The sequence below is a fragment of the Colwellia psychrerythraea genome (genome assembly GCF_000764185.1).
GTDB classification, from domain to species: Bacteria; Pseudomonadota; Gammaproteobacteria; order Enterobacterales; family Alteromonadaceae; genus Colwellia; species Colwellia psychrerythraea_B.
Genome location: NZ_JQEC01000021.1, coordinates 1 through 230686, shown reverse-complemented (window position 1 = coordinate 230686; position 230686 = coordinate 1). Strand labels below are relative to the sequence as shown.

The window sequence follows — 230686 nt, the reverse complement described above, 5'->3', positions numbered from 1 at the left end:
TGCGCATTAATTTTATAAGGCGGAATAAGCTCAGTTTTTAGCGTTGACTGGCTAATTTTGTACTCTACTGTGTTAGTTTTAAAATTTGTTATATTAACGTCACTTTTAACCCAAGTACCGCTAAGGTGGCTTTGTTGATAAGGCCATTGACTCTTACTTTTGACGGCACTCTTCACAGTATTATTTTTCTGTGTTTGATGATCTATTATGCGTAACTTATCAACAAATAACTGTTGTATATTTAACGATATCGGTAAAGGGACTTCAGGCAGTGTACTAAAAGCAGTGTGTACTGAATTTGCCATTTCTTGTGTATTATTAGTTTGATTTTTTGTCGAGCTATGTTTTTCATCGCTAGTGTTTTTTGCTAGCGCAATCGTTAATTTGTCAGCATTTGGCTGCAAGATAGAAAATTGGCTGGCCTTAATATCAAGCTGTGCGGTGAACTGCTCAATATCTATTACCGTTTGGTTAATGGCCAAATGGCTTTTAGTAAACTCTACTGCTTGCGCCTCGATGGCAAAGGGCATAACAAACAGACGGTCATCATTTAATGTTGCTGTATTTTCTGTGGTAGCATCAATAGAGACCGTATTTACCAAAGCTTCATCTTTCGACCTTCCATCTGACTTTTTATCCAAGTTATCTTGTAAATTATCATTGATATACGTTAAGGAAAACGTGTTGACTCGTAAGGCTTCAAGGCAGAGTTTTTTTCGCCAAGAGCATGAAAAATCAATTTCAGCGGCTAAATCGGTCACTTTAATGTCTAAAGTTGCTAAGTTAAGGTGAAAAGAGTTGAGTTCAATATCTCTTATTAATGAGCCAGCCTTGTAATCAGCATTAATGCCGTCAATATTGTTTACTAAGCTAATGGTTAGTTGGCTGCCTATTGGTGTGGTCAGTAATACAGTGAATAAACAAAAGAGTAAGATTAGCCACTTCATCACTTTATAAGTAAGCTTATACATTCTATTGCGCCAGATCATAGCTCAGCGCCTAAGTTGATATGAAGTCGCCAACCATTATCTTTATTATCATAATCATTAATGCCATAGGCAACATCAAGCTTTATCGCGCCTACTGGCGAAATATAGTGTAAACCGGTGCCAAAAGAATAGACCAGTTCAAATTCACCTTTATCAGCAGCACTACCACCATCAGAAAATAGGGCAACACGCCATTTGTTGTTTAAGTAATATTGATACTCTATGCTTGCCACTATCAGGCGAGTACTGCCAACTACTATAGGATCTCCTTGTTCAGGGTCCGATGATGAAGGAATTGTTGAACCAATAGATTGATAAGCAAAGCCCCTAATACTTTGATCGCCACCAGCATAAAAACGTAAAGAGGGCGCTAATTCTGCATCCCTATCTACATAAATAGCACCATATTCGGCGCGGGTAACTAGGCGGTGATTAGCTTTTAAGGTGGTAATATAGTTCCAGCGGCCATGAATTCTAAAAAAACTATTGTCTGAACCTACTTTTAAGTGAGCGCCTTCAATATTATAGGTTTGACGAAAACCTTCACTTGGATCTAATGGTGACCCTAAACGAATTGTTCTTGACCAAGTGATGCCCGGAATAAGATAGCTTGCAGCGTCTTCGGACCACTCTATATTCGGTTCATTCACGTCAAGCTCATATTTCCATTTTTCTTTATGATAACGGGTATAAATTTGCCTTTGCCATAAATTGTCGCTGATCAGTCGACCAATTTGAGTTGAGAAAAATTGAGTTTTTTGATCGGCATAGTCTTCATACTCAACGCTCATTTGAAATTGCAGTAGATCATTTCTGGGGTGGCTTAATGGAACACTATAAATAAACTTACCCGTTGGATTTATTTTTGAATATTCAAATTTAGTTTCTTGAAAGTGCCCATATTTATTAATCAAAGGAGTACGCCAAGCGGCGGAAAGACGATATTCGGTATCGGTAGCATAACCAACACCAAAATCGAATTGATGACTTTTAGCAGGGGTTAGTGAAACATGAATTGGAATGGTGTATTTATCATTAACGTTATCTTCAATCTTGGCACCAGGCACGGCGATAATGCTGCCAAAATACTGAGTTGATTGCAGCTGGTGCTGTAGTTCATGAAAAGTACTGGTACTGTAATATTCCTCTTTTTGAAAGGGAATTAAACTTGATAATAACTCAGGTTCGAGATCAAAATCACTAAAGTTAACGTCGCCAAATTGAAATCGTGGTCCACTTTGATAGTGCAAGCTAATATCAGCGTACTTATATTGTTGTTTGATGGTTATTTTACTTTCAGTTAACTCACCATTAAAATAACCTCGCTGTAGTGCTAATGAAAGCAAGTCAGATTTTAAATCTTCATATTTACCATGATGAAGATGCTGACCGTGTTTAATCTGAATATTATTGAGTAATGCTCGGAATACGGTATCTTGATTCGCCTGCCCATCAAGGGTGATAGATACTTTATCGATTAAAGTTGGCGAGTTTAAGCTTATATTAAGAATAAGTTGCCATGGCTCTTCAGCTGTTTTTTCGCCTGAGCTGACGGTAGCAATAATTTCGGCTTGATAATAGCCAAGAGCTTGCAGTGCTTGCTGGGTGTTATCTTTGGCGGTATAAATAAAAGCAGAACGCGCTAAGTCACTTTTGGGCAAGCTACCTAAATGAGCACGTACATTATTATGAACAATTTCAGGCAACTGCCCTTTGAGGGAGACCACTAAATTACTTGCCTTAACCGAGTGACTTAAAACAAAAAGAATCAAGCCGTTTGCAAATATTCTAAAAGATAACATTAAACGGGAAACCAAAAATAAGTGGATATCATAAGTCTAACAATGGCATTTATTACAAAAACCATTAATCAATTGTATTATTTAGTTATTATCGCATAAATACAATTAAAAAAGCGATTACAGATATACAAGATAGACAATTGTAAACGTTATTAAGTTGATTTATCAATATCAAGGCGGCAGTAAGCTAAGTAATGAACAGCTAACATTTCAGTAGAGAATAAAGGGGAGGAGTTTGAATCGGTTAATAGGTTATATAATTAATAAATTAGAATGACTTATCAGTAGGTATAGGTGGCACTTTTGAGGATAATGTTTGTGGTGCACACCGATAATTCAAGTTGTGCTGTTACTTCAAGGTAGTCAACCTTAGCCGACTACCGCTAACAAAATTTACAAGCTTAAGTAGAGATATATTCTATCCATGTTTTAACGCTGAAAATTGGTTATAGGGGAATATTGAGCAAGTGCTGCTTATCCAGAGTTCAGGTTATTTATAAAAGTGAACAAGTGAGTACATTACTCACCATACAAATTACCTCAAGGTATTATGGCTATAACGAGACCTTATTTCTAATTAAAGGCAGAGTAAGGCTTAGTTATCCCCTATTAATTATAACCTAGTACGTAGCTATAATTTGCTTCTTCAACTAAATCGAAATACCGCATTAAAGGGGCCTCTACTTGAGCGTTATGAGCTTCTATTGATTCGTTATTCTTTGTTAGGCTTGCCACTGAGTTAGCCACTATATTAGTCGCTGCATCTGTCGATAAGTGTTCTACAACACTATTGCTGTTACTTTTCATGTGCGCTTGTATATCATCTGTATTAGCCATTTTTATTACCTTGTCGAAACCGTTATTAATTACCTTGGATCACCATAATGTAATTTTATGTTTAATAATGATAAGACTTAAATTTAGCCCATCCATAAATAAAGGTTATGGCTAGTTGAATGCACTAAGTAACTTGAAATACCTTTTTGAATATATCAATGAGTAAATTCACCTTGTTAACTTCCCTTGGTGTTTTTTTTGTCACTAATGACAAATTAAACTGATAAGTATGACTACTGGGTTTGATAATACGCATCAGTCCTTGGTTTAATTCTTCTTGAATATAACTTTGTGGCATATACCCTAAGTAACGGCCAGATAAGATCATAGTTTTACGGGTATCAAATTGATAAGACTTAGCTGATAAGTTAAGTTTCATTAATTGTTCTTTACCCTCACTGTCTATATCGATACCTGGGTGTATGGCGGCAACCTGGGCTAAATCTTGTTCTGAGATAGTACTATCAACTTGAGTAAAGAAAGGGTGGCCTTTGGCGCAGCATAAAAAAATAGGCTCATTTGACAGGGCACTATAATTTAATCCCTCTATCTGCTGATAGCTTGGAAATAAACCAATGTGGGCTTTATCTTTTAATAATTGCTTTTCAATAGTGGAAATAGAGTCACCATCTAAAACAATATGTAAGTTGGGAGAGTCATCGTGTAACTGTTGAATAACTTGCGCCAATTTTTGTTGTTTGAATGAGTCTAATTGATCGGCGCATAAAATAACTAATTCACCACTTAGCTCTTTTCCCAAAGTACCTACCAACAAAGAGAAGTCGTTAAGTGAGTCAAATAACTCAATTACTGCACGATAAACCGCTTGGCCGTCTTCGGTTAACGAAAATCCACCTCGCCCGCGTCGACATAAAGTTAACTTCATCCGTGTTTCTAAGTTAGACATATGCACACTGATGGTTGAGCGAGTAATACCCAGTGCCAGTTCGGCGGCAGCAAAGCCACCGTATTCAACAACAGAAGTAAAAATTCGTAATAACCGTAAGTCATATTCAGTTACTGGTTTGGGAATAATTGACGTTTTTTTCATAAGCAACTTTTATATAAGTTTGGTTTAGTCCAAACAATAGGTTTAATGTTTTATATTTAACCTGACTTTGTTATGAGTTTCAATAGGGGTATATACCCAAACTAGATACCATTATTGAGGAGTTCGTAATGTACGGCTTAAAAGATAAACAGTTATTGAAAAATTTTTCTTATATCAATGGCAGCTGGCATAGCAGTGCCACTGAGTTTTCAGTAACTAATCCAGCCAATGGCGCAGAAATTATCAAGGTCAGCAATGCAGGCGTTGTTGAAACCAAACTGGCAGTTAAAGCGGCTAAAGATGCATTAGCAATGTGGTCGGCAAAATCAGCGGGTCAAAGAGCGAGTTTATTGCGTAACTGGTTTGATTTAATGATGGCAAACCAAGAAGATTTAGGCCGCATTTTAACCCTAGAGCAAGGAAAACCTCTCTCTGAAGCTAAGGGGGAAGTTGCTTATGGTGCTTCATTTATTGAATGGTTTGCTGAGGAAGGTAAGCGTGTTTACGGTGATACCATTCCAGGGCCATCAAACGACAAACGTATTATGGTGATTAAGCAACCTGTCGGTGTTGTCGCCTCAATTACCCCGTGGAATTTTCCTAATGCCATGATTGCCCGTAAAGCGGCAGCGGCATTAGCAGCAGGTTGTACTTTTGTTGTTCGTCCAGCAAAACAAACGCCACTTTCTGCGCTTGCCATGGCTGAACTTGCCGAAAGAGCGGGTATTCCAGCTGGCGTGTTTAATGTGGTGGTTGGTGAAGATGCTCGCGGCATGGGGGCAGTATTAACATCGCACCCAGACATCGCAAAATTTACTTTCACTGGTTCAACGCCTGTAGGCAAAACCTTATTGAGTCAATGTGCCACGTCAGTTAAAAAAGTATCGATGGAATTGGGCGGTAATGCACCTTTCATCGTTTTTGATGATGCTGATATCGATTCTGCAGTGCAGGGAGCTATGGCCTCTAAATACCGCAATGCAGGACAAACTTGTGTCTGCACCAACCGTATTTTTGTGCAGCAAGATGTACTTGCACAATTTACCGAGAAATTTGCTAAAGCGGTCAGCGAATTAAGCTTAGGTGATGGTCTAAACAACGGCGTAACAATTGGGCCGATGATATCCGCTCAAGCGGTTAGTGATGTAGATAACTTAGTGAGCAAGTCAATTGCCGCGGGTGCAACATTAATCACTGGTGGTAAAAAAGATCCCGCTGGTGATAATTTTTATCAAGCAACCATTTTAGGCAATGTAACCAATGATATGCCAATCGCTGCCAATGAAATATTTGGTCCGGTATCACCGATTATTGCTTTTGACAATGAAGCTGAGGTGCTTGGTATGGCAAATGATACTGAATATGGTTTAGCTGCATATTTTTATTCTCGAGATATTGGCCGAATTTGGCGTGTAGCTGAGGGGTTAGAATTTGGGATGGTTGGCATCAACGAAGGCATTATTTCTAATGCAGCAGCGCCTTTTGGCGGTGTTAAGCAATCAGGTAATGGCCGTGAAGGTTCAAAATACGGTTTAGATGATTATTTAGAAATCAAATATTTGTGTATGGGCGGTTTGGATAAATAGCTTCCCCCAAAAGAACAAATCAAAGTAACAAATTACAAACAGCGCCATTAAGTGAATATGTTAATGACACTGGTCAGTTGATCGATAGAAAAATAGAAGTAGGTAAATAAAATGACAAATTTAGAATTACAACAAAGAAAAACCCAAGTAATTGCTCGCGGGCAAGGCAATATGTACTCAGTGTATGTAGAGCGTGCAGAAAACTCAGAGATTTGGGATGTTGAAGGTAAACGTTATATCGATTTTGGTACCGGAATCGCCGTATGTAATACCGGCCACAGTCATCCGAAAGTTATTGCCGCGGTAAAAGCTCAACTTGATAAATTTAGTCATACTTGTGTCATGGTAAACCCTTATGAAGTGGCAGTTGAACTTGCTGAAAAATTAGTGGCTATTGCCCCTGGTAATTCAGATAAAAAAGCAATTTTTGTTTCAACTGGCGCCGAAGCCGTAGAAAACTGTGTGAAAATAGCGCGCGCTCATACTGGACGTCGTGGTGTTATTGCTTTTAATGGTGGTTTTCATGGCCGTACCAATTTAACCATGGCATTAACCGGTAAAATCACCCCTTATAAAAACTTATTTGGCCCTTTTCCAGGTGATATTTTCCACGCACCATTCCCTATTGCTTGTCATGGCATTACCGTTGAGCAATCACTTAAAGCGATCGAAAATCTTTTTAAAGTGGATATTGCGCCAAGTGATGTTGCGGCAATTATTGTTGAGCCTATTCAAGGTGAGGGTGGTTTTTATCAAGCGCCAAGTGAATTTTTACAAGCATTACGTCAGCTTTGTGATGAACACGGTATTGTCTTAATTGCCGATGAAATTCAAACGGGGTTTGCCCGTACCGGTAAAATGTTTAACTTTGAATACGCCAATGTTGAACCTGATTTAATCACTATGGCTAAAGGCATTGCTGGCGGTTTCCCTATAGCTGCTGTTGTCGGTAAAACTGATATTATGGATGCACCTTTACCAGGTGGTTTAGGCGGTACGTATGGCGGATCACCTGTTGCTTGTGCTGCAGCGCTAGCGGTACTTGATATAATTGAAGAGGAAAATTTAATTAGCCGCTCCAATCAAATTGGCGCACTATTTAATGAGCGGTTATCACAATTACAAAACCAATTCCCTGATTTGATTTTAGATGTTAGAAATAAGGGCGCTATGATAGCGATAGAACTTATTCACGGCGGCGATGTTGAGCAGGCCAATACTGAGTTAACTCAAGCTATTATTGCTAATGCCGCTAAGTATGGTTTGGTGCTGTTAGCTTGTGGTTTTTACGGTAATGTTATTCGATTTTTACCCGCATTAACGATTAGCGATGATATGGCTAATGAAGGTCTTGATGTCTTCAGTCGTTTATTTACTGATGTTGTTGCCACACTTGCCGAGCAATAGCCCAATAAAAATATATAATATTGAGTATTAATTGAATAGCACAAAATTGAGTAACTAGCTTAGTTACTCAAGCTAATTCTTTAGCAAGGCCATACCCTTAGGTTATACGTCATCTAAAGATAGGAATGTATGTTTTTGTATTTGACCTGTTTTGATTGTTTATACTCGGCAATGCTAGATAGCACCTTACTTAATTAACCCTCCCTTTTTTAGCAAAAAACTTGGAATAACTATGCGACAATTTATAACACTAATAATTATCTTAGCCGCTTTTGGTTTTCATTCTACTGTTAATGCAGATCAAACCGTTAACATTACCGGCCGTTTGTTTGATGAATCACATAACCCTCTCAGTAATGTAAAAATCACCCTAAACGGGAAAACGGTGAGGAGTAATGAGCAGGGACATTTTGTTATGCCCCTTATAAAATCAGCTGTTAAAGACGATATTTACCAACTTAGTTTTGTAAAAAAAGACTATTTTAGCAATATCCAAACGTTCAGTCATTATGAACTATTCTCACTGCAAACTAAAAAGCGTCACGGTGTTATTGCTGATATGACCTTAGTGGCTAAAAAAGAAAAACGCGTGATGCTTGCTTTTGGCGGTGACGTGATGATGGACCGACGTTATTACAAGCCTTACTTTGGTGATTCTATTTTGATTCACCCTGAAACAAGGCTTGAAGACAGTAAAAAAATCGTTGAGCACATCAAGCCTTATATGAGTATTGCTGATTACGCCGCTGTAAATTTAGAGACACAAATTGCCGATAAAAAGCCAGGTGACCGTGCTCCTAAGTCAGTTACTTTTTATTCTCGCCCTGAAATTCTTGACGCTTTATCATGGGCAGGTATTGATTACGTAAGTTTGGGTAATAACCATACCTATGATTACCTAGAGCCGGGCATGGAATCGACTGTTGCATTTCTACAGCAAAGCCAATTAGGTTTTTCTGGTGCTGGTATGAATGAAAAACAGGCATTAAAAGCGCACCGCGAAATAATCAAGAACACCAAATTCTCTATGTTAGGTTATGTTGGTTGGGAAGGGCGGTCTGAGCCAACTCAAACCGCTACCCATCAACATGGCGGTGCCGCTTACGGTTCAATGAAAAATATTTTGAACTCCGTTGGCCAAGAAGTGGCTGAAGATAGAGTGACTATAGTGCAATATCATGGTAGTCAAGAATATGCAAATAGCCCAACCGGTGTTACTGAGCAAAGGTTAAAATCGGCACTAGACAAAGGCGCGGCGCTTGCCATTGCTCATCATCCGCATGTTACCCAAGGTTTAGAGTTATATGATAATAAATTAATTGCTTATTCTATGGGCAACTTTATCTTTGACCAAAACTTTAGTGCCACCCAACATAGCTTTATTTTGTATGTTTGGTTAGATGAAGGGAAATTTCATCGCGCCGAAATAGTGCCTCTATATGTTAAAGGTTATAAACCAACACCTGCTACTGGTGTTAATCGTTATACGGTAATGAAGCGATTAACTGAGCTTTCTAAGGTACGTAATACCCATATTCGCCAATCAGGTGGTCATGGTGTTATCACGCCAATAACTGCGTCAGTCACTGTTAAGTCAATAAACACTGAGGTAACTAAGAACAAGTACGTTCAAAAGGCAGGAGAGCAGTATAAGTTAACTTTTGCCCAAGGTAGTAAAATAGCGAGCTTGTATCACTTACCTTGGCATCAACAATTAAGTGAGGTTTTGCTGGATAACGAACAGGTAAAATATCGCTTAGGGAAAAACTTAATCAATGGTAGTGACTTTGAAAGTTACCCAACTTTTGATAGCCCAGAGCGCGGTTTATTTTTTGATAGAAGTTTGATGACTTTAAATAATGATGGTGCTAGTGGTAATCGTAGTATTGCTTTAGCGCTTAACAAGCAACAAGCCACTACTTTTGGGGTAAAGAGCTTTTGGCGTGTTTATTCAGCCAGCAGACCGATGACGATTAAAGCCAATTATAAAATAAAAAATGCAGTCAAATTAAGCTATTATTGGCAAGGTAGAAAAAGTAGACAAAAATTATTTGATGCTTTTAAAAATAGCCCTAAACACTTAATAAAAACGGTAGAGTTAACAGGCAAAGATAAATGGCAAAGCGTTGAAGTAGACTTTAATTCACCACGAATTGGTTATAAAAGCTATCGCATTATGGTTGAGGTTGAATTGCTCAATGGTAGTACTACCCAGCTAGCTATCGATGACTTTGCTGTTATTGAATGGCATAGCGCTTTTACCAATAGCTCAAAACCACCATTCTTTACTCTGGATAGTCGTCAACCGGCTTATTTAGGTTTCTCTGAAGTAATGAAAACGGATAATAGCAATTCTAAAGGTGTTGTTATCACCAAGTAATTCCGGAAAGAGTAAAAGCCCTGCATGCAGCGGGGCTTTTTTTTGTCTGTATTTCATACGATTAATGTTGGGTATATCGAGAGGGTTTACATAAAATTACATTTTATGCTTTTAATTCATTGATCTATATCAAATAAAGGTGCTTAATTCCAGTTTCTCAACTACCTTGATTTGATTGTTTATATTTTTACACTAAATTTCAAGTTATCTTATCAGTTCACTCCTTTGGATATATTTTAATGAATAACTCACCAGCAAATGAAATAACCTTGTCAGACTCTGAACAATTGGTCTCAATTACCGATCTAAATGGCAGGATAACTTATGCTAATGATGAGTTTTGTAGCGTTTCAGGTTACTCCCTTACTGAATTAGTTGGCCAACCTCATAATATTGTTCGTCATGCCAGCATGCCTAAGGAAGCGTTTGCTGATTTATGGCAAAAACTAAAACGAGGTGATTCTTGGCGAGGTATGGTAAAAAATTGCAGTAAAAACGGTTGTTTCTATTGGGTTGATGCTTATGTAACACCATTATATGAAAACAATAGTGTAATTGGTTACCAGTCAGTAAGAACTAAGCCTTCAGATCGTCAAAAGCAAAAAGCTCAACAATTATATGACCGAATAAACAGTGGTAAATTAGCCCATGACTTTAATGCTAATACTATGCTTAAACGTATCATGGCGGCAATTATTATTATGCTTGCGTGTCTAGCAACTTCACTGTATTTAACGCCGCTAGTATCTACAGCTATTCTATTGACCACTATTGGATTAATTTTTCTTATTTTTTCTGAGGAACTTTTGGTTTTTCCAAAATCAGCGTCACGGACTAAATCGGAACTTGATAGTCCATCACGACTTATATTTTCAGGCAAAGGGCTGACCAGCATAGTCAATTACCCAGCGGAGTTATACAAAGCAAGAATAAGCACTATCTTAGGTCGTAGTAAAGATTCAGGCCGAAGTTTACTCAAAGTAGCAACTGATCTTGAACAAGCCGCTAATAATATGATCGAAGGCATTCATGAGGAAAACTCTCACCTTGAACAGTTTGCCACCGCAATTACGCAAATGAGCGCTACTATAGATGAGGTGAGTGCCAATACCACACACACTCATGACAAAATGGTAAACATCCAAGATGAATGTAAGCAAAATATCAATATCACTAAAGTAACTCAAACTAAAATCATTACGTTAGCAAATGAAGTCGGCGTTGCCGCAGAAAGTGCTATTGATTTAGTTAAAGATGTGGATAAAATATCAACAATCATGTCTGAAATACAAGGTATTGCCGATCAGACTAATCTACTGGCTTTAAATGCGGCGATAGAAGCAGCTAGGGCTGGGGAGCAAGGGCGTGGCTTTGCTGTGGTAGCCGATGAAGTTAGGACTTTAGCAAGCAGAACGCAGGGCGCTACCGTGCAAATTGAAACTTCTGTACAAGCGTTACAAACAACCTTGCAACAATGGAGTAAGGTGATGTTGGCAAGTAAAGCTAATGCGGAAGAATGTTCACAAGACACAATAAAATTAAATCAAGCTATGGATAATATTATTAGCAATGTTAACCAGGTTAGTGATATGACAGCCCAAATAGCAACAGCAACCGAAGAACAAAGTGTTGTTGCTAATCAGATGAATCAGAGTATTGTCACTATAGACGGTATCTCGAAAAATAATGCTGATTTAGCCGAACAGGTAAATCACTGTGGCATTGAAGTAAGCAAAAGTGCCGAGCTAATTGATGGTTTAAGTACCACATTTAAATAATTACCAATCCTTAAACTGTAAAATCTAGAATCATCACTTAACCCTTGCTAATTTAACAATACAAGTAAATTAGCAAGGGTATTATCAACGGCTCTGTGTATCTATAGCCCCGACTTTAGCTAATTTTTATATAATCTAAAAAATCCTCACGGCTTGAAATTATCCCGTATCGTACCAAGGTAATAAGTAACTCACCTTGTAAGGATGTTTATGTTACCTATTTTGATACCCTTGTTTATTGCCATCACTATTATTGGCTCTTTAATGGCCAAACCATATTGGCGTGAATATAAACGCGACAAAGTACGAAGCCTGCCTTTTAAGAAGGAGTGGCGAAAAATAATCCAACAACGTATGCCTTATTTCAGACAGATGCCTGCCGATTTACAGTTGCAGCTTAAACAACATATTCAAGTGTTCATCGCTGAAAAAGAATTCATTGGCTGTAACGGCGTTAAGATTACCGATGAAATAAAAATCACCATAGCAGCACAAGCTTGTTTATTATTACTCAACAGAAAAACCGATTATTATCCAAAATTAAAAACTATTTTGGTATACCCAAGCGCCTTTGTTAAACAGCAAAACCAGTTAAATCCAGATGGTACTCAGTACACCAAAAGGATTGCTTTATCAGGAGAGTCTTGGGATTTTGGTAAAATAGTCTTATCTTGGCAAGACAGTTTACATGGTGCAGAGTTACCTAACGACGGTCATAATGTGGTTATTCATGAGTTTGCCCATCAACTTGATCAAGAGAATGGCAAAGCAAATGGCGCACCTATCTTAGGTAAAGGCCAGAGTTATCAATGCTGGTCACATGTGTTTTCCGAGCAATTTAAATTATTAAGAAAGCAAGCAAGTGCAGGCATGCCATCAATATTTGACTATTATGGCGCAACTGAGCCTGCAGAGTTTTTTGCGGTTGTTAGTGAAGTTTTTTTTGAAAAGGCACAGCAATTTTCAATAGAACACCCGGCACTTTATAAACAAATGACAAACTACTACAAAGTGGATCCCATTCATTGGTGAACTGTATAAGCTTTTGAAGTTATTATTGTTTAGCTCTTGTTTAAGCAAGTGAAATAGAGGATTATTCTTAAGCTAAATATTACTTAACTAATAATATATAGCGATACATAGACTTGTAGGAGGCCAACAAGTCTAGCTAACAGGGATAAAATAATATATGGAAATACACCAAATATCCTTTGCAAAAATCTCTGTGTTGCGCAAAGATCTTGCCGAGATTACCGTTTACAATGGTGCTGATATTGACCTCAATATGGTTGACGAAATACACCACTATTTATCATCTATTTTCAGTGATTCATTTTCACTACTCATTAACAAAACCAATGCGTATTCAACACAACTTGATGCACTAATACAGTTTGGTACTTTAACCGCTATTGATAAAATCGCCATATTTGCACCTAATAAGTTGGCTAAGATGAGTGCTGAATTTTCGGCGAGTATCCCAAGTTCAACCGACTTAAATATTGAAGTATTTACCGATCGTGATGAAGCACTTGCTTGGTTGATTTAAAGTTTTATTTTCTAACTTGCATTACATAAAGCCTTAGCAATATTAATGACAATTTTTCGATCATAAAGCTGACATAACTTTCGTATTTATATCTCACTCTGGGGCACAAAGTGCCTTCGCCTATCTGCATCAGATCATGACTGTAAAAAGTCAAATAGTATAAGTCACAAATCGAACGCTCTATATTAAAGGACAATTGTTTGTTGCTTTAGGCTGAAAAGACAAGGCGCTAATATGCAAGCCCATTTATTACTATTACCAACTTGTAATAAACAATTTTGTTTTTTTCAACATAAAATAAATAAACTAAAAACCTCTAGTCTATACTCATACTAAATAGACAATATTTAGAGAAACTTATATAAAAAATATGCGACCGGAGATATTAATAGTCGATGATATTAATAGTAATTTGTTGGCTCTCAAACATCTATTAAAAGGTTTTGAAGCCGATTTAATCACGGCTGATTCCGGACATAAAGCATTATCATGCGCGATATCAGCTACTCGCTTGGCATTGATTTTGTTAGATGTACAAATGCCTGAAATAGACGGCTATCAAGTGGCCCGATTACTCAAAGGTGAAGAGCAAACAAAAAATATCCCGATAATTTTTGTCACGGCGATAAGTAGAGAAGAAGATCAAATATTAAAAGGTTATAGCTATGGTGCGGTTGATTATCTGACTAAACCGATTGTTCCTGAAATTTTACAGTCAAAAGTGAGGGTTTTTCTCGATCTTTGGTTATTAAGAGCAGGGTTACAGCAAGAAATAGAAAAACGCATTGAAGTTGAACAGCATATTTCTTATTTAGCTCATCATGATGAGTTAACTGGTTTACCAAACAGGCGCGGTTTAATTAACGCCTTTGACGAGCAAATAAATAGAGCAACTCGCTTTAATAAAAAGGTGATCTTGTTAATGATTGATTTGGACAAGTTCAAGCAAGTAAACGATCTATTCGGTCATGAAGCGGGGGATTTCACCCTAAGGGAAGCTGCTGGTAGAATAAAATCATTGATTCGCCAATATGATACTTTTGCGCGGGTTGGTGGTGACGAATTCATTGTTTTAATGAGTGAAATAGAAAATACCGATATTGTGCAAAGGAAAATTGACCAAGTCATACTAAAGAAAATAGGACAAACAATTAGCTATCAGGGGCACTCGATAAAAATTGGTGCAAGTGTTGGTATGGCAATTTTTCCTACCCATGGTAGAAGCATTGATGAATTGACCCGCCATGCTGACGATGCAATGTATCAAGCGAAGCAAGCTGGTGGTAATCAACTTCATATCTTTAATCCTTTGCAATAAAAATGGCCACTTATTTATGACGCCTAAATCACGTAATGCCTTTAGACCTAAAATATTAATTGTTGATGACATCGCGGCTAATCGCTTTGCACTAAGGCAATTACTTAAATCCATTGATGCCGAACTCATAGAAGCAGAGTCAGGAGAAGAGGCACTATTTAAGGCTATCGAAATTAAAAATTTGGCATTAATTTTACTTGATGTACAAATGCCGGTTATGGATGGTTATGAAGCGGCAGAACTATTAAGAGAGGAAGAGCAAACCCAGCATATTCCAATTATTTTTATAACAGCTGTCCATCGCGATGAACAACATATTCTAAAAGGTTATTCTTCAGGAGCCATTGATTACATTACTAAGCCAGTACAGCCAGACATTTTAGCGGCAAAAATATCGCTATTCATGGAGTTGTGGCGTCTTCGTTTTGGTCTTGAGCAAGAAATTATCACAAGAAGTACCTTAGAGGATAAAAATAAATTTCTAGCCGATCACGACATATTAACTAATTTACCCAATCGACGCAGATTGTTCTTGGAAATAGAGCGGGCGACCGCCAGAGCTGATCGAGAAGGTAAAGAGTTTGCTCTATTATTTGTTGATATTGATGGTTTTAAATCTATCAACGATAGTTTAGGTCATAAAATTGGCGACTGTGTTTTAATCGAAATGGCAGATCGTTTTACTCGCTTAGTGAGAAAAACAGATACTGTTGCGAGATTTGGTGGTGATGAATTTGTTATTTTATTAACCGATGTTGACGATTCACAACATCTAATTGGTCGCATCAATCAAATTCTGCTTTCAGCAAGAAAATTGATCATCATTGAACATGAAGAAATTTCTTTGAGTGCCAGTATCGGCGTTTGTGTATATCCGGCCCAACTTAGTGATCCGAGTAAACTCGTCGATTTTGCCGATATTGCCATGTACAAATCGAAACAAAATGGCAAAAATACTTTTAGTTTCTTTTCTGAAGAAATGGATGCGGCAGCACACAAACGGCTTGCAGTAGAAAAACAATTGCGTCATGCCATTAAAAACGATGAATTCGAAGTGCATTATCAACCAATCATTGATGCTGCTACTGAACGCCCTATAGGCGTTGAGGCCTTACTGCGTTGGAATAACCCAACCTTAGGCAGTATTCCTCCCGATTATTTCATTCCTATTGCAGAGTCTACCGGGCACATTCATGAAATTGGCGCTTGGGTATTTGAACAGTCGATTATGGCAATAACAGAAATAACATCAAAATTGCCTTTGAACCTAAATGTTGCGGTCAATGCATCAACGCTACAGTTTAAAAATTCAACATGGTTTAAAACAGTACAAAAAGCCATTAAAGCTAAAAAAATACTACCCGAAAACTTGGAAATTGAAATTACTGAAAGCTTGTTACTTGACGATTGTGAGGAAGTTAACCAACAACTTTCGGCTATTCATGAATTAGGTATTCGTTTTTCGGTTGATGATTTTGGTACGGGTTATTCTGCATTAAGCTATTTGAAACGTTGTCCCATCAATACCGTTAAAATCGACCGTAGTTTTGTTCAAGGAATACCTGAAGATAAAGAAGATATGGTGTTAATTCATGCCATTATCGCTATGGCACACGGTTTAAATCTAAAAGTGATAGCCGAAGGCATTGAAACGCCGGAACAATGGCTATTTCTTAAACAAGAAAACTGCGACTTCGCGCAAGGTTATTATTTCAGTAAACCATTACCTATCAACGAACTAAAGCTTTGGCTAAGTGACAACTCTTAACTAAATAACGGTTATATATATAGCAAAATGTAACAAATATTACTCAAGGAGCAAAATATGTCGTGTTCAGGAATATTATTGAAATTTTTTAATAATTTAATTGTTAAAACAAATTGTTTGTTACTTATTATGTTAATGAGTAGTTCCATATCCTATGCAGAAAAGCAGTCAATCAAAGCCATATATATTCCTTTGGCTGACCATTACGCGAGTATTATTGCCTATGAAAAGTATCGCGATAAAATGGTCCATGCTGACTTTAGTTTAGAGCAAATGAAAAACTGGGATTTGCTACGGGCCTACTTTCAGTCTGGTGAAGTGGATATGGCCTTTGTTATGAGCCCATTAGCCATGGATATGTTTAGAGAACGTCCAAAAGCGCGTTGGGTGGGAATGATGCACAGAGATGGCAATGCGCTTGCTATTAATGACTTGCTTAATAAGGAAATTAAATTACCCCATAAGCGCATTGATCGAAAACCGGATGAAAAGGCCGCTAATGCTTTTACCAAAGCGTCGAAAGCACAAAATAAACCCATAGAAGTTGGCGTACCACACTTAATGGCGACTCATTCCGTGGTGTTATACAAATATTTAAAAGAGCATGGTAAAACCTTAGCTATTGGTCGCGGTACTAATGAAGACGCGGTAATTATTGGTATTGCACCGCCCAAAGCGCCCGCTTTTATTAAGAAAAAAAACAGCCGAAATCAAGCCGCTGCCTTTGAGCAATCTTTACCTTGGGCTGATGTAGTGGAAACGCAGAAATTTGGTCATGTTGCTTGGTATTCCAAGGATGTTATGCAATGGCCTAATGGGCACGTTGAATGTATCGTTTTAGCACAAGATAAGTCGATAAAAGATAAAAAAGAGGCCATCAGAGAGGTTATTCACTATATGAAAAAAGCGGGTGAAGACATTGAAATAGCACGTCGTCAAGGCGGACAAGCGATGATCGATATTGCCACTATGGTGCGTAAGCATATTCCAAAGCACAATGAGTCGGCCATAATTCAAAGTTTACGGCCTGATTTAAATGTCATCAACTATCGTCATTTGGATAATGATGAGGCGGGGTTAAAAGTGATTATGGATTTAGCCGTAGAAGCCGGTATTATTTCACAATCCATTAATATTAATAGTTTTTCTGATCGACAATTCTCTTCAGAATTTAATATTAATAACGAGTAAAACCAATTGAATACCATGTTTCACTTGATATAAGTCACTGAAGGAAAGGGAATGGCTAATAACAGTAAAAATAGTGGCAGCTTAGGAAGACGCTTACTTGTTAGGATCTTAATGATGGCGATATTGCCATTATTAATGCTATCCATCATAAGCTACAAATATGTCAGTGAGCAGTTACAAGAGTCGACTGTTGAGCATTTAGCTTCGGTGACCAACTTAGAGTCAAAGTCTATTGCGGTTTATTTTGATCGATTACTCCAAGATTTGATGCTGGAATCTGATCGGGTCACTACGGTAGCATTGTTGCAATCGCTAAAAAAGGCCTATCAAGCCAGTGATAAACCCTTAAAGGAGTTTGTTCGCAGTTATCGTTGGACAATTATTGCTAATGATCAAGGCACCGATTTAGCTTTATTTGGTGCTACTTATGATTATGCCGATATTTTATTAGTAGATAATGACGGTAATATTCTATTTACTTTAAATAAACACAGTGATTTGGGCAGTAAGCTTTTCTCTGCGGATAAAATACAGTCACGCTTAGCGTTAAGTACAAGTAAAACCTTAACCAGTGGTGAAGCGACATTTTCAGATTTGGAATACTATGCGCCGACTAAACAAATCGCTGGTTTTTTTATTAATACCTTACTCGATGAAGAAGGAGATAAAATTGGAGCGTTAATTTTTAAGGTTTCTCATCGCTTATTAACCAAGATAATAAGCGAGCAAAACCTTAACGAAGAAGCAATGCCCAAAGAAATATTTCTCATTGGTTTAGATAAACTAGTACGCGCTAAAGCGAACGATGGGCAAGATAATGAGAGTATATTAACCGAAAAATTTGCGGCAAAAGAAATTGACCTTTGGTTTGAGCATCACCTTAAAACGAGTCAATCAAATAATTTGACCCACAAACCGATATTTTATAGCCATCCTGTTAAAGGCGATGTTATTGCACAACTTCACCCCGTAACCATCGCCGATAAAGTTTGGCTTGTGGTGGCTGAAGTAAAAACCCAAGATGTATATGTGGTCATTAATACTTTAGTTAAGGTATTTTCAATGTTCACTGTGGCAACCATTGTACTGATTATTGTGGCGGCTTTGCCAATGACACAAAAGATTATTAAACCTCTCATCAAGCTAACCGAAGGGGTTCGTCAGGCTAGTTTAGGTAACCTTGATATTATTGTTGATATCAATGATAACACCGAAATTGGCATATTGGCTGATGGCTACAATGCCATGTTAGCCAACTTAAAGCATAATAAACAACAAGAGCAAGCCAGAGAGTGGTTCGACAGCGGTATTGTTAAGCTCAATGATTTGATGCGAGGGGCTGTCGATAAAAGTGAATTATCTAACAACATACTGCAACTGCTAATTAACCATTGCCAAGGACAAATAGGCACACTCTATTGGCAAGAAAAAACAGACTTTAGGTTGATGGCCAGTTACGGCATTGTTGAGCAAGAGACTATTGCTAAAAATATTAAGGCTGGTAGTGGTTTAGTTGGTCAAGTGGCCCTAGACTTACAAAGCATGGAAGTTAATGATGTGCCTGATAACTATCATGACATCAGTTCTAGCTTAGGTAATAAAGCACCTGGTTCAATCTTAATATATCCCATTATTTATAACCAAAAAGCCGTCGCAATAGTTGAAATTGCTTGGTTAGATGCTATTCCACAGCGAGCGAAAACATTTCTTAGCCAGATAAATGAAATTATAGCGATTGGTTTTATTGCGCTTAACCAAAGTCATCATGTGATGATGATGTTGAAAGATAGTCAGTTGCAATCAAAAGAGTTACAAACCCAGCAGGAGGAATTGCGGGTGACCAATGAAGCGCTATCGGCGAAAAGTGATGCGCTTAGAAATCAACAAAGTACTTTAAAAGTTGCCCATCAAGAAACCAAAGAAAAAGCTAAAGCACTGGAAGAAGCGAGTAAATATAAATCTGAATTTTTAGCCAATATGTCTCATGAACTACGAACGCCATTAAATAGTTTATTAATTTTAGCTCGTTCATTAACCCAAAATGATGAAGGTAACTTATCAGAAGATGAAGTTGAATCTGCGCAAGTGATTCTAGAAAGCGGTCGAAATCTGCTGGAGTTAATTAATGAGATATTAGATTTGTCCAAAGTTGAAGCAGGACAAATGAAGCTCATTGCCGAAAATATCTATTTTAGAGATTTATTGTTATCAATGAATAGCCGCTTCAAGCACATGGCAGAAGACAAACAAATTAGTTTTTCCATTGAACTGAGTGATGAACTTGATGAATCTTTTGTTTCCGATAGCGGTAAGTTGGGTCAAATATTGTCAAATTTAATCAGTAATGCATTAAAATTTACCGATCAAGGAGGGGTCACATTAACAATTTCCATTGAGCACAGTGAGGGACTTCTAGCTGGACAAAACCAAGTACTTGCTTTACGAGTGAAAGATACCGGAATTGGCATTGCCCATGATAAGTTACAAGCGGTATTTGAGGCATTTCAACAAGCCGATGGAACTACTAGTCGAACTCATGGAGGTACCGGATTAGGGTTATCAATAGCATTAAGTTTAACTCGATTACTGGGTGGTGATATTCAGTTAGAAAGTACCCCTGGGCAAGGTAGTACTTTTAATTTGTATTTACCGTTGAAACACGCTGATTTAACGCCAATAGCAGACAATATCATTGCTAGACCGCAAGCTATCCATCCGATAAAAGAACCTAAGAGTGACAGCCAACCTAGATTTATGCCTAGTTATACTCCCCCGCCATTTGTTGATGATAGGGAACGCTTAGATAATGAGAAACAACTTATTTTAGTGATAGAAGATGACCCTCACTTTGCCAAAATAGTCTATAACGCTTGTCACAAACAGAACTGCCAAGTTATCGTAGCGGCAGATGGCGAAACGGGCTTAACCTTAGCGGCGAAGTATCCCATTAATGGAATTATTCTTGATTACATGTTACCAGGCCTTAATGGGGGGGAAGCGTTATCACGAATACGATCAGACGATAAAATCAAACAATTACCAGTACATTTAATTAGTGCTTTAGATAACCTAAAGGATGTTCAGGCCAGCGACAGTCAAACCACTAAACCGGTCAGTAAAGAACGTCTGGAGCAAATTATTTCGTCCTTATCTCAAACTCAAAAAACCTTAGAGATACTGGCAATTGAAAATGATCCTAATGCTTTATTTGCTATCAACAAATTATTTGAAAAAGAAAATGTTAATATTCACGGTATTGATAATGCAACGCAAGCCATTGAACTACTTCAAGATAGTAATTTTGACGCTATTGTGCTTGATCTCAATTTACCTGGTATGTCAGGTTTTGAATTTCTTGATAAAGCCACAGTCGATAACAAAATAAGCTTACCGGTCATCTTTATCTATTCAGGTCGGGACATCTCAGAAGACGATCTACATAAACTAGCGCCTTACTCTACGCATATTATTACTAAGTCTGCTCGTTCACCGGAGCGACTAGTTGATGAAATACACTTATTTGCTAATCAGTTGGCTTGTCAGTCACTTTCTATGCAAACACCAACTATGCAAGATGGTCGTGACACCCCTGAAAATACAAATGTTGCTCTAGGGGAACATACCATTTTATTGGTTGATGACGATATGCGTAATACCTTTGCCTTAGCTAAAGTATTAAGAAAAGAAAACTTAAAAGTACGTTTAGCGTCAAGTGGTCAACAAAGTATAGATATGTTGGCACAGCATAATGATATAGAGCTTGTATTGATGGATATCATGATGCCCGGTATGGATGGTTATGAAGCCATGCGAAAAATAAGAAGCCAAGATAAATTTCAGGAGCTTTCGATAATCGCAGTTACCGCAAATGCTATGCCTGGAGATAAAGAAAAATGTCTTAACGCAGGGGCAAATGATTATTTATCCAAACCCATAGATGTTGGGCAGTTGCTCACAATGATGAAATTATGGATTTAGTTATGGCAGTTAACCCTTCGAAGGAGACCAAGGCTGAGCCTGTAACTATTGAGTTAGAAAATAAAGAGTTGGAATTGTTTATTGCCGCCACTAAATCATTTTCAAATTACGATTTATCGGGATATGCCAAAGCTTCACTAAAGCGACGAGTAAAACAACTGGTTATCGAATATGGGTTAACATCAATATCGGAGTTAATCCCCCAGTTGGCACATCAACCAAAGAAAGCGAGGAAAATAATTAATGATTTAACCGTTAATGTTTCTGAAATGTTTCGTGATCCCCACTCCTTTTTAGTGCTAAAAGAGTCGGTGATTTCCTATTTGGCGAGTTTTCCGCGTCTAGATATATGGATAGCAGGCTGTGCCTGTGGCGAAGAAGCCTATTCTCTGGCGATAATACTTGAGGAATGTAATTTACTCAAAAATACTCAAATATTTGCTACTGATATTAATACTGACGCCTTAGAACAAGCACAAAGTGGCGTATTAATACATAATTTGAGCAAAGAGGATGCACGGCGTTATCAAGTCGCTGGTGGTATTTATAGTTTAAGTAAGTACTTTTCCAGTGCCTATGGTAAACAGAAGATATCTCAACACTTACTTGATCATATCCATTTTACTCATCATAACTTATGTCAAGATAGAGTATTTTGTTCAGCGCACTTAGTTTTATGTCGTAATGTTATGATTTACTTTGATTTAGAACTACAAAATAAGGTATTACAATTACTGTATGATTCAACCATTAACAATGGTTACCTAGTTATTGGTACTAAGGAATGTCTTGATGAATCAACCATAGCTAATCACTTGACTGTTGTTGATAGGCAATCACGCATCTATCAACGTAAAAGAACATGACGGGTTCATTCAAGCATTATGTATTCATCGGTGGATCTGCCGGATCGCTAGCGCCTATCACTCAAATTTTGTCAAATTTACCCGACAATTTTTATCTGCCCATAACGATGGTCATTCATCGTTCTACACAATCAGACGCTAGTTTGATTGATCATTTCAGTGATTTAAGCAAATTAAAAGTAATCGAAGTTGTTGATAAACAAATAATCACAGCGAGAACAATTTTTATTAGTCCTTGTGAGTATCATTTACAAGTAGAAAATGACCATGCCTTTTCCCTCTGTCTGGATGGAAAAATACACTTCTGTCGTCCTGCCATCGATATACTTTTTACGACAGCAGCTGAAGTCTTTGGCAAGAAATGCATTGCCATATTATGTAGTGGATCCAACGTTGATGGGGTTTCGGGCTTGCTGAAAATTAAACAGTTAGGGGGGACCACAATAGTGCAATCGCCACAAACAGCCAAAGTCACCGTTATGCCAAAATCTGCCATTATGCGCGGTGCAGCTGACATGATTCTTTCTCCCGAAGAAATACTTACCTATCTGCTTGGATTACATTAAGCCCCTTGGGATCCTATTCTATTTTCGTATGAACATTGCTGCTGATGGATTATCATTTGGGATATGACACATCGATTTTCGGATTTGAAGTAGTCATATCGAAATGAATAAAATTATCGAACTTCATATCCGCGAACCAATTTTAATACTTGCCTAGCTGTGCTGAGAATGGCTGCACAATAAACAGGTGAACATAAACGATCGTGCTCAGTAATTACCTTACCGCCACGCAGGAAATTAAAGCACATTTACTCAAAAGTAATGCCGCTAATTTTACCGCTGGTTATCGCCTGAAATAACAACTGTTGCACAGTTTAACCGCTCCTAATAGCAAATATACCGCAACTACTTAGCGCAAATAATTGATAACCCCAGTAGTTACCAAGCCATTGCTAAAGAACAGTTTATTAGCTGAATAAAGAGTAATTCGTCGCTAGAGTTGGATTAGGTGCTGTAAAGGCAATTCAGTTTTATAACAAATTTGCTTTAAAGAGAAACTACTTTTGATATGGTTAATTTCCTCTATTTCGGTGATTTTATCTAAGAATACTTGATAGCTGAGCAGATCAGGTACCGCAACGCGAATCAGGTAATCAAAATCACCGGTCATTAAATAACACTCCATGACCTCCGACCATTGGCTTATCTGTTTTTCAAAAACCTCTAATAAACTTTTTTTCTGGCGAGTGAGTGTTATTTGCATAAAAACATTAACCGGCAGTCCGACCGTTTTAGGGTCGAGTAAGGTAACTTTTCCTCTTACAAACCCTGCCTCTTCAAGTAATTTTACTCGCCTTGAACAAGGAGAGGGAGAAAGGCAAACTTTTTCTGCCAATTCTAAGTTAGAAATTCCTGCATCCCGTTGTAATGCTTTTAAAATTTCAATATCAATTTTGTCTAAATTAAGACTTGCCACTGAACCGCTCACTATTATTTATTTTATGATGTTTGTTGGTGATATTAACTAGTATATCGTGATTTATTGATTATTTACACTAATAACACCTGTTTTAATATTGTTCTTTGGTATGATTTACTACTGCATTGCATGGTATATTTTTTCCATATTTTTTATTAATTATTCTGCTGTTTAACGGGTAAGAAAATTATTTATTTTGGAATGTTATTATCATGAGTAATGATACACAGTTAAGTTTACATGTACCTGAGCCATCCTCTCGACCAGGTGATAAACCTGACTTTAGCCATATTGAAGTGCCAGCCGCTGGCATAGTTCGTAAACCTAATATTGATTGCTCGCCAGCGAGTATTCGAGATCTCGCTTTTGATATGATTCGAGTACTCGATGATAAAGGTACTGCCGTAGGAGAGTGGGCACCTGAAGTTGACGATGCCTTTTTGTTAAAAGGTTTACAGGTGATGTTAAAAACGCGTTTATTTGATGACCGTTTATTTATGTCACAGCGACAAGGTAAAACCTCTATTTATGTGCAATGTCGCGGTGAAGAGGCAATAGCTTGTGCGCAACGTATGGCCTTATCAAAAGGCGATATGTGCTTTCCAACATACCGACAGCAGGGCTTATTGATTGCTCAAGATTTTCCTATGGTCGATATGATCAATCAAATCTATTCTAATTCAAAAGATAAATTAGCCGGCCGCTCACTGCCATTTTTTTACTCTGAACGTGATTATGGTTTTTTCTCAATTTCTGGCAACTTAGGTACCCAGTTTATGCAATCTGTAGGCTGGGCTATGGCATCAGCAATTAAGGGCGACTCTAAAGTAGCTTCTGGTTGGATTGGTGATGGTTCAACTGCAGAAAGTGATTTTCATGCGGCACTGGTTTTTGCATCAACTTATAAACCTCCGGTAGTATTAAACGTAGTGAACAATCAATGGGCTATCTCAACATTTCAAGGCATTGCCTGTGGCGATTCAGCCAACTTTGCTTGTCGTGGTCATGGATTTAACATTCCTTCTTTACGTGTTGATGGCAATGACTTTTTAGCGGTATATGCCGTATCTAAGTGGGCAATCGAGCGAGCACGTAAAAATTTAGGTCCAACATTAATTGAATGGGTAACCTATAGAGCCGCAGCACATACTACTTCAGACGACCCAACAAAATACCGTCCCGCAGATGAAGCCGAGCATTGGCCATTAGGCGATCCTATTGAGCGCTTGAAAGATCACCTCATTGTCAAAGGCATTTGGGATGAAGAGCAACATCAAGCACTAACTAAGCAATTAAAAGCCGAAGTAAAAGCTGCCGCTAAAGAAGCCGAGTCTTACGGAACGTTAGGAAAAGGTCAACTGCCAGCAACAAGTGAAATGTTTAATCATGTTTATAAAGAGATGCCAGCTCATCTTCGTAAGCAGCGTCAAGAAGCCGGAGTATGAGCATGAGTAATAGAGAAGCAGAAACTGAAACAAAAAATATGAATATGATTGAAGCCATCCGAGATGCGCTTGATGTGAAAATGGCACAAGACGATAACGTGGTCGTTTTTGGTGAAGATGTTGGTTATTTCGGTGGCGTATTTCGTGCTACTGAAGGTTTGCAAGCTAAGTATGGTAAATCACGTTGTTTTGATGCGCCTATTTCAGAGTTAGGTATTATTGGGGCGGCTATTGGCATGGGTGCTTATGGCTTACGTCCGGTGCCTGAAATTCAATTTGCCGATTATATTCTGCCAGCTTACGATCAAATTGCGTCAGAGGCTGCACGTTTACGCTATCGTTCATCGGGTGAATTTATTGCGCCAATAACTATTCGTGCACCAACGGGTGGCGGCATATACGGGGGGCAAACTCACTCTCAATCCCCTGAAGCATTATTTACCCATGTTGCCGGCTTAAAAACAGTTATCCCTTCAAATCCTTATGATGCTAAAGGCCTGCTTATTTCGTCAATTGAAGATGATGATCCGGTGATATTTTTAGAGCCTAAACGTTTATATAATGGCCCTTTTGATGGTCACCATGATAAACCCGTAACACCTTGGTCTGAGCATCAAGCGAGTGAAGTTCCTGAGGGACATTACACAGTGCCGTTAGGTAAGGCGGCAATTGCGCGCGAAGGTACTGATGTCACTATTTTAGCATATGGCACTATGGTGCATGTGGCAAAATGTGCAGCAGAGGAAACGGGCATTGATGCTGAGGTTATTGATTTACGTACCTTATTACCACTTGATGAAGAAACCATTGAAAATTCGGTTAAAAAAACTGGTCGCTGTATTGTTGTTCATGAAGCCACTAAAACCAGCGGTTTTGGCGCAGAGCTAATTGCCGTTGTACAAGAGCTTTGTATGTATCACTTAGAAGCGCCCATTATTCGGGTTACCGGTTGGGATACCCCTTATCCACATGCACAAGAATGGGATTACTTCCCAGGACCAGGCCGTGTTGGTGATGCATTAAGAAAAGTGATGGGAGAATAACAGATGAGTAATTTTTTAATTGAAGTTCCAGATATTGGTGAAGGTATTGCTGAAGTTGAAGTGGTGGAATGGAGCGTTGCTCTGGGTGCAACGATAGAAGAAGATGATGTACTGTGCGTGGTAATGACAGACAAAGCCACCGTTGAAATTCCTTCGCCTGTTGATGGTACGATTACATGGCAAGCTTGCCAAGCGGGGGACATGATTGCTGTTGGTGCGGACTTTGTTAAGTTACAAGTTGTCGGTGAAGGTAATTATGTACCTGGACACAAGAGTACTGGCAGTGATAATAACAAGGCAATGACAACGAAATCAACATCAGACACCTGTGCCGCAAAAGAAGAAACAACCATCGCGGCAACTGAGCCAACACCAGTCACAGTAGCATCACCTGTAAAAGCATCAACAAAAGCGGCTTTTGTAAAGCCAGTGATTAACTCGCAAAAAAAGAGTACGGCTCAAATAAATACTTCAACGTATTCGAAGCGTTCAAATACTGCCGCGCCGCGTCCTGAAGGTGAAAAACCACTTGCAGCACCAGCAGTACGTCAACGTGCATTAAATGCCGGTATAAATTTAAATTACGTTTGTGGTAGTGGTCCAGCGCAGCGAATTACGCATGATGATCTAGATGCTTTTATCTCAGGGCAATCGTCAGCAATAATGGCAACAACATCAGCCACGCCTATGGCTAATCAATCCATAGACGAAGTTAAAGTCATTGGTTTACGCCGTAAAATTGCCGCTATTATGCAAGATACCATGCAGCGTATTCCTCATTTTACTTATGTTGAAGAAATTGATGTGAGCGAATTAGAAAAACTCAGAGCGAAACTTAATAAAGAGCGTAGTGAAAGCCAAGCAAAATTGACTATATTGCCATTTATCATCAAAGCATTGGTTATCGCCCTAAAAGATTACCCACAAATGAGCGCGCGTTTTGATGACGATGATAATATTATCTACCATTATGGTGCTGCGCATATAGGTATTGCGACACAAACAGATAATGGCTTAGTTGTACCTGTGATAAAACACGCCGAAACTCTTGATTTATGGCAATCAGCAAATGAAGTAAAACAACTCTCAACCGCAGCTCGAAATGGGAAAGCGACAAGAGAAGAGTTAAGCGGCTCTACTATAACCATCACCAGCCTTGGGCCAATGGGCGGTATTGTCACTACACCTGTTATCAATTCCCCTGAAGTGGCCATTATTGGTATCAACAAAATAGCTAAACGACCTGTTTGGCAAGATGGTGGCTTTGTGCCGCGTGACATGATGAATATATCCTCTTCATTTGATCACCGGGTTATTGATGGCTGGGAAGCTACTTTATTTGTACAACGTATAAAAAGTTTGCTTGAGTCTCCAGCAACTTTATTCATGTAGGAGTGATTAATGAATAATTCAATGTTATGTAAAGTGTTAGTGATTGGTGCAGGCCCTGGCGGATATGTTGCGGCAATTCGAGCCGGACAGTTGGGCTTAGATACAGTTATTGTTGAAGCCGATAGAGCAGGTGGCACTTGTTTAATCCGAGGTTGTATTCCTTCAAAAGCCCTTATTCACGCCGCATCGCGTTTTGAAGAAATTAATGCTCATACAGGTGAGGGTAAATTAGGCATTTTAGTACCACAACCAGCACAACTTGATATGCCAAAACTGATTGCCTGGAAAGACAGTATTGTTGCGCGTTTAAGTACAGGTGTTGAAAGCTTACTGAAAAAAAATAAAGTTAAAAGAATTACCGGTTGGGCTAACTTTTCCGATGCTAAAAACTGTACGGTTGAAACAGCAGATGGAGTGATAAATATTCAAGCTGAGCATGTTATATTAGCTACAGGCTCAACGGCGACAGAATTACCTGCTTTGCCTTATAGTGAAAATGTTATTTGTTCAACAAAAGCCCTTGAGCAAAATGAAGTGCCTAACCATCTTGTTGTTATTGGCGCAGGCTATATTGGTTTAGAAATGGGTATTGCTTACCGAAAACTAGGCGCTAAAGTAACTTTTATTGAAGGTATGGACTCAATTGTACCCATTTACGATAAAGAACTAACTAAGCCCGTGGTAAACTGGTTAAAAGCCCATGAAGTACATATTGAATTTTGTGCACGGGCAGAAAAAATAATAGATCATGGTGTTGGTGAAGGCGCTACTTTAACTTATCGAGATAAAAAAGGCATTGAACATATCATTCATGGTGACAAGGTATTAGTTACCATAGGTCGTCAACCAAATACACAAGGTTATGGCTTAGATAATATGTGTGTTGATATGGCCGGAAACTTTGTAAAAGTAGATAAACAATGCCGTACCGCCATGAAAAATGTTTGGGCCATTGGTGATTTAGTTGGTGAACCTATGCTGGCTCATAAAGCCTCAGCGCAAGGGGAAATGGTTGCTGAAATTATTTCCGGTTTAAAGCGTGAATTTAATCCAACGGTTATTCCAGCGGTTTGTTTTACTGAGCCAGAGCTTGTTGGTGTTGGCTTAACGCCAACAGAGGCTAAACAGCAAGGTATCGAAACCTTAGTAGGTAAATTTCCTTTTGCTGCCATAGGTAAAGCATTAGCCATGGAAGCAGGCACAGACGGTGGGTTTGTGCGTATTACCGCCCGTAAAGATAACCATGTCGTTATTGGTATTCATGCGGTAGGCGCCCATGTTGCCGAGTTAAGTAATCAGTTCGTTACCGCGATAGAAATGGGCGCAAGATTAGAAGATCTGGCTAATACCATTCATGTGCACCCAACGTTAGGTGAAGCCACTATGGAAGCAACTATGGCATCCTTAGGTCACGCTATTCACATTTAACATTCGCATTTAGTATTCGCGTGTAACTGTGCATAAATAAATGAAACCATAATTTACCCATATAGTTAGATTATATGTAGAATAATTTGAGAGCAAACAATGCAAATAACTTTTAATGAAGAAGAGATCATGATTCAAGATACAGCAAAGCAATTTGCTGAGGCTGAATTAAAACCTAATGCTGAGTTGGTTGAACAAACAAGTGGCAAAGCACTTTTTTTAGAAAATTTAAAAAAACTCTGCGAACTTGGCTTTATGGGCATCAACATTGACAGCCAATATGGTGGTATTGAAGCAGGCTCTGTTGCTTTTTCTTTAGCCATTACTGAGCTGGCGCGTGGCTGTGCTTCTACCGCAGTGACAACCTCAGTAACGAATATGGTTGCTGAAGTGATTCAAGCCGTGGGGAATGAAGAGCAAAAGCGGCATTATCTTCCTAAAATCTGTACCGGTGAATATTACGCGGGCGGTTTTTGTTTAACCGAATCAAGCGCAGGCTCAGATCCCTCGGCGATGAAAACTAAAGCAGTTAAAGACGGTGATGACTATATTCTAAATGGCAGTAAAATTTTTATCACCTCAGCAGATTATGCTGGCGTATTTGTTGTTTGGGCGGTAACAGACCCAGATGCAGCTCGTGGTAAAGGCATTAGTTGTTTTCTTGTTGATAGTAATTTAGCTGGAATTACCATAGGTAAACCTGAAGAGAAAATGGGACAAAAAGCGTCTTCAACCAATGAAGTGACTTTTGATAATTGCCGAATTCCAGCCTCAACGTTATTAGGCATGGAGAATCAAGGTTTTAAAATAGCGGTAACAGAATTAGCGGGCGGGCGAATTGGTATTGCCTCTTTAGCTTTAGGTTTAGGTCTTGAAGCCTTAGATTATGCCAAAAACTACATTAAAGAGCGCAAACAATTTGGTAAACCTCTGGCAAGTTTTCAAGGATTACAGTGGATGCTTGCTGATCGTTACACCGAATTAGAAGCTGCCCGTTTGCTAATCATGCAAGCCGCGACCAATAAAGATAATGGCGTAGCTTTTGCCACTGCAGCCTCAATGGCCAAAGTATTTGCCTCAGAAAAAGCCAACGACGCTTGTTATACAGCCTTACAATTATTAGGTGGCGCAGGATATATTAAAGAATATCCTTTAGAACGACTGGTACGTGATGTTAGAATTACCACCATCTATGAAGGCACGAGTGAAATTCAGCGAGTAATTATCGCCAGAGACATTTTAGCCTAACAAATCAGTAAGTTATTAATCCAACATTACAATACTAAAAACGGTTACCGTAAAGGAAAAACTATGTCTATAGAAATTAAAGCACTTGCACCGGCAGAACGTAACGTTTGTCCACAAGAATACAGTTTTGGCGCAACTTTCTCTGATCACATGTTCACTCAAGAATTTGATGCAGGCAAAGGTTGGCATGATGCACTTATCAGCCCTTATCACGCATTAACACTAGACCCATCTGCAGCTGTTTTTCACTATAGCCAGGAAATTTTTGAAGGCCTTAAAGCGTATCGTAAACCAGATGGCGGCATTAACTTGTTTCGCCCACTAGAAAACATCAAACGTTTCAATCGCTCTGCTGAGCGTATGGTTATGCCACAAGTTGATGAAGCGCTTCACCTTGAAGCAATAAAGTCTTTGGTAAAATTAGATCAAGCTTGGGTGCCAAGTGAGCAAGGCGCATCACTTTATATACGTCCAACGATGATAGCGACAAGTCCTAAACTTGGTTTAGGCGCAAGTTCTGCTTATAGCCACTTTATCATTGCTGGTCCAGCAGGCAGTTATTTCGCTGGCGGTTTAACGCCTATCTCTGTTTATGTTGCTGATGAACATAGAAGGGCAGTTAAAGGTGGTGTTGGTGAAGCTAAAACTGGCGGAAATTATGCTGCTAGCCTTTATGCTTCTGAAGAAGTTGTTAAGCAGGGCTACTCGCAAGTATTGTGGCTTGATGCAATAGAAGGCAAATATATTGAAGAAGTAGGTGCAATGAATATCTGTTTCGTTTACGAAGGTAAACACATTTATACACCAGAGCTCAGTGGCAGCATTTTACCGGGCATCACCCGTGATTCAATTTTAAAACTTGCACCAACACTGGGTTATGAAATTACTGAATTATCTTTAGATATTGAAAAAGTTTTAAAAGATATTAAAAGTGGCAGAATCACTGAAGTATTTGGTTGCGGTACCGCAGCGGTTATTTCTCCTGTTGGTAAGCTGGGTTTTAAAGGCGAAGAGTTTGTTATTAATGATAACCAAACCGGTGATGTTGCTAAAACTCTTTATGATGAATTAACCGGTATTCAATACGGTACTAAAGAAGATAAATTTGGTTGGATAGAATCTATTTAAATTGTGTCTTATTGACGGTTATTAATGCTGGTGATGGCGTTATTCGTCTATATGGCGGCGTTATAATGTCAGTTATACAAGACTAAAATAGTTCAACAAAATAGATAACTACAGCCACTCAAAATCCTCTATTCGAGTGGCTGTATTAATATCCGTGTCATTACCTTCACAATTAAAGCTATAACTAAGCGCGATAAAAAAACTGGTCAAAATATGTCCGTTTATTTTACAGTTTATTTTTATTTTCAAAAACGTTTTTAACAATCTCTCTATAATTCAATCGGCTAACAATCTCGGTCTGCTCTATGCATAAATTAATAGCAACCAACACAGGAGAATACAATGAAAAATGTTAATTTAATGTCTAAATTATATATCGTTTTAACTTTGTTTTTTGCTAGTCCATTTATTGCTATTGCCGGTGATAATTCTGCAGATATACCTGAGCCAAGTATTTTATCGTTGTTTTTAGTCGTCGGTGTTGTGGCTTATATAATGAAAAAACGTAATAAGTAACATGGGTTATTAGGTAATATCACTTGATATGCTGGATTTAAGAACGGATTACTTACTTCTGTGCTTAGCTTTCATACTTCTCTGGGAGCATTATTCTCCCCGAGAGGTATTAAATAATGTCAATAAAAGATGGTTAAATAACTTTTCCATATATCTAGTAAGCGCGGTTGCTAAGTGGGCATTTATTCTTGGTTTATCGGTATTTTTCAATTATGAGAGTACAAAGCCTTACCTTAATTTATTCACAGTAAATGCCAGCGTTATAAACATATTACTATTTATGTTTACCATCTTTGCCCTCGACCTATTTAGCTATACTAAACACCGGTTATTTCACTATTATCAAATTTTATGGCGCACACATTTAGTACACCACTCAGACTTAAAGTTAGATGTAACCACAAATTTTAGACATCATCCTTTTGAACAGTTTTTAACTTATCTTATTTATGCCATTTTTATATTTATCTTAGCGCTTCCTGTATGGGCGGTTGCTATTTATGGTTTTGCTGCGTCAATAATGCAACTTTGGCAGCATAGTAATACCAAACTACCTGTAAAAATTGACCACATATTACGATGGTTATTGATCACACCTTCTTTACATAAGCTGCATCATTCAGCCTTTAAAGATGAAACTAATAGCAATTACGGTACGATTTTTTCATGTTGGGATAGGTTTGCTGGCACTTTGTGTGAGCACCAACAACAAGGTAAAATCTTTAACTATGGTTTAGAGTATTTTAGAGACGCAAAACAACTCGACTTATGGCCAACCTTAAACCAACCATTTAACTATAAATATCAACAGTTGAAATCAAGTGAAATAGTAAAAGAGTACAACTCAGATTAAAGCAGCTTAACTCTACCTTGTCGTATAAAACTCAATAACATTAGTTGTAAAATATTCTGACAGGTGGAACTAAATAAGGATTATATAGCTTCGACTGTACCTGACTAAAGGCCTTAAAAGACAACTCTAAGAAAGTAAAATAAAAATAAATAACCTGCCGTATTTCACTGAATACTTCAATGAGAATTCAGTATGTTGTACCTTACAATATTCACACATTTGTTTTTTAAACTGTGATGCTCCATGCATTGAAAAATACTCTACCAATAATGCCATGTTGTAAAAAAATGACGCACAGGCGTTGGTATATCTAGGTGTGTTGTGATGTGTAATTGGTTACGTGTTACCACTTTAGGTGAAGTATCACTCATAACTTAATATGAAATAGGTAAAAACTGATAACTAAAGCACAGTCAATTTTAATACATTGCCTTAGAGTGACTATCTACATAAATACCCCGTCTTTATTTGGTGTTTAATTAAGGAGGATTGATGATATAAACGCTGCTGTTGTCCTCTTATTATTACTCAATATTCCCCTTATCCAAAATTCAGGTTAGGTATTAAAATAAATCTAAACCGGGAATAGCAGCTTCGTTTGGCTGTAAACAATGATATAAATATATAGCGAGGCCAGCATCGCCCGTCCAAAGGGTATATCTTCCTTGATCGTAATGTATGCGATCTTGCTGGCACTGTTCGATAGCATGCATGGCAAACTTCCTTGCTCTATCAAGCCAAATGGTTTCTCCAGATCTTCTATAAAGATATAAAAAAGCGTACCCATTACCGGCAGTGCCATGGCAAATATTAGCACCCTTGTTAAGGGGTCCTGCTTGCCAAACTACTTCAGCTGTTGTTACTAATAAGTCATCAAGAGCTTTAGTATTGGATGAGGCCATTTTAGGGGTTCTTGCCATCGCCGTTATTATACCCGCTGCACCATGACACCATTGCACTAGGAGTTTATCTATATCTGGCTTGGTACATAAAGGCCAATTTGTCAGCTTATTCTCGGTTATCGCTGAGTTATTTAGTGTGGAAATCGTGCGCTCTAAAAGCTCCTCGGCAGAAAGATCAGAGTATAAATCTAGCCCTTGCAAAAGAATATTTACATTACCAACTATGCCATGACAAGCACCGTAATAATGGCGCTGTGTACTAAAAACCTGGCTTTGCCACAGCCATTCACCCGTTGTTTTATCTTGCTGCCAGTTAGCAACGAGTGATTTTGCTCCTTTAATATAGATGTCTTTCCAACAGCAATCCCCCGTTTTTCGATACAAAGCTAAAGCCGCGTGCATCATGCCGCTTTGGCCCGAGGTTATTTCATAAAATGGCAGCTCTATGGTGGCTTGCATGCAATGTAAAAGTGTTTTTGATAATTCTTTATTATTAGGATCCATTAACATTCGTGGCACTAAAATACCTATTTGACCTATTTGCAAACCAGGCTCGACTGACACATCAGGGCTTTTTAAGAATGACAAATGTACAGCTTCCAGTAAATTCGATAAATCAGCTACTTGATAACCATAGCGCTTTAATATCTGTAAGGCATGAATAGTCCCCGCGGCTCCTGCATAAGCGGACCACTTTGGCCCATCCTTAGCATAACTTTGTGCATCAAGCGGGTGGGTAGGCCAGCTAGCACTAGGGAGTAATGCGCGGTTAATATCTGCGATGATAGCCAATATTTCTTGTTGAACGCAATGACTATGCCAAGGCAATGACGTGAGTGGTTGATGACGCTCTGGGTCAAATAACATGAATTGTAATGTTTCCTATTAATTTAACCTGAACTCTGGATAAGCAGCACTTGTTCAATATTCCCATTTATCCGGTTCTCAGCGTTAAAACGTCGATAAATAACCCGTTATTCATAAACGTTTTGCCTTGATAATCGAATAAATTGAAACATTGATAGAGTTTATTACTACTTAATTTTGTTGATAATATTCTAAGTTGTTGTTGTTGTTGTTGTTTTTTTACTTAAATATCAAATACTCATTATCCAGAGTTCAGGTTAACTTATATAAATCGTTGCCAATGCCTTAACGAATACCTTATCAATGCCTTAATTAAAACTTTAAGATAAGCCTAAGATAAGTTTTGAGGCTGCTTTTTAATTTAATGATTGATAATGATTTACACCTACACTGTAATTACATACAGTATAGGTGTAATTATGTATTAAATTCAATATTAAGGACAATTATTATGATAAAAATTTCGATAAGTATCGATGTTTCAGATATGAAACAAGCAGAGGCTTTTTATATTAAAGCACTTGGCTGTAAAAAGGTGCGTGATCAAGGCGCTAAAATGGTAGTGCTTGCCGTAGATAACTGCGATATATATTTATTAGAAAAAGAAGCGGGTTCAAAACCATTGCCGACCGAAAAAGATATTAACCGAGATTATGGCCGTCATTGGACCCCCATTCATTTAGATTTTCTCTGTGAAAATGTTGATGAACTAGTCGAAAAAATTGTGAAGATGGGTGGTTTACATGAAGGCGGAGAAAGCGGAGATTGGGGATCAATTGCCCATTGTGTTGACCCTTTTGGTAATGGCTTTTGTATAATTAATGAATAGATATATTGTTAAAATAACGTTAAGCCCTCTTTGCTAGTTAAATATGAATGTAGGTAAATAACACTGCTAAAGTCATTATAAAAGCCCTAATCGGGCTTTTGTATTTTTGACAACTAGGCAAGGAAAATCACCGCTAGATACGATAAAACTGTTATTTTGCAGTGATCATTAATGATAATTGTCTCTTATATTCGATTATCACAGTTAACATATCAATATATTTTAAATAAGAACTTGAAATTTAAGGGCTTTAGGGTAAATTAATTAATATGCAGTAGATGGACTTACTAAAACATCTACATAATAACTGTTATATGTTTAAGGGTTATCATGAACGCCTCAGAAATTACTAGTTCGCAACAGACATTGCTTCAAATTACCAAGGTTGTTGAAACTGAGTGTGCACAAGATGCCAGTGCACTATTGCTCGACGGTTTCGTTTTACTTGGAGTAGGTAATAATGTTTTTGCTGATTCAGAAAGTCGCTTTGTTTATAGTCTAGGTTTTCCTAAACCCATTAAAGATCTAAGTCATTGGGCTAGCGTCAACTTTTAATATAATTTGCAATAACCCTATCAAGTTAAGAAAACTTGTTACTAACATACGTTAAAAAATAAGCAGGAATTTAAAAAGTGGAACAAAACTTTAAATCAATTATTGAACAAATAGGTGAAGACTCAAACCGTGAAGGTTTAATCGATACCCCAAAACGTGCAGCAAAAGCGTTGAAATTTCTTACACAAGGCTACGAGCAAAATTTAGACTCAGTTATTAACGGTGCATTATTTAGCTCAGATTGTGATTCAATGGTTGTGGTTAACAATATCGAATTATATTCACTATGTGAACACCACATGTTACCTTTTACTGGCGTTTGCCACATTGGTTACATCCCAAATGGCAAAGTATTAGGTTTATCTAAACTAGCCCGTATAGTGGATATGTTCGCCCGTCGTTTGCAAATCCAGGAGAATTTAACCCAAGAAATTGCTAATGCAATTATGGCGGTTACTGGTGCAAAAGGCGTTGGGGTTGTGATGTCAGCATCACATCTTTGTATGCGAATGCGTGGTGTTGAAAAGCAAAACTCAACCATGAAAACCTCATGTATGTTAGGTTCATTTTTGAAATGCAAAGATACCCGTGCTGAATTTTTACAGTTGATTAGAGATTGATAACTAGTACCGCTTGGGTCTTAGTAACCGGTGGCGCTAAACGCATTGGTGCGTTTCTCAATCAAGAATTTGCCAAAAGCGGTAAGAATATTGTATTACATTACAATCAATCTGAAACTGCGGCTTTGGCCTTAAAAAGTCAATTAGAAACATTTAATATCAAGGTTGTTCTATGGCAGGCAGACTTAAATGATCCGGCTAGCATTGAGTTACGCTTCGCAGATCTGCTGAATCAGGTTGCTCATATTGAAATATTGATCAATAACGCTTCAATTTTTGAGCAAACATCATTACTTGAGTCATCTTTAGCGCAAATTCAAAGCAACCTTAATATTCACCTTACTAGTCCTTGGTTATTAATTCAGGCTTTGGTAAGACAAAATAAACCGTGCCAAATTATTAATATTTCAGATGCTAATTTGTCACACCTTTACACCAGTAAATCTGCCTATTTCATCTCGAAAAAAGCCCAAGAAACCTTAACTGAATTAGCAGCGATAGAATGTGCGCCCAATGTACGGGTTAATGCAGTAGCACCGGGATATGTTTTAGAAGCTAGTGTAGTTAATACCAAGCTGAGTAGTCAAACCAGCAGCCAAATAGACGATAAAGACATCAATATCTTACAACGTAAAGTGCCGTTAGCTGACTTATATTCAGCGATAGAGTTTTTATCTAACAATCATTCTATAACGGGGCAAACACTGAAAATAGACGGAGGGAGTCACTTACAATGTCCACCATATATGTTGAAAAACTAGAAATTTATACTATTCTCGGCATCACCCCAGAAGAGCGCGAGAACAAACAAAAACTGATCATTGATTATTGGATTGATGCCGATATATCTAAGGCAATGTTATCTGATGATATAGCCGATTGTGTAAATTACCGCACCGTCAACAAAGAGATTTTAGCAATAGTATTGAACTCAAGTTATAACACTATTGAACGATTATTAGGGATAATACTAGAATTGATACTATCCTTTGATGGTGTTTTACACGCCAAGCTAAAAATCGCTAAACCAGGGGCGTTACGTTATGCAAGAAGTGTTTCGGTTACTGCCGAACGTTCAGCTTAATGGCATTTTATATTGTTGCCGTTGGCTCAAATATTGATGCTGAAGTACATATAAAACAATCATTTGAGTTAATTAGAAAAATAGACCCTCAGGTGAAAATAGCCACTTTATTACGCACCAAACCTGTAGGTTTTACCGAACAAGCAGACTTTATAAATACTGCCTTTTCATTTAATAGTGTGCTTAATGCCACCGACTTGAAAGCCCATTTACAAGATATAGAAGCACAATTAGGGCGCGTAAGGACAAAGAACAAAAATGGTCCGCGTACTATTGACTTAGACATAGTAAAAATTGACAGTGATATTGTAGATGACGATTACCACCGATATGACTTTGTTAGAAACTCAGTGGATGAGTTAATTGAGAAGCATACAATAAAAAATATCGGCAACAAATGATAAAAAAATGTAACTTTTTAATCAACAACTAAGATAGTTAACTATATAATTAAAGCAACACAAGAGAATTAGGCTTAGACAATGAAGAAAACTTACATCGCTAGACAAGCCGTTTTTAATAGAAAACTAGAGACTATTGGCTATGAGCTATTTTTTAGAGACAGTGCTGAGAATCAATTCCCCGAAGTTGATCAAGATATTGCTAGCTCGAAGCTAATTATTCAAAACCATATTCAAAGTGACATTCAAACCTTGTGTATGGGAAAATTAGCCTTTATAAATTTTACCGAAAATAATTTAATACATAAATTTCCATTAATGTTTGATAAAAACTTGATTGTCATTGAGTTGGTCGGAAATAAACAACCATCGACAAATTTGGTTAAAATCGTTAAATATTATCATGAACATGGTTATAAAATAGCGTTAACAGAATATGACTTGGCTCTTCATTGGGATGTATTATTTCCTTATATCGATATAGTTAAAGTTAATATAGAAAAAATTAATACAAAACGTTTGAGCCCAGCAGTTGTCAGAATGAAAACCTTTGATATCAGTATTGTCGCAGAGCGAGTAGAAACCAGAAATCAACAGCAAACGCTTGCCGAAGTTGGTTTTAATTATTTTCAGGGCTACTTTTACCACCAAACAGAAATGATTGAAGGGCAAGCTTTAACAACAGTAAAAACTATGATGTTACAATTACTAAGCGAAACGTCACATAGCACGCTTGATTTTGGCAAAGTATCACAAATTATTAGCCAAGACGTTAACTTAACCATAGGTTTATTAAAAATGGTTAACAATGTTTCAACGGGTACGGATGTTGAAATTGAGTGTTTAAGACAAGCGGCTACTTATTTAGGTGAAGAAAAGTTAAGGCAATTAATCGCTATTTTAGCTTTATCAAACCTCACGTCAGACAAAGCAGATGAAGTATGCAAACAGGCCTTGATCACAGGTAGAATGATGCAAACGCTTAGTGCTAAAAATAACTTTTCTTCAGTAAAAGAATTTGCTTTTATTACTGGCTTATTAAGTTCAATCGAAGTTATTTTATCTATGCCTGTTTCCGAAATTCTTAAAACAATGCCTTTAGCTAAACCTATTGAAAAGGCGTTAATCGCTAACGATGGTGTGTTAGGTGATTTATTAAACTTAACAACAACTTTCATTTCCGACAATAACCAAAATATTCAACAACTGATAACGACACATGGACTGAGTAACGAGATAATCCAACAAGAATTTCTTGATGCATGTCAATGGTGCCATGCATTAGAATTAAGTAGTTAATTACTCGCATTACACAGTAATTTATGCCGATTAACAGGATTTAACATTCCCATGTACAGCAAAAAGCAAAATACCAAGCCACAAGTCATTTCGTATGAACGGGTGAAATCATATATGCAGTGGATGATTGAGCGATATGGTGATTACTCAGCTAAAACATTACTGCAAAAGGCCAATTTATTATTCAAAGATGATAGACAATACAATCAGCTAGCTCTCGATTATTTAATAGAGCGAGAAATTGTCAATGATCTGCGTTACGCACAGCGCTTAACCGAGAGTTTTTCAGAGAAGAACATTGGTATTAACAAAATTAAAGAAAAGCTCTATGTAAAAGGTTTTTCATCGAAAACCATCAATGAGTGTATTAGTAGCATAGAAACTAGCGAAGAGGATTATTTCGACAAAGCACAGATCCTAAAAATAAGAAAGTTTGGTGAAGAGCCCATTGAAGATATTAAATTAAAGCAAAAAGCGTTACGGCATTTAATATCAAAAGGCTTTTCATATGCAATCGCAAATAAAGCGGTTAGCTATACAAGTAACGAATATGAGTAAATCACTGTTTTAGCTATAGTTACTCTAATATTTTACTAAGCGTTCAGCCACACATTTAAGCTCTAATCGCAATTGGCTTGGACGATTTACTTCAAAATCAAAAGGCCAAAAAGCAAGCTGCCGAGCAAACCATGCTAAATCGCTACACTGATGATGTAATATAACCCCATCTACCACGGCTACTAATAAACCAATACTTTTATCGATATAGGAATAAGCCGTTTCTATATCAGTATGTAATAACACTTCCACTGAAAACTCTCTGGGCAGCATAGCTATTGCTTTACGTAAATGTTCAGTCACATCAAACTTTTCAGCTTGCTCAAAAGTAATCGCTAAAATATCTATTGCGCTTATACGATCAAGCCTAAAAGTTCTAATACTTTGTCGAAGTTGACAAAAACCTACCAAATACCAATTACCTATATAAAAAGCTACACCATATGGGTCAACCACTCTTTCACTTATATGTTTATCGGCGGCGCAATAATGCATTGAGATTTGTTGTTTTTGTGATATTGCGGCACTTAATGTATAAAGATAATGGTTATTTTCAGGATGTTTTGCTGGAGATAACGGTAAGTCGAGACTCACTGTTTCAGTGATAGCACGAACCTTTTGTTTTAAAACAGCCGGCATAATGCGCTCTAACTTTGCTTGAGCAGAGGCAATAGCAGGTGCGATATGAACTAAACCCGTATGTTTTGCAGCCAATAACCCTAACACTAATGCCATCGCTTCATCTTCGTCAAACATCATGGGTTGCAGTTTAAAACCAGGGACTAAGCTGTAACCGCCATAACGTCCACGTTCGCTCATGATAGGAATACCAATTTCCTCAAGTGCGACAATATAACGACGTAAAGTACGTCGATCTAGGTCAAGCCTGGTCGATAGTTCAGCGCCACTGAGGCGACCATAATTTTGCAGTAGTTCAAGCACCGCCAAAATGCGGTTTGTTGGTTGAGCCATAATTTCTTTCAAATATATCTTAAATAGGACACGTTTTGCCCTATATAGAAATTATACTAACATCGAACGTTGCTAATACTAACAACAAATTTAACGGGTTTAATGAGGAATAGAATGAATTCAATAACACCACAATCCAGTAGCGAAGATTTTGATTTTTTTATAGGAAATTGGCAGGTTAGTCACCGTAGGCTTAAACATCGCTTGGTAAGTTGTTCACAATGGGACAATTTCTCAGGTACTTCAACTACTCAAAAGATACTTGGCGGTGCAGGAAACTTTGATGATAACCGACTGGATATGCCGCAAGAGAGTTATCATGCGGCAACACTTAGAACATATGATTCTGGTACTGGGCTCTGGTCAATTTGGTGGTTGGACGGTCGATATTCAGATCAGCTTGATGCGCCTATGCAAGGGCAATTTATCAATGGGATTGGCACCTTTTATGTGGAGGAAACCTTTGAAGGAAAAACAATTAAAGTTCGATTTTTATGGACTAGACCCACGCCTGATACACCGCGCTGGGAGCAAGCATTTTCTCAAGATGGCGGTCTAACATGGGAAACAAATTGGCTTATGGACTTTAATAAAATCGACTAATTGTTCAAGTTGTAAGGTCAGGGTCATGGCGTTTGATCAAAGAGATGACTAGTTGCTCAAGCAACTAGTTTTTTATTACCGATTGTATACATATTAGTAGAGATAAAACTTAAGCCGTCGCTTGCTGTAGGGTACGCAATTAACTCCAGTCATCACTATAATTATTGTTAGTAATATTTCTATAAGAGAGATTTATGAGCAAAGTAGCAATAATTCAACAAGCACCTTATGTTCTTGATAAAACACGCAGCATAAAAAAAGCGGCAGAAATTATAAACTCAGTAGCAGCGCAAGGCGCTAAACTTATAATTTTTCCGGAAGCGTTTATTCCAGGATATCCAGCTTGGATATGGCGATTAAAGCCCGGTGGTGATTGGGGCACCAGTGAAGAGCTGCATAGTAGATTACTCAAAAATGCAGTTAACCTATCATCTGATGATCTTAAACCAATGCTTAATGCGGCAAAAAAAAGTAATGTCACCGTTGTTTGTGGTATTAATGAGCGAGATAATCTCAATAGCCAATCGACAATTTTTAATGCGGTAATAACCATCAATGGTCAAGGGCAGGTTATTAATAATCATCGTAAGCTTATGCCAACAAACCCAGAACGTATGGTGTGGGGTTTTGGCGATGGCCATGGGCTTAATGTTATCGATACGCCTGTAGGTAAAATTGGTAGTCTAATTTGTTGGGAAAATTACATGCCGCTAGCAAGGTATTCGCTATACGCTCAGGGCATAGAAATTTATATTGCGCCAACCTATGACAGTGGTGAAGCTTGGGTTGGCACTATGCAACATATTGCTAGAGAGGGTAAATGTTGGGTTTTGTCTTGTGGCGTAGCGTTAGAAAGAAAGGACTTGCCTAAAGATTTCCCTAATTTGGATGAACTTTATCCCGCAGATGAACAATGGATTAATCCGGGAGATTCATTAATTGTATCACCGAGTGGTGAAATCATCTCTGGGCCTCTATCTAAAGAAAAAGGCAATATCATTATCGATATTGATGTAGAACTATCAACAAGTTCGAAGCGAGCTTTAGATGTTGCGGGTCATTATGCAAGGCCGGATGTTTTTAAGTTGCAGGTGGATAAATCTAGGCAAACTTCAATAGATTTTAAAAATAATAATCAATAATACATATATTGACTGTTATTTCATACAGTGCAGCAGGTATAATAAAACTAAACAAAAGTAAGCCCAAGCTGCACCAATATGAGTATTCAGTTTAATTAAATGACACAGACACTTTATCGTAACTTTTTTGGAAAGTGGTTTGGCAAAGCCAAACACATAGTAATATCAGAATGTGGTTTTACATTAGTTGATGTCGACCAAAACATCAAAGAAATAACCGTCAATCAACTTATTGATTTTCCAAGTATTGAACAATCTATTTTTGGCAATACTTTAGTTATTAAAGCTAAAAATGAAGTGACTCGAATATGGGGCATTAGTGCGAGTAGTACCCAGGTATTTAATAATAAGGCCAAGCTCGGCCTTCAACAAAACATTGCCAACAATATTACTAAACACGTAGATATTTATCATAAAGAAGCACTCACTCGATACCTTAGAGATTCATCGGTAAAATTTTTACATGAGTCGGTGACACCACTTATGCAAAGTTATAAAACGTCAAAGGCACGCTGGCAACAAATTTTATCAGAACAACAACTATCAAAAATCGATGTTATATCGAGAATGCCACCCATCAAAGAAACACAGAGCTATAGGCAATATTATGAAAATAAGATGCTTGCCGCTCAAATTGATTTTTTTAATGGTATTGAATCAAATCCACTAACAAACGAGCAGCGGCTAGCTGTTATTAGAAATAATGATAAGAATCTTGTTTTAGCTGCAGCAGGTACTGGAAAAACCTCTGTTATGGTTGCCAAAGCACTGTATTTAATCAGTCATGATGAGGTTCCGGCAGAAAATGTATTGGTGCTTGCCTATAACAATGCTGCGGCTAAAGAGCTTAAAGAAAGGTTAACGGTAAGAAAAAATGCCTACGGTTTAACATGTGATTCACCTAACATCATAACTTTCCATGCATTGGGTCTTAAAATACTAAAGGCAGCCAAAGTAAATACCACTTTATCCTTATTTACTGAACAGCCAAAACAACTGGAAACTTGGCTTACCCAATGGCTTGTTTCTCATATCAGCGAAAGCCCGCAAGCTATGCAACGTTTTATTACTCTGGCATATCAGCCGAGTGATGTATTTGAGTTCAGCTCCATTGAGCAGTATGAGATACATGTCAGGGATAATAAATACCAAACATTGCAAGGTGAGAAGGTAAGTTGTTACCAAGCATTGTTAATTGCTAACTGGCTTTTCTTAAATTCGATAGAATATCAGTATCAAGGCCCGTATGTCTCAAAACATAGCATAACAACTGGCGTTGACTATAGCCCCAGTTTTCGACTGAACAATAGCGACAACACTAGCAATACTCATATATATCTTGAATGCTTTGAAGTCACTAGAGACGGCAGCACCCGAGTTGGTATAAATTCTAGTCAATATAATAAACAGATGAAGGTAATTAGAGCGCTTCATCAAGAGTGCAAAACCACACTGTTAGAAACTTTCTATTTTGACATGGTTGAGAATAAACTAGCAGACAGACTTACTACACTTACTGCTCAATGTAGTATCAAGTTAGTACCAAAAAGCTCGCAGGATATTTTAACCGCGATAAAAGGTTCTGGTTTATTGGTCAACAATATCAAGCGCTATCTTAAGTGTTTGCAAGCAATTAGAGTAGAACAATTAACTAGTGAAAAAATTGAAAATAGGCTTAAACATGCCAAAGTAACAAGTAGTAAGCAATATGCTCAGCTACTATCCGAGATTGAACAAGCCTATGTAACCGAGTTGAAAAACCAAGCAGCAATTGATTTTGATGATATGGTGATTAGTGCTGTTGAACATGTAAATACTGGCAACTTCAAACCACAATGGACAGATATCCTGGTTGATGAATTTCAGGATATATCGACGGCTCGAATGAATTTATTAAATGCACTCATAGATAGAGGACCAAGGCCGAGACTTACCGTGGTGGGAGATGACTGGCAGTCAATCTATCGCTTTTCAGGGAGCAAGTTAGCCTTAATCACTCAGTTTGAAAAATATCACGGCAGTCACTCGTTAACGACATTGCAAAAAACCTTTCGTTATAACAATAGTATTGCTAAAACGGCCGGCCAATTTGTTATGCAAAATCCTGAACAATATAAAAAACAGATTGAAAGCCACCATCAAGTAGCACAATCGCAGGTTTATTTAATAGACTGTGATAAAAAGACTCTCGATATAAACATTGCTCAGGTTGTAAGCAAGATAAAAGTGCATGCTCCTAGTGCAACAATTGCTATATTAGCGCGTTATCGCTATTTGCTTAACAATGCTAAAACGCAGTTAACTTCTAACTTGGCAAATGAAAATATTCATTATTGGACCTTTCATGGCTCGAAAGGGTTAGAAGCAGATTATTGTATTATTGTTGGTTTCTTTCGGGGAAAAAATGGCTTTCCTAATGAAAATAATTCAGATGCATTAGTAGAAGCATTACTACCATTAGAAGATGGTTTTAAAAACTCTGAAGAGCGCCGATTACTCTATGTAGCGATTACCAGAGCGAAGAAGAAAGCCTACCTGGTTGCAGATACCAAAGAGCCCTCAGCGTTTATTGAAGAGTTATTATCACCAAGTTATGGTTTACAAGTCGTCTGTAAAAATCATGATAAATTTAGCAGAGACATATTAAAATACCCAGCAAGTTCAAAACTATGCGTTAAATGCGGTCGGCTGATGAAACTAAGAAAAGGACAATATGGTGATTTCTGGGGCTGTAGTGGATTTGCTAATGAAAGTGACCCGTGCAATCAAACAGAGAAAGTTTAATAAATACTCGACGAGTTGAGCTAGCACTTATCAAAATTAACAATAACAAAAGCAAAAGCAAGAATAAGGAAAAGTCTGTGATTTCAAAAAAAGTAAGAGAGCTATTTGTCTCATTAATGGAAGCAGCAAATGATGCCGCAGTTTTATATGATAATGAAACTGAACAGTACAGTGGTTATTTCAATAGTGCCGTCGTTGATAAATACATAGAATTAGGCGCACTAGAGCTTGTAGAGGGAGAAAGTACTATAACGGTATTACTCAATAACAGAGATGATTTCTTAAGTTCTTTTGCTGCGGGTATTAGAGAAGCAAAGCTCGGTAATGACCAATCTTACGCGGACTACAACGCCAACCCATTTGCCTTTTCAGTTGGTTTTGAGCATTTCCATAAAATGGCTAAGAAAAAACGACCTGACCACGACTATATCTGCCATGGCTTTGAAAATACGGAAACGGGTCTTATACACCAACAATAACAACACAAACTTGCTATTACCTTTAAAGTTGATAGGGCTATGCTGACAAAGTTACCGCGCGGTAAGCATTAATAATAGCTTGAAGATCGTTTGCCTTTTCTTGTTGCACGTCAGTTTGAAAGCTTTGCTGAAAACCTTTTTGCATACGTTGGTAATGATTAAGGGTTTTTGTTAAGTATTTAGCCGCTATTTCAGCTTGTGTTATTGAGGTGGACCGCCAAATTTCATCACCAACAGGGTGAATTTTTCTCTCTTTATTACTGGTCGATGAAACCAATAATATTTCATAGAAACGTTTATTTTCTGCCACTAATACTTCATCTTTTAAACTAAAATTCAGTTCGATCAACTTATTACGTAATGGGAATTGGTGGTGAACCGGGCACAGTAAAAAATCAATAGATAGATTTTTATGCTGTTGGTAAATGGCTTCAATAAACTCAATCATCAAGTCGCCACCCACTCCAGCAATAATCACCAGATGGTTTCCATGATGCTGCGCTAACGGCAACTTTGTTACATCAATGCAGTGAGTATGCCAAGCTGAAGATGGACTCAAGTGTTTATCTGGATAAAAACGCTGCAACTTGTTGTCTAACTCAACCATTAGCTCAGGCACGATATCCACAAAATGGATGTTGCTGGGGGAATTGTTGTTAGATGTATTATCCACAGCAACCTTATCAAAAGTATCTGTGCCGACTTGTCGAGATAATAAAGCGGCACCAAGCAAACCATGATCACAACAGCAATCCCAAATATGGCTATATTGCTGTGCTAGCACCATTTGTTCTATCTTTTGTAATCGCTGACCTAACTTGATGGTTTTTTTTGACCTAACTGTTGAGCTGATGTTCAAGACGAATGTTACCTAAGGTTAAAAACGTCGCTATTGTATAGTGAAGCCAAATCAGCGACAAGTAATTCAAAGGCGACCTAATAGCAATGACAACAAACAGGGAAGTAAAAACTTCGATTCACTATAAAAAGAAAATATATATACAAGTATATCGGCAGGGCACTTAACAGAAAGTTTTAAGGGCCTATTAAAAAATGCATAGCCATTAAATACCACTTCCTTATCGTTGCAGAAAACGTTGCATGAAGCGACTTGGTTCACTTTCTTGTGAATAATCTTTGGTAGATAGCCCGTTAAGGTGTAACGAGATGCGTATTTGCACGAGTAGTGAAGGTGCCCTCATTTTATCATGGCACTTAGGTATATCGAAGCTACAGCTTAGATCGTTAACACTCGCTTAATACTTGTATCACACAGAATATATATTTATCTCACAGGCTGTTAACGCTTTTTAACTTTTTTAAGTTTTTGTCTCTGTATATTAAGCACCAGTTGAACGGGAGAGGTATATCCCTCCGCTCTACTATTGTTTACTCACTAGCTAAGTTAGTTGTATTGATTTTTTTATAAAAAATTAATGATTTAGCTCAAAAATGTTTATGGAGATTTACATGAAAAAGATTCTTTCTATTACTTTAGCCGTTAGTGCAGCGCTTTCTACTTCTGCAATGGCCTCTGTTGGCGGTAACGGTATTTTCGGTGATGTAGCTTTTATTAATGATAAAGGCACTAACACCTCTGCTGCTGTTGCACAAAATGATGTTAACGAAACGGTTATTGGCGCAACCCATAGAATGGAAAACGGTGTATTCATTGGTGCAGAAACTACTTACGATTGGAACAGCGACACATCAGGCCATAAAGCGACAACGGTAGGTGCTGGTTATCGTTTCAACATATCAGAAAACTTTTATATCATGCCACAAGCAAGTTATACATTCCGTGACCATGCCAGTGATTACAGCTATGGTTTAGAGTCATTTGCCAGTACTCGAATTGCTGATGGTACAGATTGGAATTCCGGTACCGACTACAATGTAGGAGATAGCTGGAAACTTGGTCTTCAATCAGCATACCACTTAGATAACGGCGTCTTTTTTGCGGCTCGTTATAGTTACGAAAAAAGTAAAGATGTTATGAGTGTCGGTAGTATAGTTACCGGTTCAATCTCTGATAGCTCCATGAACCCAGAAACTACTATATTTACCGACTCTAAAGCCGGGTTTGATTCAAATGTTGGAATGCATGAAATGGAATTAACTGTCGGTTACAAGCTTGATAATGTAGCATTATTATCAGCTAGTTGGAAACAAACTCAGTTTAGTGATGTATCAGGCTACAACAATGAACAGGTCAATATTTCACCCGCTAGCAGTGTGATTTCATCAAATTCCGCAGAGTTTAAAGGTAAGTCGGATGATTTTGAAGTACGTGCAGCATACTTAGGTTTTGAAAATGCTATGCCATTTGTAAGCTTTACCCGTGTTGGTGACCACACCATCAAATCAGGTGCAATGCCAAGTAACTTAGTTGGCAGTTCAGAAAACGTATTAGAGGTAGGTTTTTCTTATAATTTCTAAGCTATATCCAGCTAAGATTAGTAATACTTAAATAGGACTAAGTGAATAATAAGTGTTAATGCTAAGTGCTATATATAAGATAAAAGCAGTTCAATGAGCTGCTTTCTAATTATAGTGGTATTTTTACTGTGGGAATAGATGTTCTACAAACGGGACTTCTTATTTTATGAACAATAACCGTAATAAAGCGGTAGTATTGAAACCATGACACCTTTGATATGAGTGACTCTAAGTAGAGCAAGACCAGAAAGCTGTTTATGTTGACAGTAATCTTTTCTTTGATAAAGTAAAATAGTCTTAAAGTCATTTATTAGCTAAGCATGCAAAGAGTTGCACTTGTACTATTCACCTTGGTTCAGTTTGTAATTATCCATGCTAGCGCAGCTGAAACCACTGCATTCAAAATAAATTTAACCAGCTCAGGCGAAAAATCGAAGTCATCAAAACTGATGAAAGAGATTGTCAAAATTTTATATGCTCAAGCAAATTACCAAGTAGAATTTGTCCACTCAACCAGAAAGCGTGAATCTGTTTTGTTGCAACAAGCAAAAATTGATGCGGTGCTGGCAAGGTATCGTCATATTGGTGATGCACAGCCAAACCTGATCAGGCTAGAGCCCGAATTAATCAAGGCCTACGCAATCATTATTTGTCATAACAACGAACATTGTCAGTCTTACCGGCAAACAACTATTGGTTATCTGCAACATTTTCAATATGCGAAATCATTTTGTACAGAGCAGCAACTTAATTGTAAAGAGTTTAACTCAGAGATAAGCCTGTATAGGGCAATGGCAGCAGGATTTATTGATGTTATGATATCTTATGACGTTACTATTGAGATGCTAAAAAAAATTAAGTTTGATAATCAAATTTATGTCAAAAAACTACAAGAGTTATCCTTCAATAGTTATCATTATTTACATATAAAGAATAAAAAATACCTTTCACAATTAAACCATGCCTTAAAAAAATTGCATCAAGAAAGAGTTATCGAAAAAATGTATGAACAATTTCAATATGAAAGTTTAGCGAATAAAAGCATCATCATTTTACCTTCCCAGTAATAAACTATACGCTTAAGTTAAGCTATCTATGCCCAAGGAGAATACCGCTGTGGGTCAATGTAGTTGTGGACAAACCAAAGTAAAACTTAGCCTGCCTGAAACTCTAGATCATTATAGTCCTCGGGCATGTGATTGTGACTTTTGTCTTTCTAGAAACATCAGTTATCTTTCATACCCCGGTGCAGAGCTAGAAGTCGAAAGCACAGGGCCACTTGAAGTACAGAGACAGGGGTCTAATCAAGCAAGTTTTATGACCTGTAATTGTTGCAAATCTGTCATTGCCGTTTCTTTACAGTTAGAAAATAACCTTATAGGTGCTTTAAACTCAACACTATTATCTAACGCTTCATTATTGCAAGTGGCTACTATAGTCTCTCCCAAAGTACTGACAGCAAAAGAAAAGCTTGAACGCTGGCAAACAGTTTGGCTTAACATTAAAATTAATGGCATCAGTCAGATACAGTAAACTGTTAAACAAATACAAAAACAGCTCCTAATAATACAGAGAGAGAAAAGGAGCTGTTTGAGGCCTATAACGAAACTTTAATAAATTTTAGAGTAATACGATCGGATTCACCTATTGCCGCATATTTATCTTTGTCTTTTTCACCAAGACTAAGGCTTGGTGGCAATGTCCAGACACATTATGTCATAAGCGTAAAACGCAGCTTTGGATTATATTTTGGATCGATAGGGCGTGCAGATGTGGCTAAATATTGTTGGCTATAATGTTTTAACCAACTGTGTTATCCATCTAAAGCGTTTATTAGCTTGCGATTTTACGAAAAACCCACTCCAATGGGCCTGTTTTAAAGTATTTCAACCAAAGAACACTCAATGTGATTCCACTGATGCAAAAAAGTAATGAGCTTAACAATGAGAAACCAATGCTTTGGTTTCTCAAGTGATCTGTAGCCTCAAGAACACCCATGCCAATAATCACATGAGCAACATATAACGTAAGTGATAATTGACCAGTCTGATACAACCATGCGATCAATTTTCTTTCGGAAAATTTTTCGGAAAGATACAAGCAACATATAATGATTACAACAGCGAGACTCCCTGCTGCAATAACATACTGTGGCATGGGAGGGATAATTGATGTTGAAAACAAAAACTCCACTTCTTCTATAGTTAGGCCAATTCCCTCGCCACTACCAATTTCTGCTCTAATAGCAAAAAATATTAATTCCGTAATTCCCCAAATAGCTAGGCACCAAACCAGTATTTTTTTTCTAACTATTGATGCTGTTAAGTTTTGACGACCCAACCACATACCTAAAAGTAGAAAAGCGCACCAAGGTAATACAGGGTGAAAGCCGTTAAATATAATATGTCTGACCATACCATCAACAGTCCAAAAGCCCTGATAAGTTAATGTAGTCCAGTCCCATCCGTTCTCATAATTAAAAAATATCATTAGGGTTGGAAACAAAGCCATAATCAAGGTAGCAACAATTAATAAATTTCGATCATTACTATTGAATACAAGTGCAGCGATTAAAAAATAGAAGCCATAGTAATGAAGAATATCCGCAGGCCAAATACTTGTGTAAGCAAGACCGATAAATATCAGTAAAACCCCACGTTTTATCAGCGTTTTTTGTCCTCTAATAATTAACGTACTGTCTTGAGATTGTCTAGCCTTATTAGTCAAGAATGTGATCCCTATGCCCGCCAATACGACGAAAAGAGCCGAGGCTCGCCCCTCAAATAAACTCGCGAATACAAGTAAAAATTCATTACCGGCTTCTGCATTCATAGCAATTTTAAAGTTTACAATTACCATACCAAATATCGCAAATGCTCTGGCTATATCAAACCCTATAATTCGTTGCTTCATGGAATATCCTTATAGACAAATAACGCAGCAATAAACCGCTAAGTTAATATAACTAATAAAGATATATTTCAATGTTTAAACAATGTTTGTTTATGTGAGAAACTGTAAAGTTGAAAATTAATGATGTGGTAATAATAGCCGTTACATCAAGATAATTTTATAATAATAAAAAGAAATCTATTGATGATTCAATCACCGAAACATAACGCGTATACTTAAAGCCAAATAATGATACTGAAACTTATTTTATGTAATATTCTCAAAAGGTTTGTTTTGACAGTGGTAGCTTAACAAGTGATATTAATTGGCACAAAGCAGTAAGCTATTGATAAATATATTTTAGGGATAATTATTGTGTCAGTTATATTTTCGGCTCAAGTGAAGTCTAGTGAAACTGTGATACTTCTACATGGTCTAGCAAGAAGTGATCGATCGTTTACCAAACTTGCATCTGTTTTAAATAAAAAGGGTTACCACACAATCAATTGTAACTATCCCTCGAGAAAGTACAGTGTTGGTAAGTTAGCTGAACAGGCAATTAGCACTGCCTTATCACAATGCCCAGAAGCAAGTAAAGTTCACTTTGTCACACACTCAATGGGCGGCATTCTTGTTCGCCAATACTTAAGTACAAAAGTAATCGAAAACTTGGGGCGTGTTGTTATGCTTGGCCCGCCAAATAAGGGAAGTCAGGTTGTTGATTCACTTAAACATGTACCAGGATTTAAACTGTTCAATGGTCCAGCAGGTGTGCAACTTGGCACCGAAGCTAGCAGCGTACCAAACAAACTAGGCTCAGCGAATTTTGATGTGGGTATTATTGCGGGAACACGAAGTATAAATTTGCTTCTTTCTACTATGCTGCCGAAACCAGATGACGGCAAGGTATCGGTCGAAAATACTAAGCTTGGCGGAATGAGAGATCATATCTCTTTACCAGTGACACATCCTTTTATGATGAAAAACAATAAAGTTATCAATCAAGTGCTTTATTATCTTAATCATGGACACTTTAGCCGGTAGTTAGGAGCTAATATTAGAAGAAATGCATAATCATAAATTTATTTAGATTATGCATTAATAGTAACCGATATTTTTATTAAGTTAACTGAGAAATTAACATAAATCTTACCGCTCGGGGCAGTCAGATTCAATACCGTAACCCAAGTAATAATAGCCATTCCAAAGGTTTATACTCTTGTATGGAGTAGAGCTCCATATATCAAAGTTAATACCTTCTGATGCAGCGCAGACCGAAAATAAATCAATTTTACCATCGTTATTTAAATCGAGTGTTTCCGATATCGACAGTGCTCGATTATTTTTTTCAAGTACGACTGCTATTCCATAAGTAAAGGTAGTATCGAACTTACCTTTTTCTGGTTTAGAGATTAAGTAAAAACGGTTGCCACCTATATTATTCCCACCTGATGTTTCCTCATGAAGCGGCAGACACTTATCGGGATTTTTAGTGGGAGCAATTATCTCGGAGCGAAACCTATTTTCCGTGCCTTCCGCATCCACTAATGTCACAGGCGTACCTTTAGGCAGGTTTGGCATGTTAATCACCAAGCATGCTCCGTAAAACCAACCTGCATGTTTGGTTATCGGTTTATATTGAGCATCATCCGTTATGCTCGTACAACCGGATACAATCATAGTAAGGCATACTAATACTAAAAATTTAATCATTCTATTTCATATTTAATTCTAAAATTAAGCATTAATCTCGTCGTAGCATAAGCGGTAAATCGACTGAGCCGTTTTAGAACAGGCAAGTTGGCACTAGTTATAAATTATGACTAGTGTTTTTAAGGAGAGGCTTAGAGTAAAAAAATTCTTACAAACACTTTTCAGCATCAACTCTGATTCGAACAATCCATTTCGAATTTTCTACTTTAGTTTACCCTTCAAGCTATTACTACCTATTTTTAACGCGCAAGTGTGACACTCAATACGAAACGTACTATCAATAAACGATTGTTTGAACAGTTTCTTAATTTTCATCAAAATGAGTATTTCCATCTGGCGTGGTATTCTGCAAAATTTTATTAATAAGTCAGCTTAAGACTGAGAGTATTAACCTTAATAAGAAGATTGTTGATGTGAAAATAGGCAGCCATCCAAGGCTGGTATTTCAAATGGTGAAGTAATAAAGTGTGATGTTGTTATCGCTTTGGATGGAATCAATTCAGTTGTTCGACATAAAATATTTAAAGAGAATATGATTCGAAAACCAAACCAGGTTTGCTGGAGAGGTATCTCAAATATCCAGTTACCGTTAAGAATTCAGAGTGAATTAAATGAAGTTTGGGGTGAAGGTTGTAGGTGTGGTTTTGTTCAATTATCAAAAAATGAAGTTTATTGGTGTGGACAACATGACAGTAATCACAAGTTATAAAAATTGACTTATTAAACAACTTCGAAAACTTATAGCCTATTATGAATGAAATTCTATCGCAAATAAATTTTTATAAAATATTCAAAAAATAAATTTCAGATCTTAAACCGCTTTAAACTTGGGTACATAATACTGTCATGTCAGCCTACTCGGTGATGCTGTTCATGCGACAACCCCAAACATTGGGCAAGGAGCGTGTCAGGAAATTATTAAAAATCCCGAAAAAATAAAGCGATAATGATTGTGAACTTAAGTTGGAGGCTAGGGCATGTTTGCCAAATACATAACCCTAAAATCACATGTTAATAATCACTTAGCAATCACTTAATACAAAGCCCTTAAAGGGCTTTTTTGCGTTAACTCATCTTAAAATATCACTTTACCTGTGGCTTTATTATTACCTAAAAGTTAATTGAATGTTAATTTAATGTTAATGTCATATTCGTAATTTAATATGAATTGGCTCTATCAACAATTAAAGGATTGAATATGAATCTACGAACAAATGTATTAACGACAGCTTGCTTCAGTTTTGTGATAAGTGCAACGGCACTGGCTGACAGCGATATTTATTTAACAAATAATTCAAACCAAACCATGTCAATTGAAGTAAAACATAGCGGTACTGATTTACTTGAAGAAACTGAAGAATGGCAACAACATGTACAGTCACTTAAACCATGGGAAACCAAAATGGTATTAAGCTTTAATCGCTGGGAAGGCATTAAATCCGGCGATACCTATCAATTTGAAACGGTTGTGACTAATGACAATGGTGAGTCACTATCTTTGTTTCAACAAGTAAAGGGCTATTGGTATAAATCGACGCTTGACCATAGCGCTAGTACCAATGATCTTACTCTAGAGTGGAAAAATGACCGAGAAATATACCGCCATAAATCACGATATAACACGAATAGCAATAATACAGAAATTGCCTTTAAAGCCAATAAAACCAAGCGTTATGACGATATTCATTACACAATCACACCGGAAAAGGTTGATGAGCAACCAGTAGTTGATGCTGATACTATTAAGGTAATGACATATAACGTCTGGGCACTGCCGGTAATTGCGAAACACATCGATGACCGCTTGCAGGAACTACCAAACCACTTAAAAGGCTATGATGTTTTAATGTTACAAGAAGTATTTGCTGCAGGACGTGATGCTTTTTTACGTGAACTTGCTAAAGAATACCCATACCAAACTAAAATGCTAAACTCACCAGGCGTGAATATTTACGATGGTGGCGTTATTATAGTAAGTCGTTATCCCATTGTTAATGAAGGACAATATGTTTATCCTGATTGTACTGGGACAGATTGCTTCGCTGATAAAGGGCTAAATTATGCTGAAGTAATTAAAAATGGCAAAGCTTACCACTTGTTAGCAACACACACAGCCTCATTTGATACCGATACGGCTAGAGATTATCGTCAACGACAATTTCGTCAAATGCGTAACTTTGTGCTTGCGAAAAATATCCCACTCACAGACACAGTAATTTATGGTGGTGATTTTAATGTGAACAAGCGTAAATTCCCCACAGACTACGCACAATTGTTTGCAAATTTAAGTGCTGATGAGCCAGTATATGCGGGATATACAGAATCAACCTTTGATCCGCGTATTAATACCTTTGCCGGAACTGCATTATCCGGTGGTGAGAATATTGAATATCTCGATTATATTGTAGTCAGTAATGAGTTTGCCAAACGTAGCGAAAACATCAACACGGTTAAGGTACCACGTAGTACGGTTGCGGGTTTATGGAAGCACTGGAATTTGTCAGATCACTTTCCCGTTAAAGCAGTGATTCGTTAATGCGATTACTATTCCTTTTAATATGTGCTGTTATTGCTAGCAGCACATATGTAGTGATCAGCAGCGAAAAACAGTCAAACGTAGCTGTAAATAATAATACACGTACACAAGTTGCAATAAATGAAACATTAATCATTGAGCAAATACCAATGAAAAATGAAGTGAATCAACAGCAAGATAGTAAGCAGGCAATACATGAAAGTGTATTAGCAAGCAGCCAAGGCCAACCACTATTGCATGCACTAACATCATTTTGGCAGCAATGCCGTCATCATGAAAACTGCGAGCAATTGTTGATCGTACAACAATCATTACTCAGTGAAAATCGTTATCAGCTTTTACTGAATTTTCCCGATAACTATCAAGAACAACAGCGATTTATGGGAGAATTATTAATTAGTCAGGATACAACTATAGTGAATAAAATAGCCAATGTTCAAGAGATCAGAGCGAAGGTCTGGGGAGAAAATACTCGGTTATTATTTGGCGAGCAAGATGCTTATTATGATTATAGAACGTCTTTAACAGATACTAATAATGGCTTTAATGAAACGGGCAATGCTATTGATTTTATTGAAGAATATAAAAATATGTTGCAAGAACACCATGATGATTTAACGCTGTTTTCGCTAAATTCTGCTAGTGCTAAGTATGAACAGGCATTGCAATTAATCCCTTCAAATATGTCTGAAAATGAAATGGCTAGCATCAAGGAACAATTAGCAAATTTGTACCTCACAGACGTTGAACAAGAATCTATTGCTAACAGAGAAGAACAACTTAATCAGCAAAATGAGGAAATTATAGATTACCAGCAGGCATTGAATCAGCTTGAGTTATCACTGAGCCATGAGCGTGCAACATCTAAAAAAGCAATGAATGAACAAGATTGGCAAGTGTATAAAACAGAGAAATTATATACTTTTAGGCTAAATTTCTTTAATAGTTAATAAATAAGAAGCGGCAGCAGGGCACTTATATCACTATTTTATTTGTTTATTGTATTATATTTACAGTTTTGCTTAATAAAACAGCTGTTAAGTACTAAGTTACTAATAATACGTGGCTTATTTCCCATGGTTTAATTGATGGCCGTATTAGCTACAAGTCCTGATATATGGGGCTTATAGCTAACAACGAACAAATAACAAACTAACGCTACGTTGATTCTGTTTGAGAATGCCTGTCCTTACCGGAAAAAATTCACGTAGTGCACGGTTTTTAAGAGTAATACCTCGATGAGTATTTCGCAGTAATGAGCAGATATTAATCAACTTTTCTTCGTTTACCACTTTCAGCACGTTTCTTGTTTTCACTTTGCACATAAACTGTATCGGTAGTTGCCATGCTGGCATGACCAAGGTCTTCAGAAATATCTTTAAGAGGGCGCCCACGTTCAATTTCCATACTGGCACCGGTATGCCTTAACCAATGGGCAGAAGCTTCTTTTAATTTGAGTGCTCTATTTTCACCTTCAGATCTGCGCATATTGTCATGAGCCAGATCGAAAACACTTTGCACTATACGGCGTAAGTGCCTGGATGTCATACCGCCTTGACCACGTACTTTTTCAACAAGCACCGAATTTTCATTACGTGCTGGTAAACCCAACAAACCACGGGAACCACGATAACGCTCTAAAAATGGTAAAAAGTCGATTGGCACAGTAATATCACGTATTTTACGACTTTTACCAAATATTTTAAGCCACCAGTTTTCGTCATCATCTTGCCAAAAGTGTCCCATGGTTGGTGACCAAGTTGGCCGTTCAGATAATTCTGAAATCCTTAAAAAGAGGGTTTTCAAGGACGCAATAACAAATAAGCTGCGTTCAAATACTGGATCTCCATCAGCCATTTCAACAGCAGTATCTAAAACATATTGCCATTGGCTAGCAGTTAAACGTTTGATTTCTTTAACTTGAGAATCAATTATAAAATGTCGGCAATCTTTTTTAGCGATTTGTGCAGGATTACCAATACAAAAATCTTCAGCCATTAAGTGATTATAAAAAACGATAAGTGCGGTAAACATTGATGAAAGTGTTTGTTGTGATGGACGGTATTTTTTCTTATCAATGATGTATTGAGATTTTAAACTTTTAGGTGCTTGAATCTTAAATGGAAACCAAAATTCATTAGCCGCTGAATAACCATTGGTGATTTTAAAACGTTCTTGATTTGATGTACCAATCCAAGTTACTGGTGGCTGCCAACAAAAGTCAGCATATTCGAGTAAATCTGATTTGCGTAATTGATCGATTGGTTTTTTCTTTTCAATGAATGACCACAAAAGAAAACGTTCAACGTCATTTCTAAATCTGTCATAAGTATGGTTGGATTTGTTTCTACCTATATAGGTAAGGAATAATTTACCCCAATTAAATTGCTCAAGCCACCAAGGTTCGTTTGATGAAAATATTTTCTCTAACTGAGGATAATCCTCAAGCACGAAATCACACAAATCTATATAGGGTGGATATAAAGGAATAGGCTTAGTTAATGACATATATTTTAATACCAATTTTTAAATATAACGAGGAATCATAGGTTAAAGCTAGTTTAAATCAATACACCCACTATGTCCAATACTGAAGAGTATCGGACATAGTGGGTGCATATATCTGTACTCTACTGTATATCTATTTATTGCTTGGTTTTGTCATATTCGGTTTTCCAATGATTCGCGCTATTTAACTTTTAAGCTATACACATATTCATAGCGTGCTATGTTTAAAGTTTCAAAATATAAACTAGCATAATATTTACTAAACATTGCCATTTAATCATCGGTCGCTACGTGACTTAAATTATTTTTTGCGTAACTTAGTTGCTAACTTTCACGTAGCATCACCTTTGAATAATGCTAATCAACTGAAATAACTTGATGGTTTAAACTAGCACCAATTACCAATTAAATATTTCACTAATAAAACATCCAGCTTAGCTTTTTCTATACTTGCTCAAATATTTACTAACCTTAACTCAAGTTTATGTTTGAGCATGTGTTCTTGTTTAAGCGTCTTTTTATGATTCTTTAGTATTTCAAAGCTATGTTGCCATTCATGTTTTTCTTCATTGGGATTTTCTAAATTGATAGCTTCTTGATTGAGTAAATAACTAATGGATGTTTTTTGTTTATACCATTCCTGTTCACCACCCAATAATGGTAAATCAACTTCATTGGCATTTTGAAGAGTTAACCAAAAATCTGCATGGCTAGTTAATGCTATTTCAATACCTTTAGGGTCAAGATCGCTAAAACAAATTAATGGAACTTCTCCCTTAAAGCGACGGAAAAATTGGTAACTGCTGTTAGTCGTTTGTTGTGATTTAACATCACCACGATAAAGCCAAAGCGCTTTAGTTAAATCAATCGAAGAATCAATTTCAGAATCTAGGTTGCTTAAGTTAAGTAAATTGAGGTTTGCCATAACAGCTAGATTTTCTACTAAAACAATTGCGCTATGTTCAACTGTTAGAATTTCGTCTCCTTTAATGTAACTACCTAGTGAAGTTAATCCCGACAATTCATGGCTTGTTTGGTTTACTTTTAATGATGATAAGCTATTTATTAAGATGAAATTTTTACTAACCGCATAGCTATTTTCTTTTTCGTTTCGATGTTGCTCTGCTGTAGTTAGCCTGTCTTTATTATCAGGATACGGATCATTTCTTATATCAACACCATGTGCAGTTTGTATTTCTTTAGTTAAATTTAAAACATCAGCAAAGCTAAATGATAGTTGTTTATTATTTAAATCTAATTGACCAAAGTTATAATTTTCATACAGTTTCATTGCTAAAGCGGAATTTTTTATTTGACCGCCCTGCCCATGTTTTTGTAATTTATCTTGAGTGAATTTATACAGTTGTTTGTTGATTAATGGTTTCATTTTATGTATTAACTCACTCAACTTGGAAATAAAAAATGTGAAATAAAGGAAACGCTGCAATGGTTGTTCTGCAGTTTGTTATTTGCGGCTTTCAATGCAGATTCACATTGAAATCTTTCTACACATCATATTGTTGAAACTTGAAAGTAGATTATTTTAGATAGATTAAATCGAAAATAGTACGCCCATATAACCCCAAAGCAAAAAATTCTTTAACAAAAAGAACATATTTTAAACTACTATCAAACTTTGCAAAGCCAAGATTAGGATCAAAGAAAATAAAGCTCTTATCATTTTTATGTGTAATAGCTGCGCAAGCGTGACCTTTAACTTTAATAAACGATCGGCCAGACGGGCTTTTAAGAGAGCATTTAGCCATACCTTCTGGAGTTTGGCATTTTATAAGCGTCGAATTTCTCGACATAGATACCTTTGATATAGATTGATCAAATCCTGACATGCCTTCGCTGTAATTGCCACCAAATTGTGCTATTCTCTCGGCATAAACAAGTACACCTTTTTCCAAATGTGTATTTTTGTCATCCATTAAATTCTTTGAGTCAGGTATACTATCAAGCCCTAAAAAAGCTATTGATAACCCAGCACAAACACCGTCTTGTGCTTTAAGGCCAGTTTGCATACTGGTCCATCTCATACTCAGTCCGGCCCCTTGATCAAACTTTCTTGCTTTACCGCCATGACTTTTTACTAAATCTTGGAACTGTTTGAAACTACTCATAATAATTATCCTTTAAGCGTTTTTTTAATATTGATATGTCGTATTACATCACGCCTCGCCAAGAGGCAAAAAATTGTCGGCTAAGATAAGCGACAATAGAGCAAAAGCCAACTGTTTTTTGTACTTTTATAACAAATTTTTAACTTTAGTTTTGTAAGTTTTTTTCTATTAACGTATTTGAAATTGCTAAATACGTTTCATCTTCTATTTCTATATCGAATTCCTTGCAAAGAAGTTCCGGTTACCTTGCTGGTGTTGTTTATAGGTAAACCCATCATGAGATTAATATTTTAATCCGTTTGTTTAAAGGCTTCATTATTGTTAATCCTTGGCAAGCCCAATAAAACTGTTTAAGGTGGGAACAGCTAAATAACTGGACAGACAAGATGAGCGTCAAAGAACAATTACAACGACAAGTGCAATTTTTTCACCCTGAAAAGAAATATTCGTTTCTACGCGGTGGGTTCTCGAGCGGTGCCCATGCCGCTCTGTTTGGTTTACGCGAGCAATTTTATAACGCCATGAAAGAAACTTTTTCCAATCGAGTTAACGACGCTGCCAAAGAATTATGTACTAACAGTGACTACGTTCGCGCGATAAAGTGTCTACCAATCAAGGAACAAGGCAAGATTGTAGTGCTCGGCGATAGTTTAACTGACGATAGCCAATCATGGTTTTCGATGATCGAACGCTCTTTCGAGATTGTCAGACCAGACGACAAAATCCAATTTATTAACCTTGCTGTGTCAGGCGATACCACCGCACAGTTACTGGGTTCGGTAATTCCCGCAGCAAAATTAAATGCTGATTTGTATTTTAGTTTCAGTGGCACTAATGATGCTCGCATTCAAGGTGGTAGTCGTTACAAACCATGCACCAGTATTGATGAGGTTGCCCGCAATTTAGCCAGCGTGATTGACTTTTCTAAACAGCATACCCGTGTCCCTTGGGTTTGGCTCACACCCGTTGGTGTCGATACTGCGCGAATCGAAAAACATGATTTCTTTAAGCCATTGCAAGCCAGTTGGTGTAATGCTCACATCAGTAAAATCGCAGAACTTGTTAATTGCCAAGCGGAAGACGTTATTGATTTACGTCCACATTTTACAGAATTGGATAACAATTCTCTACTTGATGATGATGGTCTTCACTGGTCTGTTGAAGGTCATAAATTGGCAACTAAAATAATTGTTGATCAACTGGTCAACATATTAGCTTAGCCAGACTTTAGTGTCGACACCAATATAAAAACTATTAGCTGATTAAGTCTATATCGTAAATACAGGCTATGTAATGCTTGGTAAATAACCATTTAGAGCATGTGTATTAAACAAAACCAGGCTAAAGTTCCAACTATTGTATTTTTATAAATTACTTGCCCTTCTTTCTATTTCATTAAATTCTTTAATGAAATTATACATTTCGCCCACAAAAGTTAACAAGGTGTTAATTTGACGGTGTTATTTTGTTAAAAAAGTACAGTGTAATGCTTGTTTTCTTAGTTTTTCTCCAATATGCTGGTCAGACCAACTACAACGTCATGACAGCTAATAATATAAATTCAAGTAGCCTTTGTCATACAGTAAAATGAGAAAAGGTTAAATTATGTTGTTCTCTCTTAGCGATATTTTCATAAAATTACAGCAACGACGTTGGTATGGGGCAATATCATTCTGTCCATCTGGTCAGGAGTTGACGTATGGGTTTATGGCCGCACATCAAGATTGGTTGGAGCAAAATATCCAATTTTCTTTTGGTGACAAAATCATTGTTGTGACAACACCAACAACTGAAACAGTTTCTACATTGTTGTGGCTTTGGCACAAAGGTGCGGTTGTTGTACCCGTTAAACACGACATGCAAACAGATTCGATTGAAAAAATCGCCGATAATTGTCATTCGCATATCATGATCAAAGATCAAAACATCACTGAACTTAAGTCTTCACCACCATCCCAGTTATTGTTTAGAGAAAACAGCAAGCGTCAAGTATGCGGCACAGATCTGGCCTTATTAATTTATACTTCTGGCAGTACCGGTAATCCAAAAGGCATCATGTTGAGCCATAATAATGTGATTACCGCAATGAATTCTATTGCGACTTACCTTAAAATCGACACCAACGAGCATATTCTCTGCCTTTCTCCATTGTCATTTGATTACGGTCTCTACCAACTATTGTTCAGTTTGGCGTTTGATTGCAAAATCACTTTATTTGAAGAAAATTTCCACCCTGTCAAAGTTATCAAAGCGCTCGAAGAGCAGAAAATCACCCTGTTACCCGTGGTACCGGCTATGGCTATTCCACTGTCTAGAGTTATCAAGGCGTTAAAGCGCAAGTTGCCGCATCTACGCAAAATGACCAATACTGGCGGTCACCTTGGCGAAACCGTGATTGACGATCTAGTGAATTTAATTCCGCAGTTAGACGTTTATGCTATGTACGGTTTAACTGAATGTAAGCGTGCATTATATCTGCCACCGGATAAAACCCACAAAAAGCGAGGCTCTGTAGGTATTGCTATTCCTGGCCTTGAAGCAAAATTATTTATCACTGTGCAGTGCGAGGATGGTTTGCATTATCAAGAAGTAAGCAATGGTGAAGTTGGTGAATTATTCGTTCGCGGTGCAACCGTAATGCAAGGATATTACGGTCAAGCCAATGCTGGTGCGAATTTAATCCCTGGTAATTACCGTGACGATAATTGGCTGGCCACAGGCGACTTGTTCACTCAGGACAAAGACTGTTATTTCTACTTTAAAGGGCGTACCAAAGAGCTAATAAAACAAGCGGGTTTCTGTATTTATCCAACCGAAAGTGAAGCATTGATAGAGAAAAATTCGCTGGTACATCTTGCCGCCATCATTCAATCCAAAGACAAGTTCGGTGATGAAATAGCCTGCTTGTGTGTGCAGTTGCACGATGACAACAAAGAAAATGAAACAACTTTTGAAAATTGGCTTAAAGACAACATAGATGCAGATTACCGTCCGCGTGAAGTGCGATTTACTTGTCAAATGCAGCTTACCGACAACACGAAAGTCGACAAAAAGTCCCTTGTGGCCAAATTAGCGCTGGAGAATTAAAGTGCAACAAATTATGCAAATGCTGTCACAAGATCAATCACAAATTTCAACCCCCTGTTATTTTTACAGTATCAGCCGTTTGAAAAGTAATTTCGACGCATTAAAAGCTGCGCTGGGTACACAGGTGATCCTTTCAGTCAAAGCCAACAGCAATACTGATTTATTAGTACGCTGCACCAACTTTATGAATGACGGTTTTGAGGTTGCGTCAATTGCTGAACTACAAACCATTGTCGGAGGTGATCGAATCCGTTACGTTAATAACCCTGCTGCTGACAAAAAATTTTTTCGCGCAGCTATTTCGGGTAAAGCTCGGTTGGTCATAGACAGTATTGATCAGCTAAACATTGTTGCTGAGCTTTCTAAAAAACGCCCAATCGCTGGGATTATCTTACGACTGAACCCCGTTGTATTGAAACAGTTTAATAACGACCACCCTAAAGTTCGCCCGGATCAATTTGGCATGGACTGGGATTCAAGCTGTATCGCCATTGAGTTTTGCAAAGCGAATAACTTACCATTATTGGGCTTTCATTTATTTAAAGGCTCTTATAGTTTTGAACGCAGCGCCATGGCTACTGTGGACTCGGCCAAAGTTATCATTGCTGAAATGGAAAAACGTTACGGTCAGCCATTATCATTTGCCAATCTCGGCGGCGGTTTCAGCGAACGCTGGCAAGAAGCCACATTTGATTACACCGCTTACCGCGAAAAATTGGCTGAACTTCCGCCGCACATAACGCTTGCACATGAATCAGGGCGAGGTCTGATGGCCAGTATCGGCTATTTCGCCGTGCGGGTTCGTTATGTCAAACAAATTGAAAATGAATACTTCGTTATTTGTGACGGTGGTATCGCACAAAATTTTTTACTGGCGCAAACAGAAAACACTTTGCGCAGGCTAAAAAAGCCAACATTGTGGCAATCTCAGCCAAGTTATAAAAAATCCGCTTGCAAATTTGTCGGAAGTTCTTGCAGCAAAGACGATGTCATTGGCAAGCAGACTGAAGAGCATGTTTTACCGCAGCCTGGCGATATCTGTATTTTCGAACAGTGTGGTGCTTATAACGCCAGTTACACCGTTGCGCCTTTTTTGCACTTGCCCGCTGCCACTACTTACATTATTGAATAGGAGATCTCATGACCCAAGTACATAATATTTTTGGCCGCTGTATCACCTCATTCTTGGCCTTGAGCGGTGATGTACCACTGGCGATTGAACGTTTGGTCAATAATGCGGTTATCGGGTTGATGGACAGTGACATGATCATCGAAGACACCTTTGCACCAATGGCTGAATTGCAAGAACCACGTGTGGCACAGCCATTAGAAAGCTTTGAGCAAACAGTGTTTATCGACCAATTGACCGATAAAGTCATAATTGATGGATTTGGCCCTCATTTTCATCAAATCATCGGTTTATTCGGTTCAATCATGCTCGATTTGTGTGCCACTGACGAACAACGTCAATTGGTTGATAATTGGTTGGGACAAGGTCATTTTGGTAACTTTATGATGACCGATGCCGGAGGTCCAACATTGGCACAGTGGCAATCTACCCTGACTACAGCTGAAGCAGGACAGATCAGCCTAAATGTTGATAAAAAATGGGTGATTGAAGGACAAAACGTCGGTTTTTCTATGGTAGTTTGCCAACAAAAAGGCCGACCTTTCCCAACAACCGTATTGTTGTCACCACAGAAGTCAAAAGCATTGCAACAAAAAGCCTGTGGCGGCAGTTTTCTCGACGGTAATCTGCAATTAGGTGATGTTAAAGGTGAAGTGCTGATCAATAAAAGTGACTTCCTTTCTAAAGGTGGCCTCGCCAGCGTTAACCGCTTTTTAACCTTGGTTCGTCCCCGCTTCGTCAAGTCGTTAATGCATCACCTATTATGGCTGCAAGACCAAAAGCGTCTGACGCTTGACCATGATGATCTCAGCGTGATTGATTTTATAATCAACACGGCCAATTGGTGTACAGCCCAAGACAAATTCTCAATCCACTCGGTTGACCGAGTACTAGCATTAAAATTCACCAGCAACGAATTGTTGCAATCACTGGTGGTTAAAGGCGCAGTCAATGAAATTAACGACCAACGTGACCTGCTCGGCTTTACCAAAATGGAAGGTAGTTCATACCGATGTCTGTTTGAAATTTACAGTAAATTCAAACGGGGTCGACGATGAACACCGAGGTAAATAATCAGACAGTATCCGGTCTGGTGGTTAAAGGTATCGCCTTTACGCCGTTACCACAGCCACTATTTGATCAGCTTCGCCCAATTGACCAAGTAATGTCTATGTTGGTGCAATCCATAGGGCCACAAGTCAATCAACTGATTGAGCAAACGGGGATCCCAACCACAGAGTTTGATCGCCATTTTTTGTGTTCAACCATGATTGAATTGCCCTTTACCACTCAGTCAGTCAATTGGCCGGACATTGCTGGTCAACTGAAAGAATATGGGGAACATCAACCTGATACTTTCGTCAATGCGTATGAGTGTGCTTCATGGGGTTATTCGTTACGCCATTATCTAAAGCAGGCTGAAGGACAAAAATACCAAGCAAAATACATGATTGTTAGCATTATCGATGCCAACGTTTATGATTTTGAATTCTGGCGCTATAACGACCACTGGCAGCATTCTGGTTTTGGTATCACCACGGTTATACTCGAAGTGGAAACCCCTTTGACTGACGAAATTACCATAGGATCTGCGGTCACCCACAATGGCGTCGCTGAATTCGCCACTGTAGTACGTCGTACCATGATGAAAAAACCCGGTGCTGTAGTCGCACTACCGTTTTTCCCCGTTAATGTGCAAATGATGTTTGAAAAATTGCTTCGTGGTCAACCAAGCTTGCCAGACTTGCATGCCAAGTATGGGCACTGCTTTGGTGCTGATCCGTGGTTATCATTGCTAACACATGGTCTAAGCAACAAAATTGAACAACCACAGCGTTTTATGGCTTGCTCGGTGGCATTAAACGGTTATTACGCAATTGCAGAGCTGATGCTGACTTCAGATACCGTATTAATCATGAATAAGGAATGGCATCGTGGTTAAACAATTACAACAATATTGCGGCACACTCAGCCGTATGCCTTTTCCTGACATGCCTTCGATTGCCGAAGCACAAATGTTGCCATTGACTACCGATAACGATTTTAGCGTATTTGCCAACTTTACTAGCTCTCCCTATCCAGTGTTTGTTAATGTTCGTGAACATTATCAAATTTTATCCGATCTCGTTGACGAAGCGCAGCTGTGCTGGCCGAAGATCACCATAATCGTCAGAATATCAATGCCCGGCGGTATGCGTATTCCGGCCAATTTGTTGGCAGACAATGTGTTATTGCTTGAAGACATAACATGTGAAGAACAAAAACTCGTTGTCTTTGAAAATTCGCTGCTGGTGATCGAAGATTATTTCACTCGCATTGAAATAGATAACAATGACAACAGTGTCCGCTTGCGGTTGTACAGCAACGATGTGTTACCCTCTGGTGCCCTGCAGCCCTTGATTACCTGTTTGCAGAAACGGGGAGTAATATAAATGGCTTCACCACTGGTCATTTCACACTACTGGTCGGGCGACGCATCCGATGCGGACATAGCCATCATAGAATTGAAATTTAGACTAAATGCGTTGGGTGCTCTGCCAAGTCATGTCACTGTAGTCAGTGCCGGTGAGGCTTGTGTACTGCTAGACCCCATAGTATTTGAATTTTATCAGTGGTTGAGCGATCACTGTCATGTGACTTTTATCAGTGCTGCCTGTACCAGTGTACATGCGGGTATTTTAGATTTTTATCATAGCGATTTAGACGCCACCCTAGTGATCTCAATCGAGTTAGGTAAATCGTTCCAACAAAGCTGCCTAAACTCCCTAGGCATTGGCAACGACAATGAACAAAAAGGTCTGGATGTTATTCCTTGCGTTGGTTTTATTGCATTAAAGCGCTTAGTTGTCGGCAAAAAGATTGCACCCCATGAACTTGTTGTTGAACAATGCCAATTAATTAGCCAGCAACCTGGTATGACAGGCACACAATTGCTTATCCGTCAGCTTTATCAAGAACTGAAATCTTTACCTGCACATGTTTTACCAGTTTCATTTAATATTTGTTCTCTCTGGGCGAAATCCCTGTTTCGTGGCCTCGATAACTTATTTGCAGTCAATCAGCGATCCGTCAACTGGTTATCTAGTATTGAAAGTTGTCAACGTCATTATTTAAGTTTAAAACCTTTGCTTGAACTGCAGCTTTATCGACAAAAGCTGAAACAAAATAGCCTGCTATTTTTTACTCTCGGCGGCGGCGGTCGGGTCGGCATGTTGCAATTGGGAAAGAATATTAAAACTCCGATAAAACTACCTAAAGCGAGTTTCGAACAGCAATCATTGCTAAATGATATCAAGAGTTATCAATTGGCGAATAGCTTGATTCAGGCAGACAAATCAGCGTATTACAAACAGATAAGAGCAACGCTGAAGTATCCTCATTCCCGCTATCGCGGTAAAGATAATCATTATTTTAAATGGCAAATCCCTGGGAATATCGAACAAGCGGTAATTGTTCAACCTTCACCTGAGCAATCTACACCCCAGAAAAAAACACCTAAGAAAACAGCAAGCAAGCTAACGATAATAAAAACAATTACAGGAGCAAATGCATGATAAATAGTCAATTAATAATGCCGCAATATGACGTTGCTATTATCGGCGCTGGTTGGTCAGGGCTTGCCTTGGCGCGCCAGCTAAAGAGAAATAACCGTGATATCAGAATTATTCAACTGGAAGTCAGCACCGAATTTAAAGCTAAAATCGGCGAAGCCACCGTTGAGAATACTGGCCATTATTTTTTGAAAAAACTGGGTTTAGCCAATTATTTGTACCGTAATCAGTTACCTAAAAATGCACTGCGATTTTTCTTTGATAATGAAGACCACAGTCTACCTATTGAACAGATGAGTGAACAGGGAACCACCTATATTCCGCCCCACCCGGCTTTTCAGCTTGATCGCGCCAGTTTTGAATCGGCTCTAACTGATATGAACCGTGAAGATGATATTACCGTTTTACAAGGTGCTAAAGTTACCGATTTTGCATTGGATCACGAAACAGAGCACATAGTTAAATTCAACTACCAAAATGACAAACATGAAATTCGTTGCAAATGGCTGGTTGATGCCAGTGGCCGTGCTGGGGTAGTCGCCAGAAGGATGAAGAGTTACAGCCGTGAAAACGTCCCAAAACATAGCTCTGCATGGGGCCGTTTCAGCGGTGTTAAAGATTTTGACAGTGTTGGCACGCAGAAATGGCGTGACGGAGCTTCAAGCCGCTTTTTGTCGACTAATCATTTTAGTGGCCACGGCTATTGGATCTGGTTCATTCCGTTGAAGAATGGCCTAACCAGCATAGGGATAGTCTGTGATAAAACTAAGGTCAATAATCCGCCGATGAAGCAGGCAGATTTCATCGCCAAACTTAAAGAACATACTGCCATCGCCGATTTGATAGCAGAGGCCGAAATAGAAGATTTTGAAGCCTGGGGCCAGTTGGCTTATCGTGGTAAGGGCATAGTCAATCGCGAGCGTTGGGGAGCCACTGGTTTTGCTGCAATGTTTTTAGACCCCCTATTAAGTGGTGGCGGTGATGTCATTGCTATGGCTAATGACAATCTGACCAAACTTATCCTTGCCGATTTGAGCAACAAGGACAGACAAGCGGCACAGATAGCGCTGGATAAAGCGGTGCCTTACGCCAATGAAGTGGTCGATTATTATTACCAGTTTCTTTATGCCCAATTGATGAACCTTTATCCGGTGCTTGAATGTGCTGAGCTTTGTTCACCCGTGATGGCTTACATCAATGCCACCTATTTTATTACCAGCGCTTGGGATTACATGGCGGGCAACTTTTCAGATTATGAGCATTTTGCCAAAAATGACTTTATCCGTCGCGGTAATTACAGCCTTGAAATGCTGATGCAGCGTCAGATCCTCGAAGCGCTGGAAATATTACAAAACGAGAACCGTGCTTTTGTGCGTAACAACGAAGGCTTCTTTGAAACAGGTGCTGATCTGTATAAATACTATATTTACCAGATGGGTGAAAAAGGCAAAGACGGTTACCGTATTGATTTGCGTCTTAAATTGTTTACCGAGTGTTTTGCCATCGTGACAGGCGCTAAGTTGGGATTAGCTAAATTTGGTCGCCGACGTATCGTGCAAAATGCGCTTAATCTGCCAATGATTTTGCAAAAACCAACATTTGCTCGTGACGACTTGCCACAATTGTTAATCACCATGAGTAATAACCTCACTCAGGAATTACAGCAAACCACGGAACACAATGTTTTGGTCAACATTACTGAAGATTCGTTCAGTAATGAAGTGGTCGCAGTGACAATAATTGGCAATACGGCCGATGACGAGCAGCTGCAGAAGATTAACAAAACCGCTAATGATATCTGGATGCATCAGCAGGAATACATTGATCAAACCAGTTTTGTACCCATATTCCTACGGTATGCTAGACAGCAACCGCTAGATATTATGGATCCAATCCACCCGGTTAGACTCGAAACAACTGAACTGTGCGAAGTTTGATGAATACAGTCATGATCTCAGCCAGAGATGGTGCACAACTCGCTTGTCATTGCTACTTCCCCGAAACAGGCAGCAATACTTATGGCCGTTTACTGTTTCTTCATGGTGGTAGCTTTAACAGTCGTCGTTATGCCAACATCGCCAAAGCCTGTGTAAAAACTGGTTTTGAGGTGGTACTTTGTGATTTGCGTGGTCATGGTAGCTCTGAAGGTACGCCGGGTACTTGCGATTATGTCGGTCAACTTGAAGATGACATCAGTGACACTATTAGCTGGTTTGAACAAAAACAGCCATTACCATTGATCCTTGGAGGACATTCTTCAGGCTCAGTAGTGTGTCTGCGTTATATTGTGAAATATGGCCAGGATAAACTTTCAGGATGTTACTTTATTGCCCCCGCCATAAGTAACACGCTGGAGCCGTTGCGTTTTGATGGTCCCACCAGCAAAAGAAGCTTTTTGATGAATTACTGGCGTAAAAAACCCAGTTTTCATCCAGCACCGAAACCAACCCTCAAACACATTCCCAAAATGAACAATGGCAAGTTTTTGTTGGCTCTGGCATTGCCGTTGTTACGTCATCGCACAGTAATGAGTTTTCCCGGCTCAGCTAAAATGGCCGCACTTGAAGGCCGGGTTCTCAATTATTCGTTTAACCTAATGGCCTCGGTATCAATACCTAAATACAGTAAAGCTTTTCGTCAGATTAACGTACCAATCGCCTTAATTTGCGGAGAACTTGATGAAATTCTGCATCCTTCATTTTTAACTACTGTTGCGCAATGGCATTTATCACCAACACTGGATAAAGAAGTGCATATGCTTGCGAAGCTCAATCATATGTCAATACTAAGCGGTGCAGCTCGAGTGCTGCCGCAATGGTTAGCTCAACGTTGGACAAAACCAGTAATGACTCAAGCACAAGATGAATACTTGGTGGGACAAACAGAATGAGTAAATACGATGATAAATATGCCAAGCAAGCTTGTGTGTTACGTATGTATGTGACAGCTCCGCAATTGCCTAATCATCTAGAGCTGCAAGGCTTTGAACAAGAGCAATGTTATATCAAAGGTTACTTGACTAATGAAGAGCTAATTTGTGAACAACTGAATATTGAAACCGGCAATCAACAATCCTTACTTAACGCAGCACTCAAACGTTGGGGCGTTGAGGTGAATAAACACCTTTGCGGCGATTATGTGCTCGTTTGGCTTAATGACGAACAATTGCTAGTGACCAGTAGTGCTCGTTCAAGCTTTACCTTGTACTACCAAGAACATAACGGTCTTGTTGTGGCTACCGAGTTAAGCCATTTAAGTCAAAAAAGGGAGACAAGACTAAATAAGGCGCAATTGTTACAACTACTAACTTTGGGACCGATTGCAGGTAAACATACCTGTTTTGAACATATTAACCAATTGCAAAGTGGTGAAACTCTGCTCTGGCAATTACAGCAAACTCTTAAATTAGGTAGTAAAGAAGCTTTTAAACAAAGCTATCAAGCAAAGTTGTCTCATGCCGAGCAATTAATACTTGTGCAAGACAACAATTTTCCGATTGCTGAGCCAATAACCCCTCGAGTCATTGACGATATAGATTTAACAGAGTTGTTCAACCAATTGCCATTATTGGCCCATCGCCTAGGTGAACCGGTTATAGATATAGCGCTGGCCCATTTCGACAGTCTCGTGCAAGCCAGTAAAACCGAGACACTGTTACTTGATGAAAGCTGGCTCAGTGCGCGTAATATCATCAGTGAACAATGTTTTCACCTGCGTTTTAGTAGGTGCAAAAGCATTTTAAAACGTCCACTGTTAAAACAGCGCGAACAACTGACCAAGTTACAGCAGCAGTTAACTACTGATTTTTCTGCGGAACATAACGAACAATGTAGTGTTTTATCGTTCAGTCAATGGCTTGATTTGCATTATGTTATACCTGCATGGTGTCAAATATTACAACGCATTTGCCAACATCACGGTAAAACGCTGATTAACCCCTATGCACGTCCTGAACAGATCATGAAGCTAGTGAGGCAAACCGACAATCAGCCTAAAGCCTATTTTTCATTACAACAAATTAGCTTAGCCAATGTCTATGATGCCATGCAGCGTTTATTTCATCTTGGCGAAGCCAAAACCCTCAAGCTGTTCAACCTAAACCCAGCGATTACCGCCCGTCTTATTAGACAGCAAACAGACCCACCTCAGAAGGTCGAGCAGTTATCCGTAATACTGCTGACCTTTGATTATTTGACTCGATTTCATCCGGCTCACTTAAATTGATTTAACTATAAACACAATAACCCCGATAAAAACAATAACTTAAAAAGGTAGAGAATAATATGATAGAAGTAGGTCAAACATTACCGGAATTAAAAGCACAGATTGCAGAAATGCTTAATAAAGGCGACGTTGATGTTGATGCCCCTTTAGGTGAACTGGGTGTAGATTCATTGAACATTGTTGAAGTGATTCTCATCGTTGAGCAATTGTATCCCGATGTCACCGACCCAGATGCACTGACTTTTGACGAACATACAACTTTGTCACAAATGGATGAGCAATTGGTCGAGTCTTCAGTCGAAGTCTGAACCCATATCGCCCGCCAATTCTGGTAACAGTATTAGTGGGCGGCTAATTATGTAAATGGCTTATTTTATGTTTGTTATTTTGAGGTTAAGTATGAAAAAACTGTTGATTATACTTTCAATAAACTTGCTGATTGGCAATGTTATTGCCTGGTTTATGGGCGCTGCACCTATTGATTTCAAAATGGTGCCTTATTCACAGCAAGAGCAAAACCTGATCACTGAAATCAACACTGAGTTGCGACTAAACCCCAATGACAGTACGTTGCAAACACAACTCGGCGCTATGTATTCATTACATAATCAAATTGATGACGCAGAGAAATTGTTAACATCAGCCTTCACATCCGATCAAGATGCACTTACCTTGGCATGGTTAAGCGGCAACCAGGCAAAACAGGCTGGTGCTATGTTCGATCCTTTAATGGGCCTGTCGAAACTGTATCGATTATATTCAGCCTGCGGCGAAATGAACCAAGCAATCACTATGCAGCCAAATAATTTTGAAATTCGTATGGTACGGTTAGCTACTTTTGCCTCAACCAACCTACTCAATTGCAGCCTCGACACTGCGTTCATTGACGAAGCTTGGTTCAAACAATATTTTGATAACCAAGGTGCCAATGCGCCCCTTGAGTTAAAACTGCAATTTGAGCTGACCATGAGCATCGCCTACGCTAATGCCGGAGGCAGAGAGAACCAACAAATGGCCGCCCATTACATGTCGCAATATCAACAAGGGTCTCAAGGCAGCAATCAATCGCCGCTGGTTTTACACCAACTTGCTACGGCCAACAAACTACTAACGGAAGGTTCTTGATGACTGTCGTTAAATTACAGGGCGTATCCCGATACTTTCCTGTAGGCAATACTCCTATTACTGCACTGGATAAAGTAGATTTAACCCTTGAAAAAGGTGAATTTGTGGTACTTAGAGGAGCCAGTGGCAGCGGCAAAAGTACCCTGCTCAACCTTATCGGTGCGATGGATGATCCTAACGAGGGTGAAGTCTTTATCCATGGCATGGCATTAAGCTCACTGTCGGATAAACAAAAATCACAATTACGTAGCCATTACATTGGCTTCATTTTTCAGTCGTTTAATCTTATCCCGGTGTTAACCGCGTTGGAAAACGTGCAATACCCGTTGTCATTGCAAAGAGTAGCGAATAAAGAAGGCAAATACCGCGCAGCCCAAGCACTAGAGCAAGTGGGTCTAGCCGATTTTATTCATCGTCGGCCTAACCAATTATCAGGCGGGCAAATGCAACGTGTCGCCATTGCCCGAGCATTGGTCACAAAACCCGATATCATTCTGGCAGATGAACCGACCGCCAACCTTGATTCCGAAACATCAAAGCAAATAATGGATCTGCTTGGCTCACTCAATCGCAATACTGGCGTAACCTTTTTATTTGCCACTCATCACGACTTCGTATTGAGCCGAGCATCAAGAATATTAGAATTAAAAGACGGTCACATAGTCAAAGATGAGCCTGTACAACACTTAAACTTGGTAAATCAAATCGCTCTTGGAGAGGAAGTTGGATAATTTATTTAATAATATCGGCCTGTTATTGCTGACGATAACGCTTGGTGGTTGCTCGGAGCCTGACGTACATAAACAAAGTAAAAGCATAGCTTTTCTTACAGCGAGTACAGTTAATGTTAATGCCACTAAAGCATTAAATTATGAAAAATTTACTAAACCGACGACTGTTCCGACAACCAATATCGAGCGTCAGGCATTGTTAAAATCACTCAACATCAAGACCGATAGTACTATAGATGAACGTCGTTTAGCCCTGTTTGTCCGGTACACTTATTTTGCTAATAGCCAAGACCGTCAGCTGAATACGCTTGAGCAGCTCGTTGGAGAGATCGCGAATATGCGCAAAAGCCGTCCAGACGATCATGAGCTGACTGCGTTATATGGCAGCGCTACGTGTCTGCAGACCGTATTTTTTCTAGATAATCTTGGTAAAACTAACTTGTTGTCTAAAAAAGGTAGCCGTTATCTTGATCGTGCTGTGAAAAGTGCCCCCAATCACTTAGGTGTACGTTTATATCGCGGTATTACTTATGCCGAAATGCCTGCCTTCTTAGGTAAAGGTCGCCAGGCAGTTGCAGACTTTACCCTGATCAAAAGTGCCACAAATAGTCAAACAGATGAAAAGTTCACTGCTATGGTCGATTATTACTACGCCATGGCATTGCTCAAAAATCAGCAACAAAACAATGGCCTCGAACTACTTGCTGCGCTAGTCGACAAAAACATTGTTCCTTGGTCTGCACGTGCTGCAACACTACTAAAAGATAAGGGCTAAGGCATGTTAAGGTTAAAATTGGCTTTATTAAATGTATTGCGAAATGGTCGGCGCAGCTTTATCACCCTACTGGCGATCCAATTTGGCGTTATCAGTTTAATTCTAATGGGCGGCTTTTTTACCTCCATGTACGAAGGCATGCGCGAAAACGTAATCCGCTCACAGCTCGGTCATATTCAAATTTATCAAGCGGGCTTTAACCAGTTTGGCAGTCAACAGCCTGAAGATTACTTGATTGATGCCGAAACCCTACACAAAGTCACCAAGCTGGTTGAATCACTTGAACAGGTAGAACTGGTTACACCAAGATTGAACTTTACTGGTCTGTTAACCGACGGAAACAGGTCGTTAGCCGTGGTGGTTGAAGGTATCAATCCTGATAAAGAGTCGCTGTTAAGCTCAGCAGTAAAATTAACTGCTGGTGAAGACCTGTTTGAAGAAGACACCGACGGAGCATTAATTGGTGACGGCTTGTTTAAATCGTTAAACCTTTCTATCGGCGCATCGCTGACCTTGATGGCGACGACGGCGGATGGAAGTTTTGACGCCCGTGATGTCACAGCTATCGGCGCAATTTCTACTGGTACTCGTGAAGTGGACAACCGCTTTATGCGAATGAATCTACAACATGCACAAGCATTAATGTACACCGAAGGTGTTACCCGTCTGGTGGTGTTGCTTAATGACACTAAACAAACTGACGAAGTTATGGCTTTGTTATCCCAAGCATTTAAAAAGCAAGGACTAGCGCTGGAACTGCGAAGTTGGAGTGATCTGGCAGATTACTACCATGAAGTGGTTAATCTTTTTGACGGTATTTTCTTTGTTGTACAGATAATTGTTTTGGCTATCGTCTTACTGGGTATTGTTAATACTATGGTCATGGCCGTTATGGAACGTACACAGGAGATTGGTACCATTCGCGCTATTGGCGGTACCCGTAGCGAAGTTATGGGCCTGTTTATCAGCGAAGCCTTCATACTAGGTTTGATTGGTAGTCTACTAGGTGTCATTTTTGCGATATTGCTGGCACAGGGAATTACTGCTGCTGGCATTATGATGCCGACCCCTCCCGGCAGCTCACAAACCTACCCTATCCGTATATTTACCGAAGCAGATTTACTTTGGCAGAACGGCCTGTTTGGCCTATTGATAGCTGTGGTATCGAGCATCTATCCGGCGGTCAAAGCCTCACGTATGGTAATTACCAAAGCTTTAAGATTTGCCTAATTGGAGTGAGAAATATGAATGCATTAATAAAAGTGTTAACAAAAGTATTATTACCTGTGGGACTCGTTTTATTAAGCCCTTTAACTCTGGCATTGGATCAAGAACTGAGTCAAGAAGGTACGATTAATAGCCAAATAACGGATAGCAAGAAAACGGTTACAAGCGAGTTCAACACATCAATCGAACCTGACGCCCAACAGTTGCTGGAATTTATCGATAACTTGCGTGGTTATAAGGGTCAGAGTTTTACCTTTGAATTATCTAACATCAGCTTCAAAGAAAACAAACAAAATAACCGTAATAAACTGGCAGTAAAAGTACTGAATGACGCATCACTGGTAGAGTTTACCGCTCCAGCCCGATCTAAAGGTCGTAAAATTTTGAAGCAGGCGCAAAATATGTGGATCCGCTTCCCCAGCACCCGCAACGTAATACGCATTTCACCCGCCCAACGCTTATTAGGTGAAGCGAGCAATGGTGATGTTACTGGCACTAATTTCTCACAGGATTATACGGCCACTTATGAAGGCACGGAATTGCTCGACGACCAGCCTGTTATTAAACTTAACCTATCAGCCAAACATGACAAAACGACTTATAAACAAGTGGTATTTTTCCTTGACAGTAAAAGCCATCTGCCCGTGCGCAGTGATTTTTATGCCCGCTCCGGCAAGCTGGCTAAACAAGCTTATTACACTAAGTTTAAAATATTTGATGGCGACTTAAAGCTACATCGTATGAAGCTGGTCAATCCAATTATCGGTGGCAGTTATACCTGGATGATGTTTGACAACTATCAAAAGCGAGATCTGAGCGATGCCATTTTTCACAAAGATGCACTGTCGAGGTAACGGAGGGTGATGATGTTAAGAATCTGGCCGCTACTCGCCTTTTTATTTAATCCATTGGCGCTGTGCAATAACTCTGACACGAGTAATGACCCTTTTGCTGACGATCCGTTTAAAAATGAGGCATCGCAAATAAACAATAACCACGACCATAAAAGCCGGATCGAGTTAAAAGGCTATTATCAGCATAACAACCTTCGCACTGATCACCCGTTTAACCCGGGAGAAGAATTATTTTCCGACAAGGTTAAGCTTGTTTCACTCGATGCTCAGCTAGAAAGTGACTGGCAAAATCAGTGGAAAACTCGCGGCAGAATATATCTTCGCTATTTGGACGAGGGTCACAAAGATGCCACCAAGAGCACTTTACTTGAGGGGATAGCACAATGGCAAAGTAAAGATCGCAACCTAATCATAGAATTAGGTCGTAGCAAACCACAGTGGAGTAACGGCTATAACTACGACATTGCTAACATGTTACAACCCCAGCGCAGCTTACCTTATATTGATCAAGATAACCCGCTGCAAAGTAAAGGTTGGGACATGGTTTCTGGGCAATATTTCAATGGCCCATGGTCGTTTTCCGCTTACTTGGTCGCGAGCGAAAACCCTTATGTTGATACTAATTCTGAGGCTGTATTACGGTTGGGTTATCAAGACAATGACTCTTTTTCATTGTTATTAAATAAGATAGAAGGACAAAATCTGTCATTCGGTGCAACTTACAGTAGTTTATTGACCGACTCAATTACCTTTAGAACAGAATGGACCCGTCATAGCTATCGACAAATGATCAGCAGTTTAAAAATTAAACAACAATCTAATTACCAGCGGTTAGTGCTTGGTTCCACCTACACAGCAGATTCAGGTTGGTCATTGACTGGCGAGTATTTTTATAACGAACACGGTGCTAATAAACAAGAATGGGAAAATGTGACTGCTGATGCGGCTGCCAGCGCTGAGCGTTTGCGCCAAAATCAGTCTACAGATCCCGCAACCGACTACAAAAATACCTATACAGGTCTGAATTTAATGAGCCAAGGCTGGGTACGTGAACGTTATTTTTCATTTATGTTTATGTCAATAGAAAGCGAAGACCTATGGCAATTACGGCTCAGCTCTCAATACAGTCTAGATGATAGCAGTAGCTTATATCGGCTTGAGCTACATAAATCCTTCAACGACAATTTTTCAGCGCGACTGCAGTGGCAAGTATTTAACGGCTGTGACTTGTGTGAATATGGCTTGAGCCCCAGCAACAATGATGTCCGATTGACAGGCAGTTGGTTGTTTTAGCCTTTTTTATAAAACATATTTACAAGGCATAAATGCAAAAATAAATATAACCATATATATAATAATAAGGGACATCATGGATTTTAATAATAGCTACCGAGTTGACTTACGGGAAATGAATTTCCTACTTTGGGAGCAATTTGATATTGAAAAAAACTTGCTTGACCCAACAGTAAATGCCGAATACAACAAAGACTTTATCCAGCAGCTATTATTTCATGCCCGTGATTTTGCTTATAACGAACTAGGCCCCAATTACCAAAGAGCGGATCGTGAAGGATGTAAACTACTTGACGATGGCACGGTACAATTACCGTCAAAGTATCAGGGCATCTGGCAAAAATATACTGATGCACAATGGGGTCGGTTGAGCTCACCACAGCACTATGACGGCTTGTCATCACCCTATATAGTCGCTCAAATGATTTATGAAGTATTCCAAGGAGCTGATCCGTCATTTATGGTCTACTCAGGATTTTGCGCTCCGGCAATGTATCTTATCGAGAGATTTGCGACAGCAGAGGTAAAACAGTGCTTCAGCCATAAACTAGCGACCAACGAATGGACCGCTTGTTTGTGCATGACCGAGCCGCAAGCTGGCAGTGACGTTGGTGCGATAACGACAAAAGCCATCCCGCAGGATGATGGCAGTTATCATATTGAAGGCGGCAAAATATTTATCTCCGCCGGTATGCACGAATTAACTGACAACATTGTTTACCTTTTACTTGCTCGGGTTGAGGGAGCACGTCCAGGCACCACAGGATTGTCTTGTTTTGTAGTACCACGCTATGATTTACAACATGACGGCTCTTTAATAGACAACCATGTACGCTGTGTTCGTCTTGAAGACAAAATGGGCATCCACGGCTGCGCTACAGCTCAGCTTAGCTTTGGCGACAACGGTCCATGTAAAGCTTTTTTATTGGGCGACCGGGAAAATATCGGTCTGCGTCAACTATCAAGCATGATGCACATGGCCCGAATTTCAACCGGTATTTACGCATTAGGATTGGCTGGCCGGGCTTACATGAGCGCCGCCGAATACGCAGAAAATCGTGTTCAAGGCACCAGTTTTAAAGAAGCATTTAACCCCAGAGCGAAAAAAGTTTCCATCATGGCCCACATTGACGTACGCCGGATGCTGCTTGAAATGAAATCTAAGGTAGAAGGTTGTCGGGCGCTGATCCACAAACTAACTTTCCATCAAAGTTGGCTCACCAACCTGCAGGCGCTAGAGACACTGCATCCTGAAAAGTCGGAGCAATATCAAGCACTGAGTAAACACCATGAATCGCTAGTACATTTGCTGACACCTATTGTCAAAGCCTATACATCAGATCAGGCATGGCGAGTCGCGGAATTGGCAATACAAGTCTACGGCGGTCATGGTTACATCAAGGACCATCCTGTAGAGCAGATAGCGAGAGACGTGAAGATTCTGTCAATATGGGAAGGCACGTCGTTTATTCAATCGGCTGACTTGATGAAAGACAAATTAGCAATGGGTCGCAATTCAAAGCTGCTGGTAGTATATCAAGATCAGGTCAAAACCAGCATTGCTCGTAACCGCAAGGCTGGTGTTTTGTTAGTCGAGACTGATGCATTGGAGCTGTCTCTGGCAATATTTGTTAAGACTCATGCGCTTATGGGCACTTGGGTAAAAGAGCAAAAACTCGAGTTGATATTTTCGATTTCAACCCGTTTCCTCGAAATGATGGCGGAAGTAACCTTGTCGTGGTTACTACTCGATGGTGCTGTCATCGCAGTGCAGAAACTAAAAAACCTAGAAGACTCACAAGACGAAGCCTTCTACACAGGTAAAATCGCTAGTGCTCAATTTTACGTGAATAACATATTGCCAGGTGTTAAATCAAAGGCTGAGATTATTGCCAAAGAAGATACTTCTGCGCTTGATGCGACTGGAGATATGTTTTTGCAACGAACTGACCTGTACGGAAAACAGTATTTTTAGCTAAAAAGTAATAAAACCACCCTGCTTACATTTAAGTTCTTGTACTAGGGATTACTAGTACAAGAACTTAATTCACATATATTGAAGTGGTTGTAATGTTATGCGCTTAATTTACCTTTTAATTCGATAACAACATCACTATAACTGTAATTATCAGTAGTACCGTTTACAGCCACGCCTTTCATTTTTATATTCAAGGCTTTTTGTTGTGCGCTAGTTAATTTGCAATAACAACTAAACACTAATTCTATCCAGGCTTTTGGGGCTATTACTTGTGTTTCCTCCAACCAAGTATTTTGAAACTCTTGGTAAAAGCTTAAAGCAGAAACAGTGCTGTTATTAATGATCACGCGTTCAAACAATAACTCGGTTTGCTGTTCAAAAAAGTCCTCTTCTGCGGCTACCTTTTCAATCGGTTTGAAGCTGACTTCACTGGTAGCTCTTGGTTTTATTGGTGTTACTACTGCCTGTTTACGCAGTGACTGTATTAAAACAAGTAACGATTGTTCAATGTCAGTTTGTTTAGTATCGACATAACTTTTCAGTGGCATTGGCGGAGAATATTTTAATTGCTCGGGTAAGTTTGGCAACTCGTAGAGGTTTTCATCGAGATCAAACTCAGGATGTTTACGTAAAAAACGTGCCATATTTCGTAATTGACTGGCTTGTTTTTCATCTCTACGTAAGCGAAATAAGCTAATTCGCATGTTATCAATAATCAAACGCAGCTTCGGTAAAATTTGATTATACCAATAAACAAAGCTAGATATTTTACGGGCAAACTCATTAGGACAAAGCCAATCTAGCCAGTCGTAACAATCTTGTGGGTCAATCTGTTGTAACTCATTTAGTAGCTTTTGTGCATGAGATAAATAACGCTCGTTCTGCCGTATTTTATTAGTCAAACTACTAACAAAACCAAATTGGCTTACAATAGCAAAGTGCATATTCTCTAAGTTATTATTTAAACTGTCTTTAGTTTCATAGAGTAAATCATCGAGCTGATCTAAATAATATTCGGCATCTTCTTGCTCTTTAGCTAAAGTGGCCAGTTGATAGTCTTTTACCACTTCTTCAATCGCTTCAATCACTTTACCCATGTCGGTAAGTTGTCGATAACTGGTTTGTTTACGCATTAATCGGTTTAGCATGCGCTTAAGATCTGTGGTTACTCGATATTCTCCAGGAGAATCATCAGGTCTGATCAAGCCTGATTTATGCAACAAATTAATGGTATTAACATCTTGTTCGTCACTCGCGATAGAGCCATATACATAGGCGCTGGCGAGTAATTCGTTATATGCGCCAATTTGTCTAAGCAAACTTGCGACTTGCGCTGAATCAAAACCAGCCACTAGAAAAGCAACTCATCTTGTTGACTTTTCTCTTGTTCTGGTAACGTGACTAGCTCAGCATCATTTAAAAATTCTATTAACAAATAAATTAAATCAAAACGTGCTGTGGCGTAATACCTACTACTACCAGTATTTTTACGGACAAAATAATGCATTTCTTCAAGCTTTTGAAAGACCATAACTAATTGCTCACGCGTTTCAGTTTTATTGGTTTTAAAAGGCTTGATAGAAGTTAAGCGACGTAGTTGTTCACTCAAGGTTTGATCATGCTCAAAGGGTTCAAATAATTCATTGATATTGAGTACTGATTTAGCACGAATTGGTAAATCTGCTTGTGTTGCCGTTAACAGTAAATCTAAAAACTCCACCAATGGTCTAAAGGTGCTACGCATTTCACTAAATAAAATACTGAGCTCATGTTCGTTACTTTCGTCAACTTGATTAAAGGTACAGTAATAAGCATCAGCGCTATCAAGGTAGGTAAGCTTTCTATCTAAATTCGCCAAAAAATCATTCACTTTATCGTTATGACTTTCTGCTTTTAGATATAAATATTCGGCTTCACAAGCCGTTTGACAAATAACCGTGCCACACAGCAGCTTTTGAATACTTTCTTTAAACATTAACTTAACTCCTCTGTGCTATTTTGCTGTGTATTATCTACTGATTTTAATACTGCGCTAACGGCTGGTTTTTCTTCAGGTTTTTCGTCAGCCATTACTTTTGTTGGTATTTTATTACGTTGTGCAAGTAGTTCGTCTAATCGAGATTGTGGAATTTCAGCATGATAAATCTTATTGTCTTTTAATTTATAATGGCGATTATACAAGGATAAAATATGACGGTCTGTTGATGGTGAGGCTGATAACATACTGATATGGTTGTCATTAAACATTTGTAATAATAGGTCAATGTTTTCGGCGGCGAGCTCTCCTAGTTCATCAACAGGTAAGATTATTTGACTAGCATGTTTACTGTCACCACGTAACATGGCTAAAAGACCCGCAAATAAAGACAACATGGCTAAATAAGACAAACCTGTTGAGCTGACTTTTTTCAGCTGTTTAGCATTACGTGCGTATTTTATTTGGCCTTTTTCAACAATAGTAAATTCTAAGTCAAACAAGTTATTGTGCGCCAAGACAAAACCTTCGCTAGGTAAATAACTGGCTAACTTTTGCATGGCGTATACTAAATCATCTGGTACATCACCAAGACCATCACGCAATTGGTCTTTATGTAATTCAAAAACTTCCGCAAACTTTTGTAATGGTCCCCAGTAATCAAGCTCTTCTTGCTTCATTACTGTTGTTACATTGATATCGGCTAACGCTTCAAAATGCGCTAAAGCAGTAACTTTAGTGGATAAAAGTTTACCAATGCGCTTTATATTACGACCAAAGTTTTCAATATGTTGATAAAACTCGTTGATCATAGTGGCGTTAACAGTCACTAATTGATAAGTACTTTGCTGTTTTTGCTCTGCACTATTTAGTAATTCACTAATAGGCTCACGATATTTAAATAATGCATTAGCACCAGAATAGTTATCGTTATCAAGCAATAGTTTTTGCCAGTTTTCATATAACTCACTGCCTGAGTGATCTTTTCTAAAGCGTTCACTAAAGGTATTTAGTTGACTAGCCAAACGTTTTTCAATGGTTTTAAATTGCTGATGAAAATCATGACAAAAACTTACAGTTAAATCTGCTTGGTTATCTGGCTCTTGTTCAGAAAGTTCACTGACAATTGCTGACATTTCGCATAATCGTTTATTATCATTAAGCTGAACCAATAAATCATCAGTCGCTTGTTTTTCTAGATTGGTTTTCTTAATGAGTTGTTTTAATTCATTTATTTTTGATGACAACTCAATGCTGGTATCTTCATGGTCTGATTCAATATTACGCTTTACAATTTTTCTGTTTTGATTTTCTTCAGCCAAAGCATCACGATGACAATAACGTTCATTCATAAAGCTTTGATAGTCTCGCGCCTTTTGAGCAAACAGCGAACATTGCTGCAGACTCTGTTCAAGCTTCATCCGCTTTGCAATACGTTTGTCTACTTCACCTTCGGGATCAAGTTTTTCTATATCAATGGCTTGTTGTTTTTTTAAATCGCTTAGGCGTTGTTTAGTATTAGCTTTTAATTCGGTAAGTTGCTCCGCTAACTCTGTTAGCTGATTGTCTCTATCACTTTCAGCCACCATGCATTTTTCTAACTTATCATTAGTGAGTTCATGCAATTGCTCACTTTTATCTTCTTCAAAGCTATGCTGCTTTTTTTCAAGTACTTTTATTTGAAGATGTAAATTTTGTATTTGTATCTCAATTGTTTGACGGTGAGACTTAATGGCCAGCTGTTTTTTAACCGTTAAGCTTGCTTGTTGTGTTTGCAATTGCCCTAGTGTTAACTTTTGCTGATTTACATTTTGTATATGCTCTGTGCTATTAATTTTATGTTGATTGATCTCTTTAACTATATATTTTAATTGCTCATCAACTTGGGCAATTTTATCTGTTTGTGTTTGTAGCTTAGTTTCAATAGCCTGGCGCTTTTCACGTAATTGCGCTTCATCTAAAAACAGTGAATCGTCACAAGGTAGCTGTTGTAAGTCTATTGATAAACCATAAAGAGTTGCGGGTGAAATTTCACTTATCTGCCATTGTGGATTTAAATCCGTACGAGATAATTGTTCAGTTGTAAGCAAGCGACCAATATTATTTTGCCAATTGCTCGCTTGCGGTTCGTTAAGCAGATAGTGATGTAAAGAGCCCGCTTGCGGTAGTAGTTGTAATTCAACTTGCTGATAATCTTGGCGTAACTGCTCTAAATATCGATTTGCTTCACTGCGCAGGCCTAATTGCTGGTCTTGCTGTTTTTCTAATTGGTATTGTTGTTTTTGCAACATCGACTCTTGTTGTAAAAGCTGATTGTAGCTTTGTTGAACTTGAGACAATGCTTGAATGTTTTCATCAATATCAGTCGTTAATTGCAGTGGTATTACCGGCAGGCTAAGTTGCTGTGTAGCACTGGCTAACTGATGTTGTATTTGTTGTCGATCTTTTTGCAGCTTCAGCTCTTCTTTATGTAACTGTGCATTAAGACTATGTGCTTGTTGATGAAATACATCATTAATATGTGTTAATTTTTCATTCGCTTCACTGGTTATAAGCGCTGATTTTTCGTTATTACTGCTAATTGCTTTAAGCTTTTCAACTTCAATTTTTTGTATTAATTTGTCAAACTTTTGGCCTATTTTAGTAATATTGCCTTCAAATGCTTCGATAATGGCAATTACTTCATTTAGCTCTGCTTGAATTTGTGGTGCTTGCTCTGCCTTAATTTGATAACTACTCGCATCATCGTCGTCGTAATTAAGCTTATCTTCATCAAGTAAATCAATTTTACTTAAATCGGCATCAATTTTAGCATTAAGATCAAATAACGCTTTTTGATATTGCTCAATGGTATTGGCCAATTCGCTTTCAAGTTTACTCCGTGTTTGAATGCTGCTTTTTTTAAGCTCGTCTCTATCTTGCTGCTTTATCTCAAGGCGCGCTTGATGGGCAATTAATTCTGCGTGAAGGTGCTGTAATTTATTGAGTAAGCTGGTAAAAGTACTAAAATCATTTTGCCAAAGAGTAATTTTATCGGCTACCTTCTTAATGGCTCGACTAGCCTGAATATCTGCAAGCCAACTGGTTATATCGGCCTTATTTAAACTTAATTGCTCTTTTTCATCACTCGTATTACGGGCAAGATGATCACTAGCAATTGCCACTAACATACGTTTAACGGCTTCAAAATCAAGATTTTTTTCTATAGTGCCGTTAATAACTTTATCAATATGTGGACACGCTTGTTCACTAAAAGAAAATCTATTTTGCAGTAATCTTATTTCTTTGTGTTTACGGCCACTACGTAAATTTTGAATTACTTGACGGTATTTATCTATACCGAGAAACTTTGAGCTTTCTTTGCCCATATTCCGGTAGTTTTTTTCTATTTCGTTGATGGTAAAAGGTTTAGCTTTACTGCCTTGATTACTGGCAGCTTGGTTGTTGGCAATGTAGTGTTGTGGATCGTAAGCATCATCAATAAACTTAAAATGTACACCTCTACCATCACTGGTAGCTAATACCTGGCATTTTTGCCCAAAGGGCCTCTGGTATTCGTACACTAAGATACTGGATTCTCGTGGTAAGTAAAAATCAGCAAAGTTTTTTGCTTGATCCACCTTACTGACAATATCGCTTGGTCGCATACCATAGAAAAGTGGCAACAGTCGCATTAATGAGGTTTTACCTGCGCCGTTAGTGCCTTCAAGTTGAGTATGGCCCGTAAGGTCAAGTTCGTTAACTTGACCTTGCCAAAAACTGTCGATAATAATAATACGTAGCAGCGAGTAGCCGTGTTCTGGCATAGTGTGACCTTAGGGGAATTTATTGTTTTAAGTTTAGTGATTTAAGTAAAATTAGTGCAGAGGCTGTAGTTTTAATACTAATGCAGGGTCAATCTTTACATTGAACCAATTAATGCGCCAGTCTAAATGAGGTCCGGTTGCTCTACCACTTTTGCCAACCGCAGCAACAACCTGGCCTTGTTTAACCTTGTCACCTTGTTTTACATAAGCATTACTTAGATGTAAAAAGGTAGAGCTAACACCTTGACCATGATCAATAATCATAGTGCCCCCAGAATAAAACATATCCGGTACCCAAAGCAATACAGTACCTGACGCTGGGGCTTTTACCGGATCGCCAGTTTTACCGGCGTAATCCAAACCAAAATGTGGGTTTTTAGGCACGCCATTATAAACACGCTGACTACCATAAACACCGGTAATTGTACCTTTTATTGGCGCAATGAAACCTTTAGCAAAAAAGTCGAGTTCACTTGCTATTTTTCGTGCCGCTTTTACCTGTTTGCTGTCTTGTTGTGCTCGCGCTACAGACTTAGGGTTTGGCTGCATGATACTCTTCTTTATGCCTTCAATACGCTGAATATTATACTCACGTTTTTGTGGTGTTAAGGTTTTAGTTACCCGATCACCATTAACCGAAGTTATCACTAATTGATGGTTTTGTTTATCATCACGAGAGAAACCAAAAGTATAATCACCGTTACTGGAAACAGTGATAGCCTTACCATTTAAGGTAACTGTATTGTTAGGCTGTGTTTTACCAACAACTAAACCGCCCTGCTTAATTTCACCGCTTAACTCGAATTTTTGACTAGTGCTATGAAAAGCACTGGCAGAAAAGCTCGCCGTTATACTCGCGGAAAAGGTTAAGAAAACTAAGGATCTTCCTAAGGTCTTAGCAGAGGTGAAAGAATGAGCTAAAGAGTTACCCATTAACAATTGCCCCTTTAGCAACACCTTCATAGGCGACAACTGTTACTGTGTTATTAGCTAACTCAGTATGTTCAGCTTTAATTTGTCTTAAAATAAAGTCAGCTAATAGTTCTACTGTTGAATCACAATCAACCACTTCTAATATCTTTTTATCAACGGCGATATCAAATCGACCTTGTGGCGCATGGTAACTAAAATATTGATGATCGAGAGTCAAATTGTTCATTGCATAAGCAGATAGCTCAATATCATCACGCGAAACTCTATCGGCTTCACTAGCAATATAGATATCTTGCCAGCGCTTACACCACTGTGCTTCTAACTTAGCATCTCTTTTATCATCAACATAAATTTTAATTTTAGATCTATGACCATGAGCTATACGCTGACAATTACCATCGTGTAACTTCAAGCCATGAGTATAATGATAATAATCACTCGGAATGACTTCAGGGCGTAGTACCAAGGTTAAACCTTTCACATTGTCTGGCAGTTGCGCCAAGATAATAGCCGTTAAGTGTTTAGTCACCGCGGGCACTGTGATGGTTAAACAGTCGATAGAGGCAAAAGCACATGCTGGAGATTGCAAATAATAACTGGCCACATCGCTAATAAAGTCAATGGTTTGATGACCTTCATTATGAGGCGACTCTGCTAACGTTAATGCTGGCTCTTGTATCGGCAATACCAACTTATGATCAACGGCATCATCAATAATGGCTTTGATTTGCTTTTTTACTACAGCAAAATCAAGCACCATACTTTGATCGTTTAACGATCCATCAAGTAATACGTCAACAATCCAGCTCTCACCTACAATTCCGCGCTGTTTACACAGGTATGAAAAATCAATAACGGTAAGATCATCTACAAATAATTGCATTTTTTTCCTTAATTCTTTTTTAGCTCTCTACGGGTTTAGATTATTCTACAAACAAGATACCAATTCCAATAAGTTTCTTCCCACTCAGCGAGAGTTAAAAGTCTTAGAGGCAAGACATTGATTGAAGAGAATGGTTATTCCCTTATCAAAATCAATAACGTCGAATTTAAGCCTTTACCTTTTATTAGGTACTCGCCCTTTGGGAGCTTACCAGCGATTCGAAAACTGCTGGTAAGTTCTGAGTGAGAACAAATTAATGGATTTGGTATTAGTCTGTTACTGTCCACAAAATGTCTTCATTAGCACGTACCGGAACAACAACATCTTCTCCAAAAGTCATTGTTGCTGGAACTTGCCATGATTTTTTAACTAGGGTGATTTTATCAGTATTAATAGGTAATTGATAAAAGTTTGCGCCATTAAGGCTGGCAAATGCTTCTAATTTGTCTAAAGCTTTTTCTTGTTCAAATACTTCTGCATACAACTCAATGGCAGCAAAAGAAGAATAAACACCGGCACAACCGCAGGCAGACTCTTTAGCATGTTGTGCATGTGGTGCAGAATCAGTACCTAAGAAGAATTTTTTACTACCACTCGTTGCAGCAGCTCTTAACGCTTGTTGATGAATATTGCGTTTTAAAATAGGTAAACAGTAATAGTGTGGTTTGATACCACCGACTAACATGTGGTTACGGTTATATAATAAATGATGCGCGGTAATAGTTGCGGCAACATTGTCACCAGCAGCGCTAACAAAATCTACTGCATTTTTAGTGGTGATATGCTCTAACACTATTTTAAGGTTTGGGTAGTTAGCAACTAACGGTTGTAAAATGGTATCAATGAATACTTGTTCTCTATCGAAAATATCAATTTCAGCATCGGTCACTTCACCATGAACTAACAATGGCATCTCAACTGATTGCATTGCAGCAAATACTTCAGTTAAGTTGGCTACATCGGTAACACCAGATGAAGAGTTTGTTGTCGCACCTGCAGGATATAATTTAGCTGCATAAACCAAACCTGATTCTTTTGCATCAATAATATCTTGTGCGCTCGTTTTATCCGTTAAATATAAAGTCATTAATGGCTTAAAATGAACACTTGGCGCCTCTGCCATAATACGCTGATGGTAACTTTTTGCTAACGCCGCAGTGGTTACTGGCGGTACTAAATTTGGCATTACAATTGCTCGGCCAATATAGCGACTAATATCTGCTACGGTGTTTTTTAATACTACGCCGTCACGTAAATGAACGTGCCAATCATCAGGACGAGCGATGGTTAGGGTGTTAGTTGCTGTAACATTTTCAATAGTCATGTTCATTTTCCAATTTTTTGATGATTACAACCAATTCATCATATTTGATTTCAAGTGGCTGTTTTATAATTATTTATTTAAACCTGGTATTTATAAAATATAGTAACGCGATACTTTAATGACTATGCGTTACCTGAATATTAGTCTTAAGATTACTCTTCAGGTACTTGTTCACCTTCGAGTAACGCCATTAATTGTTCTTTTAAATTTGGTGGCACTTTGTAAATGGTTAATGAGTCATTATGTGGATTATAAACTACATCCTCACCAAAATGACTACGCTCAAAACTTAAGCTTATGCCATTACCATAACCTGAGTATTTAGTGATTTTGTTAACCACTGCTTGTTCATGGGGAAACGATTCTTCAATAGGATAAGATTGCGTCTGACAGAACTGATAAAAGTCTTGTTCTGCTCCTGCACTTTCAACGACTTTACCCACCTCTTGCAGAGATACATCTTGAGAGCTAGCTTTCTGTTCTTTACAGTAGCTTAATAAATCTTTACGCGTTTTTTGCTTCTCGCTTGGGTCTAACTGATTAACCGTAACGTAATCTTCAACCGCTTGAACCAAGGTTTGGGTTTGTTCTTTGGCATTTAGGCCCTCTTCACAACCTAAAAACTCTAAAAAGAAGTCTGATACTTTACGGCCAGCTCTGCCTTTGATAAACGAGATATAACGATTGCCTTGACCATTATCTTTATAGTCAAATAAATCAATACGTGCGGCGAGTTGTATTTTATTGGTGTCTAAATGCTGCGCCGCTGAAATATTTAGCTCACCATCAACACTGTAATGCTCTGAAACAGGTATAACAGCGACAAATAAATAACGTCCACCCATGTATTCATAATGACAGATAACAAAATAACCTGTCTCTTCTATCTCATATTTTTCGATTTCATTTTTTAATACATTGCCAGCTTGGGTACTAAAATCATAAAAATTTTGCTGTTCTGTTAAGTAACTTTCCATTAAATCGACAAAACGTGCGGAGTCACCTTCGCTCGGCATTGAAGAAAAACTACCATAAGCCTTATTACCCTTGGCATTATAAATAGTATGCAAACCATCAACAAAGTTGGTTGTTTTTGCACTTTCTTGTTCAAAATCAATATTTTCTGGCCCTAGTCGTAAGACAACTTCGCCAGTTTCTTCTTTTTTAGACAAAAAATGTAGTGCAATATTTTTAATTATTAAGCTCATAGGATTTTATGTTCAGTTACTAATGTAAGTTAATGTGGGTGTTATGTGCTGCAACGATTGTTCTTTTTATTGTTGTCATATATTAAATTGTGCAGGCATTTGATAAACTAGAGAAATTAAATTTATCATTAACGAAAACACTTATTATGCCTATTGTATCTAAATATTCGAACGAACGTGTAGAAAAAATTATCCAAGACTTACTTGATGTACTGATAAAAGAAGAAGCAACCCCTGATTTAGGCTTAATGTGCTTAGGTAATGCGGTTACTCACGTTATCAGCCAAGTACCTGAAAGCAAACGTACCGCGGTTGTCGACAACTTTACCCGCGCCTTAAAAAAATCTGTGTAAACTCTTTTAATTAATTTCACCTGCAAAAAGAAGAATGATTATCAATGGTTTCTTTTGATACAAAAAGCTACAGCAAAAAACTATTACATTTGATCAGTTGGAGCCATTGGTTCACGTTTTTCAATATTTTAGCAGCAATTGCCCTATCCTCTTACTATTTATTTAGTGATACTGCACCTACAACTCTCTTTGGTCAGATCTACTTAGTAACTACTTGGGTGAGTCATATTGCGTTTTTAACCTTTATGAGTTTTGTTTTGGTGTTATTTCCTTTAACACTGATACTACCGCATACAAAGTTTATTAGGACCATTGGCTCTATCATTTTTGCTATTGGTTTATTCCTACTGGTGTTAGATGCCTTTATCTACAGTCGCTTGGGTTATCACCTTAACGCCTCATCAAGCACACAAATTATTAGTCTGCTACAAGACATAGCTAAAACAAATAGTCTGTTCTTGACTATCAGTGGTGCTGTGGCAATTGTTATTTTAGCATTTGAATTTACGGTAAGTAATTATGCTTGGAAACACTTAAAGCAATTACAAAAAACTATTTTTGCGCGTTTTGTAATTTTTGCTTTAGTTGTATCATTCTTTTTTAGTCATGTAAGTCATATTTGGGCTGATGCAAATCTTGAGTATGATATTTTACGACAAGACACTGTTCTACCTTTGTCTTACCCAGCAACAGCAAAAACATTGTTAACTAAATACGGTTTATTTAACACTGAAGATTATATAGAGCGAAAAAATAGCCCGTTATCATTTAGTCATGCAATTCCAAATTACCCGACTATTACTACTGAGCTTTGCCCAATTGAACAAGTAAACAAAACACCAAGCAACTCGGTATTTTTAATACTGACCGAGCAACAAATTTCTATTAGTCAGCTTAATCAATTTATTCGCAGAGCAAGTGTAACTAGCTTACATTTAACCAATAATATTGATACTGGTCTTAATGATGACGCTTGGTTTAATCTACTTTATTCACTACCGAACATTTACCAGCAAGATATATTAAAGCAAGGCACTAAACCGTTATTGTTCCAACGTATAGACCAACAAGCCCTAGCAACGAGTTTAACCATTATCTCTGATGAGTTTTCTGCTACGGCCAAGCAAGATGAGAATGAAGATATCGCTGTTATTGAACCGCGTTGGTTTGAAGCCTTATTTAGTAAAAAAACAGAACTGCTCAATGTTTCAAGCTTATTATTTGCTGAAAAATTAAATAATAAACAACCTGGTTTGCATATTATTTATTTTAAAAATAGTCATGCCATGAATGCTAAAAAAGCAGTTAAGAACAATAACCAATATCAATTTGAATTGTTTGTTGATGCTTTATTATTAGCGCAGAAACAAAAAGCACAAAAAGATATTATTTGGATTAGCTCTATCGGTAACCAAAGTAATGAAACACGCTTAAATACCAAACCGGCATTATTCATTTATCCTCAACTTGATAAAATAAATCACAAAGATATAACTTTTAATACCAGTAATATGGATTTACAGCCGACAGTAATGAAGCAATGGCTTGGCTGTAATGTTACAGCTAACAGTAATGGCAGTGATTTAGCGACATTAAACAGAGACAGAGTTATTGCTAATACTACCGATAAAGGCATTATTATCTTTGATAAAGATAAATCAGTTTTTGTTGATCAAAATGGTAACTTCCAAAGCTACTCACGACAGTTTTCTGCGCCAATAACTGTAAATGCTGAATTTCCACTGATGATTGATGGAGTGCACTTTATCAAGAAGTTTACCCAGCAAGAAAAGCCATAAGCAGCTTATATTTAACTAACACTGAGTAAAATGAGCAATAATTGTTTAATATCGACTAATAGTTAACCGTTTAATCATTCACGGTTAACTATTCACTGAATTAGCATTGCAATACCTTGATAAATCATTAATATACAGTCGGTAAACTCGTTAAGCCCTAGAGTTTACCTTGTCGGGGTATAGCGCAGCTTGGTAGCGCGCGCGTCTGGGGGACGTGAGGTCGCAAGTTCGAATCTTGCTACTCCGACCATATATATAAAAAAAGACGTCCTAAGACGTCTTTTTTTATGCCTGAACGTCACTAATAATAACTAACACCTAAAATTATAAGGGTTTTAACCACCACCCTACTAGCCAATGCTTTAGCCTGCATTAATAGCTCACCTCTACCAGTGCTTGACTTAACAGCCAACTGTTATTTGTCCTGCTTGAATGCCTTATGTTAATCACCACCACCACAACTACTTCCGCAGCTACCGCCACAGCTACTTGTTGAATCACCTGATGACCCACCACAACCTGAAGAGCAACCTATATGGCTAGCACAATAATTTTTTCCATAGTTTGGAGAGCTTCTATCTTTACAGTTCTTCGAATAATAAAAACCATCTTCTATGTTTAATTTAGTATCTATATCAAACAACATAGGAAGGCGACTAGGTGATTTGGGGTTAATATGTTCTAAGTGACACGCCAATCTCCAAGCCCTTTTAATACCCTCTTGCGCCGTTGTCTTAGATTTCATAGCTTCTGTTGGCGTATGATGTAAGAACCTACCAATTCCTTTTTTACAGAACATTTCATAATTTTTTGTGAATAGAATGAACTGATGCCAAGCTACGTCTACAACTTGGCTAGGCATCGCAACAGGCTTTAATTTAGCTTTGTACGATATAAGAAAGAAGGACCTTAAAGTATCAATAACTAACTCAAGCTCCTCATTATTCAAATGCGGATAAGTGGTGTTAATTCCTTTCTTTATGGACACTGGAAACTCAAAATCCCCTATAAACGCTTTTCTTTTTTTATGCCGATTATAGAAAAAAAATACTAACCAACTAACAACGCCAAAAACGATTAGAATATTAATATCCATAGAAAACTCGTACTCCAAGTACTTGAAATCAACAAACGCCTTGCTAAGCGCCCAAAATTATTGCTTATAATGTTAAGAAACGAAAAACAGCCACTGTTTTTTTGTCCTGTTGAAACAGCTTATTGTGTGTTTAATTATCCGTTATTAGAGACCATAATATATCAATTAAAATAGCTTCACTCTCTTGGGATTGCTTTTTATATTTAGCTGCTAATTTATATTCTCTTTGTGCTGCTTGAGGTTGACCAATAGATTCATTATAACGAGCAGTTTTAGCGCTGTTATCTGATAGTTTATTCAAGTTAGAGCTTGAAGCACAACCACCTAACATTAGTGACAAAATAATAATAACTTTAAACACCGAAAAATCCTTTTATGTAGCTGAAACTGACTAACCAACGTCCGGTTAATGGCTTAAATATTGTTGGCTAAATAAGCCATGCAGGAACAAAAGCCAACGGCTCTTAGTCCTACGTTATTGGTTAGTTATGTTCTATGCCTGACGGCCTAATTGCTTTTAAAAAATAACCAACCAAAACGGATATTAGTAAGCCAAAAAATGATACTAGTCCTGAGACCAGAAGAACGGCGCCACCCATGTTACCATTTTCAAGCGTCCTTTCATCCAAACCCAAATAGTTTGATTGAAAGACAAATATGAATAGAAGCGATAACACTACAATTGCTACAGTGGAAAGAAATGATGCTTTCCAAAAAGAATTAGGTAATTTCCAATGTATCCCACCTGCAATTAATATTGAAAGCCCGCTTAATAAATATGGAATCAATTTTCAACCCTCTCGAATAACATAACACCACGTTAAGCGGCAAATAATAGCTGGCAAAAATGTGTGGGGCACGAACAACAGCCAGCTGTTATTTGTCCGTTTGAACGCCTTATAGAGGAAAATTCACCCAATATTATAAATTAGAAAAACAAATAGAAATACACTAAACGCACAAACTAATCTTACAGTCCAAACAGGTAAAAGAGCAGTTATATATTTGATTATGAATTCTACTTTACTGGTACCCAAAACAGGTATTGCTAATGCTGCTGCCATAGAAAGGTAACCAAAAATAGTAAATATTAATGGAATTAGTGCAGCCTCTGCTGACAATACTAATGAAATCCCTAAAAACATTCTAATTACAATATCACTATATCTTGCCAGTTTTGAGTTTACGAGGTGCGGCATTCCAAGGATTAGCTTTTGAGGAAAAATGATACACAAAACACTTAGTAACACCATTCCAAATGAAATCATAACGATAATCAACTGCCAAACTGTATAGTCCACACCGTTTACCTCTAACGCCCTCGTTAATGGGCTCAAAATTGTTTACCAAAATGTTGAGGCACTAGAAAACAGCAAACTGTTTTTTGTCCTGATTTAACTGCTTATACGCTTACTCTAGAACTGGACGAAAGAAACTACGCTCGTAACTCAAAATACATTTAGTATCTTCAGCATATTTAAATGCGCTAATACATTCTGAGTCTGAAAGCGATTTCGTTCGATATTCTTCATATGCAGCTAGGCTTGAAAACGAAAACAATGCTAAAGCCTTATTATTAGCGCCTTCAGATGGTAAAAAATATCCGTGATGATTGCCGCCAAACTTATTTACTAATGGGATCCAAAGCTTAGCGTAATGTTCAAATTCTTTAGTTTTATATGGATCGATTACATAATTTAGATAACAAGTGATCAAGTGTACTACTCCATGTGACTGAACGGATATCGCCTAAATAACAGGCTGATTAATGGTTGCTAAAATGTGAAACGAAGTAAAAAAAACCAATTGTTTTTTGTTCTTATTAATTAGCTTATAGCAGTTTATACCACGAGCCTCTAGGTTGACATTTTTAATAAAAACCACCCTAGCCCACCAAATAAAGTTAAAAAAAACACCAACATTATTATTAAAGTTTTAGATTCACCTAGAGATTGCATTAATCCCATTTCAGTAGGTAATAATTGCTCAAGTAGACTTGGAGATTTCATTTTACTTTTTGTACTCTCTATCCATGATACAAACTCCATATAGAACTAATACTGCTATAGCCCATTAAAAGTCCTGCTTGAATGACTTATACGATTTTTAAGCCATACTTTTCTACTATATTTTTAAGTGTTTCTTTTTCTTGTTCTATTTGTTTATAAATCCAAGTGTAATGATCACTTTTCCAGAATTTAGAAACTGAATTAACGCGGCTTTGGCTTAAAAGCTCTGTAATTGCTTCTAGCTCTAAATAACAAACGATTAGGTGCTGATATGTTGAATATTCATCTCTAGCACCTTCAGGGTAACCAACGGGGACATTTTTAAAAACAGTCTTTAACTCTTCTATTGCAGCATTAATTTTACTTTCATTGTTATCGAGATGCCAATGGATTTGCTCATGAATATACGTAGAGAGAAGAAGATCTTTTTGTTCTCTGCTTGTATGTCTAGTATGCAGTGTCAATATTGGGTGGCTATGAGGGATTGTCTTTCTTTTAATATGAACTTTATCCGTAAACTCCCACTTACTTGTATTATGTGCTTCCCTCAATGCGTTTAACAATTCAACTGTCTCCAGTTCATATTTTGCAGAATTTTCTGTTGATATCTCTATTGCTTGACAGGTTAAGCCAACTGAAAATAACAATATCCCTATAATTGATTTCATACTTATACTTCCTTAATCCAACGCCTCATTAAGAGGCAAAAAATAGTTGGTTAAAATAAGCGACGCAGGAGCAAAAACCAACTGTTATTTGCCCTGATTAATTTTCTTATTACTTTTAATTATCTACGGTTCCGAACTTTATTAATTGGGTATTTACCCAACCCCCATAAACCTAACAAAACTATTATATAAATAGTTACTTTAAATGCATCCATCCCCCCACCAAGAAATCCTGATAAAGCAATAAGGTACAATAGAAATACTGATAATGAGGTGTAAATCTTTAACCTATCAGGGTTTTGATTAATAGGACGTTCTTTAACGAAAATTACTATTAAGTAAAATAATGCTGCTAACAGTAACCCAATAACGCAAAAGATCAATATGCCGAACACAAGCCAACCACGACCGACTGAAGAAAATCCACCAACAGAGGTTGCATTCTCAAGAAGCATAAGACAGAAAGCTATTGGTGAAAACCATAATGGGGAAAGAGAAAAGAATAATGCCTTACTTGCTTTAGTCTTAAATAGAGATGATATATGCATACTAAAATCTGACCTCCTCAGCTGAGTACATAACGCTTTATTAGCAATGAACGAGAACAGCCAGCAATCTTACCATTCAAGTAACTGGTTATATTGGTGTTACTCAAAAATAGAACTATTAATATTACTTGATAAACTTATTGTTCTTTGAATTTTATTCTTGCTGTAATCCCAATTTTAAGACCAAACAATGCAAAAATTAAAGGAATAAATGAATTAATACCGTATATATGAATTATTTCACTTAAGTTTTGTGTATGAAAAGATGCATATACAAATATTCCTATAAAACACCCTAAATTTGTTTGGTTTTCAGATGGTTTAAAAAAGTAACCTAATATTAACATCATGCTAAAAGACATAAATAAAGTCCAATACAGATCAAAATTCATAAGCGTAGGAGTATTCATTTCACTTGTTAAAGTTAATAAAATTAGAGGAGTAGACAAAGCTATGATGAAAATAACCATCCCTGATATGAAGCTAACTTTGTTACTTAATTCTTGATTCATGACTTGTCCGAATGTTGTATTAATAATTTTATGAATATTAACTATACTTAATTTTCTTTTTAGGTTTCAAGGCTTGAAAGCCCCCAAAATGAATTGCTTTTACAATTCAAAGACCAACCTTTTTGGATTAGTGCTTTGCGAATATGTAAATTCATATACCCATGCCCGAACAATACTACTTTACCTTTTGCGTTAGCCAATTCAATTAATTCTTCTGCGGCGAGTTCCGAACGAATTTTTGCGGAGTGATATGATTCAAAGGTGCCTTTTAAACCCAGCATCCAAAGTGCTCGACAAAGATAAACCCAAGTCATAGCTTTAAGTTTGAATGGCAATTTGTATCTTGGGATATCCATCTCTTTAAATAAAGAAGAGATTTGATCAGGCTTTCTTCCGGTATATATTTCAGTTGAATGTATCGCACGATTAAAATGACTAGAAATTAGGTAACACGACTTTAACTCAGTATTTATTACCTCAGGTCTACTTTGTTTAGAAACATCTGAGAAGTTATAACGACGAATCCATTTTGTATATTCTAAAGCATTTAAGACGGGATTATTTGCCGAAGCTGGCTTTCCATGCCGAATTAGAATTATTTCCATAAGAAACCTAACGCCCATTTAACGGGCAATTAATACTTGGCTAAAATAGTGAACGGAGTGAACACAAAGCCAAGCTGTTATTTGTCCACTTTAATTGGCTTATAACTCTTTAACTAAACAGTATGTTGTATGACCTTTTGGATAATCAGGTAACTCACCAAATACTTTGTAACCTAGCTTTTCATAAAAAGGTTTTGCTTGGAAGCTAAGAGTTTCGGTGCGCATGTAGCCAAATCCTTTATCTTTAGCAAACTTTTCAGCTGCTTCCATTAAATTACTACCAAGCCCTAAACCTCTAGTTTCTTTAGATAACCAGAGCAACTCAATAGTACAGTAGTTCCAGAATGCATTTGCTCTTATACCTCCTAATACTTTTCCATTTTCGTCTTTAGCAATGACAGCAAATTTGGTGTCTTTTTCAAAGCCAACTTCATCAGGTAGGAAATCTTTATTAAAAGAGCCAATACCGACACTTAATGCTTTAAGATCTTCCTGCGTAGGTGAAGTTGTTACTACGAGATTCATATGTTTCGACATCCGAGAGAGTTATAACGCCGTTTTAAGCGGCTAAGTAATAGTTGACTAAAATGTGTAGAAAAGCGAAAACGAGCTAACTGTTGCGTGTCCGACTTGAAAACCCTTGTTATGTGCTTATTAGTTATTAAGGCTATTTTCTTTTAGCAGATCAGTATCTAGCGTTAATTTGTGCAGCACAGTCGGCTTACCAATTTTAAGGCACGCTCTCATTTTCTCTCTAGTACTTTTTGAATCGTCAGGCCAATGGTGGTCATTTTCATAAACATTCAAGTCAGGCCACTGCGCATACGCAATAAACTTCCCATTGTCAGATTTATGTAACCTAGATCCTAAACTACCAAAATTTTGATAGATTATGTCAGTAGTTTCAATCCAAGCCTTCCTGAATTGATTTTCCATCCCTTCAATGACATCAAACTCGAGTACAACAGCTAACATTTTAATTCCTTTAATTGAACTACAAAACTAGAACCGAGCACTAGCACCTAACAGCTTATTAGGTGACAAAAAGTCATGGTTAAACACTTCTTTTTACCATATTTCGTTTTTTATAAAATCACAATAACTTACAACAAACATTAAATCAATCAGTTACAAAAAACACCAAACTGATTGAGGTGTGAAATATAGGTTTAGGCCTTATTTCATGCAAACAGGTAGAAACGACATCAACTGTATAAATAGTTAGTAATATGATGAAGTCGTATTAGATTCGTTTAAACTACAAAATAAAACCTTTAACTTATAAAGTTATATAAAGTCCTGCCATCTTTATTACTTCAATAGTTTTTCTGACAATACTTTTGGAATAAGCGTTATTCCATAGAACTTTTTCATTTCAGGCATTATATATGTATTAACCGGACTTGCTGTGAACTAGCAATTTAATTTCGCAAGATTAGCCTTGAATCTAGCCCTGAATTTGAAACTGTAACTTATCAACATGACAAAATTAATAACAGCCGTATTACTCACAACCGCTTTATCTTTCAATGTTTTAGCAAATGAACAATGTGGTGAAGAAGATAAAAATATAATAGCAATGCAAGAAAGAAACCTGCATCACGGCGCATTGAAAACAAGTTCTTTTTTAGCCTATACCAGGATAACTGTTGGCTCTGCCGGCATGGTGTATGCCGTAGTTAATTCTGCGACAGGCATAGGTTTACTCAGTTTTGTGGTGTTTTTGGGAGGCGCTCTAGATATTTACATTAATAGTGAAAATGATGAAGTCATCGAAAAATTAACTGAAAAGCTTTGTACTTGATGACTTGCACAATCGATAAAACAACCTTTACCACTGTGATTGCTTTAATATAGGCATACATAGTTCCATGAGCCATTGTACCTTTGCTGAGTTTCTTCGGGTTGCTTTACAGATAAAAGCGACATCCGTTGGGGTGTTTTTTTTCTCCTGATCATTGGCAAGCGCATAGGTGAAGTGTTCACCCATTAACTGGCTCGATAGATATTGGTTATCTATGATGATGCCCGGCTGAATATCAGCATCAATTAATTGGTACATACCACTGTATTCATTGAAGTTATCGATAATAGTCTTTACAAACTCTCCTTGCCGATTGCCAATAAATTGGCCACTTAGTGATATGATTTTCTTTTGGTATAAGCTCTGCGGCCTGTCTTTAAGTACGTGCACGGCAATATCAACTTGCTCTTCTAGCATCATGCTTTCACTATGTATATGCCACTCTCGCAGTTCAATCACTGCCGAGGTTTGTTGCCTAATGGTTGTTATCAATGTTTTACCAATAGGGATAATAAGAGGTGCAGCCAAATGAATGGTGACTTTATCAATTGTTAAGGGATCGAAAGACTCCGGCTCAAGAGCACTGTGCATCATTGCTAATGCTTGTTTCACTTTTGGCGCAATACCACTTGCATAGCTTGTTGGTTCGAGCCCTGATGAGGTACGTACAAATAATGGGTCGCCAAGTTCTTCTCGTAATTTTGATAATACCTTGGAGACATAAGATTGTGAGCGATTAAGTTGTACAGCGGCTTTTTGAGTTGACCCTGCATGATAAAGCGTAATAAACACAAAAAGGGAATTGAGGTCGAGTTGCTTCATAAATGTTTCTTAAATTATTTATAAAAAAAGAAGTATGCAAATAGTCAGTGGTTAATGTTTTGTTATTGCCGATTTAAAGTCTCAATCCAGTGATAATACGGCAATATTAATCAGTACATTAGTTGTCAGTTTCCACTGAAGATAACAATTTGATAATTTCAGTTAAATATAATCACCAGATAACAAAATTACCAAATGAATAAAGTGCTTCTGATAATTGATAGCTAATAACCTGTCAATAACTACATAAAAAGACCTACCACAAGTTACGCGTTACCCTGTAACGAGCTGTATTTAAATGTATTTTTTATATTTAGCTATATAACTTGTTAATAGGTAAGCTTCTCTACAATAAAACGGGCTGTCCCGTAATTATAATATATTGATTAACAAATAATAAAAAACCCGCCGTTAATATATACGCTGGGCTTTATTGAATTTATTATTGATAAAGTTTTCTGCTGTTAATCTTCATTAACCAAGGTGATTTTATTTGAATACATTTGCAAAAAGTAATGGATACGGTTTGATCGTCTTTTTGATAACATCACTCTGATATTTCTGGCAAGTAACGCTTCGCTTCGCTTTATCTTAATTAATGGCACAAAAGGTTTGTTATCAATACTGATAGTAGTCATATGATTACAGATCGCTTTTATTCTTGCTTGTTCGATATCCAATGATCAAATCCTAAAAGAAGTTATTTGTGCATATGATAACGAGCAGAAAATATATAACTGCTATAAGTTGTACTAAAAATGTGTTCAATTGTTTTTAGTAACCAATTAAATCATAATTACAACAGTAGGTTAACAGCCTATTTACACCAAACTTTGCCGCCAATCATTTTAAATGCTGGAGTACCACGAATTAAACAGTCGCGAGCAAAAACTTTATTACATTGCGGGCATGTACATGGTGTTTCGGTATAATCTTGGCTAATACGTTCTTTAAAACATTTAACCAAAGCGCCCTTACCTGCCTTTCGATATTTAAAAAGTAAAAAATTACAGCCCTTGCAATAAATATCAACGGTTTTGCTTGGGCCTTTTTTATTGGGTTTTGCCAAAATAGCAGTCCTACTTTTTAGCGATGCCTAATGCGGCTAAATTATTGGCCATATCTTGCGCAGCGGACTTTGGCGTAATGTCGTCATCTATTTTAATAATTTTGCCTTCTATAGATATATAAAAAGTGACACGACTGGCAACTTTAAACATATTAAGTACTTGGTACGCCTTCGCTGCTGTTTTAGTCGGGTCACTTAACATTGGAAAGTCAGCGCCAGTTTTTTCTGCGAAATCTCGATTATCATCAAGTGGGTCAACACTGGCCATAACATAACTAACATCAAACTCTCGAATAAGGTGACCTTGCTCCGTTAACGATTTACATTCAATAGTACAGCCACGTGTATTGGCCATTGGATACCAGGCTAAAATGACGGCTTGCTTTCCTTGGTAGTCACTTAACTGATAAAAATCGCCTGTGGTTGCTTGTAAGTTAAAGTTTGGCGCCATATCGCCAACTTTTAAGTCAGTGGCAAAAGCTGAAATACTAACAAAGCTTACTAAGCTGCAAACTAGGCGAATAGATTTTTGAATGCTTTTATTAGTTATAAAGGTCATGTTCATGTAAGTACTCTTTAGTTAAAAGGATAAGATAAGAATTCATCACAGTGTATGGCTTTACTCAGCCGATTAAAAGTCATTAACTGACGTTCTTAAAACGATCTCGATAGTAAAAACCTTGTACAAAATCACATTTAAGCTGCGTAGCAAGTCGTAAATCTTCTGCTGTCTCAACCCCTTCTAATATCACTTCTTTATTAGTACTGTGTGCGTAATCAATAATAGATTTAACCAATAACATAAAATTTCTATTATTTTTATTTTTTATTACGAATTTATCTAGCTTTATATAATCAACCAATTGAATAACCGAAGTAGAAATCATTGATTGCGGGTTACAGACATCATCTATGGCAGTAGGAATATTGTTTTTAGCGAGGTTATCAATCATGGCCAAACTCATGATGGCATCATTGATCTCAGAGTTTTCAATTAATTCGACCACAACTGTAGATTTTTGAAATTCTTTAAACAACTTTAGAAAGGGATTGTTTTGATCAATGATTCCGCTTGAAAAATATGAGTCTTGATCTAAATTAACAAAAATATCATGGCCATTTATAGCATAGGATAATTGCAGTTTTTTCTGCTGATATTCAACTTGAAACAAGCTTAATGGGCTAGTGTGGAGCGATTCATAAACAAGGTCTGGCCTTATTGCCTTATTATCTGCGGTATAGAACCTCGCTAGGGATTCGTAGGCATATATTTCTTGGCTTCTACAACTCACTATTGGTTGGTATTCAACACCAAAGCGTTTATTTTCGATAAGATCGATTAAACACTCAGCGCTGAGTAGTTTTTTATCTTTCATTCATTACAGCTGTTAATTTCTTAGTCAGCCATTCCTACAACATATCTGGAATGATAACTGTAAATAAGAACCATTTACATGTAAAGGTATGTTTCGTTAATTGCGATTGATTGCCATTAATTTACGCGTTATCGCTGGAATATCGCTTATAGTTTCACCTTGATTGATAAAGCTAAGTTCATCGTCAATGTATTCTGGCACTGTTGGTTCTGTTATTTCAGTATTTTGTATTACCGCTTTAAGCTCTTCTTCAATAACAATGGCCTCTTTCATCAATTGCGGTGTTTTGCTTTTAATACCTGAGCCAATGATGAGTATTTCTATTTCACTCGACAAATTAGGATCCAGGGTTACCCCCGGCACAATGAGTACAGAGCGGTTGGTTACTTTTGTGCGGATATGATCGATTAACCCATTGTAAGTTGATAGTTTTGGCTCCGACTTACAGAATAACTGGAATATAATACCTTTTGCGGTATCAATATTAGCGATAGACACTAGTGGGTTATTTAATGCTTGGTCGAGCGCTTCAAAAGCTTGCTCCTCTGAATCAGCCTTACCTACACCTAATATAGACTCCCCTTCATATGACAATATGGTGGAAAAGTCATTTTTATCAACATTGACATAACCTGTTTCATTGAGCATCTGAACTAAGGCAATTAATAGATTTTTTAACACTTCATTACTTTGATTAAAGGCCGAAAATAAACCTACGCTTTCGCCTAAGCCGGCAAGTAATAAATCATTCGAGAGAGTGATATATGCATGTATCGGCTCTTTGATGTCTTCTATGCCCTGTAGTGCATAATCCTGTCGCATTTTCCCTTCTGACTCAAACGGTAAAGTCACAATGGCTAAACAGTTAATATTAAGCTCACGCGCTATTTTAGCTACTAACGGACTTGCCCCAGTGCCAGTTCCGCCACCAAAACCTGCGGTTATGATTACAATATCACTATCGGCTATTGCGCCACGTAACATGGCTTCACTTTCTTGTGCCGCTTGATAACCAATACCTGGATCAGAGCCAGCACCATAACCATTGGTTAGGTTTTCACCGATAAGAATTTTGTTATCTACGTTAATACTATTCAATGCGGCGAGATCTGTATTGATGGCAACAAGGTTAACTTGCTCTGATAAGTTATTTTCATGCAGCATGTTAACTGTATTACAACCACAACCGCCTATACCTACAACGGTAATTAATAATTCAAGGTTGCCGTTAAGAAGTTCTTTCATATTTTTCCCTAATCAATCGAGTAATCACAACTAAAAGTCACCTAATCTTTCGAAAGTTTTACACTCAACTACCGAAGGATTAGCCATCGATTTTTTGGCTAATGTTAGCGCTTATTTCTAATAATTATTACTGTGTTTTCTTTTTATTATAGTGATCAAATTCTTGATGATCCATACAAATGATAACTCTAGCCACATGCTTCATTTAATTAGTAACCACTTAATTGGAAAACTAAAAAAATAGATAATTGAAATTAATATCTGATCAATTTATTTGCCTGTCTATATTATAACTCTCATTTAAAAGAGCTTTGTAAATAGTAAACAGTCACACACAGGGTCATCCTGGGGTCGCTGGAGTTACCCTTCTGTATCTCATTAAGGGTTACCGGGGTTGTGATTGCACAATATTTAGGGTTGCCGGGGTCATGGTTGACTTGCTGTATAGGGGTGTTGGAGTTATCATGGTTTGTAGGCCTTTTTAGACATGTTAGGAATCAACAATGAAGTATGCCGTGGTATTTATACAAGATGAAAAAATCAGCGATTATCAAGTATCAGTTCCTGATCTCCCTGGTTGTGCTGTGACAGCAAAAAGCATTGATTTAGGTATGGAAGAAGTGACTAAAGCAATACAATCTCATCTCGCTATTTTGGCGGAATATGGTGAGAAAGTGCCTAATGCAAAAGGCTTAGACCAGCATAGAAAAAATTATATATTGGAAAATCCTCATACCTTTTCACAAGCATTTTGGGCAATAGTAAACATTGATATAACGCCCTACCTCGGTAAGAGTCATAAAATAAACGTTACCCTTCCTGAATTATTGATTGCTCAGATAGATGATAAAGTGAGTAAGTCATCAGATTACAAAACACGGTCAGGTTTTATCGCCAGTGCTTGTTTTGCAGAGTTAGAAAAGTAATTTTAAAAGTTTTGGTTTTGGTTTTGGTTTTGGTTTTGGTTTTGGTTTTGGTTTTGGTTTTGGTTTTGGTTTTGGTTTTGGTTTTGCAGAATATAGTAAATTTTAAATTTAGTGCAAGGTTTTTTAAGTAGAAATATAACTGCGAAGTTAAATATTAATTAACTCGGTTTAACCTAGGTTAGTGTGTAGATTAAAAAATTTAATTACATTTGATTCAGTTTGAAAAAATAAATTGTAGATATTGGTATTTGATTGTCTAAGGAAAGTGCTACATCTTTATTAAATTTTTAGCTAACCTCTTCAACAATTATTTATGAGGAAGATAGTTAAAGAAATTAGCGTATATAGGAAGTAAGAAAACTTAATCGATTAGCGTAGTTAAATTAATTTTTTCCGCAGCTAGACTAATTTTTTCATTGAAAGAAATTTCATTACCCTGTTCATCTCTATCGTTAAAGAAATCAAACTGAGCAATTTTGGGCATTGGTAAAAGTTGCTCTAACTCGGCTATGTTCTCAGCTAAGTTATTCATCGAATCACTCGATGCACAATTGGCAATCCAAGCAATGCAATTTACACCGTCGGACTTAATTGCTTCATAGGTTAATAACGCATGGTTTAGACAACCCAACTTCATATTTACAATTAAAATAACCGTTAAGTCTGAACTTTTAACAAAGTCTGATAAAAATTGGTAAGTCGGCTTTTGATTATCATTATTGTTGTTACATATAATAGTAGATTTGGGATCTAATAAGGCTGGACCCAAAGGTAATCGCCACCCGCCAGCACCTTCTACTAAAGTAAAGTCAGCGTTAAGTGATTTCACTTTGTGATAATGATCATTAAGTTCGCCAAGACTAATTTGTCGATTTAGTTTTTTTGCAGCTATGTGCGGTGCAATAGGCTCAGCAAAAGCGATCGGATTTATTTCACCAATACTTTGTCCACAATTAGAAAATTCGCTCAGTAACTTAGCATCTTCATTTATAAGCTGGCCATTTAACAATTCACAACCTGCAGAAATTGGCTTAAAGGCAGCCACTTTTGTCACAGGTGTGCTTGTTTCATTTATAGTTAGAGTGAAATTTTTAGTCTGTAGATTAGTTAACGCTTTAATTAATGCGCAACTGACAAACGTTTTACCTGCATCGGTATCAGTTGCAGTAATAAAAAATTGTTTCATATGTTTCTTAATGCAGAGTTATCTAGGAATTAATAAATGATGTTTGCTTTAAAGAGTTTGAAAGTAAATAATTTAAGCTCATGCTTTTCAGTATTAACTTACAGCTAATACAACGAATGTTAGTTGTATTAGCCATATTATTTTCATTTATGTGGGCTATATTAGTTATTTAACTTAACAACTAGACCCGAAAACAAACGATAAGTTGCAGGATAAATGCCACTTGGTTCAAGAAAGTCTTGGTAATGTTCGGTCATTTTAAACCACTTATCTTTACCTGACAGGCCTCTATTTTTTTTCTGTGCTAAATGATTTGCACCTAAGCCTTTTAACTCACGCGCTAAATGTATAACGTTTTGATATTCCAAAATGATATCTTGGCACTTTTGCTCGAGCAATTTACCATTTTCATTATTAAATAATTCATTTAATTCGGTAACAGTTTTAAAGTCGATAACATGTTGATCATCATCAACTTGCTTCCAAGATGATTTTAGTTCATGCAATGTACCATCAACTAAGGTGGTAAAAATAAGTAAACCACCCGGTTTTAATACTCTCAACATTTCAGTAATTGCTTCATCGAGCGGATCAAACCATTGAATAACTAAGTTAGAGTAAATGAAATCTATGCTGTTATCTTTAAGTGGAATTTTATGTGCATCGGCTTCAAGCCATATAATATTTTTATTACGATGTTCTCTAGCAAAACTTAGCATTTCACTGGAAATATCTAAGCCAATAACTTGGCTGTATGAGCCTGCTAATAAGTCAGTGAAAAAACCAGTACCCGAGCCTAAATCTAACACGGTCAGATCATTACGGTTAGGCAACCATGGCATTAAATGTTTACCTGAAAAACGTTGTAATCTTGCCGATACATCGTAAGATTTACTGGCAGAGCCAAAACTTTTAGCAATGTTTACTCTGTTGGTGTTCTCTTGTTCTGTTTGAACCATTAAGTTATAGCCTTATTGATGCATTCCGCTAAGCACCTGATATCTTTATCGTTGTGGCTCGCGCAAATTGTAACGCGTAACCTAGAACTGTTATTGGCCACGGTTGGTGGCCTTATTGCAGTTAACCAAATACCTTGCTTTTTAAGTTGTTCACTGACATTGAGTGCTTTTTTTTCATCACCAATTATTATCGCATGAATCGACGATTCTGTGGTAACTAACTCAACATTCTCTGCTAGTAACTTGGTAAATAAAACACTTAATTCACAGATTTTTTCACGGCGCCAATGTTCTTTTTTAATCAGTTCAATGCTTTTTTTTGTTGCCCAAGCAATGGCTGGAGATATCGCTGTAGAGTAAATATAATGACGTGAAAAATTAACTAAGTATTCGTATAACTCTTCACTACAGGTTAAAAATGCGCCACTGGTACCAATGGCTTTCCCCATTGTTGCCATCGTAATATCTATGTCAGCAAAATAATTACTGCCCTGACCTTCTTTACCAATAACACCAATGCTGTGGGCATCATCTAGGTAAAGCCAGGCCTGCTCGGATTTTGCTAATTGTGCCAGTTCTACGACTTTTGCTTGGCAACCATCCATACTAAACACACCTTCAGAGGCTACCAGTTTGTTTGAAAAACCAGTTGAGTATTTTCCTGAGCGGTTAAGTAATTCAGTTAAGTGTTCAATATTGTTATGTTGAAAGCGTTTAACAATTGCTTTGCTATGATAAGCGCCGTCAATCATCGAGGCATGACTGAGTTTATCTAGGTAAAAATGGCTTTGTTCACTTTTTCCTAGCGCTTGAAATAATGCTAAGTTTGCGGAAAAACCACTAGAAAATAATAGACATTTGGGTTTATTTAACCACTGACATATATCATCTTCTAACGCTTGATGAGCGTAGTGGTAACCAGTAACTAAACTTGAGCTACTGGCACATACACCAAACTTATCAGCCCCCTCTTGCAGTGCTTTATTTATCTCAAGATGATTATTTAATCCTAAATAATCATTGGAAGAAAAATTTACATAATTCTTACCATTTATAACGATTTCTTTGCCCTTGCTTGCGGCGCTATTACAGACCAGTTGGCGATATTGAGACTTAGCTTTTTGTGCATTGATATCGCGTCGAATAAAATCGAAATTCATAAATAAACAGCTGCCTGACAAATTAAAACCATTACATAACGAGCAGGTTCAGGTCGCTAACAACTTATCTGTTAGCGACCTGAACTTTTGCTCGTTCGGTTTCTAAAAAATTAAACCGATGCGTTGTAAAATAAATCACTGTTTTGTTGGTCAACAATCGCTGTTTTAATAATTTTATCTGCTGCTTCTGTATCGTCAACGACCGTTTCAGTATTTATACCCAATTTTTCGAACAAAGCAATATCTTGATTTGTTTCAGGGTTTTCGGCAGTCAATAATTTACAGCCATAGAATATTGAGTTAGCACCCGCAAGGAAACACATGGCTTGCATTTGCTCATTCATGGCCGTACGCCCAGCTGATAATCTTACGTGACTTTTTGGCATCATTATACGTGCTACCGCAATACAACGAACAAAATCAAAACTGTCTAAATCATCAATGTTGGCTAAAGGAGTCCCTTCAACTTTCACTAACATGTTAATTGGCACACTTTCTGGTTGTGGGCTTAAATTGGCAAGTTGTATTAAAAGTGATGCGCGATCAGTTGCTTTTTCACCTAAACCAACAATACCGCCACTACAAACTTTCATACCAGCACTACGAACATTGCCTAAAGTATCAAGTCTATCTTGAAAGGTACGTGTGGTAATTATCTGATTATAATGTTCAGGAGATGTATCAAGGTTATGATTATAATAATCTAAACCGGCATCATTTAGTCTATCGGCTTGCTCGCCAGATAACATACCTAAAGTCATGCATGTTTCCATACCAAGGGCTTTAACACTTTTAACCATGTCAAGCACATAAGGCATGTCGCGTTCTTTTGGATTACGCCATGCAGCGCCCATACAAAAACGGGTTGAACCCATTTCTTTAGCTTTTTGTGCTGCTTCTAAAACCTTTTCAACAGCTAATAAACTTTCTTTGTCTAAGTCTGTTTTATTACGTGCGCTTTGTGAGCAGTATTTACAATCTTCCGGACAAGCACCAGTTTTAATCGATAATAAAGTACTCACTTGTACTTCATTGGGATCAAAGTTTTCTCTGTGAATTGTTTGTGCTTTAAACATCAAGTCACTAAAAGGCATAGCAAATAATGCTTGTACTTCTTTTAAATTCCAATTGTGACGAAGGATAGAATTTAATGACTGTGCTTGTGGTGTGGATACTGCTTCGGACATGTTTAAAACTCAATTGCATCTAGTTAACTTAACGGGTAGTCTAGCCAGCCTAAGCATGATGTCAACGATTAAAAAGATTTTTAGTTAACAAATGAGCGATAAACATACAATTATGACCCTGTCTGAACAAAATTCACTCCTTCACTTTGATAAAGAGAACGTTTGGCACCCCTACACCTCAATGTCTGAGCCATTACCCAGTTACTTAGTTGAGAGCGCTCAAGGAGTCTATATTAATTTAGCCAGCGGTGAACAGCTCATTGATGGTATGTCATCATGGTGGTCGGTATTACATGGCTACAATCATCCTAAGCTAAATACAGCGTTGCAACAACAAGCGGGTAAAATGTCGCATGTGATGTTTGGCGGCTTAACACATGAAAGTGCAATTAATTTATGTGAGAAACTTATTCGATTAACGCCTGAAGGCTTAGACAAAGTTTTCTTGTCTGATTCAGGCTCAGTTAGTGTTGAAGTGGCTATGAAGATGGCATTGCAATACCAACATGCTAAAGCAGAAATAAACCAACAAACGTTAACTAAAACTAAGCTATTAACGGTGAAAAATGGCTATCACGGCGATACGTTCGCGGCGATGTCAGTGTGCGATCCGGTTACCGGTATGCACCAGATCTTCGAACAAGTATTAATGCAGCACTATTTTGCTCCAGCACCTTCCATTAAATTCGGCGAAGAATGGTCAAATGATGATGTTAGTGAGCTATCCGCGTTATTTGCAGCACATCATGAAGAGATAGCCGCGTTTATTATCGAGCCTATAGTGCAAGGTACTGGTGGGATGCGCTTTTATCACCCAGAGTATTTAAAAGTTTGTCGACAACTATGTGATAAACATGATGTATTATTAATAGTTGATGAAATTGCTACAGGTTTTGGTCGTACAGGTAAATTATTTGCTTGTGAATGGGCTGGTATTAATCCAGACATTATGTGTTTAGGTAAAACTCTCACGGGAGGTTATATCACCTTAGCAGCCACCTTATGTACTACACATATTGCGCAAACTATCAGTGAAGGAGCCGCTGGATGTTTTATGCATGGTCCTACCTTTATGGGTAATGCTCTAGCCTGTGCTGTAGCAAATGCGAGCATTGATTTATTGATTGAAAATGATTGGCAAGCACAAGTACAAGCAATAGAAACAATACTGACAACACAGCTTTCACCATTAGCTGCGCATCACCGCGTAGAAGATGTTCGTATCCTCGGCAGTATCGGCGCAATAGAATGTAGGCAAAGCGTTAACGTAGCTAATATACAAAAACGATTTGTTGAATTAGGTGTTTGGATCAGACCTTTTGGCAAGCTAATTTATATTATTCCGCCATTAATTATTAATGAAAAGCAACTAATGAGTTTAGCAAATGCTATTACCGTTGTTTTAGAAGAAGATAGCTGCTTTATCAATAACTAAGTCAGTGAAAAGAAAATAGAACTATCTCAAGCAATCAAAATATATAGAATGGCGCTGAATATCATTGCTACAGGCAAGGTCATTATCCACGACAGGATAATACTACCAATAACTTTGCCATTGGTTTTTTTACCGAGCATGCCAATACCAAAAATAGCGCCGACGGATACGTGAGTGGTAGAGACCGGCACGCCAAATTTGCTGGCGACAATCACCATAAAACTAGTCACTAAATTTGCCGAGAAACCTTGGCCTGAATTAAGCACAGTTATCTTTTTGCTCATTGTTTCGGCGACACGCCTAGCATTGAGTAAACCGCCAATGGCCATACCAAAAGCAATAGCAATCATACCTATATTGATATCTAGCGTTTGTGCTGCCACTAATAAACCAGCAATTTTAGGGGTATCGTTTAAGCCTCGTGCAAAAGAAACAGCTGCGCCACTCATGATATGAGCCGTATCTAATATTTTTTGATTAGAAAAGCCCAACACTTTTCCAGTATAATTATTCACATTGCTGTTTAGGCTAGCAACTTCTTGCTGTGTATTTATTAAAGGATGAACCATCAACATGGCTTGCTTATTTTGTAGATCATGGTGTTGATGAAAAGAGCCTTGCTGTATCAATGTCTTCCCTGCACTATCAAAGCCGTTATTGCTTAAGTTTACTGGCAGCAGTTGTGTTTTCTCATGAATATAAATTCCCCCCTCTTTATTTAGCTTTAAACGTCTGCGTGTTTGGTTAAAAAGCCAATAAACGATCATACCCAAAGAAAAAGCAATAAATGGACTGGCCAGTAAGGGGAAAAAGAACGCACTGCCTAATTGCTGAAAATTAACTTCCATGCCAACAGCTGCTATACCTGCCCCGAGTAAGCCACCAACTAAACTATGGGTGGTAGAAATAGGAAAACTTAAGCGAGCGGCTAATAATACGGTAATAGCCGCACCTAAGCCGGTCGCAATAAGAAAACTCGCCGTACCTGCTATCTCTACCGGCACTAAACCTTTACCTGAAAAACTTGCCACCAAACCCTGAGCTAAAAATATCGCCGCAATAGAGCCAATAAATGTCGTTACGGTAGCAATAGTAATAGCCGTTTTATAACTGAGTGTGCCACTACCGTAAAGTGTCGCCACGCCTTTGAAATTATCATTTGCGCCGTTGCTATAAGCTAGAAAAATAGTGGTAAAAACTAATAACATAATAAGCATGATTGAGTGTCCTTATAAAAGTATAAATTTAAACGCTATATCGTGAGTGAAGCTTGGTAATGTCACCGTGCAATTAAGCCCTGTAGACACACAATCTAGTTCGATAGTGTCCATAAACGTTCCTTGCCAAGTATCATAGGGACTAACTTGATAATATCCGGGGGTTAAGCCCCTTATCGTTACTGAAATATTGTCACGTGCTTGGCTTTGATCACGAATTTCATCAATGCTTAATCTGGCTAAGCTATCATCTTGTAGCCAAACAAACCCAGCACTAGGGCCCGCCATAGCCCATGCTCGTACATCATCACTTGAAGGTTCAACAACTAACGGCTCTACTTGCCATTCTGCCAGTGGCATATCAGCAACAAACGTTGCTAACGCCGCCATGTGCTGTCGCATCTTTCTAGTCATGCTTCCCCAGCTATCAAAATCATTCCATTCGGCAGGTGTCATGGCCGAGCCACTGGCTAAGGCAGACCAAATGGCGTGATGAAAAAGCTCTGGATAGTAATTAACATCACTATTATTGAGGTTATTTTGCACACCAAATTCACCAATCCAACTGGGTTTATTATGGTTTTTCCACATGTCTTGATTATATTGGGCAATCACTTTCGCGGTGTCGATAACCAAGGGCTGTTTATCCCCAGCAGCAGTCGTGCTGCTATCACTTAATAAGTCACTGTAAATATGTACTTGTGGCACATCCATCACCTGATGACCGTTAAACCACGAAATATCTCCAGATTTACTGGCAGTAGTTGGATGCCGATAAGGATCATTCGCGACAAAATAATCATTCACTTGTTTGTGCCATTGCTCACTATTATCAAAAGCGTTAGTACCATCAATTTCAGAGACCGTTTGCCACATAGCTATCGCCGGACTATACCCCCAACGCGCTATGGTGTATCGATACCAGTTTTGTTGCCATTGCCACGCTTCGTCATCGTTAAAAAACTCACTCGCGCTGACTAAAAGACGAAAGCCATTTTTCCTCCAACGACCATCCGACCAAGGGTGAAAACCATCACGTAGCTGTGAATGGTCCCACAAGGTAAACACCATCAATAAACCGGCATTTTCAGTACGTGTTAAGACCTCATCAATTAATAATAACGATGACAAATCATAGTCATCATAGCGACTCTCAGTAAATGAAAAATAAAACTGGGGCCACCAAACAAAATAATTTTCTTTAGCAGTTTCCATTCGAGTAAATAACTGCTCAACATCTGCCGCGGTATTAAAAATAGCAAAAACATCACCATGACCAAGACCATAAAACGGACTCTCGTCGTGATAGACAAAATAGTGATCGCTGTAATTGGCATTAACTTGGCTACCTTGTTGTAACCAACCGCTATTCGTTGACTCGGACACTGTAAATTCATTGGTTAAAGGCTCACTTTCTCCAATCACGTCGGTTACTGTAGCTTTATATTGCCATTTTCCTATTTGACTTGGGGTAAATCGTACCAGCCAGCTACTCGCCGCATCCCAAAAACCAGCAACAAGCATTTCTTGGCCATCTGGCGCAGTAAACAACACCTCAAGACTCACTTCTCGTTGATCATAAGGGTTATCATATTGCGCACTAAGTGCTATCGATAACTCAAGTTTTTCATAGTTAGCCAGTTGACTAACATTGCGGTTGATTTGTTCAATATTTGGCAATTTGTCATGAATGACTGGTACTGCTAAGACTTCACCACCGGTTGATGGCACAGTCTTATTTTGATTATCATCACAAGCAAAGATAAATACGCTAGCTAACACTAAGCTTAAAATTTTAATTAATGTCATCCTCTACCCAAGGCTCTATTACTGTTTCTTGATGGTCTGTTATTAACGACTTAATAGCTCGAGTAATTCAGCTGCGTCCGGTGACAAAGCACTTTTTGGTGTTAATAACGCATGACTGAGCGCGCTGCGACAACCACATTCGCATTGGCTATCGCCATTTTGTTCTTCCGCTAAAATGAAGTGAGTTAATAAGGATTTTGCTTTATCTAGGCTCTGACCGTAACGACTAATCACTTGTTCAACACTGACATGTTGGCTAGCATCTTCTTGCCAGCAATCAAAATCAGTCACTATACCTATGGTGCAGTAACATAACTGCGCTTCTCGGGCTAGAAAGGCTTCAGGTACGTTAGTCATTCCGACTAAATCACAGTCAGCAGCATTTTTTAAAAATAAACTTTCTGCGCGAGTGCCTAGTCTAGGGCCGTCAACACAAGCATAGGTTTGGTTTTGATGTAATGGTTGCTCAATCTTTTCAGCACTAGTGGCAATAGCCTGCGCCAGCGTACGACAACTTGGCTCTGCAGTAGATACATGCGCGACCATACCGTTGCCAAAGAAGCTTTTTTCTCGATGACTTTTAACAAAGTCGAAATATTGACTGGGTAAGGCAAGATCCCCCGGTTCAATATCGGCGCGTAAACTACCCACAGCCGATAAACCAATGATTTGTGTTGCTTGTAATGATTTTAATGCCCAAATGTTAGCGCGATAATTAACTTCACTTGGCAATAACTGGTGATTTTCGCCGTGTCTTGGCAAAAAAAGTACTTCTTTTTTATTGGTTTGATCTTCATTTTGGTGAGAAAAAATACCACGACTTATTTTTGCTGAGGTAGCACCAAAAGGAGTGTCTACTTGGTATTGCTCTATAATTTCTAGTCCATCCATATGATAGATACCGCTACCACCTATAATTGCCAACATATTGTTCTCCTGTATTTTTATCTTAATGGGTTAATGTTGTGCTAGTTTCGGTGTTACCTGAGGACTTAATTGCTCTGGTAACTCTGCCACCCACTGCTGTATTTCATCTCTTACTTGTCGATAAAAGTCTAACGACTCTTCATCCGTTTTAGCATGCCGCGCTAATTTAGGAGGATCATCAAAACGTTGATGAATAACCTGTTCACCTTGGGTGAAAGCAGGACAGTTATCCGCCGCATGGTCACAAACTGTGGCCACATAATCAAAATTTACATCGTAAAATTCATTCAGGGTTTGTGAAGTGTGTTCACTAATATCTATGCCGACTTCAGCCATGACTTGTATGGCAAACTTATTCATGCCATGACTGACAATACCGGCTGAATAACACTGCCAATTACCGTTATGCATACTATTAGCAAAACCATGGGCCATTTGACTTCGACATGAGTTACCGGTACATAAAAAAAGTATTTTTCTCATTTTCTTTCTCCTGAGTTGTTCATCTATTCTGTTCACCTATTGCTATTGAGCTAGCTGATAACTTGGCCAGTAATGTGTTTTAGCTTTCACTGCAACTAGCACCATAAGCAAAACATGAATAACAGCGATGATGTTTCATGCTAATCCGTTTATCTAAACTGGCACTTAAGCTGTCACTCAGTACATAATCATCATCGTCATCAACTAACGTACAGGCGACTACCTGCAGTTGATTATTTTTCTTAATTAACATTTTCGAATTACTGCACATAAACTGTCGGCGCTGTGCCTCATTGTGATAATGGGTCATACAGTGTTCGGTAATGTGTGGCACTTCAGTAATTGCCCCGGGGGGTAAAAAATCAGGGAATGCAATAATGGGTAAATCTTCCGGTAAACCGTTAAGGCTGAATAAATCTCTAAAAGCTTTCTCTACCTGTGCTGAGTCTTCGTCTATTGCCATATGACGTGCTACAGAAACTTTAAATCCTTGTTGATGGAGCTTTTTTAAGGCGACTATGGCCTTAGCAAAATTACCCGTACCACGAGCAAGATCATGTGTACCGGCATCAGCATAATCAAGGCTAATACGTAATGAGATAGGATGATTGTCTGTACTTATTTCAGCTAACTTAGCTAAACGTTTCAGTAACGGGTCAGTACCATTAGTCAGTACTAAACAGGGGCAAAATTGACTGGCATAAGCCAAGATAGTGATAATATCTTTAATTAAGAAAGGCTCACCTCCGGTAAATGAAAATTGCTTAACCCCAAGATTTAAGGCTTCATCAATATGAGCTTTTACTTCATCAAACTTAGGCGGTTGTAAACGTTTATCGTCAGGGCCAGAGCCCTCAAGGCAAAAGTCGCAAGCTAAATTACAGCGCGTACCTGTGTGAATCCATAATTCATCAAGGGCATGTGGTTGAATATAACCGCGTGCCTCACCATTAGGAGTGATAAACCAATCTTCACTTGGCTTATGCGTAATCATTAACAGCAGCTCTTACTAACAGTTGCTACTGTTGCTGTATCGGTTGAACAACAACTCACTTCATCAGGTGCCTTTTTAGCTGCTACATCGTGGCATTTATCGATAACAAAACCACCAAGATGCTGTGTAAAGTCACCAACAAAACTAAAGTATTGATTAAAGCGACTGGCTTTAAGTGTGCGCCAGGTATTACCACTAACAGCGGTGATTTTATCAGTAAGAAAGTGTGTTTCACCATCTAAAGAAAAAACGTCTGTATGGCCGTTAATTCCGCCTAAATAAATAACTTGTTGGCCGTAGTATTCAGCATGAGGTTCTAGTTCAGCGACTTTAAATAGTCGGTAAGTCACTGAGGTAAAATTAATCCCGGCAACACGTGCAATAATTTCAGGATTATTGATACTTATTGCACGACTAGTCACCACACGCTGCTCAGAAAACCCCACTTTTTGTGCTAATGTTTGAAAGTCTTGTTGGTATAAAGCGCCACTTAAACATTCGCCGTAAAGCAAGCTGTCTGCTTGTAAATGCTCAGGAATACGTCTATCGGCATAGACATCGGAAAAGTAAATTTCGCCGCCCGGTTTTAATAAACGGTAAGCTTGCGCAAGTACGGCTTCTTTATCAGGCGATAAATTAATAACGCAATTAGAAACAATAACATCGATACTATTATCGCTCAGTGCTAACTCATCTAGTTTTTCAATATAACCGAGTTCAAAGCGGGTATTGGCCTTTTGGTAAGCAAACTTTTCTTTGTGGTAATCAATATATTTACGGGCAACACTTAATTGTTCCTCTGTCATGTCGACACCAATAACACTGCCCTGTTCACCCACAAGCTGCGCTAAGGCATAACAATCACGACCTGCACCACAACCTAAATCTAAAATGTGACAATTGGCAAGTAACTCAGGCGAGACTAGGCCACAACCATAATACTTGGTTAATACTTCATCATGAATATTCGCGAGGATTCGTTTAGTCTCGTTGGGTAATTGGCTATCGGTACAACAAGCATTTGTTTGTAAATCGTCACTTGTTTGTAATACTTTGCCATAATAATCTTTGACTACATCATGCATGACTTTTTCCTCATGGTTTAATTTGAGCTGATGTAAACAGCTAAATACTTGACTTAATAACCTTTGCCTGGCCGGTCGTTCATCGGCTAATAAATCATGTTTGAGTCGAGTTAAATCGACCAGTTGATCAATGTCATAGTTGCTATCATGATAAGTAACAGATAAACATTCATGCTGACAACAAAGCGCCAACGCACGGGCTAAGCTTTCGCTACTCCAAGGTAAATGAGAGAAATCAGGCCAGGGGGCATTACTCGCCATCATCACCACCCCGCCATCTTCAGCTTTCGCTAACAACACGGCAGACTTAGCTAACTTGACCGGTAAGTGCTGATAAAAGTTATCATTAAGCATAGGGCTATCAGTGCCAATGAAAACTAACGATTGATGACCAGTACTTCGTAACTCCTCATCAACACGATTAATACGCTCACCTAAGTTACCTTCACCTTGATAAATAACTTGCGCTGCAGGTAAGATATTTTTTAATGATCTTGTTGCCCAAACTACATCTATTTGATGTGCTATTGCGATCACAACTTTACCTGGCCAATTAGCCGCGTCTTCTACGGCGCAGCTTAATAGTGATTTTGCTATTACTAATGCTGAATTAGCACCAATTTCACCGGCCAAACGTTGCTTACCTTGATGAAGTTTGGGTCGTTTGATCATTAATACTAAGGTTGCTCTAGTAGGCATAATTTGTAATCACCTTTTGTGTGTGGGTTTTGGTTAATATAGCCTTACTCTTTTTAATCGGCTGGTTGAGTAGCCAGTTATACTGATAAATTATGTCACCTGAGAAGCGCGCTAATCGATGCGACAGCTCTCCTTTGCTGTGGCTTGCTAAATGAGACAATACTTGGGTTTTATTGCCGCCAAAATCTTGTTCAAACCAATAATAAATTTTAGATAAATAGAGTTTATCGCCAGAAAATCTTACTGCTTTATCTTGATTGATAAAACGACTCGCGGCTAAATCGAGTTGTTGATTGGTTTGTCCACTGGCAAAAGCTTGTCTTGTTATATCAGGGCAACCTTTACTGGCACAATTGAGCACATAATGTATACGGGGGTCTTGCCAAATGGCGCGTAAAATACCGTGTTCTATTTGGTTAAGCGTTAATTTTATTCCCGCGACTGTGGCAATCACACTATCCCAAGGACCAATAAACTCACCCAGTAAACCAAGATCAGTTGAGGCAATAGTTCGAATAGAAGCGACCGGATAATGTGTTAAAACCAACTGTACGGTTAAGGCATTATATAAATTAACCCAGTAAGCTAATTGCTCATTTTTAGGGTAATCTCTAGGGTCGAGTTGTTGCATTTTCTGTAGGTACTTTTTTAATACAGCCTTATGTTCAACGGTAACTGCCGCATAATTGAAGTGAGTCGATCTTTTAGCCGATATTGCCAGTTTAGCGTTTGGTTGCTGCTCATTCGTTACATAAGCACTAAGCACAGCTTGCCAATAACTGTGGTCAATTTTTTTATTTTGGCTGACATGCTCTATTTGCCAAAATGAAATTACATTAGCGGAGCGTGCTTGATAAAGCTGATAAAAGATGCAAACAGCGATAACACTTATAATTAAAAGTGCAAACATGCCGCCTCCCATAGCGGTTTTATTTAACATTTATCAATCGCTCTATTTTGTTGTTGTGCTTGCTTAGCAAAACTCCCAAACCTTAATTTGGCTATCATCGATAAAATACCAATCCCGGCCAATATCGAGCCCTTTACCGTGCCACTAATTTTTGATTGACCAATGCGAATTTTCGAATCAACCGGATATTCGCTGGTTTTCATCGCTAATATAGCCGCTTTCACTTGCATTTCAACGGTCCAGCCAAAGCTGACATCTTGCATTGCTATTCGCTGTAAAGCTTCTGAACGTATGGCTCGAAATGGCCCAAGATCGCTAACTTTTTGCTGCCAAAATAATTCAATTAATCGGCCGGAAAGCCAATTACCAAATTTTTGCACGCTGGTTAATGCTCCTTCTTCAACATTGCCTAAAATACGTGAACCAATCGCTAAATCATCACCGTCTACAATGCCTTGCAGTAACGGTATGGCTTGTTTAATAAAACAACTATCATCGCCATCAACAAACAAGACAATGTCGCAGGGCGGACAGTGCAACAATGCCGTTTGACACGCTATACCGTACCCACCTTGTGCTTGATAGACTACTAAAGCCCCTGCAGCTTTAGCATGATTAGCGGTATTATCACTTGAGCCATTATCACAAACGATGATGGCATCAATAACTTTTTCAGCGCTTAAAGTTTTAGAGGAAACTAAGGTAAGTGCCTGTAGGTCTGTAACAACTTTTCCGATGGCAGCTTCTTCATTTAACGCTGGAATGACTACACTAACAGTATGATTTTTATACATTATTAACCTCTGCGTTATTGTCTTGCTTAGTAATACCATTTCTTATATTGCTGTTAACGGCTAAGTTTTTTGTACTGTTTTTGCTACTAATTAATAGCGATAAGCCATGAAACAGCGTTAAAACATAAAGACTGGCAAGTAGATATAACGGCCACTGTGCTGGCGCCCATATATGGCAACAATGAAATTGATTCATCACTTCATAAGTCAGAGGTATGATGACTAACCAAGCTAGGCCATAAAAGTTAGGCTGCAAGGCAATTAAAGGCACTAGTGGCATCAAATACCAAGGAAAAAGTACCGGGCTCAGTAATAGCGGTAAAGCCAGTGCTAACTGCAATGCAATGACTAATCGGATTGGTAATAAACCTGTTACGACTAAGTTTGTTGTTAATGAGGCGTTATCATGACTATTAGTGCTGTTGCGAACCGACGTGTTTTGCTGTGAACTGATACTCAAGTAACAAATAATAGCGATAACTAATGTCGCGATAACACCACTAATCATTAACAGTTCAGCCGTAGTTAAAGTATCTTCAAAAAAGCTAAATAATGGTGCCCCAAAGCGCCATTTATTAAAGAACACTGAAATACTACCAATAGGATGAAAACCCAGTAAAAATGCGCTTAGATAACCAACAATAACAACCGAAATGGTTGAAAAACAAAGCTGGAAAGCACCACGTAAGCTGAACATCAGCTGATTAGTTAATTGTGCTGGTAATTGCCCTTGTTGTGACTGATGTTCGTTTTGGTGCAGGTGTTGGTATTTTTTGTAAGCTGAAACAATACAAGCAAGTGATAAAGGCAGTAGTAATACCAAAGGTAATATTTTAATTAAAGTGCCTAAACCAATAGCCATGCCCGTTAATACCAAGTGTTGTCGCTGCCAAGCATACAGCATTAGCATTATTGCCAAGGTAGAAAAAGTATCGATATGCAGTGCCATACCACTTTCAAGTATTAACATTGGTGACAAAGCAATTAGCGTTAAAAACTTAAGTTTATTGGCCCTTTTTAAAACTAATATTCCGATCGCTAAGCTCGCTAAACTCGCTAATGTCAGCATTATTTGCCAAGCTTGTGTGGCATATTCTACCCCCGCACTAGCCGCTAAGCTAAACAGCGCTAGTGCTAGCGGTGGATAAAGGGTGACATATTTGACATGCTCTACTGGTGGCTGCCATTGCTCACGCAAATCGGTTAATGCGATGGCGTCATGGCTAATGCGGTAAGGATCAAAACCCGCTAAGGCAATTTTTCCATCAAATAAGTAACGATCAACATCATTTGAGCTATAAGGGTCAACACCGATTAATACTAACCGTACTAAAATTGCGAAGAAGATTAAGAGCCGAAAGTCTTTTACGTTATTACTGTTAGCACTTAATCGCCAAATGATTAACATCAACAAAGACATTAAAGAAAATTGTGCGATTAAATAAAAGCCTAAGCTATCCGCAGTCAGGCTTGGTTTAGTAAGTACATGACTACTCAAACACAGTAGCAAATAGACAACTAAGCAGCTGAAATAAAACCCGCTGTTTACGTGCCTTTGCCACATATTAGCCGGCCCAGAAGTTACTTTCATCGCATTAACCCGTAATGACTACGTAAGCTATTAAGGGATGTAGTTAAAAAGCCTAATGTCAAAATAAAAACCGCTGGCACCATAAACCAGTGCTGTTGCCAAATAATCCAGCCAAACACTATGCTATATACTAACGCGACTAATAGCTCAATTAACGCTCCTTGCGGAGGTACCGCACGATAAAATGGTATTGAGTCATCAGCTGTTACTGTGATTTTATGCTTATCCTTTTGCTTATTTTCTCTGTGCTCCGTTATAGTGTTACGGATAAGTAATTCACCATCTTTAGGCGTTCGAACAAATTCACTTTCTTGCCCTAATAATGCTTCGATACCTGCTCTGGCATTATTAATCGCTAATTGAATACCCAGTAATAATAAACGGGGTAACTTACTCAAAGCGAAAAGTTTTGAACGACCTAGGACTACTTGCCCATAAAATAAGTAGACAAGGTGACCACCAGAAGATAGTAATAACAAAGGTAAATCAAACCAAAGTGTATCACTCACTTGATAGTGATGACGTATTACCAAGCTTGGTACTAAAAAGAGTAAGGTATCGAGTAACATGACTAAATAGGCAAGATTATTTGATAAATGAAAGCTTGCTTCAATTTTGGTTGTTAATGGTAACTTAGCGCGCCATACCTTTGGCAACATCTTCTTCATTACTTGCACGCCACCTTTAGCCCAACGGTGTTGTTGGCTTTTAAAGGCATTCATATTGGCAGGTAATTCACCCGCACATTCAATATCGTTAAGGTAAACCATCTTCCAGCCTTTAAGCTGGGCGCGATAACTTAAATCGAGATCTTCGGTTAAGGTATCGGCACTCCAATGACCCGCATCAATAATCGCTTCTGTGCGCCAGATACCGGCGGTGCCATTAAAGTTAAATAACAATTTACTCGCGTAACGTACTTGTTGTTCTAGGCCAAAATGCGCATCAAGCATCATTGCTTGCACTTGAGTTAGCTCACTACTAGCACGGTTTAAATGCTGCCAACGAAACTGCACCATAGCAACGCGCTCATTAACGGGCATATTGCTGTTTTCTTCTTTGAAGTGATGGATCGTTTTAGTGAGCAAGTCGCTGCTGGGAATAAAGTCACCATCAAAAATAGCAATGAATTCACCGGTAGCCGCCATCATGGCTTCTTTTAGTGCGCCCGCCTTATAGCCCTGGCGATTTTTTCGTTGCACATGCTCAATATTGATGCCTAATTGTTGATAGTGTTTTACCCGCTCAGACACTAACTGCCTGGTATCATCAGTGGAATCATCAACAATTTGTATTTGTAATTGACCGCGTGGGTATTCAAACTTAGCGACCGCATCAATAATTCGTTCAGCGACAAAACGCTCATTGTACAAAGGTATTTGCACCGTTATTTTAGGTAGATTTTTAAATTTTGCAGGAATAATCGCTTGTACATTTTTATATTTATACCCGCGCCAAACCATAGATAATCGGTGCAAGCCAAACAAACACAAGATAAATAATAAGAAAAAATGACCACCAAGGATGGTAAGGCTTAACACAGACATGATTAATACTCCATGGTAAAGCCAAGCTGAAGACTATTACCTTTAAGCGTATTTTCACCATAGAGATCATTTGTGTAAGTTAATTCAACACCATATTTTTGTTGTGATGACGGATTGAACATCCAGCCTGTTGTTAACTCTAATTTACCTGAGTCATATTCAGTAGTAATTGATAAGTTATCACTCAACAATACAGGATCTTGCACTAATTCATCAGCATTATTAGCACTTAAAACACCATCTAACTTAGCTCTTAGGTATAAGTTTTGATTAATATTAAAACCGTACTCTATTAAATACCGATATTCATCCGATGGTGCTTCGGTGCGGTATCTATAACCAAATTCTACCCCTAAATAACCATATTCATTTAAACTTTTACCTAATAATACTTTAAATTCAACATCTTCTTGCCCGTTACCTAGCGCCAACTCATCAGTTTCGTCATAAAGGTAAGGTACTTTAACTAACAAGGAAGTTGATAGTACAAAGGGTTGTGCTTGCCATTGATAGCGTAAACCCAATTCAGTATCACCAAAACCACTATTGGTTTCGATAGTGCCTTGTGAATTAGTCTGTTTTAAATCTTGATAGAGTAATTGACCATAAACAGCAAAGTTATTACCTAAGCCATATTCACCGTAATACGAAGTATTTTGACCAATAAATTCACTAAAATCTTCATTGTCACCACGAAATTCATCGGCTTTATAATAAGCATAAGCGACTTTATTATAACCATGTCCTTCAGCACCTACCCACGCTCCAGCAGCTGCACTACTGTTGTAAAATGCAGATGAAGCCAGTAAGGCTACCGGTATAATATAATTAAGATTACTACGGTTAAATACATTTAGCTTAACGGGCATAACAAGTATTCCTTTGATTGATTATAATTTGTATCGAGTGGGAGTTATTTAATCAAACATCACTGCGATGACGCCAAGATATAAAGCTATGAATTCATGTGCAATAGTAAAAGTGAGATAGCATAAAAACGTTATTTTGATGTGAAGGTTCTGTGATAACTATCACAAGTGCTTTATTAGACAATTAGCGATAAATAGAATCATTACTGCTGTTTTAATTGGATAAAATCGATGTAATCACTGCAATATAATGACTTTTATTTATCACAGTTTATTTTTTTGTGATTTGTAGCATGGTCAACTCAACATGAAGATTTTGCACGTTGGGTAAAAAACAACAGAAATATCTCAAATTTGCCTATATTCGATGTTGATTTCCTCCTAACGCCCTCAATAAACACATACCTTGGTCAATAATAATTTTCAAAATAAAATAACATTGTTATTTTTAATAAGTATATTCATAGGGTTAACGATAAATACTTAGGGAGTAAATTAACATATGAAGCTTGTGATTATTCTTTAAAGAATTGTGATTATTTTGTGAGGTATAAACTACGACTACTTTGATAAAGTGAGTTTCAAAGAAAGTATCAGCTTATAAGATGCCCTGTTTCAACAAAGCTGTAGCTGCTAAGTGTATTTAACTGAATATAAGTTTAGGTACATCAAGCAAACAAAAACTAACATAATTATCAGAGAGTAAAGAGATATGAGCAAACTTGTTATTATCGGTAATGGTATTGCAGGCGTTACTGTTGCACGCCATGTTCGAAAGCGCAGTGATATAGAAATCATGATTATTTCAGCGGAGACTGAACATTTTTTTTCTCGCACCGCATTAATGTATATTTTTATGGGTCATATGACCTATGAACATACTAAACCTTATGAAGATTGTTTTTGGCAGAAAAATCGTATTGATTTAAAGCAAGATTATGTTGATGAGATTAATACAGAGACTAAAGTTCTTACTTTAGCCTCTGGAGAGAAAATTGATTATAGTCAGTTAGTCATGGCAACTGGCTCACAGTCGAATAAGTTTGGTTGGCCAGGACAAGATCTTCCCGGTGTGCAAACCTTGTTTAACTATCAAGATCTTCTGTTGATGGAAGAAAACAGCAAACATGCTAAACACGCTGTTATCGTAGGTGGCGGTCTAATTGGCGTCGAAATGGCTGAAATGCTGATATCTCGAGGTATAGAGGTCACTTTTCTGGTACGTGAAGAACGTTTTTGGGGAAATATCCTGCCAGATGACGAAGCTAAATTAGTACAACAACACGCTGAAATACATGGCGTTCATTTCAAGTTTTCAACTGAATTAAACACCATAACCGCAGGTAACAACGGTCGTGTTAATGCCATTACCACCAGTACTGGTGAAGAGCTAGCTTGTGATTTTGTTGGTTTATCGGTTGGCGTACACCCAAGTATTACCCTAGCAGCAAAAAGTAATATGGCTGTTGGGCGAGGCATTTTAGTTAATGACTTTCTTGAGACTAATATAGCTGATGTGTATGCCGTTGGGGATTGTGCTGAAATTGAAGTTGTTGAAGGCCGTAATCGTATTGAACCGCTTTGGTATACTGGCAAAATGCAGGGTGAAACCTTAGCGAGAACAATTACTGGAGATAAAACAAAATATGATCGGGGTATATGGTTTAACTCAGCAAAATTCTTTGATGTTGAATATCAAACCTACGGCTTTGTTGCTAATGAGCCTATTGATGGTATTGATTCTTTTTATTGGCAACACCCTAAAGAAAACATATGCGTAAGAATTACTTACCAAACTGACACGCAAGTCGTTACCGGTGTAAACACCTTTGGCATACGTATGCGTCATAACATTTGGCAGCATTGGCTTAGTCATCACTGCACGCTAAAGTATGTATTACAAAATTTGCGCACAGCTAATTTTGATCCTGAACTATTCCGTCATTACGAAAAAAATATTATCACTGCTTTTAATAAACAATATCCGAGTAACAAATTAACGCTATCGCCATTGCAGTGGCTAACTAAACGATTTACTAAGGAGCAAACAAATGCACAATAACAACACTGCTTGGATAGCCCCTGTTAGGAAATCAGGTGTAACCTTTTTTACCCTAGGTTTTTTGGTCTTTATTGGTATGTTATTTTCAAATCAATATAAGTTGACTGAACAAACCTTAAAACCTGCAATTAATAACTCAACCCATCTTCAACTTATTCAGCCACATTTAAATGGCTTGATGAATGAAACTGTGACGAACAAAATTAGCTTCATCAATGACATTAGACACACTTTTAGCCGTTATAACGACACTGTATATCAGCGATATCATATTTCAACCACTAATATTGATGCCTTATTAACGCAAGTTAACACTATGGGCTATTACGATTTAGCGATGTTAACCACTACCTTTAATAGTCAGGATGACTATAGCACTTACAAAATTAAAAAATTAACCGATTACACTAGTTGGTTAGCCGGACAACAAGGTAAAACATTAGCTGAGATTAGTGAGGTGATAAATGAAAAATCATCTGAAATAAACGCACATGTTTTAGCGGAAAAAAGTATTGATAACTATGCGGTTGGCCAATATATTTACGCACTTGTTAAATCTTCATCATCAGGGGTAGTATCAAAACACACCGCGTTATTTTTTATATTTTCAGTACTATTAGCAACCATTGGCGCGTTGATGTACATCATCCCAGAAAAGTTCTCGGCCCCCGCAGGCATTAAAAACGATAATATTTTTAAAAATTCAGCCACCAATGGTGGATTAATTTGCATGTTAGCCATGACATTTTTAGTGCTGGTATATATCGCGTTATACTTTTTTCCTGAGTATATTATTGAATGGGTGTCCCTAGTAGATCCTCTCTTTAAAGCGCTTAATGGTCAAGGTGCCAGCCCTTGGTCTATTTATGGTTTCATTTATACCTTAGCGATTATTGTTATGGGGATACGCATGTTCATTAAATACCGTCATAGTAATTACCATATTGTCAGAACAGGCTCCATTATCTTTTTTCAATCGTGTTTTGCTTTTTTATTGCCAGAAATATTGATTAAATTAAATCAACCGTCAACTGATTTAAAAAATATGTGGCCATTAGATTATGACTTTTTTGATGCATGGAATTTAGATAGTCTGAGTTCAAGTGGTGATATTGGCATGTTTATGCTCGTGTGGGGAATTACCTTATTTGTTATTGGTGTGCCGCTGTTTACCTACCTTTTTGGTAAACGCTGGTATTGCTCTTGGGTATGTGGTTGTGGTGGCTTAGCTGAAACTGCGGGTGATCCTTATCGTCATTTATCAAATAAGTCTGTTAATGCTTGGCGTATAGAACGTGTAGTTATTCACAGTGTTTTAGTGTTATGTATCATCATGACCGGGGCTGCGTTATATACCTACTTTACCGGGATAAAAACAATTCTCGGCATTGATACTTACTCACTGCGCAGTGCTTATGGTTTTTTCATAGGCGCATTATTCTCTGGTATTGTTGGTACTGGTTTTTATCCTAAATTGGGTAATAGAGTATGGTGCCGTTTTGGTTGTCCGCTTGCGGCTTATATAGGTTTGATACAACGATATAAATCGCGTTTTCGCATTACCACCAACGGTAGTCAATGTATCTCTTGTGGTAATTGTTCGACCTACTGTGAAATGGGCATAGATGTGCGTGCTTATGCACAACGTGGTGAAGATATTGTTCGCGCTTCTTGTGTAGGTTGTGGTGTTTGTTCTTCAGTATGCCCTCGTGGCGTGCTTAAGTTAGAAAATGGCAGCACGACGGCAGTGATAGATCACAATATGAAAGATGAGACTATGAATATAGTACAAATTCTTAGTGTTGAAGAGCAAAAATCCATGATGGGCTAATAACTAGAGGCTGTTTATCTTGGTTTTAATTTTCGCTAACTTCTATTAGCTTTCATTAGTCTTTGTAGAGCTGAAAGTACAGTTATTTACTAAAGCAACTGTACTTTAACTAATATATAGACCAGCCAAGTAAGATTAACGGCAAGTAAAAAAATCATACTGAAATTAGGATTATCACTCCTACGTCGACTGCGATATTTATCGGTCATTAGCGCTAAATAGCTGCCCAATGCACTAAGCCATAACAGTATATATAGATAACCAGTTAATGGCGTTAACCAAAATTGGCGAATTTCAATATCATAATAACGTAATACACCATAATCTTTATCTGGTGCTGCATAATAAGACATAACTAAGGCTATCAAAAAAACTAACCAGCTTAGTAGCGATAAAGTAACTTGAGCGTAACTCCAAAAGTCGGTAGTTTTTCTCCGTTCGGCTCTTCGTTCTATTTTATGTGCTTCATTAGTTTGTGTCATTTTTTCTTTATTTAAGATTGTTTTCATTCATTTATACAACTTTTCATGTGCAGGAGCACTATTTGTTAATGTTCAGTGCAATTAAGCATTGCATTTACGCCTTGTCACGGTAACATATCACCCCATTTTCAGCATAATAGCAATACGATTAAATTTTCAATCACTTATCGTGAATAGAAAAAACCAATCACTCGTTATTAAAGCAATTTCAATCATCTATATAAGAATAAGAGGTCATTAAATGTCAGTTATAGCAATCACTGATGTATTAGCAGGTAACTTCCCTGTTAATGAGAGCATTACCGTCCACGGTTGGATTAGAACACGCCGTGACTCAAAAGCTGGTATTTCATTTTTAGCAATACATGACGGTTCATGTTTTGATGCTATTCAAGCCATTGTGCCTAATGAACTCGATAATTATGACAGCGAAGTGCTTAAATTAACCACTGGCTGCTCAGTTAAAGTAACGGGTATTTTGGTTGAATCTCCTGGTAAAGGTCAATCTTTTGAAATTCAAGCAACAGCGGTAGAAGTCTTAGGTCTTGTTGAAGACCCTGATACTTACCCAATGGCTGCTAAGCGCCACAGTATTGAGTTTTTACGCGAACAAGCACATTTACGTCCACGTACTAACATCGGCGGCGCGGTTACCCGTGTACGTAACTGTTTAGCGCAAGCCGTGCACAGATTCTTGCATAGCAAAGGGTATTTCTGGATCAGTACACCACTTATCACTGGTAGTGATTGTGAAGGCGCTGGCGAGATGTTCCGTGTAAGTACGCTTGATATGGAAAACTTACCACGTAACGATGAAGGCACAGTTGATTACAACAAAGACTTCTTTGGTAAAGAGACCTTTTTAACTGTATCTGGCCAGTTAAACGTAGAGACTTATTGTAACGCGTTATCTAAGGTTTATACTTTTGGGCCTACTTTTAGAGCAGAAAACTCCAATACTACCCGTCACTTAGCTGAATTTTGGATGGTTGAACCTGAAATCGCTTTTGCTGATTTATCAGACGCTGCAGATTTAGCAGAAGAAATGCTTAAGTATGTATTTAAAGCGGTTCTTGAAGAGCGCGCTGATGATATGGCCTTCTTCCAACAACGTGTAGATAAGACGGTGCTTGACCGTTTAAATTCTGTTATTAATACTGACTTTGTTCGCCTTGATTACACTGACGCTATCACTATTTTAGAAAACTGCGGTAAGAAATTTGAAAACCCAGTTGCCTGGGGGGTAGATTTAAACTCTGAACATGAGCGTTACTTGGCTGAAGAGCACTTTAATGGTCCAGTAGTTTTACAAAACTATCCAAAAGACATTAAGTCTTTCTACATGCGTTTAAATGATGATGGCAAAACTGTTGCTGCTATGGATATTCTAGCACCAGGTATTGGCGAAATCATTGGTGGTAGTCAACGTGAAGAGAGACTTGACGTACTAGACAGTCGTTTAGAAGAAATGGGCTTAGACATTGCAGATTACAGTTGGTATAGAGACTTACGTCGTTACGGCACTGTACCTCATTCTGGTTTTGGTTTAGGTTTTGAACGTTTAGTTGCTTATGCAACAGGTATGCAAAACGTTCGTGACGTAATCCCATTCCCAAGAACACCTAATAACGCTGCGTTCTAATTACTAACCTAGTTTGACGCTGCAACGATCAGTTAAAGCGCTCAATTAAAATATTAGTGTTAGATATAATAAAGGCGACATTATGTCGCCTTTATTATGCCCATAATTTACTACTGCCAGTAAGTTACCTTGTTTTGATAGTCTTTTGCAGGTTTTGCATTAATTGCCTTTGTTGGTGTACCTATATATAAAAATCCGATAATCTCGTTTCCCTCTTCAATAGCTAGGCCGTGCTTAACTATCTCATTGTAAGCTAAGTCACCCGTGCGCCACATCGCGCCATAACCTAGTGCAAATGCAGCCATTTGCATAGCTTGAGCAGTACAACCTGCAGCAACCAGTTGTTCTTGCTCTGGTACTTTATTATGGTCAATATATTGTGTTGAAATAACAATGATCATCGGTGCTCTAAAAGGCATTTTTTCGACTTTCGCAATTTTTTCGTTAAAAGCATGTTCATCTATGGTAGTGCCTTCTATTAAACCAGCCATGCTAGATAAATCTTCAGTTGTTGCTTCAACATAGAGATCGCTCAAGCGCTGTAAGCCTTGGCCAGTAATAACATGGAAATACCAGGGTTTTAATCCGGCATGATCAGGTACCCGCATACCTGCAGATAATAACGTTGATAAGTCGGCCTCTGTTGGCGCTGGCTCGGTAAGTAATGGCGTTGATTGGCGTTGTAATAATAATTCAATAGCGTTCATGAAGTACCTCTAACAAGTGATTATCTCTAAAGTTTATCGTTAAAAAAAATTTTGTACATGCTTATCTCAATAAAAGGCTTAAAAAATTTAAAATATTTTTGTTTGACTGAACGTTTATTTATGCTTGACTTCATTATGCTCTACCACCATTATAAAACGTAACAAAACTGTACATAATTGAGCTCGTTAAGACTCAATAATAGCAGTAAGCTAACTTAATATAATTTAATATAAAGAAAAATAATGCATAGCAACCTACTCGCCATAATTAGTATTCGAAACCCTAAAGCAATAGCTATGAGCTATCTGCTTGTGGTCAATCGACTGTGGCAAGTTAAGCGCCAGTTAAATTGGCCTGTACACTGCGGAGCATTGAAAATAAAATAATTAAACAATAATTATTTGTTCACTTTTAAAGCCGCAGAAATCAACTCTTGCGGCTTTTTTGTTTTCTTTCCCTTCAAAAAAACGCAATTGTCTGCCTTAGCTTAATCAATATTTTAAACAAGCAACCAAGGAGATAAAAATGTCAGTGTCAATTGCCTATTTGGCGGTACTATTAATATGGTCTACCACCCCATTGGGTATAGTGTGGAGTAGCGAGTCAATTAATCCAAGTTTAGCGGTATTACTTAGGATGCTTATCGCCTTGGTGCTCGGCGCCTTGGTGATTAAAGTTCGTAAAATAAATATTCCTTGGCACAAGAATGCATTAACTTTATATACCTATTCGGCACTGGGTATTTTTGGCGGTATGCTTTGTTCATACTTAGCGGCGTCCTATTTATCATCCGGTATTATGTCTTTGGTTTTTGGTTTGTCGCCCGTTATCTCAGCGATTCTAGCAAAGAAAATATTAGCTGAGCCCAGTATCAGTAGTGTTCGCAAGTTATCGATGGCTATTTCATTAATAGGCTTAGCCGTAGTTTGCTCTGATAATTTTACTTTGGCTGATAATGGCATTTATGGCGTTGTGTTTATTCTATTGGCAGTGTTTTTCTTCAGTTTAAGTGGCGTGTTAGTTAAAAGTGTATCTATAGCGATTCACCCATTAGCCACAACGGTTGGTTCTTTAACGGTAGCTACACCTATGTTTTTAGTGAGTTGGTTGCTGCTTGATGGCACCTTGCCAGTTGAACTGTGGCAAGAAAAGTCTATTTGGGCAACACTCTATTTAGGCATTTTTGGTTCATTGATTGGTTTTTATGCTTACTTCACCGTACTGCAAAAATTATCGGCAAGTAATGTTACTTTGATCACCTTAATTACTCCGGTAATAGCCTTGAGTTTAGGCGCTACTTTAAACGGTGAAGAGATAAATGATAAATTGATAATTGGTGCTTTTATGGTGTTGTTAGGGTTAAGCCTTTATCATTTTGGCCACTTAATACCTGGCTTCAAAAAAAAGGGTGTTAATAATTAACTGTCTGTAAAAACGCCTAAGTATATCTTCAGGTATAAAAAAAGCTGAACAGTGTAAAATACTGTTCAGATTTATTTTTATGCTTTAATTGAAATGTATAGTTCACACATTAGCTAAATCTCTTTTCTACAATCAAAAATCGCTGTGCTATATAATGATCAACGCTGGTATAACGCCCTGCACCGATAAAGAATAGCGCTAGTAGCATGATGAAATACGTTGTTGAAAATTCAATACCATTATTTAAGACGACAATATTGCCCTTATCATAAAGCCAATCAGTATTACCATTAGCTTCCAATAGCTCACGCATTTTTTTAAGCCGAATGGCTGTCTGTTCACTATTTTCTAAACTCGCTTGTGCACTATCAACACCAAGCCAAGTGGCAACTTTCGCTGGACTAATATCGCTATTAGTCGGAGTTATAGCAAACCAACCGTTATCGGCATGTACAGAGGTCGCTGCGACTATCATAGTAAACATCAATGGAATACTAATTAAACGGGTAAAAGCACCAATTAATAAAAACCAGCCGCCAAAAAATTCAACCAGAATAACTAAATTGGCGAGTAATGCTGGGAATGGTAAACCTAAACCCCAATCACTGTTACCAAACCAAGCGACTATATTAGGATCCGCGAAAAAAGCACTAAAACCAGTGACCTCTTCATTGAGTAATTGAGTTTTACTAAATCCTGCCATGATAAATACTGGCGCAAGGTATAACCTCAATAATAGCGCGGGTATACCATCGAAATTTTTAAGCTGTTTTAAAAAGCATTGGTAGTAATGTTGTAGAATTTGCATAGGTTGTATCTTATTTAAGAATTAATACGATTAATAATAAGAACGATTAAATCTATAAAGTCTTTCATCTTCAGCAATATTTATCATTAAAGCACTGATATTAGCTTAATAGCCATAAATAGTTACAATCTAGCTAGGACCAATTGTTAAGTTTTGGTAAACATTAAGGTAGTATATAGGTGTGATTTTATTAATTTAACCTATTTAAGATATATATATGAATAATAAGCCAGGCATTATAAAACGGATATTTTCTTCTCTATGGCGCGCATTAAGTGTTACGCGTTCTGTCGTGGTAAACCTAGTATTTTTTGTACTGTTATTCGCATTCATTGGCGTATTATCAAGTGGTGAAGAGCAAATACAAGTTCCTGAAAAAACGGCCTTAGTATTAAACCTTGTTGGTGATATCGTTGAACAAAAACGTGAAGTTGATCCTATGGAAGCTTTTGTAACAGAAGCTATGGAGCAACAAGAAGACAAACCGGAAGTTTTACTGAGCGACATTATTGATGTTATTGGTAAAGCGAAAAAAGATTATCGAGTAGAAGTACTCGTTTTACAATTACAAGGTTTACAACGTGCAGGTTTAACTAAGCTGCAAGATATTGCTGTTGCATTAGAAGACTTTAAAAGCTCTGGCAAGCAAGTTATTGCCCTTGGTGACCAGTTTTCACAAGACCAATATTATTTAGCTAGTACTGCCAACAGTATTTGGTTGAACCCACAAGGTTTTATGTTACTTGATGGTTATGGCCGTTATAAAATGTATTTTAAATCAGCCTTAGAAAAATTATCCATCAATCAACACATTTTCCGTGTCGGCACATTCAAGTCAGCCGTTGAACCGTTTATTCGTGATGATATGTCTGATGCAGCTAAAGAAGCTAACAAACTTTGGTTAGCTGACTTATGGATGCAATACAAAGAAGATGTCGCCAAGCGTCGAGGTTTTGGTCTAGAAAATTTTGATGAGAATATTGACAGCCTAGTGACAAAATTTAGCGCCGCCGATAGTAGCTTTGCTAAATACGCACTAAACAATAATTGGGTTGACCAATTAAAAACACGTCAAGAAATGCGTACTGAATTAATGGGTTTGGTTGGCAAGAATAAGAAAGGTGACAGTTATAGCCATATTGGCTACAAAAATTATATTGCTGCCACTAGCTCTGCTTTAGATGAAAACGTGGACATAACTGATGAGAGCAGCGATAAAGTTGCTATTATTGTTGCCAAAGGCACTATTTTAGATGGCTCACAAAAGCCCGGTACCATTGGCGGCGACAGTACAGCTAGATTATTACGTAAAGCACGTAACAATGATGATGTTAAAGCGGTGGTACTTCGTGTAGATAGCCCTGGCGGCAGTGCCTACGCTTCTGAAATAATTCGCCAAGAGGTAGAGTTATTGAAAAAAGCAGGTAAACCTGTTGTTGCTTCAATGGGCACATATGCTGCTTCCGGTGGTTACTGGATTTCAGCACCGGCAGATAAAATTTACGCGGCTCCTTCTACTATCACAGGTTCAATTGGTATTTTTGGTATGATGATGACTTTTGAAGATTCTTTAAGCAAAGTGGGAATCCATACGGATGGCGTAGGTACTACCGACATTGCAGGCTTTGGTCCAACACAAGCCCTAACCCCTGGCATGGCAAACTTATTCCAATTATCAATCAACAGAGGTTACCAAGAATTTATTCAATTGGTGGCTAGCAACCGTGATATGACAGTAGAAGAAGTTGATGCGATTGCACAAGGTCGTGTTTGGTCTGGTAAAAAGGCAAAAGAACTTGGTTTAGTTGATGAGTTAGGTAATTTAACTGATGCAGTGGTTGCTGCGGCAAGCCTCGCTAATTTAGAACAGTACGACACATTATTAGTTGAAAAAGAGCAAACTTCACGTAATAAAATAATGCAAATGTTACTTGGTAAATCAGCAACAGTGGTTGCTTTATTTAGTCCAAATGAAGAGCATAGTGCAATTGATTTAGCGACTAATGCAACAAGTAGTGCACCGCTGACACAGTTTATTTCTATGATGAAGAATCAATTGAGTCAAATTAATCAGTTCAATGATCCACAAGGTCGTTATACTTTATGTGTAGCTTGTAGTGCAAACTAATACCTGCACTAAGATTAACTTGAACAATTAATTGATCAAAAAATCAAAACTATATTTATTCAAAGGGGCTGTTATGAAAATGACAGCCCCTTTTTTATTCGCAACTCTGAAAAAATATTAACGAAAAAATTTTACTGAAAACTCCCCTCTTATGTATATATATACTCGCTCTACTTGAAGATGCTCGTTTCCCCAAAGGGCTAGTTTATAAACGCTTTATGCTGCGTTATTGATTTCGACAATAGAATAACTATTCTCTTCAATCAAAGCCTTGCCTAAAGGCGTTTATAATTCCAGCTGAACCCTGCATCTTCAAGTGGAACGGGTATATGCTTAGGCAATATATATTTGCACCATACCATATGTTCTTGTTTGGTAAATTGATACGCAATGAGCTATAGCAAACTTCCTGCCTGCTACTATATAATACAGCTCATAAAATTAGCCAACACCTTTCTAATTCAATTATCGATATCAACTAGCATTTTAATGACAAAGTAACATTAAAACTTGCATGAACGACTGAGTTAAGGGTGGAATAAAATAAGTAGTCTTAGTTATGAACAAAAAAATTTACGTTGCTTACACTGGCGGTACTATAGGTATGATGCAAAGTACCCAAGGCTTTGTACCTGCAAAAGGACATCTGACTGAATCGATTAATGCCTTGCCTGAATTTCATCGTAGTGAAATGCCAGAGTTTACCATCAGTGAATATCACCCACTGATTGATTCATCAAATATGACACCAAGTGATTGGCAACGCATCGCTAATGATATTAAAGCTAACTATGATGACTATGACGGTTTTGTGGTTCTACATGGCACAGATACTATGGCCTATACCAGTTCAGCATTATCGTTTATGTTTGAAAATTTAAGTAAACCTGTCATTGTTACTGGTTCACAAATACCCTTGAGCCAACTTCGCTCTGACGGCCAAGTAAACGTACTTAATGCTTTATACATAGCCGCTAATTACCCTATAAGTGAAGTTAGTTTATTTTTTAATAACAAACTATTCCGTGGTAACCGTTGCATAAAAGCTTATGCTGATGGCTTCAACGCTTTTGACTCACCTAACATGCCAGTATTACTTGAAGCTGGTATTAATATTCAATTAGTGGCTGGAACTCTTGCAGACTCAATTGAAGAAGCCGAGCCATTACAACTATCAACCATTACTCCACAGCCCATTGGTGTTGTCCATTTATATCCTGGTATTAGCAGTGCAGTAATTGAAAATGTTATTAAACAGCCAGTCAAGGCCCTTATTTTACGCAGTTATGGTGTTGGTAATGCGCCACAAGATAAAGCATTGTTATCCTGTTTAAGAAAAGCAAAAGAACAAGGGATTGTTGTGGTTAACTGCAGCCAATGCATAAAAGGAAAAGTTAATATGTCGGGTTATGCAACAGGTAATGCCCTAAGTGAAGTGGGTGTTATCAGTGGTCATGATATGACTTTAGAGGCGACATTAACTAAGTTGCATTACTTGCTGAGTAAAAACCTAAGTTATGATGATATGTGTCAGCAAATGGATAAAAGTTTACGTGGTGAACTTAGCTAAACATAGCCGAACTAAACGCTGAATATAACCTGGCCGTATATTAAGTTCAGCGTTGATTTTAATGATGCTGCTTATTATTTAAAGTATGCAGCTTTGTTAAAAATTAATGGTGACATTTGTAAACCGTCAATTGTATCAATAATGCCGGCAGTGATTAACACTTGTTCGTTAATTTCGACAACATTTATCACCTTACAAATTGTCGATGAACAGCAATTCACAATAATAGGGACATTATGCTCAGTCAATTTGATTTTTGCTGGTGAAGTGATTGGATTTTTAATGCAATCTTTACCACCAAATTGCTTCGCTATACCTTCTTGCCCTAAGCCCAACTCATTCACTGAAAATAGCTGATGTTTCAGTAATAAATTAGTCGCTATAGCACCTTTTGGGGCCGAAACAATTAAATGCCGTTTTTCTACTTGGGATACCCAAGCAATTGACATTGCTTTATAGTCATCATTTGTACCCGTAATAATAACGGACACTCCGTTAGTGAACATAAAATTCCTATTTGTTGAGCTTAAAAAGCTAACAGCAGTATACAAAATACTACAGCGTGACCGAAAACAAAAAATCCAAAAGCTAAACTGGATTAAATAAAATCAGATTATGTTCAGCCTACTCGGTTGTTCTCTATTCGGCCTTTATCTCGCAAAATCAGAATTTTAGCTTTTAATTTGATCATCATGTAATTCAATATTTAGCTCAAGTACGTTTAAATCACCATCTTTGTTATCAAGGTTTATCGAAAAACTTTCATCCGAAACTTGAATGTACTTACGCAATACCACCAGAATATCTTCGGTGAGTTGCGGTAAATAATCAGGCTGTTTATTGCGATGATTACGTTCATGAGCAACAATAATTTGCAAGCGTTCTTTAGCTTTAGAAGCTGTGGTTACTTGCTTTTCTTTCTTCCGTAAAAAATAATCCAGTAATGCCATGTTATCCTCCAAACATTCTACTAAAGATGCCTTTTTTCTCAGCAACTAAAAACCTAAAATCAACAGTGTCGCCCAAAAGACGATCCACCACATCTTGGTAAGCTTGTCCTGCATCACTATCGGTATCTAAAATTACCGGTTCACCAGCATTAGATGCCTTAAGTACAGCTTGTGATTCTGGAATAACACCAAGTAACGGTATCGACAAAATATCTTCAACATCTTCAACACTGAGCATTTCACCTTCGGCAACACGTTTAGGTGAATAACGTGTTAATAATAAGTGTTCTTTAATTGGCTCTAAGCCTAATTCGGCTCTACGTGAACGACTTGCTAACATGCCTAAAATTCTATCTGAATCGCGTACCGATGATACTTCTGGATTAGTGGTTACAATGGCTTCATCTGCATAATAAAGTGCCATCATAGCACCCGCTTCAATTCCAGCAGGTGAATCACAAACGATAAAGTCATAGCTTTTACCCAGCTCTTCAAGCACTTTACCAACATTTTCTTTATTTAACGCATCTTTATCACGGGTCTGTGAAGCGGGTAATACTGATAAACTACTGACACGTTTATCTTTAATGAGTGCTTGGTTTAAAGTAGCCTCTCCATTAATTACATTCACAAAATCATAAACAACACGACGTTCACATCCCATGATTAAATCAAGATTTCGTAGACCAATATCAAAATCGATTAAGACAACTTTATTGCCTTTTAATGCTAAACCAAGACCAATTGCTGCACTTGATGTCGTTTTACCAACGCCGCCCTTTCCTGATGTAACCACTATTATTCGTGCCATTGACCGAATATCCTTTATAAGTTAAAAATTAAATAAGTTTTGCTGACGTTAATTCGTTGTCAGTCAAATTAATATGCGCCGGTGAGCCCCAGTGATCTTCCATTGATTCACTCAGCCAGTAGTTACCATTAATAGAGACGAGTTCAGCCTCAAGGTTTTGGCAATATATTTGTGCATGAATATGGCCGGTAGCCCCAGCTATTGCTCGGCCCCGTAATGCGCCATAAACATGAATATTACCGTCGGCAATCACTTCAGCCCCAGCCGATACTGAGCCAATAACGACCAAGTTTTGATTTTTAGCATAAATTTGCTGGCCTGAGCGAATCTGGCCGCGGTGTACTTTGTCAGTGTATAATTGGCGTTGCGGGGCACTATCTATCTTCTCTGCTTTTTCCACTACCACTGCCGCAGTAGTTTTTTTGCTTGTTCCATTTGTTGTACTGGCTCTCGCCGTATTAACAAATGAAAAGCCAAGTTCACGAATAAGCTGACGTTGCTCTTTATCAACCGAGCCAGTAAAACCTACAAAGGTAAAATTAAGCTCTTCAATTAATAACTTTACTGCTTGATAGTCTATGCTGTCGTTGATCTTTTCAATATTGATTACCAGTGGAACTAGGTAAAAAAAATCAGGGGCTTGCGCAATTTTTTTTGTTAAATCAGCACGAATATCCACTAATAAAGATGTTTTCAACTGTAAAACAGATAGGGTAAAACTAGACCCTTTAAATTCAATGCTGGCAAAAGCCATAAAGAAGGTTTCCTGAAATAAGACAACTCAATGCCACTGCTATCACTAACCTAGCGTAATATACGTGTGAAAAAACATAAAGTTGTCAGCACTGCCACGCTATGAAGTCTTTAAAGTAGCAATCCTGAAAATTAAAATGGTTAATACTCAATCAAGGTACCGGCACTCATTAAGGCTGAGACCTACATCATCATGTCACTTGGTTTTATAAAGCGCTTTGTAGGGTTGATATCAAAGCATCCTGGCCAAGTTGATTGCGATCAATTTTTTTATTCGCCATTAATAATGAATAACTTAAATTAATAGCAGCGACCAATAAAGCTCGCTCACTGTTACCAATAGCAGATTGCTGCTTAATGTCATCACACATAGCAGCAAGGTTGTTAGCCGCTATGTGTAAATCTACTGCCTGGTCACTTGAACATGTAAACTGATGCTGCTTGCCCATAATTTCAATGCTGATCCCGTTAGAGTCTTCAGCAAACATTAAGTAACTTCTTCTACACTTTGCAATTTACCTAAAAGGTTTGTTAGTACATCACTGGTCTGTTTTTGTTTTTCTTCACCTTCAAGTGCTTCAAGTTGCAAGGTTTCATTTTCATCCATAAGCACGGATTTTTGCTGCTCTAGTTCACTTACTTGGCTTTTTAGTTGGTTATTTTTTTTAATGATGTCTTCAATCAGTTGTTCGAGTTGAGGGAGAGTATTTTCTAACATAAGGCGCTCTTATTAACTGTGATAAATTTAAGGCAGCAAATTTAATCTAAAGCGAGGCAGAATGCTAGCTTTAAGCACAAATATTGTCCTAAATAATGTAACAATTTTGAACAAATGCGAGACTGAGATAATTACGTTTAAAAAATAAACTTTTATGTTATAAATTAAACAATTAGTAGTGAAGTATAACTAAGGTTATTTTTACAATATGTTTATTGAAGCACTGGTATTGTGGTCTAAACAAAGAGTATTTAGTGTATTCTATTTATCTAACCTAGTGATGGCTGTATATGAAATATACTATTCACTGCACGTGAGTTTCTATCGTGAACTAACCGTTTTGTTAACATTTAAATAATATTTAAACTCAAGAACATTGCCGGAGGGATCTTTAACAATGAATTTACCCGACTCATCTTCTGTTTTTAGGCTTTTTATCGTTGGCGGCAATATCACCTCTACATTATTAGATTCACATTTATCAATAACTGTTAGCCATTCTTTCTTATCCAAGATAGGGCCAAAATGATTAATTGTAAATGCAGGCATTTTTTCAGAAGCTTGATGAATGGTTAACTGGTGACCAAAAAACAATATATCAAACCAAGTGTCATTGTCTCGACCTACTGAGCAGCCCAAAGTATCAATATAAAATGATCGAGCCAGTTCCTTATTAGGCACAACAAAAGACAAGTGAAAAGCATGATTCATTGATATTTCCTTAAATGATTGGCGTCGGTAATGCATTCGCGTACTGGACTACTCTACACTGCTTAGCTATTTTAACACGGCCATTTTTACGCCCTGTTGGTCCATTTTTCTTTATGTATAAGTTGACTGATATCTTCTCTAGCTAACCAACCAAACTCTTCTAATTCGGGTTTATCCTGAAATTCTGACACATAACCTAAACACAAATACGCTATGATCTCTATATTACTCGGTATATCTAAAGCATCTCGCAAGATATCATCATGTATGATACTTACCCAGCCTAAACCGATATTTTCAGCTCTTGCCGCCAACCACATATTTTGTATTGCACAAACAGTGCTATAAAGATCCATCTCATGTTTGATAGTGCGGCCTATAACTACGGGTCCATTTCTTTCTCTATCACAAGTCACACATATGCCTAATGGTGCTTCGAGGATACCTTCCAACTTGAAACTTTGATATTTATCCTTTTTTTCATCAGAAAATAGTTGAGCCGATTCAAAGCTTGCTACATCGTAACCTTTTTTCAACGCCTTTTTAGTCTTTTCTTCAGTGACCAAAACAAAGTCCCAGGGCTGCATAAAACCAACGCTCGGCGCATGATGGCCCGCTTTAAGAATACGTTCTAAAACTTCATCAGGGATCGGGGTAGGAAGAAAGTCTTTTCTGACATCTCTACGTGAATAAATCACTTTATATAGAGCGTCTCTTTCTGCATCAGTTATATTCATAGTCGCCTCAATATAAATCGAAGCATTGTAATATTAATGGTGTGCTCATTACCAACCTTAAAACACCAAAAAGGCTTTAAGCTGCTTTAAAGTTTCCGATTATTTGATTAGGTTCAAAATGTCTTTAAATTCGGGGGCGCGACAGTCTTTAACCAACTCATATAAACACATTTCTAATCCGGTAATATCTACGCCATGATTAAGCAGCTTATTTATGGCGAGTGTTTTATTGTCAACTGTACGTGATGAAATGCAATCGCCAACTAACTCAACATTAAATCCTGATGCTTTTAGGCTTATAGCGGTCTGGTATATACAAATATGTGCTTCAATTCCGCAAACAAGCCAGCTATCAACATTCGAGGCTTGTATTGCTTCGATAAAATTAGGCTCTTGACCAGCATCGAAGCTAAACTTTGCTATAACCTGTTGTCCCTCCAGTAAAACAGCCAAACTATTTATCGTTGGGCCAAGTTTTTCAGGGTTTTGTTCAAGCCATATAATGGGTAAGCCAAGTGTTTGAGCACCTTTAATGAGCTTTTCACAATTGGCAATTAAAGTATCACTATCATGAACTAAACGCGCTAATTTTCCTTGCAGATCAATGACAATAAGGCCTGTATTTTCTCTATCTAACATATAGTCCCCAGAACACCTTAAGCGCGTTTTTATTTTTTATTCGTAATTGTTTTTCTTAAAACGAAGATTATCAGCACTAGATACCCAATTGTAGCCAGGTGCTTTAATACAACTTTGATTGGCGCTTGAGCTTCATAGGCAAGCCAGGCATCTGTGATCGGCATTATCGTACCAAATAATGCACACCACATTAAGATTAAGTAATTACGGCTATATAACAGATAACCGAGAATTAATGTGATGAACAGCGTTCGCGAGCCATAAATTTTAACCCAGTCAGCATCCGTGTTTAAAAATAACTCAGTGCCTCTTAAGTTAGCAAAAGTAGCTGAATCAAGGTAAGCAAAAACGCCATAAAATCCTTGTAACAAAATCATCAGAGCAACTAAGATGAAAGCGATTTTTTCGACTCTAGTATTTTTAAGCATTAGAAGCTATCCATGTAAACATACGTAATTAGGAAAAAAGTCAGTGTATTTTGTGCTTGAATTAACAGAGGCTTAAAACACAGGGATTCACTGTAGACTATCGTATGGCTTTATTTTTTTAAATTCAAGCAATGTTGCTCTGTTACCCACTGACCCTGCCACTTTATAACGATTAAAATACAACCTAATTGGCTAACAAACCAACCTGCCTTAAATTAGATGGCGTTTGTCCTGTCCACTTCTTAAAAGCGGCTCTGAAATTAGAAGCATCATTAAAACCAATAGCACAACCAACATCTTCAATGGTTAATTGGGTCTCAGTAATTAACTTCTTAGCGGCGCTACAGCGTAACTCCTTCACTATGCCAGTAAAGCTTGTGCCCTGCTCCGATAGTTTTCTGCGTAGCGTTCTAGGAGTTAGATATAAATCACTCGCGAGGCTTTCAGCACAAAGCTCTTTGTGCATATTTGTCGCTACCCATTTATTTACAGTGCTTATAAATTCATTTTTTAATGCCACAGAATTTAACACCATGTCACATTGACTCAGTAAGATAGGCATGGCTAAAGGATTACTTTGCGGAGTATTTAATGACCATTTATCATTATTAAAAACAAATTCATTATGAGGGGTATTATAAGTTATTGGGCAAGCGAAAAAATCTTCATAACCTTGATGATGTTTAGGTTTGCTAAAATTAAACCTTAAACCATCAAAAGAAAATTTATCGTTATTCAAACAATCTCTAATTAAAGATAAAACAATTACACACTGTAGCTCAATATTAAATTCTTCTAAGTCGCTGACAAGTAACAAATCTTCGAAGCGAAAGTATGATTGCCCTGATTTATCATCATACAGTGTCATATTGACAGTTTTAGTGACTAAGTTGTGATAACTAATGGCAAACTCTAATGTTGCACGCAAACCTTTGCAGCATAACAAAGTACATCCATATAAGCCGTAATCTTGAGGTTTTATCGAAGCACCTAATATTAAACTAATATCTGGAATTTTTAATGCTAAAACATTACGATAAAAAGTGATTACTTGATCTTTATGAATTTTATATTCACGGCTTTCTAGTCCTTGTGGGTCAATATTTGTGCCTTTGAGTAAACGGGATAAATCAATATTATGCTTCAATAGTGTGGTCGAAATAAAATTCAGTTTATGGGCAAAGACTTGACCTGAAAAGTGAGTTGGTAAATTATTATTTAACACCATTTTAAAATTCAATTTTGTATTATTTGTTACCAGTTAACCATCAAATTGACCACTTTTCACTGCAAATTGACCGCTTTTAACCTTATCTTCACTATAACTCCTCTTTATATTATTAATGTAAACGGTTAATAATAATTATAATAAGAGAGTTAAATAACATGAAGAATTTAACAATTAAAAGCATATTTACCCTGAGTGCCTGTGCTTTAGCAATTAATGCGGCAACCGCGCAAGAGCATGTCGCTTTAGAAGTAATTGAAGTAACTGCACAAAAAAGACCTGAAAATGCGCAAGACACACCTATATCAATGAATGTGCTAAGTAGCGATGATTTAAAAGAAAAAAGTATCGAAAAAATTGATGACTTACAATATTCAGTGCCTAATCTACATATGACAGAAACAGGTATTAGTACCCAAATGTTTATCCGTGGCATTGGCACAGGTAATAACCAAGGTTTTGAACAATCGGTTGGTCAATATATCGATGGTATTCATTATGGCCGTCAACAACTGCTACGTATGCCTTTTCTAGATTTAGAAAGAATAGAAGTGTTAAAGGGTCCGCAATCCATCATGTTTGGTAAAAACTCAGTTGCTGGCGCGCTTAATTTATCCTCAGCTAAACCAACACAAGACACCGAAATTCATCTTGGCGTACAGTATCAACCAACCATAGGTGCTACAGAATTTACCGGTATGGTATCTGGCGCATTAACGGATACATTATCTGCAAGATTAGCGGTTAGAGACTATTCAGAAGACGGTTACATTGACAATACCTTTAAAGATCGCGATGAGACAATTCGTGATGAAAGCGCGGTACGCTTGAGTTTATTGTGGGAGCCAAGCGATACCATGAATTTTCTATTTAAAGTAGAACGTGATGATTTTGATGGTAACGGAAGACAAATAGAAGTCATTAGAGATGAGCCGGCCCTTGATGGTTACCCTATTCCTGGTGCAACATTCAGTCAAATATTAGGGGCTTTAGGGCACCCTAATGCAATAACTGAAAGTGAGCTGAACTATGAACGTCAAGCTGATGCAGAAGAAAGTAATAGCAACAGCTTAAATAATGCCACACTGACTGCTAACTTCCAATTAGGTGATTACACCCTCACCTCAGTTTCAGGTTTTGTCTCATACGACTTTGTCGAAACTTGTGATTGTGACTATACCGCGGCCCCTATTTTTTCAGTATTTATTGATGAAGAATATCGACAATTAAGCCAAGAAATAAGATTGGTTTCACCAATTGGTGAAAAATTTGATTGGCTAGGTGGTTTATTTTATCAAACTAGTGAGCTTGGCTTTGATGATAATATCAACATACCGAGCAATAGTGTTTTAGGTTTAGTTTCAGGTGGCGCACTTGCGCCTATGACCGGACAAGCGGCTGGTCGAAACTACCAGCTAGATACCGATATGTGGTCAGCATTTTTTCAAGGTCGTTATCATTTTACTGACGCTTTAACACTTACCTTGGGTGCTCGCTTTACCAGCGAAGAGAAAACATCATCTCGAGTAATGAATATTACTGATTTAAATTCAGGTGAAATTACTCAAGACCCTATGTCCCCCGCTTTATTTGACGCAGTCTTTGGCATTCAAAGTGAGCAGAGCCCGTTATCTCCACAGGGTCACAACCTAACAGGCACACGTGATGAAAACTCTTTCACACCACTTATCAATGTTAGTTATAAAATAGCCAACAATGTTATGACTTATGCTTCTGCTACCACTGGTTTTAAAGCTGGTGGCTTTGATGCCAGAGCCAATAATGTCAATTCGTGGGAGTTTGAAGAAGAAGAAGCTACGGCTTATGAGCTAGGGATAAAGTCATTAATACTAGATGATACTTTAGAAATAAATTTAGCGCTTTATCGCACTGAATACGACAACTTACAAGTCAGTCAGTTTGATGGCGTACTCGGTTTTAATGTCGGTAATGCAAAAGAAACCGTGGTACAAGGTGTCGAGGTTGAAGGTCGCTGGATATTACATGATGGTTTATCGATGCAATATGGTATTGCGTATTTAGATCATGAATATATCGACTTTACCAATGGCAATTGTCATAGTAGACAAGTACCCGATGGTGATATCGGCGCTGATGGTAACCAGCTTTGTGATTACACTGGAAAGTCGGGCCAATTCACCCCTAAAATAACCGCTAGTATCGGTTTTGACTACTTTACTGACATTTCATTTTTAGGTTTTGAGTATTTTAGAACCACGCTAGGTCTATATCACTCAGCCAAACAAAATGTTGATGTTAACTTAAATCCACTTTATGAAGTAGATAGTTACAACAAAGTAGATATGCGCATTGCCCTTGAAAGTGAGAAGTGGAACATAGCGTTGTTTGCTAAAAATATGACTAATGCAGAAGTATTAACTTATGTGGGCAATAACCCACTATCTGGTAGTACTTTTGGTACTGATACGTTTTATGGATTTGTCGACAGACCCGCTGTATATGGCATACAAGTTGATTATAACTTTTAGTCTACATAAAGGTTTTACATTTGAATTTACTCGCCTAGCTAAGCTAGGATGAGTAATTTTTCATAAGTAGGCTATTTTATAGGTCATCAAGGCACTTAAATGAGTGAAGACTATCCAGTAATTGAGTTAATTACTGGATAGTATTTACTAAAATCGTTAAATAACTCTAATAATATGTTATTAACCACAACACTTTTTATATTTATTGCCACTACCACATGAACACGGATCATTACGGTTTGGCGTTTTATCAAAACGCGTTGTTGTAGGCTTGTTTAATAGACCATCAAGCTCAAGAATATTTTCTTCAACAGCGCTATCTACAGTAATTTCAGCAAACAAGTCATTATCAGTAACTAATTTGGCCACTTCTATTTTTCTTGCTTCACTATTAACAACTAACGTTAATGGCTGTTTTTCACTACCAAGCTTAACGGCACGCTTATTATTATAACCTGTAGTTACATGGTTATGTCTGGTGTGGATACGTCCTTTATAATAAAGATCGTGCATAATGTTCTCCGCTAATATTAAATACTTGGTTTAAGCGCGGCAGTATAACGTAACGGGATAAATAGTCGACTATTGAATGAGCCGACAGGCTTTTTATTTACTCTTTTATTTTATTCTAGAGCAAAGGCATGAGATTTTATGGTGAAAACTCTAAAACTGCATATTTATAGAAGCTGTTTAACATATTAGTTACGTTTGTGATTGTTCCTAACCTTTGAAATAAACCTCCCGTATGAACACTAATACCTCAAAGCGGTCATTGCTGGTTAAAATCACTGACTAAGGAGGAAACCCAACTGTATTTTGTCCTGCTTTAATGACCTACGCGGATACACACCTAAAAGTTGTACACCCTAATTTAACACCATTTAACTCGGTAAAATTTGGTTCGTGAAACAACATGTAAAAACCTTGCTTTTTTAATACCGTAATTGACGCTGGATTATTATCCAAGACTTGTGCCTCTACTTTGTTAATTAGATATGAATTATTTGCAATCCGAATTAACTCTGTAAGGCAGTAACTAGCATAGCCTTTACCGGCATGTTTTTCTGCCACGCGATATCCTACTGAACAACTATTGTTGTCCATGCATATTTCTTTTAGGTTTCCTCGTGCCACAATTGCATCATCAACAATAAGAACAGCAGAATACTGCGTCCCTAATGTTGCTTGTAAAACTGAGTCCGATATATGGCTTTTAACACCCTAATAGGTATAAAAAGCATCACCTCTAGAAGAAATCAATGACTCAAACCATTCCCTATTTTCCAATTCAAATTGCAAGAGTAAGTCTAAATATTTGTCTGATAAGGTTTCGAATAGCACAAACTATACCTATACGCATAGACGCAGTAAGCGGAAAATTATAATTGGCTAGAATAAGTGACAAAGGAGTAAAAGCCAATGGTATTTTTCATTTTTTAACAAGTTAGACTCATTGCTCCTCTTCTCCCTCTTACATCGCTAGGTTAGCGCTATGCTGCAGGTGACAAAACCAAAAACGACCGCATCGACTCCCATTTAAAACCAGTCATTCAGTAGTTATCAATTCAACGATAATGATGCATTAAGTGTTGGTGTTGCAAAGGGTTATGCTAAACCGCATAAAAATGCCCAAAAGCTTTCGCTTTCGGGCATATAATATTGACTCTAAAATAATTTATTCGGTCTAACGACAACCTGCTGTATCAAAATCCATCACAATAGAGGCTCCTGTAGCAGTGCCTGATATTTTTATATAACCCCAATATGCACTTTGGTTTGTTAGATAAATACATTCACTATTACCGGCATTACTTGAACTAGCAGATACATTTGAGCCATTAGGCCAACCTGTATTACTATATTCAATATTGAGATCTCCTGAGCCATTCCCACTTGAAATTGCGACACTATTATAGCCATCTACATCAGGTAGACTTAACCAGATAGTATCTTGGCTGGCTAAACATTCTACATTTCCAGCACTCAGTGAACCGCCACTGATTGATCCTTGTGTGGCACAAGCATCAGGTACATTACTTGAACCATCAGTGACTGTCACAGTTGCTGAGTCTGTACTTTGCCCACCTTGATTATCAACCACAGTTAATGCTGCGGTGTAAGGCCCTGCTGAATTATAGCTATGACTAGCATTTGCTGTATTAGCACTGTTACCATCGCCAAAATCCCAATGGTATGAAAAGATGGTCCCATCTGGATCCCCAGTTCCGTTACTATCAAAGTTAATTGTAGTATTAACTGCCCCAGAGTAAGGCCCATTCGCATTGGCAATCGGTAACTTATTACCTCCTCCATTTGAAAACATAACGCTGTAATCTTCAAATTCACCGTTTTGAATGTTTGTACAAGAGGCCGTAACAGCTTGATTATATTGCATTCCAATTCGCATGCGAGTCAAGCCAGAAGCTGATGAAGGTGGTGTAAAGCTTGCCGTAATCGCCGAGGTACCACTTTGACCAGAAACTACCTGTTCACCCGCATCGATAAAATCACCGTCTTGATTGTAATCAATCCAAACTCCCCAATGCTCGGTATAAGAACCACCACTAAAGCCTGGTGTGAGTGTAATACTATTAGTGCCACTGGTTAAATTAGCCGTTAAGCTGGTGAAGTCACCATAGTTTTCTTGTGATGAGACATTGTTAATACCGCCAACTGCAACACCCGCAATATGTTCATAGCTACCACCACCTGTTACATTGCAATAGTTTGTTTGTGTGGTGCCAATCGTTGCAATGGCTGAATCAAAACCGGTAAGTCCTGAATTATCAGTAACCGTTAAAGACACATTGTAAGATCCTGTCGCTGTATAGCTATGACTTGGATTTTCAGCCGTACTTACTGAACCATCACCAAAATCCCAATCGTAGGAAGAAATAGTACCGTCCGAATCAAATGAACCAGCACTACTAAAAATAATGGCGGTATTAGGTGCTGCACTGTAAGGACCATTAGCCTGCGCCACTGGCGCTGAGCCTTGCGTTCCTGCACCCGTATGTATATAAATATAGCTAGAATTGTTATCTTCTGCCCATTCAGATACCTGACCAGCATTATCAATAATCACCCCTAGATAATAATTTGTATTGGGCAGTAAATTGTTCGGTATGGTGACATATTTGATAACGGTATCGGGTGTATTTCGAGTCACCGTAACATTATCTGTACCTATGAGCGTATCAGCGTTGGTTATTGTGCCATTAGTAGAAATATAGTAACCAAGTTCAACAGTTTGTGAAGCTTCCCCGTTATTTTCAAGTGTCATTTCGAATTGAATTTGCTGCCCTAACTCAACTTCGTGGCGCATTTCACAATAATCTCTGATACAGCTTGGTTGAACTTTTGTTGAAGCTAACACAGTACCATTACTGTCAAAAAGACGTGTACGAGCATGTGAACTATATTCACCAGAGCTACCGACACGTCGCCATTGGGCAACAGAAAGATCTTGTCGATTCGAGCTACCGTATAACGTCATCAGGCCACTGGTTGCATCTTCCCCGACATAAGATTTCAACGAATTGTCACCGGTAGTATGTAAGTGTGTGTAATCATTGCCCATGATGTTGTAATAACGATTTTCGTGCCCTAAACCAAGTGCATGGCCAATTTCATGAATTGCCGTTGTTTCGAAGGATCGTCTTTCGTCGCCATAGCCTCTAAACTGAGTTTTGTCGCTCATATCATTTAAATAACCGCCATTAGGAATAGTATTACCGATATCATTATGAAAAATGATATCGGTTTCGATGGTAACACCACATGAACTGGTTGTGGTGTATTCAACCGCCGAAACACCTGAGCCCCACCAGATTTCACTTTCGCCATTGCCAATAGAAACATCAAGATCATTATCAACCCTGACATACATATTAAAATTAGCGGGAGTATCGTTGACCCGATCCAGTGCTACTTGAAAAGAAGTAAGCCACTTTGAATAAAGTGGACCATCAAAACCTGTTGGATTGGCGTTAAAAGTCATGCTACTGGTATACCACTGCTGATTAGTACCACAAGTGTCATACAACCATTTATGCGCCATAACATTACCGCTAAGTGCAATAAGTATCGTGGCAGCGGATAGTTTTTTATATAATGGAATAATTTTCATATCTATTTCTCATTTTAATTATTTTATTAGAAGTGAAGGTATGATCAGTTATGATCGTATGGAGATCTCAAATTCAAAATAGGATCTCCTCCATTTTGTTTAAGTTGTTCAACTTCCCATTGATCGTGCGGACTTCCGGTGGCAATTTTGGCAGTACCCTTGTTCGATTTATTAGACAGAATGTTTTTAGGTGTCTCTGGTGCTTGACCAGCTTGGGTTAAACTTGCATAACCCTTAAAAGGAAGGAGCTTATCTGTATTTTTAAAGATCTTATTTTGGCTCAAAGATTTTTTGCCTAGACCTTTCAAATGGGAAATGAAATTTGGAATATTCTGTTTTTTTAAACTAGCTTTGTGACGTCCATCTCTTTGCGCAGCGTAAGATATGTAATCAATGCGATTATTGTCATCGACTACTATTGCTTGTTCATTCGCGGCAATAACTTTTCCATCAGTTAGCAGGAAACGGCCATTTTCACATTGAACAAAATCACAACCAATATCCAACCCTTGCTGAACAAATAGCACAGACTCTTCGCCAAGTTGTATATTGGGTGAATTAGACGCGGTTAATCTATTGCCATTGGCATATTCACCACCAACAAATTTCAACGTAATAGTCGAGTCTTGATAGGCACCAGAAATAACATCATCCACATTATAAGTAATAAAAGTATAGGGAATATTTTCAATTGATATTCCATTACTTATTTCAATAAGCGTACCTTTAAAAACAAGTTCTGCTTGGTTAATCAAACTTTGCAAAACAGGTATTTTTTTCGAATCAATAACGCTCGACACAGTAGCAGAGTCAATGGGGTCTAATTGTTGAGTGACTACCTGGCTAGTATTGACATTAGGCCTTTCTCTATCATTATTGGCGCTAATATCATTAATATCGCTAGCATTCTGATCACCACATCCGACTTGAAGTACCGTCAGAAATACAGTGCTGTAAAACTTTATATTATATTGTTTTTTCATTTTACTTCTCCTATTACAGTTTTATTGTTTTATTGCCTTCTTCGTTTACCTTTTTATTAAGAAAATCCGAATGATTTCAAACTTTCTCAATAACAACATGACGCCGAGAAATTCCTGGCTATCAAGCCGTAAGGTTATTTAGTGAGGATCCTTCCCTTAATACGATGAACACTCACATTTAATGTCAGTTAGTCTTTATTCCTTTGCTCTATAACTGCATTTATATAGCTTTTAGTGACGCAGGGTTAAATGAGCACAGACTTGGCTACTGCTTCAATTTTCAAATACAAACTTGATACTCGTAATTTCAGATACAACTTTTCATGGCGTGGGAGTAAAAAATTACTAAGAGTTTTCAGAACGGGTAATGATGAATTAGCAGGAAAAATAATATGAACAACGTTGTAATTGATTGCTGTTGATGACTTACACAATTGTTCATTAGAACTTGATAAACATAGTTGTTCAGTTTGATCGGTATTGAATAGAACACCGTCTCTATGGTTACGTATGTCGATAGAATATATTTGATTATGATGAGATAAAAATAACAAAACAAAAATACAATGTATTTCTCTATCGCCTAAGCAAATAGAGTTAGATATGTAGACATCTAACGACCGTAAAACAATATCCATTTTGTTTGTTATTATCATAAACTTATCTAGCGATGTATTTTTGACCGTTAAGCATAGACACCAAAAACAAGTCTGTCTATATTTTATACAGGTAACTTGTATACAATATAACCGATACGTTGCCGGTTTTTAAATGAAAACATTAAAATAATCAAGTTAAGTCATTGACCTAAATACTTATACTTTTTTGTAAAGTAACCGTTAAAATATTGTAAAGAATTTGTTTTTTACCATAAGGCAACTCACTTTAAGTTAACTTGAAACTATAAATATATATAAAAATACAAAAGTTAATTACGAGATGTGGAGAATATAAAATACAAAATGGCATCATTAAGAGCGTGCTTGATGTGGGTAATATGGTGGTGTTTAATTTAATCAGTGAGCTTCATAGCTTGGGCTATATTAACAATAAAGGGGCCGACATCTTTAGTTAGATTTTGGTCTCCATTTAACGCGAGAAAACCACTAAAACAACGATTAAAGTCCACTACTCAGACATAACGACCGTATAATAATTAACAACGCAAGTATAAAATTATCGATCCTAATCGCCCTTAAAACTATTTAAAAGCGATAAAACTCAATTTAGTGAGCCACACATGACTTTAAAGTTATTGGAAAAAATCCACTATTTTTATTTAAAGGCCGAATTTACCTTTTCACTTTTAATTCAGCGCATTACAAAATTAAGTTGTTACAATTTATTGATTTAAATATATTGTATATGATATATTCCCTGCGCGCATGGATTCGCAATAAGTTAACTTGTTGATTTGTGTGGTACAAGTAAATTAATAACCCTCAAAAAGGAATTGAAAATGATAAAAAAAGTAATCTTAGTAGTGAGTACATTGCTATTAACCCTCGCTGTATCAGCAGGTCCAAAATATGGTTTTAAATATGTTTGGATGGATGTTGAGATAAAAACCCCTATTTATGAAAACTACATTGAAAGCCGTACTAGCTGTTATTACAATGGTTATTTATTTGTATCTGGTTTCCCTGCTGGAAATCCAACTTTTCAAAAATACTATAATAAAGCTCATACCTTTGATGGAATAGTAAGCTGCCCTACCAGTACCTATCTACATGAGTCTGAATTATTTAGTTGGTATGAATCTGGTTATGACAATAATGGTAATCGGATAAGTATCTGGCATAATGATTGGATATACTATACGGGTAATATCTCACTAAATTCTGAATCTGTCGTTTCTGAAGAAAAAACAAGAATTATTGGTTATGATGTCATAGGTACTGAAAGAAGACTTGTTCGAGTGCCTTGCACTTCTGAAAGAGATTGTGACGCCGGTGGTCCGCCATAAGCTAAATTAAATTTTTATTTTAAAATGTTCTGCTGATAACAGCAGACATTATCAGCATTAAAAAATTGATGTAAAACCACAGAGAAAACACTCAGCTGTGGTTTCATTTTAAGTAGGTAATGCTAATTGTATTTATTTTCAATAACTCAACCACTCCATTGTTGCATCGCCCTCACATAGGTTGAAAATAAACATAACTCAATTCCTACTGATATTTTAATAAACCCTAGGTAAAGTGATTTTTTAACTGGGTACTGCACTGATTAACCAGAGATTTCGTATGATTTTCACTAAAAAAAATGCCCTATCTACCATTATGGGTCTTGTTATAGGTGTTGTTTGCTCAACTATTTACTTTAATAATAATGAAGACAATCAAAGACAAACCATTAATTTATTGACTCCGCAATTAATGGTTCAAAATAAGCATTCGACTAATGATGCTGGTAATTCGTTCTCATCGAGTAAAATTGATCTCGACAGCCGAGACCTTATTCTTTTGCAGCAACAAGTTAAACAACTGACCACACAAATAATTGAGCAAGATACCTTGATTGATGAGATGAAAGAGTCTGCTATTGCTCATATTACACCAGAAAAAAGCAAAAAAGAACGATGGTTAAATTCCCCCGAATACTTTAAATCAACAATAATACCAACGTTGGTATTACCTGTTGTTGAAGAATTAACCTCACGTTTAGCATTGTCACCTGCTGAAAGTGAAGGTTTTGCTGACTTATTAAAAGCTAAAGCAACGGCTGATCATGATTCGATGAAGCCTTATTTAGATGAACTTAATAAACAAAGTAAAAAGGTTTATGATCCAGAAAGGTTAGCCTACCTCAATGAGCTGGCAAATGATCAGCTTACAGAAAATCAAGAGTCTTATAATAACCAACTTAACAACTTATTTGATACTGAACAACTGGCGAACTATCAACAGCTTGAAAATGAAACGACTCAAAAAAATACTGACCGATTAGTTAATCATCAAACAGCTGAATTAACTATGGCAATTTCCACTTTAGACGATTATCAAAAGCAACAAATTCAGCAGTTATTCCAAGAAAGCTATAATAAAAGCCAAGATACTCCTTTAGGAGCAAGTGGCAGTATTTACGCAAAAAGAGCAAATGCGATGAACTCTGAGCAGTTGAAAAATCATCAACGTTCTTTAAAGCAACTGTTAACCAATGAGCAGCTAGCTACTTATGAGAGTTATCAAAAAATAAAGTAATCGTTAATACCTTACCATTGAATGACTGGATTATTATGCTTTCATCCGAACTTAAAAAGGGGATAATATCTCTTTATTTTCCCCTTTTTAGGATTTTAGATAACAAATTAATCGCTAATGCGATAACTTACCCGTTCAGTAGATAAACTTCCTCCTTGTAATTTGAGTTAATTAACATGTAGTAAATAGGCAGCGCCTTTGAACAAATTACAAGCACTTAGCCTGTGAATTGAAAGCCAAAGCCCCAATAAGAATCTAAAAGTAGTGGACTAAAACTGACCGAAGCGAATAGCCTACTTTTTTTGTCTTTATTAATTAGCTTATGTGCCTGTTAACGACCATACCGAAAATTCATTACCGCTAGGCTCAATAAAGTGGAAACGACGGCCTCCAGGAAATGAAAAAATTGGTGTTGATATTTTTCCTCCAACACGCTCAACAATTGCCTGTGTACTTTCTAAGTCTTCACTGAGTAAGACAAGTAATGCCCCGCCCTTACTTGCAACAGAGGTTAAATCAGACTTGTAGAATCCACCACTTAAGCCTTGATCATTAAAAGATGAATAATCAGGTCCAAAATCCTCGAATTTCCAATCGAACGCATTTTCAAAAAACTGCTTTGTTGCAGAAATATTTATTGCTGGAAATTCAACATAATTCAATTTGAGATTTGACGGCATAACTTGAAGCCTCCTTAGCGTATAACGAGCCTGTAGAATAACTCGTTTGTTATCAATTACCCCCTAAAACCGGGGTGGAAAATGCATTACCTATATCGAGTTAATCGTCTACAGTTCGATACCGGAGCACAAAATTTTAGTAGTTTTGACTGAATTAGTTATTTTACAGCCTCAACGCCACGTTAAGCGACAAACAATAGCTGGTTAAATGTGTGATGCACGCACAACAGACAGCTGTTTTTTGTCCTTATTAATTAGCTAATACACTTGGGTTAGCTTACGATTTGTTCCGAACGAATTCCATCCCTTAGTGCCAACTAAGTAACTATTTTTTGGTTCTAATTGGTTGAATAGATCTTCACTCGTTGTAAAAGATTCAGCTTTGCTCTTGATAGTAAACTCAATAAATTCCACGCACCCGCTTTCAGTACAAAGATCGACCCACTCAGAATTTTTTGAAATGACATATATTTCGATTGTATCGATACTGTAGCGATAATATTGAAAGAAAATAATGCTGATTATAATTAGCGACGGAAAGAAAATTTTGAATATTTTCGATAGCCTTTTAGAGTTTTCCATGTGAATACATTCCATTGTTCAACCCATACTTAAATTAGTACAACTAGCTGATAAGCGACACCAACGCATCATTAATACGCTAAAAAAGTTGGTTAAAATAGCGATATCCTGTTTAACAGTTTGTTAGCTACTCTTACCTTTTATCCAATCCTTAACGGGAATGACCCATTCAGGTATTGGTCGATAAAAAGCACCATGCTCCTTACCTGTGGAAATAGAAATTTCTTCAAATGATTTTAGGTTAATACTTCTAGCTTGAAGTTTTTTACATGTACTAGCACCGTCAGTTGTTTCATAAACAGACAAAAAATCACCATTCATTTTAATATCAAAATATTTTTTTGAAACGATACGCCCACATCCAGCTAAAAGGACTGTATTAACAGGCGTTTCTTCCAAATAATGAGAGGTTAAACTAGTAATAAAAGCTCCACGAGAAAAACCTATAATAGTTATATGATTAGCATCTACTCCACTCTTTATTAACTCTCTAACATTGTTGGCTAATAGCTCAGCATGCTTAAAGGGGTCTGTACCTTTTGAGCGGTGATATGCGATCAAATTATATTCGTTGTCTGACAATGACTCTTTTATCGCAGGAAATTTATATACTCCCCACCTTTCATTTTTTGGAGTAGGATTTGTACCTTCGACAATAAAGCCATGCGAATAAAATACATATTTTTCATTCGCATTAATTTGTTCAGGGAATTTATCGTAAATATCTCCGGCAAAAGATAATGACGAAAAAAGAATACTTATTAATAGCGAAAATTTGATACTGACTCTCCTGAGTAGCTAACGCCCTAATAATGGGCAAAAAATTGTTGGCTAAAATGTGAAGCGAAGCGGAACCGATCCAACTGTTAAAAGTCCTGCTTGAATGGCTTATGTACTGCCTGACTTTTTAAATGAGTATGGTACATAAATCAAATAGGAAGCGATAAACATACCTGTACTAAATTGTATTGTTTCCTTGGCAGGTGAAGCCGAAACCCAAATACAAAATAAAGTAATTACAAATTGAAAACCAGTAATAATTTTATGTTTATCGAAATTAAATGTATTCGTAATAAATATCCCCACAAAATACTGTATGACAGTTAGGAAAATAAAGATTGAAAATGAAGTTAAGAGTGATATTTGCACATGCTCCCTTGAAGTACGTAACGCCAAGGTAACAGGCCGCGTTGTTGCGAAGTAACGCATTTAGCAGTCCAGCCAGCTTGCTGGCGATTGTTACCGTCTTGTTAAATGATTCACCCAATCTGCTTCTCTAGATAATAGCGTTGGTGTTTTCCAAAGTTACCACGCGGTTGACCAAAAACAGAATACCCATGTTTTTCGTAAAATCCAAGCGCTTGGAAACTAAAGGTATCTAGGGTTGCGCCAGTGCAGCCTCGCTTAATTGCTTCGGCTTCAGCTGCGCAAATTAATTTAGAGCCAAGCTGATTTTTTCGATCGGACTCAAGTACCCAAAAATAATCTATGTGAAGCCAGTGATAATATGTTTTCCCGGTTAAGCCAGCAACAATATTACCATCAGTATCCCGAATATAAGCCGACAACAGCTTTCCGTCATTCTCGATAAATTGTGAGTTGTAATCACGTAATTTTTTTACAATGAATTCATCATCACTAGCGATGGGGCTATCAGTAATTTCAAGGTTCATCTGTTTGTCCATTTAACGCCCATTTAACGCCCATTTAAGGGGCTGATAATAGTTTGCTGAAATGTATAGCGTAGCGAAACTGAGCAAACTGTTAATAGTCCCGCTTGAAGTTCTTATAGTTATGCGAACTTGATGCGACTTGACCGCCCCACTTTAGCTTTCCAACAAACTCTAAATTTTGTAATCGCAACACTATCAGAATCTGTTATCTACTTTCCCTGTAAAACTGATAGCAAACTAACAATGAAGAATTTATCTCTTGTCGAAGCATGAGAGAGCATTGTCCGTTTGAATTGCTGTTAGGTGAAAAATTCCATTAGTTCATTTACGATCCCTGATGGGTCTTTAAAAGCTGCATAGCGACCCCACCTATTTTCATTTGGTGATTTATGTATAAAAACAACACCTTTTGATTTTAACTCGTTAATTTTTTCATCTAAATTACTTACAGTAAGCACCAATGATGAGTTTGAATTATATCCGTGATCATAGTGTGTTGCTCCCATTGTTCCTTGAAACATTATTACTTCATGCTCACCAGCTTTCAGCTTTATGCAATCAGCATGCTCTTCAACTAAAATTAGGCCTAAAGTTTTGGTATAAAACTGAAGTGACTCTTTAAGATTATTAACAACTAATAAAGTTAATGGATTTTTCATGCGTGACATCCTTTTGCACCATAACGAGGCTGTAGAATAACTCGTTTTTTATGTTATTTTTAATCGAAATACTCTAACTGGATTATTTTTTTTTAACAATCAAAAACATTTACGTTTTTTGCGGTTTTTACTTCGTTCCGCATTGAATGGTGGTTGGTTTGTCGCCTATTTCCTTTTCTGAGGCTATTTTCTAGGGAATATGGGGGGTAATGTGGCTATTTCTTAACTCTTCAATATTATGAACTAGGCAATACAGTAGGTTGTTTTTACAGTCCTTCAAATAACCGACGAAACGGGTGTAAATACGTCCTGTACTGTTAATTTTTTCGCCACCACACCACATGTCATACCCGCAGGACATCGGCATTGCTGCTTATTTGTATCAAGATGAAAATCCGCTGAAGTAAATAGCCTTGGTTTACCTTTACTGCGTTTTAATCGGCGCTTTTCTTTTTCTGGATGATAGGTCTCACTCACTCACTTTAAACAAGGGGTTTCGACTTCTAAATTGCGTATCAGCTATATATGTATCAAGCCCTGTGGTGGTCATATACTCAAGATTTACCTCACTTTGAAAACCACTGTCGACGGTAAACTTAGCCGCTCTTAAGGCGTTTGGGGTATTGAGTTCACTCAATTGTTTTTCTAACTGCTCTAGCACTTGGTTGACGTTCACACCAATCGTAATAGCCACTTTTTTAGGATATACAGCTCCTCCTTGAGCTGTTTACTTTCACGTCCTAGTTGTTGTTGTTCTTTGGTAAGTACTTTTTTGGCTTTTGATTGGCCAGCCACAATGCTCCCTTCACGATATTCTTTTCGCCATCGTGACAGCATAAACGAGTGTATGTCGAGTTTTTCGCCAACTGATTTGATTGTGACACCAACAACATAACTTAATTGAATAGCGTTAACTTTAAAGTCGCATGAATACTTCCAAGTTCGTCTTGGATAGTTGTACTTGGGCATAAGACACCTCATCTTTAGTTAGATTTTGGTGTCCGTTTTATAGGGGGAAGATCACATTGCTTTCATACCTAAATTTCAGTCAGACATAAAAGCAATAATTTTATCTAAGATAAAGATCAGAATATCCGTAATAAATAATCATTCGTAGCTTATCGCTTCTTGAACAGAGTACTTGTTGGCACTATATATTGGGCCAATCGTTGCCAAAATAACTAAGATAATAGTACCGAATAAACTAAGGTAAATTTCCTCAATAGAACCCATGTAATCAAATGGATATTCAACCAAAGCCGTACCAAAGTATTCGGTCATCAACTTGCTCGTTGGTTGCGAAAGTAGTAAAGCAAATAGCCAACCAATAAATGCCATTGTCATGGATTCCGTCAACAATATGCTCGCTATGGCTGAAGGTTTTCCGCCAATCGCTCGCAAAATGCCAATTTCACGGGTACGTTCGACGATACTCGTTGATATACCCGAGGCCATACCCAGTGTTGAAACAAACAACATTAGCAGTGCGAGAAGTAATAAAGCTGAAACAATTACATCCAAATGACCGCGTATCACACGACTGGCCCTTTTAGCTGATGCCATATCTGCAACGCCGACACCAGCTAAACTGAAATGTTGATCCAACAGTTTTTTTAATTCCGTCAACGTTTTTTCATTTGGTTCTTTTAAGGTAATAAAAGCTGAATTGATTAACTGATCTGTGTTTGGGAAATGGTGACGAAAATCGATCTCTCGCATGTAGATACTTGCACCACCAAATTCTTTCATAATACCAATGATAGGTAATTTCATCGGAATATTATTAATCAGCACATCCAGCATATTACCCACTCTATATTCAGAATGGTCATAACTGATCCGTTGGTTAATTACCACACCACCGGCTTGTTCTGGATTTAGCCAGTTCCCAGCAAGCATAAAAGGCTGCATCACTTTACTTGCAGTAGGAATGAGTTTAAGTGGTCTCACCTTATTACCCAAGCCGTTGAGATTGGTTAGTGTTACGGGTTTGACCTTCCATGTTTCAACATGATCTACTATGCCAAATTTGTCTATCCAGTCAACGCGGTTGGCCTTGATTGGCTGATCAAACAAGACAAAGAGATCATAGCGTTTTTGTAATTCTTCCTGCTCAGCGGTATACAATAATGAAGTACTGGTATTCATTGCCAACATAAAGGTGATAAGTCCTATAGCCACTGTTGCAGCAGTAAACAGCAACCGTCTTGGTTTTCTAAAAGCATTTTTTATACCCATGACTAAATTAATAGGCAATGGCAGCGTTAAGTTAATTCTATTTTTACTACTAGTAGCTTCTGCATGCTGAAGGGCGCTGATAACAGAAACCTGAGTCCAGCGTTTTATCGGAGCAAGGGCTGCGATCATAGGTAGGAGTGTTCCAACAAGTAAAAGTATGAACAGAAATGAAAGCGGTAGCTCTGTAGTTAAGATATTAAAATTGAGAAAGGCTGCGAGTTTTGCCGAGATCACATAGCCACTATAGACTGCCAGAGGGATGGCAATAAGGCTGGCAATCATTCCTAATATCATCATAGAACCCAAATAAATACTAGCAATATGGATATTGGTGGCACCTATGGCCTTTAAGATCCCTATCTGCTTTACTTGACTGGTCAATATACCGTTGATCAAATTCAATACTAATACCACACTGACCAAAAGTGCCAATAATCCTATTCCTGTTAACAGGAATAGAATCGAATTCATTTGGAATTGATGCTTATGTTCTGTGGTTGATGGAAAACTAGTTTTAGTAACCTGATAGCCTAATTCATTGAGCTGTGCTTCGAGTCTTACTGATATTTGGCGAACGCTGGCAGCATCACCGTAACCATGCGCTGGAATTACTAGAAGCCGGTCAACTAAATTTCCACCCGTCCATAACTTAGCTGTATCTGGTGTTATATAGCCATAAAGCAACTGTTCCATTCGTGAAGGAGCCTGTGCAGGATCATGTACTATACCTGATAATTCCACTTTGACTTGTTGCCCACCTTTTAGTCGTAAACTTATTGGCTTGTCACCAAAGTAAGTCATATCATTGGGATCTATCACCACTGGTTTTCCATGGGGACCTCTTGCTATCTTATGAGGATCGGCACCAGTAACTCGCATTTTAAATCGCCAGTTTGCTAATAACAAACCATCACGTTCAATGAAAAAACTATTTTTAGGTGGAATTTCCACCATGCTTTCAGTGAATATTTTTCCTACTTTCATTTGGCTAAAGTCATCCACGACCCAAAATGCAACAGGCAGCCAGTAATCTTGATAAATCTCCAGTCTAGCCCTAAATATAGGACGATTCTCTATCGCAGCAACACCTTGTACCCTGGCAAGTTTCTTAATAGGTAAAACCTCATCTGAGTCCTGATTTGGCTTACTTTTCAGTGTTAAAATAATCGCTGGAGGATTAGTTGAGGTGAAGTTTTCAGACAAATCATTATCGAGTACCCGCCAAGCAACCACAACACTACCAACTCCCCAAAGACCTACGAGCAAACCTACTATGGTGAGTATGGTTCGAGCTTTTCGCTCAGTTAAATCGCGCCATATCTTTTTAAGTATACTAAGAGACATGAGCAAGTCCTTCTTTTAATGAATTATCACTAGCCTTAGTATTAAAAGTTGGCTTCAATATGTCGTTTTGTAAAATACCGTCTCCTAGGGTCAACACGCGAGAAAACCGAGATTGATGATCCTGTTCATGAGTCGCAATTATGACCAAGCAGCCATCTTTGGCACATTCTTCAAATATCGACATAATGAGTTCACTGTTCTCACTATCTAAATTGCCCGTTGGCTCGTCAGCTACTAGAATTTTTGGATCATTAGCAAGTGCTCGTGCGATAGCAACTCGTTGCTGCTCGCCTCCAGATAACTTAGCTGGATATTTGTCATAATGTCTTCTTACGCCTGTCTGCTCTAGTAACATTAACGCACGGTCTTTTCTTAAACTTTTGGGAATAACACTGACCAAATCCATCGCTAATACAACATTTTCGAGCACAGTTAATGTTGGTACTAATTGAAAAAATTGAAAGACAATACCTATGTTTATACCGCGAAATCTAGCCAGTTTTCCTTCGGATAATTTTCCAATGTCTTGTCCTTCAATTATCGCTTTGCCGTTTGTGGGATGATCAATACCGCTGAGTAAATTAAGTAGTGTTGATTTTCCACTGCCTGAATGCCCGATCAGGCCAATGAAATCACCTGCGTTAAAAGTTAAGCTTAATGGTGATAGCGCACTAAACTTTCCGGCCCCCGTGCTATATACCTTTTCAATATTATTAAAACTAATTCTCGTGGTCATTTTTGAGCCTTTGCTAGTGAAGGTGTTTGTCAGATTACAAAATGGCAAAGACAACTAGAAGGTACAAGAAGTGTTAGTTTACAAGCTGTATTTATCGATGAGTGACACTGGCCATCGATGAGGAGAAGTAATAATGATTTAAAAATCTAGGTCAGGCTGTAGGGTATAAACCCTCAACTACCATTTTGTAAGAACGGCTGGACAATATTACATGGTTGCCATTTAAGGTCATTTCAAAAGCACCTCCTTGCTTAGCTACAACTCTTTTGATCTTATTACAATTAACAATAGTGGAACGATGAACTCTTTTAAAGTAGGTATTATTGAGTTGTTTCTCAATTTTCTTGAGTGTATTTTTGATGATGTAACTGTTGTTTTCTGTGATTAACTCAACATAATCACCATTGGCTTTGATATAACAGATATCAAAATCCTTTAGCAGTCGTTTTTCTCCCATTTTATCAACATTAAAAACTTGATTGTCAGGTGACTTAAGGGTGTTTTCTTGCGATAAGTTTTTCGTTGCTACTACCGACTTTGGACTTGAAGACCATTTAAGGTACAAAACAGACCATAACCAATAAAAAAGAAAAAAATATAATGTACCTGTAGAAAGTACTTCTACCAGTACATTTTGAAGATCATGACCTGCCATCAAATAAAGCATTGGGTTTAACAAAAGTGCGGTAATAATTGCTGCTAGGCAACTGACGAGAATCTGCCATATTGATCTGTTAAACGCAACTTTCCATAATTCACTGCTAAAAACACTTAGCATAGCGAAACTCACCAGAGTACCTATTAACCAAAGGTAAACATGTCGGGTGTAGGCAACATTCAAATGATGTTGAGCAATCTGATAACGCTCAGCAAGTAATACCAGGCTTGCGATAAGCCAAAAACTGATGGTAAACAATGGGGTTTTATATCTGGTAATTAGTTTGTTCATCAAAAATACAATAATAATTGAGAGAATTATAAATTCTTTGGATAATGAGCTAAAAAGTTAAGCCTGTAAAGAGTATGAGAAGCGCAAAATTGTTAATAAATATTTGAATATTCATATTCATATTCATAATTGAAACTATACACTCCGTTTTTATTAATACCACTTGTTCCGTTTAAATGCCTTATGTTGTAAACTTAACCCAAACTCCTATGGCAGCAACAACTAAAGCGGCACTAGATATCCATATAGGGAGTAGGAACTTATTATTTTCTAATTGAAGATCAGCATTAATTGAAACCAACAAAGGGTAATTTACGTACATATATTCTTTCTTCAAAGTAAATATGTCTATTGTTTTTCCTTCATTATTTTTCATCCCAAACTTTTTATTATAGTGATATTCAATGAGGTGCCGATATATCCTTTCATCAATTCCTAGATTAGCGGATACAAGTTTACAGTTTATTTTGATTAATGAACTTTCAGAATAAATAAATTTTTTATAATAAACTTTCAGAGTGGTTTCAATAACTTTTCTATGTTTAATTTTACTAATTTCCATGAATACATCCTGTACAACATTACAGCTTATTAGGTGACAAAATGTCATGTTTAAACATGACATTTTGTCACCTTTCATTTTTTTATAAAATCACAATAACTTACAACGAACATTCAATCAATAAGTTACAAAAACCAACAAACTGGTTTATGTGTGAATACAGCTTTATGCCTTATTTCACGCAAACAGATATAAACACCAAAGACTGTATAAACATACAGCCCCCTAATGAACTAATATTAGATTAGTTTGAACTATCAAATAAAGTCTTTAACATATAAAGTTATATAAAAACACTTTCATTATCCATATAGCAACAATACATTTGTTTGGCTGCTGCTAAAAAAAACCAACCTATAACTGTAATGTCTTTTGTGCACAGCTTGTTGCCATTATTTTCTTGCTATTTGTGACGTTTGTCGTAATTTATTCAGAACTTTTGACGCATGAACTTTAATTATTTCATCCAATCTGGCTATAGCCCAGAATATACATTTCAAGATTTCTCATAATTCATGAAAACCCAAAAGTATTGGTTTACACGTTAATGAGATATTTTAAGTCAGTCACTTCATCACCGGTTATACCGCGAAAGCCCCAGCAATGATTTGGTTGTTCTTTGATAATAATTTCTATATCCACAGGTAATATATTTAATTGTGCTTCAATACCAGCAAACAACGATTTTATTAATGCTTTTTTAGTTTCGATTTTTCTTCCTGCCATCATATTAATTTCAATAACAGTGTAACTATCTGAGCGACCGCCCGGATAATAAAAGTCTGACTTATCCATGGGAATAAATCGATGAGCGCGTTTATCTTCAGGCATACCAAATACGGATTGCATTGATTGATGTATAACATCAGAGAATTTTGCTTTAATGGGATTAAGGTTTTCTTTGATTCCATAGATGACGATCATCGTGTTACTTCCTTTTATTATTACTTTTGCACAGAGCCCTATGTTAAGGCCATTTTTAATTATAATGAGCTGATAACCGCTCTTTCTCGCTCTACCTTTCAGAAACCGTTTATTTAACCATTACTCCATACCAACATACTTAGGATGCGACTGAATACGACTAATCCATTGTTCAATGGCGGGATATTGAGCAAGATTAAATCCGCCTTCATTTGCTACATGGGTATAACCATAAAGAGATATATCAGCAGTCGTTAAGTGATCACCAACAAGGTATGGCGTTTTTTGCAATTGCTCTGCCATTACTTTAAGCGCTTTATGCCCCCCTGCTTGTTTAGCATCATACTCAGCTTTTTTGTCTTCTGGTAAACCAAGATATTTGGCAATAAACCGCGCAACGGCTATAAAGGGTTCGTGACTATATTGTTCAAAAAATTGCCATTGCTGTATTTTTGCATAAGCGAAACTAGTATCCCCTACTAATGAAGTGCCCGAAGCAAGGTAATTTAATATGGCGTTCGATTCAGACAGAAAACGTCCATCGTCAAGCTCAAGCAAGGGGATTTTACCATTGGCGTTCTTTTTCAAAAATGATTCGCTAAGGGTTTCATTCGCCATAATATCAACCTCAATCCACTCATGTTCAATCGATAAAAGTGATGTTAAAAGTTTGATTTTATAACAATTTCCTGACTGGATATCTGCGTATATTTTCAATGTATAGTCCTTAGTGATACCTTAATACTTGCTGAGATTTAATTACTGATAATGCTCGTTAAAATAGTGATAAATAAACCCTACAACGGTGTATCAGCTATTTGAATAAAATAGCCTACTCCGGCCACACAGCCATTGTCATTTCCACTTGCGCCGACAAAAGCACTTTTTCAATAAATTGTCTAATTTCTTCACGCTCATCCGCGGCAATTAAGTCGTTATGACACTCTTCGTTTAAGGTGTTAAGTGACACTATTAACGTGTCAACATGATCTGTAGACGTGGTAATGGTTTGTTCACTCGACTCCATAGTAGACATGAATTCGAGTAGCAGTGTTATACAAGCTGTAACATCATCAGCGGTGTAAGCCGGCTCTTCTTCTCCTTCAATACAGTCCAACATGCCATATTGAATACTTTTAAGTGTATTTTTCAAGTGGTACCTTCTAATATTTCATTTATATATACTTGCTTGCTAACATAGCTATGCTGATATCAGCATGCCAATTTAATTACTGACTATGAATTAAGTATTACTGTGTGTAGAAAATCAGATAAAGCAGCTTATAGCTCAGTCATCACTAGTGTTTTTATTTTCAAGGCTTTTTCAAAATGATCCAATTTATGAGTTATGATCCACCATGTAGCGGCTTCCATCAATAATTCAGGATCATCATTTTTATTGGCAAAAAAAGCATAAAATGATAAACCGACATTAGCGCCCTTTTGTTCTATTTTTTTATCACACACGTTAATGATCTTCTCTTGTAAATTCTTACGCATCCTTTACTTTCCTTTTCAACTCACTGTGCTATCTCAATTTAGCGTTTAATGTTACTTTTAAAAACGGTAATATTCTGTCATATCTATAGACAATAAAAAACCAGTAATGAATTCTTACTGGTTTTATATTCTACTTGATTTTATTTACTTTTAACGACTAAAAGCTACTTCTGTTCGAAATAAAACTTCTCACGTTTGTTATCGTAATTACCAATTTCATTCATGGTATCAGCGTTATACAAACGGCCGTTAACCATAGTATGAGTCACTTTATCACTCAAACGTATGTCTTTAGTAACGTCACCATCAACAACAATGATATCAGCCAATTTGCCGACAGTTAATGAGCCTAAGTCTTTATCTAAACCCAGTGAACGTGCAGGAGAAATGGTGGCAGTACGAATAGCTTGCAGTGGCGTCATACCGCCTTGCGCCATCATCCACATTTCCCAATGCATGGCTAAACCTTCACGTTGCCCATGGCCACCAGCGTTAACTTCAACACCTAAGTCTTGCATTTCTTTAGCTACTTTCGCTACGTTTAAATGGTTGTAATGATGATGTGGCGCTTTAGGGCGACGCATCGAGCGCGGATCTAAAAACTCACTCGGTACATATTTACTTAAACGCGGGTGTTCCCAAACATTGGTAGTATCATACCAATAGTTTTCGCCGGAAATACCGCCATAAGCTACGCCCATTGTTGGCGTATAAGCCATATCCGATTGTGACCATAACTGTTTGATATCATCATAAATTTTAGCTGTAGAAATAGAATGCTCTAAAGTAGTGTGACCATCCACAACCATGGTTAAGTTATGTTGTAGTAATGAGCCACCTTCAGGTACTACCATCATTTCTAATTCACGCGCTGCTTGAATAAATTGCTGGCGTTGATTACGACGTGGTTGGTTATAACTTTTAACACTAAAAGCACCTGCTGATTTTAAACGCTCAACGTGAAATTTAGCATCATCAAGGCTATCAACATGTGATGTATAACCGGGGATCGTTGCACCATATAAAATGGCACCCGTTGAGAATAAACGTGCCGCTACAATTTTACCGGCTTTTTGCATTTCACTCGCGGCAAAAAATTCAGTGGTATCGTTTGAAGGATCATGAATTGTGGTCACCCCTAGGGCTAAGCCAGCATAGTTTTTCCAATTTTGTTGTGGAATAATTTCGCTGCTGCCTTGTGAGCCATGCGCATGAGCATCAATTAAACCAGGCATAACTGTTTTGCCTGTAATATCAATTATCACTGCATCACTTGGAATTTTAACTTGTCCGTTAACGCCAACCGCTTTAATTTTGTTGCCTTCTACTAACACAACGCCATTTTCAATAACTTGCTCGCTTTCCATAGTGATAACTTTACCACCAACAAAAGCAACACGACCTGCTGGAATATCTACTTTTTGCTGGTAGCTTAGCTTGGTCACTTTGGCTGTAGACTCTGTCTTAGCTTTCGCATCTTTTTTGTCATCCGTGTCTTTTTCAGCACCGGTAATTTCAAATAAATTTTTAACTGAGGCTTGGTATAAGTTTGCACCTAGGCTCCAGTAAATCTCAGTTGATTGACCATTCCAGTTGATACCTTCACCGGCACGTACTGATAATTGCTCTACCGGTAGGTTTTTAGCTTTCGGCCCAATATCAATAACATCGCCACGCTCAACAAATGGCGTAACAAAGACTTTGAAACGTTCGGCAAATGCTAATGAATTTCCGTCTGGTGATACACGGTATTCTGAAGCAAACTTACCTTGGTATAATTTGGTATCGTGCTGACCATCAAGATCAATACGAGATAAGTTAGGCGTTTTACCGTCTCTAGTTAGGTAAATACGATCGTTGCGGGCACCAAAATGAGGCTGAACACCGCTTTCAGTAACCAGTGTTGCTTTGCCACCTTTCGATGATACTGTATAAACGCCTGGATTTAAGCCCCAAACAGGATCGGTAATATAACCACCACTGACTTTACGGTAAACGACGGTTTTTCCATCGGGCGAAAAGCTTGGTTCAATGTATTTACCCGACTCACGGGTAATAACTTTACCTTTACCGCCACGGCTAGATACAACACGTACTTGGCCTAGGGTTTTGTCATCCCAGCTTACGTAAACAATTTTTTTACCATCGCGTGAAAAGCTTGGATTAAGTTCAAACTGGCTTTTTTGTTTGGTTATACGTTTAGGTTTACCGTTTGGTAAGGTTTTACGATAGATATGTCCCATCGATTCAAACACAGCAACTTTACCATTAGGTGATACTTTAACGTCACGTAACATTTTGGTATCAAAATATTTTTGATCTAAATCTTGTGAAAAACGTACTGCAGTTTGAATTTTCTTTGTCGTTTTAACATGAAAATCAATCACTTTAGCTTTTTTCGAATCTAGCGATAATTTATTAATTTTACCCCCAGCCCAAAATACTAAGCCGTCACTATCCGGTGTCCAGGCCATTGTTGGATACACACCATGAATAGCCCAAGTTTCTTGCATGTCACGTTCTAAACCGTCATAAACCTTGGTTTGTTCGCCGCTTTTAAGGTTGTACAAGTATAAGTTTGATTGAAAATCATCACGACTGATAAAGGCTAAAAACTTACCATCCGGTGAAAGCGTTGGTCTGATTGCGCCCCCTTTACCTGATACCACCACTTTGATTTCGCCCGTTTCAAGCTCAAGGCGCTTAATCTTATAAATGCCTTTTTCAGAATCTTTTGAGTAGTGAAAAGTTTTACCCGGCGTTGCATCTTGTGAGAAATACACATACTTGCCGTCATGTGAGAATGCTGGCTCACCTAAATCTTTTTGCTCATTAGGACGTTTAGTTAGCATTACGCCATTACCACCCGATTTATGATACATCCACACTTCACCCGCGCCTAAAGAGCGCGAACCAGTATAATGTTTACGGCCGACAAGGTAGTTACCATCTGGTGACCACGCAGGGCTATTTAATAAACGAAACGTTTCTGTGGTTACGGCCTTGGCGTCACTACCATCAGCTTTCATTATCCATAAATTGTCGCCACCGTCTTCATCAGAGGTAAAAGCAATGTATTTGCCATCGGGGCTAAAGCGGGGCTGCATTTGCCAAGCAATATCGGTCATTAATGGTGTAGCTTCACCGCCAGTGGCTGGCATAGTGTAAATGTCACCTAGTAAGTCAAAGACAATGGTTTTTCCATCAGGACTTAAATCAACATTCATCCAAGTACCTGAACGCACGTCAATTTTCGCCGTAGTGAACTTTCCTTGAGGATCATTAACCGACCATTTGGCTGGTGCATCTTTTGTCTGTGCTTGAGCAGGTTTTACCGGAGATTGTGCAAAGGCAGTTGGCAAAGCCAGCATTACACTGAGCGCGACGCCTGAAAGTAATAGTTTACTTGATAACATGGTTTTCGACATGATGAGAAGGACCTTATACGTTTGATATAATAGTTATTATAATTACCTGTACTAAATCACAAACGCCGAATAATTGTAAGGAAATTACGTTGATCGGTCCAAATTGTGAGATACATAACAGCAAAGGCAAAGCGTCGTACTGTACGCCTTTGCTAACAGCGTAATGACAAACAGTTACTAGTGCAGTCGTTAAATTTTGTGAGCAGATGAACGTAAGATGAATTAAATACTGTATCTTCTACAGCGTGGCTTGCCAGTAGCCAACGTCTAACCAACGGTCAAACTTTAGACCTACCTCTTTAAAATGAGCAACTTTGACCATGTCAAACTTTTCATGCAAAGCAATACTTGCAGAATTAGGTAAGGTAATGCCGCCAATAACACTATGAATGCCTTTATCTTTTAGCGCTGTAAATAAAGCTTGGTATAACTGAGTACCTAAACCTTGACCGCCATGATCAGGTGATAAATATGCGGTAACTTCTACAGAAAAGCGGTACGAAAAGCGTTCCCGCCATTTTGCTGCATAGGCATAACCAATAACCTGCCCTGTTTTATCCTCAACGACAAACCAAGGTAAATCAGCACTGAGTAGGCTGTTAATTCTAGTTAATATATCTGCTGGTGAGACGGATTCTTCTTCGAAGGTGATAATAGTATCGCTAATATAATAATTATAAATATCACAAATTGCTTTGGCATCATTTGCTTGTACTGCTCTTATCATAGTGCTTCCGATTTAAGATATAGGGTCAATTAGATTCAGGTGGTTGCTTAGCTATTTATTGGTTGTTGCTAAGTAAATTATCAGCAAGGCGTGAGTTAATCACTGTAATGGCGGATAACTGAAATTTTACCCTTATCTATCTCTAGTACTTCAAAGGTACTATTGTTAATGATAATTTCTTGACCATTATCAGGGTGTATGCCTTTCGCCTGAGTAGTAAACTCAATCATAATAACGTTATTGCCATGGGCACTATTCGTTAACTGAGCTTTGTACTCGGTATGAATACCCAAATAATAACTCATACCTTTGCGCATCAAAGCTTTACCATCACTGGCGCGACTATCATCATTTGAATATGGTAAGTGTTGGTAGCCAATATCATCGGTTAAAAATGTTAAGTAATGCTCTAAGTCTTTTACTGTCGCTTTTGGTTTTTGTACATTAGTCCATGCGGCGAAATAATCACGGGTAAACTGCTCATAATTAAAGTTATCGTCTTTTGCGTTAGCCATATGCGGTAATGCTAATAAACAACCGAGTAAAACTGATAGCCAGTACTTCATAAAATGTCCTTTTAATAATAATAATTTTGATAGTAGCTAAATCACTGACAGTATTGCCTAGCAGTAACTGAGCTATTTATTTCGCGGTGTTGAAACATGTTTTAATGAATGTTTTTAGTGGTTGTGTGTGTTTTTCAATTCGTTATTAAGCGCTTTTATTTCCGCATTACACTTTTTGTTATCTTTACTCGAACCCTTAGTACAAGGTGCAGATGAATCACCACCAAAATCTCGTTGTACACCATAATAAACACAAGATGAAAGGAGTAATACACAAGCTAGTGCAAAAATATATTTCATAGTGATACCTTAAATATCCCTTTTAAATAACGCCGTTAAAAAATTCATTTAATAGTTTACTTAACTATTGCTGTCATGATCTTTGACCTTCGGTCTCCAACCAAGTAATTAACCAATCAAAAAGATGTTTTTACTTGTTATCATTCTGGCTAGTGTTAAATACATTACGCGGTCACAGCAAAGAAAGGAAGTAATTAAAATTCTTTAATTAAGTAGTTGAATTACTTAAGCTTGGTTAAAATTAATGATAGGTGATTCAATCTGCAGGGGCGCCACACAAGGTCACTTTAGATTTGGCTAATGAGTCGGTAGGATATTAACACTCGGAGGTGTTAACGGTAATAGTTGGATTTTCTGGAACTAAAGTTACAGGATTTTCGTAACGAACATGACATTTTATTGTAGATTTTTGATCGTAATCTTCGATAAAGAAAATATAGATGTAGTTATTGGCCGTTGATTTATCTGTGAAAAAAGGCGCGGCATCTCGATTAAAATTAGCGGTATTGCGGTCAACCGCATCTATTTCTAACCATGCTTTAACTTGCGCATTTTGATCAGGAAAACTGTCTGCACCACGGACCGACGGATAACCATTATACAAAGGAATATCGACCCCAGCGATTTGAATAATACCAGTGCCAAGCTGTTGGTTATCAATAATGGCCCTAGCGTTAATTAACTGTAAACCGCTAGCCATTGCCCCACCAATAGCCTCAAGTGTTGCGGCTTTTGTATCACGGGTTAAATCAATGAATTTAGGGGCAGCCGTGACGGCTAATATACCTAATATGACAATAACGACAACAAGCTCAATTAAAGTGAAGCCTTTAGTTTTATAGGCTAGTTGCCGCATAATGTACTTCTTATCATTTAATAAACTTCAACAGAACCGAGGTATAATCTAATAGCTCAGTTCTGAAATATAATGACCATTGATAGAACTAGTGACAATAAATGGCTTTTAAGCGATCAATTAATGGTAAATCGTCTTTACTGAGCGAACCTAACATCAACCAATCAACCAGTAATTTACTCAAGTCAATGGCAGTACCAGAAAGCATTTGTTCTTGCATTAATTGTACTTGAACTTTCATACGCTGTTCAGCTAACTCACTTGGCGAATCAGTTTGACCAAGGATTTCAATTTCTAAAGTCTTATCAAAACGGCTAGCTTCTTGAGCTTGCGAAGTTAATTTGACATGCTCCTGGAAACGCTTTTGCCAAAAACTGGTCATTTTAATAAACACAGTAGAAGCTGATAAAGTTTGCATATCTTGATTATTTTCAGCTTGTAACCTTATTAATTCAAATAAGTTAAGCCAACTTTGTTGTTCTTTCTTCAGAGAATTACTTTTAATTTGCGACTGAATTTTTGTGATGACTTTTTCAAGGCGCAATGTAATAGCTTTGATAACGGGTTTATTAGCGATTACATCTTTTAATAAGGCTTCTGCTTGTTGCTCAATTGCCTTTAAGTTTTGCTTATTGTCTTGATTAGATTCTTGGTGTTGTGCTTGGCTTAATTCTTCAGTAGTTAAGGCATTAAGCGATTCTTCTATTACCAATGTTTTTTCATCAAAGATTTGTTGCTGTGCAGACAAGGCAGCTTGTTGGTCAGACTTTATCTCTTGCCTTTTAGCGAATAATTGATCATTCACTTGACGAAACTTTTGCCATAACACGTTTTCTTGGTGGTTGCCGGCAAAACCAATGCTGCGCCACGTTTGTTGTAATTGTTTAACGGATTCAATAGCAGCAAAAACATCGTCTTGAGTAAGTAAGCTTTCTGCCTTGTTGATCAGTGCTTGTTTTTCCTCAGAATTACTCAAGTGAAAGGCGCTGATAGCACTTTTTACTGGTGTGATAGTATTTTTGAATTGCTGCTGCAATTTTTTGTATTGATTGCGATCAACTTCACCAGCATTATTCCATTGCTGTTGTAAATTATTAAGCTGACCATCAAGTTTTTTAAAATCTATTGTTTGTGTTTCTTGACCCTTATTAAGCTTGCTAACAAGTTGTTCAGCTTTCGTTAAAATATTTTGACGCTGCTCTAAATGCTGTTCGCGTATTTTATCTTGTTCTGCGTAGAATAAACGACACGGGGCAAAAGCTTGCTCGCAAAGCTGATTAAACTGTTCATTTAATTGTTTATCTACATCTTCATCAGCATGACCTAAAGAATTCCAAGTGCCTCGATATGCTTTAACTTTTGCTGCTTGTTCATTAGGGTTATCCAGTGGTGTATCAACCAATGTTTGTACTTCTACCACTAACTCTTGTTTGCGCGGCGTTGCTATATAATGTTCCCAATCACTAAGTTCAACCATTTTTTCACTAACTTGCTCAAAGTCACGCTGAAGTTGTTGTTGCTGTGAAGGAGATAACTGATGAATACTTTCTTTTACGCCTTTGAACAGGCCAAAACAAACTTTGTATTTACCATTATTTAGCAGACGTTTTATGTCTTGTAATTTTTTCTTATGTTGAAAAAACAATTCTTTTTGCTGACTTTGTAATGATTTTAAGCCGCCCTGCCATGTACTAACAATTTGTTTTTGTGCTTGAACTATCGACTCAGGTAAAATACCAGCAGTTTTTTGCTCAATCACTCGCCATGCTTTTAACCAGTCATTATAAGTTTGTTGGCGAGTATTTAAGTCTTCTAGTGACTTTGGCAAAGTCAGCTGTGATATTTTAGAAATTAAATTGGTCGCTTGGCTAACCGATTCAGCGATCTCAGGTATTTCACCTAAACGTTGCGTTAATTGAGCAACTTGCTTGATAAAAGTCTGTTGTTCATTTTTATTAAGTACCGAGGCTTCAATGTCTGTTTTCAACTGATTTAGCAAGAGTTTAAATGACTCTTCGTCGAACTTATCACTAGAAAAAACAGCTGTCGTTATTGCTTGGCTAATATGATTAAGCTGCCCAGTGAACGCTTTTTTGTCTTGCTGCTTATCATGGGCTAATTTATCACTTATTATTTGTTGTTGATAATTTTCAGCTTTAGCAATAAATAACTTGTCCAGATGAGTCATTATGCTTTGGTACTTATCATTGAGCACTGTTAATTCATCGCTGGTAAAAATAGTAAATTCAGCTTCAAGTATCTGCCATTCATGAATCAAACTAGTCTTACGCTTTTTATAAACACCGTAATCGGCAACGTCTTTTAAGGCTTGTAACTTAGCTAATATAAGCTGTAATTGTTTATTCAATTTTTGAGGCTTTTCTATCGCCACTTGAATAGTAATCAATTTATCTTGAATTTGTTGTGTTAAGTCTGGATTACAAGCTTTTTTACTAAGCTTTTCTAAGACTTTGGCATCATCAACTTGTTCAAGTAAATGTGCTTGAAAGTCAGGGTTTTGTTTTTGAGCAAAACTGTGTGTTAATAAATGCGTAGATTTTTTACGTGTGCTGATTTGCTTATACAAGGCGATCATAATGTCGCTCTCTTGCTCGTGCGCAAGCCAAGCCTCTAATAATGCCGTAGCCAATACCGGGGTTTGTACTTGTTGAGCTAATAAATTTTGCTTTTGTTCATTTGAAAGTTTAATTTTGTGATCGGTCGCCAAAATATCATGAACTTGTTTACCGGCAAACTGCTTTATTTTATCTTGCGAGTTTCCATGGCTTGCTTCGAGATATACATCAATAGAGGCAATTTTGATTAAAGCCGCACGACGGACAAGATCGTTAACATCTTGTTTGATCAAATCGGTTAAAATAAGCAATTGTTCGCTGTTTTCAGCTGATAATTCATTATTAATAGCAGTGATTCGAACGGTTGAGTCTTTGTGTTGCCAATTAGCTTTTGTCTTGAATAAGTTTGAGAAAATCATAGTTTATTAGGTTTCATTCAGTTGGGTAATAACAAGTGTGCACGCAGGGCTATTTATAATTCATTATTACTGAAATAGGCGATATCCGCTTGGCTTGGTTTACTACATTTTTTAATTTCTTCTTCAGGCTTAGCGCTTGAAAATTCAGCTTTTAGCTGACGTTTATTTTTTTCTACTACATGGCCATCGGCGCCAATGGTGAGCATTTGATCATTATCAAAATGTCTTGCTTGGTATGCCATGCTTAATTGTAATGCGGTGGCACGTTGTGCTGGGTCGACAACCGTACCTTCTGGCCACTTGCCTGTTTCCGCTGCACATTTTAGGCGTAAATACATGTCTGTCGACATGGCGTCTATGGTATTAAGTAAATCCATCAGAAATCCGAGATATTAGTAAGTATGAAGGTAAGTTCTAGTTTGCTTTACGTTTGTTAAAGAGCAACATCGCTCGAATAATAATGTACATAACAAAACCTATAATAGTGCAAACTAATGCCGTGCTATGTTGCCAGCTCCCTGGCTGAACATCATCCCAAAACATAAATAAAAAACCACCACAAAATAGCAGCATAGCGATAAAAGAGTAGTTCATTAAACGTTGGGTTTTATTAATTAAGTTGACACGATTGAGGCTGGCAAGTTTTTCTGAGTCTAATTCAGATAAATCAAGATTACAGTGATTACAACTTTTAGCTTTATCAGAAATTTTTTTCGAACAACCCGGACAATTAATAACGGCCATTTAATTACTCATGCAAGAATATATAAGTTTAACCTGCAACTGTGTTTGATACATTTGCAGGCTTTTTACTTAGTATACCTGACCTATTTTTCTATTTCACTAGTCATACTCATTGAAAACCACTAAGTTTTACTGATTGATAAATATGTTAAGCGGTGATGGCTTTTGTCGGTGATTTAATGCCAAACAATACCGCATAAACCACTGGAATAACGCCTAAGGTAAACACAGTCGAAAACAATAGACCGCCTATGATGGCAATTGCCATAGGCTCCCAGAATTCACCACCACTTACATATAAAGGTATTAAACCAAAAATAGTGGTGGCAGTAGTTAACACTATGGGTCTAAGCCTTTGCTGCGCAGCATTAATAATGGCTAAACATGGCTCATCTGGCATATCGTTAAGTTCTATTTGAATACGCTCTAACAAAACAATAGCATTATTAATAACAATGCCTGCCAATGAAATAATACCTAATAAAGTCATAAAACCGATAAAAGATTGGCCGACTAACAAACCACTGGTTACGCCAATAAGTCCTAATGGAATAGTTAGCAATATAATGAAGGCTTTTCGCACTGAGTTGAACTGTGCGATGAGTAACAACAAGATAATAAAGCCAGCAATTGGTAATTTTTCACCTATTGATTTGTTTGCTTTACCCGAGGTTTCATATTCACCGCCAAGCTCAAAAGTATAAGTAATAGGCCATAACTTTTGTTGCTGTTCAAGCCAAGGAAGCAATTCATTAAACGCTTGATTAGCGGTAATACTGTTATCAATTTGTCCACCAATGGTGATGGTTTTTAAACGATCACGACGCAAAATTTTAGCGGATTGCCAGACGACTTTTATATCAGCAACCTGTGTTAGTGGTACTGAGCTACCACTTGATTGTGAATACACTGCCAGTGCTTGTAGTTTACCAATATCTTGACGATCACCCGCTTGTGAACGCATGGTAATAGGTATAACCAGATCCCCTTCCCTATATTGACTTAACTCAAAGCCTGAAAGACCTGTTTGCAATGAGATAGCAATATCTTTACTGGTAACACCCGCGCGGCGAGCGCGACTTTGATTGATATTTACCTGCAATTTTTTAATCGGCATGCCCCAATTATCACTAATGGCTTTAACCCCCTTAATTCGAGCCATACGTTGCTTAACTTGTTCAACAATAATGAAGAGTTGCTCTGCTTGGCTACCATTAATGCGTACTTCTACTGGGTTCTCGATTGGTGCACCATTTTCAATTTTGCGAAGTTTGACCAATAAGTCAGGGAAATTTGCCATACTATAACGTTCAAGTTTAGCCATGGTTGTATCAACCAGCTCTTTACTCGATACATTAATAACCATCAAAGCATAATTACTGCTGGTCGGTTTCGGGTTATGTGTTAATAAAAAGCGTGGGCCGCCGTTACCTAGATAAGTAACCCAGTTTGTTACACCGTTTTCTTTTCCTTGAGTTACCTGCAGTTCTTCATGCATATAGCTTTCAATTTGTTGAGTTACCCGTTCAGTAGCTGCTAGTGTGGTGCCTATAGGCAATTCCAATTCCATTTTAAAAAATGCGCGATCTGAGGGTGGGAAAAACAGCTTAGGGATAAATGAAAGTCCCCAAACAGCCATAACAAACAAAGCCAAAGTCACCAATAACGTTAACCAACGAAAATGCAGCAAGTTAAATAATAAAGCACGGTATCTAATAAAAACTTTACTATCAAAAAGTTGTCTGGTTTTTTTCACTTTCATAAAGTTCACACATAACATTGGGATAACCGTCATAGATAGAACCCAAGAGCATAACAAAGTAATACTGACCACTTTAAACAGTGATGCGGTATATTCACCGGTAGCTGACTCGGCTAAAAATATCGGTAAGAATGCTGCAGCAGTAGTGAGTGACGAAGTGAGCAGCGGTATCTTTAACTCATTGGCTGAATCAACCGCTGCATCAATGGCTTTTTTACCTTTTTCCATTGACACCATAATGCTCTCAGACATAACAATACCATTATCAACTAACATTCCTAGGGAGATAATTAGTGCAGCTAATGAGATTTGATCAATACCAATATTAAATAATGACATAATAAGTATGCCAAAAATCATGCTAGATGGAATAAGTACTGCAACGATAAGGCCCGTTCTAAAACCTAAACTCAGCAGCATCACTAAAGTCACTATAACGACAGCTTGAATTAAGCTACTCGAGAAATCATTAACCTTCTTTTCAACATCAAAGGGCAAAAATGACACTGTTTCAAATGTCACACCTATCGGGTAATTTTGATTGAACTCAGCGATTAGTTCATTCACTTGTTGGCCAAGTAAAATATTATTACCGCCTTGACGCATAGCTACGGCAATTGATAAACCACGTTCACCTGAGAGACTTACTTTACCTTGCACTGGATCAACATAACTACGTTTAACCGTAACAAGATCACTTAAATAAAGCAGACGTTCACTACCAGGGACTTGAATTATAGTTTTTTTGATTTCATCAATATTTTCAAAATTACCGCTTGGCTCTAGGGTTATTTGCTCATCTGCTAAAATAATACTGCCACCAGAAATAACAATATTTCGACTGGATAACTGCTCACTTAGCTGGCTTGGTGAAATACCTAAATTTGCCAAATGGGCATTATCATATTCCAGAAATATATGCTCTTGTTGCTCACCAAAAACATCAACTTTAGCGGCTTCAGTTAGCCTGAGTAAGGCGTCTTTTGCTTGATCAGCAATAGTTTTCATATCGCGATAATCAAAACCTTCCGCCGTTAAGCCAATAACAATACCAAAGACGTCACCAAACTCGTCATTAACAATGGACGGGAAACTCTCGGGTGGCAACTCTATTTGTGCGGCATCGATTTTACGACGTAAGTTGTCCCAAATAGGACGCAAATTACGGTAACTCTCTTTGATATTTACACTAATAATTGAGATGCCGGTACGCGACTCACTTTTAACAAAGTCTAATTCGGGTAACTCTTGAATAACACGCTCTAATTTATCAGTGATGAGTATCTCTACCCGCTCTGGGCTAGCACCGGGGAACTGGGTGATCACTTGTGCGGTGCGGATAATAAAGCCAGGGTCGTAATCTTTAGGCATACCTTTATAGGCATTAATACCGAAGAAAATAATGACTAACAACAACATAAATGTGGTGCGGTTGTTGGTTATTGCTAAACGTGTAATATTCATAGACAGTCCTTATGCTTATTTATTATCTAGTTGTGATAAATGTACGATAGTGCCTGATTCGCTGACGTTAATAAATTTAACTAAAGTACCTGAATATATTTTACTCATGCCTGCGCTTACCACGTGATCACCTGACTTTAATTCGGAATTTAAACCAGTAAATACTTCAATGCCTTGTGCGGTAATATTGCCAATAACAACTGATTTCCTCATCACTTTACCTACACCCGCCGCATGGGTGTTCACTACAAAAACGTAATTACCTTGGGCATCTTTTAACACAGTATTACTTGGCAAATAAAAACTCGGCTGTAGTTGGTTTTCATGGTGAGACAGCGCAACTTGCGCGCTGACCGAAGCTGTCATGCCCGGTAAAATCACATATCCCGCTAATGCTTCCATGGTGAAAATCACCTCATAGGTTTTACTGTGTTCATCAGCAACTGTTGATACTTCGCTAAATTTTAGCGGGAACTTATGATTTTTAATTGAATTAAATTTGGCACTTACTTCAATGGGGATGGCATTTTTCTGTAAGTGAATCATGGTGCTTTCAGGAATATTTACTATCAATTGAATTTGACTTAAGTCGTGCAGGCGAACTATAGGCTCTTTAGCGTTTATTTCTTGGTGGTTTTTGCTATATACCTTGGCAATGATGCCATCGAATGACGCCTTTAAAGTACTGTAGCTAAGATTGTTCTGCGCGCTTGCTAATTGCGCTTGCGCAGATTGAGCACTTGTTCTGATTTGGTCGAATTCAGCAGCAGATATATAATGAGTATTGAGAAGTTTATTAGCTCGTGATAAATCCGCCATGGCCTTAGCATAATGGGCTTGGGCTTCAGCTAAATAAATTTGTAAGTCGCTATCATCAAGCTGTGCAATGATATCCCCCTTACTAACCTTATCTCCTTGTTTTACCAAAAAAGTAGTGAGTTCCCCTGAAATTTTAAAGGCTAAATCCGCTCGATTTGCTGCATCAACTACCGCAGTAAATTCTAACGTTTTGCTAATATCGACAGATTGCACAACCAAGGTTCTCACCGGCCTTAACTGTGGTTTCGATTCAATTTCTTTTGGCTTTTCACAAGCGCTTAATAGCGCCATAGCTAAAATGGCAAGCCAAACTGGCTTTATGATTAGGTTAAATTTCATCGCGGGTAAACTACCTTATTTTTTGATTATTCTAGGGTGGATGATGATAAACTTGAAAATTTGAAGACCGACTTTAATGAAATAACCGACTGAAATTTATTGTTTTTCGTGTTTTTTAGCACGTATTTCTACCATACGGTCAACAAATTTTTCAGCCCACATATCTAATAAAGCTTTAACTACGGTGATATTATCAGCACCTGAGTTGGCAATAGTATTATCAACATATTTAGTACTGATGGCGGCCAGAATACGCTCCCGTCTAATACCTTTTAAAAACTCAATTTCAACAGAAACCTTGGTGGTTACATCACTTTTATCGGTTATTTGTAAATAAGCAAAGTTACCCGCGTTTAAGACCATACGAAAAGGAATGAAATCTGTAGGCATTAATTCTGGATCATCAAATTTAACCCCCGAAAATGCCCCTCGAATAGTTATTGTTCTAGGTCCTGCGAGCCGAACCAGCTTATAGTTATTTGCTGTAAGTCTGTCACTCATTTGCTGATGAAAGTATTGTGATAATTCTGCTAACTCTTCTTGAGTAAAATTGGCATCTGATGAAGCCCACATTTCAAAAGGAACAAGCTTTATTCGCTGCATATCAGCAATCATGTCAATGGTGAAGTTTTCGCTACGATAGACCTTGGTATAATCTGGATCATAAACATCTTCAAAACCTTCATAGTCCTTTAAAAAACCAGATTGTTGTTGATCGGTAATATTCATACAACCACTGAGTAATAAAGTAGCCACTAACATAACGGTAATTGTTGAAAACTTCTGTTGTACTTTAAATAACATAACTAACCTAGATAAATGAATTATTTGCGGCACTATAATGCTAGAATTTGTTATTGCTAGCTAAACATTTTGTGCCATTTATTGTGCCAAATAGGACAACTTTCACCTTCATTCACTAATAATGTCAATTTAGGTCAAAGCTATTTTCAATTATAGTTACTAGGTAAATCGCTAAGTATACTTTTCATCTAAGTAACCTAAACTCTGGATAATGAGTGCTTGATGTTTATGTAAAAAAAACAACTTATAGTTATTAAAAATCACCGGATTAAATAGCGATATACGCTATCAATGTTTCAATTTATTCGATTATCAAGGCACAACGTTTATGAATAACGGGTTATTTATCGACGTTTTAACGCTGAGAATTAGATAAAAGGGAATATTGAGCAAATGCTGCTTATCCAGAGTTCAGGTTAAGTAACCCCTAGAGAATTTATGAGTCAAACAACCCTTGCCACTATTCCTCGCCTTATAGCACAGGTACTTGCTATATATGATGTTGAAGCCGAAGTAGTATTTTCTGCAACAGAGATAGATTTAAGTGACGAGACTCAAATCCGTATTCCGATGGATAAAATGGCAGCGTTATGGCAATTAGCGGTACAAGAGACACAGAATAATACCCTTGGTTTAGTCGCGGCATCCTTATTTCAACCGGCGTACTTAAAGAGCATTGGCTTGGCTTGGCTGGCCAGTGAAAATTTAGAAAATGGTCTAAAGCGCTTTATTTCGAGTAGCCAATTAATAAATACCGCCATGCAAATTGAATTAATTGACCGTGAGAGTGTTAATGGTGCAGAGGTATTAATACAATACCAAAAACGCCTGTCACCCGAACAGCAAATAAAAATTCATCATTGTGCCATTGAACTGGGCATTGGTTTTTTCTTAAAAATGTTTCGTTTGGCGGCGGGTAAAAACATACCTGCAACTGGCGTTTATTTTACCTTTGCCATTGATGAAAATATCAAAGCTTATGAAGCCTACTTTCAGTGCCCTGTTTATGGCAATCAAGCCGTTAATGGCATTGCATTTTCTAAGGCACTACTAACCGAAACATTACCAACATTTGATGCTGAGTTAGTTGAAATGAACGAAATGGTTATCAATAAACATTTAACGTCGATGGATAATGGCCAAACCAGTAGCAAAGTGATTAAAATAATTAACGAGCTATTACCGTTAAGTTGTCCAACAGAAGAAACCATTGCTTATAAGCTACATATGAGTAAACGTACATTACAGCGTAAATTGAGCGGAGAAAAACAATCATTTTTAAGCTTACTTACCTCAGTACGTCTGATGTTAGCTAAACAAAAACTCGCCATAAAAAGTACGTCAATAACCGAAATAACTTATCAACTTGGCTACAGCTCTCCAAGCACTTTTGCCCGAGCTTTCAAAAAACATACTGGACTTTCACCGCTGGAATTTAGAAATCAACTAACACAAGATTGAGCCAACACCTGCAAACTTCAAAACTATAGTCATTAAACTCATTTATCACTGTGCATAAAAAAGCCGCTCAACATAGAGCGGCTTTTTCTTATTAGCTTGCTGATCTGGTTCAGATCAGCCCTGCTCTAACTTGTTAGCTTTCACTATCATTATTTGAACTTTTAGCTTTTGATTTTTCAAAACGCTCTTCCCAAAAAGTAGCATTGGTAATGCCTAATTTTTTCGGATCAAAAGTAAAGTTTTTAACACCTGCCTTTTGTTGCGCTTCGTAATCTTTTAACGCTTTTATCGCGGGTTTTGCCATAAAGAAGATAATAAGAATACCGATGATATTAAGCCATGCCATTAAACCAACGCCAATATCACCCATGCCCCAAGCAGCACTTGGCTGAGCGACTGTGCCATAAAATACTGCTGACATTAAGATTACTTTTAAAGCAAATCGTAATGCAGGAATTTTAATGGTTCTGTTGATGTAAGAAACATTGTTTTCAGCAATAAAGTAATAAGCAAGTATGGTAGTAAAAGCAAAGAAAAATAACGCAATGGCAATAAATGGTTTACCGAAACCCGTTAACACGCTATCAACAGCAATCTGAGTAAATGCCGGACCGCTAATTACCACATCCGCAGCCAGGTTTTGCACGACGAAAGTACTGCTACCTTCTGGCATAACATTGTAAGACTGAGTGATTAAAATCATAAACGCAGTAGCTGAACATACAAATAAAGTATCGATATAAACCGAGAATGCTTGTACTAAGCCTTGCTGCGCCGGATGTTCAACTTCAGCAGCTGCGGCAGCATGAGGTCCAGTACCTTGCCCTGCTTCATTAGAATAAACACCACGTTTAACGCCCCAACCAATAGCTGCACCAAAACCAGCCATAGGTGTGAAAGCATCAGTGATTATTGACATGAAAATACTTGGTAAAATATCAATGTGTAAACCAATAATAATACAAGCAATAATGATATAAGCTAACGCCATAAATGGCACCACAATTTGAGTGAAGTTAGCAATACGTTTAACACCACCAAAGATGATAAAACCTAAGATTAAAACGATAAAGGTCGCCGCATAAACTTTAGTTAAGGCAAGCTCACCTAAAAATGAAGATACTGTGCCGCCGTTACCGAAAACATTCACTAATGCATCACCAATGCCGTTAGACTGAACAACCGGTAATAACACGCCACAAGCAACGATAGTTGAAATAGCAAATATCCACGCATACCATCTTTGCCCCATGGCTTTTTCAATGTAATACGCTGGACCACCACGGTAAACGCCGTCTTCTTCTTCTTTATATATTTGTGCATTGGTTGATTCAATATAAGCTGTTGCGGCGCCAAAAAAAGCAACAACCCACATCCAAAAAACAGCACCTGGACCACCAAAGCCAATAGCCGCAGCAACACCAGCGATATTACCCGTGCCAACACGGCCCGATAGCGAAACAGCTAATGCTTGAAAAGATGAAATACCTTTATCTGAACTTTTACCCGAAAGCAATAAGCGAAACATTTCTTTAAACTGACGTATTTGCACAAAACGTGTTATTACGGTGAAAAATAAACCTGTACCTAAACACAAGTAAATTAGCGCAGGGCTCCAAATTATATCATTGATACTATTGACAAGTTCTTGCACGGTTAACTCCTATGATTGTTATTATTTTATTGAATAATGCTGTGCATTATTTCTGTTGTTATTGTTACGGACTACATTTTATAGCTAAACTCCCTAGCCATAAAGTACTTGCTTAGATAAAGAAAAGGCGAATACCTTAATATGTTTGTTATTAAGAAATTCGCCTAGTACTTTATCTATTTTCACCGACTAACGTAAGTCATCTATCATATGATAAACGCCTGTCAAGAAGTCTCGTCCCAACAAGCTACTACGTTCATCAGACCAACCAACACTGTAATCAGGTAGTAAGTCATTATCTTTAAATGGCATTTCAATGGTATAAGCTAAACACTTAAACTGATTACCAACCCAGTTAGTTCCTACAGTTGGCAGTGCTTTACCTGGTTCATCTTTATCATAACCGCGCTCATCTTGAAATTCAGGTGTGATAGCAATCATGATTTCTTTAAATTTATCTTCAAGTGCTTTATGGCGAGCATCGTAATTAACAACACCTTCACAGCCGGCAACAAAGTTTACCGGTAAGGCTTCATCACCATGTACGTCTAAAAACATATCAACACCGACTTCGAGCATTTTTTCACGAACTAAAAACACTTCAGGGCTACGTTCCATAGTTGGCTCTAACCATTCACGGTTTAAGTTTGCGCCACAAGCATTGGTACGTAGATGACCACGAACACTACCATCTGGGTTCATGTTAGGCACAATATAGAAAACAGCTTTGTTTAATAACGCACGGGCAACGCCATCGTCTTCATCAAGTAATCGGTCTAACATGCCTTCAACAAACCATTCAGCCATAGTTTCGCCCGGATGTTGACGAGCAGTGATCCAAACTTTACGTTTACCTTCACCCTCTTCACCAATCTTTAATAACGTCATGTCACGGCCATCAAGTGTTTGACCTAACACTTGTAGTTGACAATCAAGATGCATTTGCGCGTTATGAATTAAGTCTTGATGACGTTCATAACTGTAAGGTGCAAAATAGGCAAAATATACTGAGTCATATTCAGGCATTAAGGTGATGGTAAGTTTTTCACCATCATATTGAGTTGGTACACGGAACCAATGTTCACGGTCATATGAAGCTACAGCTTGATAATCTTCCCAACCTTCAACATAAGCGGCTTTACCAGCATTGTTAAGATGCATAACATGCTCTATGCGATCGCCATTGGTGGTTACGTCAGTTTGCAGTTTAAAGTGGAACCATTGGTAAAAATCAGATTGGTTATCTTGTTTGATTTCTAGTTGAATATTGCTTGCATCAGATGCGTCAATAACACGGATGTTACCGCTGTCGAAATTGTCAGTAATTTGCATAATAGTTATTTCTTCACTGTTAGGCTTAGCTACTTATCATAGCGCCAATGAATAATTGAATAATACAGTGTACACAAACAACTGGCAGATCACTATATAGATCGCGCTAAAATATTTTATAATGAGCGTAAATACAGGCCTAACTCTGAAGAATATCCCATAGATTTACCAATAATCACATTTTCTTCATTTAAAACGTAATAACTCGGATATCCACTGATTTCAAAAATATGTTTAATTGCCTCATTACCCAAAGCAATAGGAAAGGTTAATTGATGTTGACTGGTAAATGCCATCACTTCTTTGTTCTCAGTAAAATCCATGGCAATAGCAATAACGTCAAGCTGTTCATTCTTTTGATACAAGGCTTGTAAGTTTCCTATGCTGGCATGACACACCTGACACCAGGGCGCAAAAAAATACAAAATGGTGGTTTTACCTTGAGCATTTAGCGACACGGTTTCGCCCATCAAAGTAGGTACTTTATCAATATCAACATGAAGGTTAGTTGTCACAAGGTCGGTCAGCACAGTATCTGTTGATAACATACTGGTTTCTCTTAAAAAAGAAATCAGTTGAAAGGCAACTAAAAAAATAATGGCTTGAATAGCAAAACTGCGTAACAAAGGAGAATCCTGAAATAGTCATGGTGTCTTGCTTAATAGACCTGACCACATTAACTTTAATTTTGTAAAACTTTACTGTTTGTTAGTTAATTTTTACCAATTGCCATTAATACCCTTGTAGTGCCTTTCGGACTATTCATATCAAAGGGTGTTGATAGTTGATAATCACTAAATTGACAGCGTTTGAATGCCTGTTGTACTGTATTCTCAGATAGGCCCATTGAAGAGTCATTACCTGCTAACCAATCCCACTGAATAAAAGTGCCATTAGTTTTTAATAGAGATTTTAACAAGGTCAACATCTCGAGATAGTTTGGTAAGAATGCACAGACAGACGACGCGACTATAATATCAAACTTGTTAGATAATTCGGGTTGCTCATTGATTAGTCGCTCACTTAAGTAATTACTTATTGTAAAAACTCTCGGCAATGACTTTCCTTTAAGCACTTCAATCATTTTTGTCGAAGGGTCAATAGCCACCACTCTTTGTGCTTTTTCACTTAATCGATTTGTTAAAACGCCAGTTCCACAGCCAAAATCGAGAATAGTTTTTCCATCAATATCACAATGCTTTAAAAGCTGGGCATAAGCCTTATCGGCATAACTTTGTACATCGCTATTGCTATCCCAGTCTTCGGCGTATTCATCCCATTCATTTTTTCCCATAATATCCTTAAACCTTTGTTTCGCTTTTAATGCGTATTTCATTTTCTATATAAGTTTTAATATCGCTCAGATCTTTTTCTAACATTGTTCTCATGGATTTTTTAATAAACATTGCCATGATTGCCGATACAGCTCTGACAAAAAGAGAGTTAGAGGTTGCAGAAAAGCTCATAGTGAGTAAAGTGTTATCATAACTGGCCTCTGAAACGGCCAAGGTAGATAAGTAAATTGCGCCACTATTTTCGGCACGGGTACAATAATAAGACTCTTCTTCACTTTCGGTGATCCACATGGTTTCATCGGCTTGTTTACCAAACATCTCCCTGGTTTCCTTCCATTTCAAACCAACTAAACCCTGCTCAGGTTGATGAATAACGGTTAATTCTTTTATGCCAGAAATCATTTCTGCGCAATTTTTAATGTCGGTTATTGCCGCCCAAACGCTACTTTTAGGACTAGCAATTTCTATTTCTACATCAATTTTCATCTCTATCCTTTTTCATCAAGTAAAAAATAAACTGACAAGTTAACCTGAGCTCTGGGTAAGCAACACTTGCCCAACATTCCCCTTTATCCGATTATCCGCGTTAAAACGTCGATAAATAACCTGTTATTATTTATAAACCCAGTAGATCTAAGTGCTTGAGTTTTTTGTAACGCAGTGCCAGAGCTAAACAATGTGATAGCTCTTTTACGGGTAAGTATTGCCCAACATCAAAAACTATAGCTCTATTGCCCACATAACGAAACGTAGCTGGGTACACTTCCTTAAAGGTCTCAATTAATGTTGTTTTACAGTTAAAGTAAATAAAAAATTTTCCTGGCTGATTCGCCTTGTAATCAAAACGTATCGGGCTACCGATATTACTGCTGTAACTTGGCTCATGCCATTTCAACGTTTCTTCTAATTCTTCAACGCTCTCTTGCTCTGCAACTTTAAAAATTAAATCACGTATTTGATGAAGTGCTTGGGCAATGTCAGCTGGGTAACTTGAAAATTTTTTTTGTACTTCTATATTCATTTTATTCGCTCGACTTGCTTTCAACATACTTTGGATTAACTAATAGTAAGTAAAGGGGGCAATTTATTTTACTTAGTGATTATTTTTTTCGCATTATCGCTGGATAACATAATAATAAGAGTAACAATCTTTTATAAATAAAAGAAATAACAGCTTCACGGTAGATTTGTTAACAATATGTTTATATTGTGTATCTAAATAAATAATTATTTTTTGAGTTGTCCTACTATGAAAGCTATATTGATATTATTACTGTTATTTTCTAGCAACCTATTTGCTGAAGAGATTGCTATCGACGTTGTCAAAACACACCCTGAAATCATTGATTTTTTATCCAACAAACCTGCAACACAATACTGGATTAAATTCAGCCAAATGTCTTTAGGCAGTGAGTGTGGTTTCGCTGGCTGCCAATGGCGTAAACTCGTTTCTTTAGTCGTGACTTCAAAAAAATCAAATGCCCCAAGCATTACCACTTTAGCTTTAGTGAGTGGCCAAAATTCTAGTAATACTGACAGCACTAATGTTGAATTTGTTGAATTAACAAAACTAACTGCAAAATCCATTCAAAGCAAATAAACAATTATAATGTGTGCTTTTTTATTTATTGAATAATAATTAAGCACCATTATTAACTCCTGCACCTACTTACCTTAAACATTCCTCCTCATTATTTTGAATAAAAACAACTATAAAATCGGCGTTAACGATATTTTATTTGAAATAAATGTATAAGAATTCAATATGCAACTTTTTTACCCTGTCACCAGGTGATTGATTAATAACCACTTTAGCTGTGTATACAATAGGCAATACAGTTGCGTAAATTAAATATTACAACGGTGACATAGATCAAATATTAACCTTTTGTTAACATTTTGTTAACTTATGTAAATTAGTGCTACCTTGAAATAGTCAGTTTACACTGATGATTAAAATTCTAAGGAAACACTATTTAACAATATCGTTGAAAATATTATTTTTAATGAACAATAAATTTACGGAGTATCAAATGTATAAAAATTATAAAAATCATAAAGCTACTAAGTTATCTATAGTGCTTGCTGCAACATTAGCGGCCTCAGCAATGAATGTATCTGCGACAACAGTTACCTCGATGAACATCAAAAACCAAACCGCAAATGGTATACCTTCATTTGTTACCGGTGACCTTGGTGACATGACAGATAAGTCAGCGGTACAGTCATTAAAAGATATCATAACTAGTCAAAATGAATTTGGTGCACAAGGTAATGAAAGTTTTACCATAAATCGCCAATGGGTTGATCAACTCGGTAAAAGTCATACCCATTTTGATCAAACCATTAATGGTCTTAAGGTTTATGGCACCAGTATGATCATTCATGCTAATCCAAGTGTGGGTATATTAAATAATAGTAATACTACTAGTAGTATTTATGGCTTAACCGGACGTTTAGCACATAATAATAATAGTGCGCCCATGTCTGTAATGAATAACAATAGTAATAAGGCTGCGAAAAAGGCACTAGCCGCCGCAAAACTGATTGGTAATCCATCAGGTGCTGCGGAGTTGGCTTATATTTATTTACCTTTAAGTGAAGAAACCAAGTTAGCTTATCGATTGGAAGTTTCTTGGGATAATGGGAATAATGATTTTGGCCGAGACTTTATCTATTTTGATGCTAACTCATCTGAAATATTAACCCGTGAGCCACAAGTACATTCAGCAAAAAATTGGCGCACTTATACACTAAATGGTGGCGCAGCAAGCTCGGCTCCCGGCAGTTTATTATGTACAAATAATCAAAGTTGTGGCGGTAATGCTGCTGCACAACGTGCACATGACGGCGCAGCAAAAGTCTATGATTACTACCAAAGTAAATTTGGCAGAGACTCATTAGATAATAACGGTATGACCATGATTTCAAGTGTAGATATGGGCGTTTCAAATGCTTATTGGACTGGCAGTCAAATGATCTACGGCGAAGCATCAAATGGTCTTAATGACTTTACTGCTGATTTTGATATTATTGGACATGAATTAACCCATGGTGTGACCGATAATACTGCTAGACTAGTTTACGCAAATGCCTCTGGCGCCTTAAACGAAGCTTGGTCTGATATATTAGGCCTTTCCGCTGAAGCCTATAAAAATGGTTCAACCACTTCAACTTGGTTATTAGGTGATGACCTTTATAATAATCAACCGGGTAAAGCCTTTCGTTATATGAATAACCCAACACAAGATGGTTACTCAAAAGACTGGTGGCCTGAGCGTATTCCTTATGTAAGCAACCCAAACAATAATAATGATCAAGGTGGTGTACATGGTAATTCAGGTATTGCTAACTTAGCTTACGTATTATTAGTTGATGGTGGTACTCATCCGCGTAATAAGTCAGTAGCGCAAGTTCCTAGTATTGGTATGGCTAAGGCAGAGAAAATTTTCTACCGCGCATTGACCACCTACATGAACCAAAACACTAACTTTGCTGGAGCGAGAACAGCAACAGCACAGGCAGCACAAGACCTTTACGGTGCAACGGAAAAATCAGCGGTAGAATGTGCTTGGGGTGCTGTTGGTGTCGGTACTACTGAAGCCTGTTCAGGTGATGTAATCCCAGGTGTAGAATTACAAAATGGGGTTGCTAAAACAGGTATAGCTGGTACAGCCAAGCAACAAATGTTTTATACGTTTGAAGTACCAGCCGGAGCAACAGATCTTAGCTTCAAAACTTCAGGCGGTACAGGTGATGCGGATTTATTTGTTAAATTCGGCGCAAAACCTAGCTTATCTGTACAAGATTGTAAGAGTACTTCCAGTGGCAATACTGAAACATGTACTATAACTAATATTCAAACTGGCACTTATCATGTAATGGTTGAAGCTTGGAGTGCGATTAGTGGCGTTAGTTTAACCGGTAGTTTTACCGATGGTTCTAATGGTGGTAATGAGCCAATCAACGATACATTGAGCAATATTTCAGTATCGCAAGGTCAATGGCAACATTACACTCAAGTATTACCTGCGGGTTATGCAAATATGACCATTAACATTTCTGGCGGCACGGGTGATGCAGATTTGTACATTCGTCATGGCGCTCAATCAACATCAACGCTGCATGACTGTCGTCCTTATCTAAATGGTAATGTTGAAAGCTGTAGTTTCACCGCTCCAGCAGCAGGGACTTGGTATATTGATATTCATGGTTATCAAGCGGCTTCTGGTGTAACGCTAACATTACAAGCTAACCCGTAATTTAAAAAACTGATTTATCAGAGGAGCATTAGCTCCTCTTTTTTTATCTCTATTTTGCTATACAAGGATTTATATATGAATAAGTTACTATCTGGACTTTGTTTGTTTAGCGGTATAATTTTATCTAGTTCTGCCCTTGGACAACCCGAGTTAAATGACAAAAAAGTTTGGATTTCTATTGGTACTGATGCCGCCAAACTAATTAGTCAAAAACATCAAGGTATTATTAATTTACAGCACTTAAAAAGTGTATCTAGTGCTGTTTTGTCAACCACGACAATTGCACAACTACCTGAAGCACAGATTGACCGTTTGAGTGAGTTTATGCATGATAATTTTAACCGTTGCGGTGGTTTTTTTTACCATGAAAGCTTAGCTGATGCACAAGCATATACTCAAGCCCAGCAACAATTATTACCTGCCGCTGCCGTTAATTACTCAATTGATAATGCCACTACTGTTGATGCGTTATTAACAGAATTAACTGCTAGCAATATCACGGCTACTATTGATAGCCTCGCCAGTTATAACAATCGTTATTACTCACAACAATCGGGCGCGGATGCAGCCAATTGGCTAAAAAACAAATGGTCCAACATAGCAGCTGAACGTAGTGATATTAATGTTGAGTTATTTCAACATAGCTGGAAACAACCATCAGTTATAGCGACCATAACAGGCTCTACTAACAATGAAGAAATTGTCATTATTGGTGGTCACCTTGATTCAATCAATGGCGGCAACCCAACCACAGGACGAGCTCCTGGTGCAGATGATAATGCTTCTGGCATTGCAGTAATTACTGAAACTCTACGTGCAGTTATCGCCAGCGGCTTTAAACCCGAACGAACAATTAAGATTATTGCTTATGCTGCAGAAGAAGTTGGCCTTAGAGGCTCTCAAGCCATCGCAAAAAGTTATAAGGCGGCCGGAAATAATGTTGTTGGTGTGGTTCAATTTGATATGACAGCTAATAAAGGCAGTGCCGATAAAGATATTGTTTTCATGACAGATTTTACCAATGATGGTCAAAATCAATTTTTAGTTCAGCTTATTGATACTTACCTCCCAGGCATCAGTTATGGTTTTGATCAGTGTGGCTATGGCTGCTCTGACCATGCATCATGGCATAATGAAGGTTATGCTACATCAATGCCTTTTGAGTCAAGAATGAACGATATAAATGGCAAAATTCATACGGCAAACGATTCAAGCTACAATATTAATCACATAGTAAATTTTACAAAATTATCAATGTCATATTTAGGAGAGCTTGCTAAAGGTACCGCAGACAATACTGGTAACCCTACTAATGAATTACAAAATGGTGTTACTAAAACAGGTATTGTCGGTACCGCTAAGCAACAAACATTTTATACCCTAGATGTACCAGCCGGTGCAACAGACCTTAGCTTCAACACTTCAGGCGGTACTGGTGATGCGGATTTGTTTGTTAAATTCGGCGCAAAACCTAGCTTATCTGTACAAGATTGTAAGAGTACTTCCAGCGGTAATACTGAAACCTGTACCATCACTAATGTTCAAACTGGTACTTATCATGTAATGGTTGAAGCTTGGAGTGCTATCAGTGGCGTTAGTTTAACTGGACGTTATACCGATGGTTCAACTGGCGGTAATGAGCCTATTAATGATATACACAACAATATCTCAGTAGCACAAGGGCAATGGCAACATTACACGCAAGTATTACCTGCTGGGTATTCTAATATGACTATTAACATTTCAGGCGGTACCGGTGATGCTGATTTATACATTCGTCATGGCGCTCAATCAACGTCAACGCTTCATGACTGTCGTCCTTATCTAAATGGCAATACTGAAAGTTGTAGTTTTACCGCTCCTGCAGCAGGGACTTGGTACCTTGATATTCATGGATATCAAGCGGCTTCAGGCTTAACACTAACATTACAAGCTACGCCATAACTTAAATCTTAAACAATAAAACCGAGGGCCAATAACCGCTCTTGGTTTTTATATATTTTTAAGATACCGATCTACCTGCTTTTGGTTGTTTAGCTCAACAACTTCTATACCTTGGCATTTCATTTGTGTTAACAGCTTGTTATAACGCTTTCGTTTTTGATGGTAGGTTTGTAATACCCACAATATAATAGAGTCACGACTAAAAAAAGTTTGTTTAAAGGTCTCAACATTGCCAGAAAAGAGCCTCTTCTTAGTACTAGCCCTTACAATTGAACGAGTAAAAGAGCGATATAACACCACGTTAAATGAATGATTTAGCCAAACTATTTTAGTGGCGCGTGGCCAAACGATGTCACGGACTACTGAATAGTTACCATCAAGTACCCAAGTATTAGATGCTGTGGCTTGTTTGACTAAGCCCCTAAATTCGTCATCTGCTCGCTCTTGCCAATTGGGCAACCAATGTAATTGATCTAACTCTATATATTCTAAAACCATCTTATTGGCTAACTTTTGAGAAAAAGTCGACTTACCACTACAACTTGAGCCAATGACTACCACACGTTCCATTTATTTCCCTCACACCGATAATTTAGTGATCATATACTGTTTGAATACATTTCAGTGCTGTTGCTCATTTTCCAGAGTTCAGGTTAAGTAATAGCATAGTGCCTGTTTACGTTTTGAGTAACCTGCCCCCAAGTTGATTGTTTAACTCTTTGTTGGTGGTTATCAAAAGCGGCTTGATTAACAAACTCCTCATAAACATTAAATTTATGCGGATTTTGTCTATCTACAGCGACCTTAAAAATCAAACAGCCATGTTCTGCTTTAGTTAACGTTATATGATTAGCAAGTTCATTAGTTACGCGAGCCAGATCAGAGGCAGGAACAATGATATGTCCTTGTAGAATCACTTTCGACATTTCACCCGCCCCATTAAGATTCTGTTTACTTTATTATGAAGAATAAGCAAAATTATTGCCCCTGTTTCATCGATGCTACCGCTAAACCAGAGGTAATAAATGTTAAACCCGCACCTATATTCAAACCATTGATAACTCTTGGTTTACTATGCAACCATCCGGCAAGTTTAGCTGAAAAAATACCCATTAAAGAAAAGCCTACACCCGTTAACAGTGCAAACCAAAGTCCATAACCAATCATTTGCATAGTCACTGAGCCTAATTCAGGGTTTACAAACTGTGGAATAAACGCCAGCACAAATAAGCCTGGTTTAGGGTTCAACGCTGCTGATAAAAATCCGGTAGTAAAAATTGTTTTTATTGGCTGTTTATTTGCTGGCTTTAAATTTATTAAACTTCGAGATCTTAGTACTTTTATGCCGAGCCAGATGAGGTAAACTGCGCCTATCAATTTCACCACGGTAAATGCCATGACTGAGGTTTGAATTAACACAGTTAAGCCAAACGTTGCGGTCATTACATGAAATAAAATGCCTGCGCCAGACGCAAATCCAGAGATGCAAGCGGCTAATTTACCTTGGCTCAATCCCCGGCCAATGGCCAATATATTATCTGGTCCAGGTGATATTACTAAAAGCAAACAAGCGAGTGTATAGGTGAGAAAGACTTCAATTGGGAACATTTACTCTCCGAAGTTATCAGGTTATATGAACTTAGCTCTATTTAGCAACAAAGGTTTTGTTGATAATACGCCAGTTATTGTCACGCTTATACATCACTAAATAATCAATATAGTGTGATTTCGACGTTTTAAAATCTAATTTTACCATGGCCATTTTATCATCAACAACATCGACTGATAGAATATTGGCCTGCCATGTATCCGTTGTAGCTTGTTTAAAAAATGCGGAAAACTCTTGCAGTGTCAGCGTTCTAATCGTTTCTTTGCCAGTTTCTTTATTGGTTCGAATCATTTTTACATGACCAAATTCCAGATCAAATGCTTTGGCGAGTAATGCCTGATCGCCCTTAGCTGCACCATTAAAGTAGTTATAAGCTGTGTCGACAACAGCTTGATATTCGCTACTGGTAACTGATTTAGCTTGTATGGGCATGGAGATAAAACAAATAAATAATAGAGCCGTTATTACCATTGATTTTACTTTTAACATTTATTTAGTTCCTTTAAATACAGTAGTGTAAGAGTTATTCTTCAGTCTTGAATGAAAGACTCTATTTGATAGGTAAACGATAAGAAAATAAAGAGTTGAAATTGTAATAATTTATGACTGTTTCCATATCGCTATTGGAATTAGAAAAGTCATCTATGACCGTAGTTTATTTAAATATGCCAATTAACTGTATTTAACATGAATCCTGAATAACAATAAATTAATACTAAAGTAAAAACAACAACTTACGGTTATCAATAAAAACTATACCGGATTAAATAGCAATATACGCTATCAATGTTTAAGTTTATTCGACTATCAAGGCAAAACGTTTATAAATAACAGGTTATTTATAAACAATTTTGGTAAACATCAACCTTAAAGCCAATAAAATCTGTCGCTTTAACGAACTCAAAACCAGTTCTTTTCACCACATTTACTGAACTTACATTGTCAGATTCAATCAAAGCATATACAGTTTTCAGGCACAATGATTGTGCAGTAAAAGTCAATAATCCTTGTACTGATTCAACAGCATAACCGTTACCATGATACTTGCTCGCTAGGCGGTAGTTAATATGAATAAGCTCTTCACTATCAACTTGATGATTATTCAAACCGCACAAACCTACAAAGGCATTATCTTGTTTGCGATAAATACCCCAATGGCAAAATTCATTGCCTGAGTATCGCTGCTGACAATTACTTATATAGGCTAAAACTTGTTGCTCTGTATGCACTCCGACGGTGGAATGTTTCATTACCTCAGGGTCTGATAATACAGTGCTAAGATTTATAACATCATCATCGGTTATTTTACCTATAATGAGTCGCTCTGTTTCAAAAACCATCAATTTAATTTCCTTAAAAGTAACGAACTAAGCTAGTGCATTGATTAGCCATTAGCCATTAGCTTTTATCTTGAAGACTTTTCTAATCAAGGTTGAAACTATAAATGAAACAACAAAGCCAACAACAAAATAGAGAACAACGGCGAAAGTAGTAAATTGAGAATCATAGACTTGACCATTTTCAAGTAGACATTTTGCAGTAGCATAGTCAAACGAGCCGCTGTTATCCAAACAGTCATCAACAATTAAAAAAGTATGCAACGACCAAATAGCAAATAGACTGGTAAAAACACCAATAAGTGTCGGGTAAAGTGTTCTGTTCATTTAATTAAAGACCTGAGCATGTAATTACGAGAGATTAGTTGCCCTAGAATAACAGATAAAACAATACGGAACTGCCCTAGCGCGGTAAGTTCCGTTAATAAGTAATTATTTACCACAACAAATTAACGATACTTGCCGACATGGTATGTTATTCAATAACTTGCAACGCCTTAATTATTAGTGTCAGCAAATAACCAAACTAATGATGATACCAATAATTGAGCACCGTGATTTAAGTTATGTGCTTGCTGCCCAAATTCAAATTGGTAATCGTACTCTTTAAAGCTAAGTGCTGACTCCATCAACTTATTACCTAAGGCCCAATTCCCGTACTTAGTATCTAAGTCATTTTCACCACTTTGAAAAAATATTCGTATGTCTTTTGTATATTCATTTCTAATGAGGTTTGGGTATAACCCGCCTCCCCTAATATCAACAAAACTACCACAATGACTTAATACATTACCAAATAAATCGGAGCGATTCCAAGCAACAGTCCATGCACAAATACCACCTGAGCTAAAACCAGCGATGGCGCGATTTTTAGGGTCTTGAGATATATTCAGCCCTGATAATGCTTCAGGTAATAATTCATTAATCAGGAATCGGCCATATTGATCGCTAATTGTATCGTATTCAAAACTACGCTGGCTGTCAGGATGATGCTCAGCTTTAGTCTGTTTTTCAAACTCACCGGGATTGATAAACACACATACCGTAGCGGGAATTTTGTTATCTGAAATAAGCTCATCGATAACTTGAGGTACTTTCATTGGCTTCGTCTCATCAATATAATAAAAGCCATCTTGAAAGACTATTAAATTTGCCGGACTGTTTTGCTCAAATTTATCGGGAATATAAAGCCAATAATCTCTAACGGTGCCTTTATAAATTTCGCTATAAAATGTCTTTTTCAGTAATTGATATGCCATATTTGTTGTTTGCTCTTTTATTTTATACGTTTTCAATTGCGTTTATTATAAACATCTTCCCGTTGATAAAAAATGTACCCAATCAGATCTATTTCTTTTTTTACTTTCATTTATCGCCAGCTGATAATCATAAGGCACTTTGATATTATTAACTGACCATTGCGAGCCACTGCTCTCAACGATTGAATACGAGGCATGATGAGTGAAGTTCTGCATTGAATGTGGCAATGGCTCATCATCTGTATAAGCTTGCAGACCAACACTACCTGGATTAACAACAAGTTGGCCGGTACTTAAACTTACTGATCTTGGTGTATGGGTATGACCACAACAGATTAATGAAGATTGCTGTCCGTTCAGTAAATTAACTATCTCTTCATCGCTGCGTAACATAGCATAACCTTGTTGTACGTCTTCAAGTAAATAGATTAAATCATCATTCGGCGTACCATGGCAAAGGTATACTTCACCCGTTAACTGTTTATCAAAGGGCAATGCCTTCATCCAATCTAATGCCTGTGTATCAAGGTCTGCTAGAATAAATTGCATGGTAGGGTTAGCTTCTATTTCTTCTTGATCAGCTTGAAATATTTGACGGTCTTGATTGCCACATATGGTTACAAATTCATGGGCCATTAACAGCTCATAGGTAGCTTTAGGGGCGATAGGACCATAAAGGATATCACCCAAATTAACCATTAAATCGACACCGTGTTTTTTTACATCTTTAATAATGGCATCAAGTGCATACACATTACTGTGGATATCTGATAATAAAGCAATTTTCATTGAAGTTCCTTTTGATGATTTATTTGTAATTCTAGTTTTTTATAGCATTACAATACGCTATATTTATGTAATTCTACCCATTATTTTGACAAATAAAAAAGGCTCTAAAAGAGCCTTTTACGGGATGTTAGTATTAATTATTTATTGAGCAGTGGCGCTCAAAGTTAGACCTGAAAAAGGCGAGCCTTCATAGGCATTAATAGTAATATAGTAGCTCCCTGCTTCAGTGTTATTGATAACACAAGTTTCGTCATTGCCAGAGCTTCGTGATGAACAATCGGCCCCCCACCATGAAGAAGCTTCACTGTTGAAATTAATAAACAAGTCAGCGTCACCAGCACCACCCGAAGTATTAACTGTCAGAGTTTGACCTGCAGATACTTCAATAATACGGACAATTTTATCTGCTGAAGCTAAGTCAGTTTCATTTATGTCCTGTGCTGGATTACACGAATCATCAACTTCACAAGGTTGCTGACAATCCGGGTGTGATGGCTCGGCACTACAATCAACTGGAGGCTCTACTTCACCAGTAAATGTTGCTGTTAGCGACAAATCAGTAAAGTCATTATAAGCTCTTACCATTACTGAGTAAGTACCTTCCTGCGGGTTATTAATAGTACAAGATTCATTTGAACCTCCATTATAACCACGGCATTCGAAATCACTTGTCGTTGGTATTGAGCCAAATTGTACATATAAATCAGCATCGCCATTATCACCATCCGTAGTTACTGTTAATGAGCCACTATCCGCTGGCACATCTATGGTAAATACCTGTTCTTCTTTATCACTGCCAGATAACACAACAGCTACACCGCTGCTTAATTGTGAATTATCACAATAGCTATGACTAGGATCTGTTTCACAGTTTTCAATACATTGTGTCTGACTAGGGTCTTCATCACATGTTGGTGGTTCAATAATTACGCCATCACCGTTAATATCGCTTACATATAATAAGCGATTGGGTGCGCCGTGACTGTCAAAGCTTTTTATCGCATCTTTTGTCGATTGCTCAATTAAGTAATCACGTACTTGTACTGGGGTAAAATCAGGGTTTGCTTGTAATACTAATGCTGCTGCACCTGCTACATGAGGAGAAGCCATCGAGGTACCCGTCATACCACGAACGCCATCACTGAACCAATCCATTGAAACGATATTAACACCAGGTGCATGAATATCCACACAAGGACCATCGTTAGTAAACATATATTCTAAATCGTCTTCACGAGTGGCTGCGACAGAAATAACATTTGGCATACGTGCAATCGCTTGATCACAGGTATCATAAGAATCATTACCTGTTGATGTGACCATTACAACACCGGCATCGATTCCTGCTTGAATAGCTGTTTCAAAGAAATCAAGCGGAGCATCCGCACTTTCTGCGCCATAACCCAAGCTCATATTTACCACGGCACGTTTACCTTTGGCTTGAGAATCCGCTACGGCAAACTCAATAGCGCCAACAAATGATTCGTGACTACCCGCGCCACAACTATCATTAAAAGGTCGTATCGCAACTAAAGTAGCACCCGTTGCCACACCATAGTTTTCAACACCAACGGTACCAATTACATGAGAGCCATGGCCATGACAATCAAAGGCTTCTGCATCTGGGTTATAAGTGTTTTTAGTGTAAGCTACTCTGTCTTTTAGCATTGGGTGCTCTAATTCAACACCAGAATCCATTACATAAACAATAACGCCTGTTCCATCATATGGTGGATTATATTGTCCATCATAGTCATTTGTTCTTTGATCAATTCTGTCTATACCCCAGCTACCAACATCTTGATTTTCTAGCGACATCGCCATTGGTATTACCGCTCGAGAGGCAGTGTTATTTACCTCTGGGATTTTAATATTAATTTTTGAATCGGCTCTAACAACATTAACAACACTTGAATTATTTTTAAGTCGAGCAAGCTGTTCGGCATTAGCGACAACACTGATCATGCCGGAGTTAGGATAAACTTCCTTTAGGTCGACCCCTTCTACATTGACAATATTATTGGCTTGAAGAGAAATTACATCTCGTCTGGCGTTTAGCGATCGAGTCATGACACTGTTTGGTGCCAACTGCACTAAGTACCTAACCTCTTGCTCAACATTTTCGGATAATTTATTTGCTGTAGCTTGCGCGTTGCTGACTACACCTAATGCCATTGCACTTAAACATGCTAATTTTATCTGTAATTTATTCATATAAACTCTCTTACCTTTATTGTTTTTAATTAGAGTAATTAAGTATCAGTAACAAACGCCCTTATTGGCTCATCATCCTTAACGAGAAGCAACATACCAATCTATTGGCTTTATTATTTAGCCGCTGACTTTTGCCAGTAAGTTTGTTTGCTCTACTACCCAATAATTATAAAATATTTCATCGAGAGAGTTATTGCGTACTTGCCGAGATATCACCTTATTCGAGAGGTTTTAACTAACAAAGGGCATTTTATTAATGAATTATTGCGCGTTCAACGTTATAATTGCCAAATAGATTGTTTTATGGGATTGAAGTAGTGATATTAGACAAATTAGATCAAAATATTTTAGCTGAAATGCAAAAAGATGGCTCTATCAGTAACCTAGATTTAGCTGATAGAGTTGGCTTATCCCCCTCTCCTTGCTCTAGACGAGTGAAACAATTAGAAGATGAAGGCATCATCTCAGGATATGCGACTTTACTTGACCCCAAAAAGCTGGGTTTGAAACTCCATGTTATGGTTCAAATCAGCATGGACAGACATACACCTGACCGTTTTGATTGTTTTGAGAAGGAGCTTGAATCATATCCAGAAGTCATTTCCTGCATGCTTTTTACCGGTCATTCTGCTGATTACATAATTGAATTACTGGTTGAGAGTATGGAGAGTTATCAGGAGTTATTACTGAATAGGTTAACCCGTATTCCTGGCGTGGGTGATGTACAATCAAGTTTTGTTTTACGTAAAGTTATAGATAGAACATCAGTTCCACTCAATCATTTAAAAAATTTGAATAGTAAATTATAAAATTTATACCTTAATTATGTAAGCTAAACTTTGGATAAGTAATAGCAAACTCATAACGACAAAAAGCCAGTTAAAATAACGCCTTTAACTGGCTTTTTATTCTGATTACTTTGTATTTATTACTGATAACTAGCCGTTAAAGTGACTTGCTTAAAGTCTTCATAACGTTTCAAAACAATGTAATAAGTTCCCGCCTGTGTATTGCTAATTTCACAGGATTCATCATTACCAGAGTTTAATGAAAAACAATCACTCGACCACCAGCTTGATGCCTGTACGTTATAATTAACCATTAATTCAACATCACCCAAGCCACCATTCGTTGTTACAGTCAGTGTTTTACCTGCAGGCACAGTGACCGGGTAAACTAATTGGCTGTTTGAATTAAGCTGAGTTAACTTTAATAATTCAACCGCATCACAATCTTGCTGACAACCACTTTGTTCTATAACATTTGCCTCAACACTTACCTCTTCAACATCAGTGTAGGCATCAAGGGTAATGAAATATCTCCCCGCTACCGGGTTATTAATGACACATGATTCATTGCTGCTCGATGTGGTTGCTGAGCAAAGCTCTATTTGCTCATCACCCTCGCCCAACGTAATAGTCATATCAACATCACCAATTTCGCCGCTAGTTGTCACTTTCAAGGCCTGCTGTTCACTGACAACATCAATAAAATATAACGCTTGATTTTGTTTGGCTAAATTAAGCATTTCAGCTTGACCTGAGGTGAGTTCAGTTAGCCCTGGGTTAGGATTCGGCTCTGGATCAGGGTCAGTAATACAAATAGGGTTAGTTGGCTCTTTAGGACAAATACATTCGACACTTTGCGGTGAGGTATCACAGATATCGACTACGCCGCCATCATTAGTAACGCTCAGTTGAATGTCACTGTTATTATACCCGCTAGCAATCAATATATGCCATTCACCTGCTTCAGGTGCGCTAAATTCACAAACTTCATAACCACCAAAGTGAGTTTGTTTACAGTCATTGTGAAAATTAATAGGGTTAGCCGTTGGCACATCTGCATACTTAACATAAAGGTCGACCTCTGCTTGAGAGTCAACCGTGATCTTAAGTTGCTGAGCATTATTACCCACTATCGTTTTGTAATAAGCTAAACCGCCGGCTAACATTTGAACTTGTACTGTTTCGCCCGAGTTAACAACTGACTCTACTAATGGTGTGCCTAAATCATCACCAATATAGAGCAGCTTGTTGGCAGAGCCAACTTCAGTATCACCTGCTCCCGTTGTACCTGAAATAACACCTTGGGTGGCATGTGCAAGTAAATATTGTTTCACTTGGTGATGGTTAAAGTTTGGATTTTTCTCTAATACTAATGCAGCTGCGCCCGTGACATGCGGAGCTGCCATTGAGGTACCACTAATGGTCCATTGCTCAGCATTTTCATCAATTGAAGTAATTGATGAACCTGGCGCTAATATGTCAACACACGCACCATAATTAGATAAATTATTGTAAAAATCATATTTATCGGTAGCGCCAACGGTAATGGCATCACTTAATCGAGCTGGGGAATTTTTACAAGCATCATAAAAATTATTACCTGCGGCGACGACCACAGTAATACCGGCATCTATCATGGCCTGTGTGGCATTATCCCAAGACACAGAGCCATCAGGATCGCTTAAACTTATATTAACAACCGCCGGACCTTGATGATTGGCAACATCTTGCATTACCCAGTTCATGCCTTCGATAATATTGGCAACGGTTTTATCTTCCCCACACTCCATTACGCGAACCGCAACAACATTAACATTTTTTGCTACACCATAATTTGAGCCCCCTACCGTACCAGCAACATGACTACCATGACCATGACAATCGGCACTATCAAAGTTGTCTCTAAACGGGTTGTAGCCCATACGTAAACGGCTTTCACCATTTTTACCGTAAAACTCATTTGATGTTGTCACCGTACCCGTATCTAATACATAGGCAGTTACCCCAGTACCCTGAGCGGAACTAATAAACTGTTCATCAAGGTTTAAATAGCGCTGATCTATCCTATCTAAACCCCAACTAGCAATGTCATCATCGCCATTTTGTACTTGTGCCACCCTATTTAATTTTATTGGTTTAATGGGCATATCGGCTAAAACACTATTAAGGGTTATTGATAATACGTTTTCATCCGACCTTAATGTGGCTATGGTTGTCTCATCTGCTTGTATCAGCATTGTTCGGGCATATTTATACACCTTTTTAACGCTTATTTTCTTATTGTTAGCTAACTTCACTTTTTGCGCTTGGATAAAATCGGCGTTCGAAACATCATTTAGCGAAGCCACTGGCTTAAAGGTCACTAAATACTCATTTTTCTGGCTTATTTGTATTGAAATATCAGATAAATTGTCAGATACACTGTTTATTGGCTGAATAGCTGAGACCGCTGTTACTGTAAGTGAACTAACGCTTAACAAGCTTGCGTTAATGAGTAGATTTAACTTGTTCATTTTTTCTCCTTTGCTCTTTGGCAATTTTATTATTTTTGTGATAATTTCGGTGGCTACTTTTTTTGTTAAGTAACCACCCTTTTAAAACAACCTATTGATAACTTGCTTTTAGCTGGATACCCGTAAACGCTTCATAACTATCTAGCACTATGTAATAAGTGCCTGCTTGAGTATTAGTAATGCTGCAAGATTCAATATTTGAGCTGGAACTTGAGCCACAATCTTTATCCCAAAGTACCGGCTGGCTGCCAAATTTAACGAATAAATCTGCATCACCCGTACCGCCACTTGAGGTAACCGTTAAAGTTTTTCTTGCCGGTACAATAACTTCACGAACAAGCAAGTTATCTGAACTTAAGCCACTTTCATCAAGTAAAGTTACTTCGTCACTTGGGCCACAGTCATCTTGACAACAATTTTCAGTACAACAATCATCAACACAACCCATTTGTGGAATTAAGTTCGCAACTAAAGTTACATTTTCAAAGGCTTTATAGGCTTCAACACTAATGAAGTAACGACCTAATTGAGGATTATCGATAACACAACTCTCATTAGAGCTTCCGCTTCGACTACGGCACTGTGCATCGCCTGTCGATGCACTATCAAAGTTAACAAATAAATCTGCATCACCGTTGTTGCCACTTGTTGTAACAACTAATTGCTGCAAGGGCTCAGTAACATCAATAGTAAACTCAGTGACTATTTTACTTTCAGCACTAACGAACTGACTAACGCCTGGACTAAGTTGTGATACCTGACACTTTTCTTGTGTTGGATCTTCTGCACATGTTTGTTCACCATTTGATGAATCATAACCAAGGGTTAAACTAACCCCTGAGTAGCTACCATCAATATTTATTGAAGTACTACCAACATCATATATTTTTATCGTATGGCGGCCGGCACCTAACACTTCTATGCCTTGATTTAACGTTGATTTTCCCGAGTGAGCTAAACGCTGGTCATTGTTACTATCAGTCACGTATACTCGAAAAAATTTGCCTTCTCTAATTTCACCTAGATCAACAAAACCTTCATTTACCACGACTTTAATATCCAAAGACTGACCTACTGCTGATTCAGGTACATCAATATAAAAGTAATTAGCATAGCCATGTTTAGAATTAATATTGTTTATGGTTTGCCCGTTACTCAAGGAGATACCCGGTTTTTCATGCCCCAATACGTTAATATCTAATGTTGTGTTATCACTTAGGCCACTATGATCAACTACGGTTAAGCTAACTTGATGAGACGCCGAAACATCAGTAAAGGTATGATTAATATTCATGCCATTAATTGTATTTCCTGCGATTAGCCAAGAATACTGCGCTATATCATTGCTGTTTTGGGTAGAATTGCCATCAGTACTTCGACTTGCACTAAGCTGACAAATATTATCTTGGCAATGACTTATTATTTTTGCATTAGGCTTAACATCAACCAGATGATTATCACCTGTAGGGATGGCTTGCTGTGGGAAATACTGCTCAATTAAAGGCCAGATATCACTAATCTTAACCCCTGAATTTTCACAACCCCCTTGATTATGTAAGGCGATAACATTATTGCTAGTTCTTGATAGCACTGGTGAGCCTGATGAGCCTGGCACGGTATCGCAAAAATATCCCATGCTGGTATCTGCAGCTCGACCATAATCTTCCGGCGTCATTGTCGATTTTTGCACAGTACAAAAACCGCTGGCATCCATATCACTTAAAATTGATAATTGTTTAGGATTGCCATAACCATGTTGTGGAATGTAAATGCGCTCTCCTTGTAGCGGCTCGCGAACATCTAAACCAAAATAACCAAACGGTTCAATTTTATCAAAATATTCCTCCTTTACTTTAAACAAAGTAAAGTCATGATCATAATCAGTTACTAACAACTGACCACCAGTAACCTTAATAACTGACTCGGTTAATCTATGCTCTTGATCGACATCAACAGCGCAATCAATCGCATCAAAATTAAACCAAAACTCTGACTCATCTAAGCGCTCTTGACTAGCGATACAATGGTTATTAGTCATCAATAAATTTGTTTTTCCCACTCGCCAAGCGGTACACATACCGGTCCGCAAGCTACCATTGCTTTCTTGCCTGGTAACTATACGGGCAATAGGTCTACTACGCTCATACTCAACAATAAATTCGTCGGCACTACAGGCAACGTCTTTTCGCTCTACTGTAGCGCCGCAGCTTGATTGCAGATCAATATTGTTATTAAGTGCATCAATTGTGCTGTAATTAACAGCAAGATCCCCTAAAGATATTTGATTTTTCGCCTGAACAGTACTATTTGTTGATAATAAAGATATGAATAATATTTTTAATATCGGCTTTGTTAGCAATGCTTTTTTTACATCTAACTTGCTTACTAATGAAGTAGTCATGCAATACACCTTTTTATTTTTGTTATAAACGGGCTGTTGTTCTAAAAGAGTTACAGCCCAATGGCAACATTACAACAAAGTGATTGTTGTAATGTTAAGGGAGAATTTATCAATGTTTTTATTGATAACTTACAAGTAAACTTAAGCCCGTAAATGCTTCATAACTATCAAGCACAATGTAATATGTACCCGCTTGAGTGTTAGTTATGCTACAGGTCTCATCATTTGAACTTGAACTAGAGCCACAGTCTTTATCCCAAAGTAATGGTTGACTGGCAAATTTCACAAATAAATCTGCATCACCAGTACCACCACTTGTGGTAACCGTTAAGGTTTTTCCCGCAGGTACCGTAACTTCTCTAACAATTAAGCTATCTGAACTTAAGTTACTTTCATCCAGTAAAATGACTTCATCACCAGAGCCACAATCTTGGTCACAACAATTTTCGTTGCAACTTACCTCAGGAATAAGTTCTGCAACTAAACTGATATTTTCAATGGCTTTATAGGCTTCAACACTGATGAAGTAACGACCTAGTTGAGGATTATCAATAACACAACTTTCATTTGAGCTGCCGCTTCGGCTACGACACTCTGCATTACTAGTATCTGCCGTATCAAAGTTAACAAATAAATCAGCATCACCATTGTCGCCATTACTTGTTACGACTAAGTGTTGCATTGGCCCAGTAACATCGATATAAAACTCAGTTAAGGTTTTGCTTGGTGCACTCACTGACCGACTAATTCCTGAGGTAAGCTCTACTGCCTGACATTTTTCTTGCGTTGGATCTTCTTGACAAGAACGCTCATTACTCGCAACAAGCCTGGCACTCACTTCAACTTCATCAGCAGCACCTGTTACCATAATGTAGTAGGTACCAGCATTTGGTTGGTCAATAACACATGACTCAATTGACTCACCTTTATTAGAGATACAATCAAAACGTGATAGGTTGGCTTGCGCGCCAAAGTTAATGTAGAGATCTGCATTGCCATTATCAGCAGTTAATTCAATGGTAAGTGATTCTTGACTTTCGGGCACTTGCATTGTTAAGTGTTGCTGTAAGTCTTCTTTACTGCATAAAGTGATGGTACTGCCATCTGTTAACACGGTTGCTTCAGAGCCAATACAAATGGGTTCTACATTAGCTTTACCACCAGCGACCTCAACCGATAATGTCCAGTTAATTGCACCAACTATTTTATCAAGATCTAACCAAAATCCACCCGAGTTATCATAGGCCTGAACTGACCAACGGCCTTCAGCTGACTCTCCTCTAAAGTCATAAAACACTTCTCGAATATCCCGCTGCGTATCTGCATTACCATCGCTTTTAAGGATATTAACTTTAGTGCCCGTTGGTGATATTAAATAAAGATCAAGTTCGCCAACTTTTTCATGGTTGATATCCATGGTAACTTTTACATCATATGTTATGAGGCTTTCACTACTATCACTTGGCACTAAAGTAACATTGCTTAATACACCATCAGGTAACCAAGGTGTTAATTGAAATGTTTCTGCAGCTAAGTTCACGGTTTCGAGTGAACCAGGTAGAACATCAACGGCTATTTCTTGCTTAAAGCCACCAGCGCTTAAAGTAATAATATGTTCACCAACGGAAACCGACTCGGTAGCTGTTGCATTTAAGATAACCGTTTGACCAGCTTCACCTGTAGCGGCAGATAACGATGCTGTTATGCCTGTAGGTGTTAGCACAGCAAGTGATGCGGTATTTTCTAAACCATTTTTAGCGACTAGATTAAAAATAATAGCATTGCTTTGGCCTTTGATTATTTGCCTTGCTTGATCACTCTCAAATACTAAACGAGGGCTTGAGTCTGCTGCAACTAACAATTTATGCAAATTAACCCGTTTACCACTAACTGTTTTGCTGTCTAATGACGATAATTTATCACCTGTTGCCATCAACATCTTTTTAAGTTCAACCGCAGTCAAATTAGGATTAACCGATAGGGCTAAAGCCGCTGCACCACTGACATGAGGAGCTGCAAAAGAAGTTCCTTGTAATAAGAAATAATAAGGTTGTTCTGGATTTTGTAATAAAGATTCCGTGGTAGTAACTGAATGCCCTGGAGCACCTATATGTACGGTGTTTAATCCATAGTTACTATGACTATAAGCAAATCTGCCATTTTGACGAGTACTTGCCACAGTGATCACATTTCTGTTTGGTAGATTGCCTGGCATCTGGGTAATAATATCATTGTCAGAAGACTCGTTACTCGCCGCGACAACAAAGAGAATATCTTCATCAGCAACCCTATCAACCATCATCTGCCAGATAGCAATATCTTCGGCTTCAGTAATCGAATCTTTTGCTTGAGAATAGGAATTATTGATTACCCGAATATTTAAACCTTTTTCTTGTTTAAGGCTTAGAATGTAATCTAGACATTGATAAATTGTCGAAGTGCTGCCGCCACGACCATCACTAAAGGCTTTACAGGAAATTAAGTTAACATGATGATTTACTCCCGTAATACCAAGGCCATTATTACCACTCGCACCAATAATACCGGCTACATTGCTGCCGTGATCGTTACCGTCCATAGGGTCACTATCACTGTTCCAAGTATCAATACCATGCACATCATCGATATACCCATTTCCGTCATTATCAATGCCATCATTTGGGATTTCACCTTCATTTATCCAGATATTATCGCTTAAATCTGGGTGGGTATAATCAATACCGGTATCAATAACAGCAACATAAATAGCTTTAGAGCCAGTCGATATATCCCAAGCTTCTGGTGCATCTAAGTCATGATCATTGACTTGATGTAGACTCGGCTGTTGTGCAAACAAAGGATCATTAGGAAGACCTTGCGATTGTACAGTCTTGTCTTCTACCACCATTTTTACTGCTGGGTTTTGCTTCAATTTCAGTTTAAAAGCTTCAATAGTAATGCCATTAGGTACCACTATTTTTGCCATTTGACCGCTTGATAACGTTTTAAAACGTCTATCGACGTTGTCACTCGTCATAAAGGGATTAAATACTGTTGTGTTTTTCCCCATCAATTGGGCAGATCTTTTTAATTCAATAAGTTTTGCATCGCTATTAAATACACTAAGTCGGTCTACAGGGCTGGAATTCTTTTTGAAAATAACCAGTACTGCAGACTTTTTTGGTAGCTCACTAGCTTGGCTACAAAAACCAAGTAAGGGCAAAAATGTACCGAGAAAAGTGACCATCAACGTTTGTTTTTTAATCATACCGTGCTCCTTTTTTTATTCTTTTTAATTATTGGATATTCTATTTAACTATAAAGGGTTTACGGAAAATATGTGTTGCGCATTTTCTAAATCTACAAGGCTAATTAGCATAACTTGCTTGATAAATTCAAAATATTGATGATATATTGCGCCCAGAGTCAGTTAACCAGTTTAATTAATCTAGAGGTGTAAGGAATAATCATGATTTTAGATAAAATGGATCGTCGAATTTTGGATGAAATGCAAAAAAATGGCAGTATTAGCAACATAGAACTTGCTGACAAAGTGGGCTTATCACCTTCCCCTTGCTCTCGCCGCGTTAAACAATTAGAAGACGAAGGGATCATAGACAGGTACGCGACCATGCTTAATCCAAATAAGCTTGGTTTAACACTTACTGCCATAATTCATATCGGTATGGATCGCCATACTCCCGATCGTTTTGAGAATTTCGAGAAAGAGATTGCGACTTACCCAGAGGTGACTTCATGCATACTCTTTACCGGTAAGTCAGCGGACTACCTCGTCGAGTTAGTTGTACAAGATATGGAGAGTTATCAAGAACTTTTATTAAATAAACTTACTCATATTGCCGGGGTAACAGATATACAATCAAGCTTTGTGCTACGTAAAGTTATTAATAAAACCGCTCTACCGCTTAAACATTTAGAGTGATTTTTTATTAAAAGTTAATGATAAGAACTAAATTTTAACAATTTAAATCGATAATTTAACAAGCTTGCTAAACAGTTAACAAGATGACAATTTTCATAACTATGCTAAAGCGACCGAAAGCAAAAAGAATAACTATTCACTAATAATGAATGTATGTAGATTGTATGCAAAAACACTACTTAGCTATACAAGCTTACAAACAAAAACATAAAACCCTTAATAAACAGTACCAACAACCAGTACCATGACAAATAACTTGTAACCAATTGTAAATCCAGCTTGATATCGCTGTATTAAAATTCACTTCACAGTCAAAGATAGAAGCAATAAAAACCACTTTATTCACATTTTTATTCACATTATCATTGCTTAATATTTTTTGTTGTGAAAGTATAAATAGCGAACTGGCTCAAAAACATACGATACGTTGTCGTTTTTTATAATTATAAAAACTAGAAACTTAAAAATAAAAAAGGTGTATTAATGATGAAAGCAAAATTCTCAAACAGTTTAATTACTTCAGCACTACTTTTACTTAGTGCTAACGCTACCGCCGTAAACCAAATGGCGAGCGCTGAAAATTACATTGTTACTTTGAACATGCCCACCGTACTTAGTAATGAATCTCAATCTCGAGCTGATTACCATCAACTTGTCGCTAATATCCTTAGTGAGCAGTCTGGTGCTGAAACGATTAAGGTTTATTTTGATGCCGTACAGGGATTTGTAGTAAAAGCCACACCAAAACAACTAGCAAAATTGGAAGCTAGTGGTCATGTCGCCAGCATACATAAAGACGTGAGTTTTACCCCACAAAAGACTTCATTTGTTTTTAATGACTGGGGTATTAGCCGTATAGATCAACGACCTGAAGGTTTTGATACTACATATGAACCTTATTCTGATGGTTCAGGTGTTGTTGCTTATATTATGGATACCGGTGTAGATCTTTATAATAGTCATTTTGACGGATTATTAAGAAGTAATGGTTTTAGCGCTAATGATGGTTCTCTTAACGGCAATGATTGTGACGGTCACGGCACCTCAGTAGCAAGTTTAGTCTCCAGTGAAAAGTTTGGTGTTGCCAAAAAAACCCAACTGGTGCCGGTAAGTATTTATAAAAACGTTGCTGAATGTGAAACCGACAGGCCTAACGCAGACCTTGGTGCATTAGAAGAGGTACATTTAAGTAAAGTACTTGATGCTATTGATTTTATTCAACAAGATGCTCAAACACACAGCTTACCTTCGGTAGTGAACATCAGTTTTACCTGGTGGGCTGAAGGACCAAGAGCTGGCGAATACGACATTGACGACATTGAATTGATGGAAGTTGCCTTACAATCTCTTATTGATAATGGCATCACTGTTATTGCTGGTGCAGGTAATGATCAACATGATGCTTGTTGGAACTCCCCAGCAAGAATGAGTGATGTCATCACCGTTGGCGCTATAGCTAAAGAAGATCATGTCGCTATTTTTGAAGACAACCTTGGTAGTCCTTCAACCATGACCAGTTATTCTAATTATGGTGAATGTGTTGATATTTTCGCTCCTGGCTCTGGCGTAAGTGCTGCCAGCATTCGATTTAGTTCAACCAGTTTTACTGGTACTTCAGCCGCTTCACCTTATGTAACTGGTGCCGCAGCATTAGCATTAAGCAACGATCCATCGCTTAGCCCTGCCGAAGTCAAGGCTCAATTAATAAACGATTCGACCAAAGGTGCCATCATAGGTTTAGATATATTGCCTTTAGCAACGCCAAACCGTTTACTTTATGTGGGTAGTGAAGCCGGTGGTGGTATAGTTACGCCACCAACATGTGAAACAGATCCAACACTTTGTCCGGTCACTGGCGAAGTGATTGAATTGAGTAATGATATTAGTGTAGCAATGAATGGCGATTCACAATCTGAAATACAATACAGTATAGAAGTGACTGAAGCGGTAGACCAGCTAACTATAACCACCGAAAATGGTACCGGCGACTTAGATATCATGGTCAAATTTGGTGAAGAAGCAGGCCGAAGTAATTTTGACTGTCGCTCACAAGCATCCGGAAATAATGAAGAATGTATAATCACTAACCCTGCAATTGGGACTTACTACATAAATGCTTATGCATATAGTGCATATACTGGAGCTCAAATCACTGCAACGGTGCAAAGTGAAGTTACTCCGCCACCAACGGGTGATGGCGATTTGTCAAATGGCCAACAAGTAACAGGCTTAAGTTCAACAATAGAACCTCTTTATTACACTATTGATGTACCTGCTTCGCAAACATTAACAGTTGCAGTGGCTGGCGGTACTGGCGATTTAGATTTATATGTTCAAGCTAATCAACTAGCCTCAAAAACTGACTACGACTGTAGACCGTATAACACTGGTAATAATGAGACATGTTCATTAACCAACAACTCTGGCTCTACCATGACTTATTATATTATGCTTAACCCGTACCAAGCATTTACTGAAGCGGCCTTAAGCGTTAACTTTTAATCATTCAATAACGCGTTAAAAAAATGATTATTATATAAAATGTTTAAGTTAAGTTGAGTTAATAAGTAAACCTTGTTCAACCGTGGCGCTATCGTACTCCTTTACGCGGTAGTGCCACACCTTATTTAAATTTGTAAACTTGTTCAATCGTGGTGCTATCGACTTATCCCCCCGGTAGTACCACACCCCTCCTCAAAATATCAGTTGTTATAATTACTAATAACTAATATCTCCTACACTATCAACGGCTGGATGATTTTTTCTTGCGACACAATGGTAATTTCACTCGTCGTGGTATTTTCCGTCGCGGTTACTTCATACCTATCAACCCATTTGTTATTAGTTGTATCAACTTCGTGTTTTGCCATGAGTTCGTTAATAACAATGACATCTCCACGCTTCATATCTTCTGATATAGCGATAAAGAAACTGTTGTTCAGTTTAAAGCCAACCAGTGAATGAAGGTTCAAGTATTTACCAACCACCGCTTTGCTAGACTTCAGCAGCAATGCGTTAACTTTTCCAGCACCTGAAACATACGTTATCTCTACTTCATTGCCAATTGGCTTGTTGTCTTTTTGCACAATGGTCAGCGGTTCTTGGGGCGTATTGCGAATTAATTGCCACTGTTCTCCCTCTTGGGCAGCTGCTTCACTTGTTTCTGTATAATTTGCATTGCCGCTTTCTTGAATTCTCCCGGCAACACTGAAACTTAGCGGGAACTCTAACATCCAACTGCCACCATTATCTAATGTTCTACTATCCCAGACATAACTGTTGATGTTCGCATCTGTGCTATTCGTTTGATAAAGAATAAAACGCCTTTTCGATAAAGTATTGTTTTGAACTAAAATTTTTATCATTAGCTTCCCCAGTAAAGCGGATTATTGATAATGCACTCAGTAATATGCATATTTGATACTAGATAATCAATTAACGATTAACGATTTGATTGCCGCCCAATGGCTGCTATCAAATCGTGTATTTAATGTATTCGTTAATTAAGCCATTGCAAGCTCTGGTCTTCCTGCAGTTACAACCCAACTACCTGTTTCGGTAAGAGTTACTGTAGCTTCAAGGTTTTTAAACATACTCAGTGGAATAATAGCCGAGTCATTGGATATTGTATTAAAGTCAGCCAGCTTATTACTTTCAAACGAGCCAGTTGCAATGTAAAATTCAAATTTTGGCGTTATTGTTTTTGTATCATTAGGATCCGGTGACCAGGTAACGCCCATAAAACCATTGCCTGTTTCAATACCAAAAGTAGCACTTGAGAACCATTGATTGTCCTCGTTTTGCACCTTATTAAAGCCATTCGTTTTAAAAGCCATTGTTTTAGCAGGACTACTACCCGTTTGATCAAGGGTGAGATTAGGGCCTTGTTTAGGTGGAGCGGTAACATAATCTGCTTGGTATTTTTTCTTTAAATCGGCATTTACACTGATAGTTGAATCAATTCTGATATCAAGACCGACAGCTTCATTTGAAGCCCCTGCTTGTAAACTATATTGTAAAGGTACTGTGAAAAGATTTGTGCCAGCATAATTTGGCGTCACACTAAGAGATGAACTCGAATTTGCAAAAACGTTTGGACCAGTTAACCCTTCTGGTTTAGTTAAAAAGCACCACATGTTTTTAGTTGATGCACTTTCATTAACTAAGTAAATTTTATATTCAGTAGACATGTTTCTTTTATCCTTAATATTACGGCCTAAAAATCACCTTGATTTTTATTATAGCCATTTCAAGTATTGCTATTATTTAATAGCCATACCCGCCAAACTTGATACCCATCAGCTGTTAAACTGACCGATATCGGTTTCCTGAACCAGTTTCGCCTTCTATTAAACAAGCGAAACCGGATAGAGCCTCTTCATAACGTCTAAATTTTCACACTGAAATTGTATTTAATTTTGGTAAGATTACAGTTTCAAATCTTGTGTGTTTTGCCTGCGGTTGGTACACCCTGACTGCTTTTAAAAGTGCCTATATCAACCTCATCCGCAGGTATATTATTGAATCTTGAATAATCACTTTCAGCGGCAAGAGTGAATGCACCCGTCTCTTCGTGGCTTGGGTGAGATTGGGATTGTTTTCGATAGTAAGTAATTTTTATTGTTTTTGCTGCACTCATAGGTTGAGTCATGTAGTTTGCCATTAGATTGCCCTTTAGTTGATTTGGTAACTGGCTAATTTAGCTAAGCCTTTACTGCCAAGTATAATTGCTGTATCTAGCGTTTCTTGCGAGTTGTTAAATATAATAATAGGACTAAAATAGCGATGAATATATCCCCATTTATGGGGATATTTCATATTATTTTGAAAGGTTTTTATTTTTTACGAGGAAGTAATATTTAATTCAGTGGCAAATCAAACAGTCTATTTTACAGTTAAGCTAATGCGCTTCACAAAATACTTTACGTATCAATAAAGGACGATTATTAACTTCTAGTTTATAAAAAATATGTTTTATATGTGTTCTAAGTGTTGAAAATGCTATATGTAATTTTGTCGCAATGTCATCATCCTTATAACCTTGCAAAATTTCTAAGGTAATTTGGGCTTCTCTTTTAGTTAGTGAAAACTTCAGCATAAGCTTATTAACATCAATTCTATCAGGATGGTTATTTTGCTGGGCGGCATGATTTAATACAGCTTCATGCTGGGTAATATTACTCATGGCATTACAGAAATAGGGTTTGATAAGATTTAAAATATAAGCTGACTTTTCATCAAAATTGTTACGGCCTTTTTTACGCCAAACCCTGAAGTCGCCGACATTTTTATTACCCGTATAGGCATAGAGATTAATGCCATAATGTAATCCATCTTTTGCTAAAAAATCGTTATAAAATTCAGTTTTAAGTAAGTCTTGTTGTGGCATTATTTCATTAACTAACGTTGCATTTCGCCTGACACTCAATTTGCCAGTGATAGGGTCTTTCTTTTGATAATATTCACTATAACTCGCTATATTGTCATCAGATATATTAATGCAGACACCTTTGTCAAAATATTTTCCCTCATCATTCCAGACAAATGAAGCAAATTGGTCAGACTTTAATATGTCTAAAAGCGCAAAACCTGTGGATTTTCTCATTACTTTTGAATCTAACGATTGGCCTAATGTTTCAATAAGTTTAAATGTTTTATTACGTTCCTTAACACTCAAGTACATAACATTTCCCTAAATTATGATGATTACAGGAAAGGCTCACCGCCTTTCCCTTAATTAATTGAATGAAACTATGCTAATCAAATTTCTAGAACTTTATCCTTTTTACGAATCGAATGTGATTTAAGCTTTGGCATAATATTTTGTGTCAGGGAGAACGATTCAGTTATCGGTGGGTTATCATATTTATACATATCTGCGGCTATATCTGTTAATGGCGAATTCACTGCAATATTTGCCCCCACATAAGCGGCTGCAGCACAAGCCGCATTTACTCCTGTAGGCATAGCACCTTCCAGCCAGCCTCCAGCCCATGAAACACTATCCCCAGCGAGAAAAACACCTTGCTCTTGCGCTTGATATTGGAAAAAGGCAGCATGATTATCTTGCTCTTGTCCGGGGTAATTAAGTTTAAAAGCGCCATAAAAATTACTGGTATTTTCCCAGTCAATTGTTTGGGTTTGCTCTACTTGTTGTTCAAGAAGTTCAGCAAATATAGGGTTAATTGCTCTGATGGCTAATAAAAATTGTTGGAATCGCTCTTGCTCACTCAACGCTAATAATTTTGTCGAGTCGTCTCCCCACACATAACTGATTAATATGACACCTTTACCTGCAGTATTAGGCTCACCATTAGCTAAATTTTCATCATAATTTAAACAATACAGACCACGCATTAATTCATCAGTTTGTATATTAAACGGCAGATCGACACCGGTACGGTTATTAGCGGCATACCAAAATTTACTGCTCGTTGTAACGAAGTATTTTGAAGAGTTCATTAAGTGTAGATTTCTAATAGCTTCTTTTGGCTCTTGTTGTAATATGGCGGGAGGTCCTTGTAAAATACCATTGCTATTTTTGACGCCATCAACAGTCAATCCCATATATTCCATAGCACGTGTTGTGGTAGCGATAATAATTGAATCATACTGTTCGGTGCACCTAGCCCCTCCTGCTACGTTGATTTCCATCGAATACTGATCGTGATCAAGTTTATCAACTTGGGTTACTTTACTCTTTAATCTAACCTTAACTTTGTCGGCAATAGCGTTGCTAAAGGCATCAACCAGCGAAATAATACCAGAGAGTAGTAACTCTTGATTATCTTCCCAGCCGTTGGCGAAAAGTCTTAATATTTCAACAAAGTTAACGCTATACAGCGGGCCAAACCCACCAGAGCCGACACCAAGTGCGCCAAATTTATTCATATCCTCTTGAGTCCATGGCTGTTTAACTATTGCAGTATTTTGGCCTAACTCATATACAGCATCAAAATAAGTAGTTGAGTTATATTGATTTATAATTAATTGCCAAGCATTAACAACAGCTTGTTTATTGCTTTGGTTGGGGCTGGTTTGATAGATTGCCCAAAAATCGAAAAGTTTACTTGGTATTTTAATATTAGGTTGGCTGGCACTGCCTAATATAAAAGTTAGCATATTGCTAAAGTCACTACCTATTCGTTTAAAATCAGGGTTATTTGGTGTTTTATCTCCAGCTGGCCATTCAATAACTTGGTTCTCATACAGAAGTTCAGTTTTCACCACGCCTGGGTCTGGAAAATTAGCTACCGGTTTTAATTTAAACTTATCTAGATAGTGATATAAAGTATGAGACGTTGGTGGGAAACGCATACAGCCCATTTCAAATATTTTGTTATTTAAAGTACCATCTGGAATTTCGGTTGAATCCATCCGACCACCTAAGCGATCACCGGCTTCATATAAGGTAACTTCAATATTATCAATTTTTGATAATTCATATGCGGCGACTAAACCAGCAGCACCGGCTCCCACTATGGCAATTTTTTTAACTGTATTTGGTCCTTGTGAAGCGATTGAACCACTTTTATTATCATTTGTATTTAAGAAATCTTTATAATCAAACAACATATCAATCATAGTTTCAGGGGTAAAAGCTGAATCAGAATTTTTATCGTGAGTTCTATAAACTCCATGTGGTATTGAAAAAAATGACATTGTCCTATTCCTTTTGGTAGATGTTAAATACTTGCTTATATTATGTCCCAAATGACAATAAACATATTGAACATAGTGGTGAAAAAAAATTGCTTTTTTGTTGGTTTGAGCCAAGCTATATACTTCGATTAAATAAGGCATTATTAGCATTAGTTAACAAAACACTTATTGAAATGAAAGATACTTAAGTTAATCTTCCTGTCCATAGGTGAAGACCCAACCTCCTGTAAAAAAAATAATTTCCTATACAAAATTGGCATAGCTTTTAAGATAAAGCAATTTATATAGTTGATTATTTGTTAACAGTAGGTTAATTAAAGGTTAATTATGGAGGGTTTAATGTTGTGATGATAATATTTCATACAGTCTATCCTAGAACGAATGACCGTAGATAAGTACGATAGTTATCTGACATTTATAGATAGGATAAATATAAATGGGGTTAATACAGCTCTATTTGCAAAGCAAGGTATGGTTCAGCCAATCAGCAGTAACACGTTATATATTTCAATCATAAACTCGTTTGTCACCCATCTAATATAGCGGTAAATACAAAAAAGCACTGAACTATTGATCAGTGCTTTTATTATTTAATTCACACAAAAAACTGGTTTGTGCTTATGGTTGATAAAATTCAAGCCAGCGGATAATTCACTCGTTTATTTTCCCGTAATACGCGTTTTAGCATTTGCCGTCATATAAGCAAATACTGCATAGGTTGCTACATTTTGACGTAATTTTGCAGGGTCAATTTTATCTAAGGTATCATCCGCAGTATGGTGGTAATCGAAATAGTCAGTACCATCTTGTGATAAACCAAACGCTGGGATTTTATACTTTCTAAATGGAATTAAATCTGGACCACCACCGGCAGTATTTTTAGCCAGAAACTTAACATCAAGAGATTGCATCATTGCCGCTATTTCACTTATCAAAGGTAAAGCACTGGTATGTACGTTTGAATCAAAGGCCCATACTTTATCCGCGCCAAAGTCAGACTCTGCAGCAGCAACAATATTTGAGATGCTTTTTTCATTGGCTTTGACATAGGCTTTTGCGCCCCATAAACCAAACTCTTCTGCAGCAAATAATACTACCCGAATACTACGTTTTGGTTTGCCATTTGATACGGCAAGTTTAGCTGCCGCCATTGTGATAGCAACACCTGCGCCATCGTCTAATGCACCTGTACCTAAATCCCAAGAATCTAAATGGCCACCTATAAGTACATGCTGTTCAGGAAATTTGTCGCCGGTAAACTCAGCAATTACATTATAAGAAGTGCCCTCACCCATCGATTTAGCTTGCACATTAATATTGATGCTTACTGGTTTTTCTAAGGCGAGTAAACGATGTAATTGATCAGCATCAGCGTTTGAAATTGCAGAAGCAACAATTTTAGTAACTCCCTCTTTATAATGGCTACCACCAGTATGAGCAAAGCGATGATAAGCCGTACTCACTGAGCGCATTACATAACCAACAGCACCTTTTTGTGCGGCAACAATAGCGCCACGACTACGTGCTTGAACCGCGGGGCCATAACCATTACCGTCACGATCTCGATTCATACGGTAATTAATAAAAACAATTTTTCCCTTGGCTGCATTTTCAGGTGCACTTTCTAATTCTGCTAAGTCTTTAAATTCAATAACTTGAGCTTCAATGCCATTTTTAGGTGTACTTATACTATTACCTAAAGCGGTAATGTGTAATTTTTGCGGTGCCGGACTGACAATTTCAGCCGACTCAGAATAACGGATCCATTTAGGAAAAGTAGCAGGTTCGGTCCAGACTTTATCAAAGCCCAAGGTTTTAAACTTTGCTATCGCCCAAGCGACAGCAGCTTCATCGCCTAGTGTACCCGGCATTCTTGGACCCACTTCTGTGGTTAAAGACTCAACCAAATCCCAAGCCAAATCACTGTTAAGCGCTTGCTGTTTTATCTCTTGAACTTGTGTTAGTTGCTTGGCCGAAAAGTTATCTGATTGGGCAAATACTTGTGAGACATTTAAGCTTATTGAAGCAAAAATCACTCCTGATATTATGGAGGTAAATCGATTATTCATTGAATAAAACCTATCGGTATTTTAGTTATGTTTATGTTTAAACTTAATATTTTAAAGTTAACTTTTTAAAGTTATCCGTGGTCCAGTTAATTGTTGGCCACCTGAGAAAATTAGCGTTTGTTCTTTTTCATACCCACCACTTGTCGTGCTATCGCCAAAAGCTCTGGAGAAATATCATCAGCACCACTTTTAATTAATTTACTTACATCACCTGATGAAAATAATGAACCTCGTTCAGACTTAATGCCTAATGAACGGACAAAATCTTTAGTTTTACCCGTACTTGCGGTATCAATATATTTAAAGATTATTTGTTCATTAAAGCTTTGAGGCTCTTGCTGTAACGTGGCAATTGTTTCGGTCAGTGATTTTATTTCTAACGCTAAAGTTTCAATTAATTCTGCTGTATTTGTATATGGTTTCATTAAGTTATTTAGCTCTTATAGGGTTAGATGACGATGCTAAAGGCACCAAGTGTACGGTAAAGCAAGTTAATACATGGATGCTTAAAGGCATATTGTACCGTGAATGCACGCGAGTAAACAGTTAGCTTAAGCCAAGTAACCATTTATTGATGACAAAAAACGATTCATTAAGGAAAGGAATGTGAACAGACAAGGTAAAATATATATTCGATACGTTTATTCGCTAGTAAATTCCATTAACTCATGAACAATACCTGAAGGGTCTTTAAAGGCTGAGTAAGTTAACGTAAAACTCTTTTGCAATAACGAGGTTATGCACAACTAATAAGGTTGACGGATTATGCACAGGTAAATTCCCCACCATCAGCATAGTCAAAATATATAGCAGCATTAAAAGAAAGAATGAGTGCTACATTAGCTATAATTGAACCCTTTATGTCGTGCCTTAAAAGAGCTAGTGACTTACTTTGCCATTTCATCATTTTTTAGCATTAAAATAATTAAATAAACAATATTTAATGGCGGAGTAACACATAACAATACTCCAATGAGTGTCGCAATTTTAGGTGTGGAGGTTTTTCGTTTTCCTAAGTAGTAACTTAAGCCTCCGACGAAAAACATTGAAACAATAATAAGCTGACCAAATAGAGTCATGTTGATATCCATACACATAAATCCTTTTTACATAATATGCCCAGATTAGGGCTGGTTAATCGTTGGCTAACTTATACCGGCTAAAAATGTACCATCAAGTAGAGTCGACCAACTGCTATGTCATTTTTTCTGGTTCGAAAGTTTACCCTATCGACAATGCGACTTTTTTAATGCCATGAGATGGAGTCCATCTTTTAAACTCTACAAAGCCATGTTTTTTATATAAGTTAATTGCAGGTGTATTTACAACAGCGGTTTCAACGGTTGCTTGGCAAAATTCAAATGTGGTTAGAACATAACTTATCAATTTGTCTGCAATACCTCTCCTAAAATAGTTTGGCTCTACCGTTAAACTATCAATGGCTAAGTGCTTTTCTGTTACAGATATCTCTATAATCGCAGCGAGACATTCATTTTCACTAAAACCATAAAATAGTGTTTCAGCATTTTTTATATGCTTAGCACTTCGAAATAATGGCGGGAAATCAAGTTCGCCTATAAGCTGGGCTTCAATTTTATAAGAGCTTTGAAAAATAGTAAAAATTTGATTTGCTACTGCTTCACGCGAATTATCAAGTTTTTTTATCATACACCAACTTACCTTAAAAAAATTATATTCAGAGTTAACACCATATTAAATATCAAAATATAGTTAGCAAAAAAATGAGTTAAAATGGACCCAAACCCTCTTTTGTCCAGATTAAATGCTTGATATATTCTATTTACAACTACACATGGCCTTGCCATTTTCATCTTTCCATTCAGTGTAGTTTTTGGGAGAGCTTGGCACCCCTTGCTTATTATTTACTGAGCAAGTCAATTTAACACTACGGCAAGATATCTCATCGTAGCCATAAATAATGCCTTGGTTACGATCTAAGGGGACATTTATAACGGGGTATATTGAACACCCACTCATCATAATTATCATAATTATCAGTAATAGTAATTTCACTTTAAGTCCTTTTAGATGGTTATATCATTGTTGTCTCTACGATTGTAACTAACAACCATGGTTTAAAATGTTTAATTAATGCTATAAATATGTAAGAAATGTAATAAATACATCAGACATTGGTAGTGAATTTATAGAGTATAACGCTTCGCAAGCCAGCAAAGTACAATTTTAAAAATGCATTAAGCACTTGCTAACTGTACATCTGAGACTTAAATTCAACTTGTTATTCGTTGATCATTCTTTCGTTATTCGAAGTATTTCGTTTGAATTTTTAACATCGCTACTTTCAAATACAACGATGGTTGATGCATTAATTAAAATTAGCTTAACTGCAACATAGCCATCCTCAGCCGCAGAATACATTTGTCCAAGCCATTGAGATGACTGTTTTACATTCGGCTTAATACTCTTAATAACATTAAGGCCTACGGCTTTTACATTATTGTCATGACGTTTAACAGAAAGTGAACCTTCGCCTGATTCAAATGTAATATCAAACCATGCTGGTTTTTGGCTATGCTTCCAAATACCGGCGATATGAACATCGGCGAAACTATTTACCGATAAAAAAACAAAAATTAATAGAACAAACTTCCATGAACGCATATTTTTACTCCGTTTAAATGCCTTAATAGCACGTTTTACATAGTGACTTAAACAATATTGTTTAATGTGATTTTAACAGTTTAATCTTTATGATACTTTCTTACCTCGAAATATTGTTAAGTCCTTATCTAGTACAATGAATTTATTCGAGAAATCAGCATATTAGCATCTAGTTACTTACTCGTTGCTAAGCGTGTTGCCAATCCTAGAAAGATAATGCCTAATAAACCATCTATGTGACGCCCCAAATTTAATTTATCGCCGACTAGTTTACCGAATTTACTAAATGTTATTGAAAATGCACAGTTAACTAATAAAGCAAAGCAGCTCAGCATAATACCAAGTATTAAAATTTGTACCGAAAGCGAACCATCTCCTGTCGTAAATTGCGGTAAAAAAAAATTAAAGAATAATAACGCCTTTGGGTTAAGTAAGTTATTTAAGAAGCCTTTATTAATAAGGCTAACGTTAGTTAAGTTTTCAGTAGTTTTAATTTGACCACTTTTAAGATTGTTGCGATACCAACTTTGTAGCATTTTTATGCCCAAATAACTTAAATATAACGCCCCAACTATCTTTATCGCATAGGCAAGCATAGGAATGGATTGCATCAATTGCCCTAAGCCAAAAGCAACGAGTAATGTTTGCAATAAACCTGCACTAAAAACACCAATAGATATCATTAATCCAGCGTTGAAACCTTTTGTAGAAGAATAAGTAGAAATAAGAACTAGGTCTGGACCTAGTGAAATTGCTAGAAAGAATATAGCGGTGAAAAATATAGGTAAAATAGAAAAATATATCATGCAAGTATCTCGATATTATTGAAGAGTACCAACGCATCGCCAAGCGACTTAGTAATGGTTAGCTAAAATACCCGACGTTGGAGCAAAAGCCAACTATTTAGCGTACCATTGAATAACTAATAGAGTTTTTCCTACCAAATATCTAAGAAACAGGGAATAGAAGAGCAGTTAGTGGTTTATTCAAACGATATGCCATTTTCCTGTATCGATCATTACCCCGGAAATCACTTCTGATGGTGTATTAGCCGGAATTGGCACGGTAGCTAACCCAATTCCGCATACTGAGCTGTATGTTAATAATGAACGTATCTCAAAATGTGAAATAATACTATCCTTAGCAAGCCCTGTAACTTCAGTTAACACAAGTACCTATTTGTTTTTGCAGAAAATAACTCGTGTATCCTTGAGGCATATTAGGTAATTCACCAAATACCGCATAGCCTGATTTAATATAAAAATCTAATGCTTGAAATGTAGTGGTTTCCAAACGAATACTGCTAGTGTTTTTAGATAAAGCATAATATTCCATTCGTGATAATAGTTTAGTTCCCCAACCACCCTTCCGAATCGATTCATCAACCCAAAGACCTTGAATATGTAGCCATCCCCAATTAATTTCGCCAAGAATACCACCAACAATTTTACCTGAGTCATCTTTTATAAAAGACGATATCTTTTCTCTAAATACGGCACCTGTAAACGATTCATTAAATTCGGTGAGACCTGCTCTTAAAGCTTCGAAATCGTCGTCTTCTGGCGGTAAAGGATTAGTTAATATCATACTACGAACTCCATTGGGCACATATCGCCCCTTAATGAGAAAATTTAGTTGGTTAAAATTTAAATATGCGACCAAGAAGCAAAAACCAAATGTTATTTGCCCTTTTAGTTAGATGATTACGGTTTGTTCTTGCCATATTTCTTTGAACTCTGGCTTCAATAAGCCATAACATTTTAAATCGTGAAACTCATTTTTCCAGTAACCACTAGCTCGACGGACACCTTCTTCTTTAAATCCAAGTTTTCTCAGGACAGACTCTGAGGCAGTATTACCAAGCATGGTATCGCCTTGGACTCTATGGAGTTCACCAAAAGGTAGTTGATTAGAAAAGGCTGCATCGATAATCTTGTGTAAGGCTTCGGTGGCATAACCATATCCCCAATATTTAGAAGATAATTCGTAACCGATACCTGCATTTTTCATCTTTTGGTTCCATGAATTAAAGCCGCAGGTGCCAATTAACTTACCAGTACCTTTTATACGAATAGCCCATCGAATGCCAACAGCCTCACTGAAGCGAGTATTGAAGAATTCAATTAGTTTTAACGATTGATCTTCCGAATCATAAACGTCTATATCGTAAAATTTGACAACGTCCTCTTCTGAAAAGATGTTTAATAGCGCATGACTATCATTCGTTGATAGCTTAGTCAGCATTAAACGAGATGTTTCTAACTCTGGGAAATTCACCTAAATCCTCCATTAAATATATCGCCTCACTAAGAGGTAAATAGTAGATGGTTAAAATAATTGACTAAAGAGAAAAAACCAACTATTTTGTCATTTTAAGTGACTTAAGCTTAATTTACAGTCGGCTTAAATTGTGTATTTCCGTTGAATGAGAAAACTTTTTACTAACATCAGCGATTGCCTGCCATATATAAAAGTTGTTTTTATTACTTCTTTGTTCAGATTCTTTCCAATTTTTATTATTGATTCCCCGTGCTCTTGCTGCGATATCATCGGCATTATCAAGCTCTTCTAATAAATACTTAATAAAACGTTTACCAAGATTTTTTTTATCTGTAATGAGAAATAACTCATTCCAAAAAAAGTTAGCCTTATACGACTTTTTAAATAACTTCTCTTTTTCATTTATAGTCTTAGGTAGATTACTACCTTTTCCAATACGACCTTTTATTACTAGCTCAGACCAACGTGCAGTTCCTTCGGTATACCATCGATTTTTAAAATAAGTATATCCATTTTGGTACAAATGAAATAGTTCATGTTCCACTGTATTAGTGTTTAGGTTTACTCCCCCAAAAATATCAATAGCAAGAACATTTACGGAAGACTGACCGACTAAAGACCGGTTGAATTTAGGAGTACCATCATAAGCAACTCCATTTTTAGGTCCTTTTGGGTTATTAGAGAAATCTAATACATTAACGTCAATATAATGAGCACGACCTATATATCGATTACTTTTCAAAGGGCTCTTTAAGCCAACGTCGTATTTAAAGAATCGATTAGAATCCGTAAGTCTCTTACCTATACTCTCGATGAAATCAGGTACTTTATTATGGTTAAGATCAGCTCGACGACTTTTAGGAAGTTCATCTACTCCTGATAAGGAATAAAAAATTCTAAACTCGTCATATACAGCGACTTTTTCGAGAGTGCTTCTTCTTTGCTCCCACGCCCCTGCATTTACAAAGCAAGAGAAGATTAGAGTCAGTAAAACGAGTATTTTTGAGATATGCATTGCTAAATCCATTTAAAGCCAACGCCTCATTCAGAGGCAAATAATTGTTGGCTAAAATAAGCAACGCCGGAGCAAAAGCCAACTGTTTTTTGTCCCGCTTTAAATTATTGTTAAGTGCTCATTTTATATACTCACCTGTTTAAATTTCAGCTTTTTGTAAATATTTAATAACAGGAGCCGACGCTAAAAATGCAGCTAAGTCACCTAATATACCATTATTATCAATATGTTTTATATAGGTCTGATGGTACTCAATACTACGCCATTCTTCTTCAAGTAACATTTCCGAACTATCTTTATCAAAATAAACAGTCACATTCATGCAGCCATTAAATCCTCTAACTTTAGGTAAGTTTTTTTCTAAAAAAGGCAGTAATACTTCAAGTTGTTTAGGTTTTATTTGGCAATTAAGGGTTACTCTTACGCTCATTATTTACTCCGTTGATTGATTAATTAATTAATTAACAGTGGTTATTTAATCACGAGCGAAAAAGTAAACTACTCATAAATAGACAAAAATGACGTTTTTTAATCAATTACTTTGCTTTAATTGCTTCGGTGTTATGTTGTATTTTTCTTTAAAAGATTTAATAAAATGAGATACATTTTCATAGCCTAAATCTGCGGCTACATGCGTAACAGTTAATTCTGTATTCGTCAATTGTTCATAAGCACGGTCTAATCTTTTATTTTGTAACCATTGCTTAGGGGCTATGTCATATATAGCTTTAAAGTCTCTGGTAAAAGTAGAATTGCTCCTGCCTGATAAATTAGCTAAATCACTGATGGTTAATTTAAGTATGTCGCTATTATTTAATAAACGAGTGAGGTTTCGTTTTGGGGAATTTGATGTTTTACTTGATTGAAACGCTGCTTGAAAAATGCGTTCATCATATAAACTTAACAGATGTAAAAATTCAAGCAGCTTAATTCTAACGAGTGCAGGTGAATTACATATTTTCTTCTTCAATAGCTGAAGAGAACTAAAATACACTTCAATTAAACTATCACATTGAATTTTTAGTAATTCAGGCTGATCACCTTTATTTAGTTCATTTGTTTTTTTAGCGCTAATGAAATCAGTGAGCACATCATCCGTAAAGAAAATCAAATAAGCTTTTAAATTTTCAGTAACCTTTACATAATCAGAATGAAGATTAAGCCCTTGGGGTAAAAATATTGCAGTACGGGCAGGTAATTCATGTGTTTTATTGTCAGAGGTCGTAATTGTTTCTTGCCCACTTTCAATGTAAACCACACAGGGAATATTTGTATAGAACTCTACATCAACTAAATCTTGTTTTAGATCTTTATAAAAAACCCCTGAATTTCCGTCATACATTAATTGCTGAATGTCGCTCATATCATATAAAGATTGAGGAATTATCAATATATTTCTTTGGCTATATTCTGATACAGTTTTCATTACCACCTCAAGTATGGGGATGCATGAAGAGCACATAACGCCACTAAGTAATGATTGGCTAAAATGCGCGTAGCGCGAGCAAACTCAGTGTCCATTTTTATTGCCTTGTTAGTTCCTGTGGTTTAAAGCCACTAAATTAACAACAAGTTACCATGTTTCTATACTTACGGAAGGGACAAAATATAATCCCGCGCTACACACCAAATCCCGAGCAAGCTGTAATTTTTTTGTTTAAGTCACTTGTTATATATTTATTCGAGCCTATCATGTTTTTTTATAAAAATGTGCGTTGTTTCTTTGTTGACAGGCTTCTCAGAAAGTAAGCCTATCTGTGAGGTCTTTGAGAACCATACTACTATTTTATTATTATTTGTTGGGTTAGGCGCAAAGCCGACATAAGAAAAGTTTTTATTAAGGTAACTTCTAAATTCGTCATAGTTCTGAGTATCAAAATAAACTCCTACTGAATTGAGTCGATCATTCTTAAAGTACATATCAAAACTATTTGCAGGTATTTCGTTGAAATGTGAAATGTATGACCAGCATTGTCTATCCCCAAGAGAGCTTGCTACGGTTCTACACGCAAAATACAGATGGTCAAATTTTTCTAGTAGCATGTTTTCAGAAGCGTTTATATCCTCATCAATATCAATTGCTAGAGATTTGTTGGTGAACTTTATAGTTTGTACAAACTTAACAAACCAATCAGGTCTTTTGTCTGGAGTAACACCTTTCCAGGTGTAAATTAGTCCCACACACAAAAGCAATAAAACAACAATTTTCTTCATAATGTAAATACAGCCTTATATTATTTTACATAATGCCCAAGAGCGGACAAACTTAATTGCCCCGCCAGTCATATCGACTTAAAATAAGCCGCAATATCAATACATTACCTTACTCATGCGCCTTATAAAAGGAACCAAAAATGTTCCCGCGCAACACACTAAAGCCCGAACTTTGAGCCTTAAAAACTAAAGCTAGTTTGAACACATAAACGCAAAAGGCGAAAACTGGATTGAGCAAAAAGGAAGAGTGATTGTTGCGGCACTTCCATTGCCAAACCAAAGATTGAACCAGACACGAAACTACGTGTTTACACTGAATAAGCAGAATAAATTCAACTCATTTAGTGCGGGCAACTAACCCCCTAATAACAGGCTAAGTAATGGTTGGCTAAAATTGTGAGGTACGAACGGCAGCCAACTTTTTTTAGTCCTTTTGATTGCCTTGTTAGGCAGTTGTACATTAGCCATCTTTTTTATTATGTAATGCAATTTTATAACCTACAACAACAACACTAAATAAATACAAAAAGAACTCAAACAAAACCATTCCTAAGAAATACTCTAAACCAATCAAGTAGACGAAAATGGAAAGAGGTATTAAATAATTGGCACATGTAACAACTAATACGTTTAGCAGATGATGATCAGGTAAATTTTTTACAAATACATAAACTACATAGGTTGTTATTAATGAAGTTAGTATTTGTAATAAAAAATAGTAATTAACTGGTTCATATAAGTTATCTAATAAAAAGTAACCGAAGAATACACCCAACAAAAAATTAGGAAAAATAAAATAGCGCTAAATTTAAAAATTTGTATCCAGTACATACCTATACTCTAACTGCCTAACGCCGTTTTAAGCGGAAATTTTTAGTTGGCTAAGTAAGTGAGGCTCGAACAAAAAGCCAACTGTAATTTGTCCGACTTGAATGCCCTTATGTCGTTAACTCTAATATCATTAATTTGGAATAATCCCCATAACTAGGACAAATTAACGCATTAGGTATAACTATAAATCCAAACTTAGCCCAAAAAATATCTGATCTTTGAACAGCAACCAAAAATATTTTAGCGAAGCCCTGTAATTTGGCCTTATCTATTAAGTTAATTACTAAGCTCTTAGCTATACCTTTGCCTCTTGCCTCTTGCGCTAAAGCCAAATCATGTAAATATAGATTTATGCTATTAGTAATCTGGCTCTTTTCATGTAACTTAGGTGGTACTTCACTCGCCCATGGATGGGCTAATAGATAAGCTAAGATCTTATTATCATTATTTAAGTAAACAGCACAAGTCTTGGGGGATGAAATCCACTTACTTTTAAGTACATTTATATCTTCAGGTAAAATATCGGTATAAGCCTCTTCTTGAATTTTTAGAATACTATTCCATGAATTTTCTGAAATTAAGCTAATAGACATAATTAACCTCCTGAAACCAACGCCCTGTTAAGGGGCAAAATTTAGTTGGCTAAAATGTGAAGCGAAGCGGAACCGAGAAAACTGTTAGCAGTTGATCTTCCCCCGATAAAACGGACACATTTTTTTTCACGCTGCCAGGGCTTCATATTCTATTGGCGAACAATAATTTATCCCTGAATGCAGCCTCGAAACATTGTAGTATTTGTTAATGTAACTTCCAAGTGTTCCGCGCAGTTCTTTATCACTATTAAATACATTACCGCGAATAACTTCGGTCTTCATTGAATGGAAAAATGACTCCATATGCGCATTATCAGTACATTTACCCGCTCGGCTTAAGCTATGTGTAATACCTGCTCGTTTTAAAGCCGTTTGAAAAACATTACCTCGATATTCCACACCTCGGTCTGTATGCAGCATTAAACCACCTTGAGGTCTTCGGTTCTTTATTGCATTTTTTAGTGTTCGTTTGGTGACTTCCATCGTTCTCTTTTTATCTAAACTCCAGCTAATAATACGCCGTGAATATAAATCCATTATTACCGATAAATAACGCCATATACCTTTCACTTTCAAATACGTGACATCTGCTACCCATACTTTATTTTTAACCAATGGCACTTCACCATCAGGTCGTAAGTTTTTACCTGTCGTAAGGAAGCGCTTATAAAACGCAGAGCGTGTCGTCACGCGCATCACTCGAGCGACCAAGCCAAGTGCACGATACAAGCGTTCAACACGTTTTTTACCTATGCTGTATCCTTGCTTTTGCAAGGCTTTAAATATGCGGGGACTACCATAGCGTCCTTTATTCTCAGTGAATATTTGCTGAATTTTCTTTTTAAGTTCAACATCCTCTATCGCTCTAGCACTTGGTTGACGTTCACACCAATCGTAATAGCCACTTTTAGAAACATCAAAAAACTTCAGTAATCTCGTTACCTTTATGTCGGCTCTGAGTTTTTCGATGAATCGATATCGGCTTGATGTTCCTCGGCAAGAAACCGTTGCCACTTTTTTAGGATATACAGCTCCTCCTTGAGCTGTTTATTTTCACGTTCTAGTTGTTGTTCTTTGGTAAGTACTTTTTTGGCTTTTGATTGGCCAGCCACTTTTTTTCGTTTATCAGCCACAATGATCCCTTCACGATATTCTTTTCGCCATCGTGACAGCATAAACGGGTGTATGTCGAGTTTTTCAGCGACTGATTTTATTGTGACGCCAACAACATAACTTAATTGAATAGCGTTGACTTTGAAGTCATTTGAATACTTCCAAGTTCGTCTTGGATTGTTGTACTTAGGCATAAGACACCTCATCTTTAGTTAGATTTTGGTGTCCGTTTTATCGGGGGAAGATCA

At 37.6% G+C, this 230686-nt stretch carries 209 protein-coding genes, 1 tRNA gene and 4 pseudogenes (1 of these 214 cut by a window edge); 79 read left to right on the top strand and 135 right to left on the bottom strand.

Annotation, left to right across the window (positions count from 1 at the left end; translation table 11 throughout):
- The 4 genes from GAB14E_RS12505 to GAB14E_RS12520 form a co-directional block, all read right to left on the bottom strand.
- Window positions 1-971 carry the start of a translocation/assembly module TamB domain-containing protein gene (locus tag GAB14E_RS12505; protein ID WP_197061189.1) on the bottom strand. The gene continues 3025 nt to the left of window position 1, outside the view, so only the first 971 of its 3996 coding nucleotides appear in the window; the start codon lies at window positions 969-971; its stop codon lies off the left edge, out of view.
- Window positions 972-985: 14 nt separating this feature from the next.
- Window positions 986-2791, bottom strand: a complete 1806-nt coding sequence (locus GAB14E_RS12510; RefSeq protein WP_033082167.1) for an autotransporter assembly complex protein TamA — start codon at window positions 2789-2791, stop codon at window positions 986-988.
- A gap of 609 nt (window positions 2792-3400) precedes the next feature.
- The gene (locus GAB14E_RS12515) at window positions 3401-3628 is read right to left on the bottom strand and encodes a hypothetical protein (protein WP_033082166.1); all 228 of its coding nucleotides are present in this window, start codon (window positions 3626-3628) and stop codon (window positions 3401-3403) included.
- Between the two features lie 124 nt (window positions 3629-3752).
- Window positions 3753-4679, bottom strand: coding sequence for a LysR family transcriptional regulator (locus GAB14E_RS12520; protein ID WP_033082165.1), 927 nt, complete (start codon window positions 4677-4679; stop codon window positions 3753-3755).
- 128 nt (window positions 4680-4807) lie between these two features.
- On the opposite strand from GAB14E_RS12520, the gene GAB14E_RS12525 reads away from it, so the two are divergent.
- The 12 genes from GAB14E_RS12525 to GAB14E_RS12575 all read left to right on the top strand — a co-directional run bounded on the left by GAB14E_RS12525 (window position 4808) and on the right by GAB14E_RS12575 (window position 23066).
- Window positions 4808-6265 carry an NAD-dependent succinate-semialdehyde dehydrogenase gene (locus GAB14E_RS12525; RefSeq protein WP_033082164.1) on the top strand — a complete coding sequence of 486 codons (1458 nt, stop codon included), beginning with the start codon at window positions 4808-4810 and terminating at the stop codon, window positions 6263-6265.
- Between the two features lie 111 nt (window positions 6266-6376).
- Window positions 6377-7672: a 4-aminobutyrate--2-oxoglutarate transaminase gene (gabT, locus tag GAB14E_RS12530; RefSeq protein ID WP_033082163.1), complete on the top strand. Its 1296-nt coding sequence runs from the start codon at window positions 6377-6379 to the stop codon at window positions 7670-7672.
- 232 nt (window positions 7673-7904) lie between these two features.
- Window positions 7905-10052: a CapA family protein gene (locus tag GAB14E_RS12535; RefSeq protein ID WP_033082162.1), complete on the top strand. Its 2148-nt coding sequence runs from the start codon at window positions 7905-7907 to the stop codon at window positions 10050-10052.
- Window positions 10053-10291: 239 nt separating this feature from the next.
- Entirely contained in the window at window positions 10292-11830 is a 1539-nt protein-coding gene (locus tag GAB14E_RS12540; protein ID WP_033082161.1) for a methyl-accepting chemotaxis protein, read from the top strand.
- A gap of 210 nt (window positions 11831-12040) precedes the next feature.
- Window positions 12041-12862, top strand: coding sequence for a M90 family metallopeptidase (locus GAB14E_RS12545; protein WP_033082160.1), 822 nt, complete (start codon window positions 12041-12043; stop codon window positions 12860-12862).
- A gap of 157 nt (window positions 12863-13019) precedes the next feature.
- Window positions 13020-13379 (top strand): SpoIIAA family protein, encoded by a 360-nt coding sequence (locus GAB14E_RS12550; protein WP_033082159.1) that lies wholly within the window; start codon window positions 13020-13022, stop codon window positions 13377-13379.
- A 370-nt stretch (window positions 13380-13749) separates the two neighbouring features.
- Window positions 13750-14697: a diguanylate cyclase domain-containing protein gene (locus tag GAB14E_RS12555; RefSeq protein WP_033082158.1), complete on the top strand. Its 948-nt coding sequence runs from the start codon at window positions 13750-13752 to the stop codon at window positions 14695-14697.
- 16 nt (window positions 14698-14713) lie between these two features.
- Window positions 14714-16465 carry a putative bifunctional diguanylate cyclase/phosphodiesterase gene (locus tag GAB14E_RS12560; RefSeq protein WP_033082157.1) on the top strand — a complete coding sequence of 584 codons (1752 nt, stop codon included), beginning with the start codon at window positions 14714-14716 and terminating at the stop codon, window positions 16463-16465.
- A gap of 78 nt (window positions 16466-16543) precedes the next feature.
- Window positions 16544-17656: an ABC transporter substrate-binding protein gene (locus GAB14E_RS12565; protein WP_231562027.1), complete on the top strand. Its 1113-nt coding sequence runs from the start codon at window positions 16544-16546 to the stop codon at window positions 17654-17656.
- Window positions 17657-17707: 51 nt separating this feature from the next.
- Window positions 17708-21634, top strand: coding sequence for a response regulator (locus GAB14E_RS24115; protein ID WP_052093653.1), 3927 nt, complete (start codon window positions 17708-17710; stop codon window positions 21632-21634).
- Window positions 21635-21636: 2 nt separating this feature from the next.
- A complete protein-coding gene (locus GAB14E_RS12570; protein WP_052093652.1) occupies window positions 21637-22500 on the top strand; it encodes a CheR family methyltransferase in 864 nt (287 codons plus the stop codon).
- Window positions 22497-23066: a chemotaxis protein CheB gene (locus tag GAB14E_RS12575; protein ID WP_033082156.1), complete on the top strand. Its 570-nt coding sequence runs from the start codon at window positions 22497-22499 to the stop codon at window positions 23064-23066. Before GAB14E_RS12570 ends, GAB14E_RS12575 begins: the two co-directional genes overlap by 4 nt.
- A gap of 433 nt (window positions 23067-23499) precedes the next feature.
- Here GAB14E_RS12575 and GAB14E_RS12580 read toward each other — a convergent pair whose 3' ends face one another.
- Window positions 23500-23982 carry an Lrp/AsnC family transcriptional regulator gene (locus GAB14E_RS12580; protein ID WP_033082155.1) on the bottom strand — a complete coding sequence of 161 codons (483 nt, stop codon included), beginning with the start codon at window positions 23980-23982 and terminating at the stop codon, window positions 23500-23502.
- A 215-nt stretch (window positions 23983-24197) separates the two neighbouring features.
- On the opposite strand from GAB14E_RS12580, the gene GAB14E_RS12585 reads away from it, so the two are divergent.
- The 8 genes from GAB14E_RS12585 (at window position 24198) to GAB14E_RS12615 (ending at window position 33038) form a co-directional block, all read left to right on the top strand.
- Window positions 24198-25430 carry a 3-methyl-2-oxobutanoate dehydrogenase (2-methylpropanoyl-transferring) subunit alpha gene (locus GAB14E_RS12585; protein ID WP_033082154.1) on the top strand — a complete coding sequence of 411 codons (1233 nt, stop codon included), beginning with the start codon at window positions 24198-24200 and terminating at the stop codon, window positions 25428-25430.
- 2 nt (window positions 25431-25432) lie between these two features.
- Complete coding sequence (locus tag GAB14E_RS12590) at window positions 25433-26473, top strand: alpha-ketoacid dehydrogenase subunit beta (protein ID WP_231562026.1); 1041 nt, start codon at window positions 25433-25435, stop codon at window positions 26471-26473.
- 3 nt (window positions 26474-26476) lie between these two features.
- Window positions 26477-27865 (top strand): dihydrolipoamide acetyltransferase family protein, encoded by a 1389-nt coding sequence (locus GAB14E_RS12595; RefSeq protein ID WP_033082153.1) that lies wholly within the window; start codon window positions 26477-26479, stop codon window positions 27863-27865.
- A gap of 9 nt (window positions 27866-27874) precedes the next feature.
- A complete protein-coding gene (gene lpdA, locus GAB14E_RS12600; RefSeq protein ID WP_033082152.1) occupies window positions 27875-29293 on the top strand; it encodes a dihydrolipoyl dehydrogenase in 1419 nt (472 codons plus the stop codon).
- A gap of 99 nt (window positions 29294-29392) precedes the next feature.
- Entirely contained in the window at window positions 29393-30541 is a 1149-nt protein-coding gene (locus GAB14E_RS12605) for an acyl-CoA dehydrogenase family protein (RefSeq protein WP_033082151.1), read from the top strand.
- Between the two features lie 63 nt (window positions 30542-30604).
- Entirely contained in the window at window positions 30605-31669 is a 1065-nt protein-coding gene (locus GAB14E_RS12610) for a branched-chain amino acid aminotransferase (protein WP_033082150.1), read from the top strand.
- A gap of 342 nt (window positions 31670-32011) precedes the next feature.
- Entirely contained in the window at window positions 32012-32185 is a 174-nt protein-coding gene (locus GAB14E_RS24510; RefSeq protein WP_081967791.1) for a PEP-CTERM sorting domain-containing protein, read from the top strand.
- A gap of 28 nt (window positions 32186-32213) precedes the next feature.
- Complete coding sequence (locus GAB14E_RS12615; protein ID WP_033082149.1) at window positions 32214-33038, top strand: sterol desaturase family protein; 825 nt, start codon at window positions 32214-32216, stop codon at window positions 33036-33038.
- 563 nt (window positions 33039-33601) lie between these two features.
- On the opposite strand, the gene GAB14E_RS24110 is transcribed toward GAB14E_RS12615, so the two are convergent.
- A complete protein-coding gene (locus tag GAB14E_RS24110; RefSeq protein WP_052093651.1) occupies window positions 33602-34807 on the bottom strand; it encodes a lanthionine synthetase C family protein in 1206 nt (401 codons plus the stop codon).
- Between the two features lie 451 nt (window positions 34808-35258).
- Between GAB14E_RS24110 and GAB14E_RS12620 the strand changes: the two genes are divergently transcribed.
- The 8 genes from GAB14E_RS12620 (at window position 35259) to GAB14E_RS12655 (ending at window position 40153) form a co-directional block, all read left to right on the top strand.
- The gene (locus tag GAB14E_RS12620; protein WP_033082148.1) at window positions 35259-35636 is read left to right on the top strand and encodes a VOC family protein; all 378 of its coding nucleotides are present in this window, start codon (window positions 35259-35261) and stop codon (window positions 35634-35636) included.
- Window positions 35637-35966: 330 nt separating this feature from the next.
- Entirely contained in the window at window positions 35967-36191 is a 225-nt protein-coding gene (locus GAB14E_RS12625; protein ID WP_033082147.1) for a hypothetical protein, read from the top strand.
- 77 nt (window positions 36192-36268) lie between these two features.
- Window positions 36269-36811: a GTP cyclohydrolase I FolE gene (gene folE / locus GAB14E_RS12630; RefSeq protein WP_033082146.1), complete on the top strand. Its 543-nt coding sequence runs from the start codon at window positions 36269-36271 to the stop codon at window positions 36809-36811.
- Window positions 36808-37572, top strand: coding sequence for an SDR family NAD(P)-dependent oxidoreductase (locus GAB14E_RS12635; protein ID WP_231562025.1), 765 nt, complete (start codon window positions 36808-36810; stop codon window positions 37570-37572). Before folE ends, GAB14E_RS12635 begins: the two co-directional genes overlap by 4 nt.
- Complete coding sequence (locus tag GAB14E_RS12640; protein ID WP_033082145.1) at window positions 37545-37895, top strand: dihydroneopterin aldolase; 351 nt, start codon at window positions 37545-37547, stop codon at window positions 37893-37895. Before GAB14E_RS12635 ends, GAB14E_RS12640 begins: the two co-directional genes overlap by 28 nt.
- The gene (gene folK, locus GAB14E_RS12645; protein ID WP_033082144.1) at window positions 37895-38296 is read left to right on the top strand and encodes a 2-amino-4-hydroxy-6-hydroxymethyldihydropteridine diphosphokinase; all 402 of its coding nucleotides are present in this window, start codon (window positions 37895-37897) and stop codon (window positions 38294-38296) included. The genes GAB14E_RS12640 and folK overlap by 1 nt, the downstream gene beginning before the upstream one ends.
- Before the next feature lie 81 nt (window positions 38297-38377).
- The gene (locus tag GAB14E_RS12650; RefSeq protein WP_033082143.1) at window positions 38378-39595 is read left to right on the top strand and encodes an EAL and HDOD domain-containing protein; all 1218 of its coding nucleotides are present in this window, start codon (window positions 38378-38380) and stop codon (window positions 39593-39595) included.
- A 51-nt stretch (window positions 39596-39646) separates the two neighbouring features.
- Complete coding sequence (locus tag GAB14E_RS12655; protein WP_033082142.1) at window positions 39647-40153, top strand: regulatory protein RecX; 507 nt, start codon at window positions 39647-39649, stop codon at window positions 40151-40153.
- A gap of 24 nt (window positions 40154-40177) precedes the next feature.
- Here the strand turns inward: GAB14E_RS12655 and GAB14E_RS12660 are convergent, their stop codons facing one another.
- Window positions 40178-41125 carry a helix-turn-helix transcriptional regulator gene (locus tag GAB14E_RS12660; RefSeq protein WP_033082141.1) on the bottom strand — a complete coding sequence of 316 codons (948 nt, stop codon included), beginning with the start codon at window positions 41123-41125 and terminating at the stop codon, window positions 40178-40180.
- Window positions 41126-41239: 114 nt separating this feature from the next.
- Here GAB14E_RS12660 and GAB14E_RS12665 point away from each other — a divergent pair, with 114 nt between their 5' ends.
- From GAB14E_RS12665 to GAB14E_RS12680, 4 genes are all read left to right on the top strand, one after another.
- On the top strand, window positions 41240-41728 hold the full coding sequence (locus GAB14E_RS12665) for a hypothetical protein (protein WP_033082140.1): 489 nt from the start codon (window positions 41240-41242) through the stop codon (window positions 41726-41728).
- A gap of 194 nt (window positions 41729-41922) precedes the next feature.
- Window positions 41923-42870 carry a carbon-nitrogen hydrolase family protein gene (locus GAB14E_RS12670; protein WP_033082139.1) on the top strand — a complete coding sequence of 316 codons (948 nt, stop codon included), beginning with the start codon at window positions 41923-41925 and terminating at the stop codon, window positions 42868-42870.
- 99 nt (window positions 42871-42969) lie between these two features.
- The gene (locus GAB14E_RS12675; protein WP_033082138.1) at window positions 42970-45654 is read left to right on the top strand and encodes a UvrD-helicase domain-containing protein; all 2685 of its coding nucleotides are present in this window, start codon (window positions 42970-42972) and stop codon (window positions 45652-45654) included.
- Window positions 45655-45731: 77 nt separating this feature from the next.
- Entirely contained in the window at window positions 45732-46133 is a 402-nt protein-coding gene (locus tag GAB14E_RS12680; RefSeq protein WP_033082248.1) for a hypothetical protein, read from the top strand.
- 37 nt (window positions 46134-46170) lie between these two features.
- On the opposite strand, the gene GAB14E_RS12685 is transcribed toward GAB14E_RS12680, so the two are convergent.
- Window positions 46171-46992: a tRNA (adenine(22)-N(1))-methyltransferase gene (locus GAB14E_RS12685; RefSeq protein WP_231562024.1), complete on the bottom strand. Its 822-nt coding sequence runs from the start codon at window positions 46990-46992 to the stop codon at window positions 46171-46173.
- 611 nt (window positions 46993-47603) lie between these two features.
- On the opposite strand from GAB14E_RS12685, the gene GAB14E_RS12690 reads away from it, so the two are divergent.
- The 3 genes from GAB14E_RS12690 (at window position 47604) to GAB14E_RS12700 (ending at window position 50105) form a co-directional block, all read left to right on the top strand.
- Complete coding sequence (locus GAB14E_RS12690; protein ID WP_033082137.1) at window positions 47604-48572, top strand: porin family protein; 969 nt, start codon at window positions 47604-47606, stop codon at window positions 48570-48572.
- 320 nt (window positions 48573-48892) lie between these two features.
- Window positions 48893-49639, top strand: coding sequence for an ABC transporter substrate-binding protein (locus GAB14E_RS12695; protein WP_033082136.1), 747 nt, complete (start codon window positions 48893-48895; stop codon window positions 49637-49639).
- Between the two features lie 28 nt (window positions 49640-49667).
- A complete protein-coding gene (locus tag GAB14E_RS12700) occupies window positions 49668-50105 on the top strand; it encodes a GFA family protein (RefSeq protein ID WP_033082135.1) in 438 nt (145 codons plus the stop codon).
- Between the two features lie 64 nt (window positions 50106-50169).
- Here the strand turns inward: GAB14E_RS12700 and GAB14E_RS24820 are convergent.
- Both GAB14E_RS24820 and GAB14E_RS12705 read right to left on the bottom strand, forming a co-directional pair.
- Window positions 50170-50280, bottom strand: a pseudogene (locus GAB14E_RS24820) (methyltransferase); the annotation flags it as partial.
- Between the two features lie 125 nt (window positions 50281-50405).
- Window positions 50406-51485 carry a DUF418 domain-containing protein gene (locus GAB14E_RS12705; RefSeq protein WP_033082134.1) on the bottom strand — a complete coding sequence of 360 codons (1080 nt, stop codon included), beginning with the start codon at window positions 51483-51485 and terminating at the stop codon, window positions 50406-50408.
- Window positions 51486-51839: 354 nt separating this feature from the next.
- On the opposite strand from GAB14E_RS12705, the gene GAB14E_RS12710 reads away from it, so the two are divergent.
- The gene (locus GAB14E_RS12710; protein ID WP_033082133.1) at window positions 51840-52508 is read left to right on the top strand and encodes an esterase/lipase family protein; all 669 of its coding nucleotides are present in this window, start codon (window positions 51840-51842) and stop codon (window positions 52506-52508) included.
- A 105-nt stretch (window positions 52509-52613) separates the two neighbouring features.
- On the opposite strand, the gene GAB14E_RS12715 is transcribed toward GAB14E_RS12710, so the two are convergent.
- Window positions 52614-53177, bottom strand: a complete 564-nt coding sequence (locus GAB14E_RS12715) for a hypothetical protein (protein WP_156115715.1) — start codon at window positions 53175-53177, stop codon at window positions 52614-52616.
- Window positions 53178-54375: 1198 nt separating this feature from the next.
- Here GAB14E_RS12715 and GAB14E_RS12720 point away from each other — a divergent pair.
- Window positions 54376-55713 carry a sphingomyelin phosphodiesterase gene (locus GAB14E_RS12720; protein WP_033082131.1) on the top strand — a complete coding sequence of 446 codons (1338 nt, stop codon included), beginning with the start codon at window positions 54376-54378 and terminating at the stop codon, window positions 55711-55713.
- Window positions 55713-56663: a hypothetical protein gene (locus GAB14E_RS12725; protein ID WP_033082130.1), complete on the top strand. Its 951-nt coding sequence runs from the start codon at window positions 55713-55715 to the stop codon at window positions 56661-56663. Before GAB14E_RS12720 ends, GAB14E_RS12725 begins: the two co-directional genes overlap by 1 nt.
- 316 nt (window positions 56664-56979) lie before the next feature.
- On the opposite strand, the gene GAB14E_RS12730 is transcribed toward GAB14E_RS12725, so the two are convergent.
- The 3 genes from GAB14E_RS12730 to GAB14E_RS12740 form a co-directional block, all read right to left on the bottom strand.
- Window positions 56980-58221, bottom strand: coding sequence for a tyrosine-type recombinase/integrase (locus tag GAB14E_RS12730; RefSeq protein ID WP_033082129.1), 1242 nt, complete (start codon window positions 58219-58221; stop codon window positions 56980-56982).
- 454 nt (window positions 58222-58675) lie between these two features.
- Window positions 58676-59608 carry a DUF7281 domain-containing protein gene (locus tag GAB14E_RS12735; protein WP_033082128.1) on the bottom strand — a complete coding sequence of 311 codons (933 nt, stop codon included), beginning with the start codon at window positions 59606-59608 and terminating at the stop codon, window positions 58676-58678.
- 151 nt (window positions 59609-59759) lie between these two features.
- Window positions 59760-60347, bottom strand: a complete 588-nt coding sequence (locus tag GAB14E_RS12740; RefSeq protein WP_033082127.1) for a YopT-type cysteine protease domain-containing protein — start codon at window positions 60345-60347, stop codon at window positions 59760-59762.
- A 386-nt stretch (window positions 60348-60733) separates the two neighbouring features.
- Between GAB14E_RS12740 and GAB14E_RS12745 the strand changes: the two genes are divergently transcribed.
- The 18 genes from GAB14E_RS12745 (at window position 60734) to GAB14E_RS12820 (ending at window position 80318) form a co-directional block, all read left to right on the top strand.
- Window positions 60734-61567, top strand: a complete 834-nt coding sequence (locus GAB14E_RS12745; RefSeq protein ID WP_033082126.1) for an SGNH/GDSL hydrolase family protein — start codon at window positions 60734-60736, stop codon at window positions 61565-61567.
- A 487-nt stretch (window positions 61568-62054) separates the two neighbouring features.
- A complete protein-coding gene (locus GAB14E_RS24105; RefSeq protein ID WP_052093648.1) occupies window positions 62055-63434 on the top strand; it encodes a class I adenylate-forming enzyme family protein in 1380 nt (459 codons plus the stop codon).
- 1 nt (window position 63435) lies between these two features.
- Entirely contained in the window at window positions 63436-64566 is a 1131-nt protein-coding gene (locus tag GAB14E_RS12750; protein ID WP_033082125.1) for a type III PLP-dependent enzyme domain-containing protein, read from the top strand.
- An 8-nt stretch (window positions 64567-64574) separates the two neighbouring features.
- Entirely contained in the window at window positions 64575-65621 is a 1047-nt protein-coding gene (locus GAB14E_RS12755; protein WP_033082124.1) for a hypothetical protein, read from the top strand.
- Window positions 65618-66505 (top strand): beta-ketoacyl-[acyl-carrier-protein] synthase family protein, encoded by an 888-nt coding sequence (locus GAB14E_RS12760; RefSeq protein ID WP_033082123.1) that lies wholly within the window; start codon window positions 65618-65620, stop codon window positions 66503-66505. The genes GAB14E_RS12755 and GAB14E_RS12760 overlap by 4 nt, the downstream gene beginning before the upstream one ends.
- Window positions 66498-66995: a hypothetical protein gene (locus tag GAB14E_RS12765; protein ID WP_033082122.1), complete on the top strand. Its 498-nt coding sequence runs from the start codon at window positions 66498-66500 to the stop codon at window positions 66993-66995. The genes GAB14E_RS12760 and GAB14E_RS12765 overlap by 8 nt, the downstream gene beginning before the upstream one ends.
- Window positions 66996-68117 carry a hypothetical protein gene (locus GAB14E_RS12770; protein WP_033082121.1) on the top strand — a complete coding sequence of 374 codons (1122 nt, stop codon included), beginning with the start codon at window positions 66996-66998 and terminating at the stop codon, window positions 68115-68117.
- Window positions 68114-70051: an NAD(P)/FAD-dependent oxidoreductase gene (locus GAB14E_RS12775; protein WP_052093647.1), complete on the top strand. Its 1938-nt coding sequence runs from the start codon at window positions 68114-68116 to the stop codon at window positions 70049-70051. The genes GAB14E_RS12770 and GAB14E_RS12775 overlap by 4 nt, the downstream gene beginning before the upstream one ends.
- Window positions 70052-70062: 11 nt before the next feature.
- The gene (locus GAB14E_RS24100) at window positions 70063-71004 is read left to right on the top strand and encodes an alpha/beta hydrolase (protein ID WP_197061187.1); all 942 of its coding nucleotides are present in this window, start codon (window positions 70063-70065) and stop codon (window positions 71002-71004) included.
- The gene (locus GAB14E_RS12780) at window positions 71001-72338 is read left to right on the top strand and encodes a hypothetical protein (RefSeq protein ID WP_033082120.1); all 1338 of its coding nucleotides are present in this window, start codon (window positions 71001-71003) and stop codon (window positions 72336-72338) included. Before GAB14E_RS24100 ends, GAB14E_RS12780 begins: the two co-directional genes overlap by 4 nt.
- 59 nt (window positions 72339-72397) lie before the next feature.
- The gene (locus GAB14E_RS12785; protein ID WP_033082119.1) at window positions 72398-72646 is read left to right on the top strand and encodes an acyl carrier protein; all 249 of its coding nucleotides are present in this window, start codon (window positions 72398-72400) and stop codon (window positions 72644-72646) included.
- Between the two features lie 91 nt (window positions 72647-72737).
- The gene (locus tag GAB14E_RS12790; protein ID WP_156115714.1) at window positions 72738-73463 is read left to right on the top strand and encodes a hypothetical protein; all 726 of its coding nucleotides are present in this window, start codon (window positions 72738-72740) and stop codon (window positions 73461-73463) included.
- The gene (locus GAB14E_RS12795) at window positions 73463-74194 is read left to right on the top strand and encodes an ABC transporter ATP-binding protein (protein ID WP_052093645.1); all 732 of its coding nucleotides are present in this window, start codon (window positions 73463-73465) and stop codon (window positions 74192-74194) included. The genes GAB14E_RS12790 and GAB14E_RS12795 overlap by 1 nt, the downstream gene beginning before the upstream one ends.
- Window positions 74187-74969 carry a hypothetical protein gene (locus tag GAB14E_RS12800; protein ID WP_033082117.1) on the top strand — a complete coding sequence of 261 codons (783 nt, stop codon included), beginning with the start codon at window positions 74187-74189 and terminating at the stop codon, window positions 74967-74969. Before GAB14E_RS12795 ends, GAB14E_RS12800 begins: the two co-directional genes overlap by 8 nt.
- A gap of 18 nt (window positions 74970-74987) precedes the next feature.
- Window positions 74988-76199 (top strand): ABC transporter permease, encoded by a 1212-nt coding sequence (locus GAB14E_RS12805; protein WP_197061186.1) that lies wholly within the window; start codon window positions 74988-74990, stop codon window positions 76197-76199.
- Window positions 76200-76213: 14 nt separating this feature from the next.
- Window positions 76214-77050 (top strand): outer membrane lipoprotein-sorting protein, encoded by an 837-nt coding sequence (locus tag GAB14E_RS12810; RefSeq protein ID WP_052093644.1) that lies wholly within the window; start codon window positions 76214-76216, stop codon window positions 77048-77050.
- A 9-nt stretch (window positions 77051-77059) separates the two neighbouring features.
- Entirely contained in the window at window positions 77060-78343 is a 1284-nt protein-coding gene (locus tag GAB14E_RS12815; RefSeq protein WP_156115713.1) for a hypothetical protein, read from the top strand.
- Between the two features lie 76 nt (window positions 78344-78419).
- On the top strand, window positions 78420-80318 hold the full coding sequence (locus GAB14E_RS12820; protein WP_033082114.1) for an acyl-CoA dehydrogenase: 1899 nt from the start codon (window positions 78420-78422) through the stop codon (window positions 80316-80318).
- A gap of 98 nt (window positions 80319-80416) precedes the next feature.
- Here the strand turns inward: GAB14E_RS12820 and GAB14E_RS12825 are convergent, their stop codons facing one another.
- The 7 genes from GAB14E_RS12825 to yejK form a co-directional block, all read right to left on the bottom strand.
- The gene (locus GAB14E_RS12825) at window positions 80417-81673 is read right to left on the bottom strand and encodes a hypothetical protein (RefSeq protein ID WP_033082113.1); all 1257 of its coding nucleotides are present in this window, start codon (window positions 81671-81673) and stop codon (window positions 80417-80419) included.
- Window positions 81673-82296 carry a hypothetical protein gene (locus tag GAB14E_RS12830; protein WP_033082112.1) on the bottom strand — a complete coding sequence of 208 codons (624 nt, stop codon included), beginning with the start codon at window positions 82294-82296 and terminating at the stop codon, window positions 81673-81675. The genes GAB14E_RS12825 and GAB14E_RS12830 overlap by 1 nt, the downstream gene beginning before the upstream one ends.
- Complete coding sequence (locus GAB14E_RS12835; protein WP_033082111.1) at window positions 82296-86102, bottom strand: ATP-binding protein; 3807 nt, start codon at window positions 86100-86102, stop codon at window positions 82296-82298. The genes GAB14E_RS12830 and GAB14E_RS12835 overlap by 1 nt, the downstream gene beginning before the upstream one ends.
- A 51-nt stretch (window positions 86103-86153) precedes the next feature.
- The gene (locus tag GAB14E_RS12840; protein ID WP_033082110.1) at window positions 86154-87035 is read right to left on the bottom strand and encodes a M23 family metallopeptidase; all 882 of its coding nucleotides are present in this window, start codon (window positions 87033-87035) and stop codon (window positions 86154-86156) included.
- The gene (locus GAB14E_RS12845) at window positions 87028-87918 is read right to left on the bottom strand and encodes a 6-carboxytetrahydropterin synthase (protein WP_033082109.1); all 891 of its coding nucleotides are present in this window, start codon (window positions 87916-87918) and stop codon (window positions 87028-87030) included. The genes GAB14E_RS12840 and GAB14E_RS12845 overlap by 8 nt, the downstream gene beginning before the upstream one ends.
- Window positions 87919-88186: 268 nt before the next feature.
- Window positions 88187-89242: a dihydroorotase gene (gene pyrC, locus GAB14E_RS12850; protein WP_033082108.1), complete on the bottom strand. Its 1056-nt coding sequence runs from the start codon at window positions 89240-89242 to the stop codon at window positions 88187-88189.
- A gap of 152 nt (window positions 89243-89394) precedes the next feature.
- Window positions 89395-90450 (bottom strand): nucleoid-associated protein YejK, encoded by a 1056-nt coding sequence (gene yejK, locus GAB14E_RS12855; protein ID WP_033082107.1) that lies wholly within the window; start codon window positions 90448-90450, stop codon window positions 89395-89397.
- 146 nt (window positions 90451-90596) lie between these two features.
- On the opposite strand from yejK, the gene GAB14E_RS0122900 reads away from it, so the two are divergent.
- The 3 genes from GAB14E_RS0122900 to GAB14E_RS12865 all read left to right on the top strand — a co-directional run bounded on the left by GAB14E_RS0122900 (window position 90597) and on the right by GAB14E_RS12865 (window position 92852).
- On the top strand, window positions 90597-90803 hold the full coding sequence (locus tag GAB14E_RS0122900; protein ID WP_033082106.1) for a YejL family protein: 207 nt from the start codon (window positions 90597-90599) through the stop codon (window positions 90801-90803).
- Between the two features lie 44 nt (window positions 90804-90847).
- Complete coding sequence (locus GAB14E_RS12860; RefSeq protein WP_033082105.1) at window positions 90848-92602, top strand: DUF3413 domain-containing protein; 1755 nt, start codon at window positions 90848-90850, stop codon at window positions 92600-92602.
- 173 nt (window positions 92603-92775) lie between these two features.
- A tRNA-Pro gene (locus tag GAB14E_RS12865) sits at window positions 92776-92852 on the top strand.
- Window positions 92853-93044: 192 nt separating this feature from the next.
- Here GAB14E_RS12865 and GAB14E_RS12870 read toward each other — a convergent pair.
- The 10 genes from GAB14E_RS12870 to GAB14E_RS12925 form a co-directional block, all read right to left on the bottom strand.
- On the bottom strand, window positions 93045-93698 hold the full coding sequence (locus tag GAB14E_RS12870) for a glycine-rich domain-containing protein (RefSeq protein WP_033082104.1): 654 nt from the start codon (window positions 93696-93698) through the stop codon (window positions 93045-93047).
- Between the two features lie 130 nt (window positions 93699-93828).
- Window positions 93829-94059: a hypothetical protein gene (locus GAB14E_RS12875; protein ID WP_033082103.1), complete on the bottom strand. Its 231-nt coding sequence runs from the start codon at window positions 94057-94059 to the stop codon at window positions 93829-93831.
- Window positions 94060-94609: 550 nt separating this feature from the next.
- The gene (locus tag GAB14E_RS12885) at window positions 94610-94999 is read right to left on the bottom strand and encodes a hypothetical protein (RefSeq protein ID WP_033082101.1); all 390 of its coding nucleotides are present in this window, start codon (window positions 94997-94999) and stop codon (window positions 94610-94612) included.
- A gap of 109 nt (window positions 95000-95108) precedes the next feature.
- Entirely contained in the window at window positions 95109-95414 is a 306-nt protein-coding gene (locus tag GAB14E_RS12890; protein ID WP_033082100.1) for an NIPSNAP family protein, read from the bottom strand.
- A 379-nt stretch (window positions 95415-95793) separates the two neighbouring features.
- Window positions 95794-96375: a polysaccharide deacetylase family protein gene (locus GAB14E_RS12900; protein ID WP_033082098.1), complete on the bottom strand. Its 582-nt coding sequence runs from the start codon at window positions 96373-96375 to the stop codon at window positions 95794-95796.
- Window positions 96376-96494: 119 nt separating this feature from the next.
- Window positions 96495-96923 carry a hypothetical protein gene (locus tag GAB14E_RS12905; RefSeq protein WP_033082097.1) on the bottom strand — a complete coding sequence of 143 codons (429 nt, stop codon included), beginning with the start codon at window positions 96921-96923 and terminating at the stop codon, window positions 96495-96497.
- 137 nt (window positions 96924-97060) lie between these two features.
- Window positions 97061-97435 (bottom strand): hypothetical protein, encoded by a 375-nt coding sequence (locus tag GAB14E_RS12910; RefSeq protein WP_033082096.1) that lies wholly within the window; start codon window positions 97433-97435, stop codon window positions 97061-97063.
- 59 nt (window positions 97436-97494) lie between these two features.
- Window positions 97495-98040, bottom strand: a complete 546-nt coding sequence (locus GAB14E_RS12915; protein ID WP_052093643.1) for a hypothetical protein — start codon at window positions 98038-98040, stop codon at window positions 97495-97497.
- 99 nt (window positions 98041-98139) lie between these two features.
- Window positions 98140-98565, bottom strand: a complete 426-nt coding sequence (locus tag GAB14E_RS12920) for a GNAT family N-acetyltransferase (protein ID WP_033082094.1) — start codon at window positions 98563-98565, stop codon at window positions 98140-98142.
- Between the two features lie 129 nt (window positions 98566-98694).
- Window positions 98695-99015 carry an antibiotic biosynthesis monooxygenase family protein gene (locus GAB14E_RS12925; RefSeq protein ID WP_033082093.1) on the bottom strand — a complete coding sequence of 107 codons (321 nt, stop codon included), beginning with the start codon at window positions 99013-99015 and terminating at the stop codon, window positions 98695-98697.
- Between the two features lie 505 nt (window positions 99016-99520).
- Here GAB14E_RS12925 and GAB14E_RS12930 point away from each other — a divergent pair.
- A complete protein-coding gene (locus GAB14E_RS12930; protein ID WP_033082092.1) occupies window positions 99521-99844 on the top strand; it encodes a hypothetical protein in 324 nt (107 codons plus the stop codon).
- Between the two features lie 27 nt (window positions 99845-99871).
- Here GAB14E_RS12930 and GAB14E_RS12935 read toward each other — a convergent pair whose 3' ends face one another.
- From GAB14E_RS12935 to GAB14E_RS12960, 6 genes are all read right to left on the bottom strand, one after another.
- Window positions 99872-100666, bottom strand: coding sequence for a LysR family transcriptional regulator (locus GAB14E_RS12935; protein WP_033082091.1), 795 nt, complete (start codon window positions 100664-100666; stop codon window positions 99872-99874).
- Between the two features lie 464 nt (window positions 100667-101130).
- The gene (locus GAB14E_RS12940; protein WP_033082090.1) at window positions 101131-101346 is read right to left on the bottom strand and encodes a hypothetical protein; all 216 of its coding nucleotides are present in this window, start codon (window positions 101344-101346) and stop codon (window positions 101131-101133) included.
- A gap of 137 nt (window positions 101347-101483) precedes the next feature.
- A complete protein-coding gene (locus GAB14E_RS12945; RefSeq protein ID WP_033082089.1) occupies window positions 101484-101735 on the bottom strand; it encodes a hypothetical protein in 252 nt (83 codons plus the stop codon).
- A 10-nt stretch (window positions 101736-101745) separates the two neighbouring features.
- Window positions 101746-102300 carry a peroxiredoxin family protein gene (locus GAB14E_RS12950; RefSeq protein WP_231562023.1) on the bottom strand — a complete coding sequence of 185 codons (555 nt, stop codon included), beginning with the start codon at window positions 102298-102300 and terminating at the stop codon, window positions 101746-101748.
- Between the two features lie 76 nt (window positions 102301-102376).
- Window positions 102377-103111 (bottom strand): EAL domain-containing protein, encoded by a 735-nt coding sequence (locus GAB14E_RS12955; protein ID WP_033082088.1) that lies wholly within the window; start codon window positions 103109-103111, stop codon window positions 102377-102379.
- 96 nt (window positions 103112-103207) lie between these two features.
- Window positions 103208-104356 carry a cell division protein FtsZ gene (locus GAB14E_RS12960; RefSeq protein WP_033082087.1) on the bottom strand — a complete coding sequence of 383 codons (1149 nt, stop codon included), beginning with the start codon at window positions 104354-104356 and terminating at the stop codon, window positions 103208-103210.
- A 503-nt stretch (window positions 104357-104859) separates the two neighbouring features.
- Between GAB14E_RS12960 and GAB14E_RS12965 the strand changes: the two genes are divergently transcribed.
- Window positions 104860-105282: a type II toxin-antitoxin system HicB family antitoxin gene (locus GAB14E_RS12965; protein WP_033082086.1), complete on the top strand. Its 423-nt coding sequence runs from the start codon at window positions 104860-104862 to the stop codon at window positions 105280-105282.
- A gap of 361 nt (window positions 105283-105643) precedes the next feature.
- Here GAB14E_RS12965 and bioD read toward each other — a convergent pair whose 3' ends face one another.
- From bioD to bioB, 4 genes are all read right to left on the bottom strand, one after another.
- Window positions 105644-106468, bottom strand: coding sequence for a dethiobiotin synthase (gene bioD / locus GAB14E_RS12970; protein ID WP_033082085.1), 825 nt, complete (start codon window positions 106466-106468; stop codon window positions 105644-105646).
- A 161-nt stretch (window positions 106469-106629) separates the two neighbouring features.
- Window positions 106630-107427: a malonyl-ACP O-methyltransferase BioC gene (gene bioC / locus GAB14E_RS12975; RefSeq protein ID WP_033082084.1), complete on the bottom strand. Its 798-nt coding sequence runs from the start codon at window positions 107425-107427 to the stop codon at window positions 106630-106632.
- Window positions 107427-108587, bottom strand: a complete 1161-nt coding sequence (locus GAB14E_RS12980; protein WP_033082083.1) for an aminotransferase class I/II-fold pyridoxal phosphate-dependent enzyme — start codon at window positions 108585-108587, stop codon at window positions 107427-107429. The genes bioC and GAB14E_RS12980 overlap by 1 nt, the downstream gene beginning before the upstream one ends.
- 110 nt (window positions 108588-108697) lie before the next feature.
- Window positions 108698-109774 carry a biotin synthase BioB gene (gene bioB, locus GAB14E_RS12985; RefSeq protein ID WP_033082082.1) on the bottom strand — a complete coding sequence of 359 codons (1077 nt, stop codon included), beginning with the start codon at window positions 109772-109774 and terminating at the stop codon, window positions 108698-108700.
- 91 nt (window positions 109775-109865) lie between these two features.
- Here bioB and bioA point away from each other — a divergent pair, with 91 nt between their 5' ends.
- Complete coding sequence (bioA, locus tag GAB14E_RS12990; protein WP_156115712.1) at window positions 109866-111209, top strand: adenosylmethionine--8-amino-7-oxononanoate transaminase; 1344 nt, start codon at window positions 109866-109868, stop codon at window positions 111207-111209.
- Between the two features lie 26 nt (window positions 111210-111235).
- Here bioA and GAB14E_RS12995 read toward each other — a convergent pair whose 3' ends face one another.
- From GAB14E_RS12995 to GAB14E_RS13040, 11 genes are all read right to left on the bottom strand, one after another.
- Window positions 111236-112426: an inorganic phosphate transporter gene (locus GAB14E_RS12995; protein ID WP_033082081.1), complete on the bottom strand. Its 1191-nt coding sequence runs from the start codon at window positions 112424-112426 to the stop codon at window positions 111236-111238.
- A gap of 12 nt (window positions 112427-112438) precedes the next feature.
- Window positions 112439-114235 (bottom strand): DUF5060 domain-containing protein, encoded by a 1797-nt coding sequence (locus tag GAB14E_RS13000; protein WP_033082080.1) that lies wholly within the window; start codon window positions 114233-114235, stop codon window positions 112439-112441.
- Window positions 114236-114277: 42 nt separating this feature from the next.
- Window positions 114278-115162 (bottom strand): MTAP family purine nucleoside phosphorylase, encoded by an 885-nt coding sequence (locus GAB14E_RS13005; RefSeq protein ID WP_033082079.1) that lies wholly within the window; start codon window positions 115160-115162, stop codon window positions 114278-114280.
- A 30-nt stretch (window positions 115163-115192) separates the two neighbouring features.
- Window positions 115193-115645 (bottom strand): arsenate reductase ArsC, encoded by a 453-nt coding sequence (locus GAB14E_RS13010; RefSeq protein ID WP_033082078.1) that lies wholly within the window; start codon window positions 115643-115645, stop codon window positions 115193-115195.
- Between the two features lie 79 nt (window positions 115646-115724).
- Window positions 115725-116639, bottom strand: a complete 915-nt coding sequence (locus GAB14E_RS13015) for a radical SAM protein (RefSeq protein ID WP_033082077.1) — start codon at window positions 116637-116639, stop codon at window positions 115725-115727.
- On the bottom strand, window positions 116639-118423 hold the full coding sequence (locus GAB14E_RS24505; protein ID WP_081967789.1) for a DUF2064 domain-containing protein: 1785 nt from the start codon (window positions 118421-118423) through the stop codon (window positions 116639-116641). The genes GAB14E_RS13015 and GAB14E_RS24505 overlap by 1 nt, the downstream gene beginning before the upstream one ends.
- Entirely contained in the window at window positions 118413-119363 is a 951-nt protein-coding gene (locus GAB14E_RS13020; RefSeq protein WP_052093642.1) for a DUF547 domain-containing protein, read from the bottom strand. Before GAB14E_RS13020 ends, GAB14E_RS24505 begins: the two co-directional genes overlap by 11 nt.
- Window positions 119357-120127: a glycosyltransferase family 2 protein gene (locus GAB14E_RS13025; RefSeq protein ID WP_033082076.1), complete on the bottom strand. Its 771-nt coding sequence runs from the start codon at window positions 120125-120127 to the stop codon at window positions 119357-119359. Before GAB14E_RS13025 ends, GAB14E_RS13020 begins: the two co-directional genes overlap by 7 nt.
- The gene (locus tag GAB14E_RS13030) at window positions 120120-121718 is read right to left on the bottom strand and encodes a glycosyltransferase 87 family protein (RefSeq protein WP_052093641.1); all 1599 of its coding nucleotides are present in this window, start codon (window positions 121716-121718) and stop codon (window positions 120120-120122) included. Before GAB14E_RS13030 ends, GAB14E_RS13025 begins: the two co-directional genes overlap by 8 nt.
- Window positions 121715-123265 (bottom strand): glycosyltransferase, encoded by a 1551-nt coding sequence (locus tag GAB14E_RS13035; RefSeq protein ID WP_033082075.1) that lies wholly within the window; start codon window positions 123263-123265, stop codon window positions 121715-121717. Before GAB14E_RS13035 ends, GAB14E_RS13030 begins: the two co-directional genes overlap by 4 nt.
- Before the next feature lie 2 nt (window positions 123266-123267).
- A complete protein-coding gene (locus GAB14E_RS13040) occupies window positions 123268-124134 on the bottom strand; it encodes a hypothetical protein (protein ID WP_052093640.1) in 867 nt (288 codons plus the stop codon).
- Between the two features lie 712 nt (window positions 124135-124846).
- Here GAB14E_RS13040 and GAB14E_RS13045 point away from each other — a divergent pair.
- Both GAB14E_RS13045 and GAB14E_RS13050 read left to right on the top strand, forming a co-directional pair.
- Window positions 124847-126196 (top strand): NAD(P)/FAD-dependent oxidoreductase, encoded by a 1350-nt coding sequence (locus GAB14E_RS13045; protein ID WP_033082074.1) that lies wholly within the window; start codon window positions 124847-124849, stop codon window positions 126194-126196.
- Window positions 126186-128027, top strand: a complete 1842-nt coding sequence (locus GAB14E_RS13050; RefSeq protein WP_033082073.1) for a 4Fe-4S binding protein — start codon at window positions 126186-126188, stop codon at window positions 128025-128027. Before GAB14E_RS13045 ends, GAB14E_RS13050 begins: the two co-directional genes overlap by 11 nt.
- An 89-nt stretch (window positions 128028-128116) precedes the next feature.
- Here GAB14E_RS13050 and GAB14E_RS13055 read toward each other — a convergent pair whose 3' ends face one another.
- A complete protein-coding gene (locus GAB14E_RS13055) occupies window positions 128117-128536 on the bottom strand; it encodes a hypothetical protein (protein WP_231562022.1) in 420 nt (139 codons plus the stop codon).
- A 214-nt stretch (window positions 128537-128750) separates the two neighbouring features.
- Between GAB14E_RS13055 and asnS the strand changes: the two genes are divergently transcribed.
- Window positions 128751-130151 (top strand): asparagine--tRNA ligase, encoded by a 1401-nt coding sequence (asnS, locus tag GAB14E_RS13060; RefSeq protein WP_033082072.1) that lies wholly within the window; start codon window positions 128751-128753, stop codon window positions 130149-130151.
- 110 nt (window positions 130152-130261) lie between these two features.
- On the opposite strand, the gene GAB14E_RS13065 is transcribed toward asnS, so the two are convergent.
- Window positions 130262-130858 (bottom strand): nitroreductase family protein, encoded by a 597-nt coding sequence (locus GAB14E_RS13065; RefSeq protein ID WP_033082071.1) that lies wholly within the window; start codon window positions 130856-130858, stop codon window positions 130262-130264.
- Between the two features lie 526 nt (window positions 130859-131384).
- Here GAB14E_RS13065 and GAB14E_RS13070 point away from each other — a divergent pair.
- On the top strand, window positions 131385-132281 hold the full coding sequence (locus GAB14E_RS13070) for a DMT family transporter (protein ID WP_033082070.1): 897 nt from the start codon (window positions 131385-131387) through the stop codon (window positions 132279-132281).
- Window positions 132282-132390: 109 nt separating this feature from the next.
- On the opposite strand, the gene GAB14E_RS13075 is transcribed toward GAB14E_RS13070, so the two are convergent.
- Entirely contained in the window at window positions 132391-133089 is a 699-nt protein-coding gene (locus tag GAB14E_RS13075; RefSeq protein WP_033082069.1) for an HvfX family Cu-binding RiPP maturation protein, read from the bottom strand.
- A 217-nt stretch (window positions 133090-133306) separates the two neighbouring features.
- On the opposite strand from GAB14E_RS13075, the gene sppA reads away from it, so the two are divergent.
- Window positions 133307-135217, top strand: coding sequence for a signal peptide peptidase SppA (sppA, locus tag GAB14E_RS13080; protein ID WP_033082068.1), 1911 nt, complete (start codon window positions 133307-133309; stop codon window positions 135215-135217).
- A 559-nt stretch (window positions 135218-135776) separates the two neighbouring features.
- Window positions 135777-136787, top strand: a complete 1011-nt coding sequence (gene ansA / locus GAB14E_RS13085; RefSeq protein ID WP_033082067.1) for an asparaginase — start codon at window positions 135777-135779, stop codon at window positions 136785-136787.
- A 74-nt stretch (window positions 136788-136861) separates the two neighbouring features.
- Here the strand turns inward: ansA and GAB14E_RS24095 are convergent, their stop codons facing one another.
- From GAB14E_RS24095 to GAB14E_RS13135, 11 genes are all read right to left on the bottom strand, one after another.
- The gene (locus tag GAB14E_RS24095) at window positions 136862-137293 is read right to left on the bottom strand and encodes a flavin reductase (protein WP_052093639.1); all 432 of its coding nucleotides are present in this window, start codon (window positions 137291-137293) and stop codon (window positions 136862-136864) included.
- Window positions 137294-137458: 165 nt separating this feature from the next.
- Window positions 137459-137737, bottom strand: a complete 279-nt coding sequence (minE, locus tag GAB14E_RS13090) for a cell division topological specificity factor MinE (protein WP_033082066.1) — start codon at window positions 137735-137737, stop codon at window positions 137459-137461.
- A gap of 1 nt (window position 137738) precedes the next feature.
- Window positions 137739-138548 (bottom strand): septum site-determining protein MinD, encoded by an 810-nt coding sequence (gene minD, locus GAB14E_RS13095; RefSeq protein ID WP_033082065.1) that lies wholly within the window; start codon window positions 138546-138548, stop codon window positions 137739-137741.
- Between the two features lie 28 nt (window positions 138549-138576).
- Window positions 138577-139302, bottom strand: a complete 726-nt coding sequence (minC, locus tag GAB14E_RS13100) for a septum site-determining protein MinC (RefSeq protein ID WP_033082064.1) — start codon at window positions 139300-139302, stop codon at window positions 138577-138579.
- 205 nt (window positions 139303-139507) lie between these two features.
- Window positions 139508-139789, bottom strand: coding sequence for a cell division protein ZapA (locus tag GAB14E_RS13105; RefSeq protein WP_033082063.1), 282 nt, complete (start codon window positions 139787-139789; stop codon window positions 139508-139510).
- Window positions 139789-140019: a hypothetical protein gene (locus tag GAB14E_RS13110; RefSeq protein ID WP_033082062.1), complete on the bottom strand. Its 231-nt coding sequence runs from the start codon at window positions 140017-140019 to the stop codon at window positions 139789-139791. The genes GAB14E_RS13105 and GAB14E_RS13110 overlap by 1 nt, the downstream gene beginning before the upstream one ends.
- A gap of 321 nt (window positions 140020-140340) precedes the next feature.
- Window positions 140341-140730, bottom strand: coding sequence for a VOC family protein (locus GAB14E_RS13115; protein ID WP_033082061.1), 390 nt, complete (start codon window positions 140728-140730; stop codon window positions 140341-140343).
- 86 nt (window positions 140731-140816) lie between these two features.
- Window positions 140817-141467: a 5,6-dimethylbenzimidazole synthase gene (gene bluB / locus GAB14E_RS13120; RefSeq protein WP_033082060.1), complete on the bottom strand. Its 651-nt coding sequence runs from the start codon at window positions 141465-141467 to the stop codon at window positions 140817-140819.
- A 99-nt stretch (window positions 141468-141566) separates the two neighbouring features.
- Window positions 141567-142106 carry an isochorismatase family protein gene (locus tag GAB14E_RS13125; RefSeq protein ID WP_033082059.1) on the bottom strand — a complete coding sequence of 180 codons (540 nt, stop codon included), beginning with the start codon at window positions 142104-142106 and terminating at the stop codon, window positions 141567-141569.
- A 29-nt stretch (window positions 142107-142135) separates the two neighbouring features.
- Window positions 142136-142534 carry a DUF4267 domain-containing protein gene (locus tag GAB14E_RS13130; RefSeq protein WP_033082058.1) on the bottom strand — a complete coding sequence of 133 codons (399 nt, stop codon included), beginning with the start codon at window positions 142532-142534 and terminating at the stop codon, window positions 142136-142138.
- A gap of 184 nt (window positions 142535-142718) precedes the next feature.
- The gene (locus tag GAB14E_RS13135; protein WP_033082057.1) at window positions 142719-143762 is read right to left on the bottom strand and encodes an AraC family transcriptional regulator; all 1044 of its coding nucleotides are present in this window, start codon (window positions 143760-143762) and stop codon (window positions 142719-142721) included.
- A gap of 158 nt (window positions 143763-143920) precedes the next feature.
- On the opposite strand from GAB14E_RS13135, the gene GAB14E_RS13140 reads away from it, so the two are divergent.
- Entirely contained in the window at window positions 143921-146272 is a 2352-nt protein-coding gene (locus GAB14E_RS13140) for a TonB-dependent receptor (protein ID WP_052093638.1), read from the top strand.
- 180 nt (window positions 146273-146452) lie between these two features.
- Here GAB14E_RS13140 and GAB14E_RS13145 read toward each other — a convergent pair whose 3' ends face one another.
- The 5 genes from GAB14E_RS13145 to GAB14E_RS24815 all read right to left on the bottom strand — a co-directional run bounded on the left by GAB14E_RS13145 (window position 146453) and on the right by GAB14E_RS24815 (window position 152040).
- Window positions 146453-146785, bottom strand: coding sequence for a PBPRA1643 family SWIM/SEC-C metal-binding motif protein (locus GAB14E_RS13145; protein WP_033082056.1), 333 nt, complete (start codon window positions 146783-146785; stop codon window positions 146453-146455).
- Window positions 146786-147106: 321 nt separating this feature from the next.
- Window positions 147107-147409: a GNAT family N-acetyltransferase gene (locus tag GAB14E_RS24090; protein WP_414734061.1), complete on the bottom strand. Its 303-nt coding sequence runs from the start codon at window positions 147407-147409 to the stop codon at window positions 147107-147109.
- A gap of 547 nt (window positions 147410-147956) precedes the next feature.
- The gene (locus tag GAB14E_RS25505) at window positions 147957-150401 is read right to left on the bottom strand and encodes a PKD domain-containing protein (protein ID WP_033082055.1); all 2445 of its coding nucleotides are present in this window, start codon (window positions 150399-150401) and stop codon (window positions 147957-147959) included.
- Window positions 150402-150445: 44 nt separating this feature from the next.
- Window positions 150446-151384, bottom strand: a complete 939-nt coding sequence (locus GAB14E_RS13155) for a hypothetical protein (RefSeq protein WP_033082054.1) — start codon at window positions 151382-151384, stop codon at window positions 150446-150448.
- A gap of 245 nt (window positions 151385-151629) precedes the next feature.
- Entirely contained in the window at window positions 151630-152040 is a 411-nt protein-coding gene (locus GAB14E_RS24815) for a hypothetical protein (RefSeq protein WP_156115711.1), read from the bottom strand.
- A gap of 260 nt (window positions 152041-152300) precedes the next feature.
- On the opposite strand from GAB14E_RS24815, the pseudogene GAB14E_RS25280 reads away from it, so the two are divergent.
- The 3 genes and pseudogenes from GAB14E_RS25280 to GAB14E_RS13165 form a co-directional block, all read left to right on the top strand.
- Window positions 152301-152444: pseudogene (locus GAB14E_RS25280) on the top strand (IS110 family transposase); the annotation flags it as partial.
- A 423-nt stretch (window positions 152445-152867) separates the two neighbouring features.
- Window positions 152868-153350: a hypothetical protein gene (locus tag GAB14E_RS13160; RefSeq protein ID WP_156115710.1), complete on the top strand. Its 483-nt coding sequence runs from the start codon at window positions 152868-152870 to the stop codon at window positions 153348-153350.
- A 280-nt stretch (window positions 153351-153630) separates the two neighbouring features.
- Entirely contained in the window at window positions 153631-154587 is a 957-nt protein-coding gene (locus GAB14E_RS13165) for a hypothetical protein (protein ID WP_033082052.1), read from the top strand.
- Between the two features lie 320 nt (window positions 154588-154907).
- Here the strand turns inward: GAB14E_RS13165 and GAB14E_RS13170 are convergent, their stop codons facing one another.
- From GAB14E_RS13170 to GAB14E_RS13285, 25 genes and pseudogenes are all read right to left on the bottom strand, one after another.
- Window positions 154908-155267, bottom strand: a complete 360-nt coding sequence (locus GAB14E_RS13170; RefSeq protein WP_033082051.1) for a VOC family protein — start codon at window positions 155265-155267, stop codon at window positions 154908-154910.
- 705 nt (window positions 155268-155972) lie between these two features.
- Complete coding sequence (locus tag GAB14E_RS0122880; RefSeq protein ID WP_331386596.1) at window positions 155973-156431, bottom strand: alpha/beta hydrolase family protein; 459 nt, start codon at window positions 156429-156431, stop codon at window positions 155973-155975.
- A 677-nt stretch (window positions 156432-157108) separates the two neighbouring features.
- Window positions 157109-157534, bottom strand: a complete 426-nt coding sequence (locus tag GAB14E_RS13180; RefSeq protein WP_052093636.1) for a GNAT family N-acetyltransferase — start codon at window positions 157532-157534, stop codon at window positions 157109-157111.
- Between the two features lie 287 nt (window positions 157535-157821).
- A complete protein-coding gene (locus GAB14E_RS13185; protein WP_033082048.1) occupies window positions 157822-158181 on the bottom strand; it encodes a VOC family protein in 360 nt (119 codons plus the stop codon).
- A gap of 265 nt (window positions 158182-158446) precedes the next feature.
- Window positions 158447-158839 (bottom strand): annotated as a pseudogene (locus GAB14E_RS25680) (transposase); the annotation flags it as partial.
- A pseudogene (locus GAB14E_RS13195) lies at window positions 158829-159150 on the bottom strand (transposase); the annotation flags it as partial. The pseudogenes GAB14E_RS13195 and GAB14E_RS25680, both read right to left, overlap by 11 nt.
- 138 nt (window positions 159151-159288) lie before the next feature.
- On the bottom strand, window positions 159289-161763 hold the full coding sequence (locus GAB14E_RS13200; RefSeq protein ID WP_033082045.1) for an ABC transporter permease: 2475 nt from the start codon (window positions 161761-161763) through the stop codon (window positions 159289-159291).
- Window positions 161753-162499, bottom strand: coding sequence for an ABC transporter ATP-binding protein (locus GAB14E_RS13205; protein WP_081967788.1), 747 nt, complete (start codon window positions 162497-162499; stop codon window positions 161753-161755). The genes GAB14E_RS13200 and GAB14E_RS13205 overlap by 11 nt, the downstream gene beginning before the upstream one ends.
- Before the next feature lie 151 nt (window positions 162500-162650).
- Window positions 162651-163448, bottom strand: a complete 798-nt coding sequence (locus tag GAB14E_RS24085) for a LytTR family DNA-binding domain-containing protein (protein WP_052093635.1) — start codon at window positions 163446-163448, stop codon at window positions 162651-162653.
- A gap of 181 nt (window positions 163449-163629) precedes the next feature.
- Entirely contained in the window at window positions 163630-164010 is a 381-nt protein-coding gene (locus GAB14E_RS13210; RefSeq protein WP_033082044.1) for a hypothetical protein, read from the bottom strand.
- A gap of 537 nt (window positions 164011-164547) precedes the next feature.
- Window positions 164548-164934 (bottom strand): tautomerase family protein, encoded by a 387-nt coding sequence (locus tag GAB14E_RS13215; protein WP_033082043.1) that lies wholly within the window; start codon window positions 164932-164934, stop codon window positions 164548-164550.
- Between the two features lie 120 nt (window positions 164935-165054).
- Window positions 165055-165651, bottom strand: a complete 597-nt coding sequence (locus GAB14E_RS13220; RefSeq protein ID WP_033082042.1) for a glutathione S-transferase family protein — start codon at window positions 165649-165651, stop codon at window positions 165055-165057.
- A 115-nt stretch (window positions 165652-165766) separates the two neighbouring features.
- Window positions 165767-166087 carry a hypothetical protein gene (locus GAB14E_RS13225; protein WP_033082041.1) on the bottom strand — a complete coding sequence of 107 codons (321 nt, stop codon included), beginning with the start codon at window positions 166085-166087 and terminating at the stop codon, window positions 165767-165769.
- A 128-nt stretch (window positions 166088-166215) separates the two neighbouring features.
- Complete coding sequence (locus GAB14E_RS13230; RefSeq protein ID WP_033082040.1) at window positions 166216-166434, bottom strand: DUF6500 family protein; 219 nt, start codon at window positions 166432-166434, stop codon at window positions 166216-166218.
- A 164-nt stretch (window positions 166435-166598) separates the two neighbouring features.
- Window positions 166599-169862, bottom strand: coding sequence for an amidohydrolase family protein (locus GAB14E_RS13235; RefSeq protein ID WP_052093634.1), 3264 nt, complete (start codon window positions 169860-169862; stop codon window positions 166599-166601).
- Between the two features lie 238 nt (window positions 169863-170100).
- On the bottom strand, window positions 170101-170589 hold the full coding sequence (locus tag GAB14E_RS13240) for a GNAT family N-acetyltransferase (RefSeq protein ID WP_033082039.1): 489 nt from the start codon (window positions 170587-170589) through the stop codon (window positions 170101-170103).
- A 95-nt stretch (window positions 170590-170684) separates the two neighbouring features.
- Entirely contained in the window at window positions 170685-171155 is a 471-nt protein-coding gene (locus GAB14E_RS13245; protein WP_033082038.1) for a nuclear transport factor 2-like protein, read from the bottom strand.
- A 114-nt stretch (window positions 171156-171269) separates the two neighbouring features.
- Window positions 171270-171455 carry a lipoprotein gene (locus GAB14E_RS13250; RefSeq protein WP_033082037.1) on the bottom strand — a complete coding sequence of 62 codons (186 nt, stop codon included), beginning with the start codon at window positions 171453-171455 and terminating at the stop codon, window positions 171270-171272.
- Window positions 171456-171771: 316 nt separating this feature from the next.
- Window positions 171772-172311, bottom strand: coding sequence for a pilus assembly FimT family protein (locus GAB14E_RS13255; protein WP_033082036.1), 540 nt, complete (start codon window positions 172309-172311; stop codon window positions 171772-171774).
- An 88-nt stretch (window positions 172312-172399) separates the two neighbouring features.
- Window positions 172400-175306, bottom strand: a complete 2907-nt coding sequence (locus tag GAB14E_RS13260) for a DUF349 domain-containing protein (RefSeq protein WP_033082035.1) — start codon at window positions 175304-175306, stop codon at window positions 172400-172402.
- Between the two features lie 53 nt (window positions 175307-175359).
- Entirely contained in the window at window positions 175360-175683 is a 324-nt protein-coding gene (locus GAB14E_RS13265; RefSeq protein ID WP_033082034.1) for a YeaC family protein, read from the bottom strand.
- 37 nt (window positions 175684-175720) lie between these two features.
- Window positions 175721-176050: a Zn-ribbon protein gene (locus GAB14E_RS13270; RefSeq protein WP_033082033.1), complete on the bottom strand. Its 330-nt coding sequence runs from the start codon at window positions 176048-176050 to the stop codon at window positions 175721-175723.
- A gap of 148 nt (window positions 176051-176198) precedes the next feature.
- Window positions 176199-179276: an efflux RND transporter permease subunit gene (locus tag GAB14E_RS13275; RefSeq protein ID WP_033082032.1), complete on the bottom strand. Its 3078-nt coding sequence runs from the start codon at window positions 179274-179276 to the stop codon at window positions 176199-176201.
- Between the two features lie 15 nt (window positions 179277-179291).
- Window positions 179292-180434 carry an efflux RND transporter periplasmic adaptor subunit gene (locus GAB14E_RS13280; RefSeq protein ID WP_052093633.1) on the bottom strand — a complete coding sequence of 381 codons (1143 nt, stop codon included), beginning with the start codon at window positions 180432-180434 and terminating at the stop codon, window positions 179292-179294.
- A 96-nt stretch (window positions 180435-180530) separates the two neighbouring features.
- Complete coding sequence (locus tag GAB14E_RS13285; RefSeq protein WP_033082031.1) at window positions 180531-181238, bottom strand: DUF3313 domain-containing protein; 708 nt, start codon at window positions 181236-181238, stop codon at window positions 180531-180533.
- A 438-nt stretch (window positions 181239-181676) separates the two neighbouring features.
- Here GAB14E_RS13285 and GAB14E_RS13290 point away from each other — a divergent pair, with 438 nt between their 5' ends.
- Window positions 181677-182699, top strand: coding sequence for an AraC family transcriptional regulator (locus tag GAB14E_RS13290; protein ID WP_033082030.1), 1023 nt, complete (start codon window positions 181677-181679; stop codon window positions 182697-182699).
- Window positions 182700-182832: 133 nt separating this feature from the next.
- Here the strand turns inward: GAB14E_RS13290 and GAB14E_RS13295 are convergent, their stop codons facing one another.
- From GAB14E_RS13295 to GAB14E_RS13320, 6 genes are all read right to left on the bottom strand, one after another.
- Window positions 182833-184353: an alanine/glycine:cation symporter family protein gene (locus GAB14E_RS13295; protein WP_033082029.1), complete on the bottom strand. Its 1521-nt coding sequence runs from the start codon at window positions 184351-184353 to the stop codon at window positions 182833-182835.
- A 189-nt stretch (window positions 184354-184542) separates the two neighbouring features.
- Entirely contained in the window at window positions 184543-185685 is a 1143-nt protein-coding gene (locus GAB14E_RS13300) for a M14 family metallopeptidase (protein ID WP_033082028.1), read from the bottom strand.
- Window positions 185686-185801: 116 nt separating this feature from the next.
- The gene (locus tag GAB14E_RS13305; protein ID WP_231562021.1) at window positions 185802-186311 is read right to left on the bottom strand and encodes a TlpA family protein disulfide reductase; all 510 of its coding nucleotides are present in this window, start codon (window positions 186309-186311) and stop codon (window positions 185802-185804) included.
- 86 nt (window positions 186312-186397) lie between these two features.
- Window positions 186398-186979: a class I SAM-dependent DNA methyltransferase gene (locus GAB14E_RS13310; protein WP_033082027.1), complete on the bottom strand. Its 582-nt coding sequence runs from the start codon at window positions 186977-186979 to the stop codon at window positions 186398-186400.
- A gap of 7 nt (window positions 186980-186986) precedes the next feature.
- Entirely contained in the window at window positions 186987-187466 is a 480-nt protein-coding gene (locus GAB14E_RS13315; RefSeq protein WP_033082026.1) for an SRPBCC family protein, read from the bottom strand.
- A 130-nt stretch (window positions 187467-187596) separates the two neighbouring features.
- Entirely contained in the window at window positions 187597-188001 is a 405-nt protein-coding gene (locus GAB14E_RS13320) for a DUF1801 domain-containing protein (protein ID WP_033082025.1), read from the bottom strand.
- A 228-nt stretch (window positions 188002-188229) separates the two neighbouring features.
- On the opposite strand from GAB14E_RS13320, the gene GAB14E_RS13325 reads away from it, so the two are divergent.
- The 3 genes from GAB14E_RS13325 to GAB14E_RS13330 all read left to right on the top strand — a co-directional run bounded on the left by GAB14E_RS13325 (window position 188230) and on the right by GAB14E_RS13330 (window position 193186).
- Window positions 188230-188580 (top strand): hypothetical protein, encoded by a 351-nt coding sequence (locus GAB14E_RS13325; RefSeq protein WP_033082024.1) that lies wholly within the window; start codon window positions 188230-188232, stop codon window positions 188578-188580.
- 433 nt (window positions 188581-189013) lie between these two features.
- Window positions 189014-191242: a M4 family metallopeptidase gene (locus GAB14E_RS24080; RefSeq protein ID WP_052093632.1), complete on the top strand. Its 2229-nt coding sequence runs from the start codon at window positions 189014-189016 to the stop codon at window positions 191240-191242.
- Window positions 191243-191317: 75 nt separating this feature from the next.
- Window positions 191318-193186 carry a M28 family metallopeptidase gene (locus GAB14E_RS13330; protein ID WP_033082023.1) on the top strand — a complete coding sequence of 623 codons (1869 nt, stop codon included), beginning with the start codon at window positions 191318-191320 and terminating at the stop codon, window positions 193184-193186.
- A 48-nt stretch (window positions 193187-193234) separates the two neighbouring features.
- Here GAB14E_RS13330 and GAB14E_RS13335 read toward each other — a convergent pair whose 3' ends face one another.
- The 9 genes from GAB14E_RS13335 to GAB14E_RS13375 all read right to left on the bottom strand — a co-directional run bounded on the left by GAB14E_RS13335 (window position 193235) and on the right by GAB14E_RS13375 (window position 200394).
- Window positions 193235-193756: a P-loop NTPase family protein gene (locus GAB14E_RS13335; RefSeq protein WP_033082022.1), complete on the bottom strand. Its 522-nt coding sequence runs from the start codon at window positions 193754-193756 to the stop codon at window positions 193235-193237.
- A gap of 83 nt (window positions 193757-193839) precedes the next feature.
- Window positions 193840-194112 (bottom strand): putative quinol monooxygenase, encoded by a 273-nt coding sequence (locus GAB14E_RS13340; RefSeq protein ID WP_033082021.1) that lies wholly within the window; start codon window positions 194110-194112, stop codon window positions 193840-193842.
- Window positions 194113-194164: 52 nt separating this feature from the next.
- The gene (locus tag GAB14E_RS13345; RefSeq protein WP_033082020.1) at window positions 194165-194794 is read right to left on the bottom strand and encodes a LysE family translocator; all 630 of its coding nucleotides are present in this window, start codon (window positions 194792-194794) and stop codon (window positions 194165-194167) included.
- Window positions 194795-194831: 37 nt separating this feature from the next.
- On the bottom strand, window positions 194832-195284 hold the full coding sequence (locus GAB14E_RS13350) for a nuclear transport factor 2 family protein (protein ID WP_033082019.1): 453 nt from the start codon (window positions 195282-195284) through the stop codon (window positions 194832-194834).
- A gap of 350 nt (window positions 195285-195634) precedes the next feature.
- Window positions 195635-196135: a GNAT family N-acetyltransferase gene (locus GAB14E_RS13355; RefSeq protein ID WP_231562020.1), complete on the bottom strand. Its 501-nt coding sequence runs from the start codon at window positions 196133-196135 to the stop codon at window positions 195635-195637.
- A 51-nt stretch (window positions 196136-196186) separates the two neighbouring features.
- Window positions 196187-196459 carry a hypothetical protein gene (locus tag GAB14E_RS13360; RefSeq protein WP_033082017.1) on the bottom strand — a complete coding sequence of 91 codons (273 nt, stop codon included), beginning with the start codon at window positions 196457-196459 and terminating at the stop codon, window positions 196187-196189.
- A gap of 170 nt (window positions 196460-196629) precedes the next feature.
- The gene (locus GAB14E_RS13365) at window positions 196630-197427 is read right to left on the bottom strand and encodes an alpha/beta hydrolase (RefSeq protein WP_156115707.1); all 798 of its coding nucleotides are present in this window, start codon (window positions 197425-197427) and stop codon (window positions 196630-196632) included.
- 9 nt (window positions 197428-197436) lie between these two features.
- Window positions 197437-198180 (bottom strand): metallophosphoesterase family protein, encoded by a 744-nt coding sequence (locus GAB14E_RS13370; protein ID WP_033082016.1) that lies wholly within the window; start codon window positions 198178-198180, stop codon window positions 197437-197439.
- Window positions 198181-198321: 141 nt separating this feature from the next.
- Window positions 198322-200394, bottom strand: a complete 2073-nt coding sequence (locus GAB14E_RS13375) for a S8 family peptidase (protein WP_033082015.1) — start codon at window positions 200392-200394, stop codon at window positions 198322-198324.
- Window positions 200395-200711: 317 nt separating this feature from the next.
- Here GAB14E_RS13375 and GAB14E_RS13380 point away from each other — a divergent pair, with 317 nt between their 5' ends.
- Window positions 200712-201203, top strand: a complete 492-nt coding sequence (locus GAB14E_RS13380; RefSeq protein ID WP_033082014.1) for an Lrp/AsnC family transcriptional regulator — start codon at window positions 200712-200714, stop codon at window positions 201201-201203.
- Window positions 201204-201322: 119 nt separating this feature from the next.
- Here the strand turns inward: GAB14E_RS13380 and GAB14E_RS13385 are convergent, their stop codons facing one another.
- From GAB14E_RS13385 to GAB14E_RS24070, 3 genes are all read right to left on the bottom strand, one after another.
- Window positions 201323-203695 carry a S8 family peptidase gene (locus tag GAB14E_RS13385; RefSeq protein WP_033082013.1) on the bottom strand — a complete coding sequence of 791 codons (2373 nt, stop codon included), beginning with the start codon at window positions 203693-203695 and terminating at the stop codon, window positions 201323-201325.
- 91 nt (window positions 203696-203786) lie between these two features.
- Window positions 203787-206096, bottom strand: coding sequence for a pre-peptidase C-terminal domain-containing protein (locus tag GAB14E_RS24075; RefSeq protein WP_052093630.1), 2310 nt, complete (start codon window positions 206094-206096; stop codon window positions 203787-203789).
- 118 nt (window positions 206097-206214) lie between these two features.
- Window positions 206215-209343 (bottom strand): S8 family serine peptidase, encoded by a 3129-nt coding sequence (locus GAB14E_RS24070; RefSeq protein ID WP_052093629.1) that lies wholly within the window; start codon window positions 209341-209343, stop codon window positions 206215-206217.
- A 201-nt stretch (window positions 209344-209544) separates the two neighbouring features.
- Between GAB14E_RS24070 and GAB14E_RS13390 the strand changes: the two genes are divergently transcribed.
- Together GAB14E_RS13390 and GAB14E_RS13395 are read left to right on the top strand one after the other, a co-directional pair.
- Window positions 209545-210018, top strand: coding sequence for an Lrp/AsnC family transcriptional regulator (locus GAB14E_RS13390; RefSeq protein ID WP_156115706.1), 474 nt, complete (start codon window positions 209545-209547; stop codon window positions 210016-210018).
- 483 nt (window positions 210019-210501) lie between these two features.
- On the top strand, window positions 210502-212520 hold the full coding sequence (locus tag GAB14E_RS13395) for a S8 family peptidase (RefSeq protein WP_033082011.1): 2019 nt from the start codon (window positions 210502-210504) through the stop codon (window positions 212518-212520).
- A 233-nt stretch (window positions 212521-212753) separates the two neighbouring features.
- Here GAB14E_RS13395 and GAB14E_RS13400 read toward each other — a convergent pair whose 3' ends face one another.
- The 21 genes from GAB14E_RS13400 to GAB14E_RS13500 form a co-directional block, all read right to left on the bottom strand.
- Window positions 212754-213383 carry a hypothetical protein gene (locus tag GAB14E_RS13400; RefSeq protein WP_033082010.1) on the bottom strand — a complete coding sequence of 210 codons (630 nt, stop codon included), beginning with the start codon at window positions 213381-213383 and terminating at the stop codon, window positions 212754-212756.
- A 138-nt stretch (window positions 213384-213521) separates the two neighbouring features.
- Window positions 213522-214208 (bottom strand): hypothetical protein, encoded by a 687-nt coding sequence (locus GAB14E_RS13405; RefSeq protein ID WP_033082009.1) that lies wholly within the window; start codon window positions 214206-214208, stop codon window positions 213522-213524.
- A 245-nt stretch (window positions 214209-214453) separates the two neighbouring features.
- Window positions 214454-214681: a hypothetical protein gene (locus GAB14E_RS13410; protein ID WP_033082008.1), complete on the bottom strand. Its 228-nt coding sequence runs from the start codon at window positions 214679-214681 to the stop codon at window positions 214454-214456.
- Between the two features lie 237 nt (window positions 214682-214918).
- Complete coding sequence (locus GAB14E_RS13415; RefSeq protein WP_052093628.1) at window positions 214919-215701, bottom strand: helix-turn-helix transcriptional regulator; 783 nt, start codon at window positions 215699-215701, stop codon at window positions 214919-214921.
- Between the two features lie 77 nt (window positions 215702-215778).
- Window positions 215779-217680 (bottom strand): flavin monoamine oxidase family protein, encoded by a 1902-nt coding sequence (locus GAB14E_RS13420; protein ID WP_033082007.1) that lies wholly within the window; start codon window positions 217678-217680, stop codon window positions 215779-215781.
- A 659-nt stretch (window positions 217681-218339) separates the two neighbouring features.
- The gene (locus GAB14E_RS13425; protein ID WP_033082006.1) at window positions 218340-219749 is read right to left on the bottom strand and encodes a M20/M25/M40 family metallo-hydrolase; all 1410 of its coding nucleotides are present in this window, start codon (window positions 219747-219749) and stop codon (window positions 218340-218342) included.
- Window positions 219750-219859: 110 nt separating this feature from the next.
- Window positions 219860-220174, bottom strand: a complete 315-nt coding sequence (locus GAB14E_RS13430; protein ID WP_033082005.1) for a hypothetical protein — start codon at window positions 220172-220174, stop codon at window positions 219860-219862.
- 462 nt (window positions 220175-220636) lie between these two features.
- On the bottom strand, window positions 220637-220840 hold the full coding sequence (locus tag GAB14E_RS13435; RefSeq protein WP_033082004.1) for a hypothetical protein: 204 nt from the start codon (window positions 220838-220840) through the stop codon (window positions 220637-220639).
- Between the two features lie 130 nt (window positions 220841-220970).
- Complete coding sequence (locus tag GAB14E_RS13440) at window positions 220971-221417, bottom strand: GNAT family N-acetyltransferase (protein ID WP_033082003.1); 447 nt, start codon at window positions 221415-221417, stop codon at window positions 220971-220973.
- 129 nt (window positions 221418-221546) lie between these two features.
- Window positions 221547-221783, bottom strand: a complete 237-nt coding sequence (locus tag GAB14E_RS13445; RefSeq protein WP_033082002.1) for a hypothetical protein — start codon at window positions 221781-221783, stop codon at window positions 221547-221549.
- A 237-nt stretch (window positions 221784-222020) separates the two neighbouring features.
- Window positions 222021-222392, bottom strand: a complete 372-nt coding sequence (locus GAB14E_RS13450) for a hypothetical protein (protein WP_033082001.1) — start codon at window positions 222390-222392, stop codon at window positions 222021-222023.
- A gap of 173 nt (window positions 222393-222565) precedes the next feature.
- A complete protein-coding gene (locus GAB14E_RS13455) occupies window positions 222566-223198 on the bottom strand; it encodes a LysE family translocator (RefSeq protein WP_033082000.1) in 633 nt (210 codons plus the stop codon).
- Window positions 223199-223378: 180 nt separating this feature from the next.
- A complete protein-coding gene (locus GAB14E_RS25655; RefSeq protein WP_197061184.1) occupies window positions 223379-223561 on the bottom strand; it encodes a DUF711 family protein in 183 nt (60 codons plus the stop codon).
- Entirely contained in the window at window positions 223551-224000 is a 450-nt protein-coding gene (locus tag GAB14E_RS13460) for a GNAT family N-acetyltransferase (protein ID WP_231562019.1), read from the bottom strand. Before GAB14E_RS13460 ends, GAB14E_RS25655 begins: the two co-directional genes overlap by 11 nt.
- Window positions 224001-224087: 87 nt before the next feature.
- A complete protein-coding gene (locus GAB14E_RS13465) occupies window positions 224088-224669 on the bottom strand; it encodes a GNAT family N-acetyltransferase (protein WP_033081998.1) in 582 nt (193 codons plus the stop codon).
- 115 nt (window positions 224670-224784) lie between these two features.
- Window positions 224785-225699, bottom strand: coding sequence for a hypothetical protein (locus GAB14E_RS13470; RefSeq protein ID WP_033081997.1), 915 nt, complete (start codon window positions 225697-225699; stop codon window positions 224785-224787).
- 127 nt (window positions 225700-225826) lie between these two features.
- Window positions 225827-226117: a putative quinol monooxygenase gene (locus GAB14E_RS13475; RefSeq protein ID WP_033081996.1), complete on the bottom strand. Its 291-nt coding sequence runs from the start codon at window positions 226115-226117 to the stop codon at window positions 225827-225829.
- Between the two features lie 102 nt (window positions 226118-226219).
- Window positions 226220-227113, bottom strand: a complete 894-nt coding sequence (locus GAB14E_RS13480; protein WP_033081995.1) for a helix-turn-helix domain-containing protein — start codon at window positions 227111-227113, stop codon at window positions 226220-226222.
- Between the two features lie 251 nt (window positions 227114-227364).
- Window positions 227365-227901 (bottom strand): hypothetical protein, encoded by a 537-nt coding sequence (locus tag GAB14E_RS13485; RefSeq protein ID WP_033081994.1) that lies wholly within the window; start codon window positions 227899-227901, stop codon window positions 227365-227367.
- 938 nt (window positions 227902-228839) lie between these two features.
- A complete protein-coding gene (locus tag GAB14E_RS13495) occupies window positions 228840-229325 on the bottom strand; it encodes a GNAT family N-acetyltransferase (RefSeq protein ID WP_033081992.1) in 486 nt (161 codons plus the stop codon).
- A gap of 126 nt (window positions 229326-229451) precedes the next feature.
- A protein-coding gene (locus tag GAB14E_RS13500) for an IS3 family transposase (RefSeq protein WP_156115705.1) occupies window positions 229452-230632 on the bottom strand; the annotation gives its coding sequence in 2 pieces (ribosomal slippage) (window positions 229452-230347 and window positions 230347-230632; 1182 coding nt in all).
- Window positions 230633-230686: the final 54 nt, after the last annotated feature.

Coding starts and splice junctions, on each gene's coding strand:
- GAB14E_RS13000 (WP_033082080.1), bottom strand. CDS start 114,235: ATGACATTAATTAAAATTTTAAGCTTAGTGTTAGCTAGCGTATTTATC.
- GAB14E_RS12860 (WP_033082105.1), top strand. CDS start 90,848: ATGGTTTCTTTTGATACAAAAAGCTACAGCAAAAAACTATTACATTTG.
- GAB14E_RS0122900 (WP_033082106.1), top strand. CDS start 90,597: ATGCCTATTGTATCTAAATATTCGAACGAACGTGTAGAAAAAATTATC.
- GAB14E_RS12720 (WP_033082131.1), top strand. CDS start 54,376: ATGAATCTACGAACAAATGTATTAACGACAGCTTGCTTCAGTTTTGTG.
- GAB14E_RS12955 (WP_033082088.1), bottom strand. CDS start 103,111: ATGAAAGATAAAAAACTACTCAGCGCTGAGTGTTTAATCGATCTTATC.
- GAB14E_RS13455 (WP_033082000.1), bottom strand. CDS start 223,198: ATGATATATTTTTCTATTTTACCTATATTTTTCACCGCTATATTCTTT.
- GAB14E_RS13015 (WP_033082077.1), bottom strand. CDS start 116,639: ATGATTACGCATAAGCCAAGTGAAGATTGGTTTATCACTCCTAATGGT.
- GAB14E_RS13435 (WP_033082004.1), bottom strand. CDS start 220,840: ATGGATATCAACATGACTCTATTTGGTCAGCTTATTATTGTTTCAATG.
- GAB14E_RS13020 (WP_052093642.1), bottom strand. CDS start 119,363: ATGTTAAATAAAACCGCTATGGGAGGCGGCATGTTTGCACTTTTAATT.
- GAB14E_RS24505 (WP_081967789.1), bottom strand. CDS start 118,423: ATGCCTACTAGAGCAACCTTAGTATTAATGATCAAACGACCCAAACTT.
- GAB14E_RS13255 (WP_033082036.1), bottom strand. CDS start 172,311: ATGCGGCAACTAGCCTATAAAACTAAAGGCTTCACTTTAATTGAGCTT.
- GAB14E_RS13290 (WP_033082030.1), top strand. CDS start 181,677: ATGAGTCAAACAACCCTTGCCACTATTCCTCGCCTTATAGCACAGGTA.
- GAB14E_RS12550 (WP_033082159.1), top strand. CDS start 13,020: ATGGAAATACACCAAATATCCTTTGCAAAAATCTCTGTGTTGCGCAAA.
- GAB14E_RS13325 (WP_033082024.1), top strand. CDS start 188,230: ATGAAAGCTATATTGATATTATTACTGTTATTTTCTAGCAACCTATTT.
- sppA (WP_033082068.1), top strand. CDS start 133,307: ATGAATAATAAGCCAGGCATTATAAAACGGATATTTTCTTCTCTATGG.
- GAB14E_RS13025 (WP_033082076.1), bottom strand. CDS start 120,127: ATGTATAAAAATCATACTGTTAGTGTAGTCATTCCAGCGTTAAATGAA.
- GAB14E_RS12835 (WP_033082111.1), bottom strand. CDS start 86,102: ATGCCAGAACACGGCTACTCGCTGCTACGTATTATTATTATCGACAGT.
- GAB14E_RS13180 (WP_052093636.1), bottom strand. CDS start 157,534: ATGGACAAACAGATGAACCTTGAAATTACTGATAGCCCCATCGCTAGT.
- minC (WP_033082064.1), bottom strand. CDS start 139,302: ATGGCTTTTGCCAGCATTGAATTTAAAGGGTCTAGTTTTACCCTATCT.
- GAB14E_RS12610 (WP_033082150.1), top strand. CDS start 30,605: ATGTCTATAGAAATTAAAGCACTTGCACCGGCAGAACGTAACGTTTGT.
- GAB14E_RS13135 (WP_033082057.1), bottom strand. CDS start 143,762: ATGGTGTTAAATAATAATTTACCAACTCACTTTTCAGGTCAAGTCTTT.
- GAB14E_RS13375 (WP_033082015.1), bottom strand. CDS start 200,394: ATGAATAAATTACAGATAAAATTAGCATGTTTAAGTGCAATGGCATTA.
- bluB (WP_033082060.1), bottom strand. CDS start 141,467: ATGAATATAACTGATGCAGAAAGAGACGCTCTATATAAAGTGATTTAT.
- GAB14E_RS13335 (WP_033082022.1), bottom strand. CDS start 193,756: ATGGAACGTGTGGTAGTCATTGGCTCAAGTTGTAGTGGTAAGTCGACT.
- GAB14E_RS24100 (WP_197061187.1), top strand. CDS start 70,063: ATGATCTCAGCCAGAGATGGTGCACAACTCGCTTGTCATTGCTACTTC.
- bioA (WP_156115712.1), top strand. CDS start 109,866: ATGAGCGATAAACATACAATTATGACCCTGTCTGAACAAAATTCACTC.
- GAB14E_RS13400 (WP_033082010.1), bottom strand. CDS start 213,383: ATGATAAAAATTTTAGTTCAAAACAATACTTTATCGAAAAGGCGTTTT.
- GAB14E_RS12615 (WP_033082149.1), top strand. CDS start 32,214: ATGCTGGATTTAAGAACGGATTACTTACTTCTGTGCTTAGCTTTCATA.
- GAB14E_RS12830 (WP_033082112.1), bottom strand. CDS start 82,296: ATGTTTAAAGAAAGTATTCAAAAGCTGCTGTGTGGCACGGTTATTTGT.
- GAB14E_RS24070 (WP_052093629.1), bottom strand. CDS start 209,343: ATGATTAAAAAACAAACGTTGATGGTCACTTTTCTCGGTACATTTTTG.
- GAB14E_RS12995 (WP_033082081.1), bottom strand. CDS start 112,426: ATGCTTATTATGTTATTAGTTTTTACCACTATTTTTCTAGCTTATAGC.
- GAB14E_RS24095 (WP_052093639.1), bottom strand. CDS start 137,293: ATGTTCACTAACGGAGTGTCCGTTATTATTACGGGTACAAATGATGAC.
- GAB14E_RS12780 (WP_033082120.1), top strand. CDS start 71,001: ATGAGTAAATACGATGATAAATATGCCAAGCAAGCTTGTGTGTTACGT.
- GAB14E_RS13065 (WP_033082071.1), bottom strand. CDS start 130,858: ATGAACGCTATTGAATTATTATTACAACGCCAATCAACGCCATTACTT.
- GAB14E_RS13420 (WP_033082007.1), bottom strand. CDS start 217,680: ATGTCATTTTTTTCAATACCACATGGAGTTTATAGAACTCACGATAAA.
- GAB14E_RS12535 (WP_033082162.1), top strand. CDS start 7,905: ATGCGACAATTTATAACACTAATAATTATCTTAGCCGCTTTTGGTTTT.
- GAB14E_RS12980 (WP_033082083.1), bottom strand. CDS start 108,587: ATGAATTTCGATTTTATTCGACGCGATATCAATGCACAAAAAGCTAAG.
- GAB14E_RS13250 (WP_033082037.1), bottom strand. CDS start 171,455: ATGAAATATATTTTTGCACTAGCTTGTGTATTACTCCTTTCATCTTGT.
- GAB14E_RS12560 (WP_033082157.1), top strand. CDS start 14,714: ATGACGCCTAAATCACGTAATGCCTTTAGACCTAAAATATTAATTGTT.
- GAB14E_RS12590 (WP_231562026.1), top strand. CDS start 25,433: ATGAGTAATAGAGAAGCAGAAACTGAAACAAAAAATATGAATATGATT.
- GAB14E_RS12595 (WP_033082153.1), top strand. CDS start 26,477: ATGAGTAATTTTTTAATTGAAGTTCCAGATATTGGTGAAGGTATTGCT.
- GAB14E_RS13385 (WP_033082013.1), bottom strand. CDS start 203,695: ATGAACAAGTTAAATCTACTCATTAACGCAAGCTTGTTAAGCGTTAGT.
- GAB14E_RS12525 (WP_033082164.1), top strand. CDS start 4,808: ATGTACGGCTTAAAAGATAAACAGTTATTGAAAAATTTTTCTTATATC.
- minE (WP_033082066.1), bottom strand. CDS start 137,737: ATGGCATTACTGGATTATTTTTTACGGAAGAAAGAAAAGCAAGTAACC.
- GAB14E_RS13125 (WP_033082059.1), bottom strand. CDS start 142,106: ATGTTAGATAGAGAAAATACAGGCCTTATTGTCATTGATCTGCAAGGA.
- GAB14E_RS13165 (WP_033082052.1), top strand. CDS start 153,631: ATGATTTTCACTAAAAAAAATGCCCTATCTACCATTATGGGTCTTGTT.
- GAB14E_RS12815 (WP_156115713.1), top strand. CDS start 77,060: ATGATGTTAAGAATCTGGCCGCTACTCGCCTTTTTATTTAATCCATTG.
- GAB14E_RS13105 (WP_033082063.1), bottom strand. CDS start 139,789: ATGTTTGCTGAAGACTCTAACGGGATCAGCATTGAAATTATGGGCAAG.
- GAB14E_RS12740 (WP_033082127.1), bottom strand. CDS start 60,347: ATGAGTAGTTTCAAACAGTTCCAAGATTTAGTAAAAAGTCATGGCGGT.
- GAB14E_RS12515 (WP_033082166.1), bottom strand. CDS start 3,628: ATGGCTAATACAGATGATATACAAGCGCACATGAAAAGTAACAGCAAT.
- GAB14E_RS12790 (WP_156115714.1), top strand. CDS start 72,738: ATGAAAAAACTGTTGATTATACTTTCAATAAACTTGCTGATTGGCAAT.
- folK (WP_033082144.1), top strand. CDS start 37,895: ATGGCATTTTATATTGTTGCCGTTGGCTCAAATATTGATGCTGAAGTA.
- GAB14E_RS12760 (WP_033082123.1), top strand. CDS start 65,618: ATGAACACCGAGGTAAATAATCAGACAGTATCCGGTCTGGTGGTTAAA.
- GAB14E_RS13040 (WP_052093640.1), bottom strand. CDS start 124,134: ATGCCCGTTAAGCTAAATGTATTTAACCGTAGTAATCTTAATTATATT.
- GAB14E_RS13440 (WP_033082003.1), bottom strand. CDS start 221,417: ATGATAAAAAAACTTGATAATTCGCGTGAAGCAGTAGCAAATCAAATT.
- GAB14E_RS12510 (WP_033082167.1), bottom strand. CDS start 2,791: ATGTTATCTTTTAGAATATTTGCAAACGGCTTGATTCTTTTTGTTTTA.
- GAB14E_RS12555 (WP_033082158.1), top strand. CDS start 13,750: ATGCGACCGGAGATATTAATAGTCGATGATATTAATAGTAATTTGTTG.
- GAB14E_RS12725 (WP_033082130.1), top strand. CDS start 55,713: ATGCGATTACTATTCCTTTTAATATGTGCTGTTATTGCTAGCAGCACA.
- GAB14E_RS12700 (WP_033082135.1), top strand. CDS start 49,668: ATGCCCAAGGAGAATACCGCTGTGGGTCAATGTAGTTGTGGACAAACC.
- GAB14E_RS13200 (WP_033082045.1), bottom strand. CDS start 161,763: ATGTCTCTTAGTATACTTAAAAAGATATGGCGCGATTTAACTGAGCGA.
- GAB14E_RS13045 (WP_033082074.1), top strand. CDS start 124,847: ATGAGCAAACTTGTTATTATCGGTAATGGTATTGCAGGCGTTACTGTT.
- yejK (WP_033082107.1), bottom strand. CDS start 90,450: ATGAGCTTAATAATTAAAAATATTGCACTACATTTTTTGTCTAAAAAA.
- GAB14E_RS12960 (WP_033082087.1), bottom strand. CDS start 104,356: ATGAAAGAACTTCTTAACGGCAACCTTGAATTATTAATTACCGTTGTA.
- GAB14E_RS13310 (WP_033082027.1), bottom strand. CDS start 186,979: ATGGGAAAAAATGAATGGGATGAATACGCCGAAGACTGGGATAGCAAT.
- GAB14E_RS12950 (WP_231562023.1), bottom strand. CDS start 102,300: ATGAACATGACCTTTATAACTAATAAAAGCATTCAAAAATCTATTCGC.
- GAB14E_RS12670 (WP_033082139.1), top strand. CDS start 41,923: ATGAGCAAAGTAGCAATAATTCAACAAGCACCTTATGTTCTTGATAAA.
- GAB14E_RS12905 (WP_033082097.1), bottom strand. CDS start 96,923: ATGCATATATCATCTCTATTTAAGACTAAAGCAAGTAAGGCATTATTC.
- GAB14E_RS13495 (WP_033081992.1), bottom strand. CDS start 229,325: ATGTCTATTAGCTTAATTTCAGAAAATTCATGGAATAGTATTCTAAAA.
- GAB14E_RS24085 (WP_052093635.1), bottom strand. CDS start 163,448: ATGAACAAACTAATTACCAGATATAAAACCCCATTGTTTACCATCAGT.
- GAB14E_RS13245 (WP_033082038.1), bottom strand. CDS start 171,155: ATGAAGTACTGGCTATCAGTTTTACTCGGTTGTTTATTAGCATTACCG.
- GAB14E_RS13050 (WP_033082073.1), top strand. CDS start 126,186: ATGCACAATAACAACACTGCTTGGATAGCCCCTGTTAGGAAATCAGGT.
- GAB14E_RS12625 (WP_033082147.1), top strand. CDS start 35,967: ATGAACGCCTCAGAAATTACTAGTTCGCAACAGACATTGCTTCAAATT.
- GAB14E_RS13170 (WP_033082051.1), bottom strand. CDS start 155,267: ATGCCGTCAAATCTCAAATTGAATTATGTTGAATTTCCAGCAATAAAT.
- GAB14E_RS13270 (WP_033082033.1), bottom strand. CDS start 176,050: ATGGCCGTTATTAATTGTCCGGGTTGTTCGAAAAAAATTTCTGATAAA.
- GAB14E_RS13340 (WP_033082021.1), bottom strand. CDS start 194,112: ATGTCGAAAGTGATTCTACAAGGACATATCATTGTTCCTGCCTCTGAT.
- GAB14E_RS13240 (WP_033082039.1), bottom strand. CDS start 170,589: ATGATAAGAGCAGTACAAGCAAATGATGCCAAAGCAATTTGTGATATT.
- GAB14E_RS13330 (WP_033082023.1), top strand. CDS start 191,318: ATGAATAAGTTACTATCTGGACTTTGTTTGTTTAGCGGTATAATTTTA.
- GAB14E_RS13035 (WP_033082075.1), bottom strand. CDS start 123,265: ATGTCTGTGTTAAGCCTTACCATCCTTGGTGGTCATTTTTTCTTATTA.
- GAB14E_RS24815 (WP_156115711.1), bottom strand. CDS start 152,040: ATGATAATAACAAACAAAATGGATATTGTTTTACGGTCGTTAGATGTC.
- GAB14E_RS24110 (WP_052093651.1), bottom strand. CDS start 34,807: ATGTTATTTGACCCAGAGCGTCATCAACCACTCACGTCATTGCCTTGG.
- GAB14E_RS12540 (WP_033082161.1), top strand. CDS start 10,292: ATGAATAACTCACCAGCAAATGAAATAACCTTGTCAGACTCTGAACAA.
- lpdA (WP_033082152.1), top strand. CDS start 27,875: ATGAATAATTCAATGTTATGTAAAGTGTTAGTGATTGGTGCAGGCCCT.
- GAB14E_RS12640 (WP_033082145.1), top strand. CDS start 37,545: ATGTCCACCATATATGTTGAAAAACTAGAAATTTATACTATTCTCGGC.
- GAB14E_RS12770 (WP_033082121.1), top strand. CDS start 66,996: ATGGCTTCACCACTGGTCATTTCACACTACTGGTCGGGCGACGCATCC.
- GAB14E_RS12795 (WP_052093645.1), top strand. CDS start 73,463: ATGACTGTCGTTAAATTACAGGGCGTATCCCGATACTTTCCTGTAGGC.
- GAB14E_RS13030 (WP_052093641.1), bottom strand. CDS start 121,718: ATGAAAGTAACTTCTGGGCCGGCTAATATGTGGCAAAGGCACGTAAAC.
- GAB14E_RS12730 (WP_033082129.1), bottom strand. CDS start 58,221: ATGTCATTAACTAAGCCTATTCCTTTATATCCACCCTATATAGATTTG.
- GAB14E_RS12910 (WP_033082096.1), bottom strand. CDS start 97,435: ATGAATCAAGAATTAAGTAACAAAGTTAGCTTCATATCAGGGATGGTT.
- GAB14E_RS13140 (WP_052093638.1), top strand. CDS start 143,921: ATGAAGAATTTAACAATTAAAAGCATATTTACCCTGAGTGCCTGTGCT.
- GAB14E_RS13055 (WP_231562022.1), bottom strand. CDS start 128,536: ATGAAAACAATCTTAAATAAAGAAAAAATGACACAAACTAATGAAGCA.
- GAB14E_RS25505 (WP_033082055.1), bottom strand. CDS start 150,401: ATGAAAATTATTCCATTATATAAAAAACTATCCGCTGCCACGATACTT.
- GAB14E_RS13205 (WP_081967788.1), bottom strand. CDS start 162,499: ATGACCACGAGAATTAGTTTTAATAATATTGAAAAGGTATATAGCACG.
- GAB14E_RS12920 (WP_033082094.1), bottom strand. CDS start 98,565: ATGAATCTCGTAGTAACAACTTCACCTACGCAGGAAGATCTTAAAGCA.
- GAB14E_RS13485 (WP_033081994.1), bottom strand. CDS start 227,901: ATGAAGAAAATTGTTGTTTTATTGCTTTTGTGTGTGGGACTAATTTAC.
- GAB14E_RS13350 (WP_033082019.1), bottom strand. CDS start 195,284: ATGTTAAAAGTAAAATCAATGGTAATAACGGCTCTATTATTTATTTGT.
- GAB14E_RS13390 (WP_156115706.1), top strand. CDS start 209,545: ATGATTTTAGATAAAATGGATCGTCGAATTTTGGATGAAATGCAAAAA.
- GAB14E_RS12935 (WP_033082091.1), bottom strand. CDS start 100,666: ATGAAGCAACTCGACCTCAATTCCCTTTTTGTGTTTATTACGCTTTAT.
- ansA (WP_033082067.1), top strand. CDS start 135,777: ATGAACAAAAAAATTTACGTTGCTTACACTGGCGGTACTATAGGTATG.
- GAB14E_RS13280 (WP_052093633.1), bottom strand. CDS start 180,434: ATGAAATTTAACCTAATCATAAAGCCAGTTTGGCTTGCCATTTTAGCT.
- GAB14E_RS12965 (WP_033082086.1), top strand. CDS start 104,860: ATGAAGTATGCCGTGGTATTTATACAAGATGAAAAAATCAGCGATTAT.
- GAB14E_RS24075 (WP_052093630.1), bottom strand. CDS start 206,096: ATGACTACTTCATTAGTAAGCAAGTTAGATGTAAAAAAAGCATTGCTA.
- GAB14E_RS13010 (WP_033082078.1), bottom strand. CDS start 115,645: ATGAGAAAAATACTTTTTTTATGTACCGGTAACTCATGTCGAAGTCAA.
- GAB14E_RS12820 (WP_033082114.1), top strand. CDS start 78,420: ATGGATTTTAATAATAGCTACCGAGTTGACTTACGGGAAATGAATTTC.
- GAB14E_RS13475 (WP_033081996.1), bottom strand. CDS start 226,117: ATGAGCGTAAGAGTAACCCTTAATTGCCAAATAAAACCTAAACAACTT.
- GAB14E_RS12925 (WP_033082093.1), bottom strand. CDS start 99,015: ATGTTAGCTGTTGTACTCGAGTTTGATGTCATTGAAGGGATGGAAAAT.
- minD (WP_033082065.1), bottom strand. CDS start 138,548: ATGGCACGAATAATAGTGGTTACATCAGGAAAGGGCGGCGTTGGTAAA.
- GAB14E_RS13155 (WP_033082054.1), bottom strand. CDS start 151,384: ATGAAAAAACAATATAATATAAAGTTTTACAGCACTGTATTTCTGACG.
- asnS (WP_033082072.1), top strand. CDS start 128,751: ATGTCAGTTATAGCAATCACTGATGTATTAGCAGGTAACTTCCCTGTT.
- GAB14E_RS12755 (WP_033082124.1), top strand. CDS start 64,575: ATGACCCAAGTACATAATATTTTTGGCCGCTGTATCACCTCATTCTTG.
- GAB14E_RS12675 (WP_033082138.1), top strand. CDS start 42,970: ATGACACAGACACTTTATCGTAACTTTTTTGGAAAGTGGTTTGGCAAA.
- GAB14E_RS13230 (WP_033082040.1), bottom strand. CDS start 166,434: ATGCGTAAGAATTTACAAGAGAAGATCATTAACGTGTGTGATAAAAAA.
- GAB14E_RS24080 (WP_052093632.1), top strand. CDS start 189,014: ATGTATAAAAATTATAAAAATCATAAAGCTACTAAGTTATCTATAGTG.
- GAB14E_RS12840 (WP_033082110.1), bottom strand. CDS start 87,035: ATGGGTAACTCTTTAGCTCATTCTTTCACCTCTGCTAAGACCTTAGGA.
- GAB14E_RS12520 (WP_033082165.1), bottom strand. CDS start 4,679: ATGAAAAAAACGTCAATTATTCCCAAACCAGTAACTGAATATGACTTA.
- GAB14E_RS12570 (WP_052093652.1), top strand. CDS start 21,637: ATGGCAGTTAACCCTTCGAAGGAGACCAAGGCTGAGCCTGTAACTATT.
- GAB14E_RS13355 (WP_231562020.1), bottom strand. CDS start 196,135: ATGGTTTTTGAAACAGAGCGACTCATTATAGGTAAAATAACCGATGAT.
- GAB14E_RS12705 (WP_033082134.1), bottom strand. CDS start 51,485: ATGAAGCAACGAATTATAGGGTTTGATATAGCCAGAGCATTTGCGATA.
- GAB14E_RS13145 (WP_033082056.1), bottom strand. CDS start 146,785: ATGCACGATCTTTATTATAAAGGACGTATCCACACCAGACATAACCAT.
- GAB14E_RS24115 (WP_052093653.1), top strand. CDS start 17,708: ATGGCTAATAACAGTAAAAATAGTGGCAGCTTAGGAAGACGCTTACTT.
- GAB14E_RS12785 (WP_033082119.1), top strand. CDS start 72,398: ATGATAGAAGTAGGTCAAACATTACCGGAATTAAAAGCACAGATTGCA.
- GAB14E_RS13470 (WP_033081997.1), bottom strand. CDS start 225,699: ATGGATTTAGCAATGCATATCTCAAAAATACTCGTTTTACTGACTCTA.
- GAB14E_RS12715 (WP_156115715.1), bottom strand. CDS start 53,177: ATGATTAAATTTTTAGTATTAGTATGCCTTACTATGATTGTATCCGGT.
- bioB (WP_033082082.1), bottom strand. CDS start 109,774: ATGTCCGAAGCAGTATCCACACCACAAGCACAGTCATTAAATTCTATC.
- GAB14E_RS12845 (WP_033082109.1), bottom strand. CDS start 87,918: ATGCAATTATTTGTAGATGATCTTACCGTTATTGATTTTTCATACCTG.
- GAB14E_RS12690 (WP_033082137.1), top strand. CDS start 47,604: ATGAAAAAGATTCTTTCTATTACTTTAGCCGTTAGTGCAGCGCTTTCT.
- GAB14E_RS13360 (WP_033082017.1), bottom strand. CDS start 196,459: ATGAACAGAACACTTTACCCGACACTTATTGGTGTTTTTACCAGTCTA.
- GAB14E_RS12810 (WP_052093644.1), top strand. CDS start 76,214: ATGAATGCATTAATAAAAGTGTTAACAAAAGTATTATTACCTGTGGGA.
- GAB14E_RS13210 (WP_033082044.1), bottom strand. CDS start 164,010: ATGGAAATTAGTAAAATTAAACATAGAAAAGTTATTGAAACCACTCTG.
- GAB14E_RS13070 (WP_033082070.1), top strand. CDS start 131,385: ATGTCAGTGTCAATTGCCTATTTGGCGGTACTATTAATATGGTCTACC.
- GAB14E_RS13300 (WP_033082028.1), bottom strand. CDS start 185,685: ATGCAAATTACTGACAATTTCGACAGCGGTAACATCCGTGTTATTGAC.
- GAB14E_RS13480 (WP_033081995.1), bottom strand. CDS start 227,113: ATGAAAACTGTATCAGAATATAGCCAAAGAAATATATTGATAATTCCT.
- GAB14E_RS13320 (WP_033082025.1), bottom strand. CDS start 188,001: ATGAATATAGAAGTACAAAAAAAATTTTCAAGTTACCCAGCTGACATT.
- GAB14E_RS12620 (WP_033082148.1), top strand. CDS start 35,259: ATGATAAAAATTTCGATAAGTATCGATGTTTCAGATATGAAACAAGCA.
- GAB14E_RS13265 (WP_033082034.1), bottom strand. CDS start 175,683: ATGGATTTACTTAATACCATAGACGCCATGTCGACAGACATGTATTTA.
- GAB14E_RS12930 (WP_033082092.1), top strand. CDS start 99,521: ATGACAAAATTAATAACAGCCGTATTACTCACAACCGCTTTATCTTTC.
- GAB14E_RS24510 (WP_081967791.1), top strand. CDS start 32,012: ATGAAAAATGTTAATTTAATGTCTAAATTATATATCGTTTTAACTTTG.
- GAB14E_RS13370 (WP_033082016.1), bottom strand. CDS start 198,180: ATGAAAATTGCTTTATTATCAGATATCCACAGTAATGTGTATGCACTT.
- GAB14E_RS12655 (WP_033082142.1), top strand. CDS start 39,647: ATGTACAGCAAAAAGCAAAATACCAAGCCACAAGTCATTTCGTATGAA.
- GAB14E_RS12900 (WP_033082098.1), bottom strand. CDS start 96,375: ATGAAATCAATTATAGGGATATTGTTATTTTCAGTTGGCTTAACCTGT.
- GAB14E_RS13410 (WP_033082008.1), bottom strand. CDS start 214,681: ATGGCAAACTACATGACTCAACCTATGAGTGCAGCAAAAACAATAAAA.
- GAB14E_RS12870 (WP_033082104.1), bottom strand. CDS start 93,698: ATGGATATTAATATTCTAATCGTTTTTGGCGTTGTTAGTTGGTTAGTA.
- bioC (WP_033082084.1), bottom strand. CDS start 107,427: ATGGTTCAAACAGAACAAGAGAACACCAACAGAGTAAACATTGCTAAA.
- GAB14E_RS13275 (WP_033082032.1), bottom strand. CDS start 179,276: ATGAATATTACACGTTTAGCAATAACCAACAACCGCACCACATTTATG.
- GAB14E_RS24105 (WP_052093648.1), top strand. CDS start 62,055: ATGGCCGCACATCAAGATTGGTTGGAGCAAAATATCCAATTTTCTTTT.
- GAB14E_RS12775 (WP_052093647.1), top strand. CDS start 68,114: ATGATAAATAGTCAATTAATAATGCCGCAATATGACGTTGCTATTATC.
- GAB14E_RS12915 (WP_052093643.1), bottom strand. CDS start 98,040: ATGGAAATAATTCTAATTCGGCATGGAAAGCCAGCTTCGGCAAATAAT.
- bioD (WP_033082085.1), bottom strand. CDS start 106,468: ATGAAACAATTTTTTATTACTGCAACTGATACCGATGCAGGTAAAACG.
- GAB14E_RS13260 (WP_033082035.1), bottom strand. CDS start 175,306: ATGATTTTCTCAAACTTATTCAAGACAAAAGCTAATTGGCAACACAAA.
- GAB14E_RS13185 (WP_033082048.1), bottom strand. CDS start 158,181: ATGAAAAATCCATTAACTTTATTAGTTGTTAATAATCTTAAAGAGTCA.
- GAB14E_RS13215 (WP_033082043.1), bottom strand. CDS start 164,934: ATGATCGTCATCTATGGAATCAAAGAAAACCTTAATCCCATTAAAGCA.
- GAB14E_RS12585 (WP_033082154.1), top strand. CDS start 24,198: ATGAGTAATGATACACAGTTAAGTTTACATGTACCTGAGCCATCCTCT.
- gabT (WP_033082163.1), top strand. CDS start 6,377: ATGACAAATTTAGAATTACAACAAAGAAAAACCCAAGTAATTGCTCGC.
- GAB14E_RS13110 (WP_033082062.1), bottom strand. CDS start 140,019: ATGTTAGAAAATACTCTCCCTCAACTCGAACAACTGATTGAAGACATC.
- GAB14E_RS12575 (WP_033082156.1), top strand. CDS start 22,497: ATGACGGGTTCATTCAAGCATTATGTATTCATCGGTGGATCTGCCGGA.
- GAB14E_RS13395 (WP_033082011.1), top strand. CDS start 210,502: ATGATGAAAGCAAAATTCTCAAACAGTTTAATTACTTCAGCACTACTT.
- GAB14E_RS13115 (WP_033082061.1), bottom strand. CDS start 140,730: ATGAATCATGCTTTTCACTTGTCTTTTGTTGTGCCTAATAAGGAACTG.
- GAB14E_RS13075 (WP_033082069.1), bottom strand. CDS start 133,089: ATGCAAATTCTACAACATTACTACCAATGCTTTTTAAAACAGCTTAAA.
- GAB14E_RS13425 (WP_033082006.1), bottom strand. CDS start 219,749: ATGAATAATCGATTTACCTCCATAATATCAGGAGTGATTTTTGCTTCA.
- GAB14E_RS13130 (WP_033082058.1), bottom strand. CDS start 142,534: ATGCTTAAAAATACTAGAGTCGAAAAAATCGCTTTCATCTTAGTTGCT.
- GAB14E_RS13450 (WP_033082001.1), bottom strand. CDS start 222,392: ATGCGTTCATGGAAGTTTGTTCTATTAATTTTTGTTTTTTTATCGGTA.
- GAB14E_RS13345 (WP_033082020.1), bottom strand. CDS start 194,794: ATGTTCCCAATTGAAGTCTTTCTCACCTATACACTCGCTTGTTTGCTT.
- GAB14E_RS13285 (WP_033082031.1), bottom strand. CDS start 181,238: ATGTTATTTAAAGTACAACAGAAGTTTTCAACAATTACCGTTATGTTA.
- GAB14E_RS13315 (WP_033082026.1), bottom strand. CDS start 187,466: ATGAAAATTGATGTAGAAATAGAAATTGCTAGTCCTAAAAGTAGCGTT.
- GAB14E_RS12605 (WP_033082151.1), top strand. CDS start 29,393: ATGCAAATAACTTTTAATGAAGAAGAGATCATGATTCAAGATACAGCA.
- pyrC (WP_033082108.1), bottom strand. CDS start 89,242: ATGACTATTGAAAATGTTACAGCAACTAACACCCTAACCATCGCTCGT.
- GAB14E_RS12665 (WP_033082140.1), top strand. CDS start 41,240: ATGAATTCAATAACACCACAATCCAGTAGCGAAGATTTTGATTTTTTT.
- GAB14E_RS13430 (WP_033082005.1), bottom strand. CDS start 220,174: ATGAAACCATATACAAATACAGCAGAATTAATTGAAACTTTAGCGTTA.
- GAB14E_RS13005 (WP_033082079.1), bottom strand. CDS start 115,162: ATGTTGGCAATTATAGGTGGTAGCGGTATCTATCATATGGATGGACTA.
- GAB14E_RS12545 (WP_033082160.1), top strand. CDS start 12,041: ATGTTACCTATTTTGATACCCTTGTTTATTGCCATCACTATTATTGGC.
- GAB14E_RS13405 (WP_033082009.1), bottom strand. CDS start 214,208: ATGTCTACTGAATATAAAATTTACTTAGTTAATGAAAGTGCATCAACT.
- GAB14E_RS12650 (WP_033082143.1), top strand. CDS start 38,378: ATGAAGAAAACTTACATCGCTAGACAAGCCGTTTTTAATAGAAAACTA.
- GAB14E_RS12695 (WP_033082136.1), top strand. CDS start 48,893: ATGCAAAGAGTTGCACTTGTACTATTCACCTTGGTTCAGTTTGTAATT.
- GAB14E_RS12745 (WP_033082126.1), top strand. CDS start 60,734: ATGAGCGTCAAAGAACAATTACAACGACAAGTGCAATTTTTTCACCCT.
- GAB14E_RS12735 (WP_033082128.1), bottom strand. CDS start 59,608: ATGAAACCATTAATCAACAAACAACTGTATAAATTCACTCAAGATAAA.
- GAB14E_RS13415 (WP_052093628.1), bottom strand. CDS start 215,701: ATGTACTTGAGTGTTAAGGAACGTAATAAAACATTTAAACTTATTGAA.
- GAB14E_RS12660 (WP_033082141.1), bottom strand. CDS start 41,125: ATGGCTCAACCAACAAACCGCATTTTGGCGGTGCTTGAACTACTGCAA.
- GAB14E_RS13235 (WP_052093634.1), bottom strand. CDS start 169,862: ATGTCGAAAACCATGTTATCAAGTAAACTATTACTTTCAGGCGTCGCG.